Below are 210,191 nucleotides of genomic sequence, written 5' to 3'. Positions count from 1 at the left end.
ATGAAACGCGCCCCTCGCAGCCGTCAACGCCATGATTTATATGCGAAATATCACGATTACGACAGCGAAATCAGCGACTTACTTGGAGAATGTGGGTGAACATCTGATCAACTCACAATCAAGACTCTGCATGTCGCCTCTTGGTCGGTCGGACTGCCCGTACTGCAGCGACCTTTGTCCTTCCAGTTGCGGAACTCACATCAGTATTCACCTTTTCTCGACAGGAGCCCCCTCCCGTCCAACCCGTCATTTCGATAGCTGGGCCGCCCCACAAACCGAAGGATGGAAAATGAAATCAACATCTTCTGCACTCACGTCGCGCAAGATCGCCGAGTTCTGCAAGGGTCGGTTCACGTCGATCTTCACCGAAAGCGAGGTGCGCTTGCTCTATGGCTGCTTGGTCGACCTGCTTGAGCGAAACGAATACCCGCCCTATCGGGGCAGCGGGCTCGACCTGCAATCTCTGTCCGCCATGCTTGACATAGATGTCGATCGCCTCCGTGCCCATCGGGCTACGCTGCAGCCTATCTTCGACGCAGTGGCACGCGAGGTTTCGAATGCGACCCTGCGTCCGGCTCGCACTGCAAGCCGATCAGCGCGCTCCACGGATAGCGGGCCCGCCATGAATCCCACCGGCGTTCGAGCGACCAGCACCGAGAAGGTTCGGCAGAAGCCAGGGGTACGGCCGAGAGCGATCGTCGAATTTCCCGAGCCGCTGGACAAAACCTGGCAGGACCCCGCAACCTTTGGCGAAGCCCTTCAGCTACACGCCCGCCGTCATGGCGAAACTATCTACCACCTCTACAACGCGGTGGTGCGATCCGAAGACGGCGTCAATCGCAGCACGCTGATCAGCTGGGGGCGCGGAAAGAAGGTCCCGCGCGCTGCGATCAGCCTGGAAATTCTGGGACGCATCGAGCGGCGCTATCGTCTGCCAGAGGGCTACTTCCTAAGCCTGTCTGGTACCCCCGATCGAGCACCAGGCGATTTTGATCTGGACGACATCTCACCGTCTGAGCGCCGGCGTCTGGCGTGGCACCTACCCGAAGATTTCAACCGCAGGCCAAGCCAGGAGAAGGCAGAAATCCTGAACTGGGTCCGCACGGTGATCATCAGCGGGTCAACGGACTACCGCAGGTATCAGGCGGCTGCCATTCGCCAGCGCTATGCGGTTCGCTTCAGCTGTGCCTCAGGGCCGGTTCGCAAGTCGTCACCCGCGCGGACACCGGAGGAGTCGGGCATCATCATCGCACCCAAACGTCTGAATGACGAGATGGCCGAACTCCTTCGCTTCAAAACGTCGACCTTCGCAGCCTTCGGCATGCAGCGGAATGGGGTCTGGGGCACGGAGACAGCGTCTCAGAAAGTGGAGCATTTCGGGCTGTGGTTCGGTGCGTTTGTCGCGCCACCAGAGAGCGAAGTGCAGGGACTCGGCGTCGATCCGAAGCTTCTGACTTTCGCCATGATGATCTTTCCGCAGGTCTGGGATTGGTACCTTCACTGGCGGGAGCGCCGGCGGGGCTTCTACACCAAATGGGAGATCGACTTGCTCTCGATTGCTGCGGCGATCTGTCGGGAAGAGACCGGTTGGCTGCGCCAATCGCCCCGTATGGGCAGCAGCCTTCGTCCGATCGAAGGCTTGGTTACCGAGGCCGACATCATCGCCGTTCAGTCGGATTGGCCTACCGCCTGCGAGCGCATGTACAGACACGCCCGTCGCCGGATCAAGGAGATCGACCGTGTTGCCCGCGTTCATCGCGACCCGTTCGAGCCCATCCTGCCGGTACTTGAATCGCCAAGCCCGGTCGGCGAGTACCGCAAGATCACCGAAGAAATCCTGCGGCGGATGCCAGACGAACGGCACAATGCCCGCGCGGCCGCAGAGGCAGTCCGCGCATTCCTTATGCTGCGTATCGGCCTTCACACGGGGCTGCGGCAGAAGAACTTGCGCGAACTGATGCTGTGCCAGCCTGGGACCCTGCCGACCTCGGAGCGCAAGCTGGAGGACCTGAAACGTGGCGAGCTACGTTGGAGCAGCCGCGACCAAGGGTGGGAGATCCTGATCCCGTCGGTCGCTTTCAAGAATGCCAATTCCTCGTTCTTCGGTTCCAAGCCATTTCGCCTGATCCTCCCAGACCTCGGGCGGCTTTACGAACTGATTGAAGCTTGGATCGAGCGCCATCGCGCGCGTCTGATCGGCGAGGCGGCTGACCCGGGAACGTTCTTCGTCAAGACAGCGAAGATGACGAGCACCAACGCCGGTTACTGCCAGAACACATTCTATGAGGCGTGGAGGACGTCGATTCAGCGCTACGGCATCTATAACCCATGGACCAAGCGCGGGGCGATTGAAGGGCTGTTGCCGCACGGGCCGCATAATGTGCGCGATGTTCTGGCAACACACATCCTGAAGCGCACCGGGTCCTACGAGCAGGCGAGTTATGCAATTCAGGATACGCCAGACATGGTCGCACAGCATTACGGCCGGTTCCTGCCGCAGGACAAATCCGAGATTGCGGCACGGATCCTCAATCAGGTCTGGGAAGCTGCCTGATAAGTCAACGAAGGACTAGGATCCAGCGGAATCCTAGTCCTCCACCCTAGACGGCGATGCTGAGACCTCGTTTCAAAAACAGGGGCCTCATCAGTTGTCGCAGCGTTTGTCCAACCCGCCGGACGAAAGGTGTCGCTCGACCGACGATCCCCGACGTGCCGGTTGTTCGAAGTCGCGCAACTACTGGTTTCCGTACCTTTCTTCGACGATGCCGTTGCTGCGATAGGCATCAAGCATCATGCGAGTGTATTCGGCCGTGCTCTGTGTCACGGTGCCCAAACCGGGCCACGCGAACAGCGTATCCGACCACATAACTTCCAACTCCATCTCGATCCCAAGCACTGCAGCCACTTCGATCGCGGCGGTCGGCTCCTTTTCCTCGGGCCAGTAGTGATCCTCGAAGGAGACAACGACGTCGAGATCGTCATCCACCCAGATTTCGGCCAAACTTGCTCCCATGCGCTCACTGGCATTGGTCGCATCCTCGAACAGGGCTGACCTTATCAAATGGGTCACCTGGTCCTTGTTGAGATCAAGCTTTGGCCGTGGATCGACGATAGAGACGATGGGCTCAATATCTTGCCCTTCACCGCGGGCTTGGACGGGCGCCGACTTTTGCTCATTCGGCCCCAGCCAGAAGGCTTCTGGAAAAATGTTGATCGGTGATGCACCGCAGCCAGGGCAGTGCCAATGGTTTCCAGCGATCTGAGGGCCGCTGATTTCTGCGTTGCAGTGTAGGCAGTACCAGAGGCTTGCTTCCTCCATCTCCAAGAATGGATGACGGACCTTTCCCTCCGCATCGGGTTTCATGGCGCGCCGCGGCCAATCGGCAAATCGTCGCGCCTTCACGCTCTTCATCAAAGCCTTGGCAGTTTCGACTGCCTCAGCAAGCAGCGCTCGATCATTCATCGGGCTGTTCTGGGCATACTTGATGTCGATCTCGACACGAGGGGCAGACAAAGGGTTTTCTGGCAGAACGATCCGCCACCCGTCACCTTCCATGCAAACGTCGCCAAGCATTGTTTTCAGTTCGTATGGACGCCCCTTCACCTCTCCTCGCGTGATGGCATCGGGCCCCCCGAAGATATGGTCAAAGGTTGTACCCTCGTAGGAAGTGATCCGTTCCACAAACGCCCTAATCGTGGCAACTTGTGCCTCGGAGGGAACCCACTCTCCCTTTGCGCTGCCGGTCAACTCGTTCCAATGAGGAAAGCCTAGTCGAGCAGCAACAAAGTCGAGCGCCGCGTGCTGTGGTTGGCCTGTCGCTCTGGCGTAACGCTTTGCCAGAAATTTCAAAGTCTTAAGCTTATCGTTCTGTGTCATGATCCATGTCCAAGTTGGATCCGACTAGGTGCCCGCTGCTAATCAGACCCGCCGAAGGCATGAAGTCTGCTGTTCGAAGTCAAGATCGCTGCAAAGCTTCGCGTGGCGGGCACACCGGCCTGCGAGGAAGGCCAGTTCTACAGTTCGCCATTTTCGGGATCGGGTCAACTGAGCTTTTCATCGGTAGTGTCACGACCTTGAGCCATTGACAGAAATAGACGTACTGCGCTGCCAGTGCGCTCCAAGTGCACGTGGCGAGGACCTCGGCCACGCGTCACCGCAGCGCTGATGGCTGTGACCGCAATTTGCGCGTAGTGTCCGCCGGGAACACTGCATCGTAAGCGCTGTTTTGACCCCATGCGGTGTTAATTCTTGCGGAATGGGATGACGTTATCGCCTCGCATGAAGGCGATTGCGCCTTCAGCCTCGATGGCTTTGATCGCTGTATTGCGAGCGTCTTTGTCCGAGGCGAACTGGTCATCCCACACGTGGCTGGTTCCTTCATGATCGACCACTTCGAGCGTCCAGATATTGTCCTGTTCAAGGCGGTAGATTTCGATGGAGAAGGGGAAGCCGTCGATGATGACGTGCTGGCTCTTACCGGAGGTGACTAGATTCGGTTCGTCTTCGATCATCGGCGGCGCTCCGGGGCTATGGTGCTTTCGACTATGCCGCCTGCTTTGGTCAGGTCAATCGGTCGAGGGCTTGCGCGCCCAGTTCCACGGGAGCAGATCGCTGATCTGGCTTTGCCTGTGACCTTGGACGATGGCGGCCAGTGTGGCTGACAGGCATGCATGGGGAGCGACGCCGTTCATCTAGCTGGTCTCGATCAGCGTGGCGATGATGGCCCAGTTTTCGGCTCCTGCGTCGTGTGCTGCGAAGAGGGCGCTCTTGCGGTTCAAAGCGATGGGGCGAATGGTGCGTTCGACGGTGTTGTTGTCGATCTCGACGCGGCCACGTGGGCGGGATGAGCACTTGCCGCTCGTGCGGGCAAGTCGTGAAGCAGGTGAAAGGTCACAGCTCTCGCCATACGGCTTTGTCGTTCACTTGCTCGATCACTGGATCATGTCTCAGCACGCTTATTGGCCGGTTACGAGAGGAATCACTGATCCGCAAGGCTCTGTCAGGACTATGATACGACTACGCATCGTTATGGATGAAGCTGGCTGGACCGTGACCGCAGGTACCACACTACCAAGCAGTCGCTCCATACGAACTGGAGACAGGCTGAGAACAGCCGTTGCGTTGCTAAAGGCTGCGAAGGTTCATGGATTTGAGCATTCAGATATTGACGAAGCGGGGATCGCGTCATCCCAAGGTCATCAGTGGCGGCAGTGAAGCTCTCCCATCGCGCCCAGGAGAAGAAAGTCGCAGTTCTGTTCTAGGTAACCGAACTTCACCTTTTTCGAGCCTTTTGCGCCGCAGCGATCCTCGCTTTTCCATCAGCAGTCTTGGGTCCAGTCGATAACCCGCCGTGGAACTTGCACTTCGTTCTCCCGGGGACGATCTTATTCTTGCACTGATGGCCTTGGCGCGTTCGTGCGCCGCAAATGGGCCGATCGTTGTGAGGAAGGGGTGTAGAACCATCGTCCGCGACGCCACGCGCTTTCATCTTGGCGCAGACAGTCCCAACGCACTTTTCACACACCCGCTGCCAGTTTTGATGCAGATGCATCGTCGCAGGACAGATGCGATATGAGCGATCCGAAGGTTCGTCTCGATCAGCGCGCTGCAGAGCGATGCGAGCTAAGAGGTCTTCCAGGAACTTTCTTTTGGACGAGTACATCGGCAGAAAAAACCCTAGCAAATATCAGCAGACTTCTAAGAGCCCATGGACATTAGAGCCTCGTCTTCTCACGACATTTCGACTTTCAAGTCCGCTAAGTTTAGCCTTCAGGCTCGTGTCTTCCCACTCGGCGTTGCTGATCGGCCCTTGCTTCCTGGACGAGCTTGTTCTGGCTACGGGCCGCTTCGAGAAGCTTCCACTCGGGGTGATCACGCGGCAAGAGTTCAAGCCTGCTGACGATCTTTGGTGAAGCGGTCGTCGAGAGATCGTCTGTGACCGGCAAGTCAGCAGACTCTTTGCGGCGAGATCCATTAGTCGACAGGTTGCCTACAGTGGCGTCAATGATCTCCTGTGTCGCTGCACCCTTGCTGTAGCGATCTCCTTTGGACCGGCGCTTAGGCTGCTTCTCAGCGGTCGAGTGCGTGCGTTTGGAACTAGCCGGCTTCGAACTCGTCTTTGGCAAATTGTCGGTCGAAGCAACTCGACGAAGCTTCGTTGCTTTTGCAGCATAGCGCCGCATGGCGTCGGCAAAGTAATACAAACTGCCAATTACTGTGCCGGCCTTCGCCTTCGAAGCTACACTCCGGACTACGCTAATCACTTCGTCTGAGGAAAGGCCAAGTTCGCTTCGCCAACTCACTGCGATAGCGATCCCCTCTTCGCGGTTAAGGTGCGCTACCGCTCGATCTGCCTTTTCACTTCCAAAGGATTTCAGTGCTTCCAAGAGCTGCTCTCTGTAACGCCTTAGCGCGTCACCAGCTTGATCTTCCACGGCTCCGTCCAACCGCGCCTGCTTTGCGGAGTTGGTTTTGGGCAAACAAGCCGTCTCTTCAGATTCTTCTTTATTTCTTTCTTTCTTATAGTTCGTTTCGTCGGTGTTTCGCCGGTGTTCCTCAGCTGTTTCACCAGAGCCATCCTTCGATGAAAAAATATCGAAGTTACATATAGTTATCACAGATATGCCTGTTTCAGTGGAAATCGTGATCGCATTTGCTTCGACTTGGTCGTCCAGGAAGCGAAAGACCGTCGTGGGATGCCACTTCCAGGCTTTAGCCAAGAAACGAACAGAAGCAACAAGTTGGCCGCGCTCGAGATGATAGCGGACGTTATGCATTACTTTTTCGCGCGGTTTGTAGGCTGCCTCGGAGGTCAGCCACATCCAAGCCTCCCTCTGAGTGTACTTCTCTTCCTCAAACCGAGGATCGACCCAGATGTCGCGATCCACCTTGAAGAAACCGGAGGCCATCTGCTCGCTCCAAATCTCTAGAAGCTTGCCGCTCGGTGAACGGCGCACAAAAAAGTCGACCCTCGCCCTATCCGATGAGCCGACTTTTCAATGATGCTAGATTGCTGCGTCGTTACGCGGGGGCGCGGGAGGCGAGCCACTCGGTGACAGCGGCCTCCGACCAAGCGACGGCTTTGGTCGTCAGCTTCACCGGGCGCGGGAAATCACCGCGGCTCATCAGCAGATAGATGGTGCTGCGGCTCAGGCCGGTCATCTCTTCGACCGCGGGGCGGCGCAGGTACTTCTGGGCCATGGTTGGTGCTCCTCTGTCAGTATTGGCTCTGCGAGGAACGCTAGCAGGGGGAAGTTGTGAGGTTGGCGGGGCTCCTCACAACTTTTTTCGGCGATGATCGTACCAGAGCCTCCGATTGGCATCGGCAGAGCTTCCGTAACCTCGCTGGTACGCAAGCCGCGTTGCTGCCGAGATATTCTTCCCTTCATTGCGAAGTTTTTCGATTTCCTTGAGCACCGCGGTGGTCGTTGGAGTCCGCTTGGTCTTGAGCTGCTGACCACTGGCCTGAGCAGCCCGCACGACCTTCATCCCGCGGATAATGTGCGGCTCAAGCAGCTTAACCTGTGCGGCGCGAGCGTGGTAACCCGCCAAGAATGCTGCATACGCAAATTCGTCAAGACACTCGAGAAGCCAATCGCGGTCCTCTTCGTTATCGAGCTGGTTGGCATAAAGGTGAGCGCTTAACTCCATCTGCTTTAGATAGTCCGCGGCCGTAGATGCATGCGCGTGAAGTGACAGGCGCGGATCGCCCTCAGTGACCTCCGCTGAGCGCAGAAACTCCGCCAACTCCTTCGTCACCTCTGCTTTTAGGACGTGCCATTGCTCGGACTCCGAGGGAGGCTCCCCCTCGATGATCGCCACAAACTCGTCGTCATGCAGTAAAACTGCGGCCCCTCTCAGATAGCCGGGCGCACGATCGGGATGAACGACGGCAAGCTGGCGTTCTGCCCCGTTCTCAACCCATTCGAACGGCACGTGCCGTCGCAGCAAGTCGTGCACGCGGCGCAGTGGCTCCACGTCGTCGTGCATAAGATGGTGGTTTACGCACCATTCCCTGACTTTGACCCAATCCCGATCCCATCGATCAAGCCATTCCGGGTCTGACCTTTCTCTCCCGGCCGAGTCGAGGTCATCCAGCCCCATCTTCTCGATCAGTTCAGGTCCCGTCATCGCATCTCCTCAATCGGCAGATTTCTGGGGTCACCTAGTAGCTTCTGGGGTGCCAGCGCGCGTGAGGGCCATTCCCCGCGAAGCTAATGGGTCGCCAGAATTTGGACGCTGCAAGGAAACGCGAAGCTTTTTTTGTCGGCCTGCCACTTGGATTGGTCCGTTTGGCTCTGCACGGTTGGTCCACGATGCGTTGCTCAATAATTCTAATGCATGGCTTGCAGCATATAACGAATAACCCGGTAGGGCCTACGCTGCGGCTGTGACGTAATCCGCCCAGTCTTGCAGGACCTTTCGACGCTCCTCCAGGAGATCAACGCGGTTATACGCTGCATCAAGATACTTCGGTTGGTGGGCCTTGATCAGGTCCGATACCTGCTTGTTGACGCCGGTCTCCGCGCACCATGACCCCAACGTGGCGCGGAACCCGTGTGTAGTAATCTCCCCAAACCGTTTCACGGCAAAGAGCATGGCGTTCTCCGACATGGGCTTGCCACGCCCGCTGTCGAAGACGAAGCCCTCCCGATTTCCGAGATCACGGAGGATCTGCAGCTTTTCCTGTGCTTGTCGCGATAGGGGTTGGCGGTGCGCTTTCCGCTTCTTCATGTTTTCAGCGGGTGTGACCCAAAGGGCGTGTTCAAAGTCAATCTGGTCCCATGTCATCTTTCTGATCTCGCTGGTGCGCTTTCCCAGGAGTAGCGCAAGCGCTATACCGACATGGGTATGGATGCCCATGCGGGGTCTATCGTGGAGCCACTGCCAGAACTCTGGGGCGCGTTCGTAGGGTAGGGCGCTAAAGTGCACGACAAGGTGCTGCTTCTTTGGCATTGAGCGTGGTGGTGGGGTAGGGTTGTCCTCGCGCAACGCATGATCGATCGCGTAGTCAAACACTCGGGCGATATTGCCTCGCACCTTGGACGCGGTAGGGTTGTGGTTGACCCATAGGTCGTGCAGGGCATCGACGATCTCGCGGCGACGAACCTCGTTAATCGGCCTACGTCCAAGCCTAGGAAAGACGTGGTCCTCCAATTGCTGAAGTACCTGACGTTTATAGGGCCCTTCGGAAAGTCCTCCCTTCAGGTGGTTCTCGTACCACTCGCGCGCGACTACCTCGAAAATCGGTGTAGCCCTATCCCCGGCCACCTTCTCTCCGCGCACGACTGCCGCCAACCGATCTGGGTCTAGAGTAAGTTTCAGGCCATTTCGGATAGATTGTACGCCGTGACCCTGATCCGCAAGGCGGACGATGACTGGCGCAACAGCACGCGCTTGGCTCGCGCTGACCTCGGGCCATGGCCCTATCGTGAATGGTGTCCGCTTGCCAGCAATCGTGGTGCGGCACAGCCAGTTTGCGGCACCAGATGCGCGGGTGTGCAGGTATAGGTTCGGCGTCCCGTCTGGTGTCAGTTTCTCGACCCTCTGGCGCGCCAGAGCCTCAATCGCTTTGTGGGTCAGTGGCATCTGTGAGCCCTGTATCGTATACCGATTGTATACCGATACGGGTCTGGCTTTCCTCGGTCAAGCGTAGAACTGCGTGGACGAAAGACAGAATAAACTGTTGATAATAATAAGTATAACGCAACCATCTTGGCAGTCCTAGGTACGCTCTGGATTAACATGTGGAGTACTCACTGTCCGCCATATGCACATGATTTGATTGAGCAAGGTTGCACCTTCGGGGCAACTGCTTGGTGCCTTTTCCTGTGGGTGAGCTGCTGTTCCTGCAAAAATGATGATTGCTGCCATCTGTCAGGCCTAAACCTAAGGCTGCCCGACCGCGTGGAAACAGACGCTCATTTTGCCGCCACCCACCCCGGGGGCAACACGCTTAGAACCTCAGGAGATTCCTTGCTTTCCCTCCTTTGCCATCCCGGATGAACGAGCGGCTCTTCGCTGCATCAAGAACGCGTCTTTGCGACCTCAGTCCACCATCTTGATGGAACGCCCAAGCTCTCGAAGTTCGTGGAACTTTCCGGCCCGAATTCGGCGGGTCTGCTACCCTCCTCGCCATCTCTTGCCATTGCTGCGCTGCACTTTGCCCTGCCTGCGGCTGGTCTCTGCCCTGTGGATGCTCCTCCGCAGGATCGGCAGATGCTCTTTGCCTGCATTGCAGCTTTGCGACATCGGCTGGAATTGCCACTGCCCTGATGCATGGCGATGAGGCTGGTCCTGGTTGTCAGAAAAAGATGCCGCCGCTGTTTCTACACAGCGACGGCATCTGGTTCTTTCGGTCGGGCAGAACCTGGCGTGACCCGGGATGATCGGACAAGCCGACCAAGATCATGTCGCGTTACGGGCCCGCATGGCACCCTTAATCTTGACGGTCCGCCCGGACCCCCACTCAGTCATACACATAGATGGTATTGGACAGGAGCAGGTCTTCAAGCGTGATGTTGTCTATCCGCACTACGTCAGAACTCGCGAGGCGCAATTCGACATGATTGCCGACTTCATGACCATAAAGCTCAAGCAGCCTTGCGACATCGCCAATATCTGCTTCGCCCCACAGCGCCTCATCGTCAACGATGCCGATCTTGTCTCCCTTTGCCAGATCGGTGATCCGGTCCGTTCCGAAATCCTCGACGAAGATGAAATGGTCTTCGCCCGCACCTCCGGTAAGGACATCATTGCCGTTCAGTCCCTGGATCTTGTCGTTCCCCGCGCCACCTGAGATCGTGTCGTTCTTTGCACTGCCGGTCAGATAGTCGCCATGCGACGATCCGATGAGTCGCTGCACGTTGCTCAGCACATCTCCTTGCGCGTCGCCGAAGACGCCTTGCCCCTGGCCAAGATGGACCATCACGCGCTCGGCAGAGTATTGATACGACACCGTGTTGATGCCTTCGCCGCCGTCGATCGTGTCGGCACCGGCGCCCCCCCGGATCACGTCATTGCCCGCGCCGCCACCTATGATGTCGTCGCCGGCGCCGCCGATAAGCGAGTCATTTCCGCCCAGGCCACCGATCGTGTCATTGCCGGCCCCGCCCAGCAACGTGTCGTTGCCGCTGCCACCGCCCAGGAAATCCCCGAAGGCCGAACCCGTGATCCTTTCGATGCCGCTGATCTTGTCCCCTTCGGCATGGCCGCCGGAAACCATCGCGGGCTCGAGGATAACAATCACCCCGCTTGTGGATCGGCTGTAGGTCAGGTGATCGTTGCCTGCGCCGCCATCGAAGACGTCCGCACCCAGACCGCTGATGAACGTATCGTCGCCGTCGCCGCCATAGAGCGTGTCATTTCCTGCGGACCCGATGAGCTGGTCATTGCCCGCCATCCCGTCGATCACATCATTGCCCGACCCGCCATCAAGCGTATCGGCCCCGGCCGATCCTTCTATCGTGTCGGCATGGCGCGACCCCGTGATGGCCGAGATATTGGTCAGCACATCTCCCATCGCCTCGCCCGCCGTGCCGGTGCCGGTGGTCAGGCTGACGCTTATGCCCGTGCTGGCAAGGCTATAGGTCACGCCGTTGACGCCTTCACCGCCGTCCAGCGTATCTGCGCCCGGCCCGCCGCGCAGGACATCGTTGCCCGCGCCGCCGGACAGGCTGTCATCGCCGTGGCCGCCCGAAAGCATGTCGTCGCCTTCGCCACCTTCAAGCAGGTCATTCCCCCAGCCGCCATACAGAGAGTCGCTTCCGGTTCCGCCGTTCAGCGCATCATTGCCCGACCCGCCGTCGAGGACATCATCGCCGCCGCCGCCATTCAGCGTGTCACGACCAAAGCCGCCCGCCAGAACATTGTCCCCGCTGGAACCGATGATCAGGTCGCCATGGGCCGAGCCAATTACGGACTGGATGTTCTTCAGCACATCCCCTTCGGCATGGCCGCCCTGTCCCACGCCTTTGGCAAGATCGGCGGTCACCCCGGCATTCGACCCCTCATAGAATGCCGTATTCGCACCCGCCCCACCATCCAGCGTATCGGCACCAAGGCTGCCCAACAGGACGTCATCGCCCGCCCCGCCATCCAGCAGATCGTTCCCCGGGGTCCCGACCAGCCTGTCCGCCCCGGTGCCGCCCAGTATTTCCCTGGTCGTGGTGTAATCCTGCACCGCCGTCGCGTTGGACGGGATGTCGATCTGCGCACGCAGCGCATCCAGTTGCGCCTCGATGTCGTTCAGGGACGTCACGTAGAACACATCGGTCCGTGTCGAGAGGACCGAAAAGTTGTTGTCGATGATGTTCGTCGTCGCCTCCACCCGGTACAGGGTTTCCGGCGCTGTCCGGACATTGTCAAAAATCGGCGTCTGGGCATAGTCGGGCCAGGAAACACCATCCACCGGCGGAACGGCCGCGCCGATGGTCACACCCGGCAGGGCCAGGTCCCCGCCAAAGGGCGCATAGTAGACCGACATGGTGATCTTGTGCAGGCCCGGAGCCAGGTCAAGGATCAGGCGCCCTTTCGGCCCTTGGACCTCATAGGTTACCCCGTCCACGGTCAGCGTTATCAGATCGTCGATATTGTGGAAGGTCAGGATCGTCTTTTCCCCAACGCCGCCCGCGCCGATATTCAGCAGGCCCGAATAGTCCACCAGGAACTCATCCGGCATCTGCCCCTGGCCGAACAAGTCCGACGGGTCCAGATCATCCGTGATGCCGCTGGCACCGTCGACCGGAACCCAGATGTCATTCTCAAACGACAGGATCTGATAAGCCATCTCCTTTGATCCCGCAGGCAGCAGATTCACCGTGACGACTTGCTTGTCAAAATCGCCATTCTGGTCGGCGATCTGGATGGTCAGTTCCCGCGTCGCACCCGTCCCGGTCGTGCGGAACACCAGATTTTCAAGGATCGTCTCGATATCTGCGGCAATCGTGTTGTGATTCAAGGCGATCTGAAGCCCGGCTTCGTCGTCGAACAAGTCCCCGACCACCCGGCCGCCGATCAGGATACTCGTTCCTTCTTCCGAGACCTCAAGGGTGATGGGCGACTCTCCGCCCCGGCGCAGTATGATGCTGTCCCCGTCCACCGCACCGCTGATGTTGATGCTGCCACCGTCAAAGCTCGCATCGCCCTTGAACGTCACATTGGCATCCAGCAGCGCCCCCGTCGTCGCCTCTGCCGCCGTCAGGTTCAGCGTATCGACCATGTCGGTCAGGGTCGGGATATAACCCACATTCAGTGCGATCGACCCGGCGGTCTTCGCCCCGCTTTGATCCGACACGCTGATCTGGATGTTCCGCGTGCCCGAGGTTTCCGTGGTGAAGAACAGGTTCTCGATCAGCGTCTCGATATCCGCCCGCGTTGTGTTGGCGTTGAAGGTAAAGGTCAGTCCCGTATCGGTGCGGGCGGTTACATTGGCGACGTCGATCATCTTCTGGTTTCGCACCACAACGACCGCACCGGTCTCCTGATTGAAACCGAAGCTAACTACGCCCTCGCGCGGACGGACATAGAGAATGTCACCCGCAATAAGCCCCGTCACCTGAAGCTGGCCGTTGTTCCACGGGCCTTCGCCGGCAAGGGTCACGTCGGGGTCGAAATAGACGCCCCTGCCCGAGGCATCAAGATAGCTGACATCCAGCGTCTGGCGCAGGTCCGAAAGAACCACCGCCGCCCCGGTGAATGTCACCTCACCGTATTGCGGAAACTCGGGCGAGGCGATGGTCACCGAAATGGTCCGGCTCGGCGTCTGCGCGTTGATCCCCGGATCGGTGGTGAAGGCTTCCAGCATCTTTTCGACATTGGCGGCCGTCGCTGTGGCGCGAAGTCTCAGCTCTCCTGTGCTGTAACTTCCCGAAGCGACTGCGACGGAGTCTACGTAAACGTCGAAAAGAGTCCCGGCATCTTGGATCACCTCAACTGTCGGATCAGCCGACCCAAGCTTGAGCATCTGGCCTGCCCATCCGCTTAGGGTCAGGACGACGTCCGTCAGCCCGCCATTCGCGTAGGCTTGCTTGAACTCTGGCGTCAGGGTGATCGCGCTGTCAAGGCGAACCCCCGTCGCGCCGAACAGCACGGTTTGGTCATCCATGTCCTGGATCAGATTGGTGGCATCCGGCTGGGCGAAGGTGACCTGCGCGCTCCCCGACAGGTCGGTCGTCCCGTCAATCGCATAGGTGATCGTGCGGCCGGAGTCGAAGTTGCTTGTCGTAAGCCGCATCGACTCCAGCAAGGTTTCGACATGGTTGACCGTCGTACTTGAATTGAAGGTGTAGGTCATCGTGGTCGGGTCATAGGTTGCCACGGTAACCGTCCCGCCAAGGATCACGAAAAAATTCTGCGAAGCGGGCATGGGACTGAAGGTCCAGAGCGATCCGCCCGCTCTGATCGTGTCACCCGACTGCGCACCTGACACCGTCAGCGTCACGCCATTCAGCGACCCTGACGCAGAGTAAGCCGAGGTGAAGGTTGTCGGCAGCGTGATGTCGCTGTCGATCGTGATCGGGCCAGAAAGCCGTTCGCCAAAGGAAACGGTCCGGGGGCCAAGGTTGCCGATGAGGTTGGGGAGGGTGGGAAAGGTCGGCGTGAACGGAAGCGTCATGGGTCACTCGTACAAGGTTGAACTGGTTATCCGGGGAGGCTGCGGCCCTGGGGGCCATCAACGATGGGCGGGTTGCCGCGAAGGGCTGGGCGCCTTAGGCGCCTATCGGGCGCAGGTCGTGTCTCATTATGCGCCTGCATCGCCAGATGCAGGACTGGATCAATCCTTCGGTCTGAGGGGCGTGTCTTCATTGCCGTCGGCCCGTTGCCTTCTGGCAGATCGGCCCGTGTTACGCCTGTCGGTGTTCTTTTATCAGTTGGGAGGCATTTACGTGCGGCAGGGCCAAGCTGTCAATGAAATGAAGGTTATCCCTCGTCGGCGGGGAATCCTGTAACTTCATGAAATAATTCACGAATTGTGAGCGTCATCATCTTTGGTGCGAATGTCATTGCGGGAAGCCAGCCTGTCTGTCACTTTCCCGCTCGTGGCACGCCTGCACCCGGATGTGCGCCGGGGCATCGCCTAGCCCGCTGGTTGTATCTGTGTCCAAGTAAGTGGTGCCCGCATGTTCCACCGCCTTGCCGACTGGCTTCTCGGCCCGCCCGAAACACGCCGCATGGTGCAGGCAAACTTCCGGTCGCGAGGGGATTTCTTGGTGGCCGGGCGGGCCTACATGACCCATCCCGTCACGCTTTATGGCTATGGCCTGCCGCTGACCATGCTCTTCGCCGGGCTGATCAAGCCCGAATTCACCGCGCTCGGCCTTCCGGAATATGTCAGCAACCTTCTCACCGCCGCCAAGGTCGGGGCCTTCTGGCTGTTCATGTGGGCGCTGCTGGGCCATGTGATGTGGGTCGCGCTGCGGCGGGGTTTCAGTGTCGTGCTGGTGGTCATCGGCCTGTGGCTGGTCGCGGTGCTGGTCTCTCAGTCGGCCACTCTCCTGCTTGTTCCCGGGGCGGACTGGAGCTGGGTCCGCATCCTGCGGCAGGCGATCATCACCGTTCCCTCCACATTGGTCGCCATCCACGCCTCTGCCCCCGCCTTGCGGGAAAGGTTGGGCTATATTCCTGAACTTGTCCCCATCTGGTGGTCGAATGTCAGTGTGCAGGTGCCTTTGCTGCTGAAACTCCCGCCCGAAAAGCGCGCCCGCATCCGCCGCATCCATGCGGCCAACCAGTATGTCGAGGTGGTGACCGACGTCGGCTCAGCCCTGGTGCGCACTTCTTTGCGCGATGCCGTGTCACTTGTCCCGGCAGAGACCGGCTGGCTTTGTCACCGTTCGCTCTGGATCCGCAAGGATGAGGTGGTCGCGCTCGCCTTCCAGCGCGGACAGCCGCAGATCACCGACCGGAATGGCGAGACCTATTCGATCAGCCGCAGTTCCGTGCCGGAAATCCGCGACTGGCTGGAGCGGACGCGGCCCGATCCGATGCTGGCGCCCGAAGGCGAGTTCGCCTGATCCCGGCCCAAAGCCTGCGGTCGGCGTGGTCTGGTTCTTTGTCGACCGCATGGCGGTTCTGCCCTGGCCGAGAACCGGTGGAACTCGGTGGGCGGCTCCGGCCCTCATGCGAGGGGGAACGCCTGCGGCCTGCGCGCGTGGGGACCATTGCAGGACCTTGCCATTCAAAGGTCAGATCGGCCACGGAGATGGCTGGTGATCGCCGAATCCCGTACACTCCCGACCTTCGGATACAAGTATGCAGCAGGTAGGGCAGGGTGTTTCCTTCTGGTGGCCACAGCCACCCGGCACCAACCCGCATTCATACCACCCACCCGGAAACGCCGCACTTTCTTCGGCACGGACATTTGACCGCAGGCCGTTGATTAAGCAGGGCCGTGCCACAGCTTTCCCGCCGGAGCAGAGAGGCAGGCGACATGCATCCCTTCACGGCAACGACCAGAGCGGAAGGCCTGAAACGGCTCTCCTTCCCATGACCCTTGATCCGCGCATCGCCCGGCTCGTCAACCTCGTGCATTGCGCACTGCATCCCCCGCCAGGGGGCGGTCGCATCGCCACGGCACTGGCCATGGGCCTTTTGTGCCATGTGATCTTTGCCGCCGCCGTGCTGGCGATGATCCTCGCGATGTTTTTCGGCATGAGCCAAAGCCTTGGGCGCCTGCCCTGGCCCTGGGCGGGCTTGGCCAATCTCTGCCTCCTCCTGCAATTTCCTCTGGCGCATTCCATGCTTCTGACCGGGCGGGGCGGCAGGTTCCTTGCCCGCATCCTGCCCGGCCCGTATGGCCGCACGCTCTCCACCACCACCTATGCGACCATCGCCTCGCTGCAACTTCTCTTCCTTTTCGCCTTCTGGACACCCAGCGGCATCATCTGGTGGCAGGCCGAAGGGGCCGTCCTCTGGGTCGTTACCCTTGCCTATGCGGGCTCATGGCTTCTCCTGATGAAGGCCAGCTTCGATGCGGGGGCCGAGGTGCAATCCGGCGCGCTGGGTTGGATGTCGCTGATGGCTCAGCGGGCCCCGGTCTTTCCCGACATGCCGGTTGCAGGCCTGTTCCGCATCATTCGCCAGCCGATCTATGCGGCCTTCGCGCTCACGCTCTGGACGGTGCCGGTCTGGACCCCAGATCAGCTCATCCTCGCCGCCACGCTCACGGCTTATTGCCTGGCCGCGCCCCGCCTCAAGGAACGCCGCTTCGCGGCCCGCTATGGCGCGCGCTTCGCGGCTTATCGGCAGGACGTGCCCTATATGCTGCCACGCCTGACCGCTTCCCGGCAGCACGCCCCGGACCGGAGGACCGATGCGCAATGACCTGACCATCTACGACGCTGTCGCTGCCCAATGGTGGTCGGATGACATCCGCTGGGTCCGCACGCTCAAGAACCTTGTCCCCGGCCGCCTTGCCTGGTTCGACCGGCATATCGACTGGCGCGGCAAGGCGGTGCTCGACCTTGGCTGTGCCGGGGGATTCATGGCCGAGGCGATGGCCCGGCGCGGGGCCGAGGTGACGGGGATAGACCCGGCAGAAGGCGCCATCGCCGCCGCTCGTGCCCATGCCGCCTCTGAAGGTCTGGCAATCCGCTACGACACCGGGGTGGGTGAGGCCTTGCCCTATGCCGATGCCTCCTTCGATACGGTGGTCTGCGTCGATGTTCTGGAACATGTCGCCGATCTGCCAAAGGTGCTGGCCGAAGTGGCGCGCGTCCTCAAGCCGGGCGGCCTGTTCCTCTTCGACACGATCAACCGCAATCCGCTGGCGCGTCTGGCCACCATCATCATCGCCGAAGACATGCTGCGCCTGCTGCCCAAGGGAACGCATGATCCGGCCCTCTTCATCCGCCCGGCCGAACTGCGCCGCGCCATGGCGGGGGCGGGTCTCGTGCCCGGTCCGATCACCGGCCTCGGCCCGCGCGGGGTGAACCGGCGCCTCGACCTGACCTTCGGGCCCTTGCCTTTGACCCTGATCCTCTACATCGGACTTGCCCGCAAACCGGTGACGCCATGACCGATCTTCCGCGCGAGAATGTGCAATCCTATCCCAGACCGCCGGACCTTCAGCCGGTGCCGCAGCGCCTGCGCGTGATGCTGGACGGCGCCATCATCGCCGAAACGCAGCGCGGCCTGCGCGTGCTGGAAACGCATCACGCCCCGACCTACTACTTCCCGCCCGAAGATGTGCATGCCACTCTGCAACCCGCCCGCGACAGCAGCTTCTGCGAATGGAAGGGGGCCGCGCGCTATTTCGACATCGTCTCGGGGTCGCGCGTCCTGCGCAAGGCGGCCTGGTCCTATCCCGCCCCGACGCCGCGCTTTGCCGCGCTGGCCGGATACATCGCCTTCTACGCTGGCCGGATGGACGAGGCCTGGGTCGGCACAACCCGCGTCACCCCGCAGCCGGGCGATTTCTACGGCGGCTGGGTCACGCCCAATCTTGACGGACAGATCAAGGGTGCCCCCGGCACGCGGCACTGGTGATGTCGGACGGCACGCGCCCCCCGTTCCACCCCGTGCCCGAAGGCCGTCTCGGCCGCCTCTTGCGTCTGGGCGGCATGACGACAGGCGTGCTGGGCAGCGCGGCGGCGGCCGGGCTGGGCCAGATGGCGCGCGGCCGGAGGCCCAGCCTCGCCGGGGCCTTCCTCACCCCCGCCATCGCGGCGCGGGTGGCGCAGGACCTTGGCCGGATGCGCGGGGCGGCGATGAAACTGGGGCAGATGCTGTCGATGGACCCCGGCCTTGTCCTGCCCGACGAGATGACCGCGCTTCTGGCCGCCCTGCGCGCCGATGCGCCGCCCATGCCGCCCAAGCAGTTACAGACCGTGCTGAATGCCGAATGGGGGCAGGGCTGGTATGGCCGCTTCCCGCGCTTCGACCTGCGGCCCTTCGCGGCGGCCTCCATCGGGCAGGTGCATCGCGCCACCGCGCCTGACGGGCGGCTGCTGGCGATCAAGGTGCAATATCCCGGCGTGCGGGCCAGCATTGACAGCGATCTCGACAATGTCGCCGCCCTTCTGCGCCTGCCGGGCCTTCTGCCGCGCGGGCTCGACCTCGCGCCGCTTTTGGCCGAGGCGCGGCGTCAGTTGCATCACGAGGCCGATTATGCCCTCGAAGCCCGCAATCTTCAGGCCTTCCGCGGCCTACTTGCCGACTCGGGGCGCTATGTCCTGCCCGAACCCGTCCCTGACCTCAGCACATCCAATGTGCTTGCCATGACCTATATCGACAGCCAGCCGATGGAGGCCCTCGCCACCGCCCCGCAAGCGCTGCGCGACCGCCTGGCCGCCGATCTGATCGACCTCTGCCTGAACGAGCTCTTCACCTTCGGCCTGATGCAGACAGATCCGAACCTGGCCAATTACCGCTTCGATCCGCAGTCGGGCCGGGTCGTGCTGCTCGATTTCGGCGCGGTGATGCCCATCGACCCCGCGTTGCAGCGCAGGTTCCGGCGGCTCTTGCGGGTGGCGCTTGGCGACGATCCCGCCGCCACGCGCGCCGCCCTGCTGGAGATCGGTTATTTCGATCCTGCCACGGCTCCGCGCCATCAGGATCTGATCCAGCAGATGTTCGAAGCGGCGATGGTCCCCCTGCGCCAGACCACCCCCTTCGATTTCGGCCGCTCGCCCCTCTTGCAGACCCTGCGCGACATGGGGCTGGGCATGGCCGGGGAACGCGATCTGGCCCATGTCCCGCCGCCCGCCACGATGTTCCTGCACCGCAAGATCGGCGGCATCTACCTGCTCGCCGCCCGGCTGGGTGCGCGGGTGGCGCTGCGCCCTCTGGTGGAACGGTTCTGCTGAAGGGCCTGCTAGCACGCCCTCCGCCCGGCCCGTCGCGCGGCCCGGCCATCCGCCGCCATGATCCGGAAAGGCGCCATGGCGAAACGGGACAACCCCGAGGCCTCGTTCCAGCCGGGCCTGCGCCGCATCTACTTCCAAAGGATAGCTGGCCGACGGATGTCAGTCGCGTAATCTGCAACCTTGGGAGGAGGGACGGATGCAGCTTGTTCGCGGAATGCTCTGTGCCGGGGCCCTCTTCCTTGCCGTTCCTGCGGAGGCAGGGCCTCTGCCCGTGCCGGAAGGCGACATCGTGCTCACCGTCACCGGCCGCATCGGTGAAACCAACGGCACCGACGCCGCCCATTTCGACCTCGCGATGCTTCAGGCGATGGGCGCCGTCCGGATCGAGACGACCACAATCTGGACCGAAGGGCCTCAGGTCTTCGAAGGCATCCCCCTCGCGCGGCTGATCGAAGAGGTGGGCGCCGATGGCAGCGTCATCGCGGCCTCTGCCCTGAATGACTACACCGTGGAAATCCCGCTCAGCGACGTGGTGCCGGATGGGCCGATCCTCGCCTTCGCCCAGAACGGCGAACCGCTCTCCGTGCGCGACAAGGGGCCGCTCTGGGTTGTCTATCCCTATGACCTGAAGGCGGATTATCAGTCCGAGGTGATCTATGCCCGCTCCATCTGGCAGGTAAAGCGGATGGAGATCCGCTGATCCCGCCGCTTGCCCCCGGTCGCCTCTGCGCCCATATCCTTGCAGTGCCGGGAAAGACCCGGCGCATGGCCGGGCCGGGGTGCCCGACGGAAGGGCCGGAATGACCATCGCCTTCGACAATAGCTGGGTTCGCGATCTGCCCGGCACCTATCTGGCGGTGCAGCCTGCGCCCGCCCCTGCGCCGCGCCTTCTGGCCTTCAACCGTGGGCTTGCCGCGATGCTCGGCCTTGATCCCGATGCGCTGGAACCCGTTGCCGCCGAAACCTTCTCCGGCAACCGCCTGCCCGCCGGGGCGGAACCCGTGGCGCAGGCCTATGCGGGCCACCAGTTCGGCGGTTTCTCCCCCCAGCTCGGCGATGGCCGCGCGCTCTTGCTGGGCGAGGTGATCGCCCCGGATGGCCGCCGCTTCGACATCCATCTCAAGGGCTCCGGCCGCACCCCCTTCGCGCGTGGCGGCGATGGCAAGGCCGCCGTCGGCCCGATGCTCCGCGAATACCTGATGGGCGAGGCGATGGCGGCGCTGGGCATCCCCACCACCCGAGCGCTGGCCGTCGTCGCGACCGGCGCCCCGGTCCTTCGTGAAACGCAGCTTCCGGGTGCCGTCCTCGCCCGCGTCGCGTCCAGCCACATCCGCGTGGGCAGCTTCCAGTTCTTCGCCGCCCGCGGCGACCATGCGCAGGTCAGGCGGCTGGCCGATTACACCATCGCCCGCCACGACCCCGATCTTGCGGGGGCGGAAAACCCCTATCTTGCTTTGTTCGACGCCGTCATCGCCCGTCAGGCCCGGCTCATCGCGCAATGGATGGGTGTGGGCTTCATCCACGGGGTGATGAATACCGACAACATGGCCCTGTCGGGCGAAACCATCGACTACGGCCCCTGCGCCTTCATGGAAAGTTACGCCCCCGGCACCGTCTTTTCCTCGATCGACCATGGCGGTCGCTACGCCTATGCAAATCAGCCCCTGATCCTCGGCTGGAACCTTGCCCGTCTGGCCGAGGCGCTGCTGCCCCTTTTCGACCCCGATCAGGATCGCGCCGTGGACAAGGCCAATATCGCGCTCGAAGGCATCGCCGCGCGCTACCGCGCCGAATGGGTGGCGGTGATGCGCGGCAAGCTGGGCCTTGCGGGGGCCGAGGAGGGCGACGGCGCGCTGGCCGATGGCTTGCTCGCGGCGATGGAAGGGCAGGGGGCCGACTGGACCCTGACCTTCCGGCGTCTCGCCGATGCCGTTGGCGGCGATGCCACCAGCCTCGCGCCGCTTTTCGGCAATCCGACAAAGCTTTACGATTGGCTGCCCCGCTGGCAGGCGCGCCTTGCCCCCGATGCCGCCGCCCGCATCCGTGCGGCCAACCCCGCCGTCATCCCGCGCAACCACAAGGTCGAAGAGGCGCTCGCCGCCGCCACTGCAGGCGACATGGCCCCTTTCCACGCCCTGATGGAAGCCATAACCCACCCCTATGACGAGGCCGAGGCCTATATGCTGCCCGCCCCCCAGGGCTTCGGCCCTCACGTCACCTTCTGCGGAACCTGACCCCCGCGCACCAAAGCCACGTTGACGCAAGCCCCGCTGCGCGCCATCGTCTGCGGCATGAATCCGCGTTCCGACATCCATGACCGTCTGGCCGCTTCGCTGCGCGAGGCGCGCAAGGCGCGCGGCCTCTCGCTCGATGCGGTGGCGAAACTCTCCGGCGTCTCGCGGTCGATGGTCAGCCAGATCGAACGCGGCGAAAGCTCGCCCACCGTTGCCACGCTCTGGAACCTGACGCAGGCGCTTCAGGTGGATTTCGCGGGCCTTCTCGAAGGCCGCCCCGCGCCGGGGATCGAAATCACCCGCGCCAGCGCCGCCCCTGTCATCGCCCGCAGCCCCGGCGTGCGCATCCGCATCCTCTCCCCCGCCGAGGCGGTGGGGGAACATGAGGTCTATGACCTCGCCTTCGAACCCGGCGCGACGCTGGTCTCCGACGCCCACTCCCCGGGCTGCCGCGAACATCTGACGGTGGTGGAGGGCGCGCTCTCCGTCCAGTCCGGCGAGGATGCCGAAGACCTTGGCCCCGGCGATACCGCCCGTTACGCCGCCGACCGCCCCCATGCCATTCGCGCAGGCGGCAAGGCGCGGGCGATCCTGATCGTGCAGGGGTCCTGACCGGACGGCGTGGCGCGGGTGGCACCGGCGCAGGTGAGTATTTGGGCCAAGATGAAGGGTGTTTCCGTTTTCGCGGAGATCATTCCGTGATATTGACATAGGGGCGCGCCCTGCGGTAAATCCGCCAAAACGGAAGGATATCCGCCATGTCGGACAAAACGGCCTTTCTTTCCCACCTGACCACGGTGCTTCAGGGCATTGACCGCGACGGGCTGATGAAGCGCGAACGCCTCATCACCGGCCCGCAGGGCGCGCGGGTGGACATGGGCGGGCGGCGGATGCTGAACCTCTGCGCCAACAACTATCTTGGCCTCGCCGATGACCCGCGCCTTGTCGCGGCGGCCGAGGCGGCGATGCAGGATCACGGCTATGGCATGGCCAGCGTCCGCTTCATCTGCGGCACGCAGGATATCCACCGCACCTTGGAAACCCGCCTCGCCCGCTTCCTCGGCACCGAGGACAGCATCCTCTTCGCGGCCTGTTTCGATGCCAATGGCGGGTTGTTCGAACCGCTCCTCGGCCCCGAGGACGCCGTCATCTCTGACGCGCTGAACCATGCCAGCATCATCGACGGCATCCGCCTCTGCAAGGCGCGCCGCTACCGCTATGCCAATTCCGACATGGCCGATCTCGAGGCACAGCTTGTGAAGGCCCGCGAAGACGGCGCGCGCTTCATCCTGATCGCCACCGATGGCGTCTTTTCCATGGATGGCTACCTCGCGAAACTGCCGGAAATCACGGCGCTTGCAGAACGTCACGGCGCGCTGGTGATGGTGGACGATTGCCACGCCACGGGCTTCATGGGCCCGAAAGGGCAGGGGACACCCGCCCATTTCGGGGTGCAGGTGGATATCCTGACCGGCACGCTGGGCAAGGCGCTGGGCGGCGCGCTGGGCGGCTATATCGCGGGTCCGCAGCCCGTGATCGACCTCCTCCGCCAGCGTGCGCGGCCCTACCTCTTCTCCAATGCCCTGCCGCCCGCCGTGGTGGGCGCGGCCCTCGCCGCGCTCGACATCGTCCAAGGCGCCGATGACCTGCGCGCGCAACTCTTCGCCAATGCATCCTACTGGCGCGCCGGCCTCACCGCCGCAGGCTTCCGCCTTCTGCCGGGCGAACATCCCATCGTGCCTGTCATGCTGGGCGAGGCGAAACTGGCCCAAGCCATGGCGGCGGAACTCGCCACGCGCGGGGTCCATGTGGCGGGGTTCTTCTTCCCCGTCGTGCCGCAGGGACAGGCGCGCATCCGCACGCAGATGAACGCGCGGCTGACACAAGACGATCTGGATTTCGGGCTGGAGGCTTTCACCGCCGCCGGTCGCGCCGTGGGGGTGATCTGACATGACCAATGAAATGAAGGCGCTGGTGAAGGCCCGCCCCGAGCCGGGTCTCTGGATGGAAACCCGCCCCGTGCCCGAGATCGGCCCCGATGACGTGCTCATCCGCATCCGCAAGACCGGCATCTGCGGCACCGACATCCATATCTGGAACTGGGATGACTGGGCCGCGCGCACCGTGCCCGTCCCCCTCGTGACGGGCCACGAATTCGCGGGCGAGATCGTGGAGATCGGCCGCAATGTCGAAGGCCTGACCATCGGCCAGCGCTGCTCGGGCGAAGGCCACTTGATCGGCCGCCAGTCGCGCCAGTCGCGCGCCGGGAAATTCCACCTCGACCCCGCCACGCGCGGCATCGGCGTCAACGAACAGGGCGCCTTCGCCCAATACCTGCGCCTGCCCGCCTTCAACGTCGTCCCCCTGCCGGACGCGATAGATGACGAAATCGGCGCGATCCTCGACCCGCTCGGCAATGCCGTCCACACCGCCCTCTCCTTCGATCTGGTGGGCGAGGATGTGCTGATCACCGGCGCAGGCCCCATCGGCATCATGGCCGCCGCCGTCGCCCGCCATGTGGGCGCGCGCCATGTCGTCATCACCGACGTCAACCCCGCGCGGCTGGAGCTTGCCGCGCAGGTGGCCGATGTCACCCCCGTCGATGTGACGAAGGAACATCTCGCCGACGTCAAGGCGCGGCTGAAGATGACCGAAGGCTTCGACGTGGGGATGGAGATGAGCGGCAATCAGGCCGCGCTCGACCAGATGGTGGAGGCGATGGTCATGGGCGGCCGCATCGCCATGCTGGGCATCCCCCCCGGCAAAAGCCCCGTGGACTGGAGCCGGATCGTCTTCAAGGCCATCACCATCAAGGGCGTCTATGGCCGCGAGATATTCGAGACCTGGTACAAGATGATCGCCATGCTGGAAAACGGCCTCGATGTCCGCAAGGTGATTACCCATCGCTTCAAGGTGGATGATTTCCGCGACGGCTTCATGGCGATGAAATCGGGCCTGTCCGGCAAGGTCGTGCTGGACTGGACCTGACAGCACTCTTTGGCAGGCGGCGCAGGGGGCGTTCCGCCCCTCGGCCTTCGGCCTCACCCCCTGAGAGTATTTCTCGCCAAGATGAAGACCGGGGTCAGGGCAGGGGCAAAGGTTCCGCTTTTCCTGTGTCGATATCATAAAGCACCGCCGCGCCCGAGGCGACGGTCTGCCCCGTGACGGCCGTGATCACCACCTGATGCGTCACCATGACCGTCAGCCCTGCCTCTGCTCCCTCCGGCAGGGTAGCAAGCCGTTCGGTCAAGAGGTCCAGCGTGGGCTGGCGGGCGTCAGGGTTGCCGAAGAAGGAATTCAGCCCCGGCTCCTCCACCACCGCGCCAAGGTCGAGCAGCTCCGCCGTGTCCCGCGCCCGGCACCATTGCGAGGTCATCACCCCGGCGATCCGCAGCCCGCTGTCCCGCAAGGCCTCCCCGATGCCGCGCGCCTGACTGCGCCCCTCGTCCGACAGGTTCCGCTGCGATGCGCAGTCGCCCAGCCGGAACCCGGCCGGATCGCCCGTTCCGGGGGCCAGCGCATGGCGCAGGAAGATCACATCCGCGCCGATCCCTTCGGCCAGCGCCACGGCCCCCGGCCCCTCCGCCCGCGCGGGCAGGGCAAGGAGCAGGGCCAGCAGGGCAAGCCGGACTTGACGCATGGATATCCTCCCTCTCTGTCTCCGTTCCAGATAGGGCGCAGACCGCGCCCTTTCGATCACGAATGGGTCAGCCCGCGCCGCTTGCCCCGCCGCGCCCGGCCTGCTAGGGACAATCCCGATCAATTTGCTTGGGAACCCATGCCCACCCCCCAGACCCCCCATCACCCCCCCCGACCGGACTCTCCCCGTCTTGAAGTGACGGGTCTGATCCGGGCCTTCGGCGGGCGGCCCGTGGTGGATGACGTCTCGCTCACCGTGGCGGCAGGGCAGGTGACCTGCCTCCTCGGCCCCTCAGGCTGCGGCAAATCCACCACGCTGCGCATGATCGCGGGGGTGGAGCGCCCGGATCGGGGCACGATCCGCATCGACGGGCAAGAGGTCTGTGGCCCCACGCTCTCCCTCCCGCCCGAGGCGCGCTCCGTCGGACTGATGTTCCAGGACTTCGCGCTGTTCCCTCATCTCAGCGTCGCGCAGAACGTGGCCTTCGGCCTGACGGGCGACAAGGCCGCCAAGGCGGCCCGCGTGGGCGAACTGCTGGAACGGGTCAACCTCGCCGGCTATGGCGACAAGCACCCGCATCAGCTTTCGGGCGGCGAACAGCAGCGCGTGGCCCTTGCCCGCGCGCTTGCCCCCCGGCCGCGCGTCATGCTGATGGATGAACCCTTCTCCGGCCTCGACAACCGCCTGCGCGACGGTATCCGCGACGCCACCCTAGACCTCCTCAAGGAAGAAGGCACCGCCGTCCTGCTGGTGACCCACGAACCCGACGAGGCGATGCGCATGGCCGACGAGATCGCGCTGATGCGCGGCGGGCGGATCGTCCAGCGCGGCGCGCCCTACAACATCTATAACGCCCCCGCCGACAAGGCGGCGGCGGCGTTCTTCTCCGACATCAACGTGATCCGCGGCACCTCGCGCGGGGCGCTGACCGACACGCCCTTCGGTGCCTTCCTCACCCCCGGCCATGCCGATGGCGGCGAGGTGGAGATCGTCATCCGTCCCCAGCATCTGAAGATCGACTTCGATCGCGGCGGGCGCGGGCCGAACCCCACCGTGGCCGATGGCACCCCCGCCCGCGGCGTGGTGCAGCGCGCCCGCTATCTGGGCCGGGAGTCGCTGGTCGAATTCCGGATGGACCATGACGGGTCGATCCTCACCGCCTCCGTCCCCGGCGTCTTCCTGCCCAAGGCGGGCACCGCGCTCTGGCTGATGATCCGGCGCGACCGTTGCTTCGTCTTCCCCGTCAGCCGCTGATCCCTGCCTTTTCCCGCCAGGCCGCCAGATCGCGCCCGGCCTCGGGCGGCACCACCCGGCCCGTGTCGCGCATCTCCACGATCCGATCCACCCGGAAACTGCGGAAATCCCCGCGCGCCTCGCACCATGTGGCCAGCGTCCAGACCCGCCCCCAGAATTCCAGCACGAGCGGCCGCACCGCCCGCACCGTCTCGCGGCCTGCGCCATCGGCATAGGCGATTTCCAGCACCGCCCCCAGGCGGATCGCGCGCCGCAGGTCCGGCAGATGCCGGGCTGCAGCCAGCGCTTCCGCCCCCGGAAAGATCCAGACCGGCGGATCGGTACGCCCGGCGCGTGAGGCGGGCAGGGCGGCCATGATCTTGCCCGACAGCCGCGCCGCCGCCCCCGCCATCCCCGGATCAGCCCCTTCCGACAGCAGGCGCAGCGCCAGCGCCAGCGCCTCCGTCTCATCCTCGGTCAGGGTCAGGGGCGGCAGGGTGATCGGCTCGCGCAGAATATAGCCCACGCCCCGTTCCCCCTCCACCGGCAGGCCGCTGGCGATCAGCGTCGCCATGTCCCGCCACAGCGTGCGGGTGGAGACCTCCAGCCGCTCCGCCATGTCGCGGGCGGTGTGCAGCCGCCCGTCGCGCAGGATCTGGATCAGGTCGAAAAGGCGGTCTGTGCGGCGCATGGGGGCAGGGTGGCGGGGCCGGGCGATCAGGTCAATCCATCGCGAAGCTCAGCACGTCATGCCGCATCACGACGCTTGCCCCGTCAATCAGCGCCATGAACGGGCCGAAGGCGGGCTCTGCCATCATCGCCTCCGCCGCCCTCTGGGCCGAGGCCGCATCGCGCCATTCCACCCAGTCGGTCCATTGCCCATCCGCCCCCAGCACCAGTCGGCGGCGCAGGAAACCGGGCTGCCCCCGCAAGGGCTGCTCCGTCGCGCGGGCGGCGGTGATGAAAACGGCAGGGTCCGTGCCGGGCACAAGGCGAAAGGTCACCACCTCGACGCATGGCGCTGCCGCGCCGCGCGCCGTATCGGCGGGGGCCAGGCTGGGGGCCAAGGCAAAGGCCAGGGCAAGGGTCAGGATCGGGCGCATCATGTCTCTCCTTCGACAAATCAGGGTGCGCCCTGTCTGGCAGGGTCCAACTGACAACACCCTGTCAGCAGCCCTCACCCCTCCGGCTCGATCCCCGCCTGGGGCATCAGCGTCGCCACCTTCGTCAGCAGGTTCCGCGCCGCCCGCGCCCGCGGATTGGCGTCATCCTCCGCCACATGGCGCAGCCCTTCCACCAGCGCCTCCATCTCGTCATGGCTCATCAGGGTGGGGGGCAGCATCAGGGGCGACCGCAGGATGTATCCCAGCCCCCGCTCCCCCTCTACCGGCAGGCCGGTGCGCGCCATCATCTCCATGTCGCGCCAGATGGTTCGGGTCGATACCCCCACCGCCCGCGCCAGTTCCGCCGCCGTATGCAGCCGCCCGTCACGCAGGATCTGGATCAGGTCATAGATGCGGTCGTCGCGTTTCATCGGGAAAGGTCCAAGGGGCAACTGACAAAATACTGTCAGTAGAGCGTCACGAAAACCCCCTTTCCCCTTTGATGCCGCCCGCGGCTGGCCCTATTCATCACCCTCAGACACGGGTCGGGCCGGGATCGGCCCTTGGAATGGAGCGGACCATGTTCAACAATATCGGGCCGATGGGCCTTATCCTGATCGCCATCGTCGTGCTTGTGCTGTTCGGGCGCGGCAAGGTTTCCTCGCTCATGGGCGAGGTGGGCAAAGGCATCACCGCCTTCAAGAAGGGCGTCAACGATGGCAAGGCCGAACTGGAGGCCGATGCCTCCGAAGTGGCGCGCGACGTGACGCCGCCCGCCGCCGCTCCGGCGGCTGCCCCCGCCGCGGCCCCCGCCGCCGACAAGGACAGGGCCTGAACGCCGCGCATTTGAACGGAAAGGGGTGAGGCGATGGATTTCGGCTGGGCCGAACTGCTGGTCATCGGGGTGGTGGCGCTGATCGTCATCGGTCCCAAGGACCTGCCCGAAATGTTCCGGACCCTCGGCCGCTTCACCGCCAAGGCCCGGTCCATGGCGCGGGACTTTTCGCGGGCGATGGAACAGGCCGCCCGCGACTCGGGCGTTGACGATGTCGCCAAGGACCTGAAGGACATCAAGACCGCCACCTCGCCCAAGGCCATGGGGCTGGAGGCGGTGAAATCCGCCGCCGACAAGTTTGAGAAATGGGACCCGCTGAAAAACGCGGCCAAGCCCACGAGCCCGGCCCCGACCCGCATTCCGACCCCGCCTCCGATGCCGCCGACACCGGCCATGGTTGCGGCCGCGTCTGCGCCGTCCGCAGCCGCTGCCGCCCCCGCCGCTGCGACCGAAGCCGTGCCTCCGGCTGTGGCAGCTCCAGCCGCCCCGCGCGGCCCTGCGACACAGGCACTTGCCGAAAAACAGGCCAAGAAGGCCGCCATCGCCCGTGACGCTGCCGAAAAGCTGCGCGCGGTGGATGCCGAACCGCAGGCTGCGCCCGCCAGCGCCACCAAGCCCGAGACCGCCGCCGCAAAGCCCAAGGCCCCTGCCAAACGCGCGGCCAAGGCCCAGGACAAGACCGAATGAACGCCCGCCCGGACGATATCGAAGACAGCTCTGCCCCCCTGATCGAGCATCTGGCGGAACTCAGGACGCGCATCCTCTATTCTCTCGGCGCCTTCGTGGTGGCGATGGTGATCTGCTTCACCGTCTGGAACCCGATCTTCAACTTCCTCACGCATCCGATCTGCGAAGCGTTGGCCGACCGCCAGCAGGATTGCGGGCTTGTCCTGATCAAGCTTCAGGAAGGCTTCTTCGTCGCTGTCCGCATCTCGGTCCTCGGCGGCTTCGCCCTGGCCTTTCCGGTGATCGCCTATCAGATGTGGCGCTTCGTTGCGCCTGGGCTCTACCGGTCGGAAAAGCAGGCCTTCCTGCCCTTCATCCTCGCCTCGCCGGCCATGTTCATCGCAGGCGCGGCCTTCGCCTATTACATCGTGCTGCCCATCGCCTTCGATTTCTTCCTGAACTTCCAGCAGAATTTCGGCGGCGACCCGACAACCGGCACCGTGGGCGAGGATGCCCCGGCGGGCATCGTCTTCCAGGGCTCGATGGAACAGTACCTGTCGCTGACCACAAGCTTCGTCATGGCCTTCGGCATCTGCTTCCAGCTTCCCGTCCTCCTGACCCTGATGGGCAAGGCCGGGCTGATCACCTCGCGCGGCCTGGCCGGGATGCGGCGCTATGCGATCGTGTTGATCCTCGTCGTCGCAGCACTCGTGACGCCACCCGACGTCATGTCGCAACTTATCCTCTTCAGCGCGATCTACCCGCTCTATGAAGTCTCCATCCTGCTGATCCGCCGCATTGAAAAGCAGCGCGAGGCGCAGATGCGGGCGGATGGCACATGGATCGACGAAGAGGAAGACGAGGACAGCACCAAGGCATGACCGAGGATGCCCTGACCCGCATCGCCGCCGCGCTGGAGCGGATGGCCCCCGCCCCCATGCCCGCCCCCGATTTCGCGGCCGAGGCCTTCGTCTGGCACACCACGCCCGACCGGCTGGAACCCGTGGCGCGCGTCTCCCGCGTGGACCTGTCGCTCTTGGTCGGCGTGAACCGCGCGCGCGACACGCTCCTGGAAAACACCCGCCATTTCGCGCAAGGACTGCCCGCCAACAACGCCCTTCTCTGGGGCGCGCGGGGGATGGGGAAATCCTCGCTTGTCAAATCCGTCCATGCCGCCATCCGGGCCGAGGGGCATGATCTGAAGATCGTCGAACTCAGCCGCGAGGACCTTCCCTCCGTCACCCGCCTGCTGGCGCATCTGCGCGCGGCGCCCCATCTGCGCTTCGTCCTCTTCTGCGACGACCTCTCCTTCAGCCATGACGACCAGCATTACAAAAGCCTCAAGGCCGTGCTGGACGGTGGCATCGAAGGGCGACCCGAGAATGTGCTCTTCTACGCCACCTCGAACCGCCGCCACCTGATGCCCCGCGACATGATCGAAAACGAACGCTCCACCGCCATCACCCCGTCCGAGGCGGTAGAGGAAAAGGTCTCGCTCTCCGATCGCTTCGGCCTCTGGCTCGGCTTCCATCCCTGTTCGCAGGATGACTATCTCGACATGATCCGCGGTTACTGCGCGTCCTATGGCGTGAGGGTCCCCGAAGATCGCCTCCGGGCCGAGGCGGTGGAATGGCAAGCCACGCGCGGCTCCCGCTCCGGCCGCGTTGCCTGGCAGTTCTTCTGCGACCTCGCCGCGCGCGAAGGGGTGCGGATCGGCTGATCCCGATCAAAGCCCCTTGCGAAGCGGGGCCTTGATGCCTTATCTGCGCAACTTCTGGTTGGTCCCAAGGGCAAGATGCTCACCGAAATTCTCATCGTTCTCGGCCTCATCGTCCTAAACGGCGTTCTGGCCATGTCCGAACTCGCCATCGTTTCGGCCCGTCCGGCCCGTCTGAAACCGCTGGAAGGCAAGTCGCGCGGGGCCGCCACCGCCCTGCGCCTGGCCGAAGATCCCGGTCGCTTCCTGTCCACCGTGCAGATCGGGATCACCATGGTCGGCGTCCTGTCGGGCGCCTTCTCGGGTGCCACCTTGGGCGCGCGGCTGACGGGCTGGCTCACGGGGCGGGGGATGGACCCGGAACTTGCCACCACCCTCGGCGTCGGCGGTGTGGTCATCGCGCTGACCTATCTCTCGCTCATCGTGGGCGAACTGGTGCCAAAGCAACTTGCCCTCAGAAACCCCGAGGCGGTGGCGATCCGCGTCGCCCCCGCGATGCGCCTCCTCTCCATCATCGCGGCCCCCATCGTCTGGTTCCTCGACCGTTCCGGCAAGGCGCTGCTCTGGCTGATCGGCGCGCGTGGCGACGGCGGTGCCAAGGTGACCGAGGAAGAGGTGCACAGCCTGCTGACCGAAGCGCATCAGGAAGGCATCATCGAACAGGAAGAACGCGAGATGCTGGCAGGCGTCATGCGCCTCGCCGACCGCTCCGCCCGCGCCCTGATGACCCCGCGGCACGAGGTGCAGATGCTCGACATCACAGCCACCCCTGCCGAAACCGTCGCCGCCATCCGCCGCATCAACCGCCCCCGCATGCCCGTCCAGAACCCCGAAACGGGCGAGGTGCTGGGCATCATCCTGCTCTCCGACGCCTTCGACGCCCTGTCGCGCAAACAGTCACTCGACCCCGCGCGCCTCCTGCGCGAGGTGCCGGTCGTGTCCGACATGACAGATGCGCTGGATGTGATGGAGATTTTGCAGGGCTCCGCCCATCACCTTGCGCTTGTCTATGACGAATACGGGCATTTCGAGGGCATCATCACCTCGGGCGACATCCTCGAGGCCATCACCGGCACCGTCGCCAGCCAGACCGCCGAGGAACCCGCCCTGATAGAACGCGAGGATGGCAGCCTGCTCGTCTCGGGCTGGATGCCCGCCGACGAATTCCTCGACCGGATCGGTCTGCCGCGCGATCTGGCGGGGGATTACGAAACGGTGGCGGGGCTAGTGCTGAACCTCTTCGGCCGGATGCCCGGCCTGGGCGAGGGCATGGCCGCCGAAGGCTGGCGCTTCGAAGTGGTGGACTTCGACGATCGCCGCATCGACAAGGTCCTGATCAGCCGCCTTGGCTGATCCGCGCCCGGATCGTCAGGGCCGGACCCAGGCCCAGACCCCGTTGCGCGATTCCTCTTCATCCATCTCGAAACCCTGCGCCCGCAGCAGGCGGCGGCATTCCTGCATGCCGGGGCGGCCATAGATCTCGCGGTGGAATTCCCCCACCACCACCTTCACCGCCGACAGGTCGGCATGGCGCAGGAATTCCAACTCGCCCCCTTCGATATCCATCATGATCGCATCATGCGGAAACTCCGCCGCCAGATCGGCATAGCGCAGCACCGGCACCGTGACGGGCTTCGCCTTCTCTATCTTGAGCGGCGTCAGCGAGGACCCGAGGAAATTCCCCCGCAGGAAGAACTCCACGCTCTCGGGCGCATCGGGGGCCGACAGGACCACGCAATTCCGGACCGAGATCACCCCGTCCAGCCCGTTATGCGCGTGCAGCGCACGGATCGACTCGATCAGTGTCGGATTGGCCTCGACCGACAGCAGGGCAGCCGGGGCAAGGTTGCGCGCCAGAACCGCGCCCACGATTCCCGCCCCCGCCCCAAGTTCCAGGATGCGCGCACCCTTGGGGATGCGCGCCAGCCCGGCGCGGATTTCCCGCGCCTCATAGCGGCCTTCCTCGATCGCCTTGCGCATGTTCGGGCCCAGATGCGGGCTGGCCGGCACCTCGATCCCATGCGTCCGCGCCACGATTTCGATGGCAGGAAGCGAGGCGGCCACCTCGGCCACCGCCGCCATGACCTGCGCCGATGGCGCCTTCGCTGCCTTTCCCGCAGGCTTCACGGGCAGCTTGGATGCCGCCGTCACGGGCGCCGTCGCAACGTCCTTGGCGGCCGGCTTCGCCTTGCCTGCCTTGGCTGCGGGGGCTGCGCCTTTCGCAGCGGTCTTGGCAGCGGTCTTTGCCATGGGGATGCCTTTCTCGGGCAGACAGGGAAAGCAGATACGGGTTACTTGAGGAAAGGCATCGGGTCCGTGCTGGCCGCGCCACGCCGCACCTCGAAATGCAGGAAGGACGGGTTGCCCGACCGCACATTGGCAATGGTCTGCCCCTTGGTCACGCGGTCGCCCTTCTTCACGGTCGTCCCGGCCACCCCGGCATAGACCGTCAGCAACCCGCCTTCATGCCGGATCACGATGATCGGGGTCTGTGCCGTATCCTGCGTGATCGCCGCCACGGTGCCTGCCGCCGCCGCCTTCACCGGCGTCCCGGCCGGCGCGGCAATGTCGATGCCCTCGTTGCGCGGCGGCTGATAGCCCCGGATGATGTTCCCCGCCACCGGCATGGCGAATTGCGCGGCCGAGGCCGCCGTCCGCTGCTGCCCCAGATCGGGCGAGGCGGGGCGATCCTGCGCCGCCTGCGCGGCGGGCTTCGTCTCTTCCTCCGGCAGGGGCTTGGCCGCAGAAGGCGGCGGCGGTGTGGGTGATCCCTGCCCGGGGGCCGTCACCACTTCCACTGGCCGTTCCGGCGGTGCGCCCGAAGGCGTGGGGATCATCAGATATTGCCCTTCGCGCACCGCAAGATCGGGGCCGAGCCCGTTCCAATCCGCAAGCGCCCTGGCCGATACATTATAGCTCCGCGCGATTGAGAAGGCCGTCTCGCCGCGCTTCACCTGATGCCGCGTCGGGGCCATCGCCCCCAACGCGCTGTCATTCGGCGCCGTCGCCGCTGGGGCCGCGGCTGCGGTCGGGCTGCTCTGCACCCGGTCCAGTGCCGTGGTGGCGATGGAGGTCACGCTGACCGCCCCGCCCGTGGCGATCGGGGCCGCCGCCACCGTGCCGCCGCCGATCACGCCGCCCGCACCGCCGCCGCTGCCCGCAGCCGCCACACGCCGGGGCAGGGCCAGCACCTCGCCCTCGCGCAGCGGCGCGTTGGGCTGGATCGCGTTATATCCCGCCAGTTCCGCCGGGTTCAGCCCGACCCGTGCCGCCACGCTGCCCACGGTATCGCCGCGCCGCGCCACGGCGACCTGATAGCCCGGATAGCTGATCACCCCGTTCGCATCGGGGCTTGGCCGCGCGGCGGTCGCCTGCTGCGCCGCCGCAGTGGTGTCCAGCGTGTTGCCACCGCCCCGGAAATCCCAGTCCAGATCGTTCAGCATGCCGGTCTGCCCGCCGGTGCAGGCCGAAAGCGCCACAAGCGCGGTGGTCAGTCCTATGGCGCGCAGCCGATGGGATGCCGATGTCATGCTCTGCCTAGCCTCTCTGCCTGTCCGGGTTGCTGTCCCGGAACCGTTCTCTTCAGTCCGTTCCCAGTCCCTCGACCAGCGGCACAAAGCGCACCTGCCGAAGCTCGTCATAGTCAAAGCCCGTCTCGGTGCGCGTGACCTTGATCAGGCTCTGCACCGCATCCGACTGCCCGACGGGCAATACCATGATACCCCCGGTTTTCAATTGCGCCAATAGGGGGCCGGGGGGGTCCTCGGCGGCGGCCGTAACGATGATGCGATCAAAGGGAGCCTGATCGGGCAGCCCGAAACTGCCATCCCCCGCAATCGCCGTGATGTTGGTCAGGTCCAGCGCGCGGAAGATGCCTTCCGCCTCGCGCACCAGCCGCCGATGCCGGTCGACCGTATAGACGCGCCGCGCGAGGTGGCTCAGGATCGCGGCCTGATAGCCCGACCCCGTGCCCACCTCCAGCACCTTGTCGCGCGGCTGAACGGCAAGGGCCTGCGTCATGATCCCCACGATGCTGGGCTGGCTGATGGTCTGGCCGCAGGCGATGGGCAGCGGCATGTCCTCATAGGCGCGTTCGGCGAAGAGGCCGCGCACGAAGAGGCCCCGGTCGATGGCCTCCATCGCCGACAGCACGCGCTGATCGGTCACGCCGCGTGACCGCAGGGCATAGAGAAACCGCATCTTGCGTTCGGCGGCGGACCCGTCCTCGTCGAAGTCCGCACCCCCCGTCATGCCAGCCGCGCCTCCAGCTCCGCCAGAAGGTCATGCGCCGTCAGGTCCGCCCGCATCGGCGTCACCGAGACATAGCCGTCAAGGTTCACCGCCGCATCCGTGCCGGGCAGGGTGGGCGTTTGCTGCGGCCCGCCCTTGATCCACAGATAGCGCCGCCCGGTGGGCGAGATCTGCGCCTCCGCGCTGAAGGCCGTGTCGCGCCGGAACCCCTGCGCCGCCACTTTCACGCCCCTCACCCGTGCCGCAGGCAAAGGCGGGAAGTTCACGTTGTAGAAGACGCGGTAATCATCCTGCGTCCAGATCCCCCGCTCCAGCAGCGCCTTCACCACCGAAAGCCCGTGCTGCCGCGCCGCCTCGAAAGGATCGGCCAGCCCGTCCATCTCGGGGCCAAAGAACTGCGACAGGGCGATGGACGGGATGCCCTGCAACGCCGCCTCCATCGCGCCACCGATCGTGCCGGAATACAGCACGTTTTCGGCGGCATTATTCCCCCGGTTCACCCCCGAAAGCACCAGATCGGGCCGCGCCCCCTGCAACACGTCGTAAATCCCCGCCAGCACGCAATCCGCCGGGCTGCCCTCGGCGGCATAGCGGCGCGGGCCCAGCTTCGCGATCATCGTGGGATGCGTATAGCTTATGCAATGCCCCACCCCCGACTGTTCGAAGGCGGGGGCCACCGTCCAGACCTCGCCCTCCGGTCCCGCAAGGGCCGTGGCGATCTCGGTCAGCACCTCAAGCCCCGGGGCGTTGATGCCGTCGTCATTGGTGATCAGGATGCGCATGCTCTGCCTTCGTCTGCCTGCCCCTGATTAGATCAGGGCAGGCAGGGCGACAAGGCTGCGCGACCCTTCCGCGCCATCACGGCGTTCGGGCGTGGCCTGCATGCTGCATCCGGCCCCGGCCCGCGCCGAAGGCCGCGCTTCGGTCACTCCGCCGCCACCACCGGAACCGAGGCAGAGAGGAAGAAGCCCTCCGGCGCAAACAGCACGCCGAGCAGGGCCAGATAGACGATCAGGAACAGGGCGATGGCACCGACGGGGGCCGCCTTCGACGGGCGGGACATGCCGGGGCGCGGCATCGGCAAGGTCTTGGGCATGGGCAGCGCTCCTCCGAGTCGATTCCCCTGTATCTTACGTCATCACGCATTGTTTCTGGTTCTGAAATTTGGCGGAGAACCGGAACGCTTTCCCTCTGAGCGGCGTCCTGCCGGAAGACATTCTTCCATGCGCGCCTTCTCGCGCGTGCAGCGAAATTTCCTTCCGCAGCGTCATGCCGCGCCGCAGCGTGGCGGAAACCCGCGCGCCCCGACCCGCCCGACTCTGCGGAAAGCCGCCGAAACGCAAAAGGGGCGCCCCGAGGCGCCCCTTTCCGCAATCCTTCAGGACAGGATCAATCCTTCGCGCGTTCCACATAGGTCAGGTCGGCCGTGTTGATCACGATCCGCGTCCCCGCCCCGATATGCGGCGGCACCATCACGCGCAGCCCGTTCGACGCCATCGCCGGCTTGTAGGAAGACGATGCCGTCTGCCCCTTCACCACCGGCTCGGTCTCGGTGATCTCCACCACCACCTTCTGCGGCAGCGTCATGGCGATCGGCACGCCCTCGAAGGTCTGGAGATAGACCTTCATCCCGTCGGTCAGAAAGACCTTGTCATCCCCCACCATGTCATGCGCGGCGATCACCTGCTCATAGGTGTTCGGCTCCATGAAATGGAACCCCTCGCTGTCCTCGTAAAGGAAATCGTATTCGCGTTCGTCCACCGTGGCCTTTTCCACCATCTCGGTGGTGCGCCAGCGTTCCGCGACCTTCACCCCGTCCGAGATGCGGCGCATGTCCACGCTCGTCGTGGGCGTGCCCTTGCCGGGATGGAAGTTCTCGGCCTTGAGGACGACATAAAGCCGGCCGTCCATATCGACGACATTGCCCTTGCGGAGGGAAGAGGCGATGACTTTCACGGGTCTTTTCCTTGCGGTTTCGGATGGGCCCGCTTAATCCGGCGGGCGATTGGCGCTGCACCTAGCGCATCTTTCGCCAAATCTCAAACCGAAAGCGGCATCTCCCGTGACCTCGCGCCCCGAAACTCCCGATGCCGCCGCCGCCCCGACGCCCTGGTGGCACCCCGACCGCCATCAGGACCGCCGCCCCCTCCTGCTCGCCCGCAACCGGATCCAGCACGCCCTGCGCGGCTGGTTCGCCGCCGAAGGATTCACCGAGGTCGATCCCGCCGCGCTCCAGATCAGCCCGGGGAACGAGGCGCATCTGCACGCCTTCGCCACCGATGCCCTGTCGCATGACGGCACGGCGCGGCGGATGTATCTGCACACCTCGCCCGAATTCGCGATGAAGAAACTGCTCGCGGCGGGCGAAACCCGCATCGCCTCCTTCTCTCATGTCTGGCGCAACCGCGAGCGGGGGCCCCTGCACAGCCCGGAATTCACCATGCTCGAATGGTATCGCGCGGGCGAGGATTACACCGTCCTGATGGATGACACAGTTACCTTCCTCCGCCTCGCCGCAGGGGCCACCGGCGCGCCCCTCCTGCGCTTCCGCGACCGGACCTGCGATCCCTTCGCCCCGTGGGAGCGGCTTTCGGTGGCCGAGGCCTTCGCCCGCCACGCGGGCCTCGACCTCCTCGCCACGATCCGCCCCGACGGCAGCACCGATCGCGCCGCGCTGGCCGCGCAGATGGCGGGGCAGGGGATGCAGGTCTCGCCCGACGACACATGGTCGGACCTCCTCTCCAAGGTGCTCGTGGCGCGGGTGGAACCCCATCTCGGTCTCGACCGGATCACGGTCCTCGACCGCTACCCTGCCGCCGAGGCGGCGCTGGCCCGAACCTGCGCCGATGACCCGCGCGAGGCGGAACGATTCGAGGTCTATGCCTGCGGCGTGGAACTCGCCAACGGCTTCGGTGAACTCACCAATCCGGATGAACAGCGCCGCCGCTTCCGCATCGAGATGGATGAAAAGCAGCGCCTCTATGGCGAACGCTATCCGCTGGACGAAGAGTTTCTCCAGGCCCTGGCCCTGATGCCCCCGGCTTCGGGCATCGCGCTGGGTTTCGACCGGCTGGTGATGCTGGCCACGGCCGCGCCGCGCATCGACGATGTGATCTGGGCGCCGGTCGCGGGCTGATCCGGCCTGACTCGCCCCGAAATCGGCCCGCCAAGCGGGAATCGCGGATTGTTCACCAGATCGGCGGCAATCCGCGCCCTGCGGTGGCACTGGTTCCGATGTGGAAATCAACCCTCTGCGAGGGGCTCGCAGAAGCCCGAAACAGGGCATAAACCAAAGTTTACGGACGATAAACGCAGTTAGCAAAGACGGCCCAAACTGCCCGAATCCGGCCTTACCCCCGCTTGCCCGACTCGGAAAACGTCCGCAGGTTCATGCACATGGCGGTTGCGGTGACATGTTCTTGGAGGGGGCTTCCGTGATCGCCTAACCCTTTCACCCGGATCAGACCGGACCCGATGCAAACGCAACAGGATATCGACGTGACAGCTTATCGCCCTGCCGCCTCGGATCGGCCCAAGATCCTGGTCGTGGATGACGACGCGATCAATCGCCTCGTCGCCCGCGTCCTGATCGAGGCCCGCGGCTACGAAGTGCTGGAAGCCGAGGATGGCGAAGCCGCCATCCAGACCTTTGCAGCCACCGCCGACATCGGGCTCATCCTGATGGATCTGGAAATGCCCGGCATGGATGGCCTCACCGCCACCCGTGCCCTGCGCGGCGGCTCGCGCCGCGGCGCCACGGTTCCCATCGTCGCCCTCACGCGGCATATCGACGACGAGTCGCGCCGTAGCTGTTTTGACGCGGGGATGAACGGCTTCCTGCCGAAGCCCATCTCCTCTACCGGAATCGAAAGCATCGTCTGCCTCGTCGGACACGGCGCTTCCCGCGCTCACGCCTGACAGCGTGCCGACACACTCCAGGCCCGGTCACCTTTCAGCAGGGTGATCGGGCCTTTTTTCATCCCGAAACCGCCTCCCGCAGGGATTGATTGACGTACCTCATCCGGCACCGGATAAAGAACGAACCCCGCCGCAGGGCAGGGCACGGAAAGCGGGCATGACCAGACCGACGGTGAACGATATCGCACGCGAAGCGGGGGTCAGCCTCGCCACGGTGGACCGCGTGCTGAACGCGCGCCCCGGCGTGCGGGAAAAGACCATCTCTGCCGTCAACGATGCCATCGCCCGGCTCGGCTATGTCCGCGATCTCGCCGCCGCCAATCTGGCGCGCAGCCGCTCCTACCGCATGGTCGTGCTGCTGCCCGCCAGCGACAGCCAGTTTGTCACCACCCTCGCCGCCGCGCTGGACGAGGCCGCGACCCTCGCCGCCGCCGCCCGCACCGAAATGCGCCTTCTGCGCTATCCGCCCGAAGACATGCACGTGCTGGCCGCCGAACTCGCCGCGCTCGACCCGGAAGAGGTGGCCGGCGTGGCCCTGATGGCCCCCGAAACCCCCGTGGTGCGCGATGCAGTCAAGGCGCTCCATGCCCGCGGCATCCCCGTCGTGGCCCTCGCCTCCGATCTGCCCAACACCGCGCGCGATCATTTCGTCGGCATCGACAGCCATGCTGCGGGCCGCACGGCGGGCGTCCTGATGGGCCGCTTCTGCCGGGGCCTGACGGGCCGCGTCCTCGTGCTGGCCGATTCCATGCTCCTGCGCGACAGCATCGAACGCCGCCGCGGCTTTGACGAGGTGATCCAGACCGGCTTTCCCGGCCTCGACGTGCTGCCCACGCTGGAAACCCACGGCGCCCCCGATCTGCTGCATCGCCTCGCGGGCGACAGGCTCGCCGCCACGCCCGATATCGTGGGCATCTACCTTCTCGGCTCCGGCCATCGCGCGCTGGCCGCGCTTTTGCGCGACCGTGGCCTTCTGGGCCGTTTCGTGGTCATCGGCCACGAACTCACCCCCCATACCCGCGCGGCCCTTCTGGCGGGCCACCTCGATGCCGTGATCGCCCAGAACCCCGGACATCTGGCCCGATCGGCCCTGCGCGTGCTGCGCGCCAAGGCAGACCGCCAACCCATCGACGAAGGCCAGGAACGGCTGCGCATCGAAGTGGTGATCCGCGAAAACCTGCCCCCCGAGCCGGCCGAAGGCTGCTCCGACCGCCTCGCCTGAGCGGGTTCACTCCGTGAAATCAAGGGTTTGGTCTCTTCCGTCCCCCGCCTATCCCTCCGCCCTCAAGAAATGAGGAACGTACCTCAAAAATCAGTGGACAGACTCGCCCACCCCGCCTATCGTCAGGATGCAGAAGGTCCGGGGGCGGGGTCCGCCCGAACGGGCACGCGGAGAGAACGCGGACAAGAAGACGCGACGCTGACGTCATTCGACTGAACCGGGAGGAAGAGAAGATGAAGATCAGACTTATGGCCGCCGTATCGGCGGCCGCGCTGTCGGCTGCGACCATGGCGCAGGCTCAGGGCGGGGAACTCACCCTCTGCTGGGCCGCCTGGGACCCCGCCAACGCGCTGGTGGAGCTTTCCAAGGATTTCGAGGCCCAGTCGGGCATCAAGATGAACTTCGAATTCGTGCCGTGGCCGAATTTCGCTGACCGCATGCTGAACGAGCTGAACTCCGGCGGCCAGCTTTGCGATCTCCTGATCGGCGATAGCCAGTGGATCGGCGGCGCCGCCGAGAATGGCTGGTATGTGAAGATGAACGACTTCTTCGATGCCGAAGGCATCAGCATGGACGACTTCGCCCCCGCCACCGTCTATGCCTATTCCACCTGGCCCAAGGGCACGCCCAACTACTACGCCCTGCCGGCGATGGGCGATGCCAACGGCTGGTTCTACCGCAAGGACTGGTTCGCCCGTCCCGAGATTCAGGCCGAGTTCAAGGAAAAATACGGCCGCGACCTCGCCGAACCGCAGACCCAGAAGGAACTGCTCGAAATCGCCCAGTTCTTCCAGGGCCGCGAAATCGACGGCAAGACGGTCTATGGTGCCTCGATCTTCACCGAACGTGGCTCCGAAGGCATCACCATGGGGGCCACCGGCGCGCTTTACGCCTGGGGTTTCAAGTATGAAAACACCCCCGGCAGCTATGACATGCAAGGTGCCGTGAACTCGCCCGAGGCGGTCGAGGCGCTGGAATTCTACAAGGAACTCTACAAGACCGGCACGCCTCCGGGCTATGACAACGCCTATATGGAACAGTCGCTCGACGCCTTCAAATCCGGTCAGGTGGCGATGGCGATGAACTGGTTCGCCTTCTTCCCCGGCCTCTATGCCGATCCCAATACCGGGGGCGACAAGATCGACTTCTTCGTGAACCCGGCGCAGAATGTCGCGGCCTCCACGCTGGGCGGTCAGGGCATCTCGGTCGTCGCCAATACCGACAACATGGATGGCGCGCTGGCCTATGTGAAATGGTTCGCCAACCCCGACGTGCAGAAGAAATGGTGGTCGATGGGTGGCTATTCCTGCCACAAGGCCGTGCTGGAAGACCCGAACTTCGTCAACACCGCGCCCTTCGCCGGTGACTTCCTTCAGGCGATGGGCGGGGTGCAGGACTTCTGGCAGGAACCGGCCTATGCCCAGCTTCTGCTGGCCATGCAGGAACGGCTCCACAACTTCGTCGTCGCCGATCAGGGCACCGCGCAAGAGGCGCTGGACGGCCTGATCGCGGATTGGACCGAAGTCTTCGAAGACGAAGGCAAGCTCTGATCCGATCCCGGTTCCCGCGCCCGCCACAAGGCGGGGGCGGGGCCTCATCCGAACGCATCGCCACCCCCTCCCTGCAAGGGGAGGGGGCAGGGTGAGGGGGCCTTCGCCCCGTCACCCCCCACTGGGACCTTGCCATGACCGACCCGATCACCGCCGCCGCCCGCGCCACGCCCGCGCCCGTCGCCCGCCGCATCCGCGGCCTGTCCGACCGCGCTATCGCCTGGCTCTTCGTTGCGCCCACCATCTTTCTTCTGCTGGCGATCAACATCTTCCCGCTGATCTGGACGATCCGGCTCTCCTTCACCAATTACGCCGCCAACCGCCCCAACCGCGAGGTGGAATGGGTCGGCCTGCGCAATTACGAACGCATCCTCACCGATGACGGCATCTGGGCCAATATGCAGACCACGGCCCATTTCCTGCTCTGGACGCTGTTCTTCCAGGTGGTCATCGGCTTCACCCTCGCCTGGCTCATCAACCGCAAGTTCAAGGGCAATGACCTGCTCACGACGCTCATCGTGCTGCCCATGATGCTCTCGCCCGCCGTGGTGGGCAATTTCTGGACCTTCCTCTACCAGCCGCAGATCGGTCTCGTGAACTATGTGGTGGAACTGGTCTCGGGCATCCCCGCCTCGTCCTTCTCCATGCTCGGCCCCGGCGGCTATGCGCCCTGGTCCATCATCATCGTGGACACATGGATGTGGACGCCCTTCGTCATGCTCATCTGCCTCGCGGGGCTGCGCTCCATCCCCGATTACATCTACGAGGCGGCAGAGATCGACCGCGCCTCCAAATGGCGGCAGTTCTGGACGATCACGGTGCCCATGGTGCTGCCCTTCCTGATGCTCGCCGTCCTCTTCCGGGGGATCGAGAATTTCAAGATGTTCGACATGGTGGTCCTCCTCACCGGCGGCGGCCCCGGCAACGAAACCCTGCTCGCCTCCATCGACCTGAAGCGTGAGGCCTTCGAGAAATGGCGCACCGGCTATTCCTCGGCCTATGCGATCATCCTCTTCGTCACGGTCTTCGGCCTTGCCTCCATCTACGTGAAGGCCCTGAACAAGGTTAAGGAAAGATGAGCGCCTATTCCGTCACCGAACCCACCGGCCGGTCAAAGCTCGTCGCGGGCCTGCTTGTGACGCTCTACGCGGTCATCACCCTGATGCCGCTGCTCTGGATCATCTCCACCGGCTTCAAATCCGGCCCGGATTCCATCAGCTACCCGCCCAAGATCGTGTTCGAACCCTCGCTCGAAGGCTATGTGAACCTCTTCACCACCCGCACCCGCGTCGCGGCGGAGGAATTCCAGAACCTTCCCCCGCCCGATACCTGGTATGACGAGATTGTCCGCGATCAGGGCATGGTCATCGCGGGGCCAAGCCGCTTTGGCGAACGCTTCCTCAACTCCGTCATCATCGGCTTCGGCTCCACCTTCCTGTCGATCTTCCTCGGCACGCTGGCGGCCTATGCCTTCTCGCGCTTCAAGGTGCCGCTGAAGGATGATCTCCTCTTCTTCATCCTCTCCACCCGGATGATGCCCCCCATCGCCGTCGCCATCCCCATCTTCCTCATGTATCGCGAACTGGGGCTTTCCGACACGCATCTGGGCATGATCCTGCTCTATACGGCGGTGAACATCAGCCTTGCCGTCTGGCTGCTGAAGGGGTTCATCGACGAAATTCCCCGCGAATACGAAGAGGCCGCGCTGATCGACGGCTACACCCGCTTTCAGGCCTTTCGCAAAGTCGTCCTGCCGCAGGCCGCCACCGGCATCGCCTCCACCGCGATCTTCTGCCTGATCTTCGCCTGGAACGAATACGCCTTCGCGGTGCTCCTCACCTCCGGCACCGCCCAGACCGCGCCGCCCTTCATCCCCACGATCATCGGCGTGGGCGGGCAGGACTGGCCCGCCGTTGCCGCCGGGGCCACGATCTTCCTGCTGCCCGTGATGATCTTCACCATCCTTCTGCGCAAACACCTCCTGCGCGGCATCACCTTCGGAGCGGTCCGCAAATGATATCCTTCCTCACCGGCCTCCTCCGCCTGCGCCGCCGCCCCTGGGAGATGCTCGCCACCATCCTGATCGGCCTGGGCGTCTTCATGCTGATGCAGCCCTTCGCGCTGGCGCTGTTCACATGGAGCTTCCTCGTCACCCTGACCGGGACCGTGATGTTCATCATCGTCTCGCATTTCCCGGACTAGGCCCGATGCTGGAAAAGCTCTCCCCCATCCTGCCCGCCCGCGACATCGCCGCGACCGAAGGCTTCTGGTCCCGCCTCGCATTTGAGACGGAGTACAAGGACGACGAATACCTCCTGATGAAACGCGACGGGGCCGAGGTGCATTTCTTCCACCACCCCGCGCTCAACCCCGCGCAGAACGACCACGGCGCCTATCTCCGCCCCGTGGACGTCAATGCGCTCGATGCCGAATGGTCCGCCCTCGGCCTGCCCGCCACGGGCATCCCCCGCCTGATGCGCGCCGAAGACAAACCCTGGGGCATGCGCGAACTGGCCCTCATCGACCCCAACGGCAGCCTCATCCGCGCCGGACAGGAGCTTCCCCTTGGCTGAGATCGTCATCCGCAACCTGCGCAAGGAATTCGGCGCCTTCACCGCCGTCCAGCAATCCTCCTTCACCATCGCCGATGGCGAATTCTTCATGCTGCTCGGCCCCTCCGGCTGCGGCAAGACCACGACGCTGCGCATGATCGCCGGCCTCGAACTCCCCACCTCCGGCCAGATCCTGATCGACGGCGAAGATGTCAGCCAGAAACCCGCCTCGCAGCGCGACATCGCCATGGTCTTCCAGATGTTCGCCCTCTACCCGCATCTGAATGTGAGGAAGAACATCGCCTATCCGCTGGTCAGCCAGGGCGTCGCGAAGGACGAGGTGAAGCGGCGCGTGGAAGAGGTCGCCCGCATCCTGCGCATCGAACATCTCCTCGACAAAGGGGTAGGGGGCCTGTCCGGCGGCGACCGCCAGCGCGTGGCCCTGGGCCGCGCCATCGTCCGCCGCCCCAAGGCCTTCATGATGGACGAACCCCTCGGCGCGCTCGACGCCGAATTCCGCGAATTGATGGCCGAAGAGCTTCGCGCCCTGCATGACCGGATGGGGGCCACCACCGTCTATGTCACCCATGACCAGCTGGAGGCGATGCAGATGGGCGACAAGATCGTCGTGATGAACCACGGCGTGGTGGAACAGTTCGGCACGCCGCAGGATATCTACGACCACCCCGCCACGCTCTTCGTCGCCGATTTCATCGGCAGCCCCGCGATGAACTTCCTGCGCTTCGAAGGGTCCTTCCGCGCGGGCGACACCTCCGTCTCGCTCGACGGCATCCCCATCGCCACGCCCGAATTGCAGGCCGAGGCCGCGCCGCGCCCCCTCGTCCTCGGCGTGCGCCCCGAACATGTCACCCTCACCGATGACAGCCCCTATCGCGCAAGGGTCGAGGCGTCGGAATACCTCGGCACCACCCAGATCGTGACGCTCTCCACCCCCCATGGGATGGTCAAGGCGCGCATCCCCTCCGGCCATGTCGCCCGCACGGGCGAAACCGTCGGCCTCTCCTTCACGGCGCGCAGCCTCTCGCTCTTCGATGCCGCCACGGGCCGCGCCTTCCGCACGGCCGCCAATGCGGGGGTGCATCATGGCTGACGTCCAACTCTCCGGCCTGACCAAATCCTTCGGCGCCACCCGCGCGCTGTCCGACATGACGATGACCATCGCCGATGGCTCCTTCGTCGTCCTTCTCGGCCCCACCGGCGCGGGCAAGACCACCACGCTCCGCCTCATCGCGGGCCTCGACCGCCCCGACAAGGGCGACATAAGCATCGACGGCCGTTCCGTCCTTTCCGACACGCCCGCCCAACGCGACGTGGCGATGGTCTTCCAGCAATACTCGCTCTACCCTCACCTGACGGTGCGCGAGAACCTCGCCTTCCCCCTCCGCTCGCCCGTCCTCAACTGGCCGGAACCCGACATCGCCCGCAAGATCGGCGAAGTGGCCGAAGTCCTCCGCATCTCCCACAAGCTCGACAACAAGGCGACCCAGCTTTCGGGGGGCGAGATGCAGCGCGTCTCCATCGGTCGCGCCCTCGTCCGCAGCCCGCGCATCTACCTGATGGATGAACCCCTCTCCTCGCTCGACGCCAAACTCCGCGCCGACCTGCGGATCGAACTCAAACGCATCCATGCCGAACTCGGCGCAACCTTCCTCTATGTCACCCATGACCAGATCGAGGCGATGACCATGGCCTCCCATGTCGGCGTCCTCGATCAGGGGAAACTCGTGCAATTCGGCACCCCGCGCGAGATCTATGAAAACCCCGTCTCCACCTATGTCGCCAGCCGCCTGGGCCAGCCCCGCATCAACCTCCTCCCCGCCGATGCCTTCGGGGCGGCCAAACCCGGCGCGGCCCAGATCGGCCTCAGGCCCGAACATGTCATCCTCGGCGAAGGCCAGCCCGCCACCGTCCGGCGGGTGGAACATCTGGGCGACCAGACCCGCCTCCATCTGACGATGGGGACGCATGAGATCGTCACGCTGGCCGATCCCCACACCACCCTCGCCCCCGGCGATGCCGTGGCGATCCGCCCCGAAACCCCGCTCTGGTTCGATGCCAGCGGCAACCGCATCTGACGGAAGGAGCCCGCGATGAAGCAGTTCATGAACAGCAAGGAAACGCTGGTCACCGAGGCGCTGGATGGCCTGATCCGCGCCTCCAACGGCCGCCTCGCGCGTCTCGACGGCTATCCGCATATCAAGGTCGCCATCCGCGCCGATTGGGATCGGTCCAAGGTCGCGCTCGTCTCGGGCGGCGGATCGGGGCATGAGCCCAGCCATGCGGGCTTTGTGGGGCAGGGGATGCTGACGGCGGCGGTTTGCGGCGATGTCTTCGCCTCGCCCTCCGTTGATGCCGTGCTGGCGGGGATACTGGCCGTCACGGGCAAGGCAGGCTGCCTCCTGATCGTCAAGAACTACACCGGCGACCGGCTGAATTTCGGCCTCGCCGCCGAACGCGCCCGCGCCTTCGGGTTGAAGGTCTCCATGGTCATCGTCGATGACGACGTGGCGCTGCCCGATCTGCCGCAGGCGCGTGGCGTGGCCGGAACCCTTTTCGTGCACAAGATCGCAGGCGCGATGGCCGAGGCCGGGGCCGATCTCGACGCGATCACCGCCGCCGCCCATCGCATCATCGACGGGGCCATCTCCATCGGCATGTCGCTGGATACCTGCACTGTCCCCGGATCGCCCAAGGAAGACCGCATCGGCAAGGGCAAGGCCGAGCTTGGCCTCGGCATCCATGGCGAGGCGGGGGTGGAGCAGGTCGATTTCTCCGGTGCCCGCGCCGCGATGGCGATGGTGGTGGACCGCCTTCTTCCGCATGTCGGGGCAGGGGACCATGCCGCCCTCCTGAACAATCTCGGCGCCACCACACCTTTGGAGATGTCGGTTCTGGCCGAGGAACTCGCCCGCTCTCCCTTGGGCGACCGGGTCAAATGGCTGATCGGCCCGGCACCGCTGATGACCTCGCTCGACATGCACGGCTTTTCCGTCTCCCTCCTCCCCGTCACGGCCGAAGAGGTCGCGCATCTCGCCGCCCCCGTTGCCCCGCCCGCATGGCCGGGCCTCTCGACACTCGCCCCCGTGGCGCTGCGTCCCTTGCCCGATGGTCTGGCACCCATCCAGCCCGTCCCTTCGGCCCATCCCGGCCATCGCGCGCTGCTGGACCGCTGCTGCGCCGCGCTTATCGCCTGCGAAAAGGATCTGAACGCGCTGGATGCGAAATCGGGCGATGGTGACACCGGGTCAACCCTCGCCGGGGCCGCCCGCGCCCTGCAATCGGCGCTGGACCGGCTGCCGCTTGCCGATGCGACGCAGCTTTACCGCGCCATCGGGGTGGAACTGTCGCAGACGATGGGTGGCTCCTCCGGCGTGCTGCTGGCGATCTTCTTTGCAGCAGCAGGCGATGCCTCGGCCAGCGGGCGCGACTGGATCGGCGCGCTCTCGGCGGGGCTTGACCGGGTGATGCAGGTGGGGGGCGCCGCTCCCGGCCACCGCACGATGATCGACGCGCTGGCCCCGGCGCTGGCCGCCCTGCCGCAGGGCATATCCGCCGCCGCCACCGCCGCCCGTGCCGGGGCCGATGCCACCGCAGGGATGACACGCGCCAAGGCAGGCCGCGCCTCCTACCTCACCGCCGACAAGCTCGCCGGCTTCAACGACCCCGGCGCCGAAGGCGTGGCGCGTCTCTTCGAGACCTTGGCGAAGGGCTGAGGTTCGAACCGTCCGCAATTGCTGTCCTGCCATCGCGGGGCGGGTAGACCCCCGCCCTACAGGACTGCGCCAACCGATCCCCGCTTGGGCGGAGGGCAGGGTTCACCCCGCCACACCGCCTGCAACCTCACACCCGCCCTCCTGTCGCCCCCCCCCATAGGCCGGGGCCCACCCCGGCCACGACCGAGGGGCCGCCCTGCCCAAGCCGGGCACCCGATGCCCCCTTTCCATCCCCGCCCATCTTCCCTATCTCCCACCCATGCCCGTCAACCCCGACACGATCTGCGTCCTTGCCAATCCCGGCGCGGGTCTTGCCAGCCGGGATGGCTCGGCGCTCACCGCCGCCATGGCCGTCTTCGGGCCCGATGTCCCCCTCCGCCGCCTGACCGATGGCGAAACCTTCGACCATGCCGTGGAGCAGGCCCTCGCCGATGGCTACACGACCCTCGTCGCCGCCGGGGGCGACGGCACCGTCACCGCCATCGCCCATGCCCTCGCAGGCCGTGACGCCAGCCTCGGCATCCTGCCCCTTGGCACCTTCAACTTCGTCTCTCGCGGCCTCGGCCTGCCCGAAGACCCTGCCGCCGCCGCCCGCGCGATCCTTGCAGGCCACCCGCACCGCATCTCCGTCGGTGCGGTCAATGGTCAGGTCTTCCTCAACAACGTCTCCATCGGCCTCTACCCCCGCATCCTCGCCGAACGCGAGGCCGCCTATGCCCGCTACGGCCGCTTCCGCCTGCTGGCCTACTGGACCGTGCTCGCCACCCTCATCCGCGCCCAGCGCGCCCCGCGCCTCACCATCGAAACCGAAACCGGCAGCCGCAGTCTCCGCACCCCCCTCGTCTTCATCGCCCGCTCCGCCTATCAGCTCGACCGCTTCGGCCTTTCCGCGCAGGACATCATCTCCGACGACCGCTTCGCCGTCTTCGTGGCGCTGCGCGAAAGCCGCTGGCACCTCATCAAGCTCGCCCTCCACCTCGCCACCCGCCGCCTGGCCCCCGGCACGGATGTCGAACTCTTCTCGGCCCGCAAGATCACCATCCGCACCCCCCGCCGCCGCCCGAAAGTGGCCTTCGATGGCGAGAAACGCCGCATGCTCGCCCCCCTGACCTTCGAGATCCGCGACGACGCCCTCTCGATCATCATCCCCGACGCAGCCGACAAGACCGGCGCATGACCCGCATCGCCCATCTCTCCGATCCCCATTTCGGGACCGAACAGCCGGGCCTGCCCGATGCGCTCGCCCGCCATCTGGCCACCCTCCAGCCCGACCTCATCCTCATCTCCGGCGATCTCACCCAGCGCGCGCGTCCCGCGCAATACGCCACCGCCGCCCGCTTCGTCGCCGCTCTCTCGGCGCCCACACTCCTCATCCCCGGCAACCATGACGCGCCGCTCTGGAACCTGCCGCTCCGCCTGACGAACCCCTGGCGCGACTGGCATCGCGGCCTTGCCCAGCCGCTGGAAGGGGAATGGCAGACCGACACCACCCTCCTCCTCGCCCTGAACTCCGCCAACCCGAGGGTCTGGAAAGACGGCCGCCTCACCCGCGCGCAGCTTGACCACATCACCGCCCGCTTCGCCGTCGCAGGCCCTCGCCGCCGCCTTGTCGCCCTCCACCACCCGCCCGAACCGCCCGCAGGGGAACCCCCCTCGCTCGACCAGGCCGCCGAAACCATCGCCACGCTGCAACAGGCAGGGGTCGAGATGGTGCTCTCCGGCCATCTCCACTTCACCCATGTCGCGCCGCTGCGTCAGGCCCCCGGCATCCTCGCCTGTCAGGCGGGCACCTGCCTCTCCACCCGCATCCGGGGCGACGGCAATGCCTTCACCCTGATCGACCTGACCGCCACGGGCGCAGCCATCGCCCATCACCGGGCAGGCACCGATGGCCGCTTCCACCCCGACGCCACGGTCGCCTGGGAAAAGACCGGCGACGGCTGGCGCTAAAGCTAAAGCTAAAGCTAAAGCGCCACCAACACGCCCTCATCCGCCGCCCGGATCGCCGCCAGCACCATGGCAAGCGTCCCGAGGTTATGCGCCCCCGACGGCTCCACCATGCCCCGCCCCTCCAGCGCCGCCACCGCCTGCCGCTGGAATTCCAGAACCGACTCCTGGATCAGATGCCAGGGCCGCGCCCCCCAGGCGGGGCAATCCGGCTCCACCCCCCGCTCCTCCACCGCGCCGCCGCGATGCAGGCGCAGGCGGAACCCCTCCAGCAGCTCGATCGTCCCGCCATCCCCTTCCACCACCATCAGGCTTTGCGGAAAGGGGTCCGGCGCAAGCTGCGAATGAAAGGAACATTCCACCGAACTCACCGCCCCCGACCCGTGCCGCAGCAGCGCCTGAAAGGCATCGAACCCCGCCACGCGCGGATTGCGCCGCTGCACCTCGCAGGACAGCCGCGTCACATCCCCCATCAGATGCCGCACCATGTCGAAGAGGTGCAGCCCGATATCCGTCAGCGCCAGATCGCGCACCTCGGCCAGATAGGGCTGGTTGGCATAGATGTCATAGCCATGCCGGAAGGACAGGCGCAGCCAGCGCGGCACCCCGATGGCCCCTTCCTCCAGCAGGGCTTTCACCTCGCGGATCGGCCGCTGCCAGCGGAAATTTTCATGCACCGCCAGCATCGCGCCCGTGGCCGCACAGGCCGCCACCATCGCGCTCGCATCTTCCATCGTCTCGGCAAAGGGTTTCTGACAGATCACCAGCCGCGCATGTCGCGCCGCCAGTTCCACCAAGGCGCGATGCGACCCGACCGTGGTGGCGATATCCACGAAATCCGGGGCGACCTCGGCCAGCAGCGCCTCCGCCTCCACCCCCCAGCGCGGGATGCCGAACTCGCGCGCATAGGCGCGGGCCTTCGCGGCATCCCGGTCGCAGACCGCCACGATCTCCACCCCCGGTATCTCGGCCCAAGCCGCCATGTGGTTGCGGGCAAAGAAGCCGCAGCCGATCAGCACCCCGCGAAACACCATCCACCATCCCTCCTGTCCATCCTCCCGTCAGGGCGGTCAGGTCGGCCAGAGGCCGGCTGACCGCCCGGATCGGTCACGGCTGCGGCCGCAGGGCCGCTCATCCTTCGCCCTCAATCACGACGCTGGCCGGGGCCAGCACACCCCCGCCGAAAGGGGTCTCCCGCGCCTCCAGCGTCGCATTGGCGATCAGCCGGCCCCGGGCCGACCTGATCGCCACCACCGGGCCAAGATCGACCTCCACCGCCTCGCCCGCCCGGGCGGCCGCCCAGGCCATCACCCGTGCCAGATCACCGCGCGCCCCCAAAGGCCCGTCCGTCATCCCCAGCGCCAGCGAGGCCACACCCTCCACCGCGGCCCCGGCCAGAACCCCCACCGCAAAGGCCGCATCGAACCCCGTTCCCTGCCGGGGATCGTCCCGCACCATGGCCAGCCGTTCCCGCCCCGGATTGGGCAGGCAGTCGGGCGCATAGGGGTTTGATCGCATCCCGATGCTGAAGAGGCCCAGATGCAACGGCTTGCCCCCGGCCAGGGCGCGGCCCGAGGCAAAGATTTCCGGCAGCGCCTCAAGCGTTTCCAGCACGCTCAGGTCATCGGCGGCATGCACGATGGCCGTGCCGCCCCAGGTGACGTAATCCACCACCGTCGGGTCGGGGCGGCAGCGGTTGAATTCGGTGAAATTGGTCAGCATCCCGCCCCCCAGCGCCACGCCCGGAAAGGCCGCGCGCAGGGGCGCGATCAGCTCCATCGGGCGCGGTCCCTCCGGCCAGGGCCCCTCGGGCTGATGGCTTTTCAGATAGGGCGCCGGCAGGGCCATGACCCGCGCCGGGGCCAGGCCCGCCCTCGCCAGACGGGCGGCCAGCGCCGGCAGGACTGATCCGGGATCGGCCCCCTCCGGCAGGATGATTTCCAGCGCATCCGCCCTGCCGCCGCCCAAGCCTGCCAGAACGGCATCCGGCACCTCCGGTGTCAGGCGGATGCTGCGCGGCAGATCGGGCAGGGCAGGATGGTGGGGCAGGGTGGTCAGCCCCGGCTCCACCGCCACCATCACCTGCGGCAGGGGGATGCGGGCCGGCGCGGCCCGCGCCGCTGCCCGCCGCGCCTGCCCCTGCATCGTGATCTCCACCGCCTGCCGCACCGGGGCCGAAGGGCCAAGGCTGAAGGGCAGAGGCAGACGCAGCGGGCGGCAATAGGTCTTGAAACTCGCATCCGACCAGTTGCGCTGATCCTCCATCTCGAAGACCTCGCCCCGCAGCGCGATCTCGACCGCCACCCCCTCCACCTCATGCGCCAGACCCGCGATGTCGAAGACCGGCTGGCCGGGCGAAATCAGCGCGGGCCAGACGGTCTCCTCCTCCCGCCCATCGGCATGGCGCACCCGCAAGGGCGCGCCCGACACGCCCCGCAGCGGGTGCAGCAGGGTGAACCCCGCCCGGTTCACCGCCAGATCGGCCGGCGCATCCAGTGCAACTTCGGCAGACAGCCGCGCCCCGCCGTCCAGCAGCGTGACCTCGGCGCGGAAACAGCCGGTGAAGGCGACGCCCCGCCCGGCAAAGCGGTGCTCATACAGGAACCGGTCCGGCCCTTCCTCCAGGATTTCGCCAAGGGTCTCTGTCGGATGGGTCCCCCAATACGGATCGCGCACCGGATAGGACAGGCGCCGCAGCACCTCCACCCCGTCAAGACGGATGGCCCTCAGATCGCCGTCAAGAAGGGCAAGCCGGACCGGCCCCAGCGTGATGGTGCGCATCGGTCCCTCCGCCGCAACTTGCCAACTCATTATACCAGTTGACGGATCGTCTCAACCCGTTGCGCGGCTGCGCCTTCGCCGTTCGCTGCGTGGCCACAGTTTGCGGCACAGAATGCGGCACGGTTCACGGTACGGCTGTGACCGGGCTGAAACTGATCACCGACCCGGTCTGGGGCCGATAGTCCCGCCCGTCGCCGATCACCCCGAACAGCATCCGGTTTGCCCAGTAATGGCCCAGGATCACGATCTCCTCGCCGGTCTCGGGGCGCAGATCGCGCAGGAAATCCGTCACCCGCGCCGTCACCTGCGCCAGGCTTTCACCCCCAGGGATGGGGGTCGTGGCATGGGCCTTCCGCAAGCTGAGGGATTGCTGACTCTTCGCTTTGCCTTCCAGCAGGCCGAAGTCGATCTCCATCAGCCGCGCATCCGTCCGGATCGGCAGGCCCTCCGCCCGGGCCAGCGGCACTGCCGTCTGCACCGCCCTTTGCAAAGGACTGGCATAGATGCGCCCCAGCCGCCGTCCCGCCAGCAGCCGCGCCACCCCCTCCGCCTCCGCCCATCCCCGCGCCGTCAACGGCAAGTCCCGCCGCCCCACATAACATTGGCCATTGCCTGCCGTTTCGCCGTGACGAACCAAGTGAATCAACACCTTAGCACCCGATCATACAGTTCCCCCACCTGCGCCGCCGCCCGCGGCCAGCCAAACTCCGCCGCCCGCAGACGCCCCACCGCCGCCATGTTCCGCCGCGCCGCACCATCCAGCGACCCTATCGCCTCTGCCAGTTCCTCGACCGCCTCCACCCCCACCAGCCGCGCCGCGCCACCCGCCACTTCCGGGATCGCCCCCGCCTCGCTGGCAATCACCGGACAGCCCGCGGCCATCGCCTCTACCAGCATCAGGCCAAATCCCTCCCACCGGGACGGCGCGACCAGCAGGTCCAGCGCCGCATAGACGTTTGCCATGTCCTTGACATGGCCCAGAAAAATCACGCGATCCGCCATCCCCGCCGCAGCGATGGAGGCGCGCAGGCGGGCGGCCATCACGGCATCCTCCTCCGCCCCGATCAGCGCGAAGGTTCCGCCATGCCCCTGCGCCAGCAAGGCCAGCGCGGCTGCGACAAAGAGGTCCTGCCCCTTCTGTCGGCAAATGCGCCCGACACAGCCGATCACCTCGGCCGATGGGTCCAGCCCCAGCGCCCGCCGCGCCTCTTCGCGCTCCCGCGGCGCGGTCTTGTCTTCCGCGATCCCGTTCGGGATCACCTCGATCCGGCTGCGCGGCACATCAAGCAGCGCGGCCACATGCTTCTGCACCATGCCAGAGACCGCCACCATCGCATCCGTCCCCGCCGCCATCCGCCGTTCCAGCATCAGCGCCGAAGACCCCGGAAGCCATTTGTCGTCATACTGGTTGTGATAGTGCGAAACGATCCGCAAGCCATTGGACCGGATAAGAAAACCGGCCATGCGACCATAGAGGTTCGGCCGGTAGGAATGGCTGTGGAGCAAGTCGATGCGCTGCCCCGCCAACCATTCGGCCAGATGCGCCACGCCGTCGATCTTGTCGGCACCCGGCGCGACATGCACCTCCGCCCCTGCCGCCTCGAACCGTCGGCGCAGGTCCTGGGCTGCCTCCGGTTCCATCGCAGGTTTCAGGCAGTAGACGAGCGGTGCATGGGCCTTGGTGTCGCCATGCCGGACAAGGCCCAGCACCGCCTCGGGAACCCCGCCAGTGCCGAGGGAGTTCAGGATATGGGCCACCCGGGACGTCATGCGACCAGGGCCGCTTCGGCCCGCGAAAGCCCGGCCATGATCTGCCGCGTGGGCGCCGTTCCCTTGCGGATGTGGTGGCGGAGCAGGTCCATTTCCGCCCGGGCGCATGCTGCGCCCAGTCCAGAGGGAACTGCCCTGATGGAGGAATATCCCTCAAGAACAGCGGCTTCCGCAGCGAAGTGGCGGTCAGGTCCCAGGTCGGGCAGACTGCAAAGCAGGGTCGCCAGATCGGCGGCGGCGCTGCCCGCTCCGGCGCGATCGAAGTCGAGAAGCGTCAGATGATCCGCCGTCCCGTCCTGATGAAGCAGGACTTGGGAAAGGCATAGGTCACCATGGCAGAGGGCATCAGGGCGATGCGCCTCGCCCGCAAGGGCTTCGCCGAGGTGTTGCCACCGGGCTGCAAGGCCGGGCAGCGCCGTCGCCAGCCAGGGCAGGGGATCCTCGGGCAGGTCGGCAGGCGGCAGACCGGGCATCGCGCAGCCATGGAGGCGCGCGACGATCCGGCCCAGTTCGGCAAGGCGGTCGGCCGTTGTCGTGGCGGCCTCCATCGGGACTCCGGGACAGCAGCGAAGGCAGTAATCCGTGCCTGGCATCAGCATCCCGGGGATCGGAAGGGATGCGTTCTCGACCGCTGCCTCGACCAGAAGATGACGTGAACGTGCTTCGGCAAGCCGTTCCTTTTTCTTGATCTTTTGGATGATGGGCAGGCCGTCGCGAAGCAGGCGCAGCGTGGCCCTGCGGCCTGGCACATAGCGCAGGACATGCGTTTCGGGTTGGCGAAGCATCTGACCGAAGGGCAGGGCCGGATCGTCCTCAAGATTGAACCACTGCGCCGCATCGGGTGCGACGGACAGGCTTCGCGCGGCAAGCCCGGGTGATGGGCGCTGCGGAACCTGCACCGTCCACAGAACGGACTTGATCCTCAGACGACCCTCTCGCAGCCGCGTCTGTAGATCGGACGTCACTCTTGCCCCAGGTCGGGCCAAAAGCCGCTGTGCGGCCGGGTCGGACGCGATGCGTGCATCCGCTTCGGCCAGCAGCGCAGCACCTTCGCAATGGCCCAGCAAGGCATAGCGCTTCACAAGGGGAAAGGGTGTAAGCAGGGTCATGCCGAAAGAACCTCACGCAGATCGGTCGCCGCGCATGAACCCCGGTGCTGGGCAAGGAACTTGGCCGCGTGGATGCGGGCAAGCCTATGGAACCACTCGAAATTCGGTCCTGCCGCCGGGCGCATGGCGGCGCGGGCCGCTTGTACCGCGCGGGCTGGGAAAGCCCCGGTCCGGGGGCCGAGGTCGAGCCTCGCTTCCAGTAGCGCGAGGTCGAAGTCCGGATCGCCGCATTTCATGCTTTCCGTGTCGATCAACGTGACGCGGCTTGGTTCAAGGAAGACATGATCCGGCTTCAGGTCGGCGTGGATCGGCACCTGCCGCAAGTGCGGTGGTGTGACTGCTGCCGCGGCAATGATGGCGCGGGCCGCCGATCCGGCCTGCGCATCCGCCTCGGCAATCAGGTCGGCGGCGCGGCGGGCAGGGCGAAGGTAGTCGTCGAGCGTCATCGCCCGCAGGGTTGGCGCCGCGCAGGACCAGAGAACCTGTAACGCTTCTTGCATGAGGGTGACGGCGCGGATCGTCTCTGCCTCGTCTCCCCTTGCCAGCACCTCTTCCAGACTTTCCCCCTGCGCGGCGGCATAGGCGATGACACCGCGCTCGGCGAGGCAGCCGGTGACGGCGGGGAGGGCAAGCAGGCTGCCTTCGGTCTGGCACTTGATGTCGTTCTGGAGGTCTGCGTGGTTCTGCGTGTCGGCCTTCCTCTCGACCTTGACGAAATGCGACAGGCCCGCGTCGGACAACCAGCGGAAGGTGGCTGAAAGGCCGGGGCGATAGCGCACAAGCTGCGGTCGGGACGCGGCAGACCCACCGATAAGGCGGGGGGCGAGTGCCGCGCTGTTGCGGAAAAAGGCTGCGAGTTCCGGCAGGCGGTGATCCATCGGGAAGGTTTCGAAGGCAGTCGCAGTCGCCTTGTCGAAACGGAGATGAGGGCGGGTTTCCACAAGATGTGACAGCTTTGCCGGGCGAAGGAACCAGATAACGCCCTCCTGACGCCCCTTTCCGGTACCCCAGGCCACGTGCAGGGCGGCGCGGAGGCCGGGGTGGTGGCGGAGGCGGAGGATTTCGGTGAGGGGGGTGCCGGTGATGCGGGCGAGGTCGGTTTCGGAGAGCTGGTGCAAGCCGGGAAGGGCGGGATCGGAGGGAAGGACGGTTCTCATGCCACATCTCCTGCCAGCGCCAGAAGATGGGCGCGCGGTTCGGCGCTGAAGGCCCAGATCATCGCCAGCCGCAGCCGTGCGGCGCGCCGCCAGACGGCGATGCGGGACAGTGGGAGATGCGGAAAATTCCGTTCCATCGCAGTGGCATAGGCGGCGAGGCTGCGACCTTGCCGCAACCCGGCAAGGTCGAGATGGGCTTGCAGATTGCCCAGGTCCTGTGCCGGATCGCCGCGCGAGAGCGTGTCGAAATCCAGTATGCCCGCCCGCCCGCGGAAGTGCAGGATCTGCCCTTCGTGAAGGTCGCGGTGGCAGGTGACGGGGGCCATGGGGGGCAGTTTGCGGAAGTCAGCCTTCTGTGCCGCAAACTGTGCAGACAAGTGTGGCCACAGTTCGGGAAAGATCGCGGCGATCCGATCCAGCCAGCGGCCAAGCAGGGCGATCTCGTCTTCGGCGGTCCAGAGCGGGGCATCCGTCGCGATCTGCTGGAGATCGGAAAGCGCCCGCGCCGTGGCCTCGATCCCGGCAAAGCCGCGCAGGCCGCGGAGGTGCAGGGGATGGCCGGGAAGCGCGGCATAGAGCGCAAGGCCAAGCGCGCGGTCTTCGCCAAGGGGGGCGGGCAGGCGCAGGGCAGCGCCGGCGGGCAGCGCCTGCCAGAGCGACCGATGATGCGCCACAGCCGCCCGGCCAGCGCTGGCGGTGGGAGAGCGCAGCCGGGCATAGGCCAGACCTTTGGAATGCCGGATGCGCAGCACGGCGCGACGGCCCAGGCGATGCGCGACGAGGTCGATCCGGAACGGGCCCGCGAGGCCGAGCCCAGCCAGTGTGTCGGCAGCAAGGCCGGGGTCTGCCAGAAGCCGCAGTCCGGGCAGTTTCGCATCCGATCCGGGCCGCCGCAGCAGCAGGCCCGAGGCGGGGTCGAAGCGAAGCTCTGCCACCTGACCGGCGCGGTGCAGACGGTCGGCCTCGGCATGCGCGCGCTCGGCACCTTCCGGGCCGGTCCATTCGGCGATCCAGTCCTGGCCGTCGAGACTGATCGCGGCATTGGGCGCGCGGCCCGAGGGGAAATGCATCCGTGCCAGATGCAACCGGCCCAGCGAGGGCAGGTCGCCCCGGATCAGGGCGTGGATCAGATCCGCCGGGGGCAGGGTCGGTATCGGGTCGGGCATATGCTGGGTCATGCCTTGCGCTCCAGGATCAGGGGGGGAAAGCCGTCTTCGGCAAAGCGGCGATCGGTCAGGCGGACGATGCGGTCAGCCATGCTGAGCGTGAGGTCGTCATGGGCGATCAGCAGGGTCGTCCGGTCGCGGCTGATCATCTTGAGGGTCTGGACCAGTTCTTCGGCCGTGGTGCGGTCGAGGCCGGTCAGCGGTTCGTCGAGGATCAGGATCGGCGCGTCGCGCAGCAGGGCGCGGGCGATGGCGATGCGCTGGCGCTGCCCCCCCGAAAGGGTTTCGCCCCTCTCACCCAGCACGGTGTCATAGCCCTTGGGCATGCGGCGGATGAAGCGGTCCGCCCCGGCCGCGCGGGCCGCGGCGGCGATGTCGTCATCGGTCGCGTCCAGGCGGCCATAGGCGATGTTGTCGCGGATCGTGGCGGCGAAGAGGGGCGAATCCTGAAGGACGACGGAAATCTGTTCCCGAAGCGAGTCGAGCGTCAGGTCGCGGATATCGGTGCCATCCATCAGGATGCGGCCCGATTGCGGTTCATAGAAGCGCATCAGGAGTTTGGCGACGGAGGATTTGCCCATCCCGCTCTGCCCGACCAGCGCGACGGTTTCGCCCGCGCGCAGGGTGAGCGTGGCATTCTGGAGGACCGGATTGCCGCCGGGATAGGCAAAGGTCACGTCGATGAAACTGATCCAGCGGCGGAGATAGGGGGCCTTGCGTGCGCCGGGGCGATCGGCGATTTCCGGGCGCAGGTCGAGCACTTCGAGGAGGCGTTCGCCGCTGGCGGTGGCCTTGGCGACGCGGGCGGACATGCTGCTCATCCGGCGGATCGGCTTGTGCAGGGTGGCGAGATAGGCGGTGAAGACCAGCAGGTCGCCGGGGCTGATGGCCCCAGCCTGGACCCGCGTCACGCCATACCACATGACAAGGCAGGTTCCGGCAGCCAGAACAACCTGAACGAGCCTGTCCATCTCGGCCGAGACGCGGGTTGATGTGACGCCGGCTTCGGCCGAGGAGAGGTTCTGTTCGGAGAAGCGGGCCTCTTCATGGGCTTCGTTGGCAAAGCCCTTGACCAGCGATATCGCCGAAATGCCTTCGGTCATCACCACGGCGATACGGCCTTCGCCCTTGCGCTGATGGCGGGCGGCGTCCTTGATGCGGCGGCCATAGCGGTTGGTCAGGAAGACCAGTGCGGGCAGGATGGCGAGGGCGGCGAGGGTCAGGCGCCAGTCCATCAATGCCATGACGATTATGGTTCCGGCCATGACGAGGCTGCGGGCGGCAAAGAGGACGCCGGCCTCGATCAGCAGGTCGCGCATCATCCGGACGTCGCCCGTCAGGCGCGAGACGATGTCGGCGGTGGAGACGCTGTCATGGAAGGAATGCGACAGGCGCTGGACATGGCGGTAGAGTTCCAGCCGGATATCGGCCACGACCCTTTGGCCCACGCCGGAAACGAGGGTTGACTGCACATAGGCCGCCGCCCCGCCGAGGACTGCGATTGAGAGGATCGCAAGGCAGCAGGTCCAGAGCAGCCGGTCGCCCGTGCCGACCCAGGAAAGCACCGTCGCCATCACCGGATCGGGATCGGCCTGCGGGATGAGGATGCCATCGAACACCACCTTCACCGGCCAGGGGCGGATCACCTCGGCCAGGGCGGCGAGGGTCATGGCGGCAAAGCCGAGGGCAAGCTTGCCGCGATAGGGGCGCGCATGGGGCGCGAGGCGGCGCAGCAGATGCCAGAGGGTCGTGGGATGGATGCGGCGGCGATGTGTCATGCGGCCTTCGCCCTGGGGATGAGATCGACGATGCGGCGGGCATTGGCCCGCCAGTCATGGTGCCGGGCCTGCATCGCGGCGCGTTGGCGCAGCCTTGCGGCAAGCGGCGCATCGGTCGCGATCCGGTGCAGGGCATCGGCGAGGGCCACGGCATCGCCGGGCGGCACGAGAAGGCCGCTGCCATCGGGACCGAGCAGGTCGGCGGTCTGGCCGATCCGGCTGGCCACGATGGCGCGGCCCATGGCGAGATATTCGAAGAGCTTCAAGGGGGAGAAGTAATGGTTCGCCATGGCCGGATAGGGGGCAACGGCGGCATCCATCCGGGCGATGAGGCCCGGCAGGCGGTGATGCGGCACCCAGCCCGTGATGGTGACGGCATGGGAAAGCCCGTGCCGCGCCGCGTGATCCAGCAGGGCGCCGCGTTCCGGCCCGTCGCCCACGATCAGGAGGCGGGCGTCGATGGCGGGGCGCAGCCGGGCCAGCGCCTCGACAAGCAGGTCGGTCCCGTGCCAGGCCTTGAGCGAGCCGGTGAAGCCGATGGTGAAAGCGGTATCGGGCAGGCCCGGAACCTCGGCCGCCGGGATTGCGGGATGGAAGGCCGCGCAATCGACTGCATTGCCGATGACATGGATGGCCTCGGGCCCTGCGCCGCGCGAGGCGACATAGACCGCCAATTCGCGCGAGACGACGGCCAGCGCATCAGCGGTGGAGAAGACCTCGGCCTCGATGGCGCGGGCGGCGTCCTGGAGGACGAATTTGCGGAAGGCGGCCTGTTCTTCTACCAGGGGGGCGTTGACTTCGATCACGGCGGGGATGCCGAGGCGGCGACCGGCGCGCACCCCGGCGGCGGACCAGAGGCCATAGCGTTCGTAGATCAGATCGAAGGGGCGGTGGCGGTGCTGCTGTTCCAGCCGTGCCTGAAGCGCGTCGGCAAGGGCGAGGAGGCGGCGCTCCTTCGCCTCGCGGCCCTCGGCGGGGGGGAAGTCGGGTCCGAGGGCGGTGACGGCGAAATCGGCGGGGCCATCGCCGGTTTCGGCGCAGAACACCTCCACCTCATGGCCTTCGGCGCGGAAGGCGCGGATCATGGCGCGGACATGGACCGAACCGCCCTTGTCGCCGAAGACCGGGATGCCGCCATCGGGGCAGAGATAGGCGATGCGCATCAGGCGGCTCCTTTCAGGGGGTGGCGTGCCGCCTTGGCGAAGAGGCCGGCGAGGGTGGCGCTGCTTGCCCGCAGGTCGAAGAGGCTTTCGGCGCGCTGGCGGCCGAGGCGGCCCATCCGCTGCGCCCGGGCGGGATCGTCGATCAGGCTGCCGAGGGCGGTGGCGAGGGCGGCGGGGGAGCCGGGCGGGACGAGAAGGCCGGTGATGCCGTCGGCCACGATCTCGGGTCCGCCGGTGACGGTGGTGGTGACGACGGGCAGGGCCTTGGCCATGGCTTCGAGCAGGACGGTGGGCAATCCGTCGCGGTCGCCGTCGGGGGTGATGATGCAGGGGAGGGTGACGAGGCTGGCTTCCTCCAGCGCGGCGGCGAGATGTTCCTGCGGCATCGGGCCGAGAAGCTGCACCTTGCCTTGCAGGCCGAGCGCGGCGATCTGATCGGTGAGGGGGGCGCGCAGGGGGCCGTCGCCGATGATCCGGCAGTCGAAGGCCCTGCCTTGCGCCTGAAGCAGGGCGCAGGCCGCGATCAGGTCGGCGAAGCCCTTCTTCTCGACCAGCCGGCCGATGGCGAGGATGCGGCCGGGCACTGCCCGCTGCACCGGGGCGGGGTGGAAGGCCGCGAGGTCGATGCCGTTGTAGAGCCGGTGGATGCGCGGCGCGGCTTCGGGGCAGAGCGTGCGCATGTGGCGCAGGTTGAAGTCGGAGACGGTGACGGTGAAATCCGCCGCCATGAGCTTGGCCCGGCGCTTGGCGGCATCGGTCTGGGGGTCGATGTAATCGTGATAGATGTCGCGGGCATGGGCCGTCATGGAGAAGGTCAGCCCCGCGGCGCGCCCCGCCAGAAGGGCCACGCTGGCCGCATCCGAGGCGAAATGGGCATGAAGGTGGTGCAAGCCGCGCGCCTGTGCCGCCTCGGCCACCCGTCCGGCCTTGGCCATCAGGCGCGCTGCCGCGAGGGGGGGCGTGCCGGCAAAGAGCGCCGCATCGCCGGTTGCGGGAAGGACAGGCGGCGCGGGCGTGTCGGCCAGCCGCGTGACCGGCGCCCGCAGGTCGGCAAGGCGGGCATGGCGGGGTTCGTCGGGCGGGTCGAGGAGCGAGAAGACCTCGACCGAAATCCCTTGCGCTTCCAGCGCCAGAACCTCGTTCAGGATGAAGGTTTCCGAGAAGCGGGGAAAGCGCTTCACGACATAACCGATGCGCAGGGGAGTATCAGCCATGGGACACCTGCCGGAGCGGCGCGGGCCGGTCGGCGGTCAAGACGCCGAGGCAGGCCGCGATATGAGAGGCCGCCCGTGCCGCACCATCGAAATCGAGCGGCAGGCGGGCCGAAACGACAGGTTGGCGCGTCGCCGCGCCGGAGAGGTGTGGGGCCAGGGACTGCGGCGTCAGGTCCGGCCGTTCGATGACCTCGGCCAGGCCCAGATGGCGCAGGCGATCCGCCCGGATGCGCTGTTCGCTGGAGGGGCCGACGCGCGGCACCACAAGGGCGGGAACGCCGATGGCCAGCGCCTCGGTCACCGAGTTGTAGCCGCCCATCGTCACGAAGAGATCGCTTGCTGCAAGGCGGGCGGGCATGTCGCTGACCTGGTCATGGAAGGTCACGTCCAGTTCGGCGGCCCGCAGATGCAGCCTTTCGCGCAATTCCGTATCCATCAGCGGGCCGGCGATCAGTTGCAGGTCGGGGCGCTGGCGGCGGGGCAGCAGGGCCTGCGCCTCGAGTGCGGTGGCCAGCAGGAGGAAGGCATCCCGCCCGCCGCCGCCCGAGACCAGCACCCGGCGCGGACCCTTTTCGCGCCGCGCCGACCGGCGGGCGCGGACCGTGGTCACGGCACCGCAATACTGCACCCCATCCGGGCGGAGACGATCCAGCCCATAGGCGCGGCTGGAGGGGTAGAAATCGGCATTCCCGTAGATCAGGACATCGTCATAGAGGGTGGATATCACCTTGTCGGTGCCCGTTTCGGCCCAGCGGCCACAGGTCCGGTCGGGATCATCGAGAATGTCGCGCAGGCCAAGGATCGTGCGCGTGCCGCAGCTTTCGCGCAGGCGGCGCAGGGGGGCGACGAGTTCGTTCCAGACCCCGGTCGGTTCGTGATCGACGAGGAAGACATCGGGCTTGAAGGTTTCGGCCACCCGTTCGAGGATGCCCGCCCGCAGCGCGCGGGCCGTTTCCGCGTCGATCCGCAGGCTGCCCGATTGCCAGCGGTCGCGGCCAAGCTTGGCCAGAGAGGGCAGCTTGATGTAGTCGATCCCCGGACGGGGGGCGAACATCATACCCGCCGGGCAACCGACCAGCATCAGGACGGACAGGCCCGGCACGCGGGCGACCAGTTCCTCGGCGATGGCGCTGTTGCGGCGCATATGGCCGAGGCCGATCGTATCATGCGAATACATCATCACCGACGGGCCGGGCTTGCGCTGCTGTTCGGGCAGGCTTTCGGCCAGAAGGGCCGCCGCGAGTTCGCAGAGCCGCGCCATTGCGAAGGGCTTGGCAAGGAAGGCCGCGACGGAAATCCCTTCCGCGCGCAGCCGGTTGGCGGTGCTGTCCTGGCCGCTCATGATGATGACGGGGCAGTCCCTGAGCTGCGGGCCATGGGCCGAGAGCACCTCGATCCCATCGCCGTCGCCCAGCGAGATGTCGGCGATCACCAGATCGGGATGCGTCCCCGAGGCCAGACCCGCTGCCAGAACCCGGCGCGCCTCTGTCGCGGAGGCGGCATGGGTGACGCGATGCCCGGCACGCCCCAGCGCGATCCCGATATTGCGGGCGATGATCGGCTCGTCTTCGATCAGAAGGATATCCGGCATTCTGGCCCCCATTGGCAATGGTCCTGTCCGCCATCCTAGGGGAGGGGGTGCCTCCTTTCGCCCCGGCCGCGGGGCGGTTCTGGGGCAAATGGCGGGGGCAATTTGGGGGAAATGCCCCAGAACGGCCCCCCGGGCCTGCGCAGCATGATTTGCGCCGCGCGCGAGATGTGGTTTGCTGTGCAGAGACCGAAACCGGCGGAGGATGGCATGAGCCTTCTGATCGGCGCGACCAGCCTGCGCGATTCACCGCATCATCTGCGGATGCTGACGATCTTTTTCGTCATCAGCTTTCTGGCCATCTTTTCGACTGCCGCGATCCTTTCGACGGCGTTGTCGCGCTACATTATTCATCAGATGATGATGCGCGATGCGATGGTTTCGACGGAGTTCCTGAATTCCATCGTCCATGTCGAGCAGGCGGCGCCCTATTTCATGGGCATCACCGATGCGCCCACGCCGCCCGACGTGCAGGAATTCGTGTCGCATGTGTCGCGGCTGCCGGATGTGTTCCGGGCCAATGTCTATGCCTTTGATGGGCACATCCTGTGGTCGAGCGATCCGCAGATGGTGGGCAAGAGGTTCGAGGACAACGAGGAACTGGAACACGCTATGGATGGCCGGCTGGAGCCGGAACTGAGCGTTGTCAGCCGGGGCGACAAGGATGAACATGTCGGCTTCCCCGATGGGGTGGACCGGTTCATCGAATATTACATCCCGATCCGCCGCGAGATCACCGGCGAGATCGTGGGGGCGGTGGAGGTTTACAAGGCACCGGAAAGCCTGCTTGCCTCGATGACCGAGATCCGCAAGCTGGCCTGGCTGGGCGCGCTTGCGGCGGGCTGCGCGCTGTTTGGCGGGCTGGCGGTGGTGGTGGCCTATGCCAGCCGCGTCCTTCAGCGGCAGGAGGCGCGGATCGTCGAGACGGAGCGGCTGGCCGTGGTGGGCGAGATGGCCTCGGCGGTGGCGCATGGGCTGCGCAATCCGCTGGCGGCGATCCGGTCCTGCGCGGAGCTGACGATGGAGGACGATATTCCCGACCACAGCCGCGATGCGATCCGCGACATCACCAATCAGGTGGACCGGCTGGAAAGCTGGATCCGGGCCTTCCTGATCCGCAGCCGCAATGACCCCGGCAGTCTTTCGGATCAGGCGCAGATCGACCAGGTGATCCAGCGCTGTCTGGAGAATTTCGAGCCGCAGATGCGCAAGCGCGGGATCGTTTCGGTGATGTCGGGGGGGCGCGGCCATCCCATCGCGCTGGCGCAGCCGTCGGAACTTGAACAGGTGCTGAATTCCATCATCTCGAACAGCATCGAGGCGATGCAGAAGGGCGGCAAGCTGGGGATCGGCTGGTCGAGCCGCCCGGATGGCAAGATCGCCATCACGATCACCGATACCGGGCCGGGCATCCCGCCCGACATGGTGGGGCGGCTGTTCAAGCCCTTTGAGACGGGGAAGGCGGCAGGGCTGGGCGTGGGTCTGGCGCTGGGGCGGCGGATCGTGGAGCGGATGGGGGGATCGCTGGATCTGAAGAACCGCCCGAGCGAGGGTGTGGAAGTGACGCTGATCCTGCCGGGGCATGGCTGAGATGACCGATATCCTGGTGATCGAGGATGAGGATGTGCTGGCGCGCTCCATCGTGGGGTTTCTGGAACGGCGCGGCTTTTCGGCCGGTTTCGCCATCGACGGGCAGAGCGCGCTGGCGCTGTTCCGGCGGGAAAGGCCGCGGCTGGTGATCCTGGATGTGCGGCTGGGCCGGGAGAACGGGCTGGACCTGCTGCCCACGTTGCGCGGCATAAATCCCGAGGCGCAGGTGGTGGTGATGACCGGCCATGGCGATGTGGGGATTGCGGTCGAGGCGATGAAGCGGGGGGCGCGGGACTTCCTGATGAAGCCCGCGCCTCTGGCGATGATCGCCGGGATGGCGGCGGATCTGATCTTGCAGGACAGCGCGCGGCCCATGGATGTGACCGGGGTGGACCGGATCGTCGGGCGATCCTCTTCGGCCATCGACCTGCGCGCGACCCTGCGGCGGCTGGCTTCGGCGGCGGAAGGGCAGCAACCGCCCGGCGTGCTGCTGACCGGGCCGCGGGGCAGCGGCAAGACGCTGGCGGCGCGGGCGCTTTATGACTGCGCGCAGGAGGTGCGCGGGCGGATGGAAAGCGTCGATTGTTCGGTGGGTGGGGATGGCCAGATCGAGACGGCGCTGGCCGCAGGTGCGCGGGTCCTGATCCTGCGCCATGTCGATGCGATGGGCGAGGAGGATCAGGCCCGGCTGGCGCGTGCGCTGGAGGCCGATCCGGGGCTGTGGGTCATCGCGACGACGTCGCGCAACCTTGGCGCGATGGAGCGGAAGGGGGCCTTCCGGCCCGATCTTCTCTATCGCATCCAGGTGGGCTGGGTGGATGTGCCGCCGCTGGCGGATCACAGTTCGGATATCCTGCCGCTGGCCGAGGAATTCGCACGGCGGACGGCCTTCCGCTTTTCGCGCAGTCGCCCCCGGCTGACCGGGGAGGCACGGGTGAAGCTGTTGCAGCATGACTGGCCGGGCAATGTGGCCGAGCTGGAGAATTGCATCGAGCGGGCGGTGATCCAGTCCAGCGACGGCATGATTGCGGCCTCTGACATCAAGATCATCGACCAGACGGAGCGCGACGAGGTCGTGGTTCCCAACCTGACCAAGATGGAAGAGACGGCTTTGGTGAAGGCCCTGCGGGTGACGGGGGGCAATGTGTCGCGCGCGGCAGAGATGCTTGGCATTTCACGCGACACCCTGCGGTACCGGATGGAGAAATTCGGGATTTCAAGGCGTTAGGTCAGGCCTTTGCAAGGTCTGCGCCTTGCCCGGCCAGGGCTTCGACGGCATCAAGAAGCGACCGGTCGCCGCCTTCGGCGCGCTTGAGCGCGCGGCGGATCAGGGCGAGGGTCTGATATGCGCTGAGGGAGGCGGCGTCTATCCTGCCGCCGAGCAGATGCCAGCAGGCGCCGACGTCGCGGCGCGAGCGGACCAGCCGCAGGGGAAGCGGATCGGGCGAGGGGATGGGACGGGTTGCCAGCCAGGCGATCAGGTTGCCCAGATCGGCCTCGGCGGGGCCGAGGGCAAGGTCATCCAGATCGAGAAGCCAGGATTGCCCGTCGGCGGTGCGGATGACCTGACCGGGGTGGAAATCGCCGTGGCAGAGGGTTTGCCCCGGTGGAGGAAGGAGAGCGGCCTGCCGGTCGGCAAGCCTTGCGACCGAGGCCGGGGCGAGGGCGAGGCGCGGGCGGATGCGGCGGAGCGGATCGTGACCATCGAGGCGGAGGCCGGGCGCCTTCAGTCGGGTCAGGGCCAGCAGGGGAGACAGCAGATGGGGCAGGGTGGCGACGAGGTCGCCGCCGCTGCTGCCGGTGATCCGGGGAAAGCGGAGCGTATCGGCATCCTGCCGGGCCGGGCGGGGGGTGGCGATGCCCGCGGCCAGCAGGGCCTCGGCCCGGTCGAGTGCGGCCTGCGCCGCGGTGGCGCTGGAAAAGCGTTTCAGAACATGGCTTTCGCCAATGAGGACGCGGGCGGTCATGCGACGGCGAGGATCGCCCGCGCCGCCCGATCTTCGCCACTGGGGCCGAGATCGACGGGCGGGCGGCGGAGGCGGTGATGCAGGACATGGGCCAGCCAGTCGCCGCCGGTCAGGCCGAGGGGGAGGCAGTTGGCGGGGGCGAGGCGGGGGGACCAGAGGCGGACGCGGCTGTCCTGATCGTCGATGGAGCGGGGGATGGGGATGAGATGGGTGGGGGTGGTGGTGGTGGCGAGTTCGAGGACGGAGTTGTAGCCGGCGGTGGAGATGACGGCATCGGCGGTGTGGAACAGCCGGTTCAGGCTGCCGCCGGGGTCGGTGATGGCATCAATTCCGGGCACCTGGCCGAAGGACCGGGCGCGGGGACCGATGGCCTGGATGGCGTCGAAGGGCAGCGGGCAGAGGTGGCGGAGGCGGGTCAGAAGAGTCCCGATCTGATCATATAGGTCGGCTGCCGTCTGCTCTGTCCCGCCGCCCCCGGTGGCGATGAGAAGGCGCGGGCGCGACCGGGAGTCCGGACCAGCGGCCTTGGCCATGCGATAGATCCAGCCAACGGAAACAACGTCTTGCGTGCTGCCTTCGGGCATTCGCGGCAGCCAGTGATTGGCCGGATTGGCGATCAGGACGCGGGACCATGGGTGCTGGGCGGGTTGGAAGCGGGAGAGCTGTGCGTCGGGTGTTTCCCGCAGAACGAGAATTCGGGGGGTGGCCGGGGATTCGAGTTCGGGCAGGTTCATCGTGTCGAGGACAGCGGTGAAAGGGGCGGGGCCGGCCGCGGCGGGCATCGCGGCGCGGTCGGCGACCGTGATCCTGTCGAAGGCGGAAAGGTCTTCGGGATCAAGCCCTTGCGGGGGCGCGTTGGTGACCAGACGCAAGGCGCGCGTGGGCGCGGCGCGGCGAAGGGCGCGGGCGATGGTGGCGCTGCGGCGCAGGTGGCCGAGGCCGGATTTGGAGGTGGCGAAGAAGACGATGGCGTTGGCGGACACGGCGGATTCCCCGGTTATCGCCGTGCAGCATGCTGTGCCGCATTCTGTGCAGCAAGTTGTGGCCACGCAGCGCACTGGGGTATATCGCCCAGCGCAACGGGGGGAAGGTCATGTTTCGCAGGGGTGATGCGCGGGCGGCCCCGGCTTTGGCGGGGCCGCCCGGAGGCTGTCAGTCTTCGGCCGGGGCGGTTTCGCGCATCAGCCGTTCGATCCGCCGCCGCCGCAATTCGTAGAGGATCGCGGCCAGGATGGTGACGGAGATCATGATCACGGCGAGGGCGTTGATCGCCGGGGTGATGCCCGAACGGACCATCGAGAAGACATAGACCGTCAGCGTATCCGCCCCGCCGCGGGTGAACTGGGTCACGTTGTAATTCTCGATCGACTGGAAGAAGGCGACGGCGCCGCCGGCCCCGATAGCGGGATAGAGATGGGGCAGAAGGATGCGCCGCATCACCTGCGAATGGCTGGCGCCGAGGTCGAGCGCCGCCTCTTCCAGCCCGGCATCGAAGCTTTGCAGGCGGGCGAGGACAAGGAGCATCACCATGGCGGCGATGTAGCTGACCTGACCGAGGACCGAGAGATGGAGGCCGGCCCCGAAGAGGAAGAACTCGGTATCCAGCGCGTTGCCGACCTTTGTCCAAAGCAGCATGGTGGAAATGCCGATGACGACGCCGGGGATCAGGATGGTGGAGATCATCAGCCCGTAGATCACCGTCCGCACGCGGCCGGAGATCGAGTTGATGAGGATGGCTGAGGCTGTTCCCACGATCACCGAGATGAGGGCCACGGCGGCCGCCACCCAGAGCGTGTTGACGAAGGCCAGCATCATCCGTTCGTCGGAGGCCATTTCCCCGAACCATTTCAGGGTCCAGCCCTTCCACGGCACGATGGAGGGAAGGCGCGAGTCGTTGAAGGCCGCGCCCGCCATGACGAGCAGGGGGGCGATGAGGTAGATCAGGAACAGCGTCGCGTAGAGATGCGAGAGGCTGAGGCGAAGGCGATGCATCGTCTGTCCTCCCTTACTTCGCGATGTCCGACAGCTTTACCCTGAAGGCCCGCATCGCGATGGCGACGAAGACCGTGCAGAGGAAAAGCAGCAGGAAGGCATAGGCGCTGGCCGTGTTCCAGTCGAGCGCGTCGTTGAACCACTGGTTGATGGTCTGGGTGAACCATTGCGACGTGGTGGAGCCGAGGATCGACGGCACGAGAAGGGAACCTGCCGAGAGCATGAAGACCATGACGGAGCCGGAGGCGATGCCGGGCTTGGCATGGGGCAGCACGATGCGCCAGTGGATCTTCCACCAGGAGGCGCCAAGGTCTTCGGCCGCCTCGATCTGGTTGGTGTCCAGCGAGGAGACGGCGTTATAGACCGGGAAGAGCATGAAGAGGACATAGGTGTAGATCAGGCCGATCACCACCGCATCGTAATCCGTGATCCAGCGGATCGGGTCTTCGATGATCCCGAGCGCGAGGAGCAGCGAGTTGAGCGGCCCCTTGAAGGCGAGGATGATCCACCAGGCGAAGGCGCGCAGCACCTCGGACACCCAGAGGGGCACGAAGATCAGCAGAAGCAGGGTGGGGACGGAGCGGGGATTGGCGATCTTGGCCATGTAATAGGCCATGGGATAGGCGATCAGGAAGCAGAGCGCCGTCACCACGACCGAATACCAGATCGTCAGGAAGAAGGTCATGACATGGACGGGGATCATGAAGGTGATCCCGAAGGGGGAGACTTCCACCTCGCCCCCGAAGACCTTGAGGTAGTTGTCGAAGGAATAGACATCCTTCGGCCCGCCCACCTCTGTCACCGGGAGGTAGGGGCGGAAGGAGCTTTCGAAGAGGGTGATGTTGGGGACGATGACGAGGATCACCAGCCAGAAGAAGACCAGAAGGCAGATGATCGTCGTCAGGCCCAGACCGTAGCGGCGGAGCAGGTCCTGCATGGGTCAGCCCCTCGTATCCGCATCGGGCAGGATGGAGGCGTGGCGGGCGTCGAAGCCCATCCAGACCTGCGCGCCCACTTCGGGGATGGCGGAGGAGCCGTCATTGCGGAGTTCCGCCGTCATCTTCATGCCGCTGTCGGTGACGGCGTGGACGGCGATGAAATTGCCTTCGAAGGAGACTTCCTCCACCTTGCCGTGGATGGCGTTTTCGGCCGGGGCGGTGGCGCTGATCAGTGTGTGTTCGGGGCGGACATAGAGTTTCACGCCCTTGCCCGTGGCCTTTTCGCCCAGACGGGCGCGGAAATGCCCATGCGGGGTGGAGAAGGCGGCGATGCCGTCGGCCACCGCGCCCACGTCGCCGGTGAAGATGTTGTTCTCGCCCACGAAGGAGGCGACGAAGCCGTTGACCGGGTTGTTGTAGATGTCGCGCGGGTCGGCGATCTGCTGGATGCGGCCATGGGACATGACGCCGACCCGATCGGACATGGCGAGGGCTTCGCCCTGGTCATGGGTGATGTAGATGAAGGTGACGCCGGTGCGTTTCTGGATGGCGCGGAGTTCGGCGCGCATGTGCTGGCGCAGCTTGAGGTCGAGCGCCGAGAGCGGTTCGTCGAGAAGCATCACCTGCGGTTCGACGGCGAGGGCGCGGGCGATGGCGACGCGCTGCTTCTGGCCGCCGGAAAGCTGCGACACCATCTTGTCACCGGCGCCGGGCAGATCGACGAGCTTCAGCAGTTCCTCGGCGCGGGCGCGGCGGGTGGCCTTGTCCACGCCGCGGACTTCCAGCCCGAAGGAGATGTTTTCCCAGATCGGCATGAGCGGGAAGAGCGCGAGGTTCTGGAAGATCAGCGCCGTGGGGCGCTGGTTCGGGCGCTGGCCCTTCATGTCCTTGCCGCCGATGCGAATGGCGCCCTGCGTCGGGTCGATGAAACCCGAGATCATGCGCAGGATCGTCGTCTTGCCGCAGCCCGAGGGGCCGAGGAAGGAGAAGAACTCGCCTGGCTTGATGGAGACGTTGGCGTTGTCAACCGCGCGGAAGCTGCCGAAATCGCAGCAGACGTTTTCAAGTTCGATACCGGCGCTCATCGCGCTGTGTTCCCCTGTCGTGGTTCTTGTTCGTTGCCGTCAGGCTAGCAGGCTGGACACCGGGCGCAATGTGTATCGCCAGATGGTCGTGCCGGATGGGGCCAGACGGAAGGTGTTGCCCAGCAAATGAACACGCCGGGCCATGGGGCCCGGCGTGAGGAAGGCATGATCCTGCGATCAGGCCGCCTTGTACTTGTCGGCATATTCCGCGCGCTTGGCGAGGAATTCGGCCGACTGGTCGGGCCACCACCACAGTTTCGACAGCGCGTCGTCGTTGAAGGTACCGTTGTAATAGGCGGCGACTTCCGGATCGAGAAGGTCGGACGCACCCTTGCCCACCGGGTTGGAGGAGAAGGCCGAAGCCCAGCCCGCCGCGCCTTCGGCAGTGGAGACCCATTTCACGAATTCATGGGCCTGTTCCACGTTGGTGGCGTTCTTCATCATCACGAAGCCCTGATGCCAGGCGAAGGCGCCTTCGACCGGGGCGACATAGGCGAAGCCGTCATTGCGCAGGTTGAAGCCGGTCGAATCCCAGCACAGGCCGACGGTCGCGCCGTTGGCGGTGAAGCCGGCATTCGCCTCGTTCTCGCCCGACCACCACTGCACGACATTGCCCTTGGCCTTCACGGCCTCGGCCAGCGCGATATCCCAGAGTTCGACCATGGCGGCCATGTCGCTGTAGCCGTCCATCCACGGACGCGGCAGCTTGCCCTGTGCGTCGAGCCAGCGGCCCATGGCGGCGAGCGACGAATGCGGGCGCAGCACGGCCTGGTTTTCCGGGTTGAACAGGTCACCCAGCGAGGGCGGGGTGGAGAGCTTGGCGTCGGCGGTGTTGACGACCAGCGACTCGGTCCCCCAGACGGAGGGGACGTATTTCAGCGCGCCGCCCGGACGCGACCGTTCGCCCGCCGCGCCATCGGCGAGGCCGGGAAGGTAGTTGTCCATCGCCAGCTTCGATTCGTCGAAGGTGCCGAGAAGGCCGTTCGAATCCCAGGCGCCGACACGGTCGATCGTCGGTTCGATCACGTCGATGCCGCCGGCTTCGAGCGCGACCTTGGCTTCGGCGAACATCGTGTCCTGGTCGGGAAGTTCCTTGAAGTTCACCTTGATGCCGGTGGCGGCTTCAAAGGCCGGGAAGACCTTTTCGGCCAGCGCCGGATAGCCGGCCCAGCCCGTGAAGTTCAGCTCGCCCGAAGAGGCGAGGGCCTTGCGCGAAACGATCGCGGGCGCGGCAAGCGCGCCGATGCCGAGGGCGGTGCCCTTGAGCAGTGTGCGGCGGTCGAGGGTGGAGTAGGATTTGGTCATGTAGCTCCCCATTTCTGGCCGCCCGGCTGCACTGTGCAGAGGGCGGGGTGCTGATCGGACTACCCTGCCGATCTTGTCGGTATAGGTGGCACGATTCGCGCTGATAGCAAACTGTGTTTTCATGATAGTTGCGTGATGGTCGGGAAGATTGCGGCGCGGGTCCGCGTCTTGCCGGTGTTCCGGGCACCGTGGCGCCTTGGGAAACCGGGCTGCGGGTTGTTTCGGCGGAGTCGCGGCAACCTCGGGTTGATCCGGGCGCGGGCGGGGCGGGGTGTTGGCTGCGGAAGCGGGCCGCGCTAGGGTCGGCGCATGGGGGAAGACGAGTTCACAGCGCGTTCTGTCGATCTACAGATCGGCGGCCAGCACGGCCCGGTGGCGCAGGGGGATGCGGCCTTGCTGCGCGGCTTGCAGCGGTCGAGCGGCATGGCCATTGCCTGGTGTCCGGCGCGCGGTGAGGTGCTGGCGCTGGATGCGGCGGGGACGGGGATGCGTCCGGTCGATCTGTCAAAGGGAAAGGTCAGCCCAAAGACGACGGGCGCGCTGGCGGCGCTGCGCTCGGCGGGGGCCGATTTCGGTTTCGTTCTGGACATGCAGGATCGGCGGGCCAAGCGCATCGCGCCGGAGGGCGAACCGGTGCCGCCGGTCTTTGCCTTCAACCGGTTGACGGGGGACGGGCAGCGCATCCTGCTGCCGCTGCCGGTCTATCATGATTTCGGCACAGGGCATTTCGCCGATGCGGTGCGGCCCGATGCCGTGGCCTGGGAGGAGAAGGTGCCGCGCGTCGTCTGGCGCGGGATCACGGGCGGGCGGGCGGCGCTGGATGCCGAGGGTCTGGTCGAAGGGATGCGGGTGAAGATGGCGATGCGCCGCCATCGCGAGGGCCGGATGAGCGAGGCGGAGCTGCGCGCGGTGCTGGCCGCCTGTCCGCGCTGGGGCCTGCTGGAGCGCCTGAAGGACGATCCGCGCTTTGACATGGGATTTGTCGATGGCGACGGCTATGTCATCGCGCGTACGCCGCTGCACGCGCATCTGGAGCGGCCGAGGATGCCGCAGGTTGCCATGCAGGGTTATCGCTATATCGCGGTGCTGCGGGGGCTGGATGTCGGATCGTCCTTCTATTGGGTGATGCATTCCGGCAGTCTTGGCATGGTCATGGAGACGCCGTTCGAAACCTTTGCCTCGGGCCATTTCCGGCCCTGGGAGGCCTATCTGCCCTTCGCTCTTGATGGATCGGATCTGCGCGCGCGGCTGGACTGGGCGGAGGCCAATCCGGGCGCGGTGCGGGAGATGGTGGCCAAGGCCGGGGCGATTGCCGCCTTGCTGATCCGCGCCGATCTGCGGGAGGCGATCCTGCGCCGGGTGGTGGCGCGGGTGGCGGCCTTGCCGAGGGTGACGCTTTAGGACCGTCAGACCAGGCCGAAGAACCGGTCCGGCACGATGACGGGAAGGCCCTTGTCGGTGGCGCGCGGGTCGGTGCTGGCGCGGGGGCGTCCGGCGGGGGTGCCGTCGGGTTCGACCGGGAACTGGGCATGGGCGAGGGCGAGGGCCTCGGTCCAGGCGAGGGGATCGGCGGCGGTGCCGACGGCATCGAGGCGCATCGTCTGATGTTCCACGAAGGAGGCGTGCTGGGTCAGGCCGCCGCGGGCGGCCAGCCGTTCCTGCGCCAGGTCACGGTCGGCCAGCGCCATGTGGAAAAGGAAGAAATGGCGGCTGAGCCGGACATCGCGGTTGACCAGGCGATGCGCCCCGCCGGCCCAGTTGTTCCAGCGCGAGATGACGAAGGGTTTGGAATAGCGGTCGGCGAGGAAGCCCTGCCGTCTTTGCCCGAGGATCGGAACGGCGCGGTCGAGCGGGGCGGTTTCGGTGGCGGATTGCACCATGTCCACGCCGAGGGCGAAGATATAGCCCTGATCGCCCAATTCTCCGAAGGCATCCGGCCAGGTCAGGCCGCTGTCGGGGTCGATGACCACATATTCATCGACATCGCCGCGGATCACATGGGCATAGCGCTTGCGCAGCGCATTGGCGCGGACCGACATTTCGCGGGCGATCCAGCGGTCGTTGCGGATGCGCTGGCGCGGGGCGCCGGTGACGATTTCGACCGAGATGCCGGAAAGATCGACATCGGGTTCCCAATCGTCGCCGTCGATCACGACATGGAGGTTCTCGCGGCCCACGACGGCGCTGTAATGGGCGATCCATTTGGCGAGGAAGAAGCCTTCGTGGCGGACATGGGTCAGGGCGCAGGCGAAATCCTTGGCCATTCAGGACTCCTCGATCAGGTCGCCGAGGAAACCGGCGGCGGTGAGCATCGCCTCGGCCTCGGGGTGGAGGGCGGGGGGGAGGCAGTCGAGCGCCTGGGCGATGACGGCATCGGCCCCGTCCCAGGCGCGCAGGAAGCCCGAGCGGTGGTAGTGCAGCACCTTCGGGGTGAAGGGATCGGGCAGCTTGCGCCCGTTGGAGATGGAGAAATTCGCCGCCTCGTCGATGAGGCGGTAACGGAGGCCGAAGCGGCGCAGCGCGACGGGAAGGGCGATCTGGTCGAGCCAGGGGCGTTTGTTGGCGACGCCGACCTCGTGGTCGATGCGGCGGGCGGTGTCGAGCCAGAGCTGGCCGAAGGTCATGCCTTCGACCCGGTCGGTTTCGCGCTGGGCGACGAAGCCTGCGTTGAAATAGGGCGGGGAGTGGCGGCGCGCCCCGCGCAGCAGGCGGATGCGTTCTTCGGGCAGGGGGAGGCCGAAATGGGCATAGACCCTTTCCCAGCGACCCTCTTCCTTGCCCCAAGACTGGATGCCTTCGGGAACGACCGAAACCTCGCCGTGACCGGGCATGTCTTCGGGGGCGAGGGGGGCGGTCATCACCATGTCGGTGTCGAGGAAGACCGAGATGGCGGCATCGCGGGGCTGGGCGAGGGCGATGATCTTGTTGCCATGCGGATAGGGGCCGCGCCAGATGCCCCGCGCGGGGGGCAGGGGCAGCAGAAGGCCGCCCGTGGCCGCGAAGATCGCCGCAACCGGGGCGGGGGGCGGTTCTGCGCCGAGCGGGCGGTAGCCGAGGATCATGGCCTTCGGGTGATGCCGTCGGATCGAGGCGGCGAGGAGCAACGACTGCGCCTCCAGCCGGGGGCCTTCGACGACGAAGAGGAAGGCCAGATCAGGCATGGGCGGGGTCTGCCGGGTAGCGGGTCATGGGGTGGCCCGCGCGGGTTTCGAGATCGGCTATGGCGGCGGTGATGTCGGCTTCGGTCAGGGCGGGCCAGTCGGTGCCGGGGGGGAGGAAGCCTGCGGCGGAGAGGGCCGCGGCGACGGCGGGCAGGTCGAGCAGGGCGTGGGTTTCGCGCTTGATCACACGGCGGCCGGCCTGGAACCAGTAGTCGCGGACGGCGTCGATCCGGGCCGGGTCGATGCCGGCGAAATGGCGGAACTGGCGGAGGTAATCGTCGATGTTCTGCGAGGGGCCGCGATTGAGGATGGCGACCTGCGCCTCGGGGTGCAGCACCATGGCGGCAAGGTGGAGGGCGGAGCCGTCGAGCGCCACGATGCGGCGGGCGGCGCGGTAGCGGGCAAGCTGCACAGTCAGCGGATGTTCCTGCGGGTGGAAGATGGTGTAACCCGCCTGTTCCATAAGCGCCTCGATCCGCGTTTCGAGCAGGACGGAGCCACGTTTCGAAGGCAGCCGCGCGCGGGAGATGTAGATGTGGTCCGGCCCCTCTGGCGGGGCGGCGCGGGAGAGGCGGTCGCGCATGAAGGCGCGGTATTGGGGGCGGCCTGCGGCCATGTCGCCGATGCCGAAACCCTGTTCGGGGATGACCATTTCCTCGACCAGGACGGGTGTCTGGGGGGCGCGGATATGATGGTCGGCCAGACCCAGCGCCTGGAACAGGGCGAGGTGATCGCGGATCATGCGGTTTTCATGGGTGAAGCGCAGCTTGGGGTGGAAGAGGATGCCGGTGATGCCGGGGGCGTGGTCCAGCGCCCAGAGGCGGGCGGTGGATTCGCAGAGGAGATGGCCGAAATGGCCGTAGAAGAGCCCGCCGAACAGCCAGCGGCCGGGCAGCAGTTCGGGCGTGGCGGCGGGATCGCGGTCGGGCAAGGTCGTGATCGGTTCGCCCCACCAGCGCCAGCACTCTGCCTCGGGGATGGGCTGGCCTGCGGCGTCGAAGAGGGCGGCGGCGCGGCGGGCCCCGGGGGGATCGGTCAGACCCCAGGGGACCAGCGTGACCTTCGGCAGGAGGCGCAGGGTCATCGGACGGTCGGGGGCGAAGGGGGGCAGGGCGGATGTGTCAGCCATCGCCATCCTCGTCTTCGGGCGGGGGGAAGCTGTCGGGCAGCGGCGCAGTCGCGTGGAGGAAGCGGTCGGCATGGCCGATCCGGGCGCGGATGCGGTCCGGGTCTGTCCGGCCATGGAGGACCACGGTGGAGAGGCCTGCGGTGACGGTGACGGCATCGCCTTCGGCGGCGAGGAGCGGTGCCTCGGGCCAGCCGGCGAGGATCAGGTGGTCATCGTCGGAGAAACCCGTGATCTCGGTCACCCCGCCCCAGGCGACGGTATAGGTGACGCCGCCGCCCGCGCCGGTGATGCGGTTCTCGCCGGGGCCTGCGAAGATGCGGTCATTGCCGGGGCCGGAAGTGACCTCGTTCCGGCCGGGACCGGTGTGGATTTCCACGCTGCGGTCGCCCGCGCGGAGCGTGTCATTGCCGGGGCCGCCATAGAGTTTGGCGAAACCGTCGCCGGCCTCGATCACATCATCGCCGGGGCCGCCGTCGAGCGTGTCGCGCCCGTTGCCGCCGATCAGCGTGTCATTGCCTGCCCCGCCATAGAAGGCGTGGCGGTCGTTGCGGCGCATCGATTGGGCGACGAGGCGGTCATCGCCTGCGCCGCCTTCGAAGATCGCGCCGGCATAGACGGGGCCGAGCATGACGTCGCCCTGATCCGATCCGCGGACATGGACGGAGACGCGTTCGGATGCCTCGAAGTCAAGGGCGCTTTCGGGATGGGCGACGATGCGGAGAACCTTGCCGATCTTGCCATCCGCTTCGTTCCTTGCGGTGACCGTGCCGATGCGGACGCAGTCGATATTGGCGGGCACGCGCAGGACATGGCCATCGGGACCGGCGAGATACCAGAGCGTGTCATGCCCGCCATCGGGGCGTTCGACGATCCGGTCCGCTGACGCGCCATAGGCCCAGTAATGGTTGTCGGCGGCGCCACCTTCCAGAACAACGGTGCCGTCCATCGCCATCATCGCGTGCAGGCCGGAACCGGGGGTTTCCATCCCGCGCAGGTCAAGGCCCAGATCGGCGGCGGCCTTGACGAGTTCCTGCCGCAGGTCGGGGGTATGGGGGCCGTCCGCGAGGTTTGTCGTCTCACCCGGATCGGCGATGACGTCATAGACATGTTCTTCGCCATTCGGGTAGCGGAAGTAGCGCAGGTGATCGAGGCCCTCGACCGAGGGGCGCACGGAAAGGGTGCCGAAGACGGCGGTGAGCGGGGATTTCGTGCGGTCATAGGTCCCGAAGGAGGGGTCGATCAGGGGCAGAAGGCTTTGCCCCGAGACCCAGTCTTCGCGCGGGGGGAGCCCGGCGATGTCGAGCAGCGTCTTGGGCAGGTTGTGGAGCGAGACGGGCAGCGCGACCTCGGTCCCGCCGGGCATGGCGGCATGCCAGAGGCCAAGGGGGACATGGGCGGCGCTATCCCACTGGCTCATCTTGTGGAAGCTGTCATGGGTGCCGAGGTTGAAGCCGTTGTCGGAGAGCAGGACAACGGTGGTGTTGCCGCCGAGGGGGGAGGCGCGCAGGGCATCCATGAAACGCCCGATCTCGTGATCGACATGGGAACAGGCGGCGAAATAGGCGCGCACCACCTGCCGCCAGGCGTGATCGCCCGCCTTTTCAGGCGTCCATTGGCCATTGACGATATAGGCCAGTTCATAGACGGCCATGCCCGGCTGCGGCCCGGTGAAATCATCGGGATGGGCGCTGTCGGGCCAGGTGATCTGCGCGGGATCGTAAAGCTGATAGAAGCGGTCGGGGCAGGTGAGGTTGTAATGCGGATGCTTGAAGCCGAGCTGGATCAGGTGGCGGCGGGCGGGATCGGCGCGACCGAGATAGTCGATGGCATTCTGGGCGACGGCATGGTCGTAGAAGGTGTGATCCATTGACCCGTCATCATCGGGATGGTTCACGCCCGCGATGCCCGGCCCCTTGTCGAGATAGGGGTGGACGCCGCGACGGCGGCCGCGGTCGGCGGCCTCGGCATCTTCGTGGAAGAGGATGCGGCGATAGGCTTCCGGCATCGGCCTGTAATTGGCGTCGGTCTTGCCGGTGGTAAAGGTGCGGAAGCCTGCGCGGCGCAGGTCATAGACCCATGAGGCGGTGGCGGGAAGGACGTCGCGCCAGAAGCGGTTGAGGTCCACCAGGCCGGTGCGGAAGGGCGAGAGGCCGGTGGAGATTTCGGCCCGGCAGGGGGCGCAGAGCGGAATGGTGGCATAGGCATTGGCAAAGCGGGTGCCTTCGGCCATCAGCCGGTCGATGTTCGGGGTCCGGATGGTGACGCCGAAAGCGTTGCGCCAGGTGAAGATGTCGATCATGTCGTCGATCCAGATCAGGCAGAGATTGCCATCGCGGATCGTTTCCCGGTCAAAGCCCATGCTGCCCCCTTTCGGCGCGGAGCGCGCAGGCGGCGGCGAGGTCCGGGGCCGGATCGCCGGGCCAGAGCAGCACATCGGCGAGGTGGAAGCTGCCCAGCTTGTTCTTCAGGCCGGGGCGGGCGGTGCGGCAGCCGATGAAGAGGTCGGCGGGACCGGAGAGGGCGAGCGGGGCGCTGCTGGCCGCCGTGCCATTGACGAAGAGCGTGACGCGGCCTGCCGCGAGGGAGAGGCCCGCGAGGATGGCACCTTCGGGCGCAGGGGCGGTCAGCGAGAGGTCGGCATCCTTGCGCCCGATGCGGAGTTGGCCGTCCTCATGGGCGAGGAAGAGATAGCCGCTGCCGTCCTGCGGTTGCAGCGACAGGATTGTGCCGGCGGATGCGGCGGGGGCGGGGCGGAAGATCGCGCCAAGGCTGGCGGTGGCGGCATCGGGCAGGGCATCGGCGAGGCAGAGGCCGGAATTTTCGCCGGCGCGGAAGATGAGTGCGCCGCTGGCGCTTCGTGCGGTGCCGCTGTCATTGGCGGGGACGGAGGCGGCCGCCTGACCGTTGGAGGCGGGCCAGAGATGGAGCGGGGTAGTTTCCGGGGCGTGATTGCAGGACAGCCAGACGGGGGCTGGGGCGGCGGGTGGGGTGCTTGGGCGCAGGGTCGGCTGCGTGGGGAGGGTGTCGCCACGGACAAGCGCGCCATCCGGCAGGCGGCCGGGAAAGAGGAGGGGGCCGGTCATGCCGCCCCCCAGATGCGCAAGAGGGACGGCAAGGCCCAGCGGTGCAGGGGCGGGCCGCCCTCGGGGCCGGGGGCCTGCCAGTCGTCCCGCACGCCGCCGCGATTGGGCGGCAACCCGGCGCGGCCCGGTGCCGGGTCGGCGCCATGGGCGTAGTGGAGCAGCCCGCCAGTGGCAGGGCGGTCGGTCGTCAGGATCAGGGCGCGGGGATCGTCGGGGGCAAGGGTTACGGCCGTGATGCGCGCCTCGGTCTGCGAGAGGCGGAAGCCGCAGGCGGGGCCTGCGTCCAGCGCATCGGAGAGGGTGAGTGGCCCCATGGATTGCGCGGTGACGCGGATCTGGCGCTCTGTCGCCTCGGCCAGCAGGAAGGTGGGGCAGAACCAGTCGCGGCGGGCCAGCGCCTCGGTCAGGGCGAAGGCGTCCATGCGGGCCATGCGGGCGCGGGCGGTATCTGTGGGGCGGCCGAAGGCGGTTTGTTCGAACATGTAGCCGGGGGCGGCGATGGTCAGCCGATGGGGGCCGGGCTGCCAGGACAGTTCCGCATGGGCGGCGATGGCGGGGTGGGTGGTGTCGCGGGCGGTGCCGGACTCGGCGGTGAGGAGGAAGACCGGGCGTTCGATGTCGCGGCGGATCAGTTCCGCCTCCAGCCGGGCCATGAGGCGGCGGAGGCCGCGGGCGAGAGCGGGGGCGTCGCTGGCGCGATCCTCCAGCCCGAAATCCAGCGCGATGGCGGGGATGCGCAGGCGGGTGCCGAGGCTGCGTGCGGCGGCGATGCCGCTGTCGATGGCCGTCAGCAGATTGGCGAAGGCGAGGCCGGAGGGAAGCGCGTCGATGCTGGCGCTGGCATCGGTTTCGGCGCGGCAGAGGAAAAGGGGCAGGGCGCGGGCCTCGGCAAGGCGGTCGGAGAGCAACGCCTCGGCAATCAGGGACTCGCGGGTGGACCAGGGGAGGTGCTGGAGGCGGGCGGTGGCTTCGGCGCGGGCGGTGCCTTCAAGGCCGACGGCCCCGATATCGTCGCCGGGGGCGAGGATGTGATGGGGGAAGGCCGGGCGGCGCGGAGAGAAGCCCGCGCGGCGCTGGCCGCCAAGGGCGAGGAGCGCCAGGAGCGGCCCCGGTGCGGCGGCGAGGATGTCGCCGCCCGCATGGGCGCGGCGATAGGCGCGGGTGCCGAGGGCGGGGTCGAGACGGGCGTCGAACAGGAGCCAGCCGTCCTGATCGCGCAGGTTCCAGGCGTCGATATCGCCGAGAGCGCGCGCCTCGGCCCGCGGGGTGGGGAGGGGCAGGCGCTGGCGCAGGTCGGCAAGGACGCTGTCAGAGAGGCGGAGGGTCAGGCCGGTCTCATCCCAGGTCACGACATCGCCATTCTCGGCCCGGATCAGCACCCCTTCGGAAGGGGCGGGCGGGACGGGCGGCGGTCCGTTGGGCGGCGGTTTCATCGCAAGGCCAGTGCCGCAGCATCCGCATCGGGCGGCGGGAGGGCCGTCGCGGAGGGGCAGGGGGCGGCGAGGTGGGCCGGGGGCATGGTCCTATTCCTCGAGCGCCTTTGCGGGATCGACCCCTTCGATCGCGCACATGCGCGCGGCATAGGAATTGGGCAGGGGCGGGTTGCGGCGCCACCAGGGTTTGGTGCCGTTGGTGTAGAGATGGACGGAGAGGGTGTTGTCGGTGAAATGTCCCTCGACCCGCCCATAGGGATCGTAGAACACGTCGTTGAGCTGGAACGGCACGGGATAGAGGTAATCGGGCGTCAGCGCCTTGTCATAATCGCCGGTCTGCTGGGCGAACCAGGTGAAGGCCTGCGGGCCGAAGGCGGTGCGTTCGGCATTGTAGATGCGGACGGCCTGCGGCAGGGAGCTGGGCTGCTTTTCCAGCTTTTTCCGCTGCTGCTTGTTGAACCAGGCGGGCGCGTCGGGCAGGTTTTCGTAATAGTCGAGCAGGCGGTCGATCAATTCGCCCTTCGGCGGGATATAGACCACGCCGCAATTCAGCGCGCCGCGGAAGCCATGGCCTGCGAAGATGTTCTGCATCTCGTCGGGGAAGGGCTTGTGGCAATAGGCGTCGCAGTCGATCCAGATCGCGTCGATCGCCTTGATCATCTTGTAGCGGAAGACGTTGGACAGGAAGGATTCCGACGTCTGGGCCACGATATCCATGTCGATCTTCATGATGTCGGTGGCCTTGCGGACCTCGACCCCTGCGGGGACGTTCGACACCTCATGCGTGCAATAGAGGATCGTCGGATGCCCGTTGCGGACATGCGACAGAAGGCAAAGCTGGTTGAGGTAATGCAAACGTTCGCCGATCCAGAGGGATGCCACGGGACGACGCTGGGATACTGACATGATGCCTCACTCTGCCCGGTGCGGGCTTCTTCTGGTTGGGTGCAGGATGCCCGAAAGCGCGGGGCGCTGTCCATATCTTCGGGCGGTCGGGCGTGCTTGGCGTCAGGGTGTGGAGTCGGGGACACGCCCATAGCCGCGTGTCAGCACGGGATCGAAGCCGTATTGCGGGCCGTGCCAGCCTTGGGCGGCGAGGGCCGTTTCGACGGCGGGCAGGTCGGTATGGAAGGCCTCGATCCAGCGGCCGGCGAGGAAAAGCTGATCGGGCAGGGGGGAGAGGGCGGGCAGGGCGGCGATCAGGGCGGCGGGGGGCAGCGTCGCCTCGGCGATCATGAGGGAGGTGGGGCGGTGCTCTGCCACGAGCGCGAGGAGCCGGGCGGCGGGGTCGGCCCCGAGGTCCTGGTCGAGCAGGCGGAAGCGGGCATCGAAGGCGCGGCCGTTGCGGGCGCAGAGCCGGGCGATGACGGGATGCAGCCCGGGATCGCCTTCCGCCATGAGGATCGTCAGGTCGGGGCGGGTGCGGGCGAGATGGGCGGAGAGGAAGCCGCAGCCCGCGCCGAGGGTCAGGAACCGGCCATCGCGCGGCAGCAGATGCGGCATGCGGCGGGCGAGGCCGCGTTCAAACTTGCCCGCCTCGATGATCAGGAGGGTGGGTGGGGTGAAGACGCGCGGGTCCATCGGCACGTCAACCGTGTGATTGGCCTTCCAGTCGAGCGGGATGTCGAGCGAGGCGTCGATGGGGCCTGCGACATAGCTGCCCATGGGCGTAACGGGGGGCTTTGGTTCGGCGGGCGCGGCCTTGCGATCCTCTTTCGCCTTGGCATTGCGGCGCTTTTCCACATCGGACATCAGCGCGGCGATCTTTTCCTTGTCGCGCGGCTGCGGCGGCTTGGCGGTGATCTGGGTGATCGGGATGGCAGAGGCCTTGGCGAGGTCGGCGACAAGCTGGTGGTAGGCCTCGGTTTCCTTGAGTTCGGCCAGCCGCGCCTCGGCCCGCGCAAGGGCGGCATGGTGGAGGCGGTGCAGAACCGGGTCTTCCAGCAATTGCGCCATCAGCGCGTTGCGGCGGTCGCTGTAGCGCAGCATGGTGTCGTCGCGCACTTCGTTGCGGTCCTGAAGCGCCCAGTAGTCGGAATTGTACTTGTCTTTCTTGTTGTTGACGTTGCCGCGCATCTTGCGGATGGCGTAGCTGTCCACCGATTTCACGGCATAGTGGTTCAGTTGCACCCAGTCATAGCCGACGGTGCGGGTGATGGAGCGCCAGCCGCGGAACTTGAAGTAATCCTCCATCTCGCGGCCCGAACCGTTGAGCCATTTGACCGTGTCGGGGAAGCCCGTCTGGATATGGCGGTTCTTCATCTTGGGGCGGTGGATGCCGAGTTTCCAGTAATCGGGATCGAAGGTGAAGAGCGTCTTGACCCCCCAGCCCTTGTTCCACATCGGCGGGGCGGCGTAGAGGTATTGTTCCGTCACCGGGGCGCGGGACCAGTCCACCACCCCGCCCGAGCCGAAGATGCGCCAGGTGACGACGATGCCATTGGCATCCTGCGCCTTGGCGGCGGCAATGAGGCCGTCCAGCGTGCCGTCGCCGTGGCGGATCGAGAGGAATTCGTCGGCGTCGAAGACCATGACCCAGTCGGATTTGCAGACCACCGGTTCTTCCTGCGCGTAGTTGAGCGCGCTGGGCTGCGGGCGCAGGCCTTCGGGGATGACATTGCGGCGGTGATGGGCGAGGCCCAGTTCCTCCAGCCGGATGAGCATGTCGTCGGTGCCGTCGGAACAGTCGTTGGTATAGACCACGAGATCGGTGAAGCCCAGGGCGAGGTGATGGGCCACCCATTCGATGACGAAGGGGCCTTCATCCTTCATCATCGAGACGGCGGTGACCTGGCCATGCGGGCTGTTGTGGCGTTTCAGCGGGAAGGGCGCGGTTCCCCAGAGGTCGGATGCCCCGCGCGGCCGCTTTGCCTTGCGTTCCGCCTTCATTGCCGACCCTTACCCAGATTGCACCGCCCTTGCGCCCCGTGATGCCCTGTTGCCGCAGGTTGCGTCAAGCGTCCTTGGCCGGGCGGCGGCGGCTGGACCGGGGCGCGGTGGCCCCGTAGCATCGGGCCGGTTGGTGCGAGTGGAGGCGGGCATGATAGGGGCTACGGCAGGATGACCGGGCGGGTGGAGCGCAATGCGGCGATCTGGTATGCGCCGGATGGCTTTGACCCGGGCAAGGGCGTGAACGGGCGGCGGATGGCGGGGGACAGTTTCCTGAGGGGATGGTTCCGCCATGCGGATGTGGGGGAATGGGTCGGGCTGACCCACGGCCCAATGGATGAGCGCGGGTTCCGGGCGCTGGCCGAAGAGTTGCGGCCCGGCGCGGCTGTGCGGGTGGAGCGGCTGGAGAATGCCCGCGCCATGGCGCCGGTCGGCACGATGTTCTTTTCCGGCCCCAATTTCGCGACCGAGACCTGGCGGCGCGGTCTCTGGGGGGCGACGGCCTATGCGATCTGCGGGATCACGCATACGATTTCCACCAAGGCGGTGATGGAAGGGGCCTGGCATCTGCGCGCAAGTCCGCAGGCGGAATGGGATGCGGTCATCTGCACCTCGCGCGCGGTGAAGGCGGCGCTGGAGACGCAGATGGAGATGATCGACGAATTTCTGGCCGCGCGCTTTGGCGGGGTCGTTCCGCCACGACCGCAGATGCCGGTCATCCCTTTGGGGATCGACTGCGACGCCTTTGCCCCCGATCCGGCGGCGGGGGCGGCGCTGCGGGCGGAACTGGGGATCGCGGCGGAGGACAGCGTGGCGCTGGTCGTGGCACGGCTGAGCCCGCATGAGAAGTTCGATCCGCTGCCCGTTTATCTTGCCTTGCAGCGGGCGCAGGCGGGGACTGGGCGGCGGCTGCACCTGATCCTTTACGGCGATTTCGCCGATAGCTACGGGCGGCGCATCTTTCTGGAACCGGCTGCGGAACTGATGCCCGATGTGGGCCTGCATCACCTGCCGCATCAGGGGGCGGGGCGGCGGCTGGCGGCGCTGTCGGCGGCGGAGATGTTCCTGTTTCCCATCGACAATCTTCAGGAGAGTTTCGGCATTGCGCCGGTGGAGGCGATGGCGGCGGGGCTGCCGGTGGTGGCCTCGGACTGGGATGGCATCCGCGATACGGTGGATGGGGGGGCGGGTCTGCGCGTTCCCGTCACGGGCGCGCGGGTGGAGCATGTGACGGCGACGGGGCTGCGCTATCATGGCGGGACGGACAGCTATATCCAGTATCTGAGCCAGCTTTCGGCGGTGACGGCGATCGACGTGGCGAAGCTGGCCGAAGCGGTGCGGGCCTTGATGACCGGGCCGGACCTGCGCGCGCGGATGGGCGCGGCGGGGCGGGCGCGGGCGCGCAGCCTGTTCGACTGGGGGGTGGTGGTGCCGCAGATGCAGGCGCTTTTCGCGGAACTGGATGCGATCCGGCGGCGGGCCGATCCCGCCCGGCATCCGCCGATCAACCCGGCGCATCTGCCGGTGGCGCCTTCGCCTGCGGTCTATTTCGGCGGCTTTCCCACACGGGCCTTGCCGCGGCAGGGGGGCTATCGCTGGATCGGGGGGGCGGTGCCTGTGGCGCGGCTCTGGGCCTTGCGCGACTATGCCACGACGCGGCGCGTCTTCGAGACGATGCAGGATGTCGAGGCGGTGGCGGATGCGCTGGCGGCGCGGGGGCGGGCTGCGGCGGGCGAGATCGCCGGGGCAACCGGGCAAAGCGTGGCGCGGGTGGAGCGCTGCCTGCTATGGCTGATGAAATTCGGATATGTCGAGGAGGGTGGAGAATGACGGGCAGGATCGTGATCACCGGGGCGGGCAGCGGCATCGGGCGCGCCACGGCGCGGGCCTTCCTCGCGGCGGGCTGGCAGGTTGCCCTAATCGGGCGGCGGCGGGACGCGCTGGAGGAGACGGCGGAGGGTCATCCGGCGCTGATCCTGCCTGCGGATGTGGGCGAACCGGGCGAGGTGGAGGCGGCCTTTGCCGCGCTGGAACGCGACTGGGGGCGGCTGGATGTGCTGTTCAACAATGCCGGGATTTCGGTCAAGGCCGCGCCGATCGACGAGATTCCGGTGGAAGACTGGCTGCGGCTGGAGCGGGTGAACATCACCGGCATGTTTCTTTGCGCCCGTGCGGCCTTTGGCTTGATGCGGCGGCAGAGCCCACAGGGCGGGCGGATCATCAATAACGGGTCGATCTCGGCCCATGCGCCGCGGCCGGGCTCTGCGCCCTATACCACGTCGAAACATGCGGTGACGGGGCTTACCAAGACGCTCGCGCTGGACGGGCGGCGGTTCGATATCGCCTGCGGTCAGATCGACATCGGCAATGCCTTGACGGATATGGCGGCGGCCTTCACCAAAGGCGTTCCGCAAGCCGATGGAACGGTGCGGGTGGAACCGGTGATGGATGTGGCCCATGTGGCCGATGCGGTGCTGCACATGGCAGGGCTGCCGCTTTCGGCCAATATCCCCTTCCTGACGATCATGGCGCGCGACATGCCTTTCGTCGGGCGAGGGTGACGGTCAGGCCTCGCGGCAGAACATGTCATAGACCAGCGCGATGGTGCGGCTGACCTTCGGGTCCTGGATCGAATAGTAGATCGCCTTGCCTTCGCGGCGGCAGGCGACCAGCCCTTCGAGCCGGAGCCGCGCGAGTTGCTGGCTGACGGCGGCCTGACGCTGTTCCAGCAGGCGTTCCAGTTCGGTCACCGATTTCTCGCCCGATGAGAGATGGCAGAGGATCATCAGCCGCCCCTCATGCGACAGGGCCTTGAGAAAGGCCGCCGCCGAGGTGGCGCGTTCGGTCATCTCGTCCACGGCGAGATCGCCGCAGCCGTCGCGCATCTCGTCGGTTTCAAGTTCGCTCAAAGGCACCTGCAACTGCATGTCCTGCTCAATCCCCTGTCGAATGTCAGTATCACAGGCCGTCGCGTCTGGCGATATGGTCCGCCTTGCCACGATACCGCGCATTTCTGCCGTCTTGCGGCAAAGATGGGAGCGGATTGCAGGATTTAAAGTGGATCAGGGGGCAAAATCGCCAAAATGCCCCTGCGAGAAGAGAAGCGGCGCGCCGGGACGGAAGGCGGCCCGCAGCACGGCGCCCACGAGGATGAGGTGATCCCCCCCGTCATGCACCGCGTGCCGGGCGCAATCGAAGCGGGCGAGCGTGCCGCGCAGGCGCGGCAGACCGTCCGGGCTGTCGGTCCAGTCGAGACCGTCGAAGCCCCCGCCATTGCGGGTGAAGCGGGCGGCGAGGTCGCGTTCCTCGCGCCCGAGGATATGGATGGCGAAGGTGGCCGCCTCGGCAAAGGCGGCGGCGCGCGACGAGGCACGGTCCACCGACCAGAGCACCAGCGCGGGATCGAGCGAGACGGAGGCGAAGCTGTTGACCGTGATGCCGAGCGGGCCTTCGGGGCCAAGGCAGGTGACGACCGTGACGCCGGTGGCAAAGCGCCCCAGCGCATCGCGCAGGGCGCGGCGGGTATCGGGGCCGGGGGTGAATTCCAGCGGGGATTGGTCGGTCATGGGGCGGGGGGCCTCTTCTTGCGGGAGGTCATCAGATAAGGGTTTTCGCGGCTGCGGCAATGGGGGGCGTCGCGCCCGGAAGGGGGATGCACCTGTCACAGAGCGGCGCTAGGGTGGCGGGCGACTCAGTGACGGAGGATCATGATGCAGCGACCGCTTTCCGCCTTCACCGCCCCCGGGCGTTTCTGGCGCGGCAACCTGCACACCCATTCCACCCGGTCGGACGGGGTGCTGTCGCCCGAAGAGGTCTGCCGCCGCTACCGCGCGGAGGGCTATGATTTCCTTGCGCTGACGGATCATTTCGTGGGGATGTGGGGCTATCCGATCGTGGATACGGTGCCGTTCCGGGCGGAGGGGTTCACCACCATCCTCGGGGCGGAACTGCATTCCGGGGCGATGGCGAATGGCGAGCTGTGGCATATCCTTGCCGTCGGCCTGCCGCCGGATTTCGCGCCCTCGAACAGCCCTGATTTCGTGCCGCGCGCCGATCAGGAAACGGCGGCCGAGATCGCGGCGCGGGCGGTGGCGGCGGGGGCCTTCGTGGCGATTGCCCATCCGCAATGGTCGGGGCTGACGCTGGCGGATGCGCGGGCGGTGACGGCGGCCCATGCGGTGGAGGTCTATAACCACGGCTGCGCCACCGGCTGCGACCGGGCGGACGGTTTCGCCATCGCGGACCTGCTGCTGACCGAAGGGCGCAAGCTGACCATGATCGCCACGGATGACGCGCATTTCTCCGAGCCCGACCATTTCGGCGGCTGGGTCATGGTGAAGTCGCAGGCGAATGAACCCGAGGCGTTGCTGGCGGCGCTGAAGCGGGGGGATTTCTATTCCTCGCAGGGGCCGGAGCTGCGCGATGTGCGGATCGAAGGGGATCGGCTGGTGGTGGAAAGCTCTGCCGTGTCTTCCGTCATCGTGCAGGGATGGGGGACCGGGGCGAAGGGCGTGCATGGGCATTCCATGACCCGGACGGAGGTGCCCCTGGCGCGGCTTCTGAACAGCCCCTGGCTGCGCGTGACGGTGATTGATGCGGCGGGAAAACGCGCCTGGTCGAACCCGTTCTGGCGCGAGGTTGAAGGGGGGAACCCGCGCGTCTAACCTGCGCAACCCCTTCACTTTCTGTCTGAAAATATCCTGCGGGGGGTGAATTCGCCGCAGGCGAAGAGGGGGGCGCAAAGCCCCCCTTCCTGTTTCAGTTCCCCAGGATGCCGGGCAGGCGCAGATCCATCGCGCGGGCGTGGTCGAGCGCGATGTCATAGCCCGCATCGGCATGGCGCATGACGCCGGTGGCCGGATCGTTCCAGAGCACGTTGTTCAGGCGGCGCGCGGCATCTTCGGTGCCGTCCGCCACGATGACCATGCCGGAATGCTGGCTGAAGCCCATGCCCACGCCGCCGCCGTGATGGAGCGAGACCCAGGTCGCGCCGGAGGCAGTGTTCAGAAGCGCGTTCAGAAGCGGCCAGTCGGAGACGGCGTCGGAGCCGTCCTTCATCGCCTCTGTCTCGCGGTTGGGGGAGGCGACGGAGCCGCTATCGAGATGGTCGCGGCCGATGACGACGGGGGCCTTCAACTCGCCCGATTTCACCATGTCGTTGAACATCAGCCCCGCGCGGTGGCGGTCGCCGAGGCCAATCCAGCAGATGCGGGCGGGCAGGCCCTGAAAGGCGATGCGGTCCTGCGCCATGTCAAGCCAGCGGTGGAGATGGGCGTTTTCCGGGAAGAGCCGCTTCATCGCGCGGTCGGTGGCGTAGATGTCTTCGGGATCGCCGGAGAGGGCGCACCAGCGGAAGGGGCCTACGCCACGGCAGAAGAGGGGGCGGATATAGGCGGGGACGAAGCCGGGGAAGGCGAAGGCGTTTTCGAGCCCCTCATCCTGAGCGACCTGTCTGATATTGTTGCCGTAGTCGAGCGTCGGTACGCCCGCGTTCCAGAAATCCACCATCGCGGCGACATGGGCGCGCATGGAGGCGCGGGCGGCTTTTTCCACCTCTTTCGGGGCGGTTTCCTGTTTCGCGCGCCATTCGGCGGTTGTCCAGCCTGCGGGGCAATAGCCATGCAGGGGATCATGGGCGGAGGTCTGGTCGGTGACGATGTCGGGGCGGGGGCCGCCTGCCTTCATGCGCTGGACCAGTTCGGGGAAAATCTCGGCGGCGTTGCCGAGGAGGCCCACGGATTTTGCTTCGCCTTTCGCCGTCCAGTCGGCGATGAGGGCGAGGGCCTCGTCGAGCGTATGGGCCTTGGCGTCGAGGTAGCGGGTGCGGATGCGGAAGTCGATGCGGGTTTCGTCCACCTCGACGGCGAGGCAGCAGGCCCCGGCCATGACGGCGGCAAGGGGCTGCGCGCCGCCCATGCCGCCGAGGCCGCCGGTAAGGATCCATCTGCCCTTCAGGTCGCCGCCGTAATGCTGGCGGCCGGCCTCGGCGAAGGTTTCGTAGGTGCCTTGGACGATGCCTTGGGTGCCGATGTAGATCCAGGACCCGGCGGTCATCTGGCCATACATGGCGAGGCCCTTCTTATCCAACTCGTTGAAATGGTCCCAGGTCGCCCAATGGGGCACGAGGTTGGAATTGGCGATCAACACGCGGGGCGCGTCCTTGTGGGTGCGGAAGACGCCGACGGGTTTGCCGGATTGCACCAGCAGGGTTTCGTCATCGTTGAGGGTTTTCAGCGTGGCGACGATGCGGTCGAAATCCTCCCATGTGCGGGCCGCGCGGCCGATGCCGCCATAGACCACAAGCTCATGCGGGTTTTCGGCCACGTCCGGGTGCAGGTTGTTCATCAGCATCCGCATCGGTGCCTCTGTCAGCCAGCTTTTGGCGGTGATTTCGGGGCCGGTGGGGGGGTAGATGTCGCGGAGATTGTGACGGGTGTTCATGGGGTTGCCCTTCAGAGCATGGGAAGCGGGAGGGAGGCAGCCTCTGCCAGCGCGCCGGAGGCGACGAGGCGGGCGGCGGTTTCGAGGTCGGGCGCGAGGTAGCGGTCTTCGCCCAGGGTGGCGACCTCGCTGCGCAGGCGGGCGAGGGTCTTTTGCAGCGGTTGCGATGTGGCGAGCGGTGCGCGGAATTCCACGCCCTGGGCGGCGCAGAGCGCCTCCACCCCCAGGATGCGGGAGAGGTTGGCGTTCATTGCGCGCAGGCGGCGGGCGCCATGGGCGGCCATGCTGACATGGTCTTCCTGATTGGCGGAGGTGGGGGTGCTGTCGGTGACGGTGGGATGGGCGAGGTGCTTGTTTTCGCTCATCAGCGCCGCCGTGGTGACTTCGGCGATCATCAGGCCGGAGTTGAGGCCGGGGTTCGGCGTCAGGAAGGGGGGCAGGTCGAAGGAGAGGGTCGGGTCCACCATCAGGGCGACGCGGCGCTGGGCGATGGCGCCGATTTCGCTGATCGCCAGGGCGATCATGTCGGCGGCGAAACCCACGGGTTCGGCGTGGAAATTGCCGCCCGAAACGATCTGGCCGTCGGCCAGCACCAGCGGGTTGTCGGTGGCGGCATTGGCTTCGATTTCAAGGGTTTGCGCGGCCTGACGCAGGACATCCATCGCCGCGCCGGTGACCTGCGGCTGGCAGCGGATGCAGTAGGGATCCTGCACGCGTGTATCGCCTTCGCGGTGGCTTTCGCGGATTTCCGACCCGTCGAGCAGGGCGCGCAGGGTGGCGGCGGCCTCGATCTGCCCGGCATGGCCGCGCAGGGCGTGGATCTGCGGATGGAGGGGGGCGGTGGAGCCCATGATGGCATCGGTGGACAGGGCCGAAATGACAAGTGCGGCCTGCGCATTGCGCCAGGCGTCGAAGAGGCCCGCCAGGGCATAGGCGGTGGAGAATTGCGTGCCGTTGATGAGGGCGAGGCCTTCCTTGGGGCCGAGCGTGACGGGGGAAAGGCCTTTCGCGGCAAGGGCTTCGGTCGCAGGGAGGATCTTGCCGTCCACCTCGGCCTCGCCCGCGCCGATCATCACGGCGGTCATATGGGCGAGGGGGGCGAGATCGCCGGAGGCGCCGACGGAGCCCTGGGCGGGGATAACGGGAGTCACGCCCTGTTCCAGCATGGCTTCGAGGAGGGCGATGACCTCCCACCGCACGCCGGAAGCGCCGCGGCCGAGGGAGAGGAGTTTCAGCGCCATCATCAGTCGGGCGATCGGGCGGGGCATGGGGTCGCCCACGCCGCAGCAATGCGACAGGATCAGGTTGCGCTGGAGGGTGGCGGTGTCCTTGGCCGCGATCTTGAGCGAGGCGAGTTTGCCGAAGCCTGTGTTGACGCCATAGACGGCGGTTTCGCCTGCGGCGGCGGAGGCGATGCGGGCGGCTGCGGCTTCGACCCCGGCGCGGGCCGAAGGGTGCAGGCGGGCAGGACGCTGCGACCGGTAGATATGTTCGATTTGTGTAAGCGTAGTGCCGCCCGGATTGAGGATTTCAGGGGTCAACGCGGCCTCCGATGATTGATTTATGCAAGGCCTCAGCCCCGATCCGGTAGCTGAGTTCGGCTGGATGCGCGAGGTTCCAGAGGCAGAGATCGGCGCGCATGCCCGGGGCGAGCGTGCCGCGATCGGACAGGCCGAGGGCGCGGGCGGCATGGGCGGTGGTGCCGAGCAGCGCCTCTTCCGGGGTCATGCGGAAGAGGGTGCAGGCCATGTTCATGGCCAGGGGCAGCGAGGTCATGGGTGAGGAGCCGGGGTTGCAATCGGTGGCGACGGCCATCGGGACGCTGGCCGCGCGGAGTGTCGCGATGGGCGGGAGATGCGTGTCGCGCAGGGTGTAGAAGGCGCCGGGCAGGATGCCCGCGACGGTGCCCGCATGGGCCATGTCGGCGATGCCTTCGGCGGAGAGATGTTCGAGATGATCCGCCGAAAGCGCGGCGTGGCGGGCGGCGAGTTGCGCGCCGCCCTGGTCGGAAAGCTGTTCGGCGTGGAGCTTGACCCGCAGGCCGAGGGCGCGGGCGGCGGTGAAGAGGCGGTCCACCTGTGCGGGGGTGAAGGCGATGGTTTCGCAGAAGGCATCCACGGCGTCGATCAGGCCTTCGGCATGGGCGGCGCGGAGGGAGGGGATGGCGACGCCTTCGATATAGGCGTCGGGATTTCCCTTGTATTCCGGGGGGATGGCATGGGCGGCGAGGTGGGTGGTGACGATGGTCACGGGGCGGAGTTGCCCAAGGCGGCGGGCGGCGCGGAGCATCTTGAGTTCGTCGGCAACCGTCAGGCCGTAGCCGGATTTGATTTCGACGGTGGTGGTGCCCTGGGCGATCATCGCGTCGAGGCGGGGGAGGGATTGGGCGATGAGGTCATCCTCGGTCGCGGAGCGGGTGGCGGTGACGGTGGAGAGGATGCCGCCGCCCTGACGGGCGATTTCCTCATAGCTGGCGCCTTGCAGGCGAAGCTCGAACTCGGCAGCGCGGTTGCCGGCGAAGACGAGGTGGGTATGGGCGTCGATCAGGCCGGGGGTGAGGAGTTTTCCTTGGAAGTCAATGGTTTCAGCCCGTGGTGCGCTGCTGCGCGGGCCGATCCAGGCGATGCTGTCGCCTTCGATCAGGAGGGCGGCGTCGGGGATCAGGCCATAGCCGCCCCGCATCGTCGCCGCCGTGATCCCGGTCAGGAGAATCGCCATGGCACCTTGCCTTATGTTCGAGGTTGGCGCTATTATGTATATACATATGGACCTGTCAAGCGAGGGACCGAGATGCTGATCCATGCGGAACGCGCATTGCTGCCGGGGGGCTGGGCTTCGGATGTGGGGCTGCGGATCGAGGACGGGCGGATTGCGTCGGTCGGGCCTGCGGCGGGGGGGATGCGGGTCGGATGCCTGCTGCCCGCGCCGGTGAACCTGCATTCGCACATGTTTCAGCGCGCGATGGCAGGGATGACAGAGCGGCGGAGCGCGGGGCAGGACAGTTTCTGGACCTGGCGGAGCCTGATGTATCGCTTTCTGGACCGGTTGACGCCCGAAGATGTGGAGGCGATTGCCGCGCAGGTGATGGTGGAGATGGCCGAGGCCGGGTTCGCCGCCGTGGCGGAGTTCCATTATCTGCATCATCAGCCCGGAGGCGCGCCCTATGCAAACCTCGCAGAAATGTCTGAACGGATCGTCAACGCCGCGGAAGAAACCGGGTTCGGCCTGACGCTGCTGCCGGTGCTGTATCAGCGTGGGGGTTGTGACGGGCGGGCGCTGACCTCGGGTCAGAAGCGCTTTGGCAATGATCCGGAGCGCTTTGCCGCCCTGTGGGAGGGGGCAGCGGCATCGGTGAAACGCGTGCCGGACGGGGTGACGGGGGTGGCGCCGCATTCCCTGCGGGCGGTGGATCGGGCCGGGCTGCGGATGGCGGAGGAGATCGCGCCGGGGGCGCCGATCCATATCCATCTGGCCGAGCAAGTGGCGGAAGTGGAAGAGGTTTCTGCCGCGATGGGGGCGCGGCCTGTCGAATGGCTGCTGGCCAATGCGGCGGTGGATGGGCGGTGGTGCCCGATCCATTGCACGCAGATGACGGAAGGAGAGACGGTGGCGCTGGCACGGTCGGGGGCGGTGGCGGGGCTGTGCCCGATCACCGAGGCCAATCTGGGGGATGGCATCTTCGACGGGGTGCGCTTTGCGGCGGCGGGCGGGCATTGGGGCGTGGGGTCGGATTCCAATGTGCGGATCTCGCTCGCCGAGGAATTGCGGCTGTTTGAATATTCGCAGCGGCTGCGCAACCGGGGGCGGGCGATGCTGGCCGATGGGACGCGGTCCACGGGGCGGGTGCTGTGGGAGGGTTGCGTCGCCGGGGGGGCGATGGCGGCGGGGCGGGCCTCGGGCGCGATTGCCGAGGGGGCGGTGGCGGACCTTGTGGCGCTGGAGATGGGGGCGCTGCATCTGGCGGGGCGGGAGGGGGATGAAATCCTCGATGCCTTTGTTTTTGCGGGGAATGATGCGCTGGTGGCGGAGGTCTGGTCGGCCGGGCGGCATGTGGTGACGGGCGGGCGGCATGTGGCGCGGGAGGCGGTGGAGCGGCGGTTCCGCGCGGTGATGGCGGGCCTGCGGGAGCGGGCGTGATGGGCTGGGAGGGCGTGCGGGACGAGGTGCTGCGCCGCATCCGGGGGCGGGTCTGGGCGCCGGGGGATGTGATTCCGGGGGAAGAGGCGCTGGCGGTGGAGTTCGGCGTGGCGCGGGCGACGGTGAACCGGGCGCTGCGCGATCTGGCGGAGGCGGGGTTGCTGGAGCGGCGGCGGAAGGCGGGGACGCGGGTCGCGCTGCTGCCGGTGCGCAAGGCGACGCTGGAGATTTCCATTATCCGTCAGGAGGTTGAGGCGCGGGGTGAGGTCTATGGTCATCGCGTTCTGGAGCGCCGGATGGAGGCTGTGCCGCTGTCGGTGGCGCTGCGGATGGGGGTGGCGGCGGGGGCGCGGTTGCTGTTTCTGGAGACGCTGCATCTGGCGGGGGGGCGGCCCTTTGCGCATGAGGTGCGCTGGCTGAACATCGCGGTGTTGCCGGGGGGCGTGGTGCCGGATTTCGCGGCGGTCAGCGCCAATGAATGGCTGGTGCAGAATGTGGCCTATGCCACGGGGGATATTGAGTTTTCTGCCGAATTGGCAACGGCGGCGGAGGCGGCGGCGCTGGGGATACGGGCGGGCGATCCGGTCTTTGTGACGGAGCGGGCGACCTGGACGGCGGAGGCGCCGATCACCTTTGTCCGGCTGCTGCACGGGCCGGGATATCGGCTGCGGACCATGGTCTGAGCGGCCCGTCCTGGCTGTGCCGTTTTCCGTGCCGCAAACTGTGCAGCAGACTGTGGCCACGCAGCGCGCGCTGGCGGGGCATTTCGCGCAACGGCGGGGAGGGCCAGGCAGGTGGGTTATGGCGGGGATGTCAGGTCATAGGTGGGGGTTCTGGGTGCCTGGGACCCCGAGGGTGGCAAGGTCGCGGCCCTTCGGGTGAGGTGCCCCGGCGGCGGGGACAGGTGGCAGGTCGCCGGGGGCTGTCTGCCCCCGGACCCCCGAGGATATTTTCAGACAGAAAGTGGAGAAGGCGCCTTACCGGCCCGTGAGGCGGCGCTGGACGATGCGGTGAAGCTTGCGGTGCAGGGGCGTGATGCGGTGGCGCAGATGGACGGCGGCATAGACCGGCTGGCGCAGGACCGGGGCATCCGTCACCTCGCGGAAGCGGCCGGAGGCGAGCATCTGGGTGGCGCTGCGTTCAAGGACATAGCCCGCGCCGCCCATTGCGGTGAGGAGGGAGGCGACGGTGGCGCTTTGGCCGACCGAGACGGGGGCGGAGGCGAATTCGGGCGTCACCTCGCGATGCATGGTTTCGAACATCGGCGAGAAATGGGCGAAGATGAAGGTCTGGGGGTTCACCTCGGCCCGGCGATCCGTGTCGGTCGAGATCATGCGGTAGGTGACTTCGCCCAGTTCCGAGAAATGCAGGTCGGGATGGGGTTTCGGGGCATACATCACCGCGAAGTCGAGGATGCCGGTGAGGACATCGGCGCACATCTGGTTGGAATAGTCGGGTTCGATGTAGAAGGCCGTATCGGGTAGGGCGCGGCGGAAATCGGCGATCCATTCGCCGATATGCTGGGCGGCGAGGTCGTTCTGGATGCCGAGCCGGATCAGATGGGCGGCGCGGTCGGGGACCTGAATCCTCCGCCGCGCCTCGTGCCATTCATGGCGCAGGGCGCGGGCGTGGGGTTCGAAGCGCTTGCCTTCGGTGGTGAGGTCGGTGCCGGCGCGGGAGCGGGTGAAGAGTTTCGCGCCGAGGGACTGTTCCAGCGCCGCGATGCGGGCCGAGACGGTGGATTGGGTGATGCCGAGCCGTTCCGCGCTGCGGTTGAAGCTGCGCGTGTCGCAGAGGTCGAGGAAGGTTTCCAGAAGGTCGATCTGCATGGGCGCGTCTGGGCTGTGCCTAATCGGGTTTTCCGATCAATATGCCGGGTCCGGGCGAATTGAAAGGGGGGCGGCGCGCTGTCATCCTTTCGCGCGGAATGGACGGAGGATGTGATGGCGGATTTTCCCACGAGCGCGCGGGTGGTGATCATTGGCGGGGGCGCGGTGGGGGCGTCGTCGCTCTATCATCTGGCCAGAGCGGGATGGACGGATTGCGTCCTTCTGGAGAAGAACGAGCTGACCGCTGGCAGCACATGGCATGCGGCGGGGAATGTGCCGACCTTTTCGTCGAGCTGGTCGATCATGAACATGCAGCGCTATTCGGCGCAGCTCTATCGCGGTCTGGGCGAGGCCGTGGATTATCCGATGAATTACCATGTGACCGGGTCGGTGCGGCTGGGGCATAGCAAGGAGCGGTTGCAGGAATTCAAGCGCGTGGTGGGGATGGGGCGGTATCAGGGGATGGACCTTGATATCCTTGGCCCCGACGAGATCCGGTCGCGTTACCCTTTCGTCGAGACGCATGACCTGACCGGGGCGCTGTATGACCCTTATGATGGCGATATCGACCCGGCGCAACTGACGCAGGCGCTGGCCAAGGGGGCGCGCCAGATGGGGGCGCGGATCGAGCGGTTCTGCCCGGCGACGGGGGTGCGGCGCGAGGGGGATGAGTGGGTGGTGGAGACGCCGAAGGGCGAGATCCGCTGCGAGATCGTGGTGAACGCCGCCGGCTATTATGCGCGCGAGGTGGCCAAGATGTTCGGCCGCGACCTGCCGATGATGGTGATGAGCCATCAATACATGCTCTTCGACACGATCCCCGAACTGGAAAGCTGGTCGAAAGGGGTGGGGCACAAGCTGCCGCTGCTGCGGGATGTGGATTCCTCCTATTACCTGCGGCAGGAGAAATATGGTTTCAATCTGGGGCCTTATGAGGGGAATTGCCGAGCGCATTGGGACAAGGCCGATGACCCGATGCCGGAGGATTTTTCCTTCCAGTTGTTCCCCGACGATCTGGAGCGGCTGGAATGGCATATCAATGACGCGATGGCGCGGGTGCCGCTGCTGGCGCAGGCGAACCTGACCAAGGTCATCAACGGGCCGATCCCCTATACCCCGGATGGCAACCCATTGATCGGGCCTATGCCCGGCGTGCCCAATGCCTTTGAGGCCTGTGTCTTCACCTTTGGCATCTGTCAGGCGGGGGGCGCGGGCAAGGTGCTGGCGGAATGGGTGACGGAGGGGGCGACGGAATGGGACATGTGGTCCTGCGATCCGCGCCGCTTTACCGGGTTCGAGGACCCGGATTACTGCGTGGCCAAGGGGATGGAAGTCTATGGGCATGAATATGCCATCCATTTCCCGCATCATGTCTGGCCTGTGGGGCGGGGGAAGAAGCTTTCCGCGGTGCATGAGACGGTTGCGGCGATGGGGGCGCAGTTCGGGCCTTACAATGGCTGGGAGCGGGCGCTGTGGTATGCGCGGCCCGGCGATGACACGTCGGAGGCGGCGCAGCGGACCTGGGAGCGGGAAGGGCCCTGGTTCGGCGCGGTGCGCGAGGAATGCCTGGCCGTGCGCGATGCCTGCGGCATCCTTGACCTGCCGGGGTTCAGCCGGTTCCGGGTGCGCGGGGCGGGGACAGTGGACTGGCTCTCGGCGCAGATCACAGGGAAGGTGCCGGGCATCGGGCGGCTGGGTCTGGCCTATTTCGCCGATGAGAAGGGGCGGATCGTCACCGAGATGTCGGTCGCGCGGATCGCGGAGGAGGAGGTGCTGCTGATCACCGCCGCCACGGCGCAGATGCATGACAAGGAATGGCTGCTGTCCACCCTGCCTGCCGGTCTGACGCTGGTGGATGAATCGGCGGAGTGGTCAACGCAGATCCTGACCGGGCCGAAGGCGCGGGAGGTGCTGGCTGCGGCGGGGGCGGAGGCCGATCTGGCGAAGGGCTGGCTGACCTGGCAGGTGGCGCAGCTTGCCGGACGGCCGATCGTCCTGATGCGCGTGAGTTTTGCCGGGGAACTCGGCTGGGAGATCCATAGCCGTGTGGGCGATACGCCTGATGTCTTTGCCGCCGTGCTGGCGGCGGGGCGGCCTTTGGGGCTGCGGCCTTTCGGGATGTTCGCGCTGAATTCCCTGCGGGTGGAGAAAGGGTATCGGGCCTGGAAGGGCGATCTTTCCACCGATTACACCGTCTTGCAGGGCGGGTTGGAGCGGTTCGTGGATTGGGCCAAGCCTGCCTTCCGGGGCAAGGCGGCGCTGGAGGCGGAGAAGCAGCGGGGGGTGACGAAGTGTTTCGTGACCCTGACCGTGGAGGCGGGGGACTGCGATCCGCCCTATATGAGCACGATCTGGCATGACGGTCAGGTCGTGGGCGAGACGACGAGCGGCTATTTCGGGCATCGGGTGGGCAAGGTCGTGGCGCTGGGCATGCTGCGGGCGGAGCTGGCGGTGCCGGGGACGGCGGTCGAGGTGGAGATTTTCGGGGAACGCTATCCGGCGGTGGTCTGCGAGGATGCGCCGCTCTGGGATGCGAAGAACGAGCGTATCCGGGCATGACGATCCCGGCCACCATGTCTGGCGTGCAGTTGATCCGCCATGGCGGGCCGGAGGCGCTGGTCTGGCGTGACGATATCCCCGTGCCGCGTCCGGGAGCGGGCGAGGTGCTGGTGCGTGTGCTGGCGGCGGGCGTCAACATGACCGATATCAACACGCGCGTCGGCTGGTATGGCGGCGAGGGGCGGGCGGCGGGATGGTCGGGGTCGATGGGCTTTCCTCGGATACAGGGCTCTGACCTCTGCGGGCGGATCGTGGCGCTGGGCGACGGGGTTGAGGGATTGGCGCTGGGCGCGCGGGTGATCTGCCCGACGAACCAGCATGAGCCGACGGCCGAAAATCCGATTGCCTTCGTGTCGATCGGATCGGAGTTTGACGGGGCCTTCGCGCAATATTGCCTCGTGAAGGCGCGGCATCTGCATGATGTCAGCGCCTCGCCTTTGTCCGATGTGGAAATCGGGGCGATGCCCTGTGCCTATGGCACGGCGCATAACCTGTTGCACCGGGCGCAAGTGGCGGTGGGGGAGCGGGTGCTGGTGACCGGAGCCTCGGGCGGGGTGGGGCTGGCGGCGGTGCAACTGGCGCTGCTGCGCGGGGCCGAGGTGACCGGGCAGTGCAGCCTGTCGAAATCCGCCCCCCTGCGCGCCATGAACGTGGCGGTGCTGGCGCGTGATGGCGTGCCGCAGGACAAGGCGTTTGACGTGGTGATTGATGTGGTGGGCGGTGACGGCTGGCAGCAGCGGCTGGATGCGCTGCGGCCCGGCGGGCGCTATGCGACGAGCGGGGCGGTGGCGGGGGCGATGGTGCAGGGCGATCTGCGCCGGGTCTATCTGAACGATCTGACGATCTATGGCGCCACCCATCAGCCGCGCGAGGTGTTCGCGGGTCTGGTCACGATCATCAACACCGCGCGCCTTCGGCCCGTGGTATCGAACACCTATCCTCTGCGCGATATCGGGCGCGCGCAGGCCGATCTGGCCGCGGGGCGGTTTCCCGGAAAACTGGTATTGATCCCTTCGGAGACAAAGACATGACCATTCCTGCAAACGCGCGTGCCGTGGTCATCGGGGGCGGCGTGTCGGGCTGTTCGGTGGCCTATCATCTGGCCAAGGCGGGGTGGAAGGACGTGGTGCTGCTGGAACGCAAGCAGTTGACCAGCGGGACGACATGGCATGCGGCGGGGCTGATCGGGCAGTTGCGCGGTTCCGCGAACATGACGCGGTTGGCGAAGTATTCGGCGGATCTGTATGTGAAGCTGGAGGCCGAAACCGGGGTGGCGACGGGGATGCGGCAGGTGGGCAGCATCTCGGTCGCGCTGACGGAGCATCGGCGCGAGGAATTGCTGCGGCAGGCGACGGTGGCGCGCATCTTCGGGGTGGATGTGGCGGAAATCTCGCCGTCGCAGGTGAAGGAGATGTATCCGCATCTGAACGTGTCGGATGTGGTGGGGGCGGTGCATCTGCCGCTGGACGGGCAATGCGACCCGGCGAATATCGCCATGGCGCTGGCCAAGGGCGCGCGGATGCGCGGGGCGGCGATCTTTGAGCATACGAAGGTGACGGGGGTGCGTCAGGCGGGCGGCCGCGTGACCGGGGTGGATTATGTGGGCGCGGATGGGGAGCCTGGGTTCATCGCCGCCGATGTGGTGGTGAATTGCGGGGGGATGTGGGGGCGCGATCTGGCGGCGCAGTCGGGCGTCACGCTGCCGCTGCATGCCTGCGAGCATTTCTATCTGATCACCGAACCGGTGGAGGGGCTGGGCCATCTGCCCGTGCTGCGGGTACCGGATGAATGCGCCTATTACAAATCCGACGCGGGCAAGATGATGATCGGGGCCTTTGAGCCCAAGGCGAAGCCCTGGGGGATGGAGGGCATCCGCGAGGATTTCATGTTCGACACGCTGCCCGAGGATTGGGATCATTTCATGCCCATCCTTGAGCATGCGATGAACCGGATGCCGTTGTTCCAGACATCGGGGATTCATACGTTTTTCAACGGGCCGGAGAGTTTCACGCCGGATGACCGCTATTATCTGGGCGAGGCGCCGGAATTGCGGGGCTATTGGATTGCGGCCGGGTATAACTCGGTCGGGATTGCCGGGTCGGGCGGCGCGGGGATGGCGCTGGCCTCGTGGATCACGGAAGGGGAGCCGCCCTTTGATCTTTGGGAGGTGGATATCCGCCGGGCGCAGCCGTTCCAGCGGAACCGGGCTTACCTCAAGGAGCGGGTGAGCGAGACGCTGGGGCTCTTGTATGCGGACCATTTCCCCTATCGGCAGGTGGTGACGAGCCGCGGGGTGCGGCGGACGCCGCTGCATGAGCATCTGAAGGCGCGGGGCGCGGTGTTTGGCGAGGTGGCCGGATGGGAGCGGGCGAACTGGTTCGCGCGTCCGGGGCAGGAGCGTGAATATCGCTATTCCTGGAAGCGGCAGAACTGGTTCGAGAACCAGAAGGCCGAGCATCTGGCCGTGCGGGAGGGGGTCGGGTTCTTCGACATGACGTCCTTCGGGAAGATCCGGGTGGAGGGGCGGGATGCGGCTGCCTTCCTGAACCGGGTCTGTTCGGCGGAGGTGGATGTGGCGCCGGGGCGCATTGTCTATACGATGTTCCTGAATGACCGGGGCGGGATCGAGGCCGACCTGACGGTGACGCGGCTGTCGGAGACGGCCTATCTGCTGGTGGTGCCGGGGGCGACGCTTCAGCGCAATCTGGCGCATCTGCGGCGCTGTCTGGGGGAGGAATTCGTCACCATCACCGACATGACGGCGGCGGAAAGCGTGCTCTGCGTCATGGGGCCGAAGGCGCGCGATCTGATGGCGCGGGTTTCCCCCGACGATTTTTCCAATGCGGGCCATCCTTTCGGGACGGCGCGGGAGATCGAGGTGGGGATGGGTTTGGCCCGCGCGCATCGGGTCACTTACGTGGGCGAGCTGGGCTGGGAGCTTTATGTGAGTTCCGACCAGACGGCGCATGTCTTCGAGGCGCTGGAGGCGGCGGGCGAGGGTCTGGGCTTCACGCTGTGCGGGTTGCACACGCTGGACAGTTGCCGGATCGAGAAGGCCTATCGCCATTGGGGCCATGACATCACCGATGAGGATCATGTGCTGGAGGCGGGTCTGGGCTTTACCGTGTCGAAGAAGAAGCCGGATTTCATGGGGCGCGAGGCGGTGCTGCGGAAGGCGGAGGCGGGGCTGTCGCGCCGGATGGTGCAGTTCCGGATGGAAGACCCCGAGGTGATGCTGTTCCACAACGAGGCGATCGTGCGGGATGGCAAGATCGTGGGGCCGGTGACGAGCGGGAATTACGGGCATTTCCTCGGCGGGGCGATCGGCATGGGCTATGTGCCTTGCGCGGGCGAGAGCGAGGAAGAGGTGCTGGGATCGGCCTATGAGATCGAGGTGGCGGGTGTTCGGCATCGGGCGGTGGCCTCGCTGGTGCCGATGCATGACCCGAAATCGGAGCGGGTGCGGATGTGAGACGTTGCGCGGGTGGAACCCCCGGGGGGCCGTCTGCCCCCCGGACCCCCCGAGGATATTTTTGGACAGAAAGTGAGGGCTTGCGTGGCGTTGGCGCCGGGCGGGCCCTGCCAAGGGAGAACGGGCGATGAGCGATATTGGCGAGGTGTGCGAACCGACGCGGCGGGCTTCCGGGCGATCCGGGGGCCGGTCGGCGCGGGTGGCGCTGCGGGCGGCCCCTCTGGCCGAGAATGTGCGGCCGGTCCGGGGCGGGATGCCGGGGGGGCAGTACAAGCCCCTGACGGAAGCCGGGATGGCGAAGATCCATGCCTCGGCCCTTGAGGCGCTGGAGGTGATCGGGCTGAGCCAGGCGCCGAAATCGGGGGTGGAGATCATGACCGCCGCCGGGGCAATCCAGGGGGATGACGGGCGGCTGCGCTTCCCCCGCGCGCTGGTGGAGGACATGCTGGCGGTGGCGGCGCGGGACATCACGCTTTATGCGCGCGACCCCAAGCATGACCTGCATCTGACCGGGACGAATGTGCATTTCGGCACGGCGGGGGCGGCGGTGCATATCGTGGACCCGATCACGCTGGACTATCGGGAGTCGACGGCGCAGGACCTGTATGACGGGGCGCGGCTGGTCGATAACCTCGACAACATCCATTTCTATCAGCGCACCATGGTCTGCCGCGATGTGGTGGACAACAGGGAGATGGACCTGAACACGCTTTATGCCTGCCTTGCGGGCACGAAGAAGCATGTGGGGACATCCTTCAGCGATCCGTCCCATGTCGCGGATTGTTTTGACATGCTTTATATGGTGGCGGGTGGCGAGGAGAAGTGGCTGGAGCGGCCATTTGTCAGCAATTCCAACTGCTTCGTCGTGCCGCCGATGAAGTTTGCGGAAGAGTCCTGCATCACGATGGAGGATTGCATCCGGCGGGGCATGCCCATGCTGCTGCTGTCGGCGGGGCAGGCGGGGGCGACGGCGCCTGCGCCCATCGCCCTGACCATCGTGCAGGCGGTGGCAGAGTGCCTTGCCGGGGTCGTCTATGTGAACGCGATCAAGAAGGGGGCGCCGGCGATCTTTGGCACCTGGCCCTTTGTCAGCGACCTGCGGACCGGGGCGATGAGCGGCGGGTCGGCGGAACAGGCGCTGCTGACGGCGGGCTGCGCGCAGATGCACCGTTTCTATGACCTGCCGGGGGGCGCTGCCTCGGGCATCTCCGACTCGAAGCTTCCCGACATGCAGGCCGGGTGGGAGCAGGGGATCACCAATTCGCTGGCCGGTCTGGCGGGGCTGAACATGTGCTATGAGGCGGTGGGGATGCATGCCTCGCTGCTGGGCTTCTGTCTGGAGAGCCTCGTTCTTGGCGATGACCTGCTGGGGCAGGCGATGCGGCTGGTGCGGGGGATCGACGTGACGGAGGACAGCACCTCCATCGAGGCGATGAAGGAGGTCTGTCTGGGCGGGCCGGGGCATTACCTCGGGTCGGAGCAGACGCTGAGCCTGATGCAGACGGAATATATCTATCCCAATGTGGGCAACCGGATGAGCCCCAAGGAATGGAACGAGGCCGGGAAACCCTTGTTGCTGGACACCGCGATCCGGCGCAAGAATGAGATTCTGGCGAAGGCGGGCTGCCGGGTGGAGCCCGAGGTCGATGCCGCGATCAGGGCGCGGTTCAACATCTATTTCCGGTGAGGATCAGAATGGCTTACGCGAATCTTTCGAAATTCTACATCAACGGGGAATGGGTGGCGCCTCTGGGCGGGACCACGATGGGTGTGGAAAACCCCGCGACGGAGGAGATCGTCGCGCAGGTGGCCCTGGGCACAGTGGCCGATGCCGACCGGGCGATCCTGGCGGCGCGGGCGGCCTTTGACGGCTTTTCCTCCTGGAAGGCGGCGGATCGGATCGCGCTGCTGGAGGCGATTCTGGCCGAGTACAACAAGCGCTATGAGGAATTCGCGGTCGCCATGAGCACCGAGATGGGCGCGCCGATGGCCTGGGCGCGCGAGGCGCAGGCCTGGGCAGGGCAGGTGCATCTGGAAAGCACGATCAAGGCGGCGAAGGAGTTCCACTGGGAAGAGATGCGGGGCGAGACGCTGCTGATCCGCGAGGGGATCGGGGTCTGCGCGCTGATCACGCCCTGGAACTGGCCGATGAACCAGATCGCCTGCAAGGTGGGGCCGGCCATCGCGGCAGGCTGCACCATGGTGCTGAAGCCGTCGGAGATTGCGCCCTTGTCGGGCATCCTCTTTGCCGAGGTCTGCCATGCGGCGGGGGTTCCGGCGGGGGTGTTCAACCTGGTGAACGGGACCGGGCCGGAAGTGGGGGCGCGGATGTCGGCCCATCCCGAGGTGGACATGGTGTCCTTTACCGGGTCCACCCGCGCGGGGACGGCCGTGGCGGCGGCGGCGGCACCCACGGTGAAGCGCGTGGCGCAGGAACTGGGCGGGAAATCGGCCAATATCATCCTCCCCACCGCCGATCTGGCGGCAGCCGTGAAGGGCGGGGTCGAGGGTTGCTTTGGCAATACGGGGCAGTCCTGCGATGCGCCGACGCGGATGTTCGTGCCGGCGGGCCGGATGGACGAGGCGCTGGCCGTGGCGAAGGAAGCGGCGGAGGCCGTGGTCGTGGGCGATCCCAATGACGCGTCCGTGACGATGGGGCCGCTGGTCAGCAAGCTGCAATTCGACAAGGTGCAGGCCCTGATCCAGAAGGGGATCGACGAGGGCGCGACGCTGGTCACCGGTGGCGTGGGCCGTCCGGTCGGCGTGAACCGGGGCTGGTTCGTGCGGCCCACGGTCTTTGGCCATGTCACCAATGACATGACGGTGGCGCGGGAAGAGATCTTTGGCCCCGTCCTGTCGGTCATCGGCTATGACACGGTGGATGAGGCGGTGGCGATGGCCAATGACACGGTCTATGGCCTTGCCGCCTATGTGCAGGGGCCGACGCCGGAGGCCGTGGCCGTGGCGCGGCGGCTGCGGGCGGGGCAGATCAGCCTGAACTACCCGGCCTGGGATACGTTCGCGCCCTTCGGCGGCTACAAGCAGTCGGGCAACGGACGGGAATATGCCGATTGGGGCATCCATGACTTCTGCGAGGTCAAGGCCATCGTGGGGCATGGGGCATGAAATATGGATATGTGGGCCTCGGCAACCTCGGGGGGCATCTGGCGGCCAGCCTGATCCGCGCGGGGCATGAGGTCACGGTCTATGACCGCGATCCGGCGCTGGCGGAACGGCACCGGGCGATGGGGGCGAGGGTGGCCGACAGCCCGGCGGGCGTGGCGGCAGAGGCGGACCATGTCTTTACCTGCCTGCCCTCGCCGGCCGTGTCGGAGGCGGTGCTGGCGCAGCTTCTGACCACGATGAAGCCCGGGGCGACCTGGATCGAGAATTCGACGCTGGGGCGCGAGGATATCCTGCGGCTGGCGGGGCTGGCGAGGACGGGGGGCGTGCGGCTGCTGGAGGCGCCTGTGACCGGGGGCGTCCATCTGGCCGCGCGGGGCGAGATCACGGTGCTGGTGGGGGGCGATGCCGACCTCTTCGAGCTGCACAAGCCCGCCTTGCAGGCGATCGGGAAGCGCATCTTCCATATGGGCCCGTTGGGATCGGCGGCGATCATCAAGGTGATCACGAACATGCTGGCCTTCATCCATCTGGTGGCGGATGGCGAGGCGCTGATGCTGGCCAAGCGGGGGGGGCTGGACCTGAAGACGTCCTGGGAGGCGATCACCGCCTCCTCCGGCACGAGTTTCGTGCATGAGACGGAGGGGCAGCTTATCCTGAATGGCAGCTATGACATCGCCTTCACGATGGACCTTGCGCTGAAGGATCTGGGCTTTGCCATGGGCTTCGGCAAGGAATTCGGGGTGCCGCTGGACCTTGCCTCGCTGACCAACCAGACCTTCATGAAAGGCAAGGCCGTCTATGGCGGGACGGCGCAATCGACGCAGATCGTGAAGCTGCTGGAAGATGCGCTGGGGACCGATCTGCGGGCGGAAGGCTTCCCGGCCCGGCTGGAATGACCCCATCACTTTCTGTCTGAAAATATCCCCGGGTGGGTCCGGGAGGGCAGGCAGCCCTCCCGGGGGTGCGGCGGGGCGCAACGGTGCGGGGTTGCATCCGGCCCTGCGCCGGGGGAAGGATCGGCGCGGAAGGAGACCCGCCCCATGACCATCCGCAATGAGGACGACCGCCGCTTCGCAGACCTGCTGCATCACCGTGCGGCGCGGCTGGAACAGGGCGATCCGGTGACGCCGCCTCTTGTCAGTGCCGCGACCTATCACCTGCCGCGCAGCGATGTGGGCGGGTTCATCTATGGCCGGATGGCGATGCCGACATGGGAGGAGGTGGAGGCGCAGCTGGCCGTGCTGGAAGGCGCGCCATGCGTGAGCTTTCCGTCAGGCATGGCGGCGATCTCGGCGGCGCTTTTCGCGGCGGTTGTGCCGGGCAAGCGGGTGGTGCTGCCCTCGGACGGCTATTACACCGTGCGGCTTTTCGCGGAAGGGTTCCTGAAACCTTTCGGCGTGACGCTGGACTATGTGCCGACGGTGGAGATGGGGCAGGCGGATTTCGCCGGCGCGGGGATCGTTTATCTGGAGACGCCCTCCAATCCGGGGCTGGAGGTCTGCGACATTGCTGCGGTGGCCGCGCGGGCCAAGGCGGCGGGGGCGGTGGTGATCGTGGACAACACCACGCTGACGGCGGTGTTGCAGCGCCCGCTGGACCTTGGGGCGGATCTGGTGGTGGCCGCGGATACCAAGGCGCCGGGGGGGCATGCGGATGTGCTCTTCGGCCATGTGGCGGGGCGGGATGCTGGGCTGATGGCACGGGTGCGGGACTGGCGGAAACTGTCGGGCGCCGTGCCGGGGGCATTCGAGGCCTGGCTGGTGCATCGGGGGATCGAGACGCTGGAACTGCGCCTCGCGCGGATGTGCGCGAGCGCGCAGGTGATTGCAGAACGGCTGGCCGCGCATCCCAAGGTGGGGGCCTTGCGCTATCCGGGGCTGGCCGGTGACCCGTCCCATGCGGTGATGGCACGGCAGGCGCGGGGCTTCGGCTTCCTGATCGGGGTGACCCTGGAGAGTGCCGAGGCGGCGGAGCGGTTTCTGGAAGCCTGCCCCTATATGGCGCGGACGACAAGCTTTGGGTCCACCCATAGCGCGGGCGAACGCCGCGCGCGCTGGGGCGATGCGGTGCCCGAAGGCTTTCTGCGGCTGTCGATCGGGGTGGAGCCGGTCGAGGCGCTCTGGGCGGGGATCGCGGAAGGGCTGGCGGCGGTGTGAGGGGCGAAAATTCTTCGTACGAAGAATTTTCGGGGAATGAAGATTTTTCGGAGAAAAATCTTCTGTCTCTGCGCTGGGGCGAAAATTCTTCCGTGAAGAATTTTCGCGGCCTCCGGGGTCAGACGTTGGTCCAGCCACCGTCGATGCTGATCGCCTGTCCGGTCATGAAGGCGGATTCGTCAGAGGCGAGATAGACGGCCAGATGGGCGATTTCCTCGGGCTGGCCGATGCGGCCCATGGGTTGGCGGGCGATGAAGGCGGCGCGGGCGGCCGCGTAATCCCCTTGGGCGCGCATGCGCTGTTCCAGCGAAGGCGATTCCACTGTGGCGGGGCAGATGGCGTTGCAGCGGATGCCGCGGGTCACGTAATCGGCGGCGACGGATTTGGTGATGCCGATGACGGCGGCCTTGGTCGCGCCATAGACGAAGCGGTTGGGCGCCGCGATGATCGAGGAGGCGACCGAGGCGATGTTGACGATGGACCCGCCGCCATGTTCCAGCATGGCAGGCAGGAAGGCGCGGGTGACGCGGTAGAGCGCCTTGACGTTCAATTCGACCGAGAAGTCGAAATCCTTCTCTTCGCAATCCAGGATCGTGCCGGCATGGACGAAGCCTGCGCAGTTGAAGAGGATATCGACAGGGCCGGTCTCTGCCGCCATGGCAGCCACGGCGGCACCGTCGGTGACATCGAGGCGGTGGGCATCGAAGCCTTCATTGCGCAGGTCCTCCACCGCCTTTCTGCTGATGTCGGTGGCGATGACGCGGGCGCCTTCGGCCTTGAAGGCGCGGATGGTGGCAAGGCCGATCCCGGCGCCGGAGGCGGTGCAGAAGGCGGTTTTTCCGGCGAGGCGCATGGTTCGGTGATCCCCTATCGCTGACGCGCGCAGTCAAGCGGATGCGCGGGGCGGGAGCAAGGGCAAACTGACATGTTAGTTCAGATCAGGTCGAGCAGGCGGGCGGCCTCGGCGCGGATATCGGCCAGTTTCGCGCGGTCTTCGCCGGGATGGAAACGGGCGCGGGTGGCGGTGGGCATGGGCGCGGGTTCGGCGATCACGATGCGGGGGCCGTGCTTTGTCGCCTCGGCCTGCCATGACCGCGCCAGCGCGATCTGCGCGGCCTTGGTCGCACCATAGGCGCCGTGGAACTTCTGGCCGGCTTTCGGGTCATCCGGGAAGAAGGCCGTGCCGCCATCGGGGGCGGCGCGCAGGAGGGGTTCGACCATCGGGATCAGGAGCCCCGTGGCGCGGGTATTGGTGGCGATGGATTTTTCCCAATCCTTGGCATCGAGGCTGCCCATTGGGGCGAGGGGGGCGGCATGGATGGCCGTGTGCACCCAGAGGTCGAGATGGCCCCAGCGGTCATGGACGGAGCGGCAGAGATGGCGCATGGCGTCCTCGTTCGTCACGTCCATCGGCGCGAGGGTGAGCGCGCCCGCGCCGGGCAGGCGGGCGGATTTCACGCGGTCGTCCAGTTCCTCCAGTGCGCCCACGGTGCGGGCGACGGCCACCACATGCCAGCCGCGCAGGGCAAGCTGTTCGGCCATGGCCGCGCCGAGGCCGCGCGAGGCGCCGGTGACGAGGGCGATCTTCTGGGTCATGCGTCAGGCTCCGTGGCTGGCCGGGCGTGAGTATTTGATCCAAGGTGAAGGGGCAAGGGCGCGCGCCCCGCAGCGGGGGGGGCGGTGCTTTGCGCCGGACGGGGCGGAAGGCCTATTCGGCCGCCTTCATCTGGAAGCCTTCCTCGATCTTGTCGGAGGGGGCCACCGGGTATTCGCCGGAGAAGCAGGCATCGCAATAGCGCGGATTGGCGGGGTCGCGGCCCGCCGCTTCGCCCGCGGCGCGGTAGAGGCCGTCGAGCGAGATGAATTTCAGGCTGTCCACGCCGATCCAGTCGCGCATCTCGTCTTCCGACATGGTGGCGGCGAGGAGCTTGTCGCGTTCGGGCGTGTCCACGCCGTAGAAGCAGGGCCAGGCGGTGGGCGGGGAGGCGATGCGGAAATGCACCTCGGCGGCGCCCGCGTCGAGGATCATGTCCTTGATCTTGCGCGAGGTGGTGCCGCGGACGACCGAGTCATCGACGAGGATGACCCGCTTGCCCTTGATGAGGGCGCGGTTGACGTTCAGCTTGAGCCGCACGCCCATGTTGCGGATCTGTTCGGTCGGTTCGATGAAGGTGCGCCCCATATACTGGTTGCGCGTGATGCCGAGGCCGAAGGGGATGCCGCTTTCGGCGGCGAAGCCAATGGCGGCGGGGGTGCCGCTGTCGGGGACGGGGCAGACGAGATCGGCCTCGACAGGCGCTTCGCGGGCCAGTTCCACGCCGATCTGGCGGCGGGTTTCATAGACGGAGCGGCCGCCAAGGATCGAGTCGGGGCGCGAGAAATAGACATGTTCGAAGATGCAGAAGCGCGATTTGGCGGGGGAGAAGGGGCGGAAGCTTTCCACCTTGTTGTTCTCGATCACCACCATTTCGCCGGGGTCGATTTCGCGGATGAAATCGGCGCCGATGATGTCGAGCGCGCAGGTTTCCGACGAAAGCGCCCAGCCGTGATCGCCGATGCGGCCGAGGACGAGGGGGCGGACGCCGAGGGGATCGCGCACGCCGATGAGTTTGGTGCGGGTCATGGCGACGACGGAGAAGGCGCCTTCGACGCGGCGGAGCGCATCCTTGATGCGTTCGGGGATCGTCTTCTGGATCGAGCGCGCCATCAGGTGGATGATGCATTCGCTGTCTGACGAGGATTGGAAGATCGAGCCGCGTTCGATCAGTTCGCGGCGCAGCGCGGCGGCATTGGTGAGGTTGCCGTTATGGGCGATGGCGGCGCCGCCCATGGAAAATTCGCCGAAGAAGGGCTGCACGTCGCGGATGGCGGTCGCGCCCTTGGAGCCGGCGGTGGAATAGCGGACATGGCCGATGGCGAGTTCGCCGGGCAGGGTGTCCATCACCTCGGCCTTGGTGAAGTTGTCGCGGACATAGCCGAAGCGGCGGGCGGAGTTGAAACCGTGTTCGGGGTGGTAGGCGACGATGCCGCCCGCCTCTTGCCCACGATGCTGGAGCGCGTGCAGGCCGAGGGCCACGAAATTCGCCGCATCGGCCATGCCGATGACGCCGAACACGCCGCACTCCTCCTTCAATTTGTCATCATCGAAGGGGTGCGAGAGGAAGGGGCGCATGGGGCCTCCGAATCCGGGGAAGTGGATGGGAGTGATCTAGTGCTTTGTCACGGCGAAGTCACGCCCCTTTGCCGCGCTGCGGCGGGTGCAGGGGCGCAAGGTTGCTGTGCGGATCAGCCGGAGGTGGCGGGGGCGGCTTCGGCCGGGGCCGCTTCGCCGACGCAGACCTGGGTCAGGTCGTTGTAGCGGGCGACGATCCAGCCGGGGGCATCGGTCGGGACCTGTGCGTCGAGATTGTCCTGGAAGGCGGCGAAGACCTTGGCGGAGCGGCTGTCATCCACCATCGGGATGGCATTGGCGGCCACGGCGCGGTCATAGACGAGGAAGGCCACGGCGACGAGAAGGACGCCGCGCGCCACGCCGAAGAGGAAGCCGAGGCCCTGGTCGAGCCCGCCCAGGGCGGTGCGGTGGATGGCAGAGGAGAGGAGCGGCGTGAAGAGCGAGGCGATGATGAGCGCGCCTGCGAAAACCACGGCGAAGGCCGCGATGATGGACAATTCGCAGCTGTCGCCCAGGAATTCGCCCACGACGGGGAGTTCCTTGACCAGCGGCTGCACCGGGGCGGCGAAGAGGAAGGCCACGAAGGCGGCGCCGATCCAGCCGACGATGGCCATGGCCTCGCGCACGAAGCCCCGCGAATAGGCGAGGATCGCCGAGAGGATGATGACGCCGGCGACAACCGCGTCGATCAGGGTGAAACCTTCCATGTGCCGTCCTGCTCCTGTCCTGCCGGGGGGATCAGCCCGCCCCGAACATCTCGCCCACGAAGGCCGTGAGGTCGGGCATCTGACGCACCCGCATCCCCGTTTCCGCCCCGATCTTGGAACGGTCCGGCGCAATCGCCTGTGAGAAACCAAGTTTCGAGGCTTCTTTCAACCTGTTTTCGGTCTGTCCGACCGGGCGGAGGGCGCCGGAGAGGGAGATTTCGCCGAAAAGCACCATGTCGGGGGGAAGGGCCACGTCTTCGCGGGCGGAAAGCAGGGCGGCGGCGACGGCGAGGTCGGCGGCGGGTTCGGAGACGCGCATGCCGCCTGCGACGTTGAGAAAGACGTCAAGACCCGCGAAGGGGATGCCGCAGCGCGCCTCGAGCACGGCGAGGATGGTGGAGAGGCGGCCGCTGTCGAGCCCGACGACGGTGCGGCGGGGGGTGCCGAGGTTCGAGGGGGCGACAAGGGCCTGGATTTCGGTGAGGACAGGGCGCGTGCCTTCGATCCCGGCAAAGACGGCGGAGCCGGGGGTGGTTTGCCCGCGATCCGACAGGAAGAGGGCCGAGGGGTTGGTGACCTGGGCGAGGCCGTCGCCTGTCATCTCGAACACGCCGATTTCGTCGGCGGGGCCGAAGCGGTTCTTGACCGCGCGCAGGATGCGGAACTGGTGGCCGCGTTCGCCTTCGAAATAGAGGACGGTATCGACCATGTGTTCGACCACGCGGGGGCCGGCGATCTGGCCTTCCTTCGTCACATGGCCGACGAGGATGATGGCCACGCCGCGCCGTTTGGCGAAGGTGACAAGCTCATGCGCGGCGGCGCGGACCTGGGAGACGGAGCCGGGCGCGGCCTCGACCGTGTCGAGCCACATCGTCTGGATCGAGTCGATGACGGCGAGGTGGGGGCGTTCGGCGTCGAGCGTGGTGAGGATGTCGCGGAGTGCTGTTTCCGCGCCGAGGGAAACGGGGGCATCGGAAAGGCCGAGGCGTTGCGCGCGCATGCGGACCTGGGCGGAGGCCTCTTCGCCCGAGATGTAGAGGCATTTGAGGCCACGCCGGGCGAAGCTGGCGGTGGCTTGCAGAAGCAGGGTGGATTTCCCGATGCCGGGATCGCCGCCCACGAGGATGGCCGAGGCGGGGACAAGGCCGCCGCCGAGGACGCGGTCAAGCTCCTCCATCCCCGAGGCGGCGCGGGGGGGCGGGGCCTCTTCGGTGGCGAGGTCGGTGAGGGGGATGGTTTTCCCCTTGGCGCCGAGGGATTTGGGGCCGGTGGAGAGCGGGGCCTCTTCCACGATGGAGTTCCAGGCCCCGCAGGCATCGCATTTGCCCGCCCATTTGCGGTGGACGGCGCCGCAGGCGGTGCAGGTGAAGGCGGGGGCGGATTTGCTCATGCCCTTTCTGGTATCGGTTGGGGGCAGGGGGTTCAAGCGCGCTTGCGGTGCGACAGGAGCAGGGAGAACGCCACGCAGCCGGTGAAGAGCCAGAGGCCCCAGGCGGTTTCGATGGTGCCGATGCCGGTGCTCTTGGCCAGCACGATGTAGAGGGCGATGAGGAAGATGTCGGCCATGGCGAGGCGGCCCATCAGGCGCAGCGCGGGCAGAGCGCGGGGGGAGAGGAGGCGGAAGTCGATCAGGGCGAGGCCGATCACCTTGGCGTAGGGGGCGAAGAGGGCGAGGAAGCTGACCAGCAGGGCCAGCGCGGGATCGGTGTCCCAGAGCGATTGCAGGCCGGTCACGACGGAGATTTCCGACAGGCCGAAGAGCGGCAGGAGGCCCGCGCGCAGAAGCGGCGCGAACCATGCCACGGGAAAGAGGATCAGGAGCGCGAGGTTGAGGAGGACGGGCAGCCGCATGGGCGCATCTGGCCCCCGATGGCGCTGCGGTTCAAGTCATTTCCCCGGCTTGGGCAATTGGACGACGGTGGTGTCGCGATTTTCCTCTGCCTCCATCGCATAGCCGATCTGGGGCAGGATTTCGCGCAGATCGGCCTCCAGCCGTTTGATCTGCGCCTCGGCCTGGCGTTCCTCCACCTCGATATCCGTGAGCCAGCGGCGGAGTTCATCGACGGTCTGGCGGGCGAGAGTGAGGCGGTCGGTGAGCGCCGCCACCTCTTCCTGGCGCTGTTGCAGGAAGCTGCGGGCGCGGGCAACGCGGTCATCGGAATAGGTGCGGGCGAGGTCGCGGGTCTGAAAGCTCATCTGCGCGGCGAGTTGCAGGAGTTCGGGTTCCAGATGCCCGAGATCGGGGTGATCGCGCAGATGGGCGAGGCGGGCGCGCATGGAGTCGAATTCGCCCGACAGGGCGAAGACCCCCGCGCGGTCGGCGGCATGGGCGAGGCGATAGGCATGGGCCACGTCTTCCAGCCCCATGGCGAAGGAGCGGTGGCTGCGTTCCAGCCGCGCCATGCGGGAATTGGCGGGCAGGAAGAGGCAGATGAGGCAGAGCAGCGCGGTGAGGGCGATCTGCGCCCAGCGGCCGGACTGCGGCAGGTCGGTTTCGCCATAGCGGAGGGGGAGATGCAGCCAGGGAAGCTGGCCCAGGGCGGCGAGCAGGGTGGCGGCGAGGGCGGCGAGGGTGAGGAGGATCAGCACGCCATGGGCGAGGCTTTGCGCGAGATGCAGGACAGGGCGCAGCCTGGGCAGGGAAGACAGGGACATGGGCGATACCGGGACACTCTTTACCACAATGACAGGAAAGGGCTTGCCGGGGGGATTCGGCAACGGTTTTCGCTGGGGCAGGGCGCTGCGGGAAACGATGGCGGCCCTTGGGCGGGGCTGTTTCCGGGGCGGAAACGGTCAGCCCCGGATCAGGACGATGGCGCCGGTCACTGGCAGCACCCAGAGGAGGGTGCCGACCAGCCAGTGGCCCCAGATCGGCGCGGGCCAGTCGCCCAGCACATGCCGCGCCCAGGCGAGCAGCAGCCAGAACCAGCAGAGGAGGGAGAGGGCAAGGCTGGCCTGTTGCAATTCGAGATAGGCGAAGGTCCAGGGCATGGCGAGCCAGAGGCAGACGAAGAGGCCGAACAGCGCAAGCTGGCCCGCGCCTTCCACCCTTTGGCGCCAGCCGGCCAGGGCTGCGACGGTGATGGCCAGAGGTATGGCGAGGGCGAGGCTGCGGAAGGCCGCGGAGGCCGAGAGGAGGGAAAGGGCCTGCTCTAGCCAGGCCTGCATCAGCGCACCGCCGCGATGGGGCCCGTGGCCCGGCCGTGGATGAATTGCTGGACGTAAGGGTCTGGCGTGGTGTCGAGGTCGGCGATGGGGCCGGTCCACTGGATCACGCCGTCATGCAGCATGGCGACGCGGTCGGCGATGGCGCGGACCGAGGTCATGTCATGGGTGATGGTCATGGCGGTGGCGCCCATCTCTGTCACGATCTCGCGGATCAGGTCATTGATGACGCCGGCCATGATCGGGTCAAGCCCGGTGGTGGGTTCGTCGAAGAAGATGATTTCGGGTTCCGCCGCGATGGCGCGGGCGAGGCCCACGCGTTTCTGCATCCCGCCCGAGAGTTCGGCGGGGAAGAGGTCGGCTGTTTCGGGTTTCAGGCCCACGCGGCGGAGTTTTTCGATGGCGATGGCGCGCGCCTCGGCCTTGGGGCGCTTGGCGGGGCCGCGCATCAGGCGGAAGGCGACGTTTTCCCAGACGCGGAGGCTGTCAAACAGCGCGCCGCCCTGGAAGAGCATCCCGAAGCGGGCGAGGAAGGCGTCGCGGTCGGCCTTCGTCACATCCTGCCCGTCGAGGGTGATGGTGCCGGTGTCATGGTGGACGAGGCCGAGGATGCATTTCAGCAGGACGGATTTCCCGGTGCCGGAGCCGCCGATGATGACCATGCTCTGGCCTGAGGGAATGGTCAGGTCCACCCCGCGCAGGACGCGGTTCTTGCCGAAGGTCTTGGTGACGCCGGACAGGGTGATCATGCGGAGAAGAACAGTTCGGTGAGGATGTAATTGGCGGCGAGGATCAGGACCGAGGCGCCCACCACGGCGGATTTGGTGGCGGCGCCCACGCCTTGCGCGCCGCGGCCGGAATTCATGCCGTGATAGCAGCCCATCAGCGCCACGATGAAGCCGAAGGCGGCGCCTTTCCACAGGCCCGAGACCACGTCCCATGTTTCGAGGAAATCCACCGTGTTCTGGAGATAGGTGGTGGAGTTGAAGCCGAGGCGGTTGACGCCCACGAGCCAGCCGCCCGCGATGCCGATGGCATCGCCCACGGCGACGAGGACGGGGACGGCCAGCGTGGCGGCCAGCACGCGCGGCACGGCGAGGTATTTGATCGGGTTGGTGGAGAGGGTCACCAGCGCGTCGATCTGTTCGGTGACCTTCATCGTGCCTATTTCCGCCGCGATGGAGGAGGCGACGCGGGCCGCGACCATCAGGCCGCCCAAGACGGGGCCGAGTTCGCGCACCATGCCGATGGCGACGATGGAGGGGACCACCGCCTCGGCGTTGAAGCGCGCGCCGCCGGAATAGATTTGCAGGGCGAGGGCGCCGCCGGTGAAGACGGCGGTCAGGCCCACGACGGGCAGCGAGAACCAGCCGATCTGCATCAGCGCGTGGAAGAATTCGCGCGGGTAGAAGGGCGGGCGGAAGATATGGCCGATCACGCTGGCCGCGAAGAAGGCCACGCGCCCGATGGCGGCCAGCGCCGCCAGCACGGGCCGCCCGATGGCGGCAAGGGGCGCGGTGAGGGCCGTCACGCCTGCCCCCCCTGACGGGTGACATAGCGGCGGGCGTAACGGGGGCCGAGCGAGGTGAGGATTTCGTAGCCGATGGTGCCTGCGATGGTGGCGAGGTCGTCCACGCCCTGATGGGGGCCGAGGATATCGAGGCTGCGCGGCACTTCGGGCAGGTGGCCGATATCGGCGGTGATGAGGTCCATCGAGACGCGGCCGATCAACGGGACGGGGGTATCGCCATCCCAGAGATGGACCTTGTTCGACAGTGTCCGGGGCAGGCCATCGGCATAGCCTGCCGAGAGGGTGGCGACGGTGGTGGGGCGGTCGGCGGTCCAGCTATTGGCATAGCCCACGGTTTCGCCCGCGGCCACGGCGCGCGTCTGGATGACGGGGAGGGAGAGGGTGACGGTGGGATGCGCCTCTGCGAAGGGCTGGCCGCCATAGAGGCCAATGCCGGGGCGGGTGAGATCGAAATGGTAGTCAGGGCCGAGGAGGATGCCGCCGGTGGCGGCAAAGCTGCGCGGGATACCCGTGCCATCGGTCATGCGGTGGAACTGCGCCAGTTGGGCCGCGTTCATCGGATGGTCGGGTTCATCGGCGCAGGCGAGGTGCGACATCAGGAAATCGGGACCCGCCTCCAGCACGATGGGGGCGATGGCGCGCCATTCGGGGTCTTCCAGACCGAGCCGGTTCATGCCGGTATCGAGCTGGATGCCGAAGGGATGGCCGGGCAGGGATTCGAGGTGGCGGGTGACCTGCTGCACCGAGTTGAGCATCGGGGTGAGGTCGAGGTCATGGATCATCTCGGTATCCCCGGCCATATGGCCGCCGAGAATGCCGATCTGGGGGCCGGGGCCGAGGATCTGGCGCAGTCTTGCGCCTTCTTCGGCGACGGCGGTGAAGAAGCGCCGTGCGCCCGCGCGGGCCAGCGCCGGGGCGACGCGGTCGATCCCGAGGCCATAGGCATCGGCCTTGACGACGGCGGCGGTCTGGGTGCCGGGGGCGGAGAGGCGGTCCAGCGCGCGCCAGTTGGCGGCGATGGCGTCGAGGTCGATGGTGAGGGTTGCTGTGGCCATGGTCCGGGGGTTTTCGGCAGGGGCGGGGCTGCGGTCAAGGGAATTCTGGGGGCGGGGGCGTCGGGTGGCGGAGGCGTGATCTTGCGGTGCGGCTTCCGCGCGTTCCTTTCCTATCGCCTGCGCGCTGCCGCGCTACGGCTCCGCCGTCAGGGGACGTTCCGTCCCCGCTGTCCGCGCGGTGCCCGCGCGGCCATTCACCCCTGGAGAGTATTTCTCGCCAAGATGAAGGGGTTGGTCGGTCAGTCGCGCAGGCCGGCCATGGCGCGGTCGAGATGGACATAGCCGCCATCGACAAAGAGCCATTGGCCGGTGGTGTGGCCTGCGCGGGGCGAGAGGGTGAAGACCACGGTATCGGCCATTTCGGTGTCGAGCGTCATGCGTTGGCCGAGGGGGATGCGGCGCGTGATTTCGGCCAGTTTTTCGGCGCGGTCGGGGAAGGTGTCGAGCCAGGCGTCATACATGGGGGTGAGGACTTCGGCCGGGATGACGGCGTTGACGCGCACGCCATGGGGGGCGAAGGCGGCGGCCCATTCGCGGGTGAGGCCCAGTTGCGCGGCCTTGGCGGCGACATAGGCGGAGGTGGAGCCCTGGCCCGTGACGCCGGTCTTGGAGGAGATGTTCACGATGGCGCCCTGCTGGGCCTTGAGGTCGTCCTGAAGCAGATGGGCGAGGGTGTAGTAATGGATCAGGTTCTGGTCGAGCGAGGCGCGGAAGGCGGCGGGGCCGGCGTCGAGGCCGATCCCGTCATTCGTGCCGGCATTGTTGACAAGGCCATAGACCTGCCCCCAGCGGGCATGAACCTCGGCCACCGCGCGGGTGATCTGGTCATCCTGTGCCAGGTCCACCTGCACGAAGCCCGATTTCGGCTGGAGCGCGGCGAGTTCGGCCAGGAAGGCCGGATCGGGGGCGCGGCGGGCGAGGATGACGGGGATGGCGCCTTCCTCGGCGAGGCGGCGGCTGATCGCGCCGCCGATCCCCTGGCCACCGCCGGTGACGATGACCACCTTGTCGGTCAGGTGCAGGTCCATGGTTGGCCTCAATACCCGCCGCCGTCGCCCTGCCAGGGCTGGGCGAGGTTGCCGAAGCGGGTGAAGCGGCCCTCGAAGCTGAGTTCCACCGTGCCGATAGGACCGTGGCGCTGCTTGCCGATGATGACCTCGGCCTTGCCATGGACGCGGTTCATCTTTTCGTACCATTCGGCGAAGCGCGGGTCGTCTTCCGGCGGCTTGAGGCGTTCGTGATAATATTCGTCGCGATAGACGAACATGACCACGTCGGCATCCTGTTCGATGGAGCCGGATTCGCGCAGGTCCGACAGTTGCGGGCGCTTGTCGTCGCGGGATTCGACCGTCCGCGAAAGCTGGGACAGGGCGACGACGGGGATGTTGAGTTCCTTGGCGATGGCCTTGAGACCCTGGGTGATTTCGGAGACTTCCTGCACGCGGTTGGTCTCGCCCCGGCCGGTGCCCTTGAGAAGCTGGAGGTAGTCCACCATCAGCACGTCGAGGCCGTGTGTGCGTTTCAGGCGGCGGGCGCGGGCGGCGACCTGGGAGATGGGCAGGGCGGGCGTGTCGTCGATATAGAGCGGGCAGGATTCCAGCGATTTGGCGGCCTCGACGAAGCGGCGGAATTCCTCTTCGGTCATGTCGCCGCGGCGGATCTGTTCGGAGGGAACTTCGGAGGCCTCGGAGAGGATACGGGCGGCGAGTTGTTCGCTGCTCATTTCCAGGGAGAAGAAGCCCACGACGCCGCCATCCACGGCGCCTTCGCCGCCGTCCTGGGTGCGGCCCCGGCGATAGGCCTTGGCGATGTTGAAGGCGATGTTGGTGGCGAGCGAGGTCTTGCCCATGGAGGGGCGGCCCGCGAGGATGAGAAGGTCGGAGGGGTGCAGGCCACCCAGTTTCCGGTCGAGATCGACGAGGCCGGTGGAGATGCCGGCAAGACCGCCGCCGCGCTGATAGGCGGCATTGGCGGAATTCACCGCCTCGGTCGTGGCGCGCAGGAAAGAGACGAAGCCGCGCTGGGCGGTGCCCTGTTCGCCGAGCTTGTAGAGATGCTGTTCGGCCTCGGTGATCTGTTCGCGGGGTTCGGAGGTGACATCCACCTTGGCGGCCTTGGCGGCGATGTCGCGGCCGAGCGAGATGAGTTCGCGGCGGACGGCGAGATCGTAGATCATCTGGGCGTAGTCGCGGGCGGCGAAGGCGGAGATCGCGGCCCCGGCGAGGCGGACGAGATAGGCGGGGCCGCCGAGTTCCTTGAGCCCGTCATCATCCTCGAAGAAGGGTTTGAGGGTGACGGGCGAGGCGAGCGCGTTCTTCTGGATGCGGGCGGCGGCCTTGTCGAAGATGCGCTGATGGACCGGGTCGAAGAAATGGTCGGCCTTCACCAGGCTGGAAATGCGGTCATAGACATCGTTATTCGTCAGGATCGCGCCGAGAAGCTGCTGCTCGGCCTCGATGTTATGGGGAAGGGCTTCGGGCTCTGCCGGGGCGGCCACGGGCAGGTTGGGGCGGAGGGTCGCGATCTCGTTCATGTCTGCCTCGGTTCATTGACTGCCGGGGTCGCATATGCCCCGGTTCGGCCTGCGGGAACAGGCGGGAACAACCCTGTGGAAAAGCACGCGGCGAGTCGCGTGCCGGAGGGAGAGCCTACCACATCTTGCGGGGCTTGTCCGGGTGGAACCCCAAGGCGGGGTCGGTCTGGGGGATGGGCGGCTGAGTCCTGCACAAAGCATCCACAGCCCCGCCCACAGGAATTTTAACCTGCCGTTCAGGATTTGGCGCGGGCGGCCTGCCAGGCGCGGGGGTCGTGCAGGAAGGCTTCGACCTCGGCCAGGGTCGCGGCATCGAAGCTGCCGGAGGCGCGGGCCTCGGCCAGGACGTCCCACCAGGTGCAGAGGTGGTGCAGGGCGACGCCGTGATCGGCGAGGCGCTGCGGGGTTTCGGGGAAGATGCCATAGTAGAAGATCACCGCGGTATGGCCGCAGGTCGCCCCGGTTTCGCGGATCGCATCGACGAAGGAAAGCTTCGAGCCGCCATCCGTGGTGAGGTCTTCGACCAGAAGGACGCGCTGGCCTTCGGTCATCGCGCCTTCGATGCGGGCGTTGCGGCCGTATCCCTTGGGCTTTTTCCGGACATAGGTCATCGGCAGGGCGAGGCGTTCGGCCACCAGCGCGGCGAAGGGGATGCCTGCGGTTTCGCCGCCGGCGATGTTGTCGAAAGCCTCGAACCCGGCGTCACGCATGACGGTGACGGCGAGGAAATCCATCAGGGTGGAGCGGATGCGCGGGTAGCTGATGAGCTTGCGGCAGTCGATATAGGTGGGCGACGGCAGGCCGGAGGCCAGCGTGAAGGGCGTTTCGGCGTTGAAATGGACGGCCTTGATCTCCAGCAGCGCGCGGGCAGTGAGGCGGGCGATTTCCTCTTTCGGGGGGAAGGCGGTGGGGATCATGCGAGGCATCCTTCGGAGGCAGCCCCGAGAGGGGCCTGAAACGGGTTGGGCCGATGCTGCGGTCTTGTCCGCTGTGTTGCGGGATTGACCGGAACGGCGAACCGCGTCAAGCGCGATCGGCCGTGGTCAGGCTGAGCCGCGCCTGCCGCCTGACCGCGGAGTTTCAATCCGAGGGCCGGTTGGAGCGGTGAGCGCGCATATAGGCCGAGAGCACCGCCTGCATCTTGCGGATATGGCCCTTGCCCTGGGTGCTGGCGACGAAGAAATCGAACACCTCTGCGTCGAGCCGAAGGTGGACGGATTTCCGCTTTGGGCGGTCTGTCACCTGTGCCCTGTCCCAGAAATCGGGATCGTCGATTTCGGCTTCCGGGGCGTCGGGGGAAATCGACAGGCGACCTTCATCCTTCAGGCGGCGAATGTCCGAGAGTGATAGCGATCCTGTAGCGGCGTCGGTCACGGCGCCCTCCTTTCCGTGTCGAGATGAGGCGGAACCGGTCGCCGCGCCGGGTGTAGACGACAACCAGAAAGAGGTCGTCCGCAAAGCCGACAGCGGTAAAGCGGCGTTCGCCATAGTCCTGTCGCAGGTCTTCTGCTTCGACGGTGGGGCCTTCGAAGATGAGCGCGCCAAGGAGGAGATCAATCCCGTGACGGGTGATGTTCGCCTGCCGTTTCGCCTCGTCCCAGTCGAACTGCACCACACGCACCGCACCTGAACGATGCGCGTGACGCTACACGAAATGTGTACACATTTCAAATGGGGATGTCAGGCCTCCACATGCCAGTGCACGGGGAAGCCGGGGTCGAAGACGGTGACGGGGCCGGCTTCGGTGAAGATCTTGGCGGGCCACTGCGCCGCCGCACCTTTGGTGAGCGTGATGCGCTCTTCGTTCGGGGGAAGGCCATAGAAGCGCGGACCGTTGAGCGATGCGAAGGCTTCCAGCCGGTCGAGGGCGCCTTCCTCTTCGAAGACATGGGCCAGAAGTTGCATCGTGTTGGTCGCCGTGAAGCAGCCCGCGCAGCCGCAGGCATGTTCCTTCAGCGCATCGACATGCGGCGCGCTGTCGGTGCCGAGGAAGAAGCGGGGGTCGCCGGAGGTGGCGGCGGCTCGCAGCGCAAGGCGGTGCTTTTCGCGCTTGGCCACGGGCAGGCAGTAGTAATGCGGCTTGATCCCGCCCGCGAGGATGTGGTTGCGGTTGATGATCAGGTGGTGGGTGGTGATCGTCGCGCCGAGGGTGTCATTGCCCGCGCGGGCATAGGCCACGCCTTCCTCGGTGGTGATGTGCTCCATCACCACGCGCAATTCGGGAAGGCGGCGGCGCAGCGGATCGAGGACGGTGTCGATGAAGACGGCCTCGCGGTCGAAGATATCGACCTCATGCGTGGTCACTTCGCCATGGACGCAGAGGGGCAGGCCGATCTCGGCCATCCGCTCCAGCACCGGCATGACCTTGGCGATGTCGCGCACGCCGGAATGGGAATTGGTGGTCGCGCCCGCGGGGTAGAGTTTCACCGCGGTCACGATGCCATCCGCATGGGCGGCGGCGACATCCGCGGGGTCGGTGCCTTCGGTGAGGTAGAGCGTCATCAGCGGGGTGAAGCGCATCCCTTCGGGCAGGGCGGCGAGGATGCGGTCGCGATAGGCGGCGGCCTGCGCCCCTGTCACCACGGGCGGGACGAGGTTCGGCATGATGATGGCGCGGGCGAAGTGGCGGGCGCTTTCGGGCAGCACGCCCTGAAGCATCGCGCCGTCGCGCAGGTGGAGGTGCCAGTCATCGGGGCGGCGGAGGGTGAGGCGCTGGGTCATGATCCGCGCCTAGCGCAACTTCGGCCGCCTTTCCAGTGCCGAGTTCGGCCTGCGCGCCGGTTCGGCCTGTCCTGGCCCAGGTCTCTCCTGGCCCAGCTCTGTCCCGGCCTAGCTCTGGCTGGGCTGGACGGCGGTGGCCTCGATCATCAGGGGCTGCGGCCGCTCGGGCGGGCCGTCGGGCGGGGGGAGCTGGCTGGGCAGGCCGAGGAGCTGTTCCAGTTCCCGCTGGCGGCGGCGGAAGCGCGGGCCGCCGAGGCGCCGCGTGACGGAGCGGCAGACCATCAGCGCGAGACGCGGCCGTTCGGCCATTTCCGCCTTGCGCAGGATGCCCTTGAGATAGGGCAGGAACCGGCGGCGGATGCGCAGGAGGCGGGCAAAGACCTGGGGGGTGAGGCGGTCTTCGAAGATCGCGCGGAGAAGGTCGGGCAGAAGGTCCGTCATCTCGATGGCGGTTTCGATGGCGTCGCCGAAATGCCGGGCGGGCAGATTCGTCACCCAGGGCTTGCGGAAGAGCGCGGCATGCATCGCGTTCTCGGGCAGGTAGGGGTCGTAGATCAGGAAGACGCGTGCCGCGCCTTCGGTCATGTCCGGGGCGAAGCCGTAGCGTGTGGTGAAGTCGAGCCGTCTTGCAGCCGGATTGCGGTGGTCCCAGCCGGCGAGGACGGGGTCGAGCGTGGCGCGCGGGCTGACGGCGAGGACCGTCGCGCCGGGGGCGCAGACGGAATAGGCGCAGGCGGCATAGCCGCCCGCCCCGCCGCCATAGAAGATCACGCGGTCGAAATCCTCGAAGAAGGCCTCATCGACGAGACGGTCGAAATAGCCCCAGACGGCGGGATCGCGGAACCATGTCTCGCCTTCGCAGATCAGGGTGAGGTGCGACCAGCGGTTGGCGAGGGCGACATTATGGCCAAAGGGCATCTGGCCCTTGCGGGAGAGGATGCGTTCCAGCGATTCGAAGGTGACCAGCAGGACCGGGCCGTCATCGTGGAAATAGGCATGGTGGCGGGGGCCGAGCGGTTCGAAATAGCCTTCTTCGGCGCAGAGCCTGTCGATCCTGTCCATCCATTCCGCGCGTTGCAGCGTGACGATGCCGGAAGCCTCGCCGGAAGTGGCGGCGTCGGGATCGGTCAGGTCGCCATCGGCGCGGTCGGACATGGGCGGATGCCCCTTCTGCTCGGGTCTCGGTCACGGGTTCGGCGGCAGGCCTTTCGCCGCGGCCCCGGACTCGTCTGGATCAACTTGCCCTCAGAGCTAGGCGCTGCAAAGGGCAAGTTTATGGCGATTCTGAAGCGGATGCAGGCCTTTGCGCGATCCTTTTGGCGATCCGCCAGAGGCGGGACGGCCTGCACCCATCCCAAAGGATGTGGGGCCTCCGGGCGGGGGTGTCAATCGGGCTGTTCGGGGGCGCGCGGTTCGGGGGCGCGCGGTTCGGGGGCCTCCCGCAGGGCATGGGTCCATATCAGCCGTGCCTCGGCGGCGGTCAGGGCGCGGCTGGGCGGTGTCATCATCAGCCGCCCGAAGAGCGCGCGCCATCCCTCGTCGCGCATCAGGTGCAGAAATCGGGCGCGACGCCAGTCGAAGGCGGCGCGGTGCAGGCGGGCGAGAGTCGGGTCCGCCAGCAGGTCCGCGCGCAGGGCCTGGCTGGGCAGGGCGAGGATGGAGCGGTCCTCGGCATCGCAAAGGTTCCGGTCCACCCAATAGCCGAGATCGAAGGCCGAAGCCTCGCGGTTGGCGCGGCCGCGGTCGGCCTTGACCAGATAGCCTTCCATGCTGCCCAGAGCGTAATGGTTCAACTGGGCGAGGCGGTAGTTGGGATGGCCCAGCGGGGCGAAGATGCGCGGCGGTCCGCCCGGCAGGGGGCGCGCTGCGCTGTCGAACCAGCGCTGGCGGTCGGTGGCCTGCCCTTTGGGGCGGTGGACGCCCGGCTGGCCGAAGCGGCCGTCATTGCGGTAGAGCGTCTTGAACATCACCGCGCGCCAGGGCCATTCCAGCGGGTCGGGTGCGGCGCGGGTGAAGGTTTCGGTGACCGGCGCATCGGTCAGCCCCACCACGCCCGCATTGCCGAACATCCGCCAGGTCAGGGCAATGGCATCGGCCTCGGGCAGGGCGTGGAGGAGGGCGGCAATGGTGCGGTCGCCGACATGGATGTTCACGAATTCGTCGATGTCGAGCACGAGGATCCAGTCGGCGGCTTTCGTGAGCGGATGGCTGGCGGCGGTCTTCAGCGCCTGCCATTGCGGCCCCTTTTCATGCGGGCCGTCGTTGCGGAGATGGGTCAGCCAGCCCATCGCCTGAAGCCGGTCGAGCATCAGGTCGGTGCCATCGGTGCAGTCATTGGAGAAGGCGAGGATGTCGGTGATGCCCGCCGCGCGGTGATGGGCCAGCCATTCCAGCAGGAAGCTGCCCTCGTTCCGCACCGTCAGGATCGCCAGCACACGCATGGGCCAAGGGGTGGCATGGGCGCGCGGGCGTTGCAAGTCTTGCGGCGGGTGGCCCCCCCTCCATTGGTCGCATCTGTGGTTGTGGCGGCTTGACCCCCTCTCGGGCCGGGGCCAAGCATGGGCGGCATCCGCAGGCAAGGGAGGGGCCATTGCATCCGACGCCCGCATCCATCGACGAGGTCGTGACAGTGCTGGACGGGCAGGGCTATGTCGCCTCGCGCGCGCTGGCCACCGTGGTCTTCCTGTCGCTGCGGCTGGGACGGCCCCTGTTCCTTGAGGGTGAGGCAGGGGTGGGGAAGACCGAGATCGCCAAGGTTCTGGCCACCGCCCTGGGGCGCAGGCTGATCCGGCTGCAATGCCATGAGGGGCTTGATGCGGCGTCAGCCGTCTATGAATGGAACTTCGCGGCGCAGATGATCGCCATCCGGACGGCAGAGGCCGGGGGGGGCGCGGATCGGGATGCCTTGCGGGCGGAGCTGTTCACCGAGGATTATCTGGTGGAACGGCCCCTGCTGGCCGCGATGCGGCCGCAGCCGGGGGGGGCGCCCGTCCTGCTGATCGACGAGCTGGACCGGACGGATGAGCCTTTCGAGGCCTTCCTTCTGGAGGCGCTGTCGGATTTTCAGGTGACGATCCCGGAACTGGGGACGGTGAAGGCGCCGGAGCCGCCGATCGTGATCCTGACATCGAACCGCACGCGCGAGGTGCATGACGCGCTGAAGCGGCGCTGCCTCTATCACTGGGTGGATTATCCCGGCTTTGACCGGGAGCTTGATATCCTGCGCGCCCGGGTGCCGGAGGCGCAGGAGAGGCTCAGCCGCGAGGTGGTGGCCTTCGTGCAGCGGCTGCGGTCCGAGGACCTGTTCAAGAAGCCGGGCGTGGCCGAGACCATCGACTGGTGCAAATGCCTGCTGGCGCTGGACGTGATCCAGCTTTCGCCCGAGGTGATTGCCGATACGCTGGGGGCGATCCTGAAATATCAGGACGATATCCAGAAATTGCAGGGGTCCGAGGCGAAGAAGCTGCTGGACGAGGTGAAGAAGGGGTTGGTCTTCACGTGACGCTGCCCCTTCATCTTGGCCCAAATACTCATCTTGCGAGGGCTGCGACACGTGGGGCGCTGAACATTCGTCCCATGTGGCAAAGGGGCTGAGGATGGATGACCTTGCCCTGCCGGAAAGTGGCAAGCTTGCCCATAACATCGCGCATTTCGCCCGCGCGCTGCGGCGGGCGGGGTTGCCCATCGGGCCGGGGCGGGTGATCGACGCGATCCGGGCGGTGGAGGCTGCGGGCTTCACCGAGAGGGTGGATTTCTACTGGACGCTGCATGCCTGTTTCGTCAGCCGGCCGGAACAGCGGGCGGTCTTTGAACAGATCTTCCGCCTTTACTGGCGCGATCCGCAATTCCTGGAGCATATGATGACCCTTCTGCTGCCCGCCGTGCGGGGTGTGCAGGAGGAACGGCTGGCGGACGCGGCAGAGAAGCGGGCGGCAGAGGCGCTGCTGGATGGGAACGGCGTCGATCTTCCCGAGATGCCGCCCGAAATGCAGGAAGAAGAGGCGCAGATCGAGATCGACGCCTCGGCCACCATGTCGCATGAGGAGCGGCTGAAGAGCCTGGATTTCGAACAGATGAGCCTGGCGGAAGTGGCCGAGGCGAAGCGGATGCTGGCGCGGCTGGCCTTGCCGGTGCGGCCGCTGGTGACGCGGCGGATGGTGGCCGATCCGGGGGGGCGGCGGATCGACGCGCGGCGCACGCTGCGGGCGGCGCTGCGGCAGGGGGGCGAGGTGACGCGGCTGATGCGGCGCGCGCCGGGGGAGCGCTGGCCCAATCTGGTGGTGCTCTGCGACATTTCGGGGTCGATGAGCCAGTATTCCCGGCTGGTGCTGCATTTCGTCCATGCGGTGGCGAACCGCAAGGGGCAGGGCTGGGCGCGGGTGCATGCCTTCACCTTTGGCACGCGGCTGACCAACATCACCCGTCATCTGCGCAACCGCGATGTGGATGCGGCGCTGAAGGCGGCGGGGGCGGAGGCGCAGGACTGGTCTGGCGGGACGCGGATCGGCACCTGTCTGCGCGGCTTCAACCGCGACTGGTCGCGCCGGGTGCTGGGGCAGGGGGCGGTGGTCCTGCTGATCACCGACGGGCTGGACCGCGACGATACCGGCGCGCTGGCGGCCGAGATGGAGCGGCTGCATCTGTCCTGCCGCCGCCTGATCTGGCTGAACCCGCTGTTGCGCTGGGATGGCTTTGCGCCGAAGGCCACGGGGATTCGGGCCATGCTGCCGCATGTGGACAGTTTCCGCGCGGGCCATTCCATCGCCTCGCTGGAGGCTTTGGGCGCGGCGATATCCGAGGCGCGGGACACGGGCGAGAAGGCAAGGCTGATGGCGATGATCGGCGCGGATGGCGCCTGAACTGAGCGGGGGCCTGCCGATGTCATGGCGAAACGGGCCGATGATATCGCATATCACGGGGGAAGCTGCACATTTGGGGGCAAGGCGCGGCCGGGTCTGGCCGCGAGGCAAGGAAAGGATGTTTCCGATGAGACGGATCTTGATCTCGACCACGGCATTGTCGGTGGCTTTGACGCAGGTGGCCCCGATGCCCCTTCTGGCGCAGACCCTGACCGAGGATGGCAGCGTGATCGCCGATGACGGGCGGGTTCTGTGCGAAGGTTCGGCGGATGCGCCCTGCGACCTGAACGCGGTGATGGAACAACTGGCCGCAGAGGCGGCGGCGGCTGAGGCAGCAGCGGCGGAAGCGGCTGCGGCGGAAGCGGCGGCGGCGGAAGCGGCGGCGCAGGCTGAGGCGGAAGCGGCAGCGCAGGCTGAGGCGGAAGCAGCGGCGGCGGCAGAGGCGGCGGCACAGGCGGAAGCGGAGGCTGCGGCGCAGGCGGAGGCGGAAGCAGCGGCGGCGGCAGAGGCTGCGGCACAGGCGGAAGCGGAGGCTGCGGCGCAGGCGGAGGCGGAAACAGCGGCAGCGGCTGAGGCGGCAGCACAGGCGGAAGCGGAGGCTGCGGCGCAAGCGGAGGCGGAAGCCGCGGCGGCGGCTGAGGCGGCAGCACAGGCGGAAGCGGAAGCGGCGGCGCAGGCGGAGGCGGAAGCAGCGGCGGCGGCAGAGGCTGCGGCACAGGCCGAAGCGGAGGCGGCAGCACAGGCGGAGGCGGAAGCCGCGGCGGCGGCAGAGGCTGAAGCGGCTGGTCAGGTCGAGGAAGACCCCAGCCTCGGCGAGGCGATGGAAGAGATCCTGACCGAGGACGCGCCCGAAGCGGTGGCCGAAGAGACCCCGGCGGAGGGTGCGACCGAGGAGGCCCCTGCCGAGGTGGTTGTGGAAGAGCCGACTGCGGAAGAGGCCCCGGCAGAGGTCGCGACGGAAGAGCCCGTCACGGAAGAAGCCCCTGCCGAAGTGGTGGTGACCGAGGAACCGGCCGCCGTCGAAGGCGCGGCGGAAGAGGCCGTGACCGAGACGGCGCCTGCCGAAGGGACAACCGAAGAGGCGGTCACCGAAGCCCCGACCGACGCCCCGACGGAACAGCCGGTCCTGGAAGCTGTCGAGGCGGTGACCGATCCGGCGGTGCTCGTCGATCCGGCGGCGCCCGAGGCCCCGACCGAGGAAGCTGTCGAAACGCTGAGCGAGTTGCTGGCGCAGCCCGAGGGCGTGGACCCGGCGGCGCTGGGCGATGCGGCGGCGCTGGCCCCGGTGGTGGTGACCGAAGGCCAGCCGGTGGAAATCGCGCCATCGGCCGAGGCGACGGATGTCGTGGTGCAGGAAATCACCGAGGCCACGACGCGCACATCGGCGCAGGATTTCACGGCCCCGGCCTCGGCCTCGCTCGCCACGGCGGCGGCGGCTTCGGAGGATGATGACGGGCTGACCGACCTTCAGAAGTTCGGCCTTGTGGCGCTGGGCGCGCTGGCCGTGGGGGCGATCATCAACGCCAATCAGGACCGGGTCGTGTCGAATTCGGGCGACCGCGTGGTCGTGCAGCGCGGCACGGGCGATTACTACATCTACAAGGATGACGACACGCTGCTGCGCCGTCCGGGCAGCACGGTGCGGACCGAAAGTTTCCGCGACGGATCGACCCGGACCATCGTGGAGCGGGGCGACGGCACGCAGGTGGTGACGATCCGCGATGCGACGGGCCGCGTGCTGCGCCGGGCGACCTATGACGGTCTGGGGCGCGAGGTGGTGCTGATCGACGATCTCTACCCCGAGGAGCGGATCGACGTGTCGCGCCTGCCCAAGCCGCGCGGCCGGGTGATCAGCCTGTCCACTTCGGAAGAGGATGCGCTGCTGCGCGCCCGCATGGCGGCGCTGGATGCCGAGGAACTGGGCCGGACGTTCAGCCTGCGCCAGATCCGCGAGATCCCGCAGGTGCGGGCACTGGCGGCGACGGTGGATGTGAACAACATCACCTTCGACACCGGATCGGCGGCGATCAAGGCGACGCAGGCCGAATCGCTGGCGGCGCTGGGGCGGCTGATGACGTCGATGATCGAGGAGAATCCGAACGAGATATTCCTGATCGAGGGGCATACCGATGCGGTGGGGGCGGCCTCGCTGAACCTGACGCTGTCGGACCGTCGGGCGGAAAGCGTGGCGCTGGCGCTGACCGAATATTTCGACGTGCCGCCCGAGAACATGGTGGTGCAGGGCTATGGCGAATCCGACCTGCGGGTGAACACGCAGGAGGCCGAGCGGCAGAACCGCCGCGTGGCCGTGCGGATCATCACGCCGCTGCTGCGGCAGGCCGCGCTGCGTTGAGTTGACCTAGGTCAAGGAGGGGCAGCGGCGGGCGGGGTAGAAGGGGGCATCGGGTGGCCCAACTCCCTTGCACCATCTGATCGCGTGCCGCTCCTCCCTGTTCGGCACTGCTCTCGCGCCGCGGGTTCCCCGACCCGCGGCGCCTTCTTTTGCGGCCTGTCCGGGGCGCGGACCTGCCACCATTTGCCAGTGGCGCCCGGGGGCCGGGCAACGCATGATCGGGACCGAAACAGGGGGGCAAGCGGGATGATGGAACGTGCGGCGCATGACAGCCTGCCGGAGATCGCGCTGGACTGGCACCGCGCCGGGCGCGGGGCGGCGCTGGCCACGGTGATGGAGACCTGGGGTTCGGCACCGCGGCAGGCGGGCAGCCAACTCGCCATCTCCGGGGAGGGCGAGATCATGGGATCCGTCTCGGGCGGCTGTGTGGAAGGCGCGGTGGTGACCGAGGCGCTGGCGGCGCTGGAGGATCGGCGGTCGCGGGTGCTGACCTTTGGCGTGAGTGACGAGACGGCCTTTGCCGTGGGGCTGGCCTGTGGCGGCACGATCCGGGTTCTGGTGGAGCCGGTGGGGGAGGGGGCGGAGGCGCTGCCCGAAGCGATGCTGGCGGAGCTGGTGGCGGCGCGGGCCGCACGGCGGCCCGTGGCCATGGCCCTGCGGCCCGAGGGATGGGCGCGGGCCCTGATCGGACCCGGCGCGGAGGCGGCGGTGGATGCGCGGTTCCGGGCCGACCGGTCGGGGATGGAGGAGGATGGCCGGTTCATCGCGGTGCATAATCCGCCGCTGCGGCTGATCGTGGTGGGGGCGGTGCATATCGCCCAGCCACTTTTGCAGATGGCGCGGCTCTGCGGCTATGACGGGACACTGATCGACCCGCGGTCGGCCTTTGGCTCTGCCGCGCGCTTTCCGGGCGAAGTGATCCTGGAGGATTGGCCCGACGAGGCGCTGGCGGCGCTGGCGCCGGACGGACGGACGGCCATCGTGACGCTGACCCATGACCCGAAGCTGGACGATCCGGCGATCCGGGTGGCGCTGCGATCTGGCGGGTTCTATCTGGGCTGCCTTGGATCGACGCGGACCCATGCCAAGCGGGTGGAGCGGCTGCGGGCGGAGGGCTTCACCGAGGCCGAGATTGCGCGCATCCATGCGCCGGTGGGGCTGGATATCGGGGCGAAGAGCCCGGCGGAGATTGCGGTGTCGGTGATGGCGCAGATCACTGCCGTCCTGCGGAAGGGGTAGCCCTGTGTTCTTCGGAGAGGTGACGCTGGAGGCGGCCGAGGGGGCGATCCTCGCCCATTCCGAGGCGGTGCCCGGCGGGCGGCTGCGCAAGGGTGTGGTGCTGGGCGGGGCCGAGATCGCGGCGCTGCGGGCGGCGGGGCTGACCTGCGTGACCGTGGCGCGGCTGGGGCCGGGGGATGTGGGCGAGGACCGGGCGGCGGCGCGGCTGGCGGCGGCGCTGGTGCCCGATCCGGTGGCGCAGGGGCTGCGGTCGGGCGAGGCCTTCACGGGGCGGGTGAACCTGAACGCCGTCGGGCCGGGGATCGTGGAACTGGACGCGGCGGCGATCCATCGGCTGAACCTTGTCCATCCGGCGATCACGCTGGCGACGCTGGCCCCCTGGCAGCGGGTGGTGGCGGGGACGCTGGTGGGCACGGTGAAGATCATCGCCTATGGGGTGGAAGAGGCGGCACTGGCCGCGGCCTGTGCCGCGGCGCGGGCGGCGATCCGGGTGCGGCCGGTCGTGCTGCGGTCGGCGGCGCTGGTGATGACGGAGGCGCCGGGGATCGACGCGAAAGTGGCGGCCAAGGGGCGGCGCTCGGTCGAGGGGCGCTTGCGCGCGCTGGGCATGCGGCTGACGGGGGCAGAGAGCGTGCCGCATGACGTGGCGGCCTTGCGGGCGGCCATCGGCCGGGCCGAGGGGGAGATGGTGCTGATCCTGACCGGCAGCGCCACATCGGACCTTGAGGACACGGCCCCGGCGGCGCTGCGCGCGGCAGGGGGGCAGGTGGCGCGGTTCGGCATGCCGGTCGATCCCGGGAACCTGCTGTTTCTGGGCGATCTGGGCGGGCGGCCGGTGATCGGCCTGCCGGGATGCGCACGCAGCCCGGCGTTGAACGGCGCGGATTGGGTGCTGGAGCGGCTGGCCTGCGGCCAGACCGTGGGCGATGCCGAGATCGCGGCCATGGGCGTGGGGGGGCTGTTGAAGGAGATCCCCCTGCGGCCGCAATTGCGGGAACCGGAGTAGAAGATTTTTCGTCCGAAAAATCTTCGCACCGCCCCTGGGCGGTGATCTGGAAAAATTTTCGTACGAAAATTTTTCGGGGTTGGAAGAATTTTCGGATGAAAATTCTTCATGGTCGGCGTCATCAGATGAGAAAGGCCGCGCAAGATGCGCGGCCTTCGGGTTGGACGGTCCGTCGGAGGGTAACCGCGGCCTATTTCGGCGCGATCATCATCACCATTTGGCGGCCTTCGAGGCGCGGCATGGATTCGACCTTGCCATTCTCGCCCACATCGGCGGCCACGCGGTTGAGCAGGTCGAGGCCAAGCTCCTGGTGTGCCATCTCGCGGCCCCGGAAGCGCAGGGTGACCTTCACCTTGTCGCCTTCTTCGAGGAACTTGAGCACCGATCGCATCTTGACCTGATAGTCATGCGTGTCGGTGCCGGGGCGGAACTTGATTTCCTTGATCTCGATGATCTTCTGCTTCTTGCGCGCTTCGGCCTCGCGCTTCTGCTGTTCGTATTTGAACTTGCCGAAGTCCATGATCTTGCAGACCGGGGGCTCCGCGTTCGGGCTGATCTCGACGAGGTCGAGGCCCGCCTCTTCGGCCAGCGCCATCGCGCGGGCGGGGGTCACGACCCCGATATTCTCGCCATCAGCGCCGATCAGGCGGATTTCGGGAGAGCGGATGCGTTCGTTCACACGGGGGCCCGTCTCGCGTTGCGGAGGGGCGTTGTGGGGTCTGCGGGCTATGGTGGTGGTCCTTCTGCGGTTTCCGTTCGGCGCGCGCAATCTAGTCGGCCATGGGGGCGGTTTCAACGGGAATCGCTTGGCCTGCAAGGAGAAAGCGGTCCGCATGGCGCGGCGGGCCGGGGGCGGAAAGCCGCGCGTTGCGGGCTCTGGGAGTGGCCGGGGGTTCATTTCCCCCAGGATGAGGCCCATATCTGCGCCACAACCGGACATCATCCGGTCAACTGGAGAATGCGCATGAACAAGAACCTTCTCATCGGAGTGGCCGTCGTGGCCCTGGCCGGACTTGGCTATTACCAGTTCAGCTATGTCCCCGCCCAGCGGGCGGCCGAAGAGGCGGCAGAGGCTGAAGCGGCGGCAGAGGCTGCGGCACAGGCGGCGGCGGAGGCCGAGGCGGCTGCGGCCGCAGAAGCGGAGGCGGCGGCGACGGCCGCGGCGGAAGAGGCGGCACAGGCCCTGGAAGAGACGGCAGCGGCGGCCGGTGAAGCGGCTGAAGCCGCTGGCGAGGCGGCCGGTGTTGCGGCCGAGGCCGCGACGGAGGCCGCGACGGAGGCGGCGGGAGAGGCCGCGGCGGCGGTGGCCGATGCCGCCACCGGGGCTGCGACGGATATGCAGGCCGAGGCGGCGGCAGCGCTGGATGCCGCCAATTTCGACGCGGCGCGGATTTCGGCGCTGATCGACGCCTCGCAACTGGATGCGCTGAGCAAGACCACGCTGAAGGCCGCGGTCGAGGCGGCAGCGTCCAATCCGGCGCTGGTGCAGACGGCGGTGGATCAGGTCCGGTCGGCGCTGGGGCTGTGATGATCTGGCCGGGGGGCCGTGTTCCCCCGGCCTCCCCCTTGCGGCCTTGTCGGTGGCGTCACGTCGGGGGGATGCGTTCTTTTTGAGTATTTGGGCCAAGATGAAGAAACAGGCCGCGCGGGGTGGATCCGGCGCGGCCTGTTCTTTTTGGGGTTTCGGGACGGGGTCAGATGCCGTCGCCGACGAAGGCCTTTTCGACCACGAATTGCTGCGGGTCGGAATTCGCGCCTTCGGTCAGGCCGAAATCTTCAAGGATCTTCTTCACGTCCACATTGAAGGCGAGGCTGCCGCAGACCATGGCGCGATCTTCTGCCGGGTTCATCTTCGGCAGGCCGAGATCGGCAAAGACCTTGCCGGAGGTGAGGTTGTCGGTGACCCGGCCCATGTGATGGAAGGTCTCGCGCGTGGTGGTGGGGTAGTAGCGCAGCTTGTCGCCCACCAGCTCGCCGATCAGCGGATCGTCCTTCAGGCTTTCCACCAATTGGCGGCCATATTCGAGTTCGGCCACCTCGCGGCAGGTATGCATCATGATGACCTGCTCGTATTTCTCATAGGTTTCCGGTTCGCGCATGAGCGAGGCGAAGGGCGCGATGCCGGTGCCGGTGGCAAGGAACCAGAGCCGCTTGCCGGGCAACAGCGCGTCATGGACCAGCGTCCCGACGGGTTTGGGGCGCAGGATGATCTCATCCCCCGGCTGGATGTGCTGGAGTCTGGAGGTCAGGGGGCCGTCGGGCACCTTGATCGAGTAGAATTCAAGCTCTTCGTCCCAGGCGGGGGAGGCGATGGAATAGGCGCGCAGCAGCGGTTTGCCATTGTCGCCCAGGAGGCCGATCATCACGAATTCGCCCGAGCGGAAGCGCAGGGATTGCGGCCGGGTGACCCGGAAGGAGAAGAGCCGGTCGGTCCAATGCGTGACCTGGGTGACGGTCTGGGCATCGGGCAGATGCGGTTTGGCAGCGGGAGCATTCATCTGGGCAAGTTCCGTCATGGGGACAGGGCCTCTGTGGTCTGAACGGGCGCCGGACGCAAGACCGTCGGGCTGCGGCTTATTTCATTCGTATGCATACAAGTTTTCGGACGCTGCGTCCAGTCCCGCCTCAGGCGCGGAGCCGGGACTGGTAGTCATGGGCTTTCCAGTCGGCGCGGAAGGCCCATTGCGCGGCGGGTTGGCGCGCGGCGAGGTCGTCGGGGATTTCGACCTCGTCAAAGCCGACGCGGCGGATCATGGCGTATTGATCGGCGATCACCGGGCCATGCGCGCGCAGGCGGCCCGTGTAGCCCAGCATCCGCAGGCGGCGGGCGATGGTGAAGGCGCGGCCGTCGTTGAAGGCGGGGAAGGCCACGCGGATCAGCTTGAGATCCGCAAGATGGGCCTGAAGCGCGGTGGGGTCATCGGTGTTCGACAGGTCCACCGCGCCCTGATGCGTGGCAATATCTGCCAGCACCACGATGGGGGCGGTCCAGTCTTCGGGGGCGAAGCCGGTATCGGTGACGATCACGGTCATGCCGCGTTCTCCTTGGTCGTGGTGCGGACGGGCTTGCCGTCAATGAAGTGGATGCCGCATTCGGTTTTCTGGCTGCCGCGCCAGCGGCCCGCGCGAGGGTCTTCGCCGGGTTTCACCGGGCTGGTGCAGGGGGCGCAGCCGATGGAGGGATAGCCCTTGGCGACCAGCGGATGCCGGGGCAGGCGGTTCTCGACCATGTATTCCTCGATATCCTCGCGTCCCCAATGGGCGAGGGGGTTGACCTTGATGCGGGTCTCGCCCTCGGCTTCGAAGAATTCCACCTGATCGCGGGTCGCGCCCTGATAGCGCTTGCGCCCGGTGATCCAGCCGTCGAAATCGGCCAGGGCACGTTCCAGCGGTTCCACCTTGCGGACGGCGCAGCAGGCATCGGTGTTGAACTGGTGCAGGGTTCCGTCCGGATCCTCGAACGCGACCTTGCCGGGATGGGCGCGGATGGTGCGGATGTCGCAAAGCGCCAGTTTTTCGGCCAGTTCGCGCTGATAGTCGAGCGTTTCCTGGAACAGCATCCGGGTGTCGATGAAGAGGACCGGGGTTTCCGGCGCGATGACCGAGACGAGGTGCAGGAGCACCACCGATTCCGCCCCGAAGGAGGAGACCAGCGCCACCTTGCCCAGATCGGCATCCTTCAAGGCATGTTCCAGCACGGCGGTGGCGCCGTGATGCTTGTAGCGGGCGTTCAGGAGGGCGACGCGCGTGGCGACATTGCCTTCCGGGGTGGAGGTGTCACGCGGCATCCTTTTCGCCTTCCTCGCCATAGAGCGCGGCCTTGAACGGGGCGATGCCCGTGCGGCGGAAGGTTTCGAGGAAGGTTTCCTCGGGGCTTTGCCGGACTTCAAGATAGGCGCGCAGGATGCGTTCGATCGCGGGGACGATTTCATCATAGGCGAAGCCGGGCCCCGTCTTTTCGCCGATGGCCGCGGTTTCGGTGCCGTCGCCGCCCAGCGTGATCTGGTAATTCTCCACCCCCGCGCGGTCGAGGCCGAGGATGCCGATATGGCCCACATGGTGATGGCCGCAGGCATTGATGCAGCCCGAGATCTTGATCTTCAGGGGGCCGATCTCGTGTTCCAGCTTCAATTCATCGAAGCGGGTGGCGATTTCCTGCGCGACCGGGATGGAGCGGGCCGTGGCCAGAGAGCAATAGTCCATGCCGGGGCAGGCGATGATGTCGGAGAGGAGGCCGACATTGGCCGTTCCCAGCCCCGCCTTGGCCAGCGCCGCGTGGAGCGTGGGCAGGTCGGACTTGTGGACATGGGGCAGGATGACGTTCTGTTCGTGGCTGATGCGGATTTCGGAATGGCCGTAGCGTTCGGCCAGATCGGCGATCAGGCGCATCTGATCGGCGGTCGCATCGCCCGGGGTGGCGCCATGTGCCTTCAGGCTGATGGTGACGATGGCATATTGCGCGTTCCGGTGGGTCGCGAGGTTGGTGTCGGCCCAGGACCGGAAGGTCGGATCGGCCTTGTAGAAGGCATCATAGGCATCCGTGGGCGCGTTGCGGAAGGCGGGCGGGGCGAAGGCCTCTTCGATCTCGGCCAGAAGCTTTTGATCGTTGCCGCCGAAGAGGGGGCGCAATTCGGCGAAGCGATCCTCGATCAGGCGGGTGATCTCTTCCTTGCCGGTTTCATGCACGGTGATCTTGATGCGCGCCTTGTACTTGTTGTCGCGGCGGCCGAGCGTGTTGTAGACGCTGAGCACGGCCTCGACATAAGGCAGGAGATCGGCCTTGGGCAGGAAGTCCCGCACCGTGTGGCCGATCATGGGCGTGCGGCCGAGGCCGCCGCCGACGATCACCTCGAAACCCGGTTCGCCCTTGGCATTGCGGACCATGCGCAGGCCGATGTCATGGGCGCGGGTGACGGCGCGGTCATTCGGGCTGCCGGTGATGGCGATCTTGAACTTGCGCGGCAGGAACTGGAATTCGGGGTGGTCGGTGGACCATTGGCGGAGGAGTTCGGCCACGGGGCGGGGGTCTTCGATCTCATCCGCGGCGGCGCCGGCGAAATGATCGGCGGTCACGTTGCGCACGCAGTTGCCGGAGGTCTGGATGGCATGCATCCCGACATCGGCCAGCGCTTGCAGCATCTTCGGCACGTCTTCCAGTTTCGGCCAGTTGAACTGGATGTTCTGGCGGGTGGTGAAATGGCCATAGCCCTTGTCCCAGGTCTGGGCGATATGGGCCAGTTGGCGCATCTGGCGCGGGTTGATCGTGCCATAGGGAATGGCCACGCGCAGCATATAGGCGTGGAGTTGCAGGTAGAGCCCGTTCATCAGGCGCAGCGGGCGGAATTCATCCTCGGTCAGCGAGCCGTCGAGGCGGCGTTCCACCTGCTGGGTGAATTGCGCGACGCGTTCACGGACGAAGGCTTCGTCGAATTCGGAATAGCTGTACATCTGCGCGGCCTCTGGGTCTGGTCGGAGTGGCGGGGTGAACCCCGCCCTACGGGTTTTGTCATCTTGTGGCGGGGTGAACCCCGCCCTACGGGTTTTGTCTTCGGGTGGTGGCGGGGTGAACCCCGCCCTACGGGTTTTGTCTTCGGGTGGTGGCGGGGGGGACCCCGCCCCACAGGCCTTGGCGGCGCGTAGGGCGGGGTTCACCCCGCCATCCGCTCATGCGTAATCGGCCTGCTTGCCGTGATTGTAGTTCGAGGGGCCGCGGGTGCGGAATTCCTCGCGGAAATGGGTGGGTTCGGGGCCGTTGGGGCCGGGCTTTGCATCGGCCAGATAGGCGCCGACCACCAGCAGTTTCTGCGCGGAGGCATGGAGAAGGCGCATCTGGGCATGCGCCTCATCCTCGATCAGCTCGGCCTCGTGGTGGAAGGGCGACCAGCGGTCATCGGCGGTCAGATAGACCACGTCGCCTTCGCGCAGCCGGTTGGCGGTGACGATCTTCGGGGTGAAGCGGCGGCTCATGCGGTGGCTTCCTTCAGGTCGGTCAGCGCCAGGGCGGCGCGACGGGGTTCGATACCGTAGAGAAGGACGGCGGGGCCTTCGGTCAAGGCCACGGCATCCGGCAAGCTGGCAAGTGTGGCGGCAATGATGCGCTGATCGGGGCGCGAGACATTCTCCACCACGGTGACGGGGGTTTCGGGGGCGGCGCCATGCATCATCAGCCGGCCCTGGAGGAAGCGGGCGGTCTTCTTGCCCATGTAGATGGCGGCGACCTCGCCCGCGCGGGCCATGCCGCGCCAGTCCTGTTCGGCGAAGCCGTCCATCGCATGGCCCGTCACGATGCGCAGGGCGCGGTTGCGGCCGCGTTTCGTCAGGCCCTGGCCGATGGCGGCAGCGGCGACGGTGGCGGAGGTCAGGCCGGGCAGGATGGCGTAGGAGAGACCGGCCGCCTCCACCGCCTCGATCTCTTCGTCGAGACGCCCGAAGATGCCGCAATCGCCGCCCTTGAGGCGGATGACGCGCGCCCCTGTCAGGGCCTGGGCGACGATGGTCGCGTTGATGGCGGATTGCGCGGCAGAGGGGCCGAAGCCTTCCTTGCCCATGTCGATGCGGGTGACATGCGGAGGGATGAGGGCCATCACCTCTTCCCCCACCAGACGGTCATGGATCACCACATCCGCGCCTTGCAGGGCGCGGAAGGCGCCGAGGGTCAGATGCGCCGCCGCACCGGGGCCGGCACCGACGAAGGTGACGGAGGCAGAGAGCGGCGCGAAGACGGGCAGGTCGGTCATGGCGGATGTTCCGTGGATGATCCCGGCAATATAGGATATTTTCCCGCTTTCGGGCCAGATGCCCTTGCAGATAAGGATGTTTGTTCTGATACTGGGGCGCAGGGGAACAGGTTTCCGCGAAAACGGGGGATTTGGCGAATGGCAGTCCGTCTGGATGATATGGACAGGAAAATCCTTGCCGAGTTGCAGGTGGATGCCGAGCAGTCGCTGGACGAGATCGCGCGCAAGGTCGGGTCGTCGAAGACGCCGGTCTGGAACCGCATCCGCCGGATGAAGGAGGCGGGGGTCATCACCCGGCAGACCGCGATCCTTGATCCCGAGGCGTTGGGGCTGGAGGCCTGTTTCTTCGTGCTGATCCGCACCAGCGAGCATGAGGCGGAATGGCAGCGCAAGTTCCTGAAGGCGCTGCGCGAGCGGCCCGAAGTGCTGGAGGCGCATCGGCTGGCCGGCGATATCGACTATATCCTGAAGGTGCGGGTGAAGAATGCGCGGGCCTATGACACATTCTATCAGGCGCTGATTTCCGAGGTGCGCATCTACAATGTGACCGCGCTTCTGAGCATGGAAGAGATCAAGGCCACGACGATGCTGCCGGTGTAAGCGTCAGATCGCCACCAAGAGCAGAAGGATCACGACCAGTTCCAGCCCGTGCTTGGCGAGTTCGAAACCCAAGCCAAACCAGGGATCGAGGCCGAAGAGATCCTTCGAGGCCAGATGCAGCAGCGCGAGCATCCCCGCGCCCAGAAGCGTAAGCCCCAGATCGACGGACAGCCGCCGCGGCAGCCGCAGGGCGCGCCGCAGCAGGACAAGGAGGCCACCCATCCCGAGGCTGACGCCGATGGTGGAGAAGAAGGAGATCAGCATGGCGGCATAGGGCCCGAAGAGGTTCGGGCCGACATTTGTCGGTGCAGCCGCAGGCCGCAAGCTGACCCTTGGTCAGCAAAGCATTCAAAAGTATCGGGTCCGGGCCGGTCAGCCGCGGCAGAGCGGGAGACTGGCCAGCCCGTGGAAGTGATACACATCCGCATAGCGCGGGGGGGTGGCGAGGCGCAGGCCGGGCATGCGGGAAAACAGGATCGGCAGCGCGATTTGCAGCTCCAGCCGGGCCAGGGGCGCGCCGACGCAGAAATGCAGCCCCGCGCCGAAGGTGGCGTTGGGCTTCGGGACGCGGTCGGGAAGGAAGCGCGCGGGCCTGTCCCATTGCCCTGGATCGCGGTTGGCAGCGGCCAGCAGGAGCCCCACCTGATCGCCGCGGCGGAAGGTCTGGCCCATCACCTCGGTCTCTTCATAGCACCAGCGGGTGAAGAGGTGCAGCGCCGGGTCGAAGCGGAGGATTTCCTCGACGGTCGCCTCGATATGGTCGGGGGCCAGGGCGGCGGCGGGGGTCTTTGTTTCCAGCAGGGTCTTCACGCCATTGCCGAGGGTGTGGACCGTCGCCTCATGCCCCGCGTTCAGGAGGAGGATGCAGGTGGTGATGAGTTCGTCGGTGGTGAGGCGGTCCCCCTCCATCTCGGCGGCGATGAGATGGGTGATGAGGTCGTCGCGCGGGTCGCTGCGGCGCGCCTCGACATAGCCGCGCAGGAAGGCGGTGAAATCCTCGGTCGCGGCGATGGCGCGGTCTTCCATCGCGCGGGTGCGGCCCGCCATGTACATGCCGACCATGGCATTGGACCAGCGCAGGAGATCATCCGCCATGCTTTCCGGCACGCCGAGGAGGCGGGCAATGATGATGACGGGGAGTTTCTGGGCGAAATGCGGCAGGAGGTCGAAGTCGCCCTGGGGGAGGGCGTCGATCAGGTCGTTGGAAAGCTGGGCGATTTCGGGGGCGAGGGCGGCGATGCGGCGCGAGGTGAAGGCGCGCAGGACGAGGGCGCGCAGGCGGGTGTGGCGCGGCGGTTCCAGTTCCAGCATGGAATGCGCCTCGACCGCGTAGAAGGGGCGGAGGTGATCGGGGATCACGGGGGCGCATTCGGGCGGGGCTTCGCGGCCGAAGCGGCGGTCGCGCAGGATGGCGTTCACGGCAGCGGCGGAGGGCGTGCAGGTCAGGCCGTAGTCCTGCCAGTGGAAGAAGGGGCCGGTGGCGCGGGCGCGGTCGTAGAACGGATAGGGGTTCTGGACGAAGGCGGGATCGGTGGGGGATTGGGTCAGGGTCTGCATGGCGGCGGATCAGCGGCGGGTGAGGGGGATAAGTCCCTGGGCGACAAGGACGCCGATCGCCACGAGCGCGGCGCCGAGGGCCTGCACCCAGCTCCAGCCGCCGCCGAGGGCGAGCATGAAGACCATCACATAGAAGGGCGTGAGATTGATGTGCAGCGCCGACATGGCGATGCCGAGGCTGCCCACGGCGATGATCCAGAGGAGCTGGCTTATGGCGAGGCCGCCGATGCCGAAGACGGCGAGGGCGGAGAATTCGGTCAGGCCGAAGGCGGCGAGGTTCGGGCCGGGGAAGCCGAGCGCGAGGCTGAGCAGGGCGAAGGCGGTGCCGGTGATGGCGGCGCCACAGATGGTGAGGCTGGTGGAGCCGAGGGGGGAAAGGCCGGGCAGGGCGGTGACCGTCCAGCGCGAGGCGAGGGTGAAGGTGATGACGGAGCCAAGGCAGATCAGCGCGCCGATGCCGAAACCGAGGCCGCCGTCGAAATTCCCGGCGGCGAGGATGCCGCCGAGGATCGAGAGCAGAAGGCCGATCACGATGGCCCCGGTCAGCTTGCGCCCGTCGAGAAAGATTTCGAGCAGGATGCCGATCAGCGGCATGGCGGAGGAGACGACGGCGATCATCACGGCGGAGGTGCGGGTCTGGCCCAGCACCAGAAGCAGCGCGCCGAGGGCAAGAAGGGCGCCGACCATCATCCCGCGCAGCCAGTTGGCGCGGCGGAGCGTGTCGGTGCCTTCGACCAGCCACCAGACCGGCAGCAGGAAGACGGCGGCCATGACCATCCGCGCGGCATTGAGCAGGAGCGGTGGCAGGGGGACGGGATCGGCGCGGATCAGGATTTCGGCGGCGGGCAGGGCGGCGGCCCAGATCAGCATGGAGGCCATGCAGATCAGGTTGGCCGAGAGCGGCGAGCGGGCGGGGGAAAGCGCGGTCATGGACTGTCCTGGATCACCCTTGCACCATCCCCCGGCACGGGCCTGCGGGCTGTTCCGGGGGCGACGTGAAAGGGCGGGATCAGGCGGCGGAGAGGGCGGCGACGATGGCGCCGAAATCGGCGGCCTTCAGGCTGGCGCCGCCGACGAGCGCGCCATCGACATGCGGGACGGCGAAGATTTCCGTTGCGTTTGAAGGCTTTACCGACCCGCCATAGAGCAGCGGCACATCCGCGGCGGCCGATCCGATGCGGGCGGTGAGGCGGGTGCGGAGGAAGGCGTGGACCTCGGCGATTTCGGAAAGCGTGGGGGTGCGGCCGGTGCCGATGGCCCAGACGGGTTCATAGGCGATCACCAGATTGGCGGCGGTGGCATGGGCGGGGACGGAGCCGTGAAGCTGGGTTCCGACCACGTCGAGGGTGCGGCCTGCATCCCGCTCGGCCTCTGTCTCGCCGATGCAGATGATGGCGGTGAGGCCGGCCTTGAGTGCGGCTTCGGCCTTGGCGAGGACCTGGGCATCGGTTTCGCCATGGTCGGTGCGGCGTTCGGAATGGCCGAGGATGACATGGGAAGCCCCTGAATCCACGAGCATTTCCGCCGAGATATCGCCGGTATGGGCGCCTGAGGACTTGGCGTGGCAATCCTGGCCGCCGACCTTGATCGCGGTGCCCTTGGCGAGGTCGGCCATGCGGGCGATGAGGGTGGCAGGGGGGCAGAGGAGGACGTCGCAGCGGGGCGCGGGATGGGCCTGGGCCAGCGCCGACACCTCGGCCAGGGCGGCGGCGGTGCCGTTCATCTTCCAGTTTCCGGCGGCGAGTTTGCGCATCCTTCCCTCCCTTGGTGCGAGCGGGAACAGCGTTACGGGGAAAGGGGTTGGAGGAAAAGGGCTGTGCCGCGTTTTGTGCCGCAAACTGTGCAGCAAAGTGTACATACAAATGGGCGCACAGATCTGCGCCGCGGTGCGGCTTCTGCGCGCTGGCGCGCAGGGTCAAAAATCTTCGAAGATTTTTGCAAATTTCTTCGAAGAAATCTGGGAAGGGTCAGGCGGCGGGCTGGTCCTTGAACTTGATGGACTCGCCGCAACCGCAGGCCTCGGCCACATTGGGGTTGTTGAAGCGGAAGCCGGATTCGAGGAGCGAGGTCTGATAGTCGATCTCGGTCCCGAAGAGGAACATCTGCGCCATGGGGGCGATCATCACCCGCGCGCCGTCCTGTTCCACCACCTCATCCATCGGGTTGACGTCGGCGACGTAGTCCATCGTGTATTCCATGCCCGCGCAGCCGCCCTTCTTGACGCCGATGCGCAGGCCCGCGCTGCCCTGCTTTTCCATCAGACGGGTGATCTGGCGGATGGCGGCGGGGGTGAGGGTGACAGCCTGTTTGCCGGGGATGCCGAACATGGGGGTTCTCCTTCGTCCTGCTTAACTTAAGGCGGAAAGGCAGGAATTCCAAGCGGCGGCAGCGTGGAGATCAGCGCGAGCGTCGCCCAGGCCGAAACGAGGGCCCAGGCGAAGGAGGCGAGCGTGCCGATGATGACATATTCCGACAGCTTCGCCTCTTCCCGCACGGTGCCGAAGCGGAGGACGGATTTCGCGGCGATGAGGAAGCCGATGCCTTCGGGCAGGCCGCCGAGGATCATCAGGAAGATCAGCCCGCGTTCCAACTGCCCGATGGCGCGGCCGCCATTGGGCAGACCGTCGAGCGTGATGAGGGCGGCCCAGGGGGCCATGAGATGGCCGATGGCATAGCCGCCTGCGCGGATGGTCCAGATTGCCCCGGCGATGAGGGCGAAGGCGGCGGGGAGCGCGGTGATGCTGCCCCAGAGGCCAGCGGCGAAGAGGCCGGGAAAGAGGGCGGCGGTGAGGGCGAGGGTGGCGAGATGGGCCGCCTGATCGAGGGCGAAGGCGGTGGCATCGCTGCGGCGGGAGGCGAGCTTGACCGCGTCGATGGCGGCATGGGCGGCGGCGAGGGCGAAGAGGGCGGGATGCAGGCTGCCCGTGGCGGCGAGGGCGGTGCCGAGGACGAGGCCCGCGTGGAGGGCGAACCAGAGGGGTTTGCGTTTGTTTGCGACCATGCGGTCGGGTTGCAGCAGGAAATCGGCGGCCACATGGGCGAGGAGAAGGGCGGCGAGGGTTTCAGTCATCGGTCACGCCTTCCCCTTGCCACTGGTCCCACATCTGCAAGGCGGGCGTCCAGGCCGCGATCCCTGACCCATCGAAGCGCGCCTTCCAGGCTTGCCGCGTCAGGCCCATGCGGGAGGCCCAGTCTTCCTGTGTCCGGTCCACGGGATCAAGCCATTCCGCGACGACGGCGGCCTGACCGGGGGTCCAGCGGGCAGACTGCCATTCCGCGAGGGCGAGGGTGGCGGGTATCCAGGCCGGAAGGGTGGGGCCGCCCGCCACGGCCCAGCGCCTGTTGCGCGGCATGTGGTCCAGCGCGCGGCCCGAGCGGGTGAAGGCGGTGCCACGGGCATCGGAGAGATCGCCTGTTCCGAGGTGGGTCACCGTTCCGAAACCGATGGCGATGCGGGTGGTGAGGCCCGTATCGGCGGCGGCGAGGGATGCCGTCAGAGAAAGGGCGATGCGGAGGGCGGTTTGCGGGCGATCAAGAAGGACCTGCCAGCCATCGCCCCGGAAGCGGGTGAAGCGGAGGTTGCCCGGCCACCTTTGCGCCGCCTGCTCCAGCGCGGACATGGCGGCATCGGCCTGCCGCGGCGGCAGGCTGGTGGAGCGGATCAGGTCGCCGGTGAGGACGGCATGGATGCGGTCTTGGGGCATGTGCAAAGGAAAACCCTTGCATGAGGGAAATGCAAGGGAAAAGCTTTGCGTTTCGGAAATGCAAGGGAAAAACCTTGCGTTCTGGTCACATGAAGCCGAGTTCGAGACGCGCCTCGTCGGACATCATGTCCATGCCCCATGGCGGATCGAAGGTCATCTTGACGTTGACGGATTTGACGCCTGCCAGCGGTTCGACAGCATCGGCGACCCAGCCCGGCATTTCGCCCGCGACGGGGCAGCCGGGGGCGGTGAGGGTCATGGTGATGTCCACCTCATTCTCGGGCGAGATATCGACGGTATAGACAAGGCCGAGGTCGAAGATGTTCACCGGAATCTCCGGGTCATAGACGGTGCGGCAGGCCTCCACGACGCTGTCGTAGAGGGGGTGGTCGGTGGTGGAAGGGGCGATGAGGGGCGCGCCTTCGATCTTGTCCGCAGTGGTCATGGCAATCCCGGTCGGTTGTTGAGTGAATATATAGGGATTGCGGGATGCGAGGTCCAGCCGTGTGATTTGGATCAGTTCGCCGGGAGGGGGACGGGGTCCTTGCCCGGTTCGAGCCGCCATGTGCCGTTGGCGGCGATGGTCTGCCAGTCGCCCGCGGTGCCGTCGGGCCAGAGGATGCGGATGTCGGCTTCGGTCGCGGGGCCGAGGCCGAAATGGTGGGGCACGAGGATGCCGCCGACATGGCCGCCGCCGACCTGCACCTCGCGCTGCATGATCTTGCCATCGGGGCGGCGGAGTTCGATCCAGGCGCCGATGGCGTTGCGGTTGGGGCCGGGCATGGCAAGGTCGAGCGCGATCCAGTTGCCGAGGCCGGTGGCGGTGTTGCCGCCCGTGTTGCGCCAGAGTTGCGAGGGTTCGTTGCGGTTGATGGCGATCATGTCGAGGAGGCCGTCGGCATTGAGGTCCACCAGCGCGCCGCCGCGCCCTTGCGCCATGGAGGCGACCCCGGCGGTATCGCCCGATTCCAGGAAGGTGCCGTCGGCGCGGCCGAGGAGGAGGTTGTTGGGGTCATCCTCGGCGAAGTCGGGCATGGCCCAGACATTGCCCTTGACGACATAGAGGTCCGACAACCCGTCATTGTTCACATCACCGAATTGCGCGTGCCAGGCGGTGGAGGGGCGCAAGTCGCCCCCCGTATAGGGGCGGTGGGCGGTGACGCCGGATTTCAGCGCGATGTCGCGGTAGCGGGGCAGGGGGGCGCCTTCGGCCGGAATCTCGGCCAGGGTCTGAAGCTTGTTGTCGGCCATGGAGGTGAGGAAGAACTCGGGGAAGCCGTCGAAGTTGAGGTCTTCCTGCGCGATGCCCATGCCCCAGATGCGGAGGCGCTGCCAGCCCTCGGCTTCGGTGAAAAGGCGGGGCGGTTGGCCGGGTTCGACATGCCAGAGCTGCTCTTGCCCGCCCTTGTAATATTCGCGGTCGTTGGAGACGCGCAGATCGGGGGTGCCTTGCCTGTCCCAGTCGGTGAAGAGGATGGAGAGGGCGCAGAAGCCGGGCTCCAACGGGAGGGGGGCGTCGTAGCCGGTGCCCTGGGCATTGGGGCGGTAGAGGTGGTTGGGGGTGCAGTTGCCCCAGGGGAAGGCCTCTTGCGTCCGGTCGATATAGGTGCCGATGGCAAGGGTGGGGAGGGTTGCGCCCCGTTCCCATGTGGCGGCGAAGGCGGTGGACCAGAGATCGAGCCCGTCGAAGCCCCATTGGGCGGAGGCGTCCTCGAACCGGCAGTTGCCGAGGCCGCGCATCAGCCTGTCGGGGCCGACGCGGAGGAGGGCGAGGTCGAGCGTGCCGTCGCCGTCGATATCGAGCGGGTAGGCGCCGGAGACGGAGGTTTCTTCCAGCCCGGCGGTATGGCGGGTGAAGGCGAGGGGGCCTGCGGGGGCGCTGTTGTTCACGAAGAGGGCGGCGGGGGCGGTGCCGCCGGCGGCGAAGATGTCGGGGCGGGTGTCGCCGTTGCAGTCGAAGACGGCGGTGCCGCCGCCGACCATGAATTCCCATTCGCCGGTGAAGCTGTGGGTGAAGCCTGCGGGGGCGGTTTCCTCGGTGAAGGAGGCGATGGCGGGGTCTTGCGCGAGGGCGGGGCTGGCGATCAGGGTCAGGAGGAGGGCGGCGCGCATGGAGTTACTTCCAGGTCTGGAGGGCGTTGACGAAATCGCCCACGCAGGCGCCCTGCGAGAGGCCCTGTTCGATGGCGGCGCGGAAATGGATGCCGCCATAGAGGCGGGAAATGCCGGCCTCATTCGCCGCCGCCCAGAAATCGGGGAAGTCGCGGGGGAGGAGGCCGTCGGCCTCATGCGTGCGGTCGGTGAAGGGGAAGGGTTCGCCGAGGGCGGCGGTGAGGACCTGCGCCGCCGCGCCCGACTGGGTGGAATGGCCCGACGGGTATTCCGGGAAGGGGGGCGTGTTCAGCAGCGGCTCCCATTTCGGGTCGATGACGCGGCGGATATAGGTGATGGGGCGGAGAAGGTCGTATTTGTACTTGTCGCGCCAGTTGACGATGAACCCGTCCGAGACGGCCATGCCGAGGCGGACGAGGGCGTTGACCTGTTCCTCGATCGGCATCTGGTCGCGTTCGGCGATCTGGAAGATGATCGCCACCCAATGGCCGGGCGGGGTGGGCGAGAGCATCGGGTCATCCGACCAGAAGCGGGCGATGGCGCGCTGTTCGGGGGTGAGGGACTTGGAAACCTCATAGACCTCCATCGCCTCCTTGTAGAAGGGGCTGGCCGGGTCTTCGGAATAGGCGGGGGGCGGGGGCAGGGGGCAGGCTTCGCCATCGGGCAGGGTGAGGGGGCGGTTCTTGCCCCAGTCGGGCAGGAGCGGGGCCTGCTGAAGCTGGATCAGGTTGGTGGGGACCCAATCCTGCGCTTCGCCCCCGAGCGTGTAGGTCATGGGGAAGCCCATATTCTCGATCACCGCGCCGCCATCGGATTGGGATGCGGCGATGATCGCCTCGGCCAGTGCCACGCCATAGGCTTCGGACCGGGCGAGGGTGTCGGGGTCCACCCCTTCGGCGGTCAGCGCGCCGAGCTGTTTGGCAAGCGCGGCCTTGGCGCGCTGGCCGGTGGGGCCGGTATTGGCGAAATAGACCTCGACCGCGAGGCCGAGCGCCGCGTTGAGGATGACATCCTCGTCATAGCTGGCGCCGTCTTCGCGGGGCGGGGCGGGGGGCAGGGCCGTGACCTGGCCAGAAAGCGTCTGGAGGCGGTCGCTGCCGGAGGCGGTGGCCTCATAGGCGATGAGGGCGGTATAGGCGAAGGCGCGGCTGGCGACGGGCGGGGTCTGGGTCGGCGTGTGGCGGACGAGTTCGAGGATCATGCGATACCAGGTCCCCAGAACCTCGGCCCGGTTGTCGCTGGCATGGGCGGCAGGCGCAGACAGGGCCAGGCAGAGGGCAAGGATGAGCGGCCGGGCGCGGCCGGTGATGGTGGACATGACGCCTCTCCCTTTCGTCGTCCGGCCACTGGCGGGCCGTTTGTGGGGCGCAGCGAAACATCAGTTGCGAGGGCGTCGCAAGCCTATTCATTCTCTTGAATGGGGTAGGGAATTCTTTTCTGCCGGAGGTTCAACCGGAGGTTTCCGTTCCGCGCAGGAGGCGGCGCTGGAAGGCGGGGTCGGGAAGGGCGCAGAAGCTGGACCGTCCGAACAGGGCATAACGGTTGCGCGCGACGCGGGCATAGAGCCAGTCGCGCGCAGTGCGGGGCAGGAGGCGCAGGATCTGCGTGGGCCAGCCCCAGCCGCCGAAGCGGCGGCCCGCCGCGATGACGGCGTCGAAATCGCGATGGGCGGTGCCGTCCGCGATGAAGAGCCAGCTTTCGGGATTGCCCGGCTGCATCCCGTAGTGGCGCAGGAGTGCTGCGCCGAGCGGGGATTGCACGGGGCAGATGCGGGTTGTCCCCGTGCGGTCGAGCCGGTGGATCATCCGCGCGCCCCAACTGCACAGCGCGCATTCGGCATCCATCACGGCGACAGGGGCGCTGTCGTCGAAGGGGGGGATGGCGGGGTCCGCGCGATAGGAGAAGGGATCCGGCATGCGCCGAAGGATGGCACGCGGTCAGGGGAGGGAAAGGGGCAGGATGTCGCGCCGACGTCAGAACGGGATTTCGTCATCCATGTCCGAGCGACCGCCGCCGCCGCCCGCGCCGCCGCCGAAGCCGCCGCCGCTGCGGGCAGAGCCGCCGCCTGCGCCGCCGCCGCCGGAATAGCCGCCACCGGCACCGCCGCCGCCCTGATAATCGTCATAGCCGCCGCGATCATCCATCCCCGCGCCGCCGCCTTCGCCGCGCCCGCCCAGAAGGGTGAGGTTGCCGTTATACGGGCGCAGGACGATTTCGGTCGTGTAGCGGTCCTGCCCCGACTGATCCTGCCATTTGCGGGTTTCCAGCGCGCCTTCGATATAGACGGTGGAGCCTTTGCGCAGATACTGCTCGGCGATCTTGGCGAGGGGCTCGTTGAAGATCGCCACCGAATGCCATTCGGTGCGTTCCTTGCGTTCGCCCGAGGTGCGGTCGCGCCATGTTTCGGAGGTGGCGATGCGCAGGTTCACCACCTTGCCGCCATTCTGGAAACTGCGCACCTCGGGGTCGCGCCCGAGATTGCCGATGATGATGACCTTGTTGACCGAACCTGCCATGGCGTTCTTCCCCCGAATCTGTCCTGCCCGCGGACCTTACGTCCGGGGTGGTTAATGAAAAGCCTATAGCCCTCCGGGCCGAAGCCCGCAATGCGGAGGGCCGGGTCTGCCACTTCGGTTGCAGGGGCGGGCACTGCGGGCTCTGCCCCGAGGGGGAGGGTCTGCAACCCGGGGGGCAGAGGCGGGGCCGGGCGGGCCTGTCCATCGCGGGTTGAGTGGTGCCGGGGCCTGATTGGGGGCAGATCGGTGGGGACCGGCGACCGAGGGCAAAGCCTGGTGCCGGTTCATGCAGAGCATACAGGAGAAAAAGAGATGATCCGCAAGATGACGCTGGCCGCGCTGGCCATGACCGCCCTTTCCGCCCCGATGGCGATGGCCTCGGAAGGCGCGGTGGATGCCGCCGTGCAGGAGAAGCTGACGGCGCAACTGGTGGCCGAGGGCTATGACGTGCGGCAGTTCAAGGCCGAGGATGGGCTGATCGAGGTCTATGTCGTGAAGGATGGCGACATGGAGGAACTCTGGTTCACCGCCGATCTGAAGCAGGTGGCGCATGAGGAAGGCGAGGACGAGTGATCCTTGCCGAGGGTGGGGCGGCCCCGGCCGCCCCGTCCCGTCGTGACCCGAAGATCAGGAGGATAAGAGATGCGCGTGAAGGTCTGGGATCCCGTGGTACGGCTGTTTCACTGGGCGCTGGTGGCGGCCTTTCTGGCCAATGCCTTTCTGACGCGGCCCGGCAAGGAGCTGCATCAATGGGTGGGCTATGCCGTGGCGGGGCTGATCGCGCTGCGGGTGATCTGGGGGTTCATCGGCACGCGCCATGCGCGGTTTGCCGATTTCCTGCCCGCGCCGGGGGCGGTGCTGGGGCAGGTTCAGGACATGGCGACAGGGCGGAAGCGGCGGCATGAGGGCCATTCGCCGCTGGGGGCGCTGATGATCTTCAACCTGCTGTTCACCATGGCGGGGCTTGCGGCCTCGGGCTATGCGATGACGACGGTGGCCTTCTTCGGTGTGGAATGGGTGGAGGAGGTGCATGAGATGCTGGTGGTCTGGGCGGAACTTTCGGTCCTGGTCCATGTGGTCGCGGTGGTGGTGGAAAGCCGACGGCTGGGCGTCAACCTTCCGAAGTCGATGGTGACGGGCTACAAGACATTGCCGTGAGGTGATTTGCGAGGCTCCCGTGACCCAGACCGATGCCGATATCTCGACCCGCAGCGCGCCCCGGCCGACCCCGCGTCGGCCGATGTCGCTGGTGGCGCTGATCCTGTTTCAGGCGCTGTGTTCGGCCTTCTTCGTCTTTGACGTGATCGAGGATCTGAGCCGGGGCGAAGTGCCGCTGATGCATATGCTGCCCGAGGTGGGGGCGACGATCGGGCTGTTCGTCGGCATCCTCTTCGAGGTGCGGTCGCTGATGGTGCTGCTGCGGCGGCAGGCGCATATGGAGAAATCGCTGGGCGTGGCGGCGGGGGCGCTGGCGGAGCTGATGGAGGATTACTTCCGGCAATGGGCGCTGACGCCGTCGGAAGCGGATGTGGCGGCCTTTACCATCAAGGGCTATTCCATCGCCGAGATCGCCACCCTGCGCGGATCGGCGGAGGGGACGGTGAAGACCCATCTGAACGCGATCTATCGCAAGGCGGGGGTGCAGGGGCGGGGGCAGCTTGTGAGCCTTCTGATCGAGGACCTGCTGAACGCGCCCCTGGTGCCGAAGGACGGCATGGCCGGGGCCGAGGCCCGGACTTAGGTCTGACGGGCCGTGAAGGCACTGGTCAAGGGCGGGGCAGTTCGGGTAGTGTCGCGCCGGTTGGCCCATCGGGCGGGATGATCGGGACGGAGAGATGCGGGCTTTCGCCTTGGGGTCACTGCTGGCGCTGATCGGGACGGGGCCGGGATCGGTGGCCCTTGCCGAAGGGTTGACGCTGTCGGGATCGGGGGCGTCGCGGACGGCGATCTTCGAGCGGCAGATGGACCTGCTGGATGGGCGGCTGGCCAAGCAGTATTCCGGGTCGGAACGTCTGAAGCCCAAGCGCGAGGGGGATGAGGCCGATGGCCCGCTGCCCGCCTTCCGCGGCAATTACCGGGGCGAGTTCCTGGAGGTGGCCAAGGCCGCCGCGCGCAAGCATGACATTCCCGAGGATCTGTTCCTGCGGCTGGTGCAGCAGGAAAGCGGCTGGAACCCCAGCGCGGTGAGCCCGAAGGGCGCGACGGGGCTTGCGCAACTGATGCCCGATACGGCGCGGCTCTTGCGGGTGGATATCAACGATCCGGTGCAGAACCTGGAGGGCGGGGCGCGCTATCTGCGGATGATGTATAACCGCTTCGGCTCCTGGCGGCTGGCGCTGGCGGCCTATAATGCCGGGCCGGGCGCGGTGGAGGAGCATGACGGCATCCCGCCCTATGCCGAGACGCAGAATTACGTGAAGGCGATCCTGGGGTAAGCCCGCCCGCGCAGGCGTCTGGCTGGACAAGAATTTTCGAAAATTCTTGCAAAATTCTTCGAAGAATTTTGGGGGTGGTTCCGCGGAGGCGGAACCGGGAGACGGGTGTTGGTATTGTAATGGCGGGGTGAACCCCGCCCTACTCTGCGGCGATCTTGATGACGGGTTCCATCTTTGCCAGCACCTCGTCGGGCAGGTGGCATTTGATCTGATGGCCGCCTTCGAGCATGCGGACCGGGGGGATTTCCCGGTCGCAGAGCCCGCCGGGGACCTGCGATTTCCAGCGGCAGCGGGTCTGGAAGGGGCAGCCGGGGGGCGGGTTCACGGCCGAGGGGATATCGCCTTCCAGCACGATGCGCTGTTTCTGCACGCGGGTATCGGCGATGGGGACGGCGGAGAGCAGCGCCTCGGTATAGGGGTGATAGGGGGGCGAGAAGACCTGGTCGGTCGTGCCCATCTCCACCACATGGCCGAGATACATGACCATCACCCGGTCCGACAGGTAGCGGACGATCGAAAGGTCATGGCTGATGAAGAGGAGGGTCGTCTTGTTCTTCCTCTGGATGTCCATGAGAAGGTCGGTCACCGCCGCCTGCACCGAGACGTCGAGCGCCGAGACGGGTTCATCGGCCACCACCACCTTGGCCCCGCCCGCGAAGGCGCGGGCGATGCCGACGCGCTGTTTCTGGCCGCCCGAAAGCTGGCGCGGCATGCGGTCGGCGAAGGCGCGGGGGAGTTTCACGAGGTCGAGCAGTTCCAGCATCCGCGTTTCGCGTTCCGCGTCGGATTTGCCGTAGTCGAAGATTTCCAGCGCGCGGATGATCTGGCGGCCCACGGTGGAGGAGGGGTTGAGCGTGTCGAAGGGGTTCTGGAAGACCATCTGGAGTTTCGAGATGGTGCCGGTGTCGCGCATCTGGATCGGCGTGGACTGCACATTCTCGTCAAAGAGCATGATCTGGCCGGAGGTGGCGGTTTCCAGCCCCATCAGCACCTTGGCGAAGGTGGACTTGCCGCAGCCGGATTCGCCGACGATGGCGAGGGTTTCGCCTTCGCGGGCTTCGAAGCTGAGCGTCTCATTGGCCTTGACGACCTTCTTCATGCCGCCGCCGAAGGCGGAGGAGCCGACGGAATAGTATTTCTTCAGGTCGTCGAGTTTCAGGACCACGCGGCCGATTTCGGCCTTTTCCGCCGTCTTGCCGGCGACGGCGGGTTTTGCCCAGTCGATTTCCGCCGAGCGCAGGCAGCGGGTTTCGTGGCGATGGGCGTCGGGGACATCGACCATGGGGATGTCCTGCGCGTTGCAGCGGCCTTCGACGAAATAGCTGCACCGGGGCCCGAAATTGCAGCCCGGCGGGCGTTCATGCGGCAGGGGGAAGTTGCCGGGGATGGCGACCAGCGGGCGGGAGTTCTTGTCCGCGCCGGGCAGTGGGATGGAGCGGAAGAGCGCCTGGGTATAGGGGTGGCGCATGTTGTCGAAGACCTCTTCGACATTGCCGGTTTCCACCGCCTCGCCGGAATACATCACGCAGAGCCGGTCGCACACGTCGAGCACGAGGCCGAGATTGTGCGAGATGAAGAGCATCGAGGTGCCGTATTTCTTGCCCAGATCCTTGACCAGATCGACGATGCCCGCCTCGACCGTGACGTCGAGCGCGGTGGTGGGTTCGTCGAGGATGAGGAGCGCGGGTTTCGACATCAGCGCCATGGCGATGACGATGCGCTGCTGCTGGCCACCCGAAAGCTGATGCGGATAGGCGTTCACGATGCGGTCGGGGTCGGGCAGGCGGACATCGGCGACGATCTGGCGGGCGAGTTTCCAGGCCTCGTCCTTGGCCATGCCCTGATGGATCATCGGCACTTCTGCCAGTTGCGCGCCGATCTTCATGGCCGGATTCAGCGAGGCCATGGGTTCCTGATAGATCATTGCGATTTCGGAGCCGCGGATGTGGCGGAGTTCCTCCTCGGTCATATGCGTGAGGTCGCGGCCCTTGAACTTGATCGAGCCGCCGACGATGCGGCCGTTTTTCCCGAGGTCGCGCATGACGGCGAGCGCCACGGTGGATTTGCCGCAGCCGGATTCACCCACCAGCCCCATGGCCTCGCCCGCCATCACGGTGCAGGAGAAATCCATCACGGCGGGGATTTCGCGCAGGCGCGTGAAGAAGGAGATCGAGAGGTTCTCGATTTCCAGGATGGGTTTGGACGGATCCCAGGTGGTGTCGGACATGGTGGCCTCGCGCGGGGTGGCTGGCTGCGGGACCGGGGGTTTCACACCCCCGGACCCCCGTGGGATATTTGAAGACAGAAAGTGGCAGGGCTGGGCATCGGCATCAGTCCTTCATGCTTTCTTCGCGCAGCCCGTCGGCCAGAAGGTTGAGGCCGAGGACGAGCGACATGAGGGCGACGGCCGGGACGACGGCAGGGTGGGGGGCGATGGCCAGAAGGCGGCGGCCGTAGTTGATCGTGCTGCCCCAGTCGGGGGATTCCGGCGTGACGCCGAGGCCGAAGAAGCCGAGCGTGCCGAGCAGGATCGTGGTGTAGCCGATGCGGAGGCAGAAATCGACGATCAGGGGACCGCGGGCATTGGGCAGGATCTCCCACAGCATGATGTACCAGGGGCCTTCGCCCCGGGTCTGGCCGGCGGCGACATAGTCGCGGGTCTTGATGTCCATCACCATGCCGCGGACGATGCGGAAGACGCCGGGCGAGTTCACGAAGACCACCGAGACGAAGACGTTGAGCATGTTCGGGTCCATCGACCAGACGCCGAGCGGATCGGCGTTGAAGGCGAGGCCGGAATAGGCCCAGAGCCCGAAGAGCAGGGTGAGGCCGACATAGAGGTTGCGCTTGGGCGGATTGGTGAAGAAGCGCGAGTTGAAGAGGATGGTGAGGAAGATCACCGGGAAGATGAAGAGCAGCGCCGCCAGCACGATGGGGATGCCGGTGACGCGGATTTCGGGCGTGACCAGCAGGTAGAAGAGGAGGATCACGGGGAAGGCGAGGACGAGGTTCGACAGGAAGCTGAGCGAGCTGTCGAGCTTGCCACCCAGGTAGCCCGCGGGCAGGCCGAGGGTGATGCCCACCATGAAGGCCACGACCGTGGCGGCGGGGGCGATCTTCAGCACCTCGCGCGCGCCCATGACGACGCGGGAGAAGACGTCGCGGGCGAGGTGGTCGCCGCCGAGAAGGTAGTAGGGATAGGCGCCTTCGACCGGATCGGCGAGGGGCGAGCCGGGGACAATGTTCTTCATCCCCGAAAGCTGCGCCAGCGGGTCATGGGTGATGATCCAGTCGGCGAAGAGGGCGGTGAAGACCCAGAACATCACAAGGCCGAAGCCTGTCATCCCGACCGGGCTGTCGAAGATGCGGCCGTAGAGGCCGAGGCGGCGCTTGAACTGGATCGAGAGGGCGAAGACCGCGATCAGGCCCACCCAGACGGGGAGGAGCTGGGCGGCGATGCGGGCGAGGATGGAGCCCCAGGAGAGTGCGTCTTCCATGCGTGGTCCTTAGGCGAGCCGGATGCGGGGGTTCAGGAAGACGTAGCCGATGTCGGAGATCAGCTGCGTGACGAGCACGACGAAGACGGCGACGACCGAGCAGGCGAGCAGCGTGTCGATGTCGTTGTTGCCTGCGGCCTGCACCAGCGTCCAGCCGAAGCCCTTGTAGTTGAAGAGCGTCTCGACGATCACGACGCCGTTCAGGAGCCAGGGGAATTGCAGCATGATCACCGTGAAGGGGGCGATCAGCGCGTTGCGGAGGGCGTGTTTCATCACGACCTCGCGGAAGGAGACGCCCTTGAGGCGGGCGGTGCGGATATATTGCTGGGTCATCACCTCGGTCATCGAGGCGCGGGTCATGCGGGCGATGTAGCCGATGCCGTAGAGGGCGATGGTCATCACGGGGAGGAAGAAGTTCCAGAAGGTGATGTCTTCCATCGCGGAGGTGGCGGTGCCGGGGAAGAGCGTCTTGCCTTCGATCCAGCCGGCCTCGGCCAGGATGGGGGAGATGCCGGCGGTGGCGGAGGCGAGGAGCGCGATGAGGATGACGCCCGAGACATATTCCGGCGTTGCGGTGGTGGTGATGGCGAAGGTGGAGAGGACGCGGTCGGTGCGGCTGCCTTCGCGCATCCCCGACAGGACGCCGAGAAGGAGCGAGGAGGGCACCATGACGATCATCACCCAGAGCATCAGCCAGCCGGTGGCGCCGAGCGAGCGGGCGAGGACTTCGGTCACGGGGGCCTTGAAGACGGTGGAATAGCCCCAGTTGCCCTGGAGGATGCCGCAATGGCTGGGCGCGGTGGCGGGGTCCTGGCCTTCGATGATGCAGCGGCCGGTGATCTTGCCGTCTTCGTTGGTCCGGGTCCAGCCGGGCAGGGCGCCCAGCCATTCGCCATAGCGCATGAGGACGGGGCCGGTATGGCCGTTCTCTTCCAGCCAGCTTGCGACGGCTGCATCATCCATCCTGACCGATGCCTCGGACTTTGCCAGCTTCTCGAGGTTGGGCGGCAGGTTCGTCATGTAGAAGACGATGAAGGTCAGCGCGAAGGCGGTCAGGATCATGACGCCGATGCGCCGCAGCACGAACGAGAGCATGGCTCATCCTTTCCCGGTGAGGGGGCGAAGGGCACGGAATCGCGGGAAGCGGGTGGTCCCGACGGCTCCGGGGACGGCGGCGGAGGATGCGCGGGGGACAGGCCCCCGCGCATCGGATCAGGCCCTGCGGATCAGGCGGAGATCGACCACTTGTAGTGATGGTGTTCGAAGGTCGCGTGCATGTCGGCCCCCTTCACCTTCGGGTCGAAGTGGCGGTAGATGGAGCGCCAGTAGGGCTGCACCATCACGCCCTGTTCCTGCATGATCTCTTCCAGACGCTTCATCACTTCCGAACGGGCCTTGGCGTCGTTGATCGACAGCGCCTTGGCGAGTTCGGCATCGAATTCCGCGTTGGAGAAGGCGGATTCGTTCCAGGCCTCGCCCGAGCGGTAGGCGAGCGCGAGGATCTGGACGCCGAGCGGACGCATGTTCCATTCGGTGGCCGAGAACGGGTATTTCAGCCAGTCGTTCCAGAAGGTCGAACCCGGCAGCACGGTGCGCTTGATGTTCAGCCCCGCGTCGCGGATCTGCGCGGCGATGGCGTCGCAGGTTGCGGCCTGCCAGCTATCGTCGAGCGAGATCAGTTCGAACTCGAAGTCACCCTTGCCCGCATCGACGACCATCTGCTTGCCAGCCGCGGGGTCAGCCGTCAGCGGGGGCAGGGCGTAGTATTCGGGATGGATCGGGCAGACATGGTGGTTTTCAGCCACGGTGCCGAGGTTCGAATAGCCGAGTTCGAGGACGACCTTGTTGTCCACGCATTTGATCAGGCCGTTGCGGACATTGACGTCCTTGTACTCTTCCGCGAGCTGGTTGAAGCGCACGGCGAGGGTGGCGGCGGTGACGGCTTCGGACTTCGTCCAGCCCAGCGCATCGAACTGTTCGATGAATTCGCCGGTGGACTGGTAGGTGGCGTCGAGTTCACCGGCGGCGGCGGCGTTCACCTCTGCCGAGGGGTCGGTGCCGAGGTCGGTATATTCGATCCGGTCGAGATACGGGCCGCCATAGACGGCGGTGCCCCACCAGGTGTGGTTGGCGTTCTTGACCAGATGCGCCTTCACGCCGACTTCGACGGATTCCGGCAGATAGGGGCCGGTGCCGGGGGTCTGGGTCGGGTCGCCGTTTTCATAGGTCTTGTGGACGACGGCGGCCGGATAGTCGGCGAGGCCCGCCATCAGCGACACGTCGGGGGCGGAGAGGGTGAGTTTCACGGTGAGCGGGTCAACGACCGTCACGGCACCATCGCGGAGCGCCTTCTTTTCGGCATCCACCAGCATGGTGATGCGGCCCGGCATCGAGTTGCCCTCGACATTGCCATCGCCCCAGCGGGCGAAGTTATGCGCCACGTCATCGGCGGTGAAATCGTCGCCGTTGTTCCACTTCACGCCCGAACGGACCTTCAGCGTGTATTCGGTCGCGTCGGCATTGGCTTCCCAGCTTTCCAGCAGCATGCCGCGGATGGAGCCGTCATTGTTGTATTCGACGAGATATTCCAGCCAGCCGCGGGTGACGTTGGCGATCTGCGACCAGTCGGCGGTGCGCGGGTCTTTCAGCGCCTTGATTTCCATCGACATGCGCAGCGTGCCGCCGGCCGTCGGGGTGTCTTGCGCCTGGGCCGGCGCATCCATGCCGATCAGGGCATAGGCGGCGGCGGCCGAAACGCCAAGGGCGGTGGTACGGGCGAGGAATTCGCGGCGGGACATCGCGCCGTCGCGGGTTTCCTGTGCATACATGAGGGCCGCCGGATGCAGCTTGGCGGTCTCGATCGTGTCTTTCATCGTGGTCTCCCTGAGCAGGCAGTGGCTGCGCTTGTTGTTATGTTGGCCCACGCCACCACTCCTTCAGGCGCCTCGGCCCAAGTCCCGCGCGATGGCGGGGCATGACCCGGAGACTGCCAGCGGCGGGCGCGCGCTTGCCTCCGTTATAGCGCACCTTTTTCCGCCATCCGTCAACGCTTGGATTCGTCGATTGATGGTCTGATCGCGACAGATTCCTGCCGCATCTGTCTGGATGCCGCCGGATCGGGTAATGTTGGAGAAGAAGTGATCAGACGGACCGGCGGAATTCGGTGGGGGATTTGCCGGTCAGGTGCTGGAAGGCGCGGGTGAAATAGGCCGCGGAGGTGAAGCCGAGGCTGGCGCCGATTTCGCCGACCGGCATCCGGGTTTCGGCCAGCAGGCGGCGGGCTTCGAAGATGCGGCGGTCCTGGAGGAGAGAGATGGCCGAGCGGCCGCAGGCCTGGCGGCAGCAGCGCGACAGATGGGTGGGCGTGACTCCCAGCGCGGCGGCGAATTCGCCGACCCCGGCCCCGGTGCGGAAATCGCGTTCCAGAAGCGCGGTGTAGCGCGCGACGAGGCGCTTTGCGGCGTCGGGCTTGGATTGTTCGGGGGCGGCCTTCGTCGTCTGGCGTTCGAGCCAGACGCCGAGCAGGCCGAGGTAGTGCCGCGTCGCGCGTTCATGCGCGGGGCTGTCGGAATTCATCTCGCGTAGGATCATGTCGAGGATGACATTGACCTCCTGCTGGGCATGCACCTCGCGGATCCGGAGGATCTGGGGGGTGGCGGGCAGGGGGATCGTGCAGTCCTTGCCGAAGAAGACGGCGGTGCCGAAGACCTGGGGGCCGACTTCGAAGCCATGCATGACCCCGGCGGGGATGAAGACGGCGTTGTTGGCGGTGTAGCCGCGGGTGATGCCTGCGATGGTGATGCGGCCCTGACCCTTGGTGAACCACAGAAGCTGCGCCTCCGAGACGGAGCGCATCGCCTCCACCCGCCAGCGGCCACCGGCGGCAAGGCGCGGAATCGCGACAAGACGGGCCTGCCCGCCAGTCGCGCCGGACGCGGCTGCTTGCTGGTTCTGGTCTTCCATCTTTGGGTCTTCCGAGGGGGTCCTTGTTCGAATCATACAAGGGTCTTCGCAGGCAACCCAAGCAAAAAGATGGCAAGGGCGGCAGGGCGGAGGGGGTTATCCACAAGGGATTCGGGTGGTTGTTGATAAGCCGGGTGCAACCGGCGGGCGATCACGGCAGGGCGATGCGCCGCCAGGCGCCCATGCGGGAGCGGAACCAGGTGCGCTGACGCTTGGCATATTGGTGGGAGGCGGTCTTGGCGGCGGCGATGGCGGCGGGCAGGTCCGTCTCGCCTAGCAGATGGGCCACGAGTTCGGGCGCGCCGATGGCGCGGGCGGAGGGACGGGCCGGGTCCCAATGGGGAAGCTCGGCCCGGACCTCGTCGAGCGCGCCCTGGGCGATCATCGCGTCGAAGCGGCGGTCGATGCGGCTGTTGAGCCAGGCGGGATCGGGGGTGAGGACGATGGCCTGCGCCTGATCGAGGGGCAGGAGAGGGGGGCCGGTCTCGGCCTGCCAGTCGGCAAGGCCGCGCCCGGTGGCATGGAGGACTTCCCAGGCGCGCTGGATGCGGGCGGGATTGCGTTGGTCGATCCGGGCGGCGGTGGCGGGGTCGAGCGCGGCGAGGAGGGCGGCGGCGCCTTCGGCAAGGCGGATGCGGTCTGCCTCGGCCCGGATCGCAGGGGGCGTGGGCGGGATATCGGCCAGCCCTTCGGTGAGGGCGGTGAAGTAGAGGCCGGTGCCGCCCACGATCACGACGGGGCGGGAGAGGAGGGGGGCCAGTTCCCGCAGCCAATGGCCGACGGAATAGGCCGCATCGCGGGGGATGTGGCCGTAGAGGGCATGGGGGGCGGCGGCCTCGTCCTGCGGCGAGGGGCGGGCGGTGAGGAGGTGCCAGCAGCCATAGACCTGCAACGCATCGGCATTGACCACGAGGCGCCCGTCGCGGGCGGCGAGGGCGAGGGCGAGGGCGGATTTGCCGCTGGCGGTGGGGCCGGCGATCAGGAGCGGCGCATCGCGCGAGAGGGAGGCAAGCAGGTCGGTCATGCGCGGCGGCGGGCTTTCCGGTGCGGCTTCGGGGCGGTGCGGGGCTGCGGGAGGGAGCGTCGCGGCCATCCGCCGGCGGGGCGGGGCGGGCTGCGGCGTTCCCGGTTGAACCCGCCGCCGTTTTCATACATTTTGCGGCGCAGTCCAACCGATATCACGAAAAGCGGGGTTTCCCATGTCCAAACCGGGTCTTGATGCATCGGTCACCTATCGGCGCGTGATGCTCAAGATTTCTGGCGAGGCCTTGATGGGGGATCAGGGATTCGGCCTGCATCCGCCCACGGTGCAGCGCATCGCGCAGGAGGTGAAGTCGGTCCATGATCTGGGCGTCGAGATCTGCATGGTGATCGGCGGCGGCAACATCTTCCGCGGGCTGGCCGGATCGGCACAGGGGATGGAGCGGACGACGGCGGATTACATGGGGATGCTGGCCACGGTGATGAATGCGCTGGCGATGCAGTCGGCGCTCGAATCGCTGGGGGTGTTTACGCGGGTGATCAGCGCGATCCCGATGGATCAGGTCTGCGAACCCTATATCCGCCGCCGCGCGGTGCGGCATCTGGAGAAGAAGCGGGTCTGCATCTTCGCGGCCGGGACGGGCAACCCCTATTTCACCACGGATACGGCGGCGACGCTGCGCGCCAACGAGATGGCCTGCCAGGCGATCTTCAAGGGGACGAAGGTGGACGGGGTCTATGACAAGGACCCCAAGAAACATGCCGATGCCAAGCGCTATGACATCGTGAGCTATGACGAATGTCTGGCCAAGCATCTGGGGGTGATGGATGCCTCGGCCATTGCGCTGGCGCGGGACAACAACCTGCCGATCATCGTCTTCTCGCTGGATGAGCCGGGCGGGTTCCGCGGCATCCTGCGGGGCGAGGGCACCTATACGCGGGTGCAAGGGTAAGGTGGGGGCGAAGGCCGCCCTACCCCCTGTTCCGTTATCGTGACGCTCTGCTATAGAGCTAGGAAACGGCCCCGCTGCGGGCCGGGCTATGAAGGAAGACCATATGTCGGCTGACGACCTCGACATCGACCTTGACGCGATCCAGCGCCGGATGGACGGCGCGATGACGGCGCTGAAGACGGAATTCGCCTCGCTCCGGACGGGGCGGGCCTCGGCGCAGCTTCTCGATCCCATCCAGGTGGAAGCCTATGGGCAGATGACGCCCATCAACCAGCTTGGCACGGTGAACGTGCCGGAGCCGCGCATGGTGGTGATCAATGTCTGGGACAAGGGCATGATCGGCAAGGTGGAGAAGGCGATCCGCGAAAGCGGGCTGGGCATCAACCCGGTGACCGACGGGCCGCTGATCCGGCTGCCGATCCCGGAACTGAATGAACAGCGGCGCAAGGAACTGGCCAAGGTCGCCTCGCAATATGCCGAGAGCGCCAAGATCGCCATCCGCAACGTGCGTCGTGACGGGATGGACCAGATCAAGAAGGCCAAGACGGCGGGCATGTCCGAGGACGACCAGAAGATGTGGGCGGACGAGGTGCAGGACCTGACCGACAAGGCCATCGCTGCGGTGGACAAGGCGCTTGAGGCCAAGCAGGCCGAAATCATGCAGGTCTGAGGCAGTCGGACGGGAAGGATGGCCCGTGGCCGGTGGGCGGCGGCGGGCGATGGGGGGAGACCGGGATTGGGCATAGGTGAGAGCAAGGAACCGTCGCGCCCGTCCCGGCCTGCGGAGCATGTCGCCATCATCATGGATGGCAACGGAAGATGGGCCACGACGCGGGGTTGGCCGCGCCTCGTGGGCCATCGGCGCGGGGCCGAACGGGTGCGCGAGATCGTGCGGGCCTGCCCCGACCTCGGCATCCGCTGGCTGACGGTCTATGCCTTTTCCACCGAGAACTGGAAGCGGTCCACCGAAGAGGTGCTTGGCCTGATGGCCATCTTTGCCCGCTATATCGAGCGCGAGGCGGACCGGCTTTCGGTCGAGGGGGTGCGGCTGCGCTTTATCGGCGACCGGACGCGGCTGGACCCGAAGTTGCAGGCGATGATGGCCGGGATCGAGGCGCGCACCGCCGCCGGGACGCAGTTGAACCTGACGGTGGCGATCAATTACGGCGGGCGGGACGAGATTGCGCGGGCGGCGCGGGCCGTGGCGCGGGCGGTGGCCGAGGGGCGGCTGGCGCCGGAAGCGGTGACGGATGCCGTCTTTGCGCAGCATCTGGATACGGCCGATCTGCCGGACCCCGATCTGGTGATCCGCACCAGCGGCGAGACGCGCACCTCGAATTTCCTGCCCTGGCAGGCGGCCTATGCGGAATATGAATTCACGCCGACGCTCTGGCCGGATTTCACGGCGACGGAATTGTCGGCCATCGTGGCGCGGTTCGGCAACAGGGAGCGCCGGTTCGGCGGCGTGGTCCGGGCATGACCGGGACGGAGGGCGGCGGCGGGCCCGCGGTTGCGGGGCGTTGGAACGATTTGCGGCCCCGCGTCGTCTCTGCCGTGGTGATGATCGCGGTGGGCGCGGCGGAAATCTGGCTGGGCGGGCCGTCCTTCGCGGTGCTGGTGGTGCTTCTGACGGCGGGGATGATCTGGGAACTGGCCTCGATCACCGCACCGGTGCAGCGGAACCGGCCCTTGCTGATGGCGGGGCTGGCGGCGGCCTCGCTCGGGGCGGCGCTGCTGCTGCGGTCTGACCTGGCGGCGGCCTTCCTGACGGTGCCGGCCTTTGCGCTGGCGCTGACGCCGCGGCGGGACCGGCGGATCGCGGCGGCCTATGCGGTGGCGATCATGGTGGCGGGCTATGGTCTGGTGGAGTTCCGCGACGAGGCGGGAACGACGGGCATCCTGTGGCTGGTCATTGTGGTGGTGACGTCGGATGTGGCGGGCTATTTCGCCGGGCGGATGATCGGGGGGCCGAAATTCTGGCCTGCGGTCAGCCCGAAGAAGACCTGGTCCGGCACGGTGGCGGGCTGGATCGGGGCGGTGCTGGTGGGGCTGGGATTCGTGCTGGCCGGGATGGGCGGCTGGCTTCTGGTGCTGCTGTCGCCGGTGGTGGCGCTGGCGGGGCAGTTGGGGGACATCCTGGAAAGCTGGATGAAGCGGCGGGCGGGGGTCAAGGATTCCTCGCAGCTCATCCCCGGTCATGGCGGGCTGCTGGACCGGTTCGACGCATTGATCGGGGCCACGGTTCTGGTGATGCTGCTGGGATTGTTCTTCAAGGACCTACCGATCGGCTGAGGGCATGCGTTCCATATCCATCTTCGGGGCCACCGGCTCCATCGGGCAGAGCACTTTCGACCTGATCCGCAGGGCGGGCGGGGCCGAGGCCTATCGGACCGTGGCCCTGACCGGGGCGCGCAACGTGGCGCTGCTGGCCGAGATGGCGCGCGAGTTGCGGGCCGAGGTGGCGGTGACGGCGCATGAGGAGGAACTGCCCGCCTTGCGGGCGGCGCTGGCGGGATCGGGGGTCGAGGCGGCGGCGGGGGCGGAGGCCATCGCCGAAGCGGCGGATCGCCCGGCCGACTGGGTAATGAGCGGCATCGTGGGCGCGGCCGGGCTGGTGCCGGGATTGCGGGCGCTGCGCCATGGCGGGATTCTGGCGCTGGCCAACAAGGAAAGCCTGGTGACGGCGGGGCCGCTGCTGCTGGCGACGGCCAAGGCCCATGGGGCGACGATCCTGCCGGTGGACAGCGAGCATTCGGCGGTGTTCCAGGCCCTGACGGGCGAGGATGCGGGGGCGGTGGAGCGGGTCATCATCACCGCCTCGGGCGGGCCGTTCCGGACCTGGCCTTTGGAAAAGCTGGCGCGGGCGACGGTGGCGGAGGCGAAGGCGCATCCGAACTGGTCGATGGGCAGCCGGATCAGCATTGACAGCGCGTCGATGTTCAACAAGGCGCTGGAACTGATCGAGACGCGGGAATTCTTCGGTTTCGCGCCCGAGATGATCGAGGTTCTGGTGCATCCGCAGAGCATCGTCCATGCCCTTGTCGGGTTCCGCGACGGGGGGGTGATGGCGCATCTGGGGCCGGCGGACATGCGCCATGCGATCGGCTTTGCGCTGCATTGGCCCGAGCGCGGGCATGTGCCGGTGGAGCGGCTGGACCTGGCGCGGCTGGGTTCCCTGAGTTTCGAGGCGCCGGATGCGGAACGCTTCCCCGCGCTGCGGCTGGCGCGCGAGGTGATGGAGATTCGCGGCCTGTCCGGGGCGGCCTTCAACGCGGCGAAGGAGGTTGCTCTCGATTATTTCATGTCGGGACGGCTTGGATTCCTTGGTATGGCATCCGTAGTAGAGGAGACGCTTGCCGTTCTTTCGGCCGAGACAGGCCTAAGAAATGCCCCGACGGGACTGGAAGAAGTGCTGGCCATGGATCGTCATGCCAGGGTACGGGCGGCCGAATGCGCGGCTGCGAGGAGAGAGGTCTGAGTTAGGGTGGAACTGATCAATCTGATGCCCAGTTTCGGCGGTCTGGCCTATACCGTGCTTGCCTTCGTGGGCGCGCTGATCGTCATCGTCTTCGTGCATGAATACGGCCACTATATCGTGGGCCGCTGGTCAGGCATCCATGCCGAGGTCTTTTCCATCGGTTTCGGCCCAGTCCTGTGGTCGGGCGTGGACCGGCGCGGGACGCGCTGGCAGGTGGCGGCGCTGCCTCTGGGGGGCTATGTGCGCTTCATGGGGGATGCGAATGCGTCTTCGGTCGGGCAGGCGGCGGAGAGTGAGGCGCTGAGCGCGGAGCAGAGGCGCGCGACGATGCATGGCGCGCCGCTCTGGGCGCGGACGGCGACGGTGGCGGCCGGGCCGATCTTCAACTTCGTGCTGTCCATCGCGATCTTTGCGGCGATCTTCCTGTGGAACGGCGTGGCGACGGATGCGCCGACGGTGGGCAGCGTGCGCGCCCTTCCCGCGCAGACGGTGGCCTTGCAGCCGGGCGACCGGATCGAGGCGATGGGGGGGATCGAAACCCCGGATTTCGCGGCCTTCATGGAGGCGGCGGGCGAATTGCCGGATCTGGCGGTGGTGGATTACCGGGTGGATCGCGCGGGGGCGGAGGTCGATCTGCGCGACAGCCATCCGCTTCCGCCGGTGGTGGAGACGGTGCAGCCGGATTCGGCGGCGCGGGATGCGGGGCTGGAGGCGGGGGACATCATCCTGTCGGTGAACGGGATGCCGGTGGCGACCTTTCCGCAACTGCGCGAGATCGTGGGCGCGTCGGAGGGCGAACCTCTGACGCTGCGCCTGTCGCGGGGCGGGGAAGAGATCGACCTGACCCTGACGCCCCGCCGGGTGGACCTGCCGCTGGCCGAGGGCGGATTCGAGACGCGCTGGCTGATCGGTCTGACCGGGGCGCTGTATTTCGAGCCCGAGACGCGGCGGCCGGGGGTGTTTGAAAGCCTTGGCCTTGGCGTGACGCAAAGCTGGGACATTGCGACGACCTCGCTTTCGGGGTTGTGGCACATGGTGACGGGGGCGATTTCCTCGTGCAACTTGCGCGGGCCGATCGGGATTGCCGAAACGTCGAGCGCGGCGGCAAGCGCGGGGGTGACCAGCTTCATCTGGTTCATTGCCATGCTGTCCACGGCGGTCGGGTTGATGAACCTGTTTCCGGTGCCGGTGCTGGATGGCGGGCATCTGGTGTTCTACGCCTATGAGGCGGTGACGGGGAAGCCGCCCTCGGCCCGCGCGCTGCGGGTGCTGATGGCGGTGGGGCTGGCCTCCATCCTGACGCTGATGGTCTTTGCGCTGTCGAACGACCTGTTCTGCCCCTGAGGCCGGACTGGCGCGGGCCGGACTGGCGCGGGCCGGGTCTGGCGCGCAACTTGCAGGTCTGGCGCGGAGCCGGGCCTGCCGTCGCGAAAGCGCCGGGAGCGGGCCAAACTCGCGCCACATTCGGACCCTAGCCCTGTTGCTGCCAACAGGATGGGAGAAAAAGACATGAACAGCATCGCCAAGAGCTATCGCGGCCTGTCCATCATCATGGTGGTGAATGCCGACCGGATCTTCACGCTGGCCACGATGGCCGCGGGCCTGCTGGCCGGGGCCTTTCTCGGAACGCAGTTTCTGGGTCACTAAGGCCGGGAAAACGGCCACAGCCTTTTGACAATCCCCGCTTGTCAGGCTAGTGAAGACGCAAGAATTAGTTAATGGCGGGGCAGGATCCATGCGGAAAAGGACAGGCGTGTTCGATACGTCGATGCGGTCGAGCGCGGGGATGTTCCGGCCGGCATTGACGGCGTTTTTCCTTTCCACAGCCGCCGTTACCTTTGCCCCCTACAGCGCCGCACAGGCCCAGACCTACAGCTTTTCCAGCGTCACGGTGGAGGGCAACCAGGCCATCGAGCCGCAGACCATTCTGGCCTATGCCGGAATCGGGCGCGGCGAGACGGTCAGCGCGGCGCGGCTGAACGATGCCTATCAGAACATCGTCAATTCCGGCCTGTTCGAATCCGTCGAGCTGGTGCCGCAGGGCAGCACGCTTCTGATCCGGGTTGTCGAATACCCGATGATCAACATCGTCAACTTCGAGGGCAATGCCCGGCTGAAGGACGAAGAACTGGCGGAGATCGCCAAGTCGCGCGGGCGGCTGGTCTATTCGCCGTCGCAGGCGGAAGAGGATGCGGCGGCCATTGCCGATGCCTATCGGGTGCGGGGCCGTATCGCGGCGACCGTCGATCCGCGCATCATCCGGCGCGACGGCAATCGCGTCGATCTGGTCTTCGAGATCACCGAGGGCCGCGTGGCCGAGATCGAACGGCTGTCCTTTGTCGGCAACCGTGCCTTCACCGACCGCCGTCTGCGGCAGGTGCTGGAGACCAAGCAGGCCGGTCTGCTGCGCAGCATCATCCAGCGCGATACCTTTGTTGCGGAGCGGCTGGAGCTGGACAAGCAGTTGCTGCGCGATTTCTACCTGGCGCGTGGCTATGCCGATGTGCAGGTTCTGGATGCCACGTCGGATGTCGCGCGGGAGCGGGATGCCTTCTTCGTGACCTTCACCATTCGCGAGGGCCAGCAGTTCCGCATCGGCGAGGTTTCGACGGTTTCCGAGATCGAAGGGGTGGACGCGGCCGAATTCGCGGCGGTGCAGCGCATCCGTCGCGGCGAGACCTGGTCGCCCGCGCTGATCGACAACAACATCGCGCGGATGGAAAATCTGGCGCTGCGCAAGGGGCTGACCTTCGTGCGCGTCGATCCGCGGATCACGCGGGACGAGCGGGGCGGCATCCTGGATGTGGAATTCGCCATCGTGCGGGGCGAGCGCATCTTCGTGGAGCGCATCGACATCGAGGGCAATACCACGACGCTGGATCAGGTGGTGCGCCGCCAGTTCCGCACGGTGGAAGGCGATCCGCTGAACGCGCGGGAAATCCGGCAGGCGGCGGAACGCATCCGCGCCCTTGGTTTCTTTGCCGATGCGCAGGTCAATGCCGAACCGGGCAGCACGCCCGATCAGGTGGTGGTGAATGTCGATGTGGAAGAGCAGCCGACCGGCTCTCTCACCTTCGGGGCGAGCTATGGGGTTTCGACCGGCGTCGGCTTCAATGTCGGGCTGAGCGAGCAGAATTTTCTGGGGCGTGGCCAGGCGCTGGGCGTGTCGCTGACCAGCGGGACCGATACGTCGGAAGGGTCGTTCTCCTTTGCGGAACCTGCCTTCCTGGGCCGGGACGTGACGCTGAAATTCGCGGCGTCCTACCGCGAGTCGGACAACGAGAATTCGACCACCTATGATACCCGCGTGGGCCGCCTGTCGCCCGCGCTGGAATTCCCGCTGGGCGAACTGAGCCGGCTTGAAGTGCGCTATACCTACAAGGATTCGAAGATTTCCGATGTGCCTGCGGGCGCGTCGAACATTATCGTGCAGGAAGCCGCGCTGGGGGCGCAGATCACAAGCTCGGTCGGCTATACCTATACCTATGACACGCGCGTGAGCGGTCTGAACCCGAAAGGGGGCATCCTGCTGCGCTTTGGCCAGGATATTGCCGGGCTGGGGGGCGATACAGAGTTCATCATGACCTCTGCGCTGGCTTTGGCCGAGACGAAGGTGGCCCAGGAAGAGGTGACGCTGCGCGCCATCTTTGAAGGCGGGATGATCAACAGCCTGGGCGGCACGAACAGCCAGATCACCGAACGCTTCTTCGCGAATGGCAAGATCCGGGGCTTTGAGCCCGGCGGGATCGGCCCGCGCGACCTGAGCGCGCTGAACGATGCGCTGGGGGGCAACATGTTCGCCGTGGCGCGGTTCGAGGCCGATTTCCCGCTGGGCCTGCCGGAGGAATACGGGGTGTCGGGCGGCGTCTTCTTCGATGTCGGGTCGGTCTGGAGCCTGGACAACATCAATGGCGGGTCGGCCGGGGCGAATCCGGTGGATGACTCGATGAACCTGCGGTCTTCGGTGGGTGTGTCGATCTTCTGGGATACGCCGGTCGGGCCGCTGCGGTTGAACTTTGCCAAGCCGCTGGTCAAGGAAGACTATGACCTCGAGCAGACCTTCGACCTGACGGTTTCGACGCGCTTCTGATGGCGGGCCTGCGCCATGGCGGGCTGTGGCGGCCGGTCCTGGCCGCGCTGGCCCTGCTTGCAGCGCAGCCTGTCGCGGCGCAGCAGGCGCAGGGGGCGGGGGAGGCGGTGGTGCTGCCCCGTGCGCCCATCCTGACGCTGGATCGCAACCGGCTTTTGGCCGAGACGCGCTTTGGCCGGGCGCTGGAGACGCAGTTCCAGACCGACAGCGAGGTGCTGATTGCCGAGAATCTGCGGCTGGAACAGGCGCTGGAATCGGAAGAGCGCGCGCTGACGGATCGTCGGCCCAGCCTGCCTGCCGAGGAGTTCCGCAAGCTGGCGGAAGAGTTCGATGCCAAGACCGAGGCGATCCGCGCCGCGCAGGATGCGAAGTCGCGCGCCATCACCTCGCGCCGGGATGCGGAGCGGCAGCGCTTTCTTCAGGCGGCGATCCCGGTGCTGGCCGATCTGATGCGGGATACCGGGGCGGTTGCCATCTTTGACAAGGAAACGGTGATCCTGTCGCTGCGCGGCGTGGATATCACCGACGAGGCCATCGCGCGGATCGACGCAGTGCTGGGCGATGGCAGCGATCTGGACGCAGCGCCGGAGGCCGGACCCGAGCCGGCGCCGGAGGCCGCGCCCGTGGCGCCTGTCGCACCGGCGCCCGCGCCCGCTCCGGGCCCTTGAGCGCCGGATGCTTGTTTCGCCCCCGGCAAGTTGCTAGTCACGTTCCGGTGGCCCGGCGCGGCGGGCCGCGGAAGAAGGAGAACCCGATGACCGAGGCCACCGCCAGCAGCGCCGTCACCAGTGCCGATCTTGACCTGATCCAGCGGATCATTCCGCACCGCTATCCCTTTCTTCTGGTGGACAAGGTGCGCGACATCGTCGTCAACGAAAGCTGTGTCGGCATCAAGAATGTCACGATCAACGAGCCGCAATTCACCGGGCATTTCCCCGGCATGCCGATCTTTCCCGGCGTGATGATCATCGAGGCGATGGCGCAGACGAGCGGCATCCTCGTGGGCCTGTCGATGGATCTGGTGGACAAGCAGGCGAAGGTCTTCTTCATGGGCGTGGACGGGGTGAAGTTCCGCCGCAAGGTGGTGCCCGGTGACGTGCTGGAACTGCATGTGAAGGCGCTGCGCGGCGGCGGGCGGGTGTGGAAATTCGAAGGCCGCGCGATGGTGGAGGGGGAACTGGCCTGCGAGGCCACCTTCATGGCCATGTTCGACGTGCCGAAGGCCTGAGCATGACCATTCACCCCGAGGCGCGCATCCATCCTTCGGCCGTGATCGAGGACGGCGCGGTGATCGGCGCGGGCTGCGAGATCGGCCCCTTTTCGGTGATCGGGCCGGAGGTGGTGCTGAAGGACCGGGTCGTGGTGAAGAGCCATGCCGTGGTCACCGGCTGGACCGAGGTGGGGGAGGAGTCGGTGATCTTCCCCTTCGCCACGGTGGGCGAGGTGCCGCAGGACCTGAAATACAAGGGCGAGAAGACGCGGCTGGTGATCGGCCAGCGCTGCCGCATCCGTGAGGCGGCGACGCTGAACGTGGGCACGGAAGGCGGCGGCGGCGTGACGCGGTTGGGCGATGACGTGCTGGTGATGACCGGCGCGCATGTGGGCCATGATGCGCAGATCGGCAATCGCGTGATCCTGGTGAACCATGTGGCCATCGCAGGGCATTGCGTGCTGGGCGATGACGTGATCGTGGGCGGGTTGTCGGGCGTGCATCAATTCGTGCGGATCGGGCAGGGCGCGATCATCGGGGCCGTGACCATGGTGACGAATGACGTGATCCCCTATGGCCTTGTGCAGGCCCCGAGGGGGGAGCTGGACGGGCTGAACCTTGTGGGGCTGAAGCGGCGCGGCGTGGAGCGGGGCGAGATCACTGCGCTGCGGGCGGCCTATCAGATGCTGGCGCAGGGGGAGGGGACGTTCCTTGACCGGGCGCGCAAGCTGGCCGACGAGACGGACAGCGCCTATGTGCGCGAGGTGACGGAATTCATCCTGTCGGCCTCGGACCGGTCTTTCCTGACGCCGAAATGACGCGGACGGCAATCATTGCGGGGGCGGGGGGCCTGCCTGCGGCGGTGATGGCCGCGATGGCGGAACGGCCTTTCGTGGCGGCGCTGGAGGGGTTCGCCCCTGCGGGCCTGGAGCCGGACCTGCGGTTCCGGGTGGAGCGGCTGGTGCCGTTCCTGCGGGCGCTGGAGGATGAGGGGGTCACGCGGGTCTGTTTCGCGGGTGCGGTGCAGCGGCCAAGGCTGGACCCGGCGCTGTTTGACCCCGACACGGCGGGGATGGTGCCGCGTCTGCTGGCGGCCATGGGGCAGGGCGATGATGCCACCCTGCGCGAGGTGCTGGCGATTTTCGAGGAGGCGGGTTTCGCGCTGGTGGGGGTGCAGGAGATCGCGCCTGCGCTGGTGCCGGGGGCCGGGCTTCTGTGCGGCGCGGTCACGGATCGGGACCGGGCCGATGCGGCGCGGGCGGCGGTGATCGTGGGCGCGCTGGGACGCGTGGATGTGGGGCAGGGCGCGGTGGTGCAGCAGGGGCTGTGCCTTGCCGTGGAGGCGCTGCCGGGGACGGATGCGATGCTGGCGGGCGTGGCGGCGATTCCGCCGGGCCTGCGGCCCGCAGGGGCGAAGGGACTGTTCTACAAGGCGCCGAAGCCGGGGCAGGACCGCCGGATCGACCTGCCCGCGCTGGGGGTGGAAACCCTGCGCCGCGTGGCGGCGGCGGGGCTTGGCGGGATTGTGTGGGAGGCGGGGGGCGTGATCTGCCTCGACCTGTCCGCGATGGTGGCCGAGGCGGAGGCGGCGGGCCTGTTCCTCTGGGCGCGGAAGCCATGAAGATCTTCCTCGTCGCCGGCGAGCCCTCGGGCGACCGTCTGGGGGCGGCGCTGATGGCGGGGCTGAAGGCGCTGTCGCCGGGGGTGACCTTTGACGGGGTTGCGGGGCCCCTGATGCAGGCCGAGGGGATGGGGTCGCTCTTCCCGATGGAAGAGCTTTCGGTGATGGGCATCGCCGAGGTTCTGCCCAAGTATTTTCACCTGAAGCGGCGTATCCGCGAGGTGGCGGAGGCGGTGATCGCCTCGGATGCGGCGGCGTTGGTGACGATCGACAGCCCCGATTTCGGGCTGCGGGTGGCGGCGCTGGTGAAGGCCGCACGGCCCGGGCTGCGGACGATCCATTATGTTGCGCCCTCGGTCTGGGCCTGGCGGCCGGGGCGGGCGGCGAAGATGGCGCGGCATGTGGATCATGTGCTGGCCCTGCTGCCTTTTGAGCCGCCCTATATGCAGGCGGCGGGGATGAGCTGCGATTTCGTGGGGCATCCGGTGGTGGCGGAGCCTGCGGCATCGGAGGCGGAATGCGCGGCCTGGGCCGGGGAGGGGCCGCTGGTGCTGGCCCTCCCGGGGTCGCGGCGCGGCGAGGTGGCGCGGCTGGCCCCGGTTCTGGGCGAGGTGCTGGGGCGGCTGGCCGCGCGCCATCCGGGGCTGCGCGTGGCCTTGCCGACGGTCCGGGGGGTGGCGGGGCTGGTGCGCGAGGTGACGGCGGACTGGCGGGTGCAGCCGGTGATCGTGGAAGAGCCGGGTCTGAAGCGCGGGGCCTTTGCGGCGGCGGATGTGGCGGTGGCGGCTTCGGGGACCGTATCGCTGGAACTGGCGGCGGCGGGCTGCCCGATGGTGATCGCCTATGACATGCATCCCCTGACGCTGTGGCTGATGCGGCGGGCGGCGCTGATCGACACGGTGACGCTGGTCAATCTGGTGAGCGAGACGCGGGTCGTGCCGGAATTCATCGGGGACCGCTGCCGGGCGGAGTTGATCGCGCCGGCGGTGGAGGCGCTGCTGGCGGACCCTTCGGCGCAGGGGGCGGCGATGCGCCTGACGATGGAGCGGCTGGGCAAGGGTGGCGAAGCGCCCGGGCTGCGGGCGGCGCGGTCGGTGCTTTCGGTCCTGTGACGGCGGTTCATCGCGCCAGGATTTTTGGCCAAAAATCCTGGCGCGCGATGCCAAAACTCTTCCAGAAGAGTTTTGGCTGGGAAAGCCTAAGATTTTTCAGTGAAAAATCTTAGGCTTGGCGGCCTTTCCAGATCCAGCCGCCGCCCAGGACGCGGCTGCCTTCGGGGGCGTAGAAGACGCAGGCCTGACCGGGGCTGACGCCGTCTTCGGGCGAGAGCAGTTCCACCTCGGCCTCTGTTTCCGACAGCGGGCGGATGACGGCGGGGCGCGGGGGGCGGGTGGAGCGGACCTTCACGTTCACCTGCCATTCGGCGCGGCTGGCAAGGGGGGCGTCGCCCAGCCAGTTGATCTCGCGCAGCGGCACGGTGCGGGTGGAGAGCGCCTCTTTCGGCCCGACGATCACGCGGCGGCTGTCGGGGTCGAGTTTGACCACATAGAGCGGATCGCCCAGGCCGCCGATGCCGAGGCCCTTGCGCTGCCCGATCGTGTAATGGATCACGCCCCGGTGCGTGCCGAGGACGCGACCGGAAAGATCCACGATCTCGCCCGGGTCGGCGGCGCCGGGGCGCAGCTTTTCGATCACCGCGGCGTAATTGCCGTTTGGGACAAAGCAGATGTCCTGGCTGTCGGGCTTGTCGGCCACGGGCAGGCCATAGCGTGCCGCCAGCGCGCGGGTTTCGGCCTTGGAGGCGAGGTGGCCGAGGGGGAAGCGCAGATAGGCAAGCTGTTCCGCCGTGGTGGAGAAGAGGAAATAGGACTGATCGCGGTTGGGATCGCCGGCCATGTGCAGTTCCGGCCCAAGCGCGCCCATCTTGCGCTGGATATAGTGGCCGGTGGCCATACAGTCGGCCTCCAGATCCTTGGCGGTGGCGAGCAGGTCCTTGAACTTCACCCGTTCATTGCAGCGGATGCAGGGAACCGGGGTTGCGCCGGCGAGGTAGGCATCGGCGAATTCCTCGATCACCGCTTCGCGGAAGGTGTTTTCGTAGTCGAGGACGTAATGCGGAAAGCCCATGGTTTCGGCCACGCGGCGGGCATCGTGGATGTCGCGGCCCGCGCAGCAGGCGCCCTTCTTGGCGAGCGCCGCGCCGTGATCGTAGAGTTGCAGGGTGACGCCCACCACATCATAGCCCTCTTCCGCCAGCATGGCGGCGACGACCGAGGAGTCCACGCCGCCCGACATGGCGACGACCACGCGGGTATCGGCGGGGGCCTTCGGCAGGCCGAGCGAGTTGAGCGGTTGATCGAGCGCCATGGCGGAGGTCCGGTGGGTGATCTGCGGAAGGCCGTTGCAATACAGGAAAAAGGGGGCGGGCCACAAGAGGGGGGCAGGTCGGCGGCGGGCCTTCAGCATCGGTTAAGGAAAGGGCGCGATAGTCCGGGGGAAGACGAAGGAGACCCCGCATGTATATCAAGCGCGTTCCCGGCCCCCGCCATGTGACCCTGCCGGATGGCACCATTCTGACGCGGGCCGATCTGCCGCCCGCCGACACCCATCGCTGGGTGGCGCGGCGCAAGGCCGTGGTGGTGCAGGCCGTGCAGCATGGGCTGATCGGCCGGGAGGAGGCGCTGGAGCGCTATCGGCTGACCGATGAGGAATTGGGCAGTTGGGAGGCCGCCATGGGCCGCCATGGTGCTGCGGCGCTGCGGGCGACCAAGGTTCAGCATTATCGACAATTTTAGATTGAGCTTGATGCAAAATCTGCCATAGTAATCTTTGTTTAACGAGTGGTCTGCAATGTCGCCTTAGGGCGGCTTTACGGAGAGTGACATGCGAGTGCTTTTGGTTGAAGACGATCCCGCGACATCGCGGAGCATCGAGTTGATGCTGACCCATGCCAACCTGAACGTGTACTGCACGGATCTTGGGGAAGATGGCATAGATCTGGCGAAACTCTACGACTACGATCTCATCCTTCTGGACCTGAACCTTCCCGACATGAGCGGGCATGAGGTTCTGCGCCAGTTGCGGATGGCCAAGATCGAAACGCCCATCCTCATCCTGTCGGGGTCGGATGACACCGACAGCAAGATCCGGGGATTCGGCTTCGGCGCGGATGACTATCTGACCAAACCCTTCCACCGCGAAGAGCTGATCGCGCGAATCCACGCGATCATCCGCCGGTCCAAGGGTCATGCGCAGTCGATCATCCGGACTGGCCAGATCAATGTGAACCTTGACGCCAAATCGGTGGATGTGGGCGGCAAGAGCGTGCATCTGACGGGGAAGGAGTATCAGATCCTGGAACTCCTCAGCCTGCGCAAGGGCACGACCCTGACGAAGGAGATGTTCCTGAACCACCTTTATGGCGGGATGGACGAGCCGGAGCTGAAGATCATCGACGTCTTCATCTGCAAGCTGCGCAAGAAGCTGGCCGAGGCGACGGGGGGCGAGAACTATATCGAGACGGTCTGGGGGCGCGGCTATGTGATGCGCGACCCGGTGCCGGAGATCGCCCATCGCCGCGTTTCCATCGCGGCGGCAAGCTGAAGCCTGCGGCGGGTGCTGGACTGTTCCGGGGTCGCCCCCTAAACCTTTCGGGGGGCGACCTTGGGGGAACGGATGACCGACGGAAAGAGCATCGACCAGCTTTCCGAGGCAGAGGCGCAGGCAGAGCTTGCGCGGCTGGCCGCCGCGATTGCCGAGGCGAACCGCGCCTATCACACCTTGGACGCGCCCGAGATTTCGGATGCGGACTATGACGCGCTGAAGCGGCGGAACGCGGAGATCGAGGCGCGGTTTCCGCAGTTGAAGCGGTCCGACAGCCCCAGCGAGCAGGTGGGGGCTGCGGCGGCGGATGGGTTCGGGCAGGTCCGGCACGAGGTGCGGATGCTGTCGCTTTCCAATGCCTTCGCGGATGAGGAGGTGGCGGAGTTCGATGGGCGGGTGCGGTCTTTCCTTGGGACCGATGCGCCCATCGCCTATGTGGCCGAGCCGAAGATCGACGGGCTGTCGCTGTCCCTGCGTTATGAGGGCGGGGTGCTGGTGCAGGCGGCGACGCGGGGCGATGGCGAGCTGGGCGAGAATGTCACCGAAAATGCGCTGACCATCGCGGATATTCCGCGCCGGGTGGCGGGCGCGCCAGCGGTGATGGAAGTGCGGGGCGAGGTCTATATGTCCCATGCCGATTTCGCGGCGCTGAATGCGCGGCAGGCGGCGGGTGGCGGCAAGGTCTTTGCCAATCCGCGCAACGCGGCGGCCGGGTCGTTGCGGCAGTTGGATGCGACGATCACGGCGGCGCGGCCGCTGCGGTTCTTTGCCTATGCCTGGGGGGCGCTGTCAGAGCCGCTGGCCGCTTCGCAATTCGCGGCAATTGCGCGGCTGAAGGCCCTGGGATTTCAGACCAATCCGCTGACGGTGCTGTGCGATGGGCCTGCCGCCCTGCTGGCGCAGTATCGTCGGATCGAGGCGATGCGGGCGACGCTGGGCTATGACATCGACGGGGTGGTCTACAAGGTGGATGACCTGTCGCTTCAGGCGCGGCTGGGCTTCCGGGCGACGACGCCGCGTTGGGCCATCGCGCACAAGTTTCCGGCGGAACTCGCCTGGACGCGGCTGGAGGCGATCGACATTCAGGTGGGGCGCACCGGGGCGCTGTCGCCCGTGGCGCGGCTGGCCCCGGTGACGGTGGGCGGCGTGGTCGTGTCGAATGCCACGCTGCATAACGAGGATTACATCGCGGGGCGCGACTCGCGCGGCGAGGCGATCCGGGACGGCAAGGATATCCGGGTGGGCGACTGGGTGCAGGTCTATCGCGCGGGCGATGTGATCCCCAAGGTCGCGGATGTGGACATGGCGCGCAGGCCGGAAGGGGCGGTGCCCTATGTCTTTCCGCATCGCTGCCCGGAATGCGGGTCTGACGCGGTGCGAGAAGAGGGGGATTCGGTGCGCCGCTGCACCGGGGGCCTGATCTGCCCGGCGCAGGCGGTGGAGCGGCTGGTGCATTTCGTGTCGCGCGCGGCCTTTGACATCGAGGGGTTGGGGCGCAAGCAGGTCGAGATGTTCTTCGCCGATGACCTGCTGCCGGTGAAGGAGCCTGCGGACATCTTCACGCTTGCCGCAAGGGATGCCGCCAACCCCTTGCAGAAGCTGCGCAATCGGGACGGTTTCGGCGAGAAGTCGGTGACCAATCTCTGGGCCGCGATCGAGGAGCGGCGGCGCATTCCGCTGGCGCGGCTGATCTTTGCCTTGGGGATGCGGCATGTGGGCGAGGTGGCGGCGCAGGATCTGGCCCGCCATTACCAGACATGGGAAGCCTTGGCGGCGGCGGTCGATCTGGCGCGGCCTGCGGCGCTGGCCCATCGTGCGGCGGATGAGGCCGAGATGGAGGAACGCGCGGCGGCGCAGGCCGAGGGGCGGCGCGCGCGGGTGAAGGAGGCGCGGGACAGGGCGGTGGAAGCGCTGGCCGTGCCGGAGGCGGCGGCGGCGGCCTGGCAGGAACTGATCACCGGCGATGGGATCGGGCCGGTTCTGGCGCTGTCCTTGTCCGATACCCTGGCCAATCCGGAGGAGCGCGCCTCCATCGCGCGGCTGGTGGCGCATCTGGAGGTGTTGCCACCCGAGGCGCGGGCGACGGAATCGCCGGTGGCGGGGCTGACCGTGGTCTTTACCGGCAGTCTGGAGAAGATGACGCGGGCCGAGGCCAAGGCGCGGGCCGAGGCGCTGGGGGCCAAGGTGGCGGGGTCGGTTTCCGCCAAGACCGACCTTCTGGTGGCCGGTCCCGGTGCGGGGTCGAAGGCCAAGGATGCAGAACGGCTGGGCGTGAAGATGATCGACGAGGACGAATGGCTCGCCCTCATCGGGGATGCATGACGCGGCCTGTCGAACTTTTCCCGCTGTTTGCGGGGTTGGAGACGCTGGAAGGCGTGGGGGAGAAGACGGCCAAGGCGCTGGCCGGGCTGGGGGTGGAGCGGCCGAAGGATTTGCTGTTCCTTCTACCGCATTCGGGGGTGGATCGGGCGCGGAAGGCGTCGGTCCGCGATGTGGTGCCGCCTTGCACGGTGACGGTGGAGGTGGAGGTTGGCGCGCATTTCCCGCCGCGCGCGAAGGGGAAACCTTACCGCGTGGCAGTGCGGGATGCGGCGTTGGACTTCACGCTGGTTTTCTTTCACGCGCGGGGGGATTTCCTGCAACGGCTGCTGCCGACGGGGCAGCGGCGGCTGATTTCCGGCAAGGTGGAACTGTTCGATGGCGTGGCGCAGATGGTGCATCCCGACCATGTGCTGCGGCCGGAGGAGGCGGGGGAGTTGCCGCTGTTCGAGCCGGTCTATCCCCTGACCGCCGGGGTGACGCAGAAGGTGGTGGCGAAGGCTGTGGCGGGGGCCTTGGCGCGGGCACCTGACTTGCCGGAATGGATCGACGGGCCGCTCTTGGCGCGGGAAGGCTGGCCTGCGTGGCGCGAGGCTTTGGTGGCGGTGCATGGGCCTGCGGGGGCGCCGGATTTGGCGCCGACCCATCCGGCGCGGCAGCGGCTGGCCTATGACGAGTTGCTGGCGCATCAGCTGACGCTGGCCCTGGCGCGGGCGACATTGCGCAAGCAGAAGGGGCTTCCCACGGTCGGGAACGGCCAGTTGCGGGCGAAGGTGGTGATGAGCCTGCCCTATTCCCTGACCCGCGCGCAGGCGCGGGCGGTGGAGGAGATTGCGGGGGATATGGAAGGCCCGTTCCGCATGAACCGGCTGTTGCAGGGGGATGTGGGGGCGGGGAAGACGCTGGTGGCCTTTCTTGCGCTGCTGATCGCCGTGGAGGCGGGGGGGCAGGGCGTGATGATGGCGCCGACGGAGATTCTGGCGCGGCAGCATTTCGAGGGGTTGCAGCCCCTGGCGGCGGCGGCGGGGGTGCGGCTCGAGTTGCTGACGGGCCGGGACAAGGGGGCGGAGCGGGCGGCCAAGCTGCGCGATCTGGCCGAGGGGCGGATCGCGGTGCTGGTGGGCACCCATGCGGTGTTCCAGAGGGATGTGGTTTTTTATGACCTGCGGCTGGCGGTGGTGGATGAGCAGCACCGTTTCGGCGTGGCGCAGCGGATGGAACTGGGGGCCAAGGGGGCGGCGACCGATACGCTGGTGATGACGGCGACGCCGATCCCGCGGTCGCTGGCGCTGGCGACCTATGGGGATATGGATGTGTCCGTGCTGGACGAGAAACCGCCGGGGCGGAAGCCGATCCGGACGGCGCTGGTCAGCACGGCGCGGATGGATGAGGTGGTGGGCCATCTGGCCCGTGCGGTGGCCGAGGGGCGGCAGGCCTATTGGGTCTGCCCCTTGGTCGAGGACTCCGAAGTGCTGGATTATGCCAGTGCCGAGGCGCGGTTTCAGCATCTGCGCGCGGCGCTGGGGGATGGGGTCGTGGGCATGGTGCATGGCCAGATGCCGCCCGCCGAGAAGGATGCCGCCATGGCGCGGTTTGTGGCCGGAGAGACGAAGGTGCTGGTGGCGACGACGGTGATCGAGGTGGGGGTGAATGTGCCCAATGCCAGCATCATGGTGATCGAGCGGGCGGAGACCTTCGGTCTGGCGCAGTTGCATCAGCTCAGGGGGCGCGTGGGGCGGGGGGCGACGGAGTCGACCTGCCTGCTGTTGTATCAGGCGCCCTTGAGCGAGGGGGGCGAGCGGCGGCTGAAGGTGCTGCGCGACACTGAGGACGGGTTCCGCATCGCGGAAGAGGATCTGGCGATGCGGGGGGCGGGCGATCTGATCGGGACGGCGCAATCGGGGCTGCCCCGGTTCCGGGTGGCCGATCTGGAGCGGCAGGGGGCGCTGATGGCCGTGGCGCAGAGCGATGCGCGGCGGCTGCTGGCGGATGATCCGGCGCTGGACGGGCCGCGGGGGAAGGCGGCGCGGATGCTGCTGTGGCTGTTGGATCAGGACCGGGCGATCCGGCTGATCGGGGTTGGTTAAAGCTTTGTTCTTTCTTTGATCCGGAATGTTCTTAAAAAGTTCTTTACAGAATCGCGGGAACATGAGAACAAATCAGCAACGAAGCCAATGAAGGTGACGATGCTGACCGAAATGAAGGATATTCTTTCCCGCTCGCGTGCGACGGCTGTCGAGGATCTGGTGGGTGTCGTTGCGCTCTTCTCCATGCTGGTGCTGTCACTGCACATTCTTTCTGCCTGAGGTTCTGCCTGCGCTTTTGTTCCTTGTGCCTGTCCCCAAGCGGCACCCGGATGGCGGCCCTGCCTGTCCGAAGAACGAAACGCCACTGACCGCCGCCGTCGCAGGACGTGCGGCGGTTTTTTCATGGGCGGGTTAAGGCAGGGTTGACGGTCAGCCCGCCGCGCGGGCCGTCAGCGCCTCATCCATCGCGGCGAGGGTCGCGTCGAGCGACAGTAGGATGGAGGCGTGGCGGTTGGCATAGTCGCGGGCGGGGAGGAGAACCTCCAGCCCGTCGAAAGGGGCGGCGGGGACGGGGCCGCCGCGTTTCAGCATGGCTTCGAGTTCGGCGCGGGCCTGCGCGACCTGATCCCGCGTCCGGCCGATGATGGCGCGGGCAGTGACGGAGGCGGAGGCCTGACCCAGCGCGCAGGCCTTTACATCCTGCCCAAAGCTGGCGATGCGGTCGCCATCCAGCGTGAGGTCAACGGTGACGGTGGACCCGCAGAGCGGCGAGCGTTTCTTTGCCGTGCCGTCGGGCGCGGAGAGGCGGCCCAGATGCGGGATATCTGCCGCCAGTTCGAGGATGCGGCCCGAATAGAGCTTGACGAGATCGCTGTCGCTCATGCCTTTCCCTCCGGCTGCGTGTTCTTTAGATAGACGCGTCTGACGCCCCTGCCAAGGAGAGGACCGATGTCCTTTGACCCTGCAAGCCTAAAGTATGACACGAACGGGTTGATCCCCTGCATTGCGCAGGACCATGCCACGGGCGAGGTGCTGATGATGGCCTGGATGACGGCAGAGGCCGTGGCGCGGACGGTGGCGACGGGCCGGGTGACCTATTGGAGCCGGTCGCGCGGGGCCTTCTGGGTGAAGGGCGAGACGTCGGGGCATGTGCAGCGGCTGGTGGAGTTGCGGGTGGATTGTGACCGCGATGCGTTGCTGGCGCTGGTGGAGCAGGAGGGGCCGGCCTGCCATACGAACCGGCGGTCCTGTTTCTATACGGCGGTGCGGGATGGCGGCGAGGTGGTGATCTCGGAGCCGATGCTGTGAGGGAAGGAAGGGGGCGCTCGCGCCCCCTCTTGGCGCATGCGCGCCAATTCACCCCCTGAGGATATTTGAGAACAGATGAAGCGGCAGGGTCAGAGGCCGACCATGCGGCGGATGTCCTGCGGGGTGGCCCCCTCGGCGCGGTGTTTCGAGATCGCGCGGGCATCGTCGCGTTTCGCCAGCCGTTTGCCCTGATCGTCGCGGATGAGCCTGTGGTGGTGGTAGGTGGGGGTGGGCAGGCCGAAGAGACGCTGGAGGATCACCTGAACAGGGGTGAAGTCGAAGAGGTCTTCGCCCCGGATGACATGGGTGATGCCCTGATCGGCATCGTCGAAGGCGGAGGCGAGGAAATAGGCGACGATATCCTCGCCCTTGCGGGAGAGGACGACGTCGCCGATCTGCGCAAGGGCCTGTGTGCGGTCGATCTGGTGGGGGCCGGCATGGGCGGGGCCTGTTTCGGTGAAGCGGGGTGCTTCGGGCAGGGCGTCGAGCGCGGCGGCGAGGTTCAGGCGCAGCGCATCGCCGGGCTGGCGGTCCGTCATCGGGCGGTGGCGGCAGGTGCCGGGATAGACGGCGAAGGCCACGCCTTCCTGCGGGGCGGAGAGTGCGGCGCGGATATCGGCGCGGGTGCAGGAGCAGGGGTAGAGGAGGCCGCGTGCCGCCAGCGGTTCGAGGCGGGCATTGTAGGCGGCGATCTTGTCGGATTGGCGGTGAATGGGGCCATCCCAGGTGAGGCCGAGCCAGGCCAGATCTTCGACGATCTGCGCTTCCCATTCCGGGCGGCAGCGGTCGAGGTCGGTATCTTCCATCCGGAGGAGGAATGCGCCCCCCGCCGCGCGGGCCATGTCATGGGCGAGGAGGGCGGAATAGGCGTGGCCGAGATGCAAGGGGCCGGTTGGCGAGGGCGCGAAGCGGGTGCGGAACATCATTCGGCGGCGGGGTGGTGTTCCCGCGCGGTCTGACCTGCAAGCCAGCGGGTGAAGCTGTCCTTCGCGCGGTCGGTATAGGCCTTGTAGCGGTCTTTCCGGCCCTTGCGCCCGCCCTTGGCGTCGATCGGGGGGAAGAGGCCGAAATTGACGTTCATGGGTTGGAAGGTCTTTGCATCCGCGCCACCCGTGATGTGGGTGATGAGGGCGCCCATGGCGGTATCGGGCGGCGGCGGGGGCAGGTCGCGGCCGAGGATCTGGGCGGCGGCCATGCGGCCTGCCAGAAGGCCCATGGCGGCGGATTCGACATAGCCTTCGACACCCGTGACCTGGCCTGCAAAGCGCAGGTTCGGGCGGGATTTCAGGCGCATCCGATCATCGAGCAGCCTGGGCGAGTTGATGAAGGTGTTGCGGTGGATGCCGCCAAGCCGCGCGAAGGAGGCGTTTTCGAGGCCGGGAATGGTTTTGAAGACAGCGGTTTGCGCGCCATACTTCATCTTCGTCTGGAAGCCCACGATGTTGTAGAGCGTGCCAAGCTTGTTGTCGCGGCGCAGTTGCACCACGGCATAGGGTTTGACATCCGGGCGATGGGGGTTGGTGAGGCCCACAGGCTTCATCGGGCCGAAGCGCAGGGTTTCGCGGCCGCGTTCGGCCATGACTTCGATGGGAAGGCAGCCGTCGAAGTAACCGGCAGTTTCGCCTTCGTGGAACTCGGTTTTCTCCGCCGCCAGCAGCGCGTCGATGAAGGCGTCGTACTGCGCCTTGTCCATCGGGCAGTTCATGTAGGCGGTCTGTTCCTCCTCTGTCTCGCCCTTGTCATAGCGCGACTGCATCCAGGCGACGGACATGTCCACGCTTTCGGCATAGACGATGGGGGCGATGGCATCGAAGAAGGCAAGGTGTTCGGAGCCGGTGACGGCGCGGATGCTTTCGGCCAGGGCCGTGGAGGTGAGGGGGCCGGTGGCGATGATCCAGTGGCCGGAGGTGGGAAGTTCGCGGATCTCGCCTTCCTCGATGGTGATGAGGGGATGGTTGCGCAAGGCGCGGGTGACGGCTTCGGCGAAGGGGTCGCGGTCCACGGCCAGCGCGCCGCCTGCGGGCAGGCGATGGGCGCGGGCGGTTTGCATGATGATGCCGTCGGCGGCGCCCATTTCCCAATGCAAGAGGCCCACGGCATTGCGTTCGTCATCGTCGGAGCGGAAGGAGTTGGAACAGACCATCTCGGCCAGGCTGCCGGTGCGGTGGGCGAAGGTGCCGACCTTGGGGCGCATTTCATGGATCACGACGGGGACGCCCATGCGGGCGGCCTGCCAGGCGGCCTCGGCCCCGGCCATGCCGCCGCCGATGATGTGGAGTGTCTCTGTCATGGGGCGGATTTAGGCGCTTTGGCGGGAATAGGAAAGGGCCGAGGCTTTCGCCCCGGCCCTTTGCGCGAGGGGAAAGGATCAGGCCTTGTCGAGCGCGAGCTTGCCGGGGCCGTGGATGGCGAACATCAGCAGGCCGCCCGCGATGGCGAGGTTCTTCAGGAACATGGCCATCTGCATCTGGTCGGCCGGGGCGAAGTGGTAGAGCACGCCCGCCACCACGCAGAAGGCGGCGGTGGCCAGCGTCACGAGGCGGGTCTGCCAGCCGATGATGAGCAGGATGCCGACGGCGAGTTCGAAGATCACCGCAGGCCAGGCGAGGAAGGCGGGCAGGCCGCCCGAGGCGAGGTAGCCGGAGAAGCCGGCGACATCGCCCAGCTTGCCGAGGCCGGCGAGGAGAAAGAGAACGCCGATGAGGACGCGGCCGACGAGGGGGCCATAGGTATTGAGTGCTTGCATGATGAAGGGTCCTGTCCCTGTTCTTACGTGGCCCCGGCGCGCAACTGCCGGGATGTGGTAACGGTAACATGTGTTTCGGATGCACCAAACTGCGTTGGGCGCAAGGACACTGTGCATTTCTGCAAGTGAGTCAGCGCTGCAACGCTGCGCGGGTTTCGGCGACGAAGGCGGCAGGGTCGGCCGGGGTGAGGCCAAGCTCGGCCAGTTTCAGGAAGAAGCCGGGGGCGGGCAGGCCGTTCGACAGGCGCCCTTCCAGAAGGGCGGCACGCTGGGGGCGGCCTGCGGCGGCATCTTCCTCCATCAGGCGTTCCAGCGCCGCCGTCAGGTCTGCGACGCGCCAGCCCAGATCGCGGGCCAGCGCGCCGTAAGTCATGGTTTTTCCTTGCGCGGCCAGGTCGGCCAGCGTTGCGGCAAGATCATTCATCGCCCTGTTCGGCGACGCGGGCGACGGAGACGACTTCCTCATCCGCGCCGACGTTGAAGACCTTCACCCCCCCGGCAGAGCGGGAGCGGAAGCTGATCTGTTCCACCGGCACGCGGATCGATTGGCCGGTGGAGGTGGCGAGCATGATCTGATCCGACATCTCGACCGGGAAGCTTGCCACCAGCTTGCCGCCGCGCATCGCGCCATCCATGGCCTTGACGCCCATGCCGCCCCGGCCCCGGACAGGGTAGCCGTGCGAGGAGGAGAGCTTGCCCGAACCGCCTGCGGTGATCGTCAGGATCAGGTCTTCGGCGGCGGACATTTCGGCATAGCGTTCGGGCGAAAGCTGGCCGACCGCTGCGGTGACGCTTTCTTCATCCTCATCAGCCTCGGCATCGTCTTCCACGGCACCTGCCATGAGGCGGCGCTGTTTCAGATAGGCTTCGCGTTCTTCGGGCGTCGCTTCGAAATGGCGGATGATGGCCATGGACACGACTTTGTCGCCTTCCGCCAGGCGGATGCCGCGCACGCCCGTCGATCCGCGCGACTTGAAGACGCGGATATCGGTGGTGGGGAAGCGGATGGCGCGGCCGCCTGCGGTGACGAGCATCACGTCATCGTTTTCATCCGCAATCGCCGCGTTCACCAGCGACACGCCTTCGGGCAGGTTCATCGCGATCTTGCCGTTGCGTTTGACATTGGTGAAATCCGACAGGTCGTTCTGGCGGACGTCGCCATCGGAGGTGGCGAAGACGATCTGGAGCTTTTCCCATTCCTCTTCCGGCACATCGACCGGCATCAGGGCGGCGATGGAAACGCCGTTCTGGATGGGCAGGATGTTGACGATGGCCTTGCCCTTGGCGGTGCGGCCCGCCAGCGGCAGGCGCCATGTCTTCATCTTGTAGACCATGCCATCGGTCGTGAAGAAGAGAAGATGGGTGTGGGTATTGGCCACGAAGAGGGTGGTGACGACGTCATCCTCTTTCGTCTGCATGGAGGCGAGGCCCTTGCCGCCGCGGTTCTGCGACCGGAATTCCGCCAGGGGTGTGCGCTTGATATACCCGCCGGAGGTGATGGTGACGACCATATCCTCGCGTTCGATGAGGTCTTCATCCTCCATATCGCCGGACCAATCCTGAATCTCGGTCCGCCGGGGGACGGCGAAGAGGGATTTCACCTCGCGCAATTCATCCGAGATGATGGACATGATGCGGTCGCGCGACGACAGGATATCGAGGTAATCCTTGATCTTGGCGGCGAGTTCTTCAAGCTCGTCGGTGACTTCCTTCACGCCAAGCGCGGTGAGGCGTTGCAGGCGCAGATCGAGGATGGCGCGGGCCTGTGCTTCGGACAGGTTATAGGTGCCGTCCTCGTTCATCGTGTGGCTGGGATCGTCGATCAGCCGGATATAGGCGGCGATATCGGCGGCGGGCCAGCGGCGGGTCATCAGCTTGTCGCGCGCCTCGGCGGCATCGGCGGAGGCGCGGATGGTGCGGACGACTTCGTCCACGTTGGAGACAGCGACGGCGAGGCCGCAAAGGATATGGCTGCGCTCGCGCGCCTTGCGCAGTTCGAACGCCGTGCGGCGGGCGACAACTTCTTCGCGGAAGGTGATGAAATGCGTGAGGAAATCGCGCAGGGTGAGCTGTTCGGGACGGCCGCCGTTCAGCGCCAGCATGTTGCAGCCGAAGGAGGTCTGCATCGGCGTGAAACGGTAAAGCTGGTTCAGCACCACATCGGGGGTGGCGTCGCGTTTCAACTCGATCACCACGCGCACACCGATGCGGTCGGATTCGTCGGCGACGCCCGAGATGCCCTCGATCTTTTTCTCGCGGACCATTTCGGCGATCTTTTCGATCATGGACGCCTTGTTCACCTGATAGGGAATCTCGTCCAGGATGATAGCGAAGCGATCCTTACGGATTTCTTCCACCCGCGTCTTGGCGCGGATGATGACGCTGCCGCGCCCTTCCAAGTAAGCTTTGCGCGCGCCGGAGCGGCCCAGGATCACGCCGCCCGTGGGGAAATCGGGGGCGGGGATGATGTCCATCAGCGCTTCGGTCGAAAGGTCGGGGTTTTCGATCAGGGCAAGGGTGCCGTCGATCACCTCGCCCAGGTTGTGGGGCGGGATATTGGTGGCCATGCCGACGGCGATGCCGCCCGCGCCGTTGACGAGCATGTTGGGGAAGCGGGCGGGAAGGACCGTGGGTTCGCGGTCCTTGCCATCGTAATTGTCCTGAAACTCCACCGTTTCCTTGTCGATATCGGCCAGAAGGAAGGCGGCGGGCTTGTCCATGCGCACTTCGGTATAGCGCATGGCGGCGGCGGCGTCGCCGTCCATGGAGCCGAAATTCCCTTGTCCATCAAGGAGTTTGAGCGACATGCTGAAAGGCTGCGCCATGCGGACGAGGGCATCGTAGATCGCAGAGTCACCATGGGGGTGGTATTTCCCCATCGTGTCGCCCACGGGGCGGGCGGATTTGCGATAGGCCTTGTCATGGGTGTTGCCGGATTCCTGCATCGCGAAGAGGATGCGGCGGTGGACGGGTTTCAGACCGTCGCGCAGATCGGGGATGGCGCGGCTTACGATCACGCTCATGGCGTAGTCGAGATAGGCGGTCTTCATTTCGTCCGCGATGGAGACCTGGGGGCCGTGCCACGGGTTCTTGGGGGCGGAATCGTCAGGGTTTTCAGGGGTTTCCGGGGTATCGTTCACGTGAGCCTCTGAGTTCCGGCGCGCGGCCTATATCTTGTTGTGCGTGACCTTACACCATCCCGCATATGGGGTGCAATGCGCGAAGGGCGGCGCTTTTGGCAGCCGCGGCGGGTGAGTGACAACATATTGAAATCATTGCCAGAAAGCGCGAATCGAGGCAGCCTTTCCACAGGGGGGCAAGCAAGGAGGCGCGCATGGCGACACTGGACGGGCGCAGCGAGACGGAGTTGATGCTGCGGGGCTATGGTCTGACGACGGCGGAATTCTTCTACCGGATGCCGGATTATCGCAATGTTCTCAATACCTTCGTGTGGCAGCACTATGATCTGGCGCCGGATTACCCGGAACTGTTCCGCTTCATCGAGTTCTGGCAGGAAAAGATCGAGGGGCCGCTGCATTCGGTGCGGTTCACGCATCGGAAATTGATCAGCCCGGGCGAGTGGCGGAACGTGGTGGGGGAGTTCCGGCTGCATTGAAAGGGGCTGCAACGGCTGTGCCGCAAGCTGTGCCGCATTCTGTGCAGTAAACTGTGGGCACGCGCCGCGCGGTGCGGTGGTGAACTGGTAAGGCGGGGTTAACCCCGCCCTACGGCCTTTGCCCTGCCGCGCGCGGGGTGGATCTGTCGAATTGAGTATTTGGGCCAAGATGAAGGGGCGGGTCGCGCCTTCGGTCAGGCTGCGCGCAGGAGCATCCCGAAGAGGTCGCGCGGGTCGTCGGGATCGGCGATCATGTCGAGATCTTCGTAAAGGCCGGTTTCCGCCAGTTTGGAGCGGATATAGGTGAGGGCGGAGAAATCCTCGATCGCGAAGCCGACGCTGTCGAAGAGTGTGACTTGCGCGGCGTCGGTCCGGCCTGCGGCGCGGCCTGCGATGACCTCCCACAATTCGGTGACCGGGTGGTCGGGGGGGAGTTGCTGGATCTCGCCCTCGATGCGGGTCTGGGGCGGGTATTCGACGAAGATGGAGGAGCGGGTGAGGATGTCGCGGTGCAGTTCCGTCTTGCCGGGGCAATCGCCGCCGACGCCGTTGATATGGACGCCCGCGCCGACCATGTTGTCGGTCAGGATCGTGGCATTGGTCTTGTCGGCGGTGACGGTGGTGATGATCTGCGCGCCGAGGATCGCCTCTTCCGCCGTCCGGCAGGGGGTGACGGTGAGGCCGGAGCCTGCCAGGTTCTTCGCGCATTTGGCGGTGGCGGCAGGGTCGATGTCGTAGAGCCTGACCTCGCGCAGGCCGCAGACGGCCTTGAAGGCCAGCGCCTGGAATTCCGCCTGCGCGCCATTGCCGATGAGGGCCATGGTGGTGGCGCCTTTGGGGGCGAGCCATTTGGCGGCCATCGCGCTGGTCGCCGCCGTGCGCAGGGCGGTGAGGATGGTCATTTCGGACAGAAGCACCGGGTAGCCGGTTTCGACATCGGCCAGAAGGCCGAAGGCGGTGACGGTCTGGAGGCCGCGCTTCATGTTGGAGGGGTGGCCGTTGACGTATTTGAAGCCATAGGTCTGCCCGTCGGAGGTGGGCATGAGTTCGATCACCCCCACATCGGAATGGGAGGCGATGCGGGGCGTCTTGTCGAACTGGCCCCAGCGGAGGAAATCGGCCTCGATGGCCTGTGCCAGATCGGTGAGCATCCGTTCCACGCCGATGCGGTGGACGAGTTTCATCATCCGGTCCACGGAGACGAAGGGGACGACGTTCAGTTTTTCCGGTTGGGTCAGCATCACATATGGCCTCTGGTGGGGCGGTCAAAGACCTTGCGGCCCATCAGGGAGGCCACGAGATCGACCATCAGCCGCGCAGTGCGGCCGCGTTCATCAAGGAAGGGGTTCAGTTCCACGAGATCGAGCGAGGTGACGAGGGCGGATTCGTGGAGAAGCTCCATCACCAGATGCGCCTCGCGGAACGTCGTGCCGCCGGGGACGGTGGTGCCGACGGCGGGGGCGATGGAAGGGTCGAGGAAATCCACGTCGAGCGAGACATGCAGCATCCCGCCCGCCGCGCGGACCCGGTCAAGGAAGGCGCGCAGGGGGGCGACGATGCCGTTCTCGTCCAGCACCCGCATGTCATTTATGGCGATGTCATGGGTGAGGAGGGCGGCATGTTCCGCCGGATCGACCGAGCGGATGCCGTAGAGGCAGATGTTCTGCGGCGGGATCGGGGCCGGGAAGGGGGGGAAGGCGTCAAATCCGTCGCGGCCCGCGACATAGGCGACGGGCGTGCCGTGCAGATTGCCGGAGGTGGTGGTGAGCGGCGTGTGGAAATCGGAATGCGCATCCAGCCAGAGGAGGAAGAGCGGGCGCGCGTTCCGCCTGGCATAGGCGGCGGCCCCGGCGACGGAGCCGAGGGCGAGGGAATGGTCGCCGCCCAGGATGATGGGGAGCCCGCCCTGCGAAAGCGCGTCATCGGTGCGGTCGGCGAGGGTTTCGGTCCAGCCGACGGTTTCGGCAAGGGAATGGACGGCGGGGTTGGGGCAGGTGAGGGGCTTGAGATCGGGCAGGGCGACATCGCCCCAGTCTTCCACGCCATGGCCGAGGTCGCGGATCGCCTGCGCCAGCCCCGCCACGCGATAGGCGGAGGGGCCCATGAGGCAGCCCGGATAGCGCTGGCCGCTGTCGATGGGGGCGCCGATGAGGATGGTCTTGGACATGAGGGTTCTCCTTCCCTGCGAAGGTCTTTCCGGGTTGCGGCAAAATCCAGCGTTGTTATGGTCGATCTGGACAGGGAATTGTGCGGAACGGCGGGAAGATTGACCATGATGGATGAGGTGGATCAGCGGCTGGTGGCGGAGTTGCGCCGGGATGGGCGGGCGGCGCTGTCCGATCTGGCGGATCGGCTGGGGCTGAGCCGGGCGACGGTGCGGGCGCGGATGGAGCGGTTGACGGCCAAGGGCGAGATCGCGGGTTTCACCGTGCTGACGCGGGGGGATGTGACCTCTTCGCCGGTGCGGGCCTTGATGATGATCGGGATCGAGGGGCGCGGGGGCGAGAAGATCATGGCGCGGCTGGGCGGCCTGCCGCAGGTGCAGGCGGTGCATTCGACCAATGGGCGGTGGGATGTGATCGTGGAACTGGGGACGCAGACCCTGCTGGAGCTGGACGAGACGATCCACCGCATCCGGGCGATGGAGGGGGTGACGGTGTCGGAGACGAACCTGCTTTTGTCCACGCGGAAGGCGGGGCGGCGGTAGGGGCCTTGCTTCCGGCGGCGCGCCTGGTGCGGCCGGGGATTTGAGTATTTGGACCAAGGTGAAGGGGCGGGCGGGGGCGCGGGATTTCCGGGCGGGTCGTTGAGTATTTGAGCCAAGGTGACGGGGCCGTTGGCCTTGGGGTGATCAAGCCTTCGTCAGAGGCTGCGACGCGCGGGCGCATCCCCATTGGAGCGGGCGGGGTTTGCGCCTATGGTCTGCGCGAACACAAGGGAGGGGCCGCGATGATCGTGGAGCTTGGGCATTTCGCGCTGATCCTGGCGCTGGCGGTGGCCATCATCCAATCGACCGTGCCCCTGATCGGGGCGCAGCGGCGCAATGCGGCCTGGATGGCGGTGGGCGATCCGGCGGCGGTGGTGCAGTTCCTGCTGGTGGGCTTTTCCTTCGCGGCGCTGACCTATGCCTTCGTGACCTCGGACTTTTCGCTGTCGCTGGTCGTGAGCAATTCGCACACGCTCAAGCCCATGATCTACAAGATTTCCGGGGTCTGGGGGAACCATGAGGGGTCGCTCCTCCTTTGGGTGCTGATCCTGGCGCTGTTCGGGGCCTGTGCAGTGTGGTTCGGGCAGAACCTGCCGCCCCAACTGAAGGCGCGGGTGCTGGCGGTGCAGGGGATGATCGGGGTGGCCTTCCTGCTGTTCATGCTGCTGACGTCGAACCCCTTTCTGCGGCTGGCGGTGCCGCCCTTGGATGGGCAGGATCTGAACCCGCTGTTGCAGGACCCTGGCCTGGCCTTTCATCCGCCCTTCCTCTATCTCGGCTATGTCGGGCTTTCGATGAGCTTTTCCTTTGCCGTGGCCGCGCTGATCGAGGGGCGGGTGGATGCGGCCTGGGGGCGCTGGGTGCGGCCCTGGACGCTGGCGGCATGGGTGTTTCTGACCATCGGCATCGCGCTGGGGTCCTGGTGGGCCTATTACGAGCTTGGCTGGGGCGGGTTCTGGTTCTGGGACCCGGTGGAGAATGCGAGCTTCATGCCCTGGCTGATCGCGGCGGCGCTGCTGCATTCGGCCATCGTTGTGGAGAAGCGGGAGAGCCTGAAGGCCTGGACGATCCTGCTGGCCATCCTCGCCTTCGGCTTTTCGCTGGTGGGGACCTTCATCGTGCGGTCGGGGGTGATCACCTCGGTCCATGCCTTTGCCAATGACCCGGATCGCGGGGTGTTCATCCTGCTGATCCTGGGCGTCTTCATGGGCGGGGCGCTGACTTTGTTCGCGGCGCGGGCGGGGGCGATGGAGGCGAAGGGCATCTTCGGCATGGTGAGCCGGGAAAGCGCGCTGGTGGCCAACAATATCCTCTTGGCGGTGTCGGCCTTCGTGGTGTTCTTCGGGACGATCTGGCCGCTGGTGGCGGAGATGGTCTTTGACCGCAAGCTGAGCGTGGGGGAGCCCTTCTTCAACGCGGCCTTCTCGCCCTTTGTGGTGGCGCTGGCGGCGATCCTGCCTTTGGGCGCGATGATGCCCTGGAAGCGCGGCCATGTCGGGCGGGGGCTGCGGCCGCTCTGGCCGGTTCTGATCTTGTCGGTGGCGCTTGGGTCGCTGGCCTGGGCGATGCAGACGGGGCGGACGGCGCTGGGTCCGGTGGGCGTGGTGCTGGGCGTCTGGGTTCTGGGCGGGGCGCTGGTGGATTTCTGGGCGCGGACGGGGCGCGGCGCGGCGCTGGCGGGGCGGCTGGCCCGGCTGGGACGGTTGCCGCGGGCGGATTGGGGGAAGATGGTGGCGCATGGCGGGCTCGGCGTGACGATCTTTGCCGTCTCGGCCATGCTGGCCTGGAAGGTGGAGGATATCCGCGTCGTGCAGCCGGGTGGGAGCTATCCTCTCGGGTCCTATGAGGTGACTCTGGTCGAGGTGCGCGAGGTGGAGGGGCCGAATTACATCTCGACCATGGCGGAGATGCGGGTGACGCGCGAGGGCGTGGAGGTGGCGCGGCTCTTCCCCGAGAAGCGCATCTATCCGGTGGCGGGGATGCCCACGACCGAGGCGGCGATTGATTACGGCTTCCTGCGCGATGTCTATCTGGTGATCGGCGATCCGCAGGAGAATGGCGGCTGGGCGGTGCGGTCCTATATCGAGCCCTTTGCCAACTGGCTGTGGGCGGGCTGTCTGCTGATGGCCCTGGGTGGGCTGCTGAGCCTGACGGACCGGCGCTATCGCGTGGCGGCCGGGGCGCGGCGGGTGCCGGATGGGGTGCCTGCGGAATGAGCGCGGCGCGGAAGGGTGGTTGGGGGATGCGTTGGGGTGGCGGGCTTAAGCCCGCCCTATGGCCCGGCCTAAGCCCCGCCCTACAGTCCGCCCTGTTTGGCCTGGCGCTTTTGGTGGCGGCGCCGGTTCAGGCGGTGCAGCCGGATGAGATGCTGGCCGATCCGGCGCTGGAACAGCGGGCGCGGGACCTGTCGAAGGGGCTGCGCTGTCTGGTCTGCCGCAACGAGAATATCGACGACAGCGATGCGCAACTGGCCAAGGACCTGCGCATCCTGCTGCGCGAGCGGCTGGTGGCGGGCGACACGGATGAAGAGGCGGTGGCCTTCCTTGTGGACCGCTATGGCGAATATGTCCTGCTGAACCCGCCGGCGACGGGGGTGAATATCCTGCTCTGGGTGGCGGGGCCTGCAATGCTGCTGGCCGGGGTGGGGATCGCCTTTGCGACCTTCCGGCGGCGCGGGCAGGGGCGGGCCGAGGAACTGACCGAGGCCGAGCGCGCGCGTCTGGCGGAAATCCTGAAAGAGTGACGCGCCGTCGGGCTTTCCCTTCCGCCCGGCCCGGATAGGGTGGTGCAAAGGGAGGGGCCTGTCATGGGATATGAGACGATCACGGTGGCCGAGACGGGCGGGGTGGCGACGATCACGCTGAACCGGCCGGAGGTGATGAATGCCCTTTCGGCGCGGCTGCGGGTGGAGCTGCTGGAGGCATGGCGCGCGGCGGAGGCGCGGGCGCGCTGCATCGTGCTGACCGGGGCGGGGCGGGCCTTCTGTTCGGGGCAGGACTTGCAGGATGCGATGGCGCTGGGGTCGCTGGACCTGGGGCGCGTGCTGACCGAGGAATACGAGCCGCTCTTGAAGGCGATCTATGATTGCCCGGTGCCGACCATTGCCGCGGTGAACGGGGCGGCGGCGGGGGCGGGGGCGAATCTTGCGCTGGCCTGCGATGTGGTGATCGCCTGCGAGAGCGCGAGTTTCATCCAGGCTTTCACGCGGATCGGGCTGATCCCCGATGCGGGGGGGACCTATTGGCTGCCGCGTCAGGTGGGGATGGCGCGGGCCATGGGGGCGGCGCTCTTTGCCGAGAAGATCAGCGCGCGGCAGGCGGTGGATTGGGGGATGATCTGGGAGGCCGTGCCGGATGAGGGCTTCGCCGCCCATGTGGCGGCGCGGGCGGGGGCGCTGGCGGCGGGGCCGACGGCGGCCTATCGGCTGGTAAAGCAGGCGCTGCGGGCGTCACCCGGCAACGGGCTGGAGGCGCAGCTGGCGCTGGAGGCGCGGTTGCAGGGCGAGGCGGGGGCGACGGCGGATTTCCGCGAAGGCGTGGCGGCGTTTCTGGAGAAACGCCCGGCGCGGTTTACCGGGGCCTGAAGGGTAGGATGGGCAGTATTGCCCATCCTACGGTTTGGCGTCGGAAAGGGGCGGGGAGACCCCCGCCCAACGGATCAGGCGCCGCGCGCGAGGGCGGCGACACCGGTGCGCGCCAGTTCGCGCAGGCCGAGGGGGCGCATCAGGTCGGCGAAGGCGTCGATCTTTTCCGGGGTTCCGGTGATTTCGAAGACGAAGCTTTCCAGCGTCGAGTCGACCACATTGGCGCGGAAGATCTCGGCCAGGCGCAGCGCCTCGATCCGCGCGTCGCCCTTGCCCGCGACCTTGAAAAGCGCCAGTTCGCGCTGCACGCAAGGCCCCTCGGCCGTCAGGTCATGCACCTCATAGACCGCCACCAGACGGCCAAGCTGCGCCTCGATCTGGTCGATCACGGCGGGGGTGCCGGAGGTGACGATGGTGATGCGCGAGCGGTGGCCGGTATGATCCACCTCGGCCACGGTGAGGCTGTCGATATTGTAGCCGCGCCCGGAGAAGAGGCCGATCACGCGGGCAAGGACGCCCGGTTCATTCTCCACGATCACGGCGAGCGTGTGGCTTTCGATGACCGTGGCGTTGTGGTCGCGCAGGTCATAGGCGGAATGGCTGGTGGAGCCCTTCTTGATGTTGAGTGCGGACATCGTCCTGTCGTTCCTTTTCCTTGGCCGCGCCGTCAGCGGGAGCGGCGGTGTTCTTCAAGCTTGTCGGCCAGCCACATCTTGATGAGCGCCTGACGGGTCACGCCGCGCGACTGCGCCACTTCGTCGAGGCTGCGCACCATATCGGGCGGGAAATCGACATTGACGCGCTGGGGTTTGGGATAGTCCATCCGGGCTTTCGACCAGTCGATGAAGTCGTCGATCTCGTCGCTGCCTTCGTCGAAGAGCCGGTCGAATTCCTCGGTCGTGATGGTCTTGCTGCCATCGAGGCTGGTCATCATGTTCGACTTAACTTTTGATTTCACTTTCATACCGTGTCACCTCTGCCCTTCGTGCCCGCCTGACCGAGACAATCCTTATGCTCGCGCCACGCTGCGTATAGACCGCCGTCCAGAACCTTTCGCCAAGCCGGCCTGTGCGGAGCCACCGTTCTTCGGTCGGATAGGCCGAGGGCATGATCAGGGCAGGCACCTGCCAGAGCGCCTGCGCCGTCACGAAATCCATGCCGTGCTTGTCACGGTTGGCGGCGCTTTTGGCGGGGTCGAACTCATATTCCATTATGGTGGCAAAACTATACCATTACAACCCCGCCCACAGGCAGCCGGATCAGACCAGAACCGCCCCCTTGGCGCCGATGACGCCCTGTGTATCCGCCTCGCCCAGGAGCATCTCGTTATGCGGCTTGCCCGAGGGGATCATGGGGAAGCAGTTTTCGTGCTTTTCGACGAGGCAGTCGAAGATCACCGGGCCGTCGTAGCGGATCATCTCCATGATCGCGTCGTCGAGGTCCTTCGGATCCTGGCACTTGATGCCCTTGCAGCCGAACGCCTCGGCCAGTTTCACGAAATCGGGCAGGGCGTCGGACCAGCTGTGGGAATAGCGTTCGCCATGCAGCAGCTCTTGCCACTGGCGCACCATGCCGAGGCGTTCGTTGTTCAGGATGAACTGCTTGACGGGCGCGCGGAACTGCATCGCGGTGCCCATTTCCTGCATGTTCATGAGCCAGGACGCCTCGCCCGCCACGTTGATCACCAGCGCCTCGGGATGGGCGATCTGCACGCCGATGGAGGCGGGCAGGCCATAGCCCATGGTGCCGAGGCCGCCCGAGGTCATCCAGCGGTTCGGATCTTCGAAGCCGAGGAACTGGGCGGCCCACATCTGGTGCTGGCCCACTTCGGTGGTGATGTAGCGGTCCATGCCCTTGGTCAGCGCCTCGAGCCGTTGCAGGGCATATTGCGGCTTGATGGTCTTGTCGCTGTTCTTGAAGGACAGGCAATCGACCGCGCGCCATTCGGCGATCTGCTTCCACCATTTGGCGAGGCCCGCCTTGTTGGTCTTGGAGCCGCGCGCCTTCCACTGGCGCAGCACTTCCTCCAGCACCAGGGTCACGTCGCCGACGATGGGCACGTCCACGCGGATGACCTTGTTGATGGAAGACGGGTCGATGTCGATATGGGCCTTGCGGGAATGGGGCGAGAAATCCTTGACGCGGCCGGTGATGCGGTCGTCGAAACGGGCGCCGACATTGATCATCAGGTCGCAGCCATGCATGGCGAGATTGGCCTCATAAAGGCCGTGCATCCCCAGCATCCCCAGCCAGTTCTTGCCCGAGGCGGGGTAGGAGCCGAGGCCCATCAGGGTGGAGGTGATGGGGAAATCGGTCGCGGCGACCAGTTCGCGCAGGAGCGCGCTGGCGCGGGGGCCGGAATTGATGACGCCGCCGCCGGTGTAGAAGATGGGGCGTTCGGCCTGTTCCATCATCTCGACCAGACGGGCGATCTGTTCGGCATCGCCGGTCTTGCGGGGCTGGTAATGGCTGACGCGGGTCTTTTCCATCGGCGTGTATTCGGCCTGGGCGAATTGCACGTCCTTGGGAATGTCGATCAGCACCGGGCCGGGGCGGCCGGAGGTGGCGACGTGGAAGGCCTGATGGATGGTTTCGGAGAGTTTCGCCGTGTCCTTCACCAGCCAGTTATGTTTCGTGCAGGGGCGGGTGATGCCGACCGTATCAGCCTCCTGGAAGCCATCGGTGCCGATCATGAAGGTGGGGACCTGACCGGTGAGGACGACCAGCGGGATGGAATCCATCAGCGCATCGACAAGGCCCGTCACGGCATTGGTCGCGCCGGGGCCGGAAGTCACCAGCACCACGCCCGGCTTGCCGGTGGAGCGGGCATAGCCTTCGGCCATGTGGACCGCGCCCTGTTCGTGGCGCACGAGGATGTGGCGGATGTCGTTCTGCTGGAAGATCTCGTCATAGATCGGCAGCACGGCGCCGCCGGGATAGCCGAAGACCACGTCCACGCCCTGATCCTTGAGGGCCTGCACCACCATCTTCGCGCCGGTCATCTGTTTCGTCATCTGCCTTTACCCTTGTCCGGGGCCAGTGCCCCCGCCTTCGCGCAACAAAAAACCCCCGGGTTTCGATCCGGGGGCGCATGGGAACCATATGGTCAGCGTCACCGCCCCATGCGCCTGATCCTTACAAGTACGAGAATGCGGGACATGTCCGTTCCTCTTTTCATGGGGGCGGACACTAGGGCGGGCGGGAAGGGGCGTCAACCGCAAAAGATGGCCTAAAGTGTCGCGCCGGCCTGAAAAATTGAAATATCGTTGCGCTGTATTGCGGGATTGGGAAAGATTCGGAAAACTCTGCGCTGCTGCACAGAGCTTCTGCCCAATTGAGTCGTCTTGACGGTTGGTGGACGGCCGCGTTCAGGATAGACCCGGCGAGGAGGGGCTGGATCGCCCCTCGTGATGGAGGGTCACCCATGAAGCTTTACTATTCGCCCGGCGCCTGTTCGCTGGCCTCGCATATCGTGCTGGCAGAGGCTGGCGCGCATTACGAGATCGAGAAGGCCGATATCCGTGCCAAGAAGACGGAGAGCGGCGGGGATTTCACCGCGATCAGCCCGCGCGGTGCGGTGCCGGTGCTGGTGCTGGCGGATGGCGAGGTGCTGACCGAGGGCGTGGCGATCATGCAATTCGTGATGGACAGCGTGATGCCGGGGGCCCTGCCAGCGGCTGGGACGCTGCAACGGGCGCGGTTGCAGGAGGCGTTGAACTTCGTCTCGACCGAAGTGCACAAGACCTATTCGCCCTTCTTCCGGGGGCTGGAGGGCGCGGCGAAGGAGGCGCAGGTGGCGCTGCTGAACAGCCGTCTTGCGCTGGTCGAGGCGCGGCTGGGGGATGGGCGCAGCTATCTGCTGGGCGAGGAGTTCACCCCGGCGGATGCCTATCTGTTTACGGTGACGAACTGGTCGAAAGGGGTCGGGCATGACCTGTCGGGCTTCCCGAAGCTGGAGGCGTTCCGGGCGCGGGTGGCTGCGCGGCCTGCCGTGCAGGCGGCGATGAAGGCGGAAGGTCTGATCTGAGGAAGATGGCGGGGGGGGCGTTGTCGCCCCCCCCAAAGCCTTAGCCCATCAGGAAGACGTAGCCGCCATAGGCGGCCAGCAGCAGGGCACCCGCGATGCGGGGCAGGCCGCCCAGCACGAAGGCGAGGATCGTGAGGCCGACGGCCGTGGCCGCGACCCAGGGCATGTCAATCGCGGCGAAGCGCGGATCGGCGGGGATCGGGGCAAGGACGGCGGTGGTGCCGAGGATGCCGAAGATGTTGAAGATGTTCGACCCGACGATGTTGCCCACCGCAATTTCCGTCTGCTTGCGGATCGCAGCGATGACGGAGGTCGCGAGTTCCGGCAGCGAGGTGCCGACGGCGACGATGGTCAGGCCGATGACGGCTTCGGAAATGCCGAAGGCGCGGGCAAGTTCCGTCGCGCTGTCCACCAGAAGCCGCGCGCCGATCACGAGGACGACGAGGCCGCCCAGCGTCATGGCCCAGGCCTTCCATTGCGGGATATCGCCTTCGATGCTCTGATCCTCGTCGGATTTTCCGGTGAGGAAGGCGGTGACGAGGAAGATCAGGAGACCCGAGACCAAGATGAAGCCGTCAAGCCGCGTGACCTGACCGTCGAGCAGCATGAACCAGATCGCCGCCGTCGCGGCCAGCATGAAGGCGAGGTCGCGCCAGAGCTTGCGAACAGGGATCAGAAGCGGGGCGATCAGGGCCGAGAGGCCAAGGATCAGCAGGATGTTGGCGATGTTCGATCCCAGCACGTTGCCGATGGCAATGGCGGGCTGATCTGCCAGCGCGGCCTGAACTGACACCAGCATTTCGGGCGCCGAGGTGCCGAAGCCCACGATGGTAAGGCCGATCACCATGGGGGAAAGGTTGAACTTGCGTGCGACGGCGGAAGCGCCGCGAACGAGATATTCGCCGCCGAAGAAGAGGGCGACGAGGCCCACGACAAAAAGAAGATAGGTCATGCTTTTCCCTTGTTGCGGGCCTGACCACCGTCAGCCCCTTGCGCGCCACCCCTAGGTCGGGTCTCGGGGCAGGAAGACAAGGGGGAAGGCAGGGAAAAGCCGCCGCGCCCCCCGGATTTCGGCGGTGGAGCGTTGCTCTGGCGCAACGGGTTTGGGGGGCTGTCCTGAAACCTCGTCTCAGGGGGCGGGCTGGATCAGGTCCCAGCGGTTGCCGAAGGGATCGCGCCAGATGGCGACGATGCCGTAGGGTTCGTGGCGCGGGCTTTCCTCGAAGATGGCCCCTGCGGCGGTGAGGCGGGCGGCGGTGGCGGCGAAATCGTCGGTTTCCAGGAAGAGCCAGACGCGGCCGGCCCCCTGCGCGCCGATGGCGGCTTTCTGGTCGGGCGTGTCGGCGCGGGCGAGGACGAGGCGGCAGCCGCCGCCGGGCGGTTCCACCGTGACCCAGCGTTTGCGGCCCTGGTCGAGATCGGCGGTCAGGGTGAAGCCCGCCGCAGTGAAGAAGCGGATGGCGCTCTCGTACTCCGGCACGATCAGGGCGATGGCCCCGAGGCGGGTGCTGCCCATGGGTCAGACGTCGCGGGGAACGCGGGTATCGGGCAGCGAGATGCGCGCCACCTGTTCGGCGATCGGATCGACGGAGAGGGGATGCAGTTCCGCCCGGTGATCGCCCGGATTGCCGAGATCCTGCCAGCGCCCGCCCTTGTAGATCTCCAGCGCGGGGAAGGTGGCCTTGTAGCCCATTTTGCGGCTGCCCGGCACCCAATAGCCGAGATAGACATAGGGCAGGCCCGCCTCGCGCGCGATGTCGATATGGTCGAGGATGACATAGGTGCCGAGCGAGAGATCGGTCAGGTCGGGGTCATAGAAGCTGTAGACCATCGACAGGCCGTCATCGAAGATATCGGTCAGGCAGACGGCGGCCAGGGGACGGCCGGTTTCGCTGGGGCCGGCGGGGCGGCTGTACTCCACGACGCGGGACTTGATCGGCGTTTCCTCGATCATCGCGGCGAATTCGAAAATGTCCATGTCGGCCATGCCGCCATCAGCGTGGCGGCGGTCGAGATAGCGGCGGAAGAGGGAGAACTGTTCCTCGGTCGCCCAGGGCGAGGTGGCGTTGCGGCGCAGATCGGCGCCCTTCTTGAGGATGCGGCGATGGGTGCGGCGCGGGGTGAAGTCGGCCACCCGGATGCGTGCCGAAAGGCAGGCCGAACATTCCGCGCAGGAGGGTCGGTAGAGCACGTTCTGGCTGCGGCGGAAGCCCTGTTTCGACAGCGTGTCGTTCAGCTTCTGCGCATGTTCCCCTTGCAGCGCGGTGAACAGCTTCCGCTCCATCCGCCCCTCGAGATAGGGGCAGGGCTGCGGGGCCGTCACGTAGAACTGGGGCGCGATGGGGAGGGTGTGGCGCATGGCTCGGGAATTTCGGAAACAGCGTCCAGCCTAGCAAGCGGCTTGGCATCCGCCAAGCCGCTATTGCGCCGCATAGAGCCGATTTCCGCAGGTTTTGCCGCGTTGAGGCGTCGGCTCAGGCGTGGCGGTTGATGGCGACGCTGCCGAGGACCATGTCGGTGAGGCCCTGGCCGCGACGGGTGAAGAGCATCAGGGCGACGGAAAGAATCTGCGGCAGGACGAAGGCCATCGAGAGCGAATAGCCCAAGGTGTGCAGGAAAGCGGTGCCGGCATCGAAGCGCTGGCCGTAGCGGTCGAGGAATTCGATGGACATGACGCGCATCCCCCAGGTGGCGGAGCGGCCGCTGAGCGTGACCCAGCGGTAGAGGAAGCCGACGGCAAGCCAGACCAGCGGGAAGATGAACACCGCCGTCAGCGCGCTGACCAGCAGGACGAGGAGGACGATCCCGGTGACGAAGATCGTGTCGATGATCCAGGCGAAGGCACGCTTGGCCGTGACGCCGCTGTAGAAGGCGGCATGGCGGTCGGGGTCGGGCAGGGCCTGAAGGGCGTGGTCGGGATACATCTTGCGGGTCCGGTCAGAGGGATGGAAGGAAGGTGGCCCCGGAGGGCCACCGGATCAAGGTCTGTCCGCGATCAGGCGTTGAGCGCCGGGGGCTGCGGGTCGTCGTTGCGCGGGCTGCGGGCGCGTTCTTCCATGAAGGCATCGAACTGCTGCTTGTCCTTGGCCTCGCGCAGGCGGTTCAGGAAACCTTCGAAGGCGGCCTGTTCCTCTTCCAGCCGACGCAGGGTTTCGGCCTTGTAGGCGTCGAAGGCCGAATTGCCCGAAGAGGCGTGGACGCGGCTGTTCCAGTCGGCGTTCCAGGAAGCGCGGCGGGATTTGCGGCAGGACGATCCGAACATGTCTTTGCTCCAGCGGTTGGTCATGGTCATGTAGGCGACAAGGGCGATGCCCAGAGGCCAGAAGAAGATGAAGCCCAGCACCATTGCGGTGATCCAGGCCTTGCGGCCATGGCCATCGAGCCAGGCCTCGGCCCGGCGGGGCCAGGAAAGGAGGCCGCCCGTGGTGCGGGGGGCGGCGGCGGGGAAGGTGTTCATCGGCGGTCTCCCGTGTTGCGGTTGATGTGAATGTCTTTCACATGGAGGAAGATGTGCTGACATTGGCGGGCGTTCAAGGGGGGATGTTAAAATAATTCACATCGGGCTGCCCGGGGTGGGGCCGGTGATCTTGCGGCGCGCGGGCAAGGGCCCGCGCAAGCCTTTTCTCCGCGCCGCCGCCTTCGGCTCTGGCGCGGGGGCGGGGGGCGTTCCGCCCCCTCTGGGCCATGCGGCCCATTCACCCCCTGAGAGTATTTGCGGCCAAGATGAAGGGCAGCTTCAGGAAGTGAAGGGGGCGAGGGTCGCGCCGGTGATGCGCAAGAGGTCGGCGGGGGAGATGGGGAAGATGTGGCGCGGTGTGCCTGCGGCGGCCCAGACCACGGGGAAGGCCGTGATCCGCGGATCGGCCCAGATCGGCAACGGGGTGAGATGGCCGACCGGGGCGACGCCGCCGATGGCGAAGCCGGTGACGGCGCGGACCTGGTCGATCGGGGCGCGGGCGAGGGGTTCGCCCGCCAGGGCTGCGGCCCGGTCGGGGGCGACCTGATTGCCGCCCGCGGTGAGGAAGAGGTAGAGGTGGCCTGACGAGGCGCCGGCGAAGAGGATCGACTTCACGATCTGGTCGAGATGCACGCCCGCCGCATCGGCGGCCTGCTGGGCGGTGCGGGTTTCATCGGGCATCTCCAGCGGGGTGATGTCGAGGCCCGCCGCGTGAAGGGCGGCGGTGACGCGGGCGAGGCTCTTGCTCATGGGGTCATCCTTGCGGCTGGGCCTTCGCTCTAGCCTGCGGGGACGGACGGGGCAACGGGCGGATGCGTTGACCGCGCCGGGCAGCGGGTGCAGGTTGCGCGGATGACAAGTCATGCCCCTTTCGCCGCCCGCCTGACCCGTTCGCCCCTGGCCCATGACCGCGCTGCGGGCGCGGAGGTGGCGCGGGGCTTTGCCGACCTGCCGCCGGAGGTGGCGGGCCTTCTGGGCGCGGTGGCGGGGTGCAGCCCCTATCTGAAAGGGTTGATGGGGTTGGAGGCGGGCTGGCTGCGCGCGGCGCTGGCCGAGGCGCCGGAAGCGGCGATGGCCGGGGTTCTGGCGGCGCCGGAGCGCGCGGAGGGGGCAGAGGCGCTGGGCCCGGCGCTGCGGCAGGCCAAGCGGCGGGCGGCGCTGCTGACGGCGCTGTGCGATTGCGGCGGTGTCTGGGGGCTGGAGGAGGTGACAGGTGCCCTGACGCGGCTGGCCGATCTGGCGGTCGATCTGGCGATCCGGGGCTTTGTTGCCGATGAGATCCGGCGCGGAAAGCTGCCCGGGGCAGTGCCGGAGGATGCGGCCACGGGCGCGGGGATGGTGGCGCTGGCCATGGGGAAGATGGGGGCGGGGGAGTTGAACTATTCCTCGGATATCGACCTGGTCTGCCTGTTCGACGAGACGCGCTATGGCGATCAGGCGGGGGAGGCGCGGGCGGCCTTCATCCGGGTGACGCGGAAGATGGCGGCGCTGTTGTCGGACATCACGGCGGAGGGCTATGTCTTCCGCACCGATCTGCGGCTGCGGCCCGATGCGGCGGTGACGCCGGTCTGCCTGAGCATGGCGGCGGCGGAGAGCTATTACGAAAGCCTGGGCCGGACCTGGGAGCGGGCGGCCTATATCAAGGCGCGGCCCTGCGGCGGTGACCTTGCGGCGGGGGCGCGGTTCCTGAAGGCGCTGACCCCTTTCGTCTGGCGCAAGCATCTGGATTTTGCGGCCATCCAGGATGCCCATGACATGCGGCTGCGCATCCGCGAGCATCGGCAGTTGAACCGGCCCCTGACGGTGGAGGGGCATAACATGAAGCTGGGGCAGGGGGGGATACGGGAGATCGAGTTCTTCACCCAGACCCGGCAGTTGATCGCCGGGGGGCGAGATCCTGACCTGCGCGACCGCACGACGTTGGGCGGGCTGGCGGCGCTGGCGGCGAAGGGATGGATCCCCGGCGAGGTGGCGGCGGAACTGACCACGCTTTACCGCGCGCATCGCGAGGTGGAGCATCGGTTGCAGATGGTGGGCGATGCCCAGACCCATGACCTGCCGGTGACGCCGGAGGGGGTGGCGCGGATCGCGGCCTTCTGCGGCGAAAGCGAGGGGGCGTTCCGCGCCGGGCTGCTGGATCGGCTGGCGCGGGTGGATGCGCTGACGGAAGGGTTCTTCGCGCCGGGGCAGGCCGAGGCGCTGCCCGAGCTTTCCGATACGGCGCGGGCGATCGTCGAGGGATGGTCGCATTACCCGGCGCTGCGGAGCGACAGGGCGCAGGCCATCTTTCGCCGTCTGCGGCCTGCCCTTCTGAAGCGGTTGATGCGGGCGGCGAACCCGGATGAGGCGCTGGTGGCGCTGGACGGGTTTCTGGCGGGGCTGCCGGCGGGGGTGCAGCTTTTCTCGCTGTTCGAGGCGAACCCGGCGCTGATCGACCTGATCATCGACGTGGCGGGAACGGCGCCGCCGCTGGCGCGTTATCTGTCGCGCAATGCGGGGGTGCTGGACGGGGTGATCGGGGGGTCTTTCTTCGCGCCCTGGCCGGGGGTGGGGCCGCTGGTCGCAAGCCTTGGCGCGGCGATGGCCGAACAGGCGGATTATGAGAAGAAGCTGGATGCCGCGCGACGGGTGATGAAGGAATGGCATTTCCGCGTGGGGGTGCATCATCTGCGCGGGCTGGTCGATGCCTTCGAGGCGGCCAAGCATTATGCCGATCTGGCCGAGGCGGTGATTGCCGCGCTCTGGCCTGTGGTCTGCGCGGAATTTGCGCGCAAGCATGGGCCGTTGCCGGGGCGGGGGGCGGTGGTGCTGGGCATGGGGTCGCTGGGGGCGGCGCGGCTGAATGCGGGGTCGGACCTTGACCTGATCGTGATCTATGACGCGGGCGGGGTGGAGATGTCGGAGGGGCCGCGCCCCCTGGCGACGCGGGCCTATTACGCGCGGCTGACGCAGGCGCTGGTGACCGCGCTGACCGCGCCGATGGCGGAGGGGCGGCTTTACGAGGTGGATATGCGGCTGCGGCCGAGCGGGCGGCAGGGGCCGGTGGCGACCTCGGTCCAGTCCTTCACCAGCTATCAGGAGGAGGAAGCCTGGACCTGGGAGCATCTTGCGCTGACGCGGGCGCGGCCTCTGGCCGGGGCGGGCGAGGTGATGGCCGAGGTGGAGGAGTTCCGCCGCCGCCTGCTGCCGGTGAAGGGCAAGGGGCCGAAGGTCCGGGCGGATGTGGCCGAGATGCGGGCGCGGTTGCAGGCGGCGAAACCGGCGCGGGGTGTGTGGGAGGCGAAGAACGGGCCGGGGCGGTTGATGGATATCGAACTGCTGGCGCAGATGGCGGCGCTTCTGACCGGATCGCCGCTGCGCGGGGTGGAACGTCAGATCGAGGCGGGGCGAAAGGGCGGAATACTGTCGGATTCCGACGTTTCGGTCCTGCTGGAGGCCTATAGGCTGATGTGGCGGTTGCAGGCCGGGACGCGCCTGATCACCGAAGGCGTGCTGGAGCCCGACAAGCTTGGCGAAGGGGGCTGCGCCTTTCTGCTGCGCGAGACGGGCGAGGGCAGTGCCGAGGCGCTGGGACAGCGGCTGGAGACGGTGGCGGCGGCGGCCGAGGCGGTGATCGCGGCTTGCGTCGGGCTTGGAGAGCGGGATGGGGAGACGGGCGATGCGGCTGGATGAGGCGGATCCGAAGGGGCTGGTGCGGGAAAGCTATCGGATCGAGGGGATCACGCTGGGCGAGTGCCGGTCGATCCTTGTGGATTGGGCGCTGAGCCTGCCGGTGGATGCGCCGATGAAGGAGGCCATCCGCACGGTGATGGCGGAATATGCGCTGGGCGCGCCGGACCATCCGATGTCGAAGGTGCTGGAAGAGGGTTTGCTGACGCCCGAGGCGCCGAAGCGGCGCGGCGGGCGCGCGGCCCGGATGGGCGAGGCCTGACCGGCGGTAGGGTCTGGCCGTCAGATCGTGCCCCGGCGCCGGCGCAGAAGGCCGAGGCCGCCCAGCGCGCCGAGCAGGAGAAGGCCGGTCGCGGGAAGGGGGACTTCGGACATCCGGAAGGCGTAGTTCGTGTACTGCGGACCCCGCGCCCCGTCCCAGACATAGGCCGAGGCAGGGTTCGACATGGAGGGGTTGGCTTGGATTATGCCGTCGTAATAGAGGCCGAAGTCGAGCGACTGGTCGAGGCTGTCGGCAAGCTGAAAGCCGCCCCGCACGGCGAAGACGCTGTACCAGGCGAGGCGATTGACGGTTTCGGGGTTGGGGCCGAGGGTCGAGATGGCATAATTCCCCGGCAGGCCGCCGAAGAGCAGGGCGGCGGCTTCCTGCCCGCTATAGGCAAGGGGCTGTTCTAACCAGAAGGGGCCCTGATCGACCTGCCAGGAGCCCACGTATGTGTAGGTCGCCGCGTTCACGTCGAGCGTGGCCGCAACAAGAAATGCCTTCGCCAGGAAGGCAATCAGAAGATGTTTCATGCTCTGCCTCTGATCAACTTTTTCGTGAGTGATTCAACCTTGAGGCGTCGCTTTCAACCCTAAAGATTAGTTAATCTTAAGAATTCGCGCAGTATTGTTTCCGTGCAACGAACGGCGAAACCGCGTGGCCGGGCACGGCCCGAAGGATGGGGCGCTGCGGGGCAGGCCGAAAAGGGGGGGCGGAGGGTCAGCCGCGGGCGGCGGCTTCCAATGCGGCGCCGTCCAGCTTGACCATGGCCATCATGGCCTGGGTCACGCGGCCGGCCTGCGCGTCGTCGCCCGATTGCATCAGCCGCAAGAGGCTGCGCGGGATGATCTGCCAGGACACGCCGAACCGATCGACCAGCCAGCCGCAGCGCTGGGCCTGACCGCCCTGGAGGAGGGCGTGCCAGAGCAGATCGACCTCGGCCTGGGTGTCGAGATGGACCTCGAGCGAGGCGGCGGGGGTCAGGCGGTATTGCGGGCCGCCGTTGAGGAAGGTGTAGCGCTGGCCCAGAAGGGTGAGGTGGACAAGGAAGACGCCTTCGCCGCCGCGCCGGGGGAAACTGTGGATGATCTTCGATCCCGGGAGGAGGGAGACATAGGTCTCGGCCGCCTCCTGCGCCTGGTCGTCGAACCAGAGGCAGGTCTGGATGCTTGGTGCGGTCATTCCACGTCCCCCCTTGGCCGTGCCCGCCCTGCCGTCCGGTCCGGCCGGGCGGTGGGGCAGCGAATGACCCGCAGGATGCGCCGAGGCGCAGAGTCGGGCAAGCGCCTTGCGGGGGGTGTCAGGCGGAAAGGGCGGCGGCTTCGCGGGCCAGCGTGGTGATGGCGGCCCAGTCGCCCCGCGCCATCGCCTCTTTCGGGGCGACCCAGGAGCCGCCGACGCAGAGGATGTTCTTCAGCGACAGGTAATCGGCGGCGTTCTTCAGGCTGATGCCGCCGGTGGGGCAGAATTTCACCTGCGGGATGGGGGAGCCGATGGATTTGAGGAAGGCGGCACCGCCCGACTGTTCGGCGGGGAAGAATTTCTGCACGGTGTAGCCGCGTTCCAGAAGGACCATGATCTCGGTCGCGGTGACGGCACCGGGGAGGAGGGGGAGGCCCTCATCCTCGCAGGCCTTGATGAGGCTGTCGGTCGCACCGGGCGAGACGCCGAAGGTGGCCCCGGCCTTCTTCGCGGCCTTGACATCGGCGGGGGTGAGGAGGGTTCCCGCGCCGACAGTGCCGCCTTCGACATCGGCCATGGCGCGGATCGCCTCCAGCGCGATCGGGGTGCGCAGGGTAACCTCCAGCGCGGGCAGGCCGCCCGCGACGAGGGCCTTGGCCAGCGGGGCGGCATGGGCGAGGTCGTCGATCACGAGGACAGGGACGACGGGGGCAAGCTGGCAGACCTTCAGGGCGGCGGCGGATTGCTGGGCGGGGGTCATGGGCTTTCCTTTCGGCGGTGCACTTGTGGCGAGCGCCGGGGGTTTTGCACCCCCGGACCCCCGCAGGATATTTGAAGACAGAAAGTGACGGGGTCTTTTCAGACGACGACCGCGCCTCCGGTTTCGGCGGGGCCGACATGGGCCCGGAAGGCGGCGAAGAGTTCGCGCCCGATGCCGAATTCATTGGCGGAGAGGTCGGCGGTGACGGGGGCGCGGCTGTCGAAATCGGGGGCGAGGACGGTGAGCGTGCCTGCGGTCGCGTCGAGGCGGATGATGTCGCCGTCGCGAAGGCGCGCGAGCGGGCCGCCGGTCGCGGCTTCGGGCGAGACATGGATGGCGGCGGGGACCTTGCCGGAGGCGCCCGACATGCGGCCATCGGTGACCAGCGCCACGCGCAGGCCGCGTTCCTGAAGCACGGAGAGGGTGGGGGTGAGCGAGTGCAGTTCGGGCATCCCGTTCGCCTGCGGGCCCTGGAAGCGGACGACGACCACGCAATCGGAGGTGAATTCGCCGCGCTTGAAGGCGGCCTTCACATCGTCCTGATCGTGGAAGATGCGGGCGGGGGCTTCGATCACATGGCGGTCGGCGGCGACGGCGGAGACCTTGATGACGCCGCGGCCGAGATTGCCGGTAAGCTGCTTGAGGCCGCCGGTCGGCTGGAAGGGATCGGCGGCGGGGCGGAGGATCTTGTCGTTGAGCGTCGCGTTGGCGCCGTCTTCCCAGGTGAGCTTGCCATCCTTCAGCTTCGGCTCCTGCCGGTAGAGCGAGAGGCCGTCGCCCGCCACCGTCTTGGCATCGGGGTGGAGGAGACCCGCGTCAAGGAGTTGGCCGATCATGTAGGAGAGGCCGCCTGCGGCGTGGAAATGGTTCACGTCGGCGAGGCCGTTGGGATAGACCTTGGCCATCAGCGGCACGGCTTCGGAAATGTCGGCGAAATCCTGAAGGTCCAGGATCACGCCCGAGGCGCGGGCCATGGCGGGCAGGTGCAGGACGAGGTTGGTGGAGCCGCCCGTGGCCATCAGGCCGACAAGGCCGTTCACATAGGCGCGTTCGTCAAGGATTTCGCCCACCGGGCGGTAATCGTTGCCGAGCGCGGTAATCTGGGCCGCGCGTTCCACCGCCGCCGTCGTCAGCGCGTCGCGCAGGGGGGTGCCGGGATGGATGAAGGAGGCGCCGGGGAGGTGGAGCCCCATGAACTCCATCAGCATCTGGTTGGTGTTCGCGGTGCCGTAGAAGGTGCAGGTGCCGGGGCCGTGATAGGAGGCCATCTCGGCGGCCATCAACTCGTCGCGCCCGATCTGGCCCGAGGCATAGGCGTTGCGGACCTTGGCCTTTTCGTCATTCGGCAGGCCCGAGGTCATGGGACCGGCGGGCACGAAGATGGAGGGCACATGGCTGAAGGTGGAGGCGGCGATGATGAGGCCGGGAACGATCTTGTCGCAGACGCCAAGGTAGAGGGCCGCGTCGAAGGTGTTGTGCGACATGGCCACGCCCGCCGCCAGCGCGATCACGTCGCGCGAGAAGAGCGACAGTTCCATCCCCGGCTGCCCCTGGGTGACGCCGTCGCACATGGCGGGGACGCCGCCCGCCACCTGGGCCGTGGCCCCGGCCTTGCGGGCGGCGGCGCGGATCAGGGCGGGATAGGTTTCAAACGGCTGATGGGCGGAGAGCATGTCGTTATAGGCGGTGACGATCCCGATATTCGGGGCGCGGCCTGCGGCGAGGCTGTCCTTGTCGGCACCCATGGCGGCATAGGCATGGGCCTGGTTGCCGCAGGCGAGGTGGCTGCGCGCCGGGCCATCCTTGGCGGCCTTGGCCATGCGCTCCAGATACCGGCCGCGGCTGTCGGCCGAACGGGCGCGGATGCGGTCGGTGACGCGGGCGATGGCGGGATGCAGCGACATGGGGCGACTCCTTCGGCGGCGGCTGGCGGGGTTGTAACAGATATTGTTAGCGCTAACAACCTCTGCAAGTGGCACGGGGCTTGCAACCGGAGGCTGTGGGTGACGGCAGGGGTTTCGGCGGATTTCCGCCTTGTTCTGCTGGGGCGATGGGCAGCGATGGGAGCGAATGTGTCTGTTTTGTCGATGGTGCGGCGGATTGTTTCCGGGACAAGCATAAACCTATGAAATGTTCTGCCGTTATCGAAATTCGGCCACATTTGCCTTCCATACGCTTGTCCCAGTGATCGGGGCAGGTGCCCCTGGAGGTGTGGACATGAACGTCTGGACGAAGTTTGCGACTCTTGGTCTTGCGCTGGCGCTTTCGGCCTGCGTGAGCAGCGAACCGGCAAGCCGGGGTGTTTCTGATGATGCGTTGACGCTGGCCTCGCGCGGGACTGGCAGCATTCCCGAAGGTGCGGGGCCGCGGGTGCTGGCACCGCTCTACACCGTGCGCGAGGTGCGGGTGAACGTGCCGCGCGACTTGCAGGTGTCGGAGGCGAATTCCTACTATCCGATGGCCGATATCGTCTGGCGCGGCGATCCCGTGGGGGACCGCTATGCCCAGATCACGGCGATCTTCGAAACGGCGGCGCAGCGGGCCACGGCCTCGATGCAGGGGCCGCGCGAGGCGATCGTGTCGATCCGGCTGGTGCGGTTCCATGGCGTGACCGAGCGGACACGCTATACCGTGGGCGGCAACCACAACATGGTCTTTGACCTGACGGTGCTGGATGCCGGGACCGGGGCCGTGATCGACGGGC

200 protein-coding genes and 1 pseudogene (1 of these 201 running past the window's edge) are annotated in these 210,191 nt (G+C 66.7%); 84 read left to right on the top strand and 117 right to left on the bottom strand.

What is annotated here, in order from left to right:
• The first annotated feature begins 289 nt into the window (after positions 1-289).
• Entirely contained in the window at positions 290-2,554 is a 2,265-nt protein-coding gene (locus C0V75_RS09925) for a hypothetical protein (RefSeq protein WP_101920701.1), read from the top strand.
• A gap of 180 nt (positions 2,555-2,734) precedes the next feature.
• On the opposite strand, the gene C0V75_RS09920 is transcribed toward C0V75_RS09925, so the two are convergent.
• The 9 genes and pseudogenes from C0V75_RS09920 to C0V75_RS24065 all read right to left on the bottom strand — a co-directional run bounded on the left by C0V75_RS09920 (position 2,735) and on the right by C0V75_RS24065 (position 14,615).
• Positions 2,735-3,877: a hypothetical protein gene (locus C0V75_RS09920; RefSeq protein WP_254216420.1), complete on the bottom strand. Its 1,143-nt coding sequence runs from the start codon at positions 3,875-3,877 to the stop codon at positions 2,735-2,737.
• A 365-nt stretch (positions 3,878-4,242) separates the two neighbouring features.
• Complete coding sequence (locus C0V75_RS09915; RefSeq protein WP_101920700.1) at positions 4,243-4,512, bottom strand: hypothetical protein; 270 nt, start codon at positions 4,510-4,512, stop codon at positions 4,243-4,245.
• Positions 4,513-4,566: 54 nt separating this feature from the next.
• A pseudogene (locus C0V75_RS09910) lies at positions 4,567-4,833 on the bottom strand (transposase); the annotation flags it as partial.
• Positions 4,834-5,273: 440 nt separating this feature from the next.
• Positions 5,274-5,489 carry an HGGxSTG domain-containing protein gene (locus tag C0V75_RS24185; RefSeq protein ID WP_101920699.1) on the bottom strand — a complete coding sequence of 72 codons (216 nt, stop codon included), beginning with the start codon at positions 5,487-5,489 and terminating at the stop codon, positions 5,274-5,276.
• Positions 5,490-5,763: 274 nt separating this feature from the next.
• Entirely contained in the window at positions 5,764-6,909 is a 1,146-nt protein-coding gene (locus tag C0V75_RS22720; RefSeq protein ID WP_143710402.1) for a hypothetical protein, read from the bottom strand.
• A 112-nt stretch (positions 6,910-7,021) separates the two neighbouring features.
• Complete coding sequence (locus C0V75_RS09895; protein WP_101920697.1) at positions 7,022-7,201, bottom strand: AlpA family transcriptional regulator; 180 nt, start codon at positions 7,199-7,201, stop codon at positions 7,022-7,024.
• Between the two features lie 75 nt (positions 7,202-7,276).
• On the bottom strand, positions 7,277-8,131 hold the full coding sequence (locus C0V75_RS09890) for a hypothetical protein (protein ID WP_101920696.1): 855 nt from the start codon (positions 8,129-8,131) through the stop codon (positions 7,277-7,279).
• 246 nt (positions 8,132-8,377) lie between these two features.
• Entirely contained in the window at positions 8,378-9,589 is a 1,212-nt protein-coding gene (locus C0V75_RS09885; protein ID WP_101920695.1) for a site-specific integrase, read from the bottom strand.
• Between the two features lie 880 nt (positions 9,590-10,469).
• On the bottom strand, positions 10,470-14,615 hold the full coding sequence (locus C0V75_RS24065) for a calcium-binding protein (protein WP_101920694.1): 4,146 nt from the start codon (positions 14,613-14,615) through the stop codon (positions 10,470-10,472).
• A gap of 505 nt (positions 14,616-15,120) precedes the next feature.
• Between C0V75_RS24065 and C0V75_RS09875 the strand changes: the two genes are divergently transcribed.
• The 10 genes from C0V75_RS09875 (at position 15,121) to tdh (ending at position 25,028) form a co-directional block, all read left to right on the top strand.
• Positions 15,121-16,014: a LytTR family DNA-binding domain-containing protein gene (locus C0V75_RS09875; RefSeq protein ID WP_101920693.1), complete on the top strand. Its 894-nt coding sequence runs from the start codon at positions 15,121-15,123 to the stop codon at positions 16,012-16,014.
• A 472-nt stretch (positions 16,015-16,486) separates the two neighbouring features.
• On the top strand, positions 16,487-17,323 hold the full coding sequence (locus C0V75_RS09870) for an isoprenylcysteine carboxylmethyltransferase family protein (protein ID WP_101920692.1): 837 nt from the start codon (positions 16,487-16,489) through the stop codon (positions 17,321-17,323).
• Positions 17,313-18,017, top strand: coding sequence for a bifunctional 2-polyprenyl-6-hydroxyphenol methylase/3-demethylubiquinol 3-O-methyltransferase UbiG (ubiG, locus tag C0V75_RS09865; RefSeq protein ID WP_101920691.1), 705 nt, complete (start codon positions 17,313-17,315; stop codon positions 18,015-18,017). Before C0V75_RS09870 ends, ubiG begins: the two co-directional genes overlap by 11 nt.
• Entirely contained in the window at positions 18,014-18,487 is a 474-nt protein-coding gene (locus tag C0V75_RS09860) for a DUF427 domain-containing protein (protein WP_101920690.1), read from the top strand. The genes ubiG and C0V75_RS09860 overlap by 4 nt, the downstream gene beginning before the upstream one ends.
• The gene (locus tag C0V75_RS09855; protein ID WP_101920689.1) at positions 18,487-19,806 is read left to right on the top strand and encodes an AarF/ABC1/UbiB kinase family protein; all 1,320 of its coding nucleotides are present in this window, start codon (positions 18,487-18,489) and stop codon (positions 19,804-19,806) included. The genes C0V75_RS09860 and C0V75_RS09855 overlap by 1 nt, the downstream gene beginning before the upstream one ends.
• A 196-nt stretch (positions 19,807-20,002) precedes the next feature.
• Positions 20,003-20,506 carry a molybdopterin-dependent oxidoreductase gene (locus tag C0V75_RS09850; RefSeq protein WP_101920688.1) on the top strand — a complete coding sequence of 168 codons (504 nt, stop codon included), beginning with the start codon at positions 20,003-20,005 and terminating at the stop codon, positions 20,504-20,506.
• A 100-nt stretch (positions 20,507-20,606) separates the two neighbouring features.
• Positions 20,607-22,040, top strand: a complete 1,434-nt coding sequence (locus C0V75_RS09845; protein WP_101920687.1) for a YdiU family protein — start codon at positions 20,607-20,609, stop codon at positions 22,038-22,040.
• 57 nt (positions 22,041-22,097) lie between these two features.
• Positions 22,098-22,652, top strand: coding sequence for a helix-turn-helix domain-containing protein (locus C0V75_RS09840; protein ID WP_101920802.1), 555 nt, complete (start codon positions 22,098-22,100; stop codon positions 22,650-22,652).
• A 146-nt stretch (positions 22,653-22,798) separates the two neighbouring features.
• Positions 22,799-23,989: a glycine C-acetyltransferase gene (locus C0V75_RS09835; RefSeq protein WP_101920686.1), complete on the top strand. Its 1,191-nt coding sequence runs from the start codon at positions 22,799-22,801 to the stop codon at positions 23,987-23,989.
• Positions 23,990-24,002: 13 nt separating this feature from the next.
• Positions 24,003-25,028, top strand: coding sequence for an L-threonine 3-dehydrogenase (gene tdh / locus C0V75_RS09830; RefSeq protein ID WP_101920801.1), 1,026 nt, complete (start codon positions 24,003-24,005; stop codon positions 25,026-25,028).
• A gap of 94 nt (positions 25,029-25,122) precedes the next feature.
• Here tdh and C0V75_RS09825 read toward each other — a convergent pair whose 3' ends face one another.
• Complete coding sequence (locus tag C0V75_RS09825; RefSeq protein ID WP_101920685.1) at positions 25,123-25,680, bottom strand: histidine phosphatase family protein; 558 nt, start codon at positions 25,678-25,680, stop codon at positions 25,123-25,125.
• A gap of 138 nt (positions 25,681-25,818) precedes the next feature.
• Here C0V75_RS09825 and C0V75_RS09820 point away from each other — a divergent pair, with 138 nt between their 5' ends.
• Positions 25,819-26,934, top strand: a complete 1,116-nt coding sequence (locus C0V75_RS09820) for an ABC transporter ATP-binding protein (protein ID WP_101920684.1) — start codon at positions 25,819-25,821, stop codon at positions 26,932-26,934.
• On the opposite strand, the gene C0V75_RS09815 is transcribed toward C0V75_RS09820, so the two are convergent.
• The 3 genes from C0V75_RS09815 to C0V75_RS09805 all read right to left on the bottom strand — a co-directional run bounded on the left by C0V75_RS09815 (position 26,924) and on the right by C0V75_RS09805 (position 28,447).
• On the bottom strand, positions 26,924-27,604 hold the full coding sequence (locus tag C0V75_RS09815) for a YafY family protein (RefSeq protein ID WP_101920683.1): 681 nt from the start codon (positions 27,602-27,604) through the stop codon (positions 26,924-26,926). The two genes, C0V75_RS09820 and C0V75_RS09815, sit on opposite strands and share 11 nt — an antisense overlap.
• A gap of 31 nt (positions 27,605-27,635) precedes the next feature.
• Positions 27,636-28,019: a hypothetical protein gene (locus tag C0V75_RS09810; protein ID WP_101920682.1), complete on the bottom strand. Its 384-nt coding sequence runs from the start codon at positions 28,017-28,019 to the stop codon at positions 27,636-27,638.
• A 71-nt stretch (positions 28,020-28,090) separates the two neighbouring features.
• Positions 28,091-28,447 carry a YafY family protein gene (locus C0V75_RS09805; RefSeq protein WP_101920681.1) on the bottom strand — a complete coding sequence of 119 codons (357 nt, stop codon included), beginning with the start codon at positions 28,445-28,447 and terminating at the stop codon, positions 28,091-28,093.
• Between the two features lie 149 nt (positions 28,448-28,596).
• On the opposite strand from C0V75_RS09805, the gene C0V75_RS09800 reads away from it, so the two are divergent.
• The 5 genes from C0V75_RS09800 to C0V75_RS09780 all read left to right on the top strand — a co-directional run bounded on the left by C0V75_RS09800 (position 28,597) and on the right by C0V75_RS09780 (position 32,587).
• The gene (locus C0V75_RS09800) at positions 28,597-28,851 is read left to right on the top strand and encodes a twin-arginine translocase TatA/TatE family subunit (protein ID WP_101920680.1); all 255 of its coding nucleotides are present in this window, start codon (positions 28,597-28,599) and stop codon (positions 28,849-28,851) included.
• Between the two features lie 33 nt (positions 28,852-28,884).
• Positions 28,885-29,538 carry a Sec-independent protein translocase protein TatB gene (gene tatB, locus C0V75_RS09795; RefSeq protein ID WP_101920679.1) on the top strand — a complete coding sequence of 218 codons (654 nt, stop codon included), beginning with the start codon at positions 28,885-28,887 and terminating at the stop codon, positions 29,536-29,538.
• Positions 29,535-30,398 (top strand): twin-arginine translocase subunit TatC, encoded by an 864-nt coding sequence (gene tatC / locus C0V75_RS09790; protein WP_101920678.1) that lies wholly within the window; start codon positions 29,535-29,537, stop codon positions 30,396-30,398. The genes tatB and tatC overlap by 4 nt, the downstream gene beginning before the upstream one ends.
• Positions 30,395-31,237, top strand: a complete 843-nt coding sequence (locus C0V75_RS09785) for an ATP-binding protein (protein ID WP_101920677.1) — start codon at positions 30,395-30,397, stop codon at positions 31,235-31,237. The genes tatC and C0V75_RS09785 overlap by 4 nt, the downstream gene beginning before the upstream one ends.
• 75 nt (positions 31,238-31,312) lie before the next feature.
• Positions 31,313-32,587 (top strand): hemolysin family protein, encoded by a 1,275-nt coding sequence (locus C0V75_RS09780; RefSeq protein ID WP_101920676.1) that lies wholly within the window; start codon positions 31,313-31,315, stop codon positions 32,585-32,587.
• A 15-nt stretch (positions 32,588-32,602) separates the two neighbouring features.
• Here C0V75_RS09780 and C0V75_RS09775 read toward each other — a convergent pair whose 3' ends face one another.
• From C0V75_RS09775 to efp, 6 genes are all read right to left on the bottom strand, one after another.
• Positions 32,603-33,484 (bottom strand): FkbM family methyltransferase, encoded by an 882-nt coding sequence (locus C0V75_RS09775; protein ID WP_158241820.1) that lies wholly within the window; start codon positions 33,482-33,484, stop codon positions 32,603-32,605.
• 41 nt (positions 33,485-33,525) lie between these two features.
• On the bottom strand, positions 33,526-34,764 hold the full coding sequence (locus C0V75_RS09765) for a peptidoglycan DD-metalloendopeptidase family protein (RefSeq protein ID WP_101920673.1): 1,239 nt from the start codon (positions 34,762-34,764) through the stop codon (positions 33,526-33,528).
• Between the two features lie 52 nt (positions 34,765-34,816).
• Positions 34,817-35,485 carry a protein-L-isoaspartate(D-aspartate) O-methyltransferase gene (locus tag C0V75_RS09760; RefSeq protein ID WP_101920672.1) on the bottom strand — a complete coding sequence of 223 codons (669 nt, stop codon included), beginning with the start codon at positions 35,483-35,485 and terminating at the stop codon, positions 34,817-34,819.
• Complete coding sequence (gene surE / locus C0V75_RS09755; protein WP_101920671.1) at positions 35,482-36,267, bottom strand: 5'/3'-nucleotidase SurE; 786 nt, start codon at positions 36,265-36,267, stop codon at positions 35,482-35,484. The genes C0V75_RS09760 and surE overlap by 4 nt, the downstream gene beginning before the upstream one ends.
• Before the next feature lie 143 nt (positions 36,268-36,410).
• A complete protein-coding gene (locus tag C0V75_RS22950) occupies positions 36,411-36,581 on the bottom strand; it encodes a hypothetical protein (protein WP_158241819.1) in 171 nt (56 codons plus the stop codon).
• Positions 36,582-36,874: 293 nt separating this feature from the next.
• A complete protein-coding gene (efp, locus tag C0V75_RS09750; RefSeq protein WP_101920670.1) occupies positions 36,875-37,441 on the bottom strand; it encodes an elongation factor P in 567 nt (188 codons plus the stop codon).
• 106 nt (positions 37,442-37,547) lie between these two features.
• Here efp and epmA point away from each other — a divergent pair, with 106 nt between their 5' ends.
• From epmA to C0V75_RS09685, 13 genes are all read left to right on the top strand, one after another.
• The gene (gene epmA, locus C0V75_RS09745; RefSeq protein WP_101920669.1) at positions 37,548-38,621 is read left to right on the top strand and encodes an EF-P lysine aminoacylase EpmA; all 1,074 of its coding nucleotides are present in this window, start codon (positions 37,548-37,550) and stop codon (positions 38,619-38,621) included.
• A gap of 362 nt (positions 38,622-38,983) precedes the next feature.
• A complete protein-coding gene (locus C0V75_RS09740) occupies positions 38,984-39,403 on the top strand; it encodes a response regulator (protein ID WP_158241818.1) in 420 nt (139 codons plus the stop codon).
• A gap of 157 nt (positions 39,404-39,560) precedes the next feature.
• The gene (locus C0V75_RS09735; RefSeq protein WP_101920667.1) at positions 39,561-40,625 is read left to right on the top strand and encodes a LacI family DNA-binding transcriptional regulator; all 1,065 of its coding nucleotides are present in this window, start codon (positions 39,561-39,563) and stop codon (positions 40,623-40,625) included.
• Between the two features lie 233 nt (positions 40,626-40,858).
• Positions 40,859-42,175, top strand: a complete 1,317-nt coding sequence (locus C0V75_RS09730) for an ABC transporter substrate-binding protein (RefSeq protein ID WP_101920666.1) — start codon at positions 40,859-40,861, stop codon at positions 42,173-42,175.
• Between the two features lie 134 nt (positions 42,176-42,309).
• Positions 42,310-43,254, top strand: coding sequence for a carbohydrate ABC transporter permease (locus C0V75_RS09725; protein WP_101920665.1), 945 nt, complete (start codon positions 42,310-42,312; stop codon positions 43,252-43,254).
• Complete coding sequence (locus C0V75_RS09720; protein ID WP_101920664.1) at positions 43,251-44,192, top strand: carbohydrate ABC transporter permease; 942 nt, start codon at positions 43,251-43,253, stop codon at positions 44,190-44,192. Before C0V75_RS09725 ends, C0V75_RS09720 begins: the two co-directional genes overlap by 4 nt.
• Positions 44,189-44,377: a hypothetical protein gene (locus C0V75_RS09715; protein ID WP_101920663.1), complete on the top strand. Its 189-nt coding sequence runs from the start codon at positions 44,189-44,191 to the stop codon at positions 44,375-44,377. The genes C0V75_RS09720 and C0V75_RS09715 overlap by 4 nt, the downstream gene beginning before the upstream one ends.
• A gap of 5 nt (positions 44,378-44,382) precedes the next feature.
• Positions 44,383-44,748 carry a VOC family protein gene (locus C0V75_RS09710; protein WP_101920662.1) on the top strand — a complete coding sequence of 122 codons (366 nt, stop codon included), beginning with the start codon at positions 44,383-44,385 and terminating at the stop codon, positions 44,746-44,748.
• A complete protein-coding gene (locus C0V75_RS09705) occupies positions 44,741-45,838 on the top strand; it encodes an ABC transporter ATP-binding protein (protein ID WP_101920661.1) in 1,098 nt (365 codons plus the stop codon). Before C0V75_RS09710 ends, C0V75_RS09705 begins: the two co-directional genes overlap by 8 nt.
• Positions 45,831-46,823: an ABC transporter ATP-binding protein gene (locus C0V75_RS09700; RefSeq protein WP_101920660.1), complete on the top strand. Its 993-nt coding sequence runs from the start codon at positions 45,831-45,833 to the stop codon at positions 46,821-46,823. The genes C0V75_RS09705 and C0V75_RS09700 overlap by 8 nt, the downstream gene beginning before the upstream one ends.
• Before the next feature lie 15 nt (positions 46,824-46,838).
• Positions 46,839-48,461, top strand: a complete 1,623-nt coding sequence (locus C0V75_RS09695) for a dihydroxyacetone kinase subunit DhaK (RefSeq protein WP_101920659.1) — start codon at positions 46,839-46,841, stop codon at positions 48,459-48,461.
• 259 nt (positions 48,462-48,720) lie between these two features.
• Complete coding sequence (locus C0V75_RS09690) at positions 48,721-49,638, top strand: diacylglycerol kinase family protein (RefSeq protein ID WP_101920658.1); 918 nt, start codon at positions 48,721-48,723, stop codon at positions 49,636-49,638.
• Positions 49,635-50,411 (top strand): metallophosphoesterase, encoded by a 777-nt coding sequence (locus C0V75_RS09685; protein WP_101920657.1) that lies wholly within the window; start codon positions 49,635-49,637, stop codon positions 50,409-50,411. The genes C0V75_RS09690 and C0V75_RS09685 overlap by 4 nt, the downstream gene beginning before the upstream one ends.
• A 14-nt stretch (positions 50,412-50,425) precedes the next feature.
• Here C0V75_RS09685 and C0V75_RS09680 read toward each other — a convergent pair whose 3' ends face one another.
• The 11 genes from C0V75_RS09680 to C0V75_RS09630 all read right to left on the bottom strand — a co-directional run bounded on the left by C0V75_RS09680 (position 50,426) and on the right by C0V75_RS09630 (position 64,137).
• Positions 50,426-51,442, bottom strand: coding sequence for a Gfo/Idh/MocA family protein (locus C0V75_RS09680; protein WP_101920656.1), 1,017 nt, complete (start codon positions 51,440-51,442; stop codon positions 50,426-50,428).
• 97 nt (positions 51,443-51,539) lie between these two features.
• Positions 51,540-53,189, bottom strand: coding sequence for a hypothetical protein (locus C0V75_RS09675; protein ID WP_101920655.1), 1,650 nt, complete (start codon positions 53,187-53,189; stop codon positions 51,540-51,542).
• Positions 53,190-53,313: 124 nt separating this feature from the next.
• Complete coding sequence (locus C0V75_RS09670; RefSeq protein ID WP_101920654.1) at positions 53,314-53,838, bottom strand: histidine phosphatase family protein; 525 nt, start codon at positions 53,836-53,838, stop codon at positions 53,314-53,316.
• Positions 53,832-54,959: a glycosyltransferase family 4 protein gene (locus C0V75_RS09665; RefSeq protein ID WP_158241816.1), complete on the bottom strand. Its 1,128-nt coding sequence runs from the start codon at positions 54,957-54,959 to the stop codon at positions 53,832-53,834. Before C0V75_RS09665 ends, C0V75_RS09670 begins: the two co-directional genes overlap by 7 nt.
• Positions 54,956-56,068, bottom strand: a complete 1,113-nt coding sequence (locus C0V75_RS09660; RefSeq protein WP_101920652.1) for a phosphotransferase — start codon at positions 56,066-56,068, stop codon at positions 54,956-54,958. Before C0V75_RS09660 ends, C0V75_RS09665 begins: the two co-directional genes overlap by 4 nt.
• Positions 56,065-57,225 (bottom strand): phosphotransferase, encoded by a 1,161-nt coding sequence (locus tag C0V75_RS09655; RefSeq protein WP_101920651.1) that lies wholly within the window; start codon positions 57,223-57,225, stop codon positions 56,065-56,067. The genes C0V75_RS09660 and C0V75_RS09655 overlap by 4 nt, the downstream gene beginning before the upstream one ends.
• On the bottom strand, positions 57,222-58,403 hold the full coding sequence (locus C0V75_RS09650) for a phosphotransferase (protein WP_101920650.1): 1,182 nt from the start codon (positions 58,401-58,403) through the stop codon (positions 57,222-57,224). The genes C0V75_RS09655 and C0V75_RS09650 overlap by 4 nt, the downstream gene beginning before the upstream one ends.
• Positions 58,400-60,169 (bottom strand): ABC transporter ATP-binding protein, encoded by a 1,770-nt coding sequence (locus tag C0V75_RS09645; protein ID WP_101920649.1) that lies wholly within the window; start codon positions 60,167-60,169, stop codon positions 58,400-58,402. The genes C0V75_RS09650 and C0V75_RS09645 overlap by 4 nt, the downstream gene beginning before the upstream one ends.
• Positions 60,166-61,332 carry a glycosyltransferase family 4 protein gene (locus C0V75_RS09640; protein ID WP_101920648.1) on the bottom strand — a complete coding sequence of 389 codons (1,167 nt, stop codon included), beginning with the start codon at positions 61,330-61,332 and terminating at the stop codon, positions 60,166-60,168. Before C0V75_RS09640 ends, C0V75_RS09645 begins: the two co-directional genes overlap by 4 nt.
• Positions 61,332-62,546 carry a glycosyltransferase gene (locus tag C0V75_RS09635; protein WP_101920647.1) on the bottom strand — a complete coding sequence of 405 codons (1,215 nt, stop codon included), beginning with the start codon at positions 62,544-62,546 and terminating at the stop codon, positions 61,332-61,334. The genes C0V75_RS09640 and C0V75_RS09635 overlap by 1 nt, the downstream gene beginning before the upstream one ends.
• Complete coding sequence (locus tag C0V75_RS09630) at positions 62,539-64,137, bottom strand: response regulator (protein ID WP_158241815.1); 1,599 nt, start codon at positions 64,135-64,137, stop codon at positions 62,539-62,541. Before C0V75_RS09630 ends, C0V75_RS09635 begins: the two co-directional genes overlap by 8 nt.
• Before the next feature lie 207 nt (positions 64,138-64,344).
• On the opposite strand from C0V75_RS09630, the gene C0V75_RS09625 reads away from it, so the two are divergent.
• Both C0V75_RS09625 and C0V75_RS09620 read left to right on the top strand, forming a co-directional pair.
• Entirely contained in the window at positions 64,345-65,724 is a 1,380-nt protein-coding gene (locus tag C0V75_RS09625) for a sensor histidine kinase (protein WP_158241814.1), read from the top strand.
• Position 65,725: 1 nt separating this feature from the next.
• Complete coding sequence (locus C0V75_RS09620) at positions 65,726-66,952, top strand: sigma-54 dependent transcriptional regulator (protein WP_101920644.1); 1,227 nt, start codon at positions 65,726-65,728, stop codon at positions 66,950-66,952.
• A gap of 1 nt (position 66,953) precedes the next feature.
• Here C0V75_RS09620 and C0V75_RS09615 read toward each other — a convergent pair whose 3' ends face one another.
• The 6 genes from C0V75_RS09615 to C0V75_RS09590 form a co-directional block, all read right to left on the bottom strand.
• On the bottom strand, positions 66,954-67,691 hold the full coding sequence (locus C0V75_RS09615) for a phosphotransferase (protein ID WP_101920643.1): 738 nt from the start codon (positions 67,689-67,691) through the stop codon (positions 66,954-66,956).
• Entirely contained in the window at positions 67,688-68,674 is a 987-nt protein-coding gene (locus C0V75_RS09610; protein WP_101920642.1) for a hypothetical protein, read from the bottom strand. Before C0V75_RS09610 ends, C0V75_RS09615 begins: the two co-directional genes overlap by 4 nt.
• Positions 68,675-68,843: 169 nt before the next feature.
• Positions 68,844-69,683, bottom strand: coding sequence for an ABC transporter permease (locus tag C0V75_RS09605; RefSeq protein ID WP_101920641.1), 840 nt, complete (start codon positions 69,681-69,683; stop codon positions 68,844-68,846).
• A gap of 13 nt (positions 69,684-69,696) precedes the next feature.
• A complete protein-coding gene (locus tag C0V75_RS09600) occupies positions 69,697-70,620 on the bottom strand; it encodes an ABC transporter permease (protein WP_101920640.1) in 924 nt (307 codons plus the stop codon).
• 3 nt (positions 70,621-70,623) lie between these two features.
• Positions 70,624-71,706, bottom strand: a complete 1,083-nt coding sequence (locus tag C0V75_RS09595) for an ABC transporter ATP-binding protein (protein ID WP_101920639.1) — start codon at positions 71,704-71,706, stop codon at positions 70,624-70,626.
• Positions 71,707-71,883: 177 nt separating this feature from the next.
• Positions 71,884-73,011: an extracellular solute-binding protein gene (locus tag C0V75_RS09590; protein WP_158241813.1), complete on the bottom strand. Its 1,128-nt coding sequence runs from the start codon at positions 73,009-73,011 to the stop codon at positions 71,884-71,886.
• Positions 73,012-73,320: 309 nt separating this feature from the next.
• Here C0V75_RS09590 and C0V75_RS09585 point away from each other — a divergent pair, with 309 nt between their 5' ends.
• Positions 73,321-74,412 carry a glycosyl transferase family 90 gene (locus C0V75_RS09585; RefSeq protein ID WP_101920637.1) on the top strand — a complete coding sequence of 364 codons (1,092 nt, stop codon included), beginning with the start codon at positions 73,321-73,323 and terminating at the stop codon, positions 74,410-74,412.
• 5 nt (positions 74,413-74,417) lie between these two features.
• On the opposite strand, the gene C0V75_RS09580 is transcribed toward C0V75_RS09585, so the two are convergent.
• The 8 genes from C0V75_RS09580 to C0V75_RS09545 all read right to left on the bottom strand — a co-directional run bounded on the left by C0V75_RS09580 (position 74,418) and on the right by C0V75_RS09545 (position 84,706).
• Positions 74,418-75,275, bottom strand: a complete 858-nt coding sequence (locus C0V75_RS09580) for a hypothetical protein (RefSeq protein ID WP_101920636.1) — start codon at positions 75,273-75,275, stop codon at positions 74,418-74,420.
• A complete protein-coding gene (locus C0V75_RS09575; protein WP_101920635.1) occupies positions 75,276-76,172 on the bottom strand; it encodes a hypothetical protein in 897 nt (298 codons plus the stop codon).
• The gene (locus C0V75_RS09570) at positions 76,165-77,301 is read right to left on the bottom strand and encodes a DUF563 domain-containing protein (protein ID WP_158241812.1); all 1,137 of its coding nucleotides are present in this window, start codon (positions 77,299-77,301) and stop codon (positions 76,165-76,167) included. Before C0V75_RS09570 ends, C0V75_RS09575 begins: the two co-directional genes overlap by 8 nt.
• Positions 77,294-79,660, bottom strand: coding sequence for a sulfatase-like hydrolase/transferase (locus C0V75_RS09565; RefSeq protein ID WP_101920633.1), 2,367 nt, complete (start codon positions 79,658-79,660; stop codon positions 77,294-77,296). Before C0V75_RS09565 ends, C0V75_RS09570 begins: the two co-directional genes overlap by 8 nt.
• Complete coding sequence (locus C0V75_RS09560; RefSeq protein WP_101920632.1) at positions 79,650-80,384, bottom strand: hypothetical protein; 735 nt, start codon at positions 80,382-80,384, stop codon at positions 79,650-79,652. The genes C0V75_RS09565 and C0V75_RS09560 overlap by 11 nt, the downstream gene beginning before the upstream one ends.
• Positions 80,381-81,817 carry a hypothetical protein gene (locus C0V75_RS09555; protein WP_101920631.1) on the bottom strand — a complete coding sequence of 479 codons (1,437 nt, stop codon included), beginning with the start codon at positions 81,815-81,817 and terminating at the stop codon, positions 80,381-80,383. Before C0V75_RS09555 ends, C0V75_RS09560 begins: the two co-directional genes overlap by 4 nt.
• 90 nt (positions 81,818-81,907) lie before the next feature.
• Positions 81,908-82,723, bottom strand: a complete 816-nt coding sequence (locus C0V75_RS09550; protein WP_101920630.1) for a hypothetical protein — start codon at positions 82,721-82,723, stop codon at positions 81,908-81,910.
• Between the two features lie 102 nt (positions 82,724-82,825).
• The gene (locus C0V75_RS09545) at positions 82,826-84,706 is read right to left on the bottom strand and encodes a glycosyltransferase family 2 protein (protein ID WP_254216419.1); all 1,881 of its coding nucleotides are present in this window, start codon (positions 84,704-84,706) and stop codon (positions 82,826-82,828) included.
• Between the two features lie 171 nt (positions 84,707-84,877).
• Here C0V75_RS09545 and C0V75_RS09540 point away from each other — a divergent pair, with 171 nt between their 5' ends.
• Positions 84,878-86,536, top strand: coding sequence for a glycosyltransferase family 4 protein (locus C0V75_RS09540; RefSeq protein ID WP_101920629.1), 1,659 nt, complete (start codon positions 84,878-84,880; stop codon positions 86,534-86,536).
• Positions 86,533-87,267, top strand: coding sequence for an SDR family oxidoreductase (locus C0V75_RS09535; protein WP_101920628.1), 735 nt, complete (start codon positions 86,533-86,535; stop codon positions 87,265-87,267). The genes C0V75_RS09540 and C0V75_RS09535 overlap by 4 nt, the downstream gene beginning before the upstream one ends.
• Before the next feature lie 3 nt (positions 87,268-87,270).
• Here the strand turns inward: C0V75_RS09535 and C0V75_RS09530 are convergent, their stop codons facing one another.
• Positions 87,271-87,591 carry a helix-turn-helix transcriptional regulator gene (locus tag C0V75_RS09530; protein WP_254216432.1) on the bottom strand — a complete coding sequence of 107 codons (321 nt, stop codon included), beginning with the start codon at positions 87,589-87,591 and terminating at the stop codon, positions 87,271-87,273.
• Positions 87,592-87,768: 177 nt separating this feature from the next.
• A complete protein-coding gene (locus C0V75_RS09525) occupies positions 87,769-88,272 on the bottom strand; it encodes a flavin reductase family protein (protein ID WP_101920626.1) in 504 nt (167 codons plus the stop codon).
• A gap of 144 nt (positions 88,273-88,416) precedes the next feature.
• Between C0V75_RS09525 and C0V75_RS09520 the strand changes: the two genes are divergently transcribed.
• On the top strand, positions 88,417-89,370 hold the full coding sequence (locus tag C0V75_RS09520; protein WP_101920799.1) for a PHP domain-containing protein: 954 nt from the start codon (positions 88,417-88,419) through the stop codon (positions 89,368-89,370).
• Between the two features lie 94 nt (positions 89,371-89,464).
• On the opposite strand, the gene hutU is transcribed toward C0V75_RS09520, so the two are convergent.
• From hutU to hutI, 3 genes are read right to left on the bottom strand one after another with little or no spacing between them, the layout of a single operon-like run.
• Entirely contained in the window at positions 89,465-91,147 is a 1,683-nt protein-coding gene (gene hutU / locus C0V75_RS09515) for a urocanate hydratase (RefSeq protein WP_101920625.1), read from the bottom strand.
• Between the two features lie 11 nt (positions 91,148-91,158).
• Positions 91,159-92,688: a histidine ammonia-lyase gene (gene hutH, locus C0V75_RS09510; protein WP_101920624.1), complete on the bottom strand. Its 1,530-nt coding sequence runs from the start codon at positions 92,686-92,688 to the stop codon at positions 91,159-91,161.
• On the bottom strand, positions 92,678-93,865 hold the full coding sequence (gene hutI, locus C0V75_RS09505; protein ID WP_101920623.1) for an imidazolonepropionase: 1,188 nt from the start codon (positions 93,863-93,865) through the stop codon (positions 92,678-92,680). Before hutI ends, hutH begins: the two co-directional genes overlap by 11 nt.
• A 72-nt stretch (positions 93,866-93,937) precedes the next feature.
• Here hutI and C0V75_RS09500 point away from each other — a divergent pair, with 72 nt between their 5' ends.
• Both C0V75_RS09500 and C0V75_RS09495 read left to right on the top strand, forming a co-directional pair.
• Positions 93,938-95,284, top strand: a complete 1,347-nt coding sequence (locus C0V75_RS09500) for a formimidoylglutamate deiminase (protein ID WP_101920622.1) — start codon at positions 93,938-93,940, stop codon at positions 95,282-95,284.
• Positions 95,284-95,967: a GntR family transcriptional regulator gene (locus C0V75_RS09495; protein ID WP_101920621.1), complete on the top strand. Its 684-nt coding sequence runs from the start codon at positions 95,284-95,286 to the stop codon at positions 95,965-95,967. The genes C0V75_RS09500 and C0V75_RS09495 overlap by 1 nt, the downstream gene beginning before the upstream one ends.
• 294 nt (positions 95,968-96,261) lie before the next feature.
• Here C0V75_RS09495 and C0V75_RS09490 read toward each other — a convergent pair whose 3' ends face one another.
• Positions 96,262-97,113, bottom strand: a complete 852-nt coding sequence (locus C0V75_RS09490) for a LysR family transcriptional regulator (RefSeq protein WP_101920620.1) — start codon at positions 97,111-97,113, stop codon at positions 96,262-96,264.
• A 114-nt stretch (positions 97,114-97,227) separates the two neighbouring features.
• Here C0V75_RS09490 and C0V75_RS09485 point away from each other — a divergent pair, with 114 nt between their 5' ends.
• From C0V75_RS09485 to C0V75_RS09455, 7 genes are all read left to right on the top strand, one after another.
• Positions 97,228-99,672: an FAD-dependent oxidoreductase gene (locus C0V75_RS09485; RefSeq protein WP_101920619.1), complete on the top strand. Its 2,445-nt coding sequence runs from the start codon at positions 97,228-97,230 to the stop codon at positions 99,670-99,672.
• Positions 99,669-100,703, top strand: coding sequence for an alcohol dehydrogenase catalytic domain-containing protein (locus C0V75_RS09480; RefSeq protein WP_101920618.1), 1,035 nt, complete (start codon positions 99,669-99,671; stop codon positions 100,701-100,703). The genes C0V75_RS09485 and C0V75_RS09480 overlap by 4 nt, the downstream gene beginning before the upstream one ends.
• Positions 100,700-103,144, top strand: coding sequence for an FAD-dependent oxidoreductase (locus C0V75_RS09475; protein ID WP_101920617.1), 2,445 nt, complete (start codon positions 100,700-100,702; stop codon positions 103,142-103,144). The genes C0V75_RS09480 and C0V75_RS09475 overlap by 4 nt, the downstream gene beginning before the upstream one ends.
• A 127-nt stretch (positions 103,145-103,271) precedes the next feature.
• Positions 103,272-104,831 (top strand): trimethylamine methyltransferase family protein, encoded by a 1,560-nt coding sequence (locus tag C0V75_RS09470; protein ID WP_101920616.1) that lies wholly within the window; start codon positions 103,272-103,274, stop codon positions 104,829-104,831.
• Between the two features lie 8 nt (positions 104,832-104,839).
• A complete protein-coding gene (locus tag C0V75_RS09465; protein WP_101920615.1) occupies positions 104,840-106,270 on the top strand; it encodes an aldehyde dehydrogenase family protein in 1,431 nt (476 codons plus the stop codon).
• A complete protein-coding gene (locus C0V75_RS09460) occupies positions 106,267-107,166 on the top strand; it encodes an NAD(P)-dependent oxidoreductase (protein ID WP_101920614.1) in 900 nt (299 codons plus the stop codon). The genes C0V75_RS09465 and C0V75_RS09460 overlap by 4 nt, the downstream gene beginning before the upstream one ends.
• Before the next feature lie 144 nt (positions 107,167-107,310).
• Positions 107,311-108,426, top strand: a complete 1,116-nt coding sequence (locus C0V75_RS09455; protein WP_101920613.1) for a cystathionine gamma-lyase — start codon at positions 107,311-107,313, stop codon at positions 108,424-108,426.
• Between the two features lie 118 nt (positions 108,427-108,544).
• Here the strand turns inward: C0V75_RS09455 and C0V75_RS09450 are convergent, their stop codons facing one another.
• From C0V75_RS09450 to C0V75_RS09360, 19 genes are all read right to left on the bottom strand, one after another.
• On the bottom strand, positions 108,545-109,279 hold the full coding sequence (locus C0V75_RS09450; RefSeq protein ID WP_101920612.1) for an SDR family oxidoreductase: 735 nt from the start codon (positions 109,277-109,279) through the stop codon (positions 108,545-108,547).
• Between the two features lie 80 nt (positions 109,280-109,359).
• Positions 109,360-110,022, bottom strand: a complete 663-nt coding sequence (locus C0V75_RS09445; protein ID WP_101920611.1) for an SDR family oxidoreductase — start codon at positions 110,020-110,022, stop codon at positions 109,360-109,362.
• A gap of 112 nt (positions 110,023-110,134) precedes the next feature.
• Positions 110,135-111,598: an amidophosphoribosyltransferase gene (gene purF, locus C0V75_RS09440; RefSeq protein ID WP_101920610.1), complete on the bottom strand. Its 1,464-nt coding sequence runs from the start codon at positions 111,596-111,598 to the stop codon at positions 110,135-110,137.
• Positions 111,599-111,711: 113 nt separating this feature from the next.
• On the bottom strand, positions 111,712-112,305 hold the full coding sequence (locus C0V75_RS09435) for a CvpA family protein (protein ID WP_101920609.1): 594 nt from the start codon (positions 112,303-112,305) through the stop codon (positions 111,712-111,714).
• Between the two features lie 31 nt (positions 112,306-112,336).
• Positions 112,337-113,695: a DNA repair protein RadA gene (radA, locus tag C0V75_RS09430; protein WP_101920608.1), complete on the bottom strand. Its 1,359-nt coding sequence runs from the start codon at positions 113,693-113,695 to the stop codon at positions 112,337-112,339.
• 32 nt (positions 113,696-113,727) lie between these two features.
• The gene (locus tag C0V75_RS09425; RefSeq protein ID WP_101920607.1) at positions 113,728-114,156 is read right to left on the bottom strand and encodes a paraquat-inducible protein A; all 429 of its coding nucleotides are present in this window, start codon (positions 114,154-114,156) and stop codon (positions 113,728-113,730) included.
• Positions 114,157-114,192: 36 nt separating this feature from the next.
• The gene (locus C0V75_RS09420) at positions 114,193-114,960 is read right to left on the bottom strand and encodes a DNA repair protein (RefSeq protein ID WP_101920606.1); all 768 of its coding nucleotides are present in this window, start codon (positions 114,958-114,960) and stop codon (positions 114,193-114,195) included.
• 138 nt (positions 114,961-115,098) lie between these two features.
• Complete coding sequence (locus tag C0V75_RS09415; protein WP_101920605.1) at positions 115,099-115,473, bottom strand: hypothetical protein; 375 nt, start codon at positions 115,471-115,473, stop codon at positions 115,099-115,101.
• Positions 115,473-116,219 carry an ABC transporter ATP-binding protein gene (locus C0V75_RS09410; protein ID WP_101920604.1) on the bottom strand — a complete coding sequence of 249 codons (747 nt, stop codon included), beginning with the start codon at positions 116,217-116,219 and terminating at the stop codon, positions 115,473-115,475. Before C0V75_RS09410 ends, C0V75_RS09415 begins: the two co-directional genes overlap by 1 nt.
• Positions 116,216-117,001 (bottom strand): ABC transporter permease, encoded by a 786-nt coding sequence (locus C0V75_RS09405; RefSeq protein ID WP_101920603.1) that lies wholly within the window; start codon positions 116,999-117,001, stop codon positions 116,216-116,218. The genes C0V75_RS09410 and C0V75_RS09405 overlap by 4 nt, the downstream gene beginning before the upstream one ends.
• Positions 116,998-118,056 carry an alanine racemase gene (alr, locus tag C0V75_RS09400; protein WP_101920602.1) on the bottom strand — a complete coding sequence of 353 codons (1,059 nt, stop codon included), beginning with the start codon at positions 118,054-118,056 and terminating at the stop codon, positions 116,998-117,000. Before alr ends, C0V75_RS09405 begins: the two co-directional genes overlap by 4 nt.
• Before the next feature lie 239 nt (positions 118,057-118,295).
• Positions 118,296-119,084 carry an SDR family oxidoreductase gene (locus C0V75_RS09395; protein ID WP_101920601.1) on the bottom strand — a complete coding sequence of 263 codons (789 nt, stop codon included), beginning with the start codon at positions 119,082-119,084 and terminating at the stop codon, positions 118,296-118,298.
• A gap of 8 nt (positions 119,085-119,092) precedes the next feature.
• A complete protein-coding gene (locus C0V75_RS09390) occupies positions 119,093-120,589 on the bottom strand; it encodes a replicative DNA helicase (protein WP_101920600.1) in 1,497 nt (498 codons plus the stop codon).
• 236 nt (positions 120,590-120,825) lie between these two features.
• Entirely contained in the window at positions 120,826-121,506 is a 681-nt protein-coding gene (locus tag C0V75_RS09385) for an orotate phosphoribosyltransferase (protein ID WP_101920599.1), read from the bottom strand.
• A 163-nt stretch (positions 121,507-121,669) separates the two neighbouring features.
• The gene (locus C0V75_RS09380; protein ID WP_254216418.1) at positions 121,670-121,963 is read right to left on the bottom strand and encodes a hypothetical protein; all 294 of its coding nucleotides are present in this window, start codon (positions 121,961-121,963) and stop codon (positions 121,670-121,672) included.
• Positions 121,905-122,201, bottom strand: a complete 297-nt coding sequence (locus C0V75_RS09375; RefSeq protein ID WP_101920797.1) for a BrnT family toxin — start codon at positions 122,199-122,201, stop codon at positions 121,905-121,907. The genes C0V75_RS09380 and C0V75_RS09375 overlap by 59 nt, the downstream gene beginning before the upstream one ends.
• Before the next feature lie 68 nt (positions 122,202-122,269).
• Positions 122,270-123,310, bottom strand: a complete 1,041-nt coding sequence (pyrC, locus tag C0V75_RS09370) for a dihydroorotase (RefSeq protein WP_101920598.1) — start codon at positions 123,308-123,310, stop codon at positions 122,270-122,272.
• Between the two features lie 108 nt (positions 123,311-123,418).
• On the bottom strand, positions 123,419-124,465 hold the full coding sequence (locus tag C0V75_RS09365; protein WP_101920597.1) for a phosphoadenosine phosphosulfate reductase: 1,047 nt from the start codon (positions 124,463-124,465) through the stop codon (positions 123,419-123,421).
• A gap of 230 nt (positions 124,466-124,695) precedes the next feature.
• Positions 124,696-125,751, bottom strand: coding sequence for a glycosyltransferase family 2 protein (locus C0V75_RS09360; RefSeq protein WP_101920796.1), 1,056 nt, complete (start codon positions 125,749-125,751; stop codon positions 124,696-124,698).
• A gap of 149 nt (positions 125,752-125,900) precedes the next feature.
• Here C0V75_RS09360 and C0V75_RS09355 point away from each other — a divergent pair, with 149 nt between their 5' ends.
• The 5 genes from C0V75_RS09355 to C0V75_RS09335 all read left to right on the top strand — a co-directional run bounded on the left by C0V75_RS09355 (position 125,901) and on the right by C0V75_RS09335 (position 132,767).
• Complete coding sequence (locus C0V75_RS09355; protein ID WP_101920596.1) at positions 125,901-126,812, top strand: MoxR family ATPase; 912 nt, start codon at positions 125,901-125,903, stop codon at positions 126,810-126,812.
• 94 nt (positions 126,813-126,906) lie between these two features.
• Entirely contained in the window at positions 126,907-128,169 is a 1,263-nt protein-coding gene (locus tag C0V75_RS09350; RefSeq protein WP_101920595.1) for a VWA domain-containing protein, read from the top strand.
• Between the two features lie 127 nt (positions 128,170-128,296).
• Entirely contained in the window at positions 128,297-130,522 is a 2,226-nt protein-coding gene (locus C0V75_RS09345) for an OmpA family protein (RefSeq protein ID WP_101920594.1), read from the top strand.
• 249 nt (positions 130,523-130,771) lie between these two features.
• Positions 130,772-131,761, top strand: coding sequence for an XdhC family protein (locus tag C0V75_RS09340; protein ID WP_101920795.1), 990 nt, complete (start codon positions 130,772-130,774; stop codon positions 131,759-131,761).
• 4 nt (positions 131,762-131,765) lie between these two features.
• Complete coding sequence (locus tag C0V75_RS09335; RefSeq protein ID WP_101920593.1) at positions 131,766-132,767, top strand: molybdopterin-binding protein; 1,002 nt, start codon at positions 131,766-131,768, stop codon at positions 132,765-132,767.
• A 190-nt stretch (positions 132,768-132,957) separates the two neighbouring features.
• Here C0V75_RS09335 and infC read toward each other — a convergent pair whose 3' ends face one another.
• Entirely contained in the window at positions 132,958-133,497 is a 540-nt protein-coding gene (gene infC, locus C0V75_RS09330; RefSeq protein WP_101920794.1) for a translation initiation factor IF-3, read from the bottom strand.
• 234 nt (positions 133,498-133,731) lie between these two features.
• On the opposite strand from infC, the gene C0V75_RS23950 reads away from it, so the two are divergent.
• The gene (locus C0V75_RS23950; protein ID WP_158241811.1) at positions 133,732-134,295 is read left to right on the top strand and encodes a hypothetical protein; all 564 of its coding nucleotides are present in this window, start codon (positions 133,732-133,734) and stop codon (positions 134,293-134,295) included.
• Between the two features lie 166 nt (positions 134,296-134,461).
• On the opposite strand, the gene C0V75_RS09320 is transcribed toward C0V75_RS23950, so the two are convergent.
• The 6 genes from C0V75_RS09320 to cobA all read right to left on the bottom strand — a co-directional run bounded on the left by C0V75_RS09320 (position 134,462) and on the right by cobA (position 139,504).
• Positions 134,462-135,265: a ferredoxin--NADP reductase gene (locus C0V75_RS09320; protein WP_101920793.1), complete on the bottom strand. Its 804-nt coding sequence runs from the start codon at positions 135,263-135,265 to the stop codon at positions 134,462-134,464.
• Positions 135,266-135,392: 127 nt separating this feature from the next.
• A complete protein-coding gene (locus tag C0V75_RS09315; protein ID WP_101920592.1) occupies positions 135,393-135,800 on the bottom strand; it encodes a DUF934 domain-containing protein in 408 nt (135 codons plus the stop codon).
• Positions 135,797-136,555, bottom strand: a complete 759-nt coding sequence (locus C0V75_RS09310; protein WP_101920591.1) for a phosphoadenylyl-sulfate reductase — start codon at positions 136,553-136,555, stop codon at positions 135,797-135,799. Before C0V75_RS09310 ends, C0V75_RS09315 begins: the two co-directional genes overlap by 4 nt.
• Positions 136,545-138,215: a nitrite/sulfite reductase gene (locus C0V75_RS09305; RefSeq protein WP_101920590.1), complete on the bottom strand. Its 1,671-nt coding sequence runs from the start codon at positions 138,213-138,215 to the stop codon at positions 136,545-136,547. Before C0V75_RS09305 ends, C0V75_RS09310 begins: the two co-directional genes overlap by 11 nt.
• A gap of 216 nt (positions 138,216-138,431) precedes the next feature.
• On the bottom strand, positions 138,432-138,734 hold the full coding sequence (locus C0V75_RS09300; RefSeq protein ID WP_101920589.1) for a DUF2849 domain-containing protein: 303 nt from the start codon (positions 138,732-138,734) through the stop codon (positions 138,432-138,434).
• Positions 138,731-139,504 carry a uroporphyrinogen-III C-methyltransferase gene (gene cobA / locus C0V75_RS09295; RefSeq protein ID WP_101920588.1) on the bottom strand — a complete coding sequence of 258 codons (774 nt, stop codon included), beginning with the start codon at positions 139,502-139,504 and terminating at the stop codon, positions 138,731-138,733. The genes C0V75_RS09300 and cobA overlap by 4 nt, the downstream gene beginning before the upstream one ends.
• Before the next feature lie 138 nt (positions 139,505-139,642).
• On the opposite strand from cobA, the gene C0V75_RS09290 reads away from it, so the two are divergent.
• Positions 139,643-140,104 (top strand): Lrp/AsnC family transcriptional regulator, encoded by a 462-nt coding sequence (locus tag C0V75_RS09290; protein ID WP_101920587.1) that lies wholly within the window; start codon positions 139,643-139,645, stop codon positions 140,102-140,104.
• Between the two features lie 3 nt (positions 140,105-140,107).
• On the opposite strand, the gene C0V75_RS09285 is transcribed toward C0V75_RS09290, so the two are convergent.
• The 12 genes from C0V75_RS09285 to ssb form a co-directional block, all read right to left on the bottom strand.
• Positions 140,108-140,368, bottom strand: a complete 261-nt coding sequence (locus C0V75_RS09285) for a hypothetical protein (RefSeq protein ID WP_143710399.1) — start codon at positions 140,366-140,368, stop codon at positions 140,108-140,110.
• A 108-nt stretch (positions 140,369-140,476) separates the two neighbouring features.
• Positions 140,477-141,661, bottom strand: a complete 1,185-nt coding sequence (locus tag C0V75_RS09280) for a cytochrome P450 (RefSeq protein WP_101920585.1) — start codon at positions 141,659-141,661, stop codon at positions 140,477-140,479.
• Positions 141,662-141,670: 9 nt separating this feature from the next.
• Complete coding sequence (locus tag C0V75_RS24060) at positions 141,671-142,591, bottom strand: DMT family transporter (protein WP_101920584.1); 921 nt, start codon at positions 142,589-142,591, stop codon at positions 141,671-141,673.
• Between the two features lie 79 nt (positions 142,592-142,670).
• A complete protein-coding gene (gene tpiA / locus C0V75_RS09270; protein ID WP_101920583.1) occupies positions 142,671-143,414 on the bottom strand; it encodes a triose-phosphate isomerase in 744 nt (247 codons plus the stop codon).
• A 214-nt stretch (positions 143,415-143,628) separates the two neighbouring features.
• On the bottom strand, positions 143,629-143,988 hold the full coding sequence (locus C0V75_RS09265) for an iron-sulfur cluster assembly accessory protein (protein ID WP_101920582.1): 360 nt from the start codon (positions 143,986-143,988) through the stop codon (positions 143,629-143,631).
• 26 nt (positions 143,989-144,014) lie between these two features.
• Positions 144,015-144,731, bottom strand: coding sequence for a DUF3307 domain-containing protein (locus C0V75_RS24055; RefSeq protein WP_101920581.1), 717 nt, complete (start codon positions 144,729-144,731; stop codon positions 144,015-144,017).
• Positions 144,724-145,365 carry a hypothetical protein gene (locus C0V75_RS09255; RefSeq protein ID WP_101920580.1) on the bottom strand — a complete coding sequence of 214 codons (642 nt, stop codon included), beginning with the start codon at positions 145,363-145,365 and terminating at the stop codon, positions 144,724-144,726. Before C0V75_RS09255 ends, C0V75_RS24055 begins: the two co-directional genes overlap by 8 nt.
• An 85-nt stretch (positions 145,366-145,450) precedes the next feature.
• The gene (locus tag C0V75_RS09250) at positions 145,451-145,810 is read right to left on the bottom strand and encodes an SUF system Fe-S cluster assembly protein (protein ID WP_101920579.1); all 360 of its coding nucleotides are present in this window, start codon (positions 145,808-145,810) and stop codon (positions 145,451-145,453) included.
• A gap of 71 nt (positions 145,811-145,881) precedes the next feature.
• Positions 145,882-147,477 (bottom strand): CRTAC1 family protein, encoded by a 1,596-nt coding sequence (locus C0V75_RS09245; RefSeq protein ID WP_101920578.1) that lies wholly within the window; start codon positions 147,475-147,477, stop codon positions 145,882-145,884.
• A 4-nt stretch (positions 147,478-147,481) separates the two neighbouring features.
• On the bottom strand, positions 147,482-148,795 hold the full coding sequence (locus C0V75_RS09240) for a vanadium-dependent haloperoxidase (protein WP_101920577.1): 1,314 nt from the start codon (positions 148,793-148,795) through the stop codon (positions 147,482-147,484).
• 130 nt (positions 148,796-148,925) lie between these two features.
• Positions 148,926-149,393 carry a thiol-disulfide oxidoreductase DCC family protein gene (locus tag C0V75_RS09235; RefSeq protein WP_101920576.1) on the bottom strand — a complete coding sequence of 156 codons (468 nt, stop codon included), beginning with the start codon at positions 149,391-149,393 and terminating at the stop codon, positions 148,926-148,928.
• 57 nt (positions 149,394-149,450) lie between these two features.
• Entirely contained in the window at positions 149,451-149,993 is a 543-nt protein-coding gene (ssb, locus tag C0V75_RS09230) for a single-stranded DNA-binding protein (RefSeq protein WP_101920575.1), read from the bottom strand.
• Between the two features lie 312 nt (positions 149,994-150,305).
• Between ssb and C0V75_RS09225 the strand changes: the two genes are divergently transcribed.
• The 4 genes from C0V75_RS09225 to C0V75_RS09210 all read left to right on the top strand — a co-directional run bounded on the left by C0V75_RS09225 (position 150,306) and on the right by C0V75_RS09210 (position 152,428).
• Positions 150,306-150,566, top strand: a complete 261-nt coding sequence (locus C0V75_RS09225) for a PepSY domain-containing protein (protein ID WP_101920574.1) — start codon at positions 150,306-150,308, stop codon at positions 150,564-150,566.
• Positions 150,567-150,635: 69 nt separating this feature from the next.
• Complete coding sequence (locus tag C0V75_RS09220) at positions 150,636-151,151, top strand: cytochrome b/b6 domain-containing protein (protein WP_101920573.1); 516 nt, start codon at positions 150,636-150,638, stop codon at positions 151,149-151,151.
• A 19-nt stretch (positions 151,152-151,170) separates the two neighbouring features.
• Positions 151,171-151,734, top strand: a complete 564-nt coding sequence (locus C0V75_RS09215) for a helix-turn-helix transcriptional regulator (RefSeq protein WP_254216416.1) — start codon at positions 151,171-151,173, stop codon at positions 151,732-151,734.
• Between the two features lie 94 nt (positions 151,735-151,828).
• Complete coding sequence (locus tag C0V75_RS09210; protein ID WP_101920572.1) at positions 151,829-152,428, top strand: lytic transglycosylase domain-containing protein; 600 nt, start codon at positions 151,829-151,831, stop codon at positions 152,426-152,428.
• A 139-nt stretch (positions 152,429-152,567) separates the two neighbouring features.
• Here C0V75_RS09210 and C0V75_RS09205 read toward each other — a convergent pair whose 3' ends face one another.
• The 6 genes from C0V75_RS09205 to miaA form a co-directional block, all read right to left on the bottom strand.
• Positions 152,568-154,655, bottom strand: coding sequence for an ABC transporter ATP-binding protein (locus C0V75_RS09205; protein ID WP_101920571.1), 2,088 nt, complete (start codon positions 154,653-154,655; stop codon positions 152,568-152,570).
• 103 nt (positions 154,656-154,758) lie between these two features.
• Complete coding sequence (locus C0V75_RS09200; protein ID WP_101920570.1) at positions 154,759-155,925, bottom strand: ABC transporter permease; 1,167 nt, start codon at positions 155,923-155,925, stop codon at positions 154,759-154,761.
• 9 nt (positions 155,926-155,934) lie between these two features.
• Positions 155,935-157,020: an ABC transporter permease gene (locus C0V75_RS09195; RefSeq protein WP_101920569.1), complete on the bottom strand. Its 1,086-nt coding sequence runs from the start codon at positions 157,018-157,020 to the stop codon at positions 155,935-155,937.
• A 131-nt stretch (positions 157,021-157,151) separates the two neighbouring features.
• Positions 157,152-158,798, bottom strand: coding sequence for an ABC transporter substrate-binding protein (locus tag C0V75_RS09190; RefSeq protein WP_254216415.1), 1,647 nt, complete (start codon positions 158,796-158,798; stop codon positions 157,152-157,154).
• A gap of 268 nt (positions 158,799-159,066) precedes the next feature.
• Entirely contained in the window at positions 159,067-159,888 is an 822-nt protein-coding gene (locus C0V75_RS09185) for an AraC family transcriptional regulator (protein WP_101920568.1), read from the bottom strand.
• A gap of 151 nt (positions 159,889-160,039) precedes the next feature.
• Positions 160,040-160,912, bottom strand: coding sequence for a tRNA (adenosine(37)-N6)-dimethylallyltransferase MiaA (gene miaA / locus C0V75_RS09180; protein ID WP_101920567.1), 873 nt, complete (start codon positions 160,910-160,912; stop codon positions 160,040-160,042).
• 175 nt (positions 160,913-161,087) lie between these two features.
• Between miaA and pyrH the strand changes: the two genes are divergently transcribed.
• The 13 genes from pyrH to lpxB all read left to right on the top strand — a co-directional run bounded on the left by pyrH (position 161,088) and on the right by lpxB (position 173,333).
• Positions 161,088-161,822, top strand: a complete 735-nt coding sequence (gene pyrH, locus C0V75_RS09175) for a UMP kinase (protein WP_101920566.1) — start codon at positions 161,088-161,090, stop codon at positions 161,820-161,822.
• 103 nt (positions 161,823-161,925) lie between these two features.
• The gene (frr, locus tag C0V75_RS09170; protein ID WP_101920565.1) at positions 161,926-162,492 is read left to right on the top strand and encodes a ribosome recycling factor; all 567 of its coding nucleotides are present in this window, start codon (positions 161,926-161,928) and stop codon (positions 162,490-162,492) included.
• Between the two features lie 18 nt (positions 162,493-162,510).
• Positions 162,511-163,302 carry a polyprenyl diphosphate synthase gene (uppS, locus tag C0V75_RS09165; protein ID WP_101920564.1) on the top strand — a complete coding sequence of 264 codons (792 nt, stop codon included), beginning with the start codon at positions 162,511-162,513 and terminating at the stop codon, positions 163,300-163,302.
• A complete protein-coding gene (locus tag C0V75_RS09160; protein ID WP_101920563.1) occupies positions 163,299-164,114 on the top strand; it encodes a phosphatidate cytidylyltransferase in 816 nt (271 codons plus the stop codon). Before uppS ends, C0V75_RS09160 begins: the two co-directional genes overlap by 4 nt.
• Positions 164,115-164,118: 4 nt before the next feature.
• Positions 164,119-165,300, top strand: coding sequence for a 1-deoxy-D-xylulose-5-phosphate reductoisomerase (gene dxr, locus C0V75_RS09155; protein WP_101920562.1), 1,182 nt, complete (start codon positions 164,119-164,121; stop codon positions 165,298-165,300).
• 6 nt (positions 165,301-165,306) lie between these two features.
• Positions 165,307-166,644: an RIP metalloprotease RseP gene (gene rseP, locus C0V75_RS09150; protein ID WP_101920561.1), complete on the top strand. Its 1,338-nt coding sequence runs from the start codon at positions 165,307-165,309 to the stop codon at positions 166,642-166,644.
• A 165-nt stretch (positions 166,645-166,809) separates the two neighbouring features.
• The gene (locus C0V75_RS23170) at positions 166,810-166,947 is read left to right on the top strand and encodes a hypothetical protein (RefSeq protein ID WP_173861060.1); all 138 of its coding nucleotides are present in this window, start codon (positions 166,810-166,812) and stop codon (positions 166,945-166,947) included.
• 88 nt (positions 166,948-167,035) lie between these two features.
• Positions 167,036-169,390, top strand: coding sequence for an outer membrane protein assembly factor BamA (gene bamA, locus C0V75_RS09145; RefSeq protein ID WP_254216413.1), 2,355 nt, complete (start codon positions 167,036-167,038; stop codon positions 169,388-169,390).
• Positions 169,390-170,058: an OmpH family outer membrane protein gene (locus tag C0V75_RS09140; RefSeq protein WP_101920560.1), complete on the top strand. Its 669-nt coding sequence runs from the start codon at positions 169,390-169,392 to the stop codon at positions 170,056-170,058. Before bamA ends, C0V75_RS09140 begins: the two co-directional genes overlap by 1 nt.
• Before the next feature lie 86 nt (positions 170,059-170,144).
• Entirely contained in the window at positions 170,145-170,618 is a 474-nt protein-coding gene (gene fabZ / locus C0V75_RS09135; protein WP_101920559.1) for a 3-hydroxyacyl-ACP dehydratase FabZ, read from the top strand.
• Positions 170,619-170,620: 2 nt separating this feature from the next.
• Positions 170,621-171,418, top strand: coding sequence for an acyl-ACP--UDP-N-acetylglucosamine O-acyltransferase (gene lpxA / locus C0V75_RS09130; RefSeq protein WP_101920558.1), 798 nt, complete (start codon positions 170,621-170,623; stop codon positions 171,416-171,418).
• Positions 171,415-172,221, top strand: a complete 807-nt coding sequence (locus C0V75_RS09125; RefSeq protein ID WP_101920557.1) for an LpxI family protein — start codon at positions 171,415-171,417, stop codon at positions 172,219-172,221. The genes lpxA and C0V75_RS09125 overlap by 4 nt, the downstream gene beginning before the upstream one ends.
• Entirely contained in the window at positions 172,218-173,333 is a 1,116-nt protein-coding gene (lpxB, locus tag C0V75_RS09120; protein WP_101920556.1) for a lipid-A-disaccharide synthase, read from the top strand. The genes C0V75_RS09125 and lpxB overlap by 4 nt, the downstream gene beginning before the upstream one ends.
• A 109-nt stretch (positions 173,334-173,442) precedes the next feature.
• Here lpxB and mnmA read toward each other — a convergent pair whose 3' ends face one another.
• On the bottom strand, positions 173,443-174,588 hold the full coding sequence (gene mnmA / locus C0V75_RS09115; RefSeq protein ID WP_101920789.1) for a tRNA 2-thiouridine(34) synthase MnmA: 1,146 nt from the start codon (positions 174,586-174,588) through the stop codon (positions 173,443-173,445).
• A gap of 149 nt (positions 174,589-174,737) precedes the next feature.
• On the opposite strand from mnmA, the gene C0V75_RS09110 reads away from it, so the two are divergent.
• The 5 genes from C0V75_RS09110 (at position 174,738) to C0V75_RS23945 (ending at position 180,449) form a co-directional block, all read left to right on the top strand.
• Positions 174,738-175,016: a DUF1153 domain-containing protein gene (locus tag C0V75_RS09110; RefSeq protein ID WP_101920555.1), complete on the top strand. Its 279-nt coding sequence runs from the start codon at positions 174,738-174,740 to the stop codon at positions 175,014-175,016.
• A gap of 88 nt (positions 175,017-175,104) precedes the next feature.
• Complete coding sequence (ctrA, locus tag C0V75_RS09105; RefSeq protein WP_101920554.1) at positions 175,105-175,824, top strand: response regulator transcription factor CtrA; 720 nt, start codon at positions 175,105-175,107, stop codon at positions 175,822-175,824.
• 72 nt (positions 175,825-175,896) lie between these two features.
• On the top strand, positions 175,897-178,146 hold the full coding sequence (gene ligA / locus C0V75_RS09100) for an NAD-dependent DNA ligase LigA (RefSeq protein WP_101920553.1): 2,250 nt from the start codon (positions 175,897-175,899) through the stop codon (positions 178,144-178,146).
• On the top strand, positions 178,143-180,230 hold the full coding sequence (gene recG, locus C0V75_RS09095; protein WP_101920552.1) for an ATP-dependent DNA helicase RecG: 2,088 nt from the start codon (positions 178,143-178,145) through the stop codon (positions 180,228-180,230). Before ligA ends, recG begins: the two co-directional genes overlap by 4 nt.
• 87 nt (positions 180,231-180,317) lie before the next feature.
• Positions 180,318-180,449, top strand: a complete 132-nt coding sequence (locus C0V75_RS23945; protein ID WP_256377159.1) for a hypothetical protein — start codon at positions 180,318-180,320, stop codon at positions 180,447-180,449.
• A 150-nt stretch (positions 180,450-180,599) separates the two neighbouring features.
• Here the strand turns inward: C0V75_RS23945 and C0V75_RS09090 are convergent, their stop codons facing one another.
• Positions 180,600-181,052, bottom strand: coding sequence for an iron-sulfur cluster assembly scaffold protein (locus C0V75_RS09090; protein ID WP_101920551.1), 453 nt, complete (start codon positions 181,050-181,052; stop codon positions 180,600-180,602).
• 66 nt (positions 181,053-181,118) lie between these two features.
• On the opposite strand from C0V75_RS09090, the gene hisI reads away from it, so the two are divergent.
• Positions 181,119-181,478, top strand: a complete 360-nt coding sequence (gene hisI / locus C0V75_RS09085) for a phosphoribosyl-AMP cyclohydrolase (protein WP_101920550.1) — start codon at positions 181,119-181,121, stop codon at positions 181,476-181,478.
• Positions 181,479-181,567: 89 nt separating this feature from the next.
• Here the strand turns inward: hisI and gluQRS are convergent, their stop codons facing one another.
• The 5 genes from gluQRS to gyrA form a co-directional block, all read right to left on the bottom strand.
• Positions 181,568-182,404 (bottom strand): tRNA glutamyl-Q(34) synthetase GluQRS, encoded by an 837-nt coding sequence (gluQRS, locus tag C0V75_RS09080; RefSeq protein WP_101920549.1) that lies wholly within the window; start codon positions 182,402-182,404, stop codon positions 181,568-181,570.
• Entirely contained in the window at positions 182,401-183,768 is a 1,368-nt protein-coding gene (gene trmFO, locus C0V75_RS09075) for a methylenetetrahydrofolate--tRNA-(uracil(54)-C(5))-methyltransferase (FADH(2)-oxidizing) TrmFO (protein WP_101920548.1), read from the bottom strand. The genes gluQRS and trmFO overlap by 4 nt, the downstream gene beginning before the upstream one ends.
• A 78-nt stretch (positions 183,769-183,846) precedes the next feature.
• On the bottom strand, positions 183,847-184,224 hold the full coding sequence (locus C0V75_RS09070) for a DoxX family protein (protein WP_158241810.1): 378 nt from the start codon (positions 184,222-184,224) through the stop codon (positions 183,847-183,849).
• Positions 184,225-184,354: 130 nt separating this feature from the next.
• Positions 184,355-184,597: a hypothetical protein gene (locus tag C0V75_RS09065; protein ID WP_216821430.1), complete on the bottom strand. Its 243-nt coding sequence runs from the start codon at positions 184,595-184,597 to the stop codon at positions 184,355-184,357.
• Positions 184,598-184,640: 43 nt separating this feature from the next.
• Positions 184,641-187,364: a DNA gyrase subunit A gene (gene gyrA, locus C0V75_RS09060; RefSeq protein WP_101920545.1), complete on the bottom strand. Its 2,724-nt coding sequence runs from the start codon at positions 187,362-187,364 to the stop codon at positions 184,641-184,643.
• Positions 187,365-187,558: 194 nt separating this feature from the next.
• Between gyrA and C0V75_RS09055 the strand changes: the two genes are divergently transcribed.
• Positions 187,559-187,840, top strand: a complete 282-nt coding sequence (locus tag C0V75_RS09055) for an usg protein (protein ID WP_101920544.1) — start codon at positions 187,559-187,561, stop codon at positions 187,838-187,840.
• Positions 187,841-188,034: 194 nt separating this feature from the next.
• Here the strand turns inward: C0V75_RS09055 and C0V75_RS09050 are convergent, their stop codons facing one another.
• Both C0V75_RS09050 and rocF read right to left on the bottom strand, forming a co-directional pair.
• A complete protein-coding gene (locus C0V75_RS09050) occupies positions 188,035-189,081 on the bottom strand; it encodes an ornithine cyclodeaminase (protein WP_101920543.1) in 1,047 nt (348 codons plus the stop codon).
• Positions 189,081-190,007: an arginase gene (rocF, locus tag C0V75_RS09045; RefSeq protein WP_101920542.1), complete on the bottom strand. Its 927-nt coding sequence runs from the start codon at positions 190,005-190,007 to the stop codon at positions 189,081-189,083. The genes C0V75_RS09050 and rocF overlap by 1 nt, the downstream gene beginning before the upstream one ends.
• Before the next feature lie 108 nt (positions 190,008-190,115).
• Here rocF and C0V75_RS09040 point away from each other — a divergent pair, with 108 nt between their 5' ends.
• The 4 genes from C0V75_RS09040 to C0V75_RS09025 all read left to right on the top strand — a co-directional run bounded on the left by C0V75_RS09040 (position 190,116) and on the right by C0V75_RS09025 (position 194,130).
• A complete protein-coding gene (locus tag C0V75_RS09040) occupies positions 190,116-190,547 on the top strand; it encodes an Lrp/AsnC family transcriptional regulator (RefSeq protein ID WP_101920788.1) in 432 nt (143 codons plus the stop codon).
• A gap of 242 nt (positions 190,548-190,789) precedes the next feature.
• Entirely contained in the window at positions 190,790-192,763 is a 1,974-nt protein-coding gene (locus tag C0V75_RS09035; protein ID WP_101920541.1) for a heme lyase CcmF/NrfE family subunit, read from the top strand.
• Positions 192,764-192,912: 149 nt separating this feature from the next.
• Entirely contained in the window at positions 192,913-193,290 is a 378-nt protein-coding gene (locus tag C0V75_RS09030; RefSeq protein ID WP_254216431.1) for a cytochrome c-type biogenesis protein CcmH, read from the top strand.
• A 63-nt stretch (positions 193,291-193,353) separates the two neighbouring features.
• Complete coding sequence (locus C0V75_RS09025) at positions 193,354-194,130, top strand: enoyl-CoA hydratase-related protein (RefSeq protein WP_101920539.1); 777 nt, start codon at positions 193,354-193,356, stop codon at positions 194,128-194,130.
• Positions 194,131-194,204: 74 nt separating this feature from the next.
• Here the strand turns inward: C0V75_RS09025 and ilvN are convergent, their stop codons facing one another.
• The 4 genes from ilvN to C0V75_RS09005 are packed head-to-tail and all read right to left on the bottom strand — an operon-like array spanning position 194,205 to position 197,144.
• Positions 194,205-194,765, bottom strand: coding sequence for an acetolactate synthase small subunit (ilvN, locus tag C0V75_RS09020; protein ID WP_101920538.1), 561 nt, complete (start codon positions 194,763-194,765; stop codon positions 194,205-194,207).
• A gap of 32 nt (positions 194,766-194,797) precedes the next feature.
• Positions 194,798-195,064 carry a type II toxin-antitoxin system BrnA family antitoxin gene (brnA, locus tag C0V75_RS09015; RefSeq protein WP_216821429.1) on the bottom strand — a complete coding sequence of 89 codons (267 nt, stop codon included), beginning with the start codon at positions 195,062-195,064 and terminating at the stop codon, positions 194,798-194,800.
• 7 nt (positions 195,065-195,071) lie between these two features.
• Positions 195,072-195,341, bottom strand: a complete 270-nt coding sequence (locus C0V75_RS09010) for a BrnT family toxin (RefSeq protein WP_173861059.1) — start codon at positions 195,339-195,341, stop codon at positions 195,072-195,074.
• Between the two features lie 48 nt (positions 195,342-195,389).
• The gene (locus C0V75_RS09005) at positions 195,390-197,144 is read right to left on the bottom strand and encodes an acetolactate synthase 3 large subunit (RefSeq protein WP_101920536.1); all 1,755 of its coding nucleotides are present in this window, start codon (positions 197,142-197,144) and stop codon (positions 195,390-195,392) included.
• 410 nt (positions 197,145-197,554) lie between these two features.
• Here C0V75_RS09005 and gstA point away from each other — a divergent pair, with 410 nt between their 5' ends.
• A complete protein-coding gene (gene gstA, locus C0V75_RS09000) occupies positions 197,555-198,157 on the top strand; it encodes a glutathione transferase GstA (protein WP_101920535.1) in 603 nt (200 codons plus the stop codon).
• A gap of 40 nt (positions 198,158-198,197) precedes the next feature.
• Here gstA and C0V75_RS08995 read toward each other — a convergent pair whose 3' ends face one another.
• The 6 genes from C0V75_RS08995 to C0V75_RS08970 all read right to left on the bottom strand — a co-directional run bounded on the left by C0V75_RS08995 (position 198,198) and on the right by C0V75_RS08970 (position 202,364).
• Positions 198,198-199,109 (bottom strand): calcium/sodium antiporter, encoded by a 912-nt coding sequence (locus C0V75_RS08995; RefSeq protein ID WP_101920534.1) that lies wholly within the window; start codon positions 199,107-199,109, stop codon positions 198,198-198,200.
• 177 nt (positions 199,110-199,286) lie between these two features.
• Entirely contained in the window at positions 199,287-199,673 is a 387-nt protein-coding gene (locus C0V75_RS08990) for a VOC family protein (RefSeq protein WP_101920533.1), read from the bottom strand.
• 3 nt (positions 199,674-199,676) lie between these two features.
• Positions 199,677-200,516 (bottom strand): arginyltransferase, encoded by an 840-nt coding sequence (locus C0V75_RS08985; RefSeq protein WP_101920532.1) that lies wholly within the window; start codon positions 200,514-200,516, stop codon positions 199,677-199,679.
• Between the two features lie 115 nt (positions 200,517-200,631).
• Positions 200,632-201,081, bottom strand: coding sequence for an RDD family protein (locus tag C0V75_RS08980; protein ID WP_101920531.1), 450 nt, complete (start codon positions 201,079-201,081; stop codon positions 200,632-200,634).
• Between the two features lie 71 nt (positions 201,082-201,152).
• The gene (locus C0V75_RS08975) at positions 201,153-201,614 is read right to left on the bottom strand and encodes a DUF2852 domain-containing protein (RefSeq protein WP_101920530.1); all 462 of its coding nucleotides are present in this window, start codon (positions 201,612-201,614) and stop codon (positions 201,153-201,155) included.
• A 279-nt stretch (positions 201,615-201,893) separates the two neighbouring features.
• Positions 201,894-202,364, bottom strand: coding sequence for a YbaK/EbsC family protein (locus C0V75_RS08970; RefSeq protein ID WP_101920529.1), 471 nt, complete (start codon positions 202,362-202,364; stop codon positions 201,894-201,896).
• Positions 202,365-202,466: 102 nt separating this feature from the next.
• Here C0V75_RS08970 and C0V75_RS08965 point away from each other — a divergent pair, with 102 nt between their 5' ends.
• Positions 202,467-205,286, top strand: a complete 2,820-nt coding sequence (locus C0V75_RS08965) for a bifunctional [glutamine synthetase] adenylyltransferase/[glutamine synthetase]-adenylyl-L-tyrosine phosphorylase (protein ID WP_101920528.1) — start codon at positions 202,467-202,469, stop codon at positions 205,284-205,286.
• Complete coding sequence (locus C0V75_RS08960) at positions 205,273-205,545, top strand: hypothetical protein (protein WP_101920527.1); 273 nt, start codon at positions 205,273-205,275, stop codon at positions 205,543-205,545. Before C0V75_RS08965 ends, C0V75_RS08960 begins: the two co-directional genes overlap by 14 nt.
• Before the next feature lie 20 nt (positions 205,546-205,565).
• Here the strand turns inward: C0V75_RS08960 and C0V75_RS23540 are convergent, their stop codons facing one another.
• The 4 genes from C0V75_RS23540 to edd form a co-directional block, all read right to left on the bottom strand.
• A complete protein-coding gene (locus C0V75_RS23540) occupies positions 205,566-206,078 on the bottom strand; it encodes a VPLPA-CTERM sorting domain-containing protein (protein WP_254216412.1) in 513 nt (170 codons plus the stop codon).
• Between the two features lie 187 nt (positions 206,079-206,265).
• A complete protein-coding gene (locus tag C0V75_RS08950) occupies positions 206,266-206,727 on the bottom strand; it encodes a VOC family protein (protein ID WP_101920526.1) in 462 nt (153 codons plus the stop codon).
• A 118-nt stretch (positions 206,728-206,845) separates the two neighbouring features.
• Positions 206,846-207,487: a bifunctional 4-hydroxy-2-oxoglutarate aldolase/2-dehydro-3-deoxy-phosphogluconate aldolase gene (eda, locus tag C0V75_RS08945; protein WP_101920525.1), complete on the bottom strand. Its 642-nt coding sequence runs from the start codon at positions 207,485-207,487 to the stop codon at positions 206,846-206,848.
• Between the two features lie 98 nt (positions 207,488-207,585).
• Positions 207,586-209,391, bottom strand: a complete 1,806-nt coding sequence (gene edd / locus C0V75_RS08940; protein WP_101920524.1) for a phosphogluconate dehydratase — start codon at positions 209,389-209,391, stop codon at positions 207,586-207,588.
• A gap of 313 nt (positions 209,392-209,704) precedes the next feature.
• On the opposite strand from edd, the gene C0V75_RS08935 reads away from it, so the two are divergent.
• On the top strand, positions 209,705-210,191 hold the 5' portion of the coding sequence (locus C0V75_RS08935) for a DUF6778 family protein (RefSeq protein ID WP_101920523.1). 203 nt of this gene lie beyond the right edge of the window; 487 of the gene's 690 nt are visible here — the first part of the coding sequence; its start codon is at positions 209,705-209,707; its stop codon lies beyond the right edge, outside the window.

The organism is Tabrizicola sp. TH137 (assembly GCF_002855575.1).
Lineage (GTDB): Bacteria > Pseudomonadota > Alphaproteobacteria > Rhodobacterales > Rhodobacteraceae > Paragemmobacter.
Note: the sequence above shows the minus strand (reverse complement) of the source record. Positions and strands in the feature narration are given on the sequence as shown.

Bases quoted from the DNA above. Each gene is read 5' to 3' on its own strand.
- C0V75_RS09570 (WP_158241812.1), bottom strand. From the start codon at position 77,301: ATGGCTGACACATCCGCCCTGCCCCCCTTCGCCCCCGACCGTCCGATG.
- C0V75_RS09655 (WP_101920651.1), bottom strand. From the start codon at position 57,225: ATGAGAACCGTCCTTCCCTCCGATCCCGCCCTTCCCGGCTTGCACCAG.
- C0V75_RS09580 (WP_101920636.1), bottom strand. From the start codon at position 75,275: ATGGCCAAGGATTTCGCCTGCGCCCTGACCCATGTCCGCCACGAAGGC.
- C0V75_RS09765 (WP_101920673.1), bottom strand. From the start codon at position 34,764: ATGACATCGGCATCCCATCGGCTGCGCGCCATAGGACTGACCACCGCG.
- C0V75_RS09555 (WP_101920631.1), bottom strand. From the start codon at position 81,817: ATGAAACCGCCGCCCAACGGACCGCCGCCCGTCCCGCCCGCCCCTTCC.
- C0V75_RS09775 (WP_158241820.1), bottom strand. From the start codon at position 33,484: ATGGCAAAGACCGCTGCCAAGACCGCTGCGAAAGGCGCAGCCCCCGCA.
- C0V75_RS09715 (WP_101920663.1), top strand. From the start codon at position 44,189: ATGATATCCTTCCTCACCGGCCTCCTCCGCCTGCGCCGCCGCCCCTGG.
- mnmA (WP_101920789.1), bottom strand. From the start codon at position 174,588: ATGGCGCTCGATCAACCGCTCAACTCGCTCGGCCTGCCGAAGGCCCCC.
- tatB (WP_101920679.1), top strand. From the start codon at position 28,885: ATGGATTTCGGCTGGGCCGAACTGCTGGTCATCGGGGTGGTGGCGCTG.
- C0V75_RS09195 (WP_101920569.1), bottom strand. From the start codon at position 157,020: ATGCTCTCGTTCGTGCTGCGGCGCATCGGCGTCATGATCCTGACCGCC.
- C0V75_RS09240 (WP_101920577.1), bottom strand. From the start codon at position 148,795: ATGTCCACCATCACCGGCCGCGCCCGGCCGCTCATCCTTGCCCTCTGC.
- C0V75_RS09210 (WP_101920572.1), top strand. From the start codon at position 151,829: ATGCGGGCTTTCGCCTTGGGGTCACTGCTGGCGCTGATCGGGACGGGG.
- C0V75_RS09425 (WP_101920607.1), bottom strand. From the start codon at position 114,156: ATGCGGCTGCCCGTCCTCCTCAACCTCGCGCTCCTGATCCTCTTTCCC.
- C0V75_RS09460 (WP_101920614.1), top strand. From the start codon at position 106,267: ATGAAATATGGATATGTGGGCCTCGGCAACCTCGGGGGGCATCTGGCG.
- C0V75_RS09485 (WP_101920619.1), top strand. From the start codon at position 97,228: ATGGCGGATTTTCCCACGAGCGCGCGGGTGGTGATCATTGGCGGGGGC.
- C0V75_RS09820 (WP_101920684.1), top strand. From the start codon at position 25,819: ATGCCCACCCCCCAGACCCCCCATCACCCCCCCCGACCGGACTCTCCC.
- C0V75_RS08960 (WP_101920527.1), top strand. From the start codon at position 205,273: ATGCGGCTGGATGAGGCGGATCCGAAGGGGCTGGTGCGGGAAAGCTAT.
- C0V75_RS09895 (WP_101920697.1), bottom strand. From the start codon at position 7,201: ATGGCCCAGAAGTACCTGCGCCGCCCCGCGGTCGAAGAGATGACCGGC.
- pyrH (WP_101920566.1), top strand. From the start codon at position 161,088: ATGTCCAAACCGGGTCTTGATGCATCGGTCACCTATCGGCGCGTGATG.
- C0V75_RS09315 (WP_101920592.1), bottom strand. From the start codon at position 135,800: ATGACCGTGATCGTCACCGATACCGGCTTCGCCCCCGAAGACTGGACC.
- C0V75_RS09185 (WP_101920568.1), bottom strand. From the start codon at position 159,888: ATGGAAGACCAGAACCAGCAAGCAGCCGCGTCCGGCGCGACTGGCGGG.
- ctrA (WP_101920554.1), top strand. From the start codon at position 175,105: ATGCGAGTGCTTTTGGTTGAAGACGATCCCGCGACATCGCGGAGCATC.
- C0V75_RS08985 (WP_101920532.1), bottom strand. From the start codon at position 200,516: ATGCGCCACACCCTCCCCATCGCGCCCCAGTTCTACGTGACGGCCCCG.
- C0V75_RS09265 (WP_101920582.1), bottom strand. From the start codon at position 143,988: ATGTTCGGCATCCCCGGCAAACAGGCTGTCACCCTCACCCCCGCCGCC.
- miaA (WP_101920567.1), bottom strand. From the start codon at position 160,912: ATGACCGACCTGCTTGCCTCCCTCTCGCGCGATGCGCCGCTCCTGATC.
- C0V75_RS08970 (WP_101920529.1), bottom strand. From the start codon at position 202,364: ATGAGCAAGAGCCTCGCCCGCGTCACCGCCGCCCTTCACGCGGCGGGC.
- ubiG (WP_101920691.1), top strand. From the start codon at position 17,313: ATGCGCAATGACCTGACCATCTACGACGCTGTCGCTGCCCAATGGTGG.
- C0V75_RS09850 (WP_101920688.1), top strand. From the start codon at position 20,003: ATGCAGCTTGTTCGCGGAATGCTCTGTGCCGGGGCCCTCTTCCTTGCC.
- C0V75_RS09640 (WP_101920648.1), bottom strand. From the start codon at position 61,332: ATGCGCATCGCCTATCTCTGCCCCGATGGCGGCATCCCGGTCTTCGGC.
- C0V75_RS09645 (WP_101920649.1), bottom strand. From the start codon at position 60,169: ATGACACATCGCCGCCGCATCCATCCCACGACCCTCTGGCATCTGCTG.
- edd (WP_101920524.1), bottom strand. From the start codon at position 209,391: ATGTCGCTGCATCCCGCCATCGCCCGCGTCACCGACCGCATCCGCGCC.
- C0V75_RS09675 (WP_101920655.1), bottom strand. From the start codon at position 53,189: ATGCGCACCATCACGCTGGGGCCGGTCCGGCTTGCCCTTCTTGACGGC.
- C0V75_RS09925 (WP_101920701.1), top strand. From the start codon at position 290: ATGAAATCAACATCTTCTGCACTCACGTCGCGCAAGATCGCCGAGTTC.
- C0V75_RS09720 (WP_101920664.1), top strand. From the start codon at position 43,251: ATGAGCGCCTATTCCGTCACCGAACCCACCGGCCGGTCAAAGCTCGTC.
- C0V75_RS08995 (WP_101920534.1), bottom strand. From the start codon at position 199,109: ATGACCTATCTTCTTTTTGTCGTGGGCCTCGTCGCCCTCTTCTTCGGC.
- tdh (WP_101920801.1), top strand. From the start codon at position 24,003: ATGAAGGCGCTGGTGAAGGCCCGCCCCGAGCCGGGTCTCTGGATGGAA.
- C0V75_RS09560 (WP_101920632.1), bottom strand. From the start codon at position 80,384: ATGACCGGCCCCCTCCTCTTTCCCGGCCGCCTGCCGGATGGCGCGCTT.
- C0V75_RS09575 (WP_101920635.1), bottom strand. From the start codon at position 76,172: ATGCCTGATCTGGCCTTCCTCTTCGTCGTCGAAGGCCCCCGGCTGGAG.
- C0V75_RS09030 (WP_254216431.1), top strand. From the start codon at position 192,913: ATGCTGGCCGATCCGGCGCTGGAACAGCGGGCGCGGGACCTGTCGAAG.
- C0V75_RS09920 (WP_254216420.1), bottom strand. From the start codon at position 3,877: ATGACACAGAACGATAAGCTTAAGACTTTGAAATTTCTGGCAAAGCGT.
- radA (WP_101920608.1), bottom strand. From the start codon at position 113,695: ATGAGCAAATCCGCCCCCGCCTTCACCTGCACCGCCTGCGGCGCCGTC.
- C0V75_RS09125 (WP_101920557.1), top strand. From the start codon at position 171,415: ATGACGCGGACGGCAATCATTGCGGGGGCGGGGGGCCTGCCTGCGGCG.
- eda (WP_101920525.1), bottom strand. From the start codon at position 207,487: ATGACCCCCGCCCAGCAATCCGCCGCCGCCCTGAAGGTCTGCCAGCTT.
- C0V75_RS09835 (WP_101920686.1), top strand. From the start codon at position 22,799: ATGTCGGACAAAACGGCCTTTCTTTCCCACCTGACCACGGTGCTTCAG.
- C0V75_RS09595 (WP_101920639.1), bottom strand. From the start codon at position 71,706: ATGAGCGCCGGTATCGAACTTGAAAACGTCTGCTGCGATTTCGGCAGC.
- C0V75_RS09475 (WP_101920617.1), top strand. From the start codon at position 100,700: ATGACCATTCCTGCAAACGCGCGTGCCGTGGTCATCGGGGGCGGCGTG.
- brnA (WP_216821429.1), bottom strand. From the start codon at position 195,064: ATGATGACCAGCCTCGATGGCAGCAAGACCATCACGACCGAGGAATTC.
- C0V75_RS09680 (WP_101920656.1), bottom strand. From the start codon at position 51,442: ATGGTGTTTCGCGGGGTGCTGATCGGCTGCGGCTTCTTTGCCCGCAAC.
- C0V75_RS09225 (WP_101920574.1), top strand. From the start codon at position 150,306: ATGATCCGCAAGATGACGCTGGCCGCGCTGGCCATGACCGCCCTTTCC.
- C0V75_RS09845 (WP_101920687.1), top strand. From the start codon at position 20,607: ATGACCATCGCCTTCGACAATAGCTGGGTTCGCGATCTGCCCGGCACC.
- rocF (WP_101920542.1), bottom strand. From the start codon at position 190,007: ATGTCCAAGACCATCCTCATCGGCGCCCCCATCGACAGCGGCCAGCGC.
- C0V75_RS09540 (WP_101920629.1), top strand. From the start codon at position 84,878: ATGACCGGGCGGGTGGAGCGCAATGCGGCGATCTGGTATGCGCCGGAT.
- C0V75_RS23950 (WP_158241811.1), top strand. From the start codon at position 133,732: ATGAACAAGAACCTTCTCATCGGAGTGGCCGTCGTGGCCCTGGCCGGA.
- C0V75_RS22950 (WP_158241819.1), bottom strand. From the start codon at position 36,581: ATGCCCAAGACCTTGCCGATGCCGCGCCCCGGCATGTCCCGCCCGTCG.
- C0V75_RS08975 (WP_101920530.1), bottom strand. From the start codon at position 201,614: ATGAACACCTTCCCCGCCGCCGCCCCCCGCACCACGGGCGGCCTCCTT.
- C0V75_RS09480 (WP_101920618.1), top strand. From the start codon at position 99,669: ATGACGATCCCGGCCACCATGTCTGGCGTGCAGTTGATCCGCCATGGC.
- C0V75_RS09160 (WP_101920563.1), top strand. From the start codon at position 163,299: ATGACCGGGACGGAGGGCGGCGGCGGGCCCGCGGTTGCGGGGCGTTGG.
- C0V75_RS09250 (WP_101920579.1), bottom strand. From the start codon at position 145,810: ATGACCACTGCGGACAAGATCGAAGGCGCGCCCCTCATCGCCCCTTCC.
- uppS (WP_101920564.1), top strand. From the start codon at position 162,511: ATGGCCCGTGGCCGGTGGGCGGCGGCGGGCGATGGGGGGAGACCGGGA.
- C0V75_RS23540 (WP_254216412.1), bottom strand. From the start codon at position 206,078: ATGAAACATCTTCTGATTGCCTTCCTGGCGAAGGCATTTCTTGTTGCG.
- C0V75_RS09660 (WP_101920652.1), bottom strand. From the start codon at position 56,068: ATGACCCTGCTTACACCCTTTCCCCTTGTGAAGCGCTATGCCTTGCTG.
- C0V75_RS09605 (WP_101920641.1), bottom strand. From the start codon at position 69,683: ATGCATCGCCTTCGCCTCAGCCTCTCGCATCTCTACGCGACGCTGTTC.
- C0V75_RS09005 (WP_101920536.1), bottom strand. From the start codon at position 197,144: ATGACGAAACAGATGACCGGCGCGAAGATGGTGGTGCAGGCCCTCAAG.
- C0V75_RS09665 (WP_158241816.1), bottom strand. From the start codon at position 54,959: ATGACGTCCCGGGTGGCCCATATCCTGAACTCCCTCGGCACTGGCGGG.
- ssb (WP_101920575.1), bottom strand. From the start codon at position 149,993: ATGGCAGGTTCGGTCAACAAGGTCATCATCATCGGCAATCTCGGGCGC.
- C0V75_RS09525 (WP_101920626.1), bottom strand. From the start codon at position 88,272: ATGACCGACCAATCCCCGCTGGAATTCACCCCCGGCCCCGATACCCGC.
- hutU (WP_101920625.1), bottom strand. From the start codon at position 91,147: ATGAACACCCGTCACAATCTCCGCGACATCTACCCCCCCACCGGCCCC.
- C0V75_RS09070 (WP_158241810.1), bottom strand. From the start codon at position 184,224: ATGCAAGCACTCAATACCTATGGCCCCCTCGTCGGCCGCGTCCTCATC.
- C0V75_RS09875 (WP_101920693.1), top strand. From the start codon at position 15,121: ATGTTCCACCGCCTTGCCGACTGGCTTCTCGGCCCGCCCGAAACACGC.
- C0V75_RS09520 (WP_101920799.1), top strand. From the start codon at position 88,417: ATGCAGCGACCGCTTTCCGCCTTCACCGCCCCCGGGCGTTTCTGGCGC.
- C0V75_RS24065 (WP_101920694.1), bottom strand. From the start codon at position 14,615: ATGACGCTTCCGTTCACGCCGACCTTTCCCACCCTCCCCAACCTCATC.
- ligA (WP_101920553.1), top strand. From the start codon at position 175,897: ATGACCGACGGAAAGAGCATCGACCAGCTTTCCGAGGCAGAGGCGCAG.
- C0V75_RS09320 (WP_101920793.1), bottom strand. From the start codon at position 135,265: ATGAATGCTCCCGCTGCCAAACCGCATCTGCCCGATGCCCAGACCGTC.
- C0V75_RS09590 (WP_158241813.1), bottom strand. From the start codon at position 73,011: ATGACCAAATCCTACTCCACCCTCGACCGCCGCACACTGCTCAAGGGC.
- C0V75_RS09500 (WP_101920622.1), top strand. From the start codon at position 93,938: ATGCTGATCCATGCGGAACGCGCATTGCTGCCGGGGGGCTGGGCTTCG.
- C0V75_RS09810 (WP_101920682.1), bottom strand. From the start codon at position 28,019: ATGATGCGCCCGATCCTGACCCTTGCCCTGGCCTTTGCCTTGGCCCCC.
- C0V75_RS09390 (WP_101920600.1), bottom strand. From the start codon at position 120,589: ATGAACGAGATCGCGACCCTCCGCCCCAACCTGCCCGTGGCCGCCCCG.
- C0V75_RS09235 (WP_101920576.1), bottom strand. From the start codon at position 149,393: ATGCCGGATCCCTTCTCCTATCGCGCGGACCCCGCCATCCCCCCCTTC.
- C0V75_RS09220 (WP_101920573.1), top strand. From the start codon at position 150,636: ATGCGCGTGAAGGTCTGGGATCCCGTGGTACGGCTGTTTCACTGGGCG.
- C0V75_RS09470 (WP_101920616.1), top strand. From the start codon at position 103,272: ATGAGCGATATTGGCGAGGTGTGCGAACCGACGCGGCGGGCTTCCGGG.
- C0V75_RS09710 (WP_101920662.1), top strand. From the start codon at position 44,383: ATGCTGGAAAAGCTCTCCCCCATCCTGCCCGCCCGCGACATCGCCGCG.
- C0V75_RS09190 (WP_254216415.1), bottom strand. From the start codon at position 158,798: ATGAAAGACACGATCGAGACCGCCAAGCTGCATCCGGCGGCCCTCATG.
- C0V75_RS09630 (WP_158241815.1), bottom strand. From the start codon at position 64,137: ATGCCGGATATCCTTCTGATCGAAGACGAGCCGATCATCGCCCGCAAT.
- C0V75_RS09410 (WP_101920604.1), bottom strand. From the start codon at position 116,219: ATGATCACCCTGTCCGGCGTCACCAAGACCTTCGGCAAGAACCGCGTC.
- hisI (WP_101920550.1), top strand. From the start codon at position 181,119: ATGTCCTTTGACCCTGCAAGCCTAAAGTATGACACGAACGGGTTGATC.
- C0V75_RS24185 (WP_101920699.1), bottom strand. From the start codon at position 5,489: ATGAAAGCGCGTGGCGTCGCGGACGATGGTTCTACACCCCTTCCTCAC.
- hutI (WP_101920623.1), bottom strand. From the start codon at position 93,865: ATGGCGATTCTCCTGACCGGGATCACGGCGGCGACGATGCGGGGCGGC.
- C0V75_RS22720 (WP_143710402.1), bottom strand. From the start codon at position 6,909: ATGGCCTCCGGTTTCTTCAAGGTGGATCGCGACATCTGGGTCGATCCT.
- C0V75_RS09200 (WP_101920570.1), bottom strand. From the start codon at position 155,925: ATGGAAGACGCACTCTCCTGGGGCTCCATCCTCGCCCGCATCGCCGCC.
- C0V75_RS09025 (WP_101920539.1), top strand. From the start codon at position 193,354: ATGGGATATGAGACGATCACGGTGGCCGAGACGGGCGGGGTGGCGACG.
- C0V75_RS09855 (WP_101920689.1), top strand. From the start codon at position 18,487: ATGTCGGACGGCACGCGCCCCCCGTTCCACCCCGTGCCCGAAGGCCGT.
- C0V75_RS09825 (WP_101920685.1), bottom strand. From the start codon at position 25,680: ATGCGTCAAGTCCGGCTTGCCCTGCTGGCCCTGCTCCTTGCCCTGCCC.
- C0V75_RS09490 (WP_101920620.1), bottom strand. From the start codon at position 97,113: ATGCAGATCGACCTTCTGGAAACCTTCCTCGACCTCTGCGACACGCGC.
- C0V75_RS09805 (WP_101920681.1), bottom strand. From the start codon at position 28,447: ATGAAACGCGACGACCGCATCTATGACCTGATCCAGATCCTGCGTGAC.
- C0V75_RS09205 (WP_101920571.1), bottom strand. From the start codon at position 154,655: ATGTCCGACACCACCTGGGATCCGTCCAAACCCATCCTGGAAATCGAG.
- C0V75_RS09290 (WP_101920587.1), top strand. From the start codon at position 139,643: ATGGCAGTCCGTCTGGATGATATGGACAGGAAAATCCTTGCCGAGTTG.
- C0V75_RS09310 (WP_101920591.1), bottom strand. From the start codon at position 136,555: ATGCCGCGTGACACCTCCACCCCGGAAGGCAATGTCGCCACGCGCGTC.
- C0V75_RS09280 (WP_101920585.1), bottom strand. From the start codon at position 141,661: ATGCAGACCCTGACCCAATCCCCCACCGATCCCGCCTTCGTCCAGAAC.
- lpxB (WP_101920556.1), top strand. From the start codon at position 172,218: ATGAAGATCTTCCTCGTCGCCGGCGAGCCCTCGGGCGACCGTCTGGGG.
- C0V75_RS08965 (WP_101920528.1), top strand. From the start codon at position 202,467: ATGACAAGTCATGCCCCTTTCGCCGCCCGCCTGACCCGTTCGCCCCTG.
- dxr (WP_101920562.1), top strand. From the start codon at position 164,119: ATGCGTTCCATATCCATCTTCGGGGCCACCGGCTCCATCGGGCAGAGC.
- cobA (WP_101920588.1), bottom strand. From the start codon at position 139,504: ATGACCGACCTGCCCGTCTTCGCGCCGCTCTCTGCCTCCGTCACCTTC.
- C0V75_RS09870 (WP_101920692.1), top strand. From the start codon at position 16,487: ATGACCCTTGATCCGCGCATCGCCCGGCTCGTCAACCTCGTGCATTGC.
- C0V75_RS09685 (WP_101920657.1), top strand. From the start codon at position 49,635: ATGACCCGCATCGCCCATCTCTCCGATCCCCATTTCGGGACCGAACAG.
- C0V75_RS09565 (WP_101920633.1), bottom strand. From the start codon at position 79,660: ATGGGCTTTGACCGGGAAACGATCCGCGATGGCAATCTCTGCCTGATC.
- C0V75_RS09365 (WP_101920597.1), bottom strand. From the start codon at position 124,465: ATGTCCGACCGCGCCGATGGCGACCTGACCGATCCCGACGCCGCCACT.
- C0V75_RS09420 (WP_101920606.1), bottom strand. From the start codon at position 114,960: ATGTCCCTGTCTTCCCTGCCCAGGCTGCGCCCTGTCCTGCATCTCGCG.
- C0V75_RS09695 (WP_101920659.1), top strand. From the start codon at position 46,839: ATGAAGCAGTTCATGAACAGCAAGGAAACGCTGGTCACCGAGGCGCTG.
- C0V75_RS09305 (WP_101920590.1), bottom strand. From the start codon at position 138,215: ATGTACAGCTATTCCGAATTCGACGAAGCCTTCGTCCGTGAACGCGTC.
- purF (WP_101920610.1), bottom strand. From the start codon at position 111,598: ATGCGCCCCTTCCTCTCGCACCCCTTCGATGATGACAAATTGAAGGAG.
- gluQRS (WP_101920549.1), bottom strand. From the start codon at position 182,404: ATGATGTTCCGCACCCGCTTCGCGCCCTCGCCAACCGGCCCCTTGCAT.
- C0V75_RS09255 (WP_101920580.1), bottom strand. From the start codon at position 145,365: ATGCCCCAAGACCGCATCCATGCCGTCCTCACCGGCGACCTGATCCGC.
- C0V75_RS09040 (WP_101920788.1), top strand. From the start codon at position 190,116: ATGGATGAGGTGGATCAGCGGCTGGTGGCGGAGTTGCGCCGGGATGGG.
- C0V75_RS09625 (WP_158241814.1), top strand. From the start codon at position 64,345: ATGAGCCTTCTGATCGGCGCGACCAGCCTGCGCGATTCACCGCATCAT.
- C0V75_RS09635 (WP_101920647.1), bottom strand. From the start codon at position 62,546: ATGGCTGATACTCCCCTGCGCATCGGTTATGTCGTGAAGCGCTTTCCC.
- bamA (WP_254216413.1), top strand. From the start codon at position 167,036: ATGCGGAAAAGGACAGGCGTGTTCGATACGTCGATGCGGTCGAGCGCG.
- C0V75_RS09395 (WP_101920601.1), bottom strand. From the start codon at position 119,084: ATGGACCTGCACCTGACCGACAAGGTGGTCATCGTCACCGGCGGTGGC.
- C0V75_RS09090 (WP_101920551.1), bottom strand. From the start codon at position 181,052: ATGAGCGACAGCGATCTCGTCAAGCTCTATTCGGGCCGCATCCTCGAA.
- C0V75_RS09300 (WP_101920589.1), bottom strand. From the start codon at position 138,734: ATGAGCCGCCGCTTCACCCCGAAGATCGTCACCGCCAACCGGCTGCGC.
- C0V75_RS09690 (WP_101920658.1), top strand. From the start codon at position 48,721: ATGCCCGTCAACCCCGACACGATCTGCGTCCTTGCCAATCCCGGCGCG.
- C0V75_RS09545 (WP_254216419.1), bottom strand. From the start codon at position 84,706: ATGAAGGCGGAACGCAAGGCAAAGCGGCCGCGCGGGGCATCCGACCTC.
- gstA (WP_101920535.1), top strand. From the start codon at position 197,555: ATGAAGCTTTACTATTCGCCCGGCGCCTGTTCGCTGGCCTCGCATATC.
- C0V75_RS09035 (WP_101920541.1), top strand. From the start codon at position 190,790: ATGATCGTGGAGCTTGGGCATTTCGCGCTGATCCTGGCGCTGGCGGTG.
- lpxA (WP_101920558.1), top strand. From the start codon at position 170,621: ATGACCATTCACCCCGAGGCGCGCATCCATCCTTCGGCCGTGATCGAG.
- C0V75_RS09735 (WP_101920667.1), top strand. From the start codon at position 39,561: ATGACCAGACCGACGGTGAACGATATCGCACGCGAAGCGGGGGTCAGC.
- C0V75_RS09350 (WP_101920595.1), top strand. From the start codon at position 126,907: ATGGATGACCTTGCCCTGCCGGAAAGTGGCAAGCTTGCCCATAACATC.
- C0V75_RS09620 (WP_101920644.1), top strand. From the start codon at position 65,726: ATGACCGATATCCTGGTGATCGAGGATGAGGATGTGCTGGCGCGCTCC.
- C0V75_RS09815 (WP_101920683.1), bottom strand. From the start codon at position 27,604: ATGCGCCGCACAGACCGCCTTTTCGACCTGATCCAGATCCTGCGCGAC.
- C0V75_RS09435 (WP_101920609.1), bottom strand. From the start codon at position 112,305: ATGGAAGGTTTCACCCTGATCGACGCGGTTGTCGCCGGCGTCATCATC.
- C0V75_RS09465 (WP_101920615.1), top strand. From the start codon at position 104,840: ATGGCTTACGCGAATCTTTCGAAATTCTACATCAACGGGGAATGGGTG.
- C0V75_RS08950 (WP_101920526.1), bottom strand. From the start codon at position 206,727: ATGACCGCACCAAGCATCCAGACCTGCCTCTGGTTCGACGACCAGGCG.
- C0V75_RS24055 (WP_101920581.1), bottom strand. From the start codon at position 144,731: ATGACTGAAACCCTCGCCGCCCTTCTCCTCGCCCATGTGGCCGCCGAT.
- C0V75_RS09455 (WP_101920613.1), top strand. From the start codon at position 107,311: ATGACCATCCGCAATGAGGACGACCGCCGCTTCGCAGACCTGCTGCAT.
- C0V75_RS09535 (WP_101920628.1), top strand. From the start codon at position 86,533: ATGACGGGCAGGATCGTGATCACCGGGGCGGGCAGCGGCATCGGGCGC.
- C0V75_RS09585 (WP_101920637.1), top strand. From the start codon at position 73,321: ATGGGGGAAGACGAGTTCACAGCGCGTTCTGTCGATCTACAGATCGGC.
- C0V75_RS09340 (WP_101920795.1), top strand. From the start codon at position 130,772: ATGGAACGTGCGGCGCATGACAGCCTGCCGGAGATCGCGCTGGACTGG.
- C0V75_RS09360 (WP_101920796.1), bottom strand. From the start codon at position 125,751: ATGCGTGTGCTGGCGATCCTGACGGTGCGGAACGAGGGCAGCTTCCTG.
- C0V75_RS09385 (WP_101920599.1), bottom strand. From the start codon at position 121,506: ATGATCCCCACCGCCTTCCCCCCGAAAGAGGAAATCGCCCGCCTCACT.
- C0V75_RS09550 (WP_101920630.1), bottom strand. From the start codon at position 82,723: ATGTCAGTATCCCAGCGTCGTCCCGTGGCATCCCTCTGGATCGGCGAA.
- C0V75_RS09530 (WP_254216432.1), bottom strand. From the start codon at position 87,591: ATGCGCGACGGCTGCGGCGATCTCGCCGTGGACGAGATGACCGAACGC.
- C0V75_RS09345 (WP_101920594.1), top strand. From the start codon at position 128,297: ATGAGACGGATCTTGATCTCGACCACGGCATTGTCGGTGGCTTTGACG.
- C0V75_RS09840 (WP_101920802.1), top strand. From the start codon at position 22,098: ATGAATCCGCGTTCCGACATCCATGACCGTCTGGCCGCTTCGCTGCGC.
- ilvN (WP_101920538.1), bottom strand. From the start codon at position 194,765: ATGTCCGCACTCAACATCAAGAAGGGCTCCACCAGCCATTCCGCCTAT.
- tatC (WP_101920678.1), top strand. From the start codon at position 29,535: ATGAACGCCCGCCCGGACGATATCGAAGACAGCTCTGCCCCCCTGATC.
- C0V75_RS09055 (WP_101920544.1), top strand. From the start codon at position 187,559: ATGGCGACACTGGACGGGCGCAGCGAGACGGAGTTGATGCTGCGGGGC.
- alr (WP_101920602.1), bottom strand. From the start codon at position 118,056: ATGGCCACAGCAACCCTCACCATCGACCTCGACGCCATCGCCGCCAAC.
- C0V75_RS09700 (WP_101920660.1), top strand. From the start codon at position 45,831: ATGGCTGACGTCCAACTCTCCGGCCTGACCAAATCCTTCGGCGCCACC.
- recG (WP_101920552.1), top strand. From the start codon at position 178,143: ATGACGCGGCCTGTCGAACTTTTCCCGCTGTTTGCGGGGTTGGAGACG.
- C0V75_RS09065 (WP_216821430.1), bottom strand. From the start codon at position 184,597: ATGACTTACGGCGCGCTGGCCCGCGATCTGGGCTGGCGCGTCGCAGAC.
- C0V75_RS23170 (WP_173861060.1), top strand. From the start codon at position 166,810: ATGAACAGCATCGCCAAGAGCTATCGCGGCCTGTCCATCATCATGGTG.
- C0V75_RS09730 (WP_101920666.1), top strand. From the start codon at position 40,859: ATGAAGATCAGACTTATGGCCGCCGTATCGGCGGCCGCGCTGTCGGCT.
- C0V75_RS09415 (WP_101920605.1), bottom strand. From the start codon at position 115,473: ATGCAGGCCTGGCTAGAGCAGGCCCTTTCCCTCCTCTCGGCCTCCGCG.
- C0V75_RS09600 (WP_101920640.1), bottom strand. From the start codon at position 70,620: ATGCAGGACCTGCTCCGCCGCTACGGTCTGGGCCTGACGACGATCATC.
- C0V75_RS09650 (WP_101920650.1), bottom strand. From the start codon at position 58,403: ATGACCCAGCATATGCCCGACCCGATACCGACCCTGCCCCCGGCGGAT.
- C0V75_RS09615 (WP_101920643.1), bottom strand. From the start codon at position 67,691: ATGACCGCCCGCGTCCTCATTGGCGAAAGCCATGTTCTGAAACGCTTT.
- C0V75_RS08990 (WP_101920533.1), bottom strand. From the start codon at position 199,673: ATGGGCAGCACCCGCCTCGGGGCCATCGCCCTGATCGTGCCGGAGTAC.
- C0V75_RS09785 (WP_101920677.1), top strand. From the start codon at position 30,395: ATGACCGAGGATGCCCTGACCCGCATCGCCGCCGCGCTGGAGCGGATG.
- C0V75_RS09885 (WP_101920695.1), bottom strand. From the start codon at position 9,589: ATGCCACTGACCCACAAAGCGATTGAGGCTCTGGCGCGCCAGAGGGTC.
- C0V75_RS09860 (WP_101920690.1), top strand. From the start codon at position 18,014: ATGACCGATCTTCCGCGCGAGAATGTGCAATCCTATCCCAGACCGCCG.
- C0V75_RS09010 (WP_173861059.1), bottom strand. From the start codon at position 195,341: ATGGAATATGAGTTCGACCCCGCCAAAAGCGCCGCCAACCGTGACAAG.
- C0V75_RS09110 (WP_101920555.1), top strand. From the start codon at position 174,738: ATGTATATCAAGCGCGTTCCCGGCCCCCGCCATGTGACCCTGCCGGAT.
- trmFO (WP_101920548.1), bottom strand. From the start codon at position 183,768: ATGACAGAGACACTCCACATCATCGGCGGCGGCATGGCCGGGGCCGAG.
- C0V75_RS08980 (WP_101920531.1), bottom strand. From the start codon at position 201,081: ATGTATCCCGACCACGCCCTTCAGGCCCTGCCCGACCCCGACCGCCAT.
- C0V75_RS23945 (WP_256377159.1), top strand. From the start codon at position 180,318: ATGAAGGTGACGATGCTGACCGAAATGAAGGATATTCTTTCCCGCTCG.
- C0V75_RS09495 (WP_101920621.1), top strand. From the start codon at position 95,284: ATGGGCTGGGAGGGCGTGCGGGACGAGGTGCTGCGCCGCATCCGGGGG.
- C0V75_RS09140 (WP_101920560.1), top strand. From the start codon at position 169,390: ATGGCGGGCCTGCGCCATGGCGGGCTGTGGCGGCCGGTCCTGGCCGCG.
- C0V75_RS09050 (WP_101920543.1), bottom strand. From the start codon at position 189,081: ATGCTGACCCAACCGGAAAAACTGAACGTCGTCCCCTTCGTCTCCGTG.
- frr (WP_101920565.1), top strand. From the start codon at position 161,926: ATGTCGGCTGACGACCTCGACATCGACCTTGACGCGATCCAGCGCCGG.
- C0V75_RS09725 (WP_101920665.1), top strand. From the start codon at position 42,310: ATGACCGACCCGATCACCGCCGCCGCCCGCGCCACGCCCGCGCCCGTC.
- C0V75_RS24060 (WP_101920584.1), bottom strand. From the start codon at position 142,591: ATGACCGCGCTTTCCCCCGCCCGCTCGCCGCTCTCGGCCAACCTGATC.
- C0V75_RS09450 (WP_101920612.1), bottom strand. From the start codon at position 109,279: ATGCGCCTCGCCGGAAAAACCGCCTTCTGCACCGCCTCCGGCGCCGGG.
- C0V75_RS09285 (WP_143710399.1), bottom strand. From the start codon at position 140,368: ATGCTGATCTCCTTCTTCTCCACCATCGGCGTCAGCCTCGGGATGGGT.
- C0V75_RS09915 (WP_101920700.1), bottom strand. From the start codon at position 4,512: ATGATCGAAGACGAACCGAATCTAGTCACCTCCGGTAAGAGCCAGCAC.
- C0V75_RS09890 (WP_101920696.1), bottom strand. From the start codon at position 8,131: ATGACGGGACCTGAACTGATCGAGAAGATGGGGCTGGATGACCTCGAC.
- surE (WP_101920671.1), bottom strand. From the start codon at position 36,267: ATGCGCATCCTGATCACCAATGACGACGGCATCAACGCCCCGGGGCTT.
- C0V75_RS09245 (WP_101920578.1), bottom strand. From the start codon at position 147,477: ATGCGCGCCGCCCTCCTCCTGACCCTGATCGCCAGCCCCGCCCTCGCG.
- tpiA (WP_101920583.1), bottom strand. From the start codon at position 143,414: ATGCGCAAACTCGCCGCCGGAAACTGGAAGATGAACGGCACCGCCGCC.
- C0V75_RS09800 (WP_101920680.1), top strand. From the start codon at position 28,597: ATGTTCAACAATATCGGGCCGATGGGCCTTATCCTGATCGCCATCGTC.
- pyrC (WP_101920598.1), bottom strand. From the start codon at position 123,310: ATGACCCAGCGCCTCACCCTCCGCCGCCCCGATGACTGGCACCTCCAC.
- C0V75_RS09760 (WP_101920672.1), bottom strand. From the start codon at position 35,485: ATGACGGGGGGTGCGGACTTCGACGAGGACGGGTCCGCCGCCGAACGC.
- fabZ (WP_101920559.1), top strand. From the start codon at position 170,145: ATGACCGAGGCCACCGCCAGCAGCGCCGTCACCAGTGCCGATCTTGAC.
- C0V75_RS09780 (WP_101920676.1), top strand. From the start codon at position 31,313: ATGCTCACCGAAATTCTCATCGTTCTCGGCCTCATCGTCCTAAACGGC.
- C0V75_RS09445 (WP_101920611.1), bottom strand. From the start codon at position 110,022: ATGACCCAGAAGATCGCCCTCGTCACCGGCGCCTCGCGCGGCCTCGGC.